The organism is Arthrobacter sp. LjRoot78, from assembly GCF_964254335.1.
GTDB lineage: Bacteria > Actinomycetota > Actinomycetes > Actinomycetales > Micrococcaceae > Arthrobacter.
On the sequence record NZ_CAXUTG020000001.1, the window covers coordinates 956633 to 1183848 of the forward strand.

199 protein-coding genes, 3 rRNA genes and 7 pseudogenes (2 of these 209 running past the window's edge) are annotated in these 227216 nt (G+C 64.9%); 112 read left to right on the plus strand and 97 right to left on the minus strand.

What is annotated here, in order from left to right; all coding sequences use genetic code 11:
• From ACSQ1X_RS04535 to ACSQ1X_RS04585, 11 genes are all read left to right on the plus strand, one after another.
• On the plus strand, positions 1–250 hold the end of the coding sequence (locus ACSQ1X_RS04535) for a 2,3-butanediol dehydrogenase (protein ID WP_436056800.1). Its footprint begins 806 nt before the window's first position; only the last 250 of its 1056 coding nucleotides appear in the window; its start codon lies beyond the left edge, outside the window; its stop codon occupies positions 248–250.
• 82 nt (positions 251–332) lie between these two features.
• The gene (locus ACSQ1X_RS04540; RefSeq protein WP_436056801.1) at positions 333–1412 is read left to right on the plus strand and encodes an alkene reductase; all 1080 of its coding nucleotides are present in this window, start codon (positions 333–335) and stop codon (positions 1410–1412) included.
• A gap of 141 nt (positions 1413–1553) precedes the next feature.
• On the plus strand, positions 1554–2261 hold the full coding sequence (locus ACSQ1X_RS04545) for a GntR family transcriptional regulator (protein WP_436056802.1): 708 nt from the start codon (positions 1554–1556) through the stop codon (positions 2259–2261).
• Between the two features lie 176 nt (positions 2262–2437).
• Positions 2438–3439 carry a sugar phosphate isomerase/epimerase family protein gene (locus ACSQ1X_RS04550; protein ID WP_436056803.1) on the plus strand — a complete coding sequence of 334 codons (1002 nt, stop codon included), beginning with the start codon at positions 2438–2440 and terminating at the stop codon, positions 3437–3439.
• A 53-nt stretch (positions 3440–3492) separates the two neighbouring features.
• Complete coding sequence (gene dhaL, locus ACSQ1X_RS04555; protein ID WP_436056804.1) at positions 3493–5271, plus strand: dihydroxyacetone kinase subunit DhaL; 1779 nt, start codon at positions 3493–3495, stop codon at positions 5269–5271.
• A complete protein-coding gene (locus tag ACSQ1X_RS04560; protein ID WP_055799428.1) occupies positions 5268–5756 on the plus strand; it encodes a ribose-5-phosphate isomerase in 489 nt (162 codons plus the stop codon). The genes dhaL and ACSQ1X_RS04560 overlap by 4 nt, the downstream gene beginning before the upstream one ends.
• A gap of 2 nt (positions 5757–5758) precedes the next feature.
• Complete coding sequence (locus ACSQ1X_RS04565) at positions 5759–6751, plus strand: 3-hydroxyacyl-CoA dehydrogenase family protein (RefSeq protein ID WP_055799426.1); 993 nt, start codon at positions 5759–5761, stop codon at positions 6749–6751.
• A gap of 16 nt (positions 6752–6767) precedes the next feature.
• Positions 6768–7535: an SDR family NAD(P)-dependent oxidoreductase gene (locus ACSQ1X_RS04570; protein WP_436056805.1), complete on the plus strand. Its 768-nt coding sequence runs from the start codon at positions 6768–6770 to the stop codon at positions 7533–7535.
• Between the two features lie 12 nt (positions 7536–7547).
• Complete coding sequence (locus ACSQ1X_RS04575; protein ID WP_156372326.1) at positions 7548–7712, plus strand: hypothetical protein; 165 nt, start codon at positions 7548–7550, stop codon at positions 7710–7712.
• Positions 7713–7764: 52 nt separating this feature from the next.
• Entirely contained in the window at positions 7765–9114 is a 1350-nt protein-coding gene (locus ACSQ1X_RS04580) for an MFS transporter (protein ID WP_055799420.1), read from the plus strand.
• A gap of 7 nt (positions 9115–9121) precedes the next feature.
• Complete coding sequence (locus ACSQ1X_RS04585; RefSeq protein WP_436056806.1) at positions 9122–9889, plus strand: triose-phosphate isomerase family protein; 768 nt, start codon at positions 9122–9124, stop codon at positions 9887–9889.
• Here ACSQ1X_RS04585 and ACSQ1X_RS04590 read toward each other — a convergent pair.
• Positions 9886–13590: a TM0106 family RecB-like putative nuclease gene (locus ACSQ1X_RS04590; protein ID WP_436056807.1), complete on the minus strand. Its 3705-nt coding sequence runs from the start codon at positions 13588–13590 to the stop codon at positions 9886–9888. The two genes, ACSQ1X_RS04585 and ACSQ1X_RS04590, sit on opposite strands and share 4 nt — an antisense overlap.
• A gap of 176 nt (positions 13591–13766) precedes the next feature.
• On the opposite strand from ACSQ1X_RS04590, the gene ACSQ1X_RS04595 reads away from it, so the two are divergent.
• Genes ACSQ1X_RS04595 through ACSQ1X_RS04605 form a run of 3 tightly spaced genes read left to right on the plus strand, consistent with a single transcriptional unit; the run spans position 13767 to position 15314 of the window.
• Positions 13767–14372 (plus strand): SOUL family heme-binding protein, encoded by a 606-nt coding sequence (locus ACSQ1X_RS04595; protein ID WP_436056808.1) that lies wholly within the window; start codon positions 13767–13769, stop codon positions 14370–14372.
• Positions 14362–14892: a nucleoside deaminase gene (locus ACSQ1X_RS04600; RefSeq protein WP_436056809.1), complete on the plus strand. Its 531-nt coding sequence runs from the start codon at positions 14362–14364 to the stop codon at positions 14890–14892. The genes ACSQ1X_RS04595 and ACSQ1X_RS04600 overlap by 11 nt, the downstream gene beginning before the upstream one ends.
• Before the next feature lie 32 nt (positions 14893–14924).
• Complete coding sequence (locus ACSQ1X_RS04605; RefSeq protein WP_436056810.1) at positions 14925–15314, plus strand: hypothetical protein; 390 nt, start codon at positions 14925–14927, stop codon at positions 15312–15314.
• Positions 15315–15361: 47 nt separating this feature from the next.
• On the opposite strand, the gene ACSQ1X_RS04610 is transcribed toward ACSQ1X_RS04605, so the two are convergent.
• Entirely contained in the window at positions 15362–15658 is a 297-nt protein-coding gene (locus ACSQ1X_RS04610) for a hypothetical protein (RefSeq protein ID WP_028272106.1), read from the minus strand.
• Between the two features lie 228 nt (positions 15659–15886).
• On the opposite strand from ACSQ1X_RS04610, the gene ACSQ1X_RS04615 reads away from it, so the two are divergent.
• Positions 15887–18361: a Tex-like N-terminal domain-containing protein gene (locus ACSQ1X_RS04615; RefSeq protein WP_436059259.1), complete on the plus strand. Its 2475-nt coding sequence runs from the start codon at positions 15887–15889 to the stop codon at positions 18359–18361.
• A 62-nt stretch (positions 18362–18423) separates the two neighbouring features.
• The gene (locus ACSQ1X_RS04620; protein WP_436056811.1) at positions 18424–20253 is read left to right on the plus strand and encodes a gamma-glutamyltransferase family protein; all 1830 of its coding nucleotides are present in this window, start codon (positions 18424–18426) and stop codon (positions 20251–20253) included.
• Between the two features lie 174 nt (positions 20254–20427).
• Here ACSQ1X_RS04620 and ACSQ1X_RS04625 read toward each other — a convergent pair.
• From ACSQ1X_RS04625 to ACSQ1X_RS04665, 9 genes and pseudogenes are all read right to left on the minus strand, one after another.
• Positions 20428–20610: pseudogene (locus ACSQ1X_RS04625) on the minus strand (HNH endonuclease); the annotation flags it as partial.
• Entirely contained in the window at positions 20553–20867 is a 315-nt protein-coding gene (locus ACSQ1X_RS04630; RefSeq protein WP_436056812.1) for a hypothetical protein, read from the minus strand. The gene ACSQ1X_RS04630 and the pseudogene ACSQ1X_RS04625, both read right to left, overlap by 58 nt.
• An 82-nt stretch (positions 20868–20949) precedes the next feature.
• Positions 20950–21978, minus strand: coding sequence for a DUF4862 family protein (locus tag ACSQ1X_RS04635; protein ID WP_436056813.1), 1029 nt, complete (start codon positions 21976–21978; stop codon positions 20950–20952).
• On the minus strand, positions 21975–22712 hold the full coding sequence (locus ACSQ1X_RS04640) for a fumarylacetoacetate hydrolase family protein (RefSeq protein WP_436056814.1): 738 nt from the start codon (positions 22710–22712) through the stop codon (positions 21975–21977). The genes ACSQ1X_RS04635 and ACSQ1X_RS04640 overlap by 4 nt, the downstream gene beginning before the upstream one ends.
• Entirely contained in the window at positions 22712–23461 is a 750-nt protein-coding gene (locus ACSQ1X_RS04645) for an amino acid ABC transporter ATP-binding protein (RefSeq protein WP_436056815.1), read from the minus strand. Before ACSQ1X_RS04645 ends, ACSQ1X_RS04640 begins: the two co-directional genes overlap by 1 nt.
• Entirely contained in the window at positions 23458–24159 is a 702-nt protein-coding gene (locus ACSQ1X_RS04650; RefSeq protein WP_436056816.1) for an amino acid ABC transporter permease, read from the minus strand. The genes ACSQ1X_RS04645 and ACSQ1X_RS04650 overlap by 4 nt, the downstream gene beginning before the upstream one ends.
• A gap of 8 nt (positions 24160–24167) precedes the next feature.
• Positions 24168–24965: a transporter substrate-binding domain-containing protein gene (locus tag ACSQ1X_RS04655; RefSeq protein WP_436056817.1), complete on the minus strand. Its 798-nt coding sequence runs from the start codon at positions 24963–24965 to the stop codon at positions 24168–24170.
• Positions 24966–25199: 234 nt separating this feature from the next.
• On the minus strand, positions 25200–26648 hold the full coding sequence (locus ACSQ1X_RS04660; protein ID WP_436056818.1) for an amidase: 1449 nt from the start codon (positions 26646–26648) through the stop codon (positions 25200–25202).
• Positions 26645–27349: a GntR family transcriptional regulator gene (locus ACSQ1X_RS04665; RefSeq protein ID WP_436056819.1), complete on the minus strand. Its 705-nt coding sequence runs from the start codon at positions 27347–27349 to the stop codon at positions 26645–26647. The genes ACSQ1X_RS04660 and ACSQ1X_RS04665 overlap by 4 nt, the downstream gene beginning before the upstream one ends.
• Before the next feature lie 136 nt (positions 27350–27485).
• On the opposite strand from ACSQ1X_RS04665, the gene ACSQ1X_RS04670 reads away from it, so the two are divergent.
• The gene (locus ACSQ1X_RS04670; RefSeq protein ID WP_436056820.1) at positions 27486–28520 is read left to right on the plus strand and encodes a bile acid:sodium symporter family protein; all 1035 of its coding nucleotides are present in this window, start codon (positions 27486–27488) and stop codon (positions 28518–28520) included.
• 82 nt (positions 28521–28602) lie between these two features.
• Here ACSQ1X_RS04670 and ACSQ1X_RS04675 read toward each other — a convergent pair whose 3' ends face one another.
• The 4 genes from ACSQ1X_RS04675 to ACSQ1X_RS04690 form a co-directional block, all read right to left on the minus strand.
• Positions 28603–29280, minus strand: a complete 678-nt coding sequence (locus tag ACSQ1X_RS04675; RefSeq protein ID WP_436059260.1) for a DUF2071 domain-containing protein — start codon at positions 29278–29280, stop codon at positions 28603–28605.
• 68 nt (positions 29281–29348) lie between these two features.
• Positions 29349–29756: a DUF1622 domain-containing protein gene (locus ACSQ1X_RS04680; RefSeq protein WP_436056821.1), complete on the minus strand. Its 408-nt coding sequence runs from the start codon at positions 29754–29756 to the stop codon at positions 29349–29351.
• A 61-nt stretch (positions 29757–29817) separates the two neighbouring features.
• Positions 29818–30750, minus strand: coding sequence for an NAD-dependent epimerase/dehydratase family protein (locus ACSQ1X_RS04685; RefSeq protein ID WP_436056822.1), 933 nt, complete (start codon positions 30748–30750; stop codon positions 29818–29820).
• Between the two features lie 81 nt (positions 30751–30831).
• Positions 30832–31737 (minus strand): MSMEG_6728 family protein, encoded by a 906-nt coding sequence (locus ACSQ1X_RS04690; RefSeq protein WP_436056823.1) that lies wholly within the window; start codon positions 31735–31737, stop codon positions 30832–30834.
• 231 nt (positions 31738–31968) lie between these two features.
• Here ACSQ1X_RS04690 and ACSQ1X_RS04695 point away from each other — a divergent pair, with 231 nt between their 5' ends.
• Positions 31969–32556: a hypothetical protein gene (locus tag ACSQ1X_RS04695; RefSeq protein ID WP_055799372.1), complete on the plus strand. Its 588-nt coding sequence runs from the start codon at positions 31969–31971 to the stop codon at positions 32554–32556.
• Between the two features lie 98 nt (positions 32557–32654).
• On the opposite strand, the gene ACSQ1X_RS04700 is transcribed toward ACSQ1X_RS04695, so the two are convergent.
• Together ACSQ1X_RS04700 and ACSQ1X_RS04705 are read right to left on the minus strand one after the other, a co-directional pair.
• Entirely contained in the window at positions 32655–33347 is a 693-nt protein-coding gene (locus tag ACSQ1X_RS04700; RefSeq protein ID WP_436056824.1) for a transglycosylase family protein, read from the minus strand.
• A 253-nt stretch (positions 33348–33600) separates the two neighbouring features.
• The gene (locus tag ACSQ1X_RS04705) at positions 33601–36195 is read right to left on the minus strand and encodes an ABC transporter (RefSeq protein ID WP_436056825.1); all 2595 of its coding nucleotides are present in this window, start codon (positions 36193–36195) and stop codon (positions 33601–33603) included.
• A gap of 48 nt (positions 36196–36243) precedes the next feature.
• Here ACSQ1X_RS04705 and ACSQ1X_RS04710 point away from each other — a divergent pair, with 48 nt between their 5' ends.
• The 6 genes from ACSQ1X_RS04710 (at position 36244) to ACSQ1X_RS04735 (ending at position 43136) form a co-directional block, all read left to right on the plus strand.
• Complete coding sequence (locus tag ACSQ1X_RS04710) at positions 36244–37356, plus strand: adenosine deaminase (RefSeq protein WP_436056826.1); 1113 nt, start codon at positions 36244–36246, stop codon at positions 37354–37356.
• A 260-nt stretch (positions 37357–37616) separates the two neighbouring features.
• Positions 37617–39914: an FdhF/YdeP family oxidoreductase gene (locus tag ACSQ1X_RS04715; protein ID WP_436056827.1), complete on the plus strand. Its 2298-nt coding sequence runs from the start codon at positions 37617–37619 to the stop codon at positions 39912–39914.
• A 12-nt stretch (positions 39915–39926) separates the two neighbouring features.
• Positions 39927–40751, plus strand: coding sequence for an alpha/beta fold hydrolase (locus tag ACSQ1X_RS04720; RefSeq protein ID WP_055799363.1), 825 nt, complete (start codon positions 39927–39929; stop codon positions 40749–40751).
• A 29-nt stretch (positions 40752–40780) separates the two neighbouring features.
• Positions 40781–41164: a hypothetical protein gene (locus ACSQ1X_RS04725; RefSeq protein ID WP_436056828.1), complete on the plus strand. Its 384-nt coding sequence runs from the start codon at positions 40781–40783 to the stop codon at positions 41162–41164.
• 194 nt (positions 41165–41358) lie between these two features.
• Entirely contained in the window at positions 41359–42249 is an 891-nt protein-coding gene (locus ACSQ1X_RS04730) for a pullulanase X25 domain-containing protein (protein ID WP_436056829.1), read from the plus strand.
• A 92-nt stretch (positions 42250–42341) separates the two neighbouring features.
• Positions 42342–43136, plus strand: a complete 795-nt coding sequence (locus ACSQ1X_RS04735; RefSeq protein ID WP_436056830.1) for an alpha/beta fold hydrolase — start codon at positions 42342–42344, stop codon at positions 43134–43136.
• Between the two features lie 41 nt (positions 43137–43177).
• Here the strand turns inward: ACSQ1X_RS04735 and ACSQ1X_RS04740 are convergent, their stop codons facing one another.
• The 3 genes from ACSQ1X_RS04740 to ACSQ1X_RS04750 all read right to left on the minus strand — a co-directional run bounded on the left by ACSQ1X_RS04740 (position 43178) and on the right by ACSQ1X_RS04750 (position 46682).
• Complete coding sequence (locus ACSQ1X_RS04740) at positions 43178–43408, minus strand: hypothetical protein (protein ID WP_055799355.1); 231 nt, start codon at positions 43406–43408, stop codon at positions 43178–43180.
• A gap of 45 nt (positions 43409–43453) precedes the next feature.
• A complete protein-coding gene (locus ACSQ1X_RS04745) occupies positions 43454–45331 on the minus strand; it encodes an alpha-glucosidase (protein ID WP_436056831.1) in 1878 nt (625 codons plus the stop codon).
• Positions 45332–45419: 88 nt separating this feature from the next.
• Entirely contained in the window at positions 45420–46682 is a 1263-nt protein-coding gene (locus tag ACSQ1X_RS04750) for a mechanosensitive ion channel family protein (protein ID WP_436056832.1), read from the minus strand.
• Positions 46683–46842: 160 nt separating this feature from the next.
• Between ACSQ1X_RS04750 and ACSQ1X_RS04755 the strand changes: the two genes are divergently transcribed.
• Entirely contained in the window at positions 46843–47571 is a 729-nt protein-coding gene (locus ACSQ1X_RS04755) for a hypothetical protein (RefSeq protein WP_055799351.1), read from the plus strand.
• Positions 47572–47698: 127 nt separating this feature from the next.
• Here the strand turns inward: ACSQ1X_RS04755 and ACSQ1X_RS04760 are convergent, their stop codons facing one another.
• Positions 47699–48073 carry a hypothetical protein gene (locus ACSQ1X_RS04760; protein WP_436056833.1) on the minus strand — a complete coding sequence of 125 codons (375 nt, stop codon included), beginning with the start codon at positions 48071–48073 and terminating at the stop codon, positions 47699–47701.
• 16 nt (positions 48074–48089) lie between these two features.
• On the opposite strand from ACSQ1X_RS04760, the gene ACSQ1X_RS04765 reads away from it, so the two are divergent.
• The gene (locus ACSQ1X_RS04765; RefSeq protein WP_436056834.1) at positions 48090–48614 is read left to right on the plus strand and encodes a hypothetical protein; all 525 of its coding nucleotides are present in this window, start codon (positions 48090–48092) and stop codon (positions 48612–48614) included.
• 118 nt (positions 48615–48732) lie between these two features.
• Positions 48733–49926, plus strand: a complete 1194-nt coding sequence (locus ACSQ1X_RS04770) for an acylphosphatase (protein ID WP_436056835.1) — start codon at positions 48733–48735, stop codon at positions 49924–49926.
• Between the two features lie 18 nt (positions 49927–49944).
• Here the strand turns inward: ACSQ1X_RS04770 and ACSQ1X_RS04775 are convergent, their stop codons facing one another.
• On the minus strand, positions 49945–51141 hold the full coding sequence (locus ACSQ1X_RS04775; protein WP_055799345.1) for a TerC family protein: 1197 nt from the start codon (positions 51139–51141) through the stop codon (positions 49945–49947).
• Between the two features lie 66 nt (positions 51142–51207).
• The gene (locus ACSQ1X_RS04780) at positions 51208–51549 is read right to left on the minus strand and encodes a DUF6457 domain-containing protein (protein WP_055799343.1); all 342 of its coding nucleotides are present in this window, start codon (positions 51547–51549) and stop codon (positions 51208–51210) included.
• Positions 51550–51651: 102 nt separating this feature from the next.
• Here ACSQ1X_RS04780 and ACSQ1X_RS04785 point away from each other — a divergent pair, with 102 nt between their 5' ends.
• The 5 genes from ACSQ1X_RS04785 to ACSQ1X_RS04805 are packed head-to-tail and all read left to right on the plus strand — an operon-like array spanning position 51652 to position 54556.
• Positions 51652–52005 carry a GNAT family N-acetyltransferase gene (locus ACSQ1X_RS04785; protein WP_436056836.1) on the plus strand — a complete coding sequence of 118 codons (354 nt, stop codon included), beginning with the start codon at positions 51652–51654 and terminating at the stop codon, positions 52003–52005.
• Between the two features lie 34 nt (positions 52006–52039).
• The gene (locus ACSQ1X_RS04790) at positions 52040–52609 is read left to right on the plus strand and encodes an AAA family ATPase (protein ID WP_436056837.1); all 570 of its coding nucleotides are present in this window, start codon (positions 52040–52042) and stop codon (positions 52607–52609) included.
• A gap of 24 nt (positions 52610–52633) precedes the next feature.
• Positions 52634–53125 carry a DUF3592 domain-containing protein gene (locus ACSQ1X_RS04795; protein ID WP_436056838.1) on the plus strand — a complete coding sequence of 164 codons (492 nt, stop codon included), beginning with the start codon at positions 52634–52636 and terminating at the stop codon, positions 53123–53125.
• Positions 53126–53158: 33 nt separating this feature from the next.
• Positions 53159–54046 (plus strand): alpha/beta hydrolase, encoded by an 888-nt coding sequence (locus ACSQ1X_RS04800; protein ID WP_436056839.1) that lies wholly within the window; start codon positions 53159–53161, stop codon positions 54044–54046.
• Between the two features lie 9 nt (positions 54047–54055).
• On the plus strand, positions 54056–54556 hold the full coding sequence (locus ACSQ1X_RS04805; RefSeq protein WP_436056840.1) for an N-acetyltransferase family protein: 501 nt from the start codon (positions 54056–54058) through the stop codon (positions 54554–54556).
• Between the two features lies 1 nt (position 54557).
• Here ACSQ1X_RS04805 and ACSQ1X_RS04810 read toward each other — a convergent pair whose 3' ends face one another.
• Complete coding sequence (locus ACSQ1X_RS04810) at positions 54558–54812, minus strand: helix-turn-helix domain-containing protein (protein WP_436056841.1); 255 nt, start codon at positions 54810–54812, stop codon at positions 54558–54560.
• Entirely contained in the window at positions 54812–55312 is a 501-nt protein-coding gene (locus tag ACSQ1X_RS04815; RefSeq protein ID WP_436056842.1) for a DUF2975 domain-containing protein, read from the minus strand. Before ACSQ1X_RS04815 ends, ACSQ1X_RS04810 begins: the two co-directional genes overlap by 1 nt.
• Positions 55313–55452: 140 nt before the next feature.
• On the opposite strand from ACSQ1X_RS04815, the gene ACSQ1X_RS04820 reads away from it, so the two are divergent.
• Entirely contained in the window at positions 55453–56463 is a 1011-nt protein-coding gene (locus tag ACSQ1X_RS04820; RefSeq protein WP_436056843.1) for a squalene cyclase, read from the plus strand.
• A 97-nt stretch (positions 56464–56560) separates the two neighbouring features.
• A complete protein-coding gene (locus ACSQ1X_RS04825) occupies positions 56561–56896 on the plus strand; it encodes a cupin domain-containing protein (protein WP_436056844.1) in 336 nt (111 codons plus the stop codon).
• A gap of 46 nt (positions 56897–56942) precedes the next feature.
• On the opposite strand, the gene ACSQ1X_RS04830 is transcribed toward ACSQ1X_RS04825, so the two are convergent.
• Positions 56943–58388, minus strand: coding sequence for a DUF222 domain-containing protein (locus ACSQ1X_RS04830; protein WP_436056845.1), 1446 nt, complete (start codon positions 58386–58388; stop codon positions 56943–56945).
• Between the two features lie 924 nt (positions 58389–59312).
• Between ACSQ1X_RS04830 and ACSQ1X_RS04835 the strand changes: the two genes are divergently transcribed.
• The 5 genes from ACSQ1X_RS04835 (at position 59313) to ACSQ1X_RS04855 (ending at position 64576) form a co-directional block, all read left to right on the plus strand.
• On the plus strand, positions 59313–60674 hold the full coding sequence (locus ACSQ1X_RS04835; protein ID WP_436056846.1) for an MFS transporter: 1362 nt from the start codon (positions 59313–59315) through the stop codon (positions 60672–60674).
• 89 nt (positions 60675–60763) lie between these two features.
• The gene (locus ACSQ1X_RS04840) at positions 60764–62338 is read left to right on the plus strand and encodes a GDSL-type esterase/lipase family protein (protein ID WP_436056847.1); all 1575 of its coding nucleotides are present in this window, start codon (positions 60764–60766) and stop codon (positions 62336–62338) included.
• Positions 62339–62595: 257 nt separating this feature from the next.
• Positions 62596–63213 carry a DUF1326 domain-containing protein gene (locus ACSQ1X_RS04845; RefSeq protein WP_436056848.1) on the plus strand — a complete coding sequence of 206 codons (618 nt, stop codon included), beginning with the start codon at positions 62596–62598 and terminating at the stop codon, positions 63211–63213.
• Between the two features lie 43 nt (positions 63214–63256).
• Positions 63257–64060: a DUF2182 domain-containing protein gene (locus ACSQ1X_RS04850; RefSeq protein WP_436056849.1), complete on the plus strand. Its 804-nt coding sequence runs from the start codon at positions 63257–63259 to the stop codon at positions 64058–64060.
• Between the two features lie 78 nt (positions 64061–64138).
• The gene (locus tag ACSQ1X_RS04855) at positions 64139–64576 is read left to right on the plus strand and encodes an ester cyclase (RefSeq protein ID WP_055799305.1); all 438 of its coding nucleotides are present in this window, start codon (positions 64139–64141) and stop codon (positions 64574–64576) included.
• A gap of 106 nt (positions 64577–64682) precedes the next feature.
• Here the strand turns inward: ACSQ1X_RS04855 and ACSQ1X_RS04860 are convergent, their stop codons facing one another.
• From ACSQ1X_RS04860 to ACSQ1X_RS04870, 3 genes are all read right to left on the minus strand, one after another.
• Positions 64683–65960, minus strand: coding sequence for an MFS transporter (locus ACSQ1X_RS04860; RefSeq protein ID WP_436059261.1), 1278 nt, complete (start codon positions 65958–65960; stop codon positions 64683–64685).
• A gap of 149 nt (positions 65961–66109) precedes the next feature.
• Positions 66110–66550 carry a VOC family protein gene (locus ACSQ1X_RS04865; protein ID WP_436056850.1) on the minus strand — a complete coding sequence of 147 codons (441 nt, stop codon included), beginning with the start codon at positions 66548–66550 and terminating at the stop codon, positions 66110–66112.
• 15 nt (positions 66551–66565) lie between these two features.
• A complete protein-coding gene (locus ACSQ1X_RS04870) occupies positions 66566–67030 on the minus strand; it encodes a phage tail protein (RefSeq protein WP_436056851.1) in 465 nt (154 codons plus the stop codon).
• 107 nt (positions 67031–67137) lie between these two features.
• On the opposite strand from ACSQ1X_RS04870, the pseudogene ACSQ1X_RS04875 reads away from it, so the two are divergent.
• Together ACSQ1X_RS04875 and ACSQ1X_RS04880 are read left to right on the plus strand one after the other, a co-directional pair.
• Positions 67138–67314 (plus strand): annotated as a pseudogene (locus ACSQ1X_RS04875) (VOC family protein); the annotation flags it as partial.
• A gap of 145 nt (positions 67315–67459) precedes the next feature.
• Positions 67460–67780, plus strand: coding sequence for a GYD domain-containing protein (locus ACSQ1X_RS04880; protein ID WP_028272004.1), 321 nt, complete (start codon positions 67460–67462; stop codon positions 67778–67780).
• Between the two features lie 69 nt (positions 67781–67849).
• On the opposite strand, the gene ACSQ1X_RS04885 is transcribed toward ACSQ1X_RS04880, so the two are convergent.
• The 12 genes from ACSQ1X_RS04885 to ACSQ1X_RS04940 form a co-directional block, all read right to left on the minus strand.
• On the minus strand, positions 67850–68602 hold the full coding sequence (locus tag ACSQ1X_RS04885) for an ArsR/SmtB family transcription factor (RefSeq protein ID WP_055799291.1): 753 nt from the start codon (positions 68600–68602) through the stop codon (positions 67850–67852).
• Between the two features lie 59 nt (positions 68603–68661).
• Positions 68662–70323, minus strand: a complete 1662-nt coding sequence (locus ACSQ1X_RS04890; RefSeq protein ID WP_436056852.1) for an alpha-amylase family glycosyl hydrolase — start codon at positions 70321–70323, stop codon at positions 68662–68664.
• Positions 70320–71249: a carbohydrate ABC transporter permease gene (locus tag ACSQ1X_RS04895; RefSeq protein ID WP_436056853.1), complete on the minus strand. Its 930-nt coding sequence runs from the start codon at positions 71247–71249 to the stop codon at positions 70320–70322. The genes ACSQ1X_RS04890 and ACSQ1X_RS04895 overlap by 4 nt, the downstream gene beginning before the upstream one ends.
• Complete coding sequence (locus ACSQ1X_RS04900; protein ID WP_436056854.1) at positions 71246–72289, minus strand: carbohydrate ABC transporter permease; 1044 nt, start codon at positions 72287–72289, stop codon at positions 71246–71248. The genes ACSQ1X_RS04895 and ACSQ1X_RS04900 overlap by 4 nt, the downstream gene beginning before the upstream one ends.
• Positions 72286–73605 (minus strand): ABC transporter substrate-binding protein, encoded by a 1320-nt coding sequence (locus tag ACSQ1X_RS04905; RefSeq protein WP_436056855.1) that lies wholly within the window; start codon positions 73603–73605, stop codon positions 72286–72288. Before ACSQ1X_RS04905 ends, ACSQ1X_RS04900 begins: the two co-directional genes overlap by 4 nt.
• A 154-nt stretch (positions 73606–73759) precedes the next feature.
• Positions 73760–74755, minus strand: a complete 996-nt coding sequence (locus ACSQ1X_RS04910; protein WP_436056856.1) for a LacI family DNA-binding transcriptional regulator — start codon at positions 74753–74755, stop codon at positions 73760–73762.
• A gap of 205 nt (positions 74756–74960) precedes the next feature.
• Positions 74961–75482 carry a hypothetical protein gene (locus ACSQ1X_RS04915; RefSeq protein ID WP_436056857.1) on the minus strand — a complete coding sequence of 174 codons (522 nt, stop codon included), beginning with the start codon at positions 75480–75482 and terminating at the stop codon, positions 74961–74963.
• Positions 75483–75552: 70 nt separating this feature from the next.
• Positions 75553–76809 (minus strand): MFS transporter, encoded by a 1257-nt coding sequence (locus tag ACSQ1X_RS04920; RefSeq protein WP_436056858.1) that lies wholly within the window; start codon positions 76807–76809, stop codon positions 75553–75555.
• Positions 76806–77183, minus strand: coding sequence for a MarR family transcriptional regulator (locus ACSQ1X_RS04925; RefSeq protein WP_436059262.1), 378 nt, complete (start codon positions 77181–77183; stop codon positions 76806–76808). The genes ACSQ1X_RS04920 and ACSQ1X_RS04925 overlap by 4 nt, the downstream gene beginning before the upstream one ends.
• A 228-nt stretch (positions 77184–77411) precedes the next feature.
• Positions 77412–77807 carry a DUF1801 domain-containing protein gene (locus ACSQ1X_RS04930; protein WP_436056859.1) on the minus strand — a complete coding sequence of 132 codons (396 nt, stop codon included), beginning with the start codon at positions 77805–77807 and terminating at the stop codon, positions 77412–77414.
• A 16-nt stretch (positions 77808–77823) separates the two neighbouring features.
• Positions 77824–78321 carry a DinB family protein gene (locus ACSQ1X_RS04935; RefSeq protein ID WP_436056860.1) on the minus strand — a complete coding sequence of 166 codons (498 nt, stop codon included), beginning with the start codon at positions 78319–78321 and terminating at the stop codon, positions 77824–77826.
• Between the two features lie 67 nt (positions 78322–78388).
• A complete protein-coding gene (locus tag ACSQ1X_RS04940; protein WP_436056861.1) occupies positions 78389–78712 on the minus strand; it encodes a hypothetical protein in 324 nt (107 codons plus the stop codon).
• 146 nt (positions 78713–78858) lie between these two features.
• On the opposite strand from ACSQ1X_RS04940, the gene ACSQ1X_RS04945 reads away from it, so the two are divergent.
• Both ACSQ1X_RS04945 and ACSQ1X_RS04950 read left to right on the plus strand, forming a co-directional pair.
• Positions 78859–79359, plus strand: a complete 501-nt coding sequence (locus tag ACSQ1X_RS04945; protein ID WP_436056862.1) for a mycothiol transferase — start codon at positions 78859–78861, stop codon at positions 79357–79359.
• A 4-nt stretch (positions 79360–79363) separates the two neighbouring features.
• A complete protein-coding gene (locus tag ACSQ1X_RS04950) occupies positions 79364–80251 on the plus strand; it encodes a class II glutamine amidotransferase (protein ID WP_436056863.1) in 888 nt (295 codons plus the stop codon).
• A gap of 33 nt (positions 80252–80284) precedes the next feature.
• Here ACSQ1X_RS04950 and ACSQ1X_RS04955 read toward each other — a convergent pair whose 3' ends face one another.
• On the minus strand, positions 80285–80737 hold the full coding sequence (locus ACSQ1X_RS04955) for an SRPBCC family protein (RefSeq protein WP_055799258.1): 453 nt from the start codon (positions 80735–80737) through the stop codon (positions 80285–80287).
• Between the two features lie 57 nt (positions 80738–80794).
• Positions 80795–82396 carry a PucR family transcriptional regulator gene (locus tag ACSQ1X_RS04960; protein ID WP_436056864.1) on the minus strand — a complete coding sequence of 534 codons (1602 nt, stop codon included), beginning with the start codon at positions 82394–82396 and terminating at the stop codon, positions 80795–80797.
• Positions 82397–82538: 142 nt separating this feature from the next.
• Between ACSQ1X_RS04960 and ACSQ1X_RS04965 the strand changes: the two genes are divergently transcribed.
• The 7 genes from ACSQ1X_RS04965 (at position 82539) to fdhF (ending at position 92832) form a co-directional block, all read left to right on the plus strand.
• Complete coding sequence (locus tag ACSQ1X_RS04965) at positions 82539–83834, plus strand: alpha-hydroxy acid oxidase (RefSeq protein ID WP_436056865.1); 1296 nt, start codon at positions 82539–82541, stop codon at positions 83832–83834.
• Positions 83835–83916: 82 nt separating this feature from the next.
• Positions 83917–84819, plus strand: coding sequence for an ABC transporter substrate-binding protein (locus ACSQ1X_RS04970; RefSeq protein ID WP_055799251.1), 903 nt, complete (start codon positions 83917–83919; stop codon positions 84817–84819).
• 6 nt (positions 84820–84825) lie between these two features.
• Complete coding sequence (locus ACSQ1X_RS04975; protein WP_436056866.1) at positions 84826–85890, plus strand: amino acid ABC transporter permease; 1065 nt, start codon at positions 84826–84828, stop codon at positions 85888–85890.
• Positions 85887–86654, plus strand: a complete 768-nt coding sequence (locus tag ACSQ1X_RS04980; protein WP_436056867.1) for an amino acid ABC transporter ATP-binding protein — start codon at positions 85887–85889, stop codon at positions 86652–86654. Before ACSQ1X_RS04975 ends, ACSQ1X_RS04980 begins: the two co-directional genes overlap by 4 nt.
• Before the next feature lie 239 nt (positions 86655–86893).
• The gene (locus ACSQ1X_RS04985) at positions 86894–88408 is read left to right on the plus strand and encodes an MFS transporter (RefSeq protein WP_436056868.1); all 1515 of its coding nucleotides are present in this window, start codon (positions 86894–86896) and stop codon (positions 88406–88408) included.
• 75 nt (positions 88409–88483) lie between these two features.
• Complete coding sequence (locus ACSQ1X_RS04990) at positions 88484–90169, plus strand: NAD(P)H-dependent oxidoreductase subunit E (protein WP_436056869.1); 1686 nt, start codon at positions 88484–88486, stop codon at positions 90167–90169.
• Positions 90166–92832, plus strand: a complete 2667-nt coding sequence (gene fdhF / locus ACSQ1X_RS04995) for a formate dehydrogenase subunit alpha (protein WP_436056870.1) — start codon at positions 90166–90168, stop codon at positions 92830–92832. The genes ACSQ1X_RS04990 and fdhF overlap by 4 nt, the downstream gene beginning before the upstream one ends.
• A gap of 21 nt (positions 92833–92853) precedes the next feature.
• Here fdhF and ACSQ1X_RS05000 read toward each other — a convergent pair whose 3' ends face one another.
• The 5 genes from ACSQ1X_RS05000 to ACSQ1X_RS05020 all read right to left on the minus strand — a co-directional run bounded on the left by ACSQ1X_RS05000 (position 92854) and on the right by ACSQ1X_RS05020 (position 101125).
• On the minus strand, positions 92854–94167 hold the full coding sequence (locus ACSQ1X_RS05000) for a hemolysin family protein (protein WP_436056871.1): 1314 nt from the start codon (positions 94165–94167) through the stop codon (positions 92854–92856).
• Between the two features lie 42 nt (positions 94168–94209).
• Complete coding sequence (locus tag ACSQ1X_RS05005) at positions 94210–95934, minus strand: RecQ family ATP-dependent DNA helicase (protein ID WP_436056872.1); 1725 nt, start codon at positions 95932–95934, stop codon at positions 94210–94212.
• Between the two features lie 328 nt (positions 95935–96262).
• Positions 96263–98005 (minus strand): hypothetical protein, encoded by a 1743-nt coding sequence (locus tag ACSQ1X_RS05010; RefSeq protein ID WP_436056873.1) that lies wholly within the window; start codon positions 98003–98005, stop codon positions 96263–96265.
• A gap of 308 nt (positions 98006–98313) precedes the next feature.
• A complete protein-coding gene (locus ACSQ1X_RS05015) occupies positions 98314–99207 on the minus strand; it encodes a potassium channel family protein (protein ID WP_436056874.1) in 894 nt (297 codons plus the stop codon).
• Positions 99208–99547: 340 nt separating this feature from the next.
• The gene (locus ACSQ1X_RS05020; protein WP_436056875.1) at positions 99548–101125 is read right to left on the minus strand and encodes a glycoside hydrolase family 32 protein; all 1578 of its coding nucleotides are present in this window, start codon (positions 101123–101125) and stop codon (positions 99548–99550) included.
• Between the two features lie 233 nt (positions 101126–101358).
• Between ACSQ1X_RS05020 and ACSQ1X_RS05025 the strand changes: the two genes are divergently transcribed.
• Genes ACSQ1X_RS05025 through ACSQ1X_RS05045 form a run of 5 tightly spaced genes read left to right on the plus strand, consistent with a single transcriptional unit; the run spans position 101359 to position 107128 of the window.
• Positions 101359–102795 (plus strand): GH32 C-terminal domain-containing protein, encoded by a 1437-nt coding sequence (locus ACSQ1X_RS05025; protein WP_436056876.1) that lies wholly within the window; start codon positions 101359–101361, stop codon positions 102793–102795.
• Between the two features lie 45 nt (positions 102796–102840).
• Positions 102841–104178, plus strand: coding sequence for an ABC transporter substrate-binding protein (locus tag ACSQ1X_RS05030; protein WP_436056877.1), 1338 nt, complete (start codon positions 102841–102843; stop codon positions 104176–104178).
• 48 nt (positions 104179–104226) lie between these two features.
• The gene (locus ACSQ1X_RS05035) at positions 104227–105108 is read left to right on the plus strand and encodes a carbohydrate ABC transporter permease (RefSeq protein WP_436056878.1); all 882 of its coding nucleotides are present in this window, start codon (positions 104227–104229) and stop codon (positions 105106–105108) included.
• Positions 105105–106010, plus strand: coding sequence for a carbohydrate ABC transporter permease (locus tag ACSQ1X_RS05040; protein ID WP_055799213.1), 906 nt, complete (start codon positions 105105–105107; stop codon positions 106008–106010). Before ACSQ1X_RS05035 ends, ACSQ1X_RS05040 begins: the two co-directional genes overlap by 4 nt.
• Before the next feature lie 38 nt (positions 106011–106048).
• Positions 106049–107128: a LacI family DNA-binding transcriptional regulator gene (locus ACSQ1X_RS05045; protein WP_436056879.1), complete on the plus strand. Its 1080-nt coding sequence runs from the start codon at positions 106049–106051 to the stop codon at positions 107126–107128.
• A gap of 70 nt (positions 107129–107198) precedes the next feature.
• On the opposite strand, the gene ACSQ1X_RS05050 is transcribed toward ACSQ1X_RS05045, so the two are convergent.
• The 6 genes from ACSQ1X_RS05050 to ACSQ1X_RS05075 all read right to left on the minus strand — a co-directional run bounded on the left by ACSQ1X_RS05050 (position 107199) and on the right by ACSQ1X_RS05075 (position 113442).
• Positions 107199–108284 carry a hypothetical protein gene (locus tag ACSQ1X_RS05050; protein ID WP_436056880.1) on the minus strand — a complete coding sequence of 362 codons (1086 nt, stop codon included), beginning with the start codon at positions 108282–108284 and terminating at the stop codon, positions 107199–107201.
• A gap of 43 nt (positions 108285–108327) precedes the next feature.
• On the minus strand, positions 108328–109341 hold the full coding sequence (locus ACSQ1X_RS05055; protein ID WP_436056881.1) for a medium chain dehydrogenase/reductase family protein: 1014 nt from the start codon (positions 109339–109341) through the stop codon (positions 108328–108330).
• Positions 109342–109437: 96 nt separating this feature from the next.
• Positions 109438–110049 carry a DUF998 domain-containing protein gene (locus tag ACSQ1X_RS05060; protein WP_436056882.1) on the minus strand — a complete coding sequence of 204 codons (612 nt, stop codon included), beginning with the start codon at positions 110047–110049 and terminating at the stop codon, positions 109438–109440.
• 225 nt (positions 110050–110274) lie between these two features.
• On the minus strand, positions 110275–111552 hold the full coding sequence (locus tag ACSQ1X_RS05065) for an amidohydrolase family protein (RefSeq protein WP_436056883.1): 1278 nt from the start codon (positions 111550–111552) through the stop codon (positions 110275–110277).
• Position 111553: 1 nt separating this feature from the next.
• Positions 111554–112030 (minus strand): GAF domain-containing protein, encoded by a 477-nt coding sequence (locus tag ACSQ1X_RS05070; protein ID WP_436056884.1) that lies wholly within the window; start codon positions 112028–112030, stop codon positions 111554–111556.
• A gap of 17 nt (positions 112031–112047) precedes the next feature.
• Positions 112048–113442, minus strand: a complete 1395-nt coding sequence (locus tag ACSQ1X_RS05075) for an MFS transporter (RefSeq protein ID WP_436056885.1) — start codon at positions 113440–113442, stop codon at positions 112048–112050.
• 108 nt (positions 113443–113550) lie between these two features.
• Here ACSQ1X_RS05075 and ACSQ1X_RS05080 point away from each other — a divergent pair, with 108 nt between their 5' ends.
• The 3 genes from ACSQ1X_RS05080 (at position 113551) to ACSQ1X_RS05090 (ending at position 116650) form a co-directional block, all read left to right on the plus strand.
• Positions 113551–114429 carry a MurR/RpiR family transcriptional regulator gene (locus tag ACSQ1X_RS05080; protein WP_436056886.1) on the plus strand — a complete coding sequence of 293 codons (879 nt, stop codon included), beginning with the start codon at positions 113551–113553 and terminating at the stop codon, positions 114427–114429.
• 305 nt (positions 114430–114734) lie between these two features.
• Positions 114735–115307, plus strand: a complete 573-nt coding sequence (locus tag ACSQ1X_RS05085) for a hypothetical protein (protein WP_436056887.1) — start codon at positions 114735–114737, stop codon at positions 115305–115307.
• A gap of 269 nt (positions 115308–115576) precedes the next feature.
• Positions 115577–116650, plus strand: coding sequence for a methyltransferase (locus ACSQ1X_RS05090; protein WP_436059263.1), 1074 nt, complete (start codon positions 115577–115579; stop codon positions 116648–116650).
• Between the two features lie 24 nt (positions 116651–116674).
• Here ACSQ1X_RS05090 and ACSQ1X_RS05095 read toward each other — a convergent pair whose 3' ends face one another.
• Positions 116675–117631, minus strand: coding sequence for a lipid kinase (locus ACSQ1X_RS05095; protein ID WP_436056888.1), 957 nt, complete (start codon positions 117629–117631; stop codon positions 116675–116677).
• A 194-nt stretch (positions 117632–117825) separates the two neighbouring features.
• On the opposite strand from ACSQ1X_RS05095, the gene ACSQ1X_RS05100 reads away from it, so the two are divergent.
• Positions 117826–118569, plus strand: coding sequence for a hypothetical protein (locus tag ACSQ1X_RS05100; protein ID WP_436056889.1), 744 nt, complete (start codon positions 117826–117828; stop codon positions 118567–118569).
• A gap of 25 nt (positions 118570–118594) precedes the next feature.
• On the opposite strand, the gene ACSQ1X_RS05105 is transcribed toward ACSQ1X_RS05100, so the two are convergent.
• Together ACSQ1X_RS05105 and ACSQ1X_RS05110 are read right to left on the minus strand one after the other, a co-directional pair.
• Positions 118595–120253, minus strand: a complete 1659-nt coding sequence (locus tag ACSQ1X_RS05105) for a thiamine pyrophosphate-binding protein (RefSeq protein ID WP_436056890.1) — start codon at positions 120251–120253, stop codon at positions 118595–118597.
• Between the two features lie 120 nt (positions 120254–120373).
• The gene (locus ACSQ1X_RS05110) at positions 120374–120877 is read right to left on the minus strand and encodes an Lrp/AsnC family transcriptional regulator (RefSeq protein ID WP_436056891.1); all 504 of its coding nucleotides are present in this window, start codon (positions 120875–120877) and stop codon (positions 120374–120376) included.
• Between the two features lie 93 nt (positions 120878–120970).
• On the opposite strand from ACSQ1X_RS05110, the gene hisC reads away from it, so the two are divergent.
• Together hisC and ACSQ1X_RS05120 are read left to right on the plus strand one after the other, a co-directional pair.
• Positions 120971–122068 (plus strand): histidinol-phosphate transaminase, encoded by a 1098-nt coding sequence (gene hisC, locus ACSQ1X_RS05115; protein WP_436056892.1) that lies wholly within the window; start codon positions 120971–120973, stop codon positions 122066–122068.
• A 52-nt stretch (positions 122069–122120) separates the two neighbouring features.
• Entirely contained in the window at positions 122121–123533 is a 1413-nt protein-coding gene (locus tag ACSQ1X_RS05120; RefSeq protein WP_436056893.1) for an amino acid permease, read from the plus strand.
• Positions 123534–123814: 281 nt separating this feature from the next.
• On the opposite strand, the gene ACSQ1X_RS05125 is transcribed toward ACSQ1X_RS05120, so the two are convergent.
• On the minus strand, positions 123815–124609 hold the full coding sequence (locus ACSQ1X_RS05125; protein WP_436056894.1) for a hypothetical protein: 795 nt from the start codon (positions 124607–124609) through the stop codon (positions 123815–123817).
• A 376-nt stretch (positions 124610–124985) separates the two neighbouring features.
• On the opposite strand from ACSQ1X_RS05125, the gene ACSQ1X_RS05130 reads away from it, so the two are divergent.
• On the plus strand, positions 124986–125858 hold the full coding sequence (locus ACSQ1X_RS05130; RefSeq protein WP_436056895.1) for a DUF4839 domain-containing protein: 873 nt from the start codon (positions 124986–124988) through the stop codon (positions 125856–125858).
• Between the two features lie 310 nt (positions 125859–126168).
• Entirely contained in the window at positions 126169–126420 is a 252-nt protein-coding gene (locus ACSQ1X_RS05135) for a hypothetical protein (RefSeq protein WP_436056896.1), read from the plus strand.
• A gap of 221 nt (positions 126421–126641) precedes the next feature.
• On the opposite strand, the gene ACSQ1X_RS05140 is transcribed toward ACSQ1X_RS05135, so the two are convergent.
• Positions 126642–127391 (minus strand): FadR/GntR family transcriptional regulator, encoded by a 750-nt coding sequence (locus ACSQ1X_RS05140; protein WP_436056897.1) that lies wholly within the window; start codon positions 127389–127391, stop codon positions 126642–126644.
• Between the two features lie 94 nt (positions 127392–127485).
• On the opposite strand from ACSQ1X_RS05140, the gene ACSQ1X_RS05145 reads away from it, so the two are divergent.
• The 7 genes from ACSQ1X_RS05145 (at position 127486) to ACSQ1X_RS05175 (ending at position 137085) form a co-directional block, all read left to right on the plus strand.
• The gene (locus ACSQ1X_RS05145) at positions 127486–128364 is read left to right on the plus strand and encodes a carbon-nitrogen hydrolase family protein (RefSeq protein WP_436056898.1); all 879 of its coding nucleotides are present in this window, start codon (positions 127486–127488) and stop codon (positions 128362–128364) included.
• 9 nt (positions 128365–128373) lie between these two features.
• A complete protein-coding gene (locus ACSQ1X_RS05150) occupies positions 128374–129723 on the plus strand; it encodes an APC family permease (protein WP_436056899.1) in 1350 nt (449 codons plus the stop codon).
• A gap of 50 nt (positions 129724–129773) precedes the next feature.
• Positions 129774–130553 (plus strand): carbon-nitrogen hydrolase family protein, encoded by a 780-nt coding sequence (locus ACSQ1X_RS05155; RefSeq protein ID WP_436056900.1) that lies wholly within the window; start codon positions 129774–129776, stop codon positions 130551–130553.
• A gap of 199 nt (positions 130554–130752) precedes the next feature.
• On the plus strand, positions 130753–131847 hold the full coding sequence (locus ACSQ1X_RS05160; protein ID WP_436056901.1) for a hypothetical protein: 1095 nt from the start codon (positions 130753–130755) through the stop codon (positions 131845–131847).
• The gene (locus ACSQ1X_RS05165; protein WP_436056902.1) at positions 131844–132725 is read left to right on the plus strand and encodes a restriction endonuclease; all 882 of its coding nucleotides are present in this window, start codon (positions 131844–131846) and stop codon (positions 132723–132725) included. The genes ACSQ1X_RS05160 and ACSQ1X_RS05165 overlap by 4 nt, the downstream gene beginning before the upstream one ends.
• A 322-nt stretch (positions 132726–133047) precedes the next feature.
• Positions 133048–136167 (plus strand): DUF3427 domain-containing protein, encoded by a 3120-nt coding sequence (locus tag ACSQ1X_RS05170; RefSeq protein ID WP_436059264.1) that lies wholly within the window; start codon positions 133048–133050, stop codon positions 136165–136167.
• Between the two features lie 462 nt (positions 136168–136629).
• Positions 136630–137085: a hypothetical protein gene (locus ACSQ1X_RS05175; protein ID WP_436056903.1), complete on the plus strand. Its 456-nt coding sequence runs from the start codon at positions 136630–136632 to the stop codon at positions 137083–137085.
• Positions 137086–137608: 523 nt separating this feature from the next.
• Here the strand turns inward: ACSQ1X_RS05175 and ACSQ1X_RS05180 are convergent.
• Positions 137609–138091 carry a hypothetical protein gene (locus ACSQ1X_RS05180; RefSeq protein ID WP_436056904.1) on the minus strand — a complete coding sequence of 161 codons (483 nt, stop codon included), beginning with the start codon at positions 138089–138091 and terminating at the stop codon, positions 137609–137611.
• A gap of 428 nt (positions 138092–138519) precedes the next feature.
• Here ACSQ1X_RS05180 and ACSQ1X_RS05185 point away from each other — a divergent pair, with 428 nt between their 5' ends.
• The 3 genes from ACSQ1X_RS05185 to ACSQ1X_RS05195 are packed head-to-tail and all read left to right on the plus strand — an operon-like array spanning position 138520 to position 147253.
• Positions 138520–141519, plus strand: coding sequence for a helicase-related protein (locus ACSQ1X_RS05185; protein WP_436059265.1), 3000 nt, complete (start codon positions 138520–138522; stop codon positions 141517–141519).
• Positions 141519–144290: a hypothetical protein gene (locus ACSQ1X_RS05190; RefSeq protein WP_436056905.1), complete on the plus strand. Its 2772-nt coding sequence runs from the start codon at positions 141519–141521 to the stop codon at positions 144288–144290. Before ACSQ1X_RS05185 ends, ACSQ1X_RS05190 begins: the two co-directional genes overlap by 1 nt.
• Complete coding sequence (locus ACSQ1X_RS05195) at positions 144287–147253, plus strand: DUF499 domain-containing protein (RefSeq protein WP_436056906.1); 2967 nt, start codon at positions 144287–144289, stop codon at positions 147251–147253. Before ACSQ1X_RS05190 ends, ACSQ1X_RS05195 begins: the two co-directional genes overlap by 4 nt.
• A gap of 372 nt (positions 147254–147625) precedes the next feature.
• On the opposite strand, the gene ACSQ1X_RS05200 is transcribed toward ACSQ1X_RS05195, so the two are convergent.
• From ACSQ1X_RS05200 to ACSQ1X_RS05235, 8 genes and pseudogenes are all read right to left on the minus strand, one after another.
• Positions 147626–148300, minus strand: a complete 675-nt coding sequence (locus ACSQ1X_RS05200; RefSeq protein ID WP_436056907.1) for a Helicase associated domain protein — start codon at positions 148298–148300, stop codon at positions 147626–147628.
• 5 nt (positions 148301–148305) lie between these two features.
• Positions 148306–148452 (minus strand): hypothetical protein, encoded by a 147-nt coding sequence (locus tag ACSQ1X_RS05205; protein WP_436056908.1) that lies wholly within the window; start codon positions 148450–148452, stop codon positions 148306–148308.
• An 871-nt stretch (positions 148453–149323) separates the two neighbouring features.
• Positions 149324–149914 (minus strand): hypothetical protein, encoded by a 591-nt coding sequence (locus tag ACSQ1X_RS05210; protein ID WP_436056909.1) that lies wholly within the window; start codon positions 149912–149914, stop codon positions 149324–149326.
• A gap of 231 nt (positions 149915–150145) precedes the next feature.
• Positions 150146–150748 (minus strand): hypothetical protein, encoded by a 603-nt coding sequence (locus ACSQ1X_RS05215; RefSeq protein ID WP_436056910.1) that lies wholly within the window; start codon positions 150746–150748, stop codon positions 150146–150148.
• On the minus strand, positions 150718–151164 hold the full coding sequence (locus ACSQ1X_RS05220) for a GAF domain-containing protein (protein WP_436056911.1): 447 nt from the start codon (positions 151162–151164) through the stop codon (positions 150718–150720). Before ACSQ1X_RS05220 ends, ACSQ1X_RS05215 begins: the two co-directional genes overlap by 31 nt.
• Complete coding sequence (locus ACSQ1X_RS05225; RefSeq protein WP_436056912.1) at positions 151082–151396, minus strand: hypothetical protein; 315 nt, start codon at positions 151394–151396, stop codon at positions 151082–151084. Before ACSQ1X_RS05225 ends, ACSQ1X_RS05220 begins: the two co-directional genes overlap by 83 nt.
• A 135-nt stretch (positions 151397–151531) precedes the next feature.
• Positions 151532–152365: a DUF3883 domain-containing protein gene (locus tag ACSQ1X_RS05230; protein WP_436056913.1), complete on the minus strand. Its 834-nt coding sequence runs from the start codon at positions 152363–152365 to the stop codon at positions 151532–151534.
• A gap of 217 nt (positions 152366–152582) precedes the next feature.
• Positions 152583–152691 (minus strand): annotated as a pseudogene (locus ACSQ1X_RS05235) (alkaline phosphatase D family protein); the annotation flags it as partial.
• A 77-nt stretch (positions 152692–152768) separates the two neighbouring features.
• On the opposite strand from ACSQ1X_RS05235, the gene ACSQ1X_RS05240 reads away from it, so the two are divergent.
• Both ACSQ1X_RS05240 and ACSQ1X_RS05245 read left to right on the plus strand, forming a co-directional pair.
• Positions 152769–154469 carry a DUF262 domain-containing protein gene (locus ACSQ1X_RS05240; protein ID WP_436056914.1) on the plus strand — a complete coding sequence of 567 codons (1701 nt, stop codon included), beginning with the start codon at positions 152769–152771 and terminating at the stop codon, positions 154467–154469.
• Entirely contained in the window at positions 154466–156739 is a 2274-nt protein-coding gene (locus ACSQ1X_RS05245) for a DUF262 domain-containing protein (protein ID WP_436056915.1), read from the plus strand. Before ACSQ1X_RS05240 ends, ACSQ1X_RS05245 begins: the two co-directional genes overlap by 4 nt.
• A gap of 118 nt (positions 156740–156857) precedes the next feature.
• Here ACSQ1X_RS05245 and ACSQ1X_RS05250 read toward each other — a convergent pair.
• A pseudogene (locus tag ACSQ1X_RS05250) lies at positions 156858–157261 on the minus strand (alkaline phosphatase D family protein); the annotation flags it as partial.
• 118 nt (positions 157262–157379) lie between these two features.
• Between ACSQ1X_RS05250 and ACSQ1X_RS05255 the strand changes: the two are divergent.
• The 4 genes from ACSQ1X_RS05255 to ACSQ1X_RS05270 are packed head-to-tail and all read left to right on the plus strand — an operon-like array spanning position 157380 to position 164234.
• Complete coding sequence (locus ACSQ1X_RS05255; protein WP_436056916.1) at positions 157380–158870, plus strand: DUF3375 family protein; 1491 nt, start codon at positions 157380–157382, stop codon at positions 158868–158870.
• Positions 158867–159568: a DUF4194 domain-containing protein gene (locus ACSQ1X_RS05260; protein ID WP_436056917.1), complete on the plus strand. Its 702-nt coding sequence runs from the start codon at positions 158867–158869 to the stop codon at positions 159566–159568. The genes ACSQ1X_RS05255 and ACSQ1X_RS05260 overlap by 4 nt, the downstream gene beginning before the upstream one ends.
• Positions 159565–162957 carry an ATP-binding protein gene (locus ACSQ1X_RS05265; RefSeq protein WP_436056918.1) on the plus strand — a complete coding sequence of 1131 codons (3393 nt, stop codon included), beginning with the start codon at positions 159565–159567 and terminating at the stop codon, positions 162955–162957. The genes ACSQ1X_RS05260 and ACSQ1X_RS05265 overlap by 4 nt, the downstream gene beginning before the upstream one ends.
• Entirely contained in the window at positions 162954–164234 is a 1281-nt protein-coding gene (locus ACSQ1X_RS05270) for a Wadjet anti-phage system protein JetD domain-containing protein (RefSeq protein ID WP_436056919.1), read from the plus strand. Before ACSQ1X_RS05265 ends, ACSQ1X_RS05270 begins: the two co-directional genes overlap by 4 nt.
• A 215-nt stretch (positions 164235–164449) precedes the next feature.
• Here ACSQ1X_RS05270 and ACSQ1X_RS05275 read toward each other — a convergent pair.
• Positions 164450–164742: pseudogene (locus ACSQ1X_RS05275) on the minus strand (alkaline phosphatase D family protein); the annotation flags it as partial.
• On the opposite strand from ACSQ1X_RS05275, the gene ACSQ1X_RS05280 reads away from it, so the two are divergent.
• On the plus strand, positions 164681–165040 hold the full coding sequence (locus ACSQ1X_RS05280) for a Wadjet anti-phage system protein JetD domain-containing protein (protein ID WP_436059266.1): 360 nt from the start codon (positions 164681–164683) through the stop codon (positions 165038–165040). The pseudogene ACSQ1X_RS05275 and the gene ACSQ1X_RS05280 sit on opposite strands and share 62 nt — an antisense overlap.
• A 191-nt stretch (positions 165041–165231) precedes the next feature.
• Here ACSQ1X_RS05280 and ACSQ1X_RS05285 read toward each other — a convergent pair whose 3' ends face one another.
• From ACSQ1X_RS05285 to ACSQ1X_RS05300, 4 genes and pseudogenes are all read right to left on the minus strand, one after another.
• Positions 165232–165534, minus strand: coding sequence for a YciI-like protein (locus ACSQ1X_RS05285; protein WP_436056920.1), 303 nt, complete (start codon positions 165532–165534; stop codon positions 165232–165234).
• A 61-nt stretch (positions 165535–165595) separates the two neighbouring features.
• A pseudogene (locus ACSQ1X_RS05290) lies at positions 165596–166254 on the minus strand (DeoR/GlpR family DNA-binding transcription regulator); the annotation flags it as partial.
• Positions 166255–166263: 9 nt separating this feature from the next.
• The gene (locus ACSQ1X_RS05295) at positions 166264–166779 is read right to left on the minus strand and encodes a GNAT family N-acetyltransferase (RefSeq protein ID WP_436056921.1); all 516 of its coding nucleotides are present in this window, start codon (positions 166777–166779) and stop codon (positions 166264–166266) included.
• Positions 166776–167648, minus strand: a complete 873-nt coding sequence (locus ACSQ1X_RS05300) for a ribokinase (protein ID WP_436056922.1) — start codon at positions 167646–167648, stop codon at positions 166776–166778. Before ACSQ1X_RS05300 ends, ACSQ1X_RS05295 begins: the two co-directional genes overlap by 4 nt.
• Before the next feature lie 141 nt (positions 167649–167789).
• Here ACSQ1X_RS05300 and ACSQ1X_RS05305 point away from each other — a divergent pair, with 141 nt between their 5' ends.
• From ACSQ1X_RS05305 to ACSQ1X_RS05315, 3 genes are all read left to right on the plus strand, one after another.
• A complete protein-coding gene (locus ACSQ1X_RS05305) occupies positions 167790–169211 on the plus strand; it encodes an MFS transporter (RefSeq protein ID WP_436056923.1) in 1422 nt (473 codons plus the stop codon).
• 52 nt (positions 169212–169263) lie between these two features.
• On the plus strand, positions 169264–170274 hold the full coding sequence (locus ACSQ1X_RS05310; protein ID WP_436056924.1) for a nucleoside hydrolase: 1011 nt from the start codon (positions 169264–169266) through the stop codon (positions 170272–170274).
• 522 nt (positions 170275–170796) lie between these two features.
• Positions 170797–171753 (plus strand): hypothetical protein, encoded by a 957-nt coding sequence (locus tag ACSQ1X_RS05315; protein ID WP_436056925.1) that lies wholly within the window; start codon positions 170797–170799, stop codon positions 171751–171753.
• Between the two features lie 281 nt (positions 171754–172034).
• Here ACSQ1X_RS05315 and ACSQ1X_RS05320 read toward each other — a convergent pair whose 3' ends face one another.
• Entirely contained in the window at positions 172035–173285 is a 1251-nt protein-coding gene (locus ACSQ1X_RS05320) for a hypothetical protein (protein ID WP_436056926.1), read from the minus strand.
• A gap of 98 nt (positions 173286–173383) precedes the next feature.
• On the minus strand, positions 173384–174172 hold the full coding sequence (locus ACSQ1X_RS05325) for a GntR family transcriptional regulator (protein WP_436056927.1): 789 nt from the start codon (positions 174170–174172) through the stop codon (positions 173384–173386).
• Between the two features lie 244 nt (positions 174173–174416).
• On the opposite strand from ACSQ1X_RS05325, the gene ACSQ1X_RS05330 reads away from it, so the two are divergent.
• Positions 174417–174542, plus strand: coding sequence for a hypothetical protein (locus tag ACSQ1X_RS05330; RefSeq protein WP_436056928.1), 126 nt, complete (start codon positions 174417–174419; stop codon positions 174540–174542).
• Positions 174539–174694 (plus strand): hypothetical protein, encoded by a 156-nt coding sequence (locus ACSQ1X_RS05335; protein ID WP_181039024.1) that lies wholly within the window; start codon positions 174539–174541, stop codon positions 174692–174694. The genes ACSQ1X_RS05330 and ACSQ1X_RS05335 overlap by 4 nt, the downstream gene beginning before the upstream one ends.
• A gap of 92 nt (positions 174695–174786) precedes the next feature.
• Here the strand turns inward: ACSQ1X_RS05335 and ACSQ1X_RS05340 are convergent.
• Positions 174787–174982: pseudogene (locus ACSQ1X_RS05340) on the minus strand (alkaline phosphatase D family protein); the annotation flags it as partial.
• A gap of 254 nt (positions 174983–175236) precedes the next feature.
• On the opposite strand from ACSQ1X_RS05340, the gene ACSQ1X_RS05345 reads away from it, so the two are divergent.
• On the plus strand, positions 175237–177729 hold the full coding sequence (locus tag ACSQ1X_RS05345; protein WP_436056929.1) for an ATP-dependent Clp protease ATP-binding subunit: 2493 nt from the start codon (positions 175237–175239) through the stop codon (positions 177727–177729).
• Here ACSQ1X_RS05345 and ACSQ1X_RS05350 read toward each other — a convergent pair.
• Complete coding sequence (locus ACSQ1X_RS05350; RefSeq protein ID WP_436056930.1) at positions 177726–178517, minus strand: DeoR/GlpR family DNA-binding transcription regulator; 792 nt, start codon at positions 178515–178517, stop codon at positions 177726–177728. The genes ACSQ1X_RS05345 and ACSQ1X_RS05350 overlap by 4 nt on opposite strands.
• A gap of 64 nt (positions 178518–178581) precedes the next feature.
• Positions 178582–180966 carry a 4-hydroxythreonine-4-phosphate dehydrogenase PdxA gene (gene pdxA / locus ACSQ1X_RS05355; RefSeq protein ID WP_436056931.1) on the minus strand — a complete coding sequence of 795 codons (2385 nt, stop codon included), beginning with the start codon at positions 180964–180966 and terminating at the stop codon, positions 178582–178584.
• A 120-nt stretch (positions 180967–181086) separates the two neighbouring features.
• Here pdxA and ACSQ1X_RS05360 point away from each other — a divergent pair, with 120 nt between their 5' ends.
• Genes ACSQ1X_RS05360 through ACSQ1X_RS05400 form a run of 9 tightly spaced genes read left to right on the plus strand, consistent with a single transcriptional unit; the run spans position 181087 to position 190116 of the window.
• Complete coding sequence (locus ACSQ1X_RS05360) at positions 181087–182727, plus strand: ABC transporter substrate-binding protein (RefSeq protein ID WP_436059267.1); 1641 nt, start codon at positions 181087–181089, stop codon at positions 182725–182727.
• A 3-nt stretch (positions 182728–182730) separates the two neighbouring features.
• Positions 182731–183666 carry an ABC transporter permease gene (locus ACSQ1X_RS05365; RefSeq protein WP_436056932.1) on the plus strand — a complete coding sequence of 312 codons (936 nt, stop codon included), beginning with the start codon at positions 182731–182733 and terminating at the stop codon, positions 183664–183666.
• Entirely contained in the window at positions 183663–184595 is a 933-nt protein-coding gene (locus ACSQ1X_RS05370; RefSeq protein ID WP_436056933.1) for an ABC transporter permease, read from the plus strand. Before ACSQ1X_RS05365 ends, ACSQ1X_RS05370 begins: the two co-directional genes overlap by 4 nt.
• Before the next feature lies 1 nt (position 184596).
• A complete protein-coding gene (locus ACSQ1X_RS05375; protein WP_436056934.1) occupies positions 184597–185469 on the plus strand; it encodes an ABC transporter ATP-binding protein in 873 nt (290 codons plus the stop codon).
• Positions 185466–186299, plus strand: a complete 834-nt coding sequence (locus ACSQ1X_RS05380) for an ATP-binding cassette domain-containing protein (RefSeq protein WP_436056935.1) — start codon at positions 185466–185468, stop codon at positions 186297–186299. The genes ACSQ1X_RS05375 and ACSQ1X_RS05380 overlap by 4 nt, the downstream gene beginning before the upstream one ends.
• A 57-nt stretch (positions 186300–186356) precedes the next feature.
• The gene (locus ACSQ1X_RS05385; RefSeq protein ID WP_436056936.1) at positions 186357–187346 is read left to right on the plus strand and encodes an aldo/keto reductase; all 990 of its coding nucleotides are present in this window, start codon (positions 186357–186359) and stop codon (positions 187344–187346) included.
• Between the two features lie 45 nt (positions 187347–187391).
• Positions 187392–188195 carry an HpcH/HpaI aldolase family protein gene (locus ACSQ1X_RS05390; RefSeq protein ID WP_436056937.1) on the plus strand — a complete coding sequence of 268 codons (804 nt, stop codon included), beginning with the start codon at positions 187392–187394 and terminating at the stop codon, positions 188193–188195.
• Between the two features lie 5 nt (positions 188196–188200).
• A complete protein-coding gene (locus ACSQ1X_RS05395; protein ID WP_436056938.1) occupies positions 188201–189445 on the plus strand; it encodes a sialidase family protein in 1245 nt (414 codons plus the stop codon).
• A complete protein-coding gene (locus tag ACSQ1X_RS05400; RefSeq protein WP_436056939.1) occupies positions 189442–190116 on the plus strand; it encodes an SDR family NAD(P)-dependent oxidoreductase in 675 nt (224 codons plus the stop codon). The genes ACSQ1X_RS05395 and ACSQ1X_RS05400 overlap by 4 nt, the downstream gene beginning before the upstream one ends.
• Here ACSQ1X_RS05400 and ACSQ1X_RS05405 read toward each other — a convergent pair.
• From ACSQ1X_RS05405 to ACSQ1X_RS05420, 4 genes are all read right to left on the minus strand, one after another.
• Positions 190113–190379, minus strand: a complete 267-nt coding sequence (locus tag ACSQ1X_RS05405; RefSeq protein ID WP_156372316.1) for a hypothetical protein — start codon at positions 190377–190379, stop codon at positions 190113–190115. The two genes, ACSQ1X_RS05400 and ACSQ1X_RS05405, sit on opposite strands and share 4 nt — an antisense overlap.
• An 8-nt stretch (positions 190380–190387) precedes the next feature.
• Positions 190388–191473 carry a C2 family cysteine protease gene (locus tag ACSQ1X_RS05410; RefSeq protein WP_436056940.1) on the minus strand — a complete coding sequence of 362 codons (1086 nt, stop codon included), beginning with the start codon at positions 191471–191473 and terminating at the stop codon, positions 190388–190390.
• A gap of 56 nt (positions 191474–191529) precedes the next feature.
• A complete protein-coding gene (locus tag ACSQ1X_RS05415) occupies positions 191530–192075 on the minus strand; it encodes a hypothetical protein (RefSeq protein ID WP_436056941.1) in 546 nt (181 codons plus the stop codon).
• Positions 192076–192252: 177 nt separating this feature from the next.
• Positions 192253–193839: an alkaline phosphatase D family protein gene (locus tag ACSQ1X_RS05420; RefSeq protein ID WP_436056942.1), complete on the minus strand. Its 1587-nt coding sequence runs from the start codon at positions 193837–193839 to the stop codon at positions 192253–192255.
• Positions 193840–194126: 287 nt separating this feature from the next.
• Between ACSQ1X_RS05420 and ACSQ1X_RS05425 the strand changes: the two genes are divergently transcribed.
• The 3 genes from ACSQ1X_RS05425 (at position 194127) to ACSQ1X_RS05435 (ending at position 196982) form a co-directional block, all read left to right on the plus strand.
• Entirely contained in the window at positions 194127–194864 is a 738-nt protein-coding gene (locus ACSQ1X_RS05425; RefSeq protein WP_436056943.1) for a hypothetical protein, read from the plus strand.
• Positions 194865–194926: 62 nt separating this feature from the next.
• Positions 194927–195817 (plus strand): alpha/beta fold hydrolase, encoded by an 891-nt coding sequence (locus tag ACSQ1X_RS05430; RefSeq protein WP_436056944.1) that lies wholly within the window; start codon positions 194927–194929, stop codon positions 195815–195817.
• A gap of 316 nt (positions 195818–196133) precedes the next feature.
• Positions 196134–196982, plus strand: a complete 849-nt coding sequence (locus ACSQ1X_RS05435; RefSeq protein WP_436056945.1) for an esterase/lipase family protein — start codon at positions 196134–196136, stop codon at positions 196980–196982.
• A gap of 67 nt (positions 196983–197049) precedes the next feature.
• On the opposite strand, the gene ACSQ1X_RS05440 is transcribed toward ACSQ1X_RS05435, so the two are convergent.
• Positions 197050–197454, minus strand: a complete 405-nt coding sequence (locus tag ACSQ1X_RS05440; RefSeq protein WP_436056946.1) for a hypothetical protein — start codon at positions 197452–197454, stop codon at positions 197050–197052.
• A 6-nt stretch (positions 197455–197460) separates the two neighbouring features.
• The gene (locus ACSQ1X_RS05445; RefSeq protein WP_436056947.1) at positions 197461–198186 is read right to left on the minus strand and encodes a hemerythrin domain-containing protein; all 726 of its coding nucleotides are present in this window, start codon (positions 198184–198186) and stop codon (positions 197461–197463) included.
• Between the two features lie 234 nt (positions 198187–198420).
• On the opposite strand from ACSQ1X_RS05445, the gene ACSQ1X_RS05450 reads away from it, so the two are divergent.
• Positions 198421–199119 (plus strand): hypothetical protein, encoded by a 699-nt coding sequence (locus ACSQ1X_RS05450; RefSeq protein ID WP_436056948.1) that lies wholly within the window; start codon positions 198421–198423, stop codon positions 199117–199119.
• 118 nt (positions 199120–199237) lie between these two features.
• Positions 199238–200494 (plus strand): S8 family serine peptidase, encoded by a 1257-nt coding sequence (locus ACSQ1X_RS05455; protein WP_436056949.1) that lies wholly within the window; start codon positions 199238–199240, stop codon positions 200492–200494.
• A 27-nt stretch (positions 200495–200521) separates the two neighbouring features.
• Here the strand turns inward: ACSQ1X_RS05455 and ACSQ1X_RS05460 are convergent, their stop codons facing one another.
• Positions 200522–201250 carry a hypothetical protein gene (locus ACSQ1X_RS05460; protein WP_436056950.1) on the minus strand — a complete coding sequence of 243 codons (729 nt, stop codon included), beginning with the start codon at positions 201248–201250 and terminating at the stop codon, positions 200522–200524.
• A 224-nt stretch (positions 201251–201474) separates the two neighbouring features.
• Between ACSQ1X_RS05460 and ACSQ1X_RS05465 the strand changes: the two genes are divergently transcribed.
• Positions 201475–202662 carry an FHA domain-containing protein gene (locus ACSQ1X_RS05465; protein ID WP_436056951.1) on the plus strand — a complete coding sequence of 396 codons (1188 nt, stop codon included), beginning with the start codon at positions 201475–201477 and terminating at the stop codon, positions 202660–202662.
• 163 nt (positions 202663–202825) lie between these two features.
• Entirely contained in the window at positions 202826–203029 is a 204-nt protein-coding gene (locus ACSQ1X_RS05470) for a cold-shock protein (protein WP_003806113.1), read from the plus strand.
• 111 nt (positions 203030–203140) lie between these two features.
• Here the strand turns inward: ACSQ1X_RS05470 and ACSQ1X_RS05475 are convergent, their stop codons facing one another.
• Positions 203141–204070: a patatin-like phospholipase family protein gene (locus tag ACSQ1X_RS05475; RefSeq protein ID WP_436056952.1), complete on the minus strand. Its 930-nt coding sequence runs from the start codon at positions 204068–204070 to the stop codon at positions 203141–203143.
• 211 nt (positions 204071–204281) lie between these two features.
• Positions 204282–206084, minus strand: a complete 1803-nt coding sequence (locus tag ACSQ1X_RS05480; RefSeq protein WP_436056953.1) for an SARP family transcriptional regulator — start codon at positions 206082–206084, stop codon at positions 204282–204284.
• Between the two features lie 118 nt (positions 206085–206202).
• Between ACSQ1X_RS05480 and ACSQ1X_RS05485 the strand changes: the two genes are divergently transcribed.
• Positions 206203–206364 carry a hypothetical protein gene (locus ACSQ1X_RS05485; protein WP_200939319.1) on the plus strand — a complete coding sequence of 54 codons (162 nt, stop codon included), beginning with the start codon at positions 206203–206205 and terminating at the stop codon, positions 206362–206364.
• Positions 206365–206490: 126 nt separating this feature from the next.
• Here the strand turns inward: ACSQ1X_RS05485 and ACSQ1X_RS05490 are convergent, their stop codons facing one another.
• The gene (locus tag ACSQ1X_RS05490) at positions 206491–206835 is read right to left on the minus strand and encodes a DUF6176 family protein (RefSeq protein ID WP_055799077.1); all 345 of its coding nucleotides are present in this window, start codon (positions 206833–206835) and stop codon (positions 206491–206493) included.
• A 142-nt stretch (positions 206836–206977) separates the two neighbouring features.
• Positions 206978–207283, minus strand: a complete 306-nt coding sequence (locus ACSQ1X_RS05495) for a DUF1905 domain-containing protein (RefSeq protein WP_436056954.1) — start codon at positions 207281–207283, stop codon at positions 206978–206980.
• A gap of 97 nt (positions 207284–207380) precedes the next feature.
• Between ACSQ1X_RS05495 and ACSQ1X_RS05500 the strand changes: the two genes are divergently transcribed.
• The gene (locus tag ACSQ1X_RS05500) at positions 207381–209012 is read left to right on the plus strand and encodes an alkaline phosphatase D family protein (RefSeq protein WP_436056955.1); all 1632 of its coding nucleotides are present in this window, start codon (positions 207381–207383) and stop codon (positions 209010–209012) included.
• Positions 209013–209035: 23 nt separating this feature from the next.
• Here the strand turns inward: ACSQ1X_RS05500 and ACSQ1X_RS05505 are convergent, their stop codons facing one another.
• Positions 209036–210064 carry a Gfo/Idh/MocA family oxidoreductase gene (locus ACSQ1X_RS05505; RefSeq protein WP_436056956.1) on the minus strand — a complete coding sequence of 343 codons (1029 nt, stop codon included), beginning with the start codon at positions 210062–210064 and terminating at the stop codon, positions 209036–209038.
• A gap of 290 nt (positions 210065–210354) precedes the next feature.
• Here ACSQ1X_RS05505 and ACSQ1X_RS05510 point away from each other — a divergent pair, with 290 nt between their 5' ends.
• The 3 genes from ACSQ1X_RS05510 (at position 210355) to ACSQ1X_RS05520 (ending at position 212134) form a co-directional block, all read left to right on the plus strand.
• Positions 210355–210849: a hypothetical protein gene (locus tag ACSQ1X_RS05510; RefSeq protein WP_436056957.1), complete on the plus strand. Its 495-nt coding sequence runs from the start codon at positions 210355–210357 to the stop codon at positions 210847–210849.
• A 191-nt stretch (positions 210850–211040) separates the two neighbouring features.
• Positions 211041–211307: a hypothetical protein gene (locus tag ACSQ1X_RS05515; protein ID WP_436056958.1), complete on the plus strand. Its 267-nt coding sequence runs from the start codon at positions 211041–211043 to the stop codon at positions 211305–211307.
• A gap of 38 nt (positions 211308–211345) precedes the next feature.
• A complete protein-coding gene (locus ACSQ1X_RS05520; RefSeq protein WP_436056959.1) occupies positions 211346–212134 on the plus strand; it encodes a hypothetical protein in 789 nt (262 codons plus the stop codon).
• A 34-nt stretch (positions 212135–212168) separates the two neighbouring features.
• Here ACSQ1X_RS05520 and ACSQ1X_RS05525 read toward each other — a convergent pair whose 3' ends face one another.
• A complete protein-coding gene (locus ACSQ1X_RS05525) occupies positions 212169–213413 on the minus strand; it encodes a flavin-containing monooxygenase (protein ID WP_436056960.1) in 1245 nt (414 codons plus the stop codon).
• 275 nt (positions 213414–213688) lie between these two features.
• On the opposite strand from ACSQ1X_RS05525, the gene ACSQ1X_RS05530 reads away from it, so the two are divergent.
• The 4 genes from ACSQ1X_RS05530 (at position 213689) to rrf (ending at position 220549) form a co-directional block, all read left to right on the plus strand.
• Positions 213689–214444 (plus strand): ZIP family metal transporter, encoded by a 756-nt coding sequence (locus ACSQ1X_RS05530; RefSeq protein WP_055799053.1) that lies wholly within the window; start codon positions 213689–213691, stop codon positions 214442–214444.
• A gap of 578 nt (positions 214445–215022) precedes the next feature.
• Positions 215023–216548, plus strand: a 16S ribosomal RNA gene (locus ACSQ1X_RS05535).
• A 537-nt stretch (positions 216549–217085) separates the two neighbouring features.
• A 23S ribosomal RNA gene (locus ACSQ1X_RS05540) occupies positions 217086–220211 on the plus strand.
• 221 nt (positions 220212–220432) lie between these two features.
• A 5S ribosomal RNA gene (gene rrf, locus ACSQ1X_RS05545) occupies positions 220433–220549 on the plus strand.
• The 16S, 23S and 5S rRNA genes sit together here, the layout of an rRNA operon.
• A gap of 83 nt (positions 220550–220632) precedes the next feature.
• Here the strand turns inward: rrf and ACSQ1X_RS05550 are convergent.
• Positions 220633–220974 carry a YciI family protein gene (locus tag ACSQ1X_RS05550; protein WP_436056961.1) on the minus strand — a complete coding sequence of 114 codons (342 nt, stop codon included), beginning with the start codon at positions 220972–220974 and terminating at the stop codon, positions 220633–220635.
• 278 nt (positions 220975–221252) lie between these two features.
• On the opposite strand from ACSQ1X_RS05550, the gene ACSQ1X_RS05555 reads away from it, so the two are divergent.
• Positions 221253–222092 carry an SDR family NAD(P)-dependent oxidoreductase gene (locus tag ACSQ1X_RS05555; protein ID WP_055804317.1) on the plus strand — a complete coding sequence of 280 codons (840 nt, stop codon included), beginning with the start codon at positions 221253–221255 and terminating at the stop codon, positions 222090–222092.
• 57 nt (positions 222093–222149) lie between these two features.
• Here ACSQ1X_RS05555 and ACSQ1X_RS05560 read toward each other — a convergent pair whose 3' ends face one another.
• From ACSQ1X_RS05560 to ACSQ1X_RS05575, 4 genes are all read right to left on the minus strand, one after another.
• Positions 222150–224297 (minus strand): sensor domain-containing protein, encoded by a 2148-nt coding sequence (locus ACSQ1X_RS05560; RefSeq protein WP_436056962.1) that lies wholly within the window; start codon positions 224295–224297, stop codon positions 222150–222152.
• A 109-nt stretch (positions 224298–224406) separates the two neighbouring features.
• On the minus strand, positions 224407–224706 hold the full coding sequence (locus ACSQ1X_RS05565) for a hypothetical protein (RefSeq protein ID WP_436056963.1): 300 nt from the start codon (positions 224704–224706) through the stop codon (positions 224407–224409).
• Between the two features lie 72 nt (positions 224707–224778).
• Entirely contained in the window at positions 224779–226185 is a 1407-nt protein-coding gene (locus tag ACSQ1X_RS05570; protein ID WP_436056964.1) for a UDP-glucose dehydrogenase family protein, read from the minus strand.
• Positions 226182–227216: the 3' portion of a glycosyltransferase family 4 protein gene (locus ACSQ1X_RS05575; protein WP_436056965.1), read on the minus strand. It continues 156 nt past the right edge of the window; 1035 of the gene's 1191 nt are visible here — the last part of the coding sequence; the start codon falls outside the window, past its right edge; its stop codon occupies positions 226182–226184. The genes ACSQ1X_RS05570 and ACSQ1X_RS05575 overlap by 4 nt, the downstream gene beginning before the upstream one ends.

A 227216-nucleotide genomic window follows, 5' to 3' on the forward strand; every position in this document is an offset into this window, starting at 1 on the left:
CAACGTGTCCATCTGGGGACGCCCTGCCACCGTGGACATGCAGAAGATCGTACTCAAGGAAATCGACCTGCGCGGAACGATTGCCTACCGCGGCGATCACGCGGCCGCCATCAAACTCGTCCAAGAAGGGAAAGTCGACCTCAAACCCTTCATCACGGGACGCATTGCCTTGGACGATCTCGTGGACAAGGGCTTCGATACCTTGATCCACCACAACGACACGGCGGTGAAGATCATCGTGCATCCGTAGTGATCCGAGTCTCATCCGGAATAGTTGCAGGCGCCTCGCAGTTGGGCTCAGTGGACCCAATCCGCTTTGAAAGGAACTGCGAATGCTGTTTTCCCCGTTGACCCTCGGCGAGCTCGAACTGCCCAACCGCCTGGTGATGGCCCCGCTGACCCGTCTCCGCTCCGGCGAAGCGGGGGTACCCGCCCCTGTCGTTGCCGAGCACTACCGCCAGCGCGCCTCGCTTGGCCTGATCGTCAGCGAAGGCACATACCCCAGCCCCGCAGGACGCTCCTACCCGGGGCAGCCCGGCATTGTCACGCCGGAGCAGATTGCCGGCTGGAAGAAAGTCACGGACGCTGTTCATACCGAAGGCGGCCGGATCTTCGCGCAGATCATGCACGGCGGGCGCGTTTCGCACGAGGACATCAACGGCGGCCACCAGGTGGTCGCGCCGAGCGCCATCGCCGTCGAGGCGGAGACCCGCACGTACAAGGGCAAGCAGGCACACCCCGTGCCGCACGCCCTGACCACAGCCGAACTGCCCGGCATCCTCCAGGAAATCGTCCAGGGATCGCTGAACGCGATCGAGGCAGGGTTCGACGGCGTTGAGCTGCACTCCGCCAACGGTTACCTGCTGCACGAATTCCTTGCCCCGTCGTCGAACCAGCGCGACGACATCTATGGCGGCTCGCCCGAGAACCGGGCGCGCTTCGTCATCGAGGTTGTGCAGGCTGTCGTTGCGGCCATTGGTGCCGACCGCGTCGGCATCCGGATCTCGCCCGAACACAACGTGCAGGGCGCCCTCGAAACGGACGCCGCGGACGCCCGCGCGACGTACTCCCAGCTGGTGGACGCCATCTCGCCGCTGAACCTGGCCTACCTGAGCATCCTGCACAAGGAGCCCGCCGGCGACCTGGTCCAGTACCTGCGTTCCCGGTTCAACGGACCCTTCCTGGTCAACACCGGGTTCGGCGTCATCACCACCCGCGAAGAGGCCATCGCGCTCGTGGCTGACGGCCATGCAGACGCTGTGGTGGTTGGCCGCCCGGCCATCGCCAACCCCGACCTCGTCCGCCGCTGGCGTGAAGGCCTCCCGGTCAACGAACCGGACCAGTCCACGTTCTATGCCGACGGCGCTGAAGGCTACACGGACTACCCGTTCTACGAGGAGTCGCAGAACTAGCCTCTTCGGGTCTTCGGGCCTTGGTACAACAGCTTGGTACAACAGGCGGGCGCAACCCCATTGCGCCCGCCTGTTGTGTTGTCCGTCGCTTTGTGACCGGCCATGCAGGCCGCGCCGGAGGCTGCCCTATAGGATCTGAACATGCAGCGTCCGTCCCAAAGCACCAGTCCCGGCAGTCGAAAAGGCAAGCCCGTGAGCCGCCAGGTGCTGGCGGACCACGTGTACGAGGAACTGCTGGAGTCGCTGATGGACGGCCGGCTGGAACCGGGCGCCACCGTCAGCATTGACGGCACGGCGCGCGACCTCGACGTTTCGCCCACCCCGGTCCGCGAAGCCCTGGCCCGGCTGGAACACACCGGCATGGTCCGCCGGGTGGCGCTCAAGGGCTACCGCGTGGCCCCGGTCTTCACGCGCGAGGACTTCGCCGAGTTGATGGAAGCGCGGCTGGCCATCGAGCCGGTGAATGCACGCCTCGCCTGCGCACGCCTGACCGCGGAACGGCTCGCCCAGCTGGAACAAGCGGTGACTGACCTGAAGACCGCACCGCGGGGCCCGTCATTCGCTGAATTCCGTGACTACCTCGAAGCTGACGAGCGGTTCCACCGCCTCATCGCCGAACAGACCGGAAACCAGTTCATGGTGGCTGCCTATGCCGCGCTGGGTGGCCAGGTGCAGCGGTTCCGGCTCTTCGGGGGCGTGGGCATCACGGATGCGGAAAACGCCATCGCCGAACATCAGGCCGTCCTTGATGCGCTGGCCACGGGAGACCCCGAGAGGGCCGCGGCCGCCATGGCCGATCACGTCAGCAAAGTCCGCGGCCGCGCCATCGCCGACGCCCCGGAAGCCTGAGCCCCACCCTTATCGCTCTCTTTCCCAACTGACTGGCAGTTAACGTCGTTATCGAGCCCTTTCGCGACGTCTACTGCTAGCTAGTTGGGCTGACACCACCTGAAGTGTGACCTTGACAACTTTGCGTCGATAGTAAATCCTATAGGAAACAGGATTCGCACAAAGGAGTGAACACCATGGCCTACACAGCCGAGAACTGGCCCATTACTGCGGCCCTGCTTCAGTTCCCGGGCACCGATGCCCAGGGAACCCACATCAACGACGCCGACGCATCGGCCTGGGCCGAGGTCCTCACTGAGGTAAAGGAAGCCGGCTTCGCCCACGCGGACCTCACGGACAGCTGGGTGCGCCCCGGCGATCTCAGCAAGGAACGTCTGGCCGAGTTCAAGCAGACGGCAGACGCCGTGGGCATCGGCGTTCCGGTTATCTCCGCCATCCGGCGCAGCGTCATCGAAGAAGGCAACTGGGAAGCCAACCTTGCCTACAGCCACCGCACCATCGACGCCGCCGCCGAGCTGGGCTGCGAAGTTGTCTCGTTCGGGCTCCACCAGGCCATCACGGCCGAGCAGCAGAAACAGCTCTGGTTCTGGACCGTCGAAGGCTACAAGGACCCCGCCGGAAACAAGGAAGCCTGGGGAAACGCCGTCACTCGTCTCCGCGAACTTGGCCGGCACGCAGCCGAAGTCGGGGTTCTGCTCTCGCTCGAAATGTATGAGGACACCTACCTGGGAACCGCGGATTCCTCGGTCCAGCTGGTTCAGGACATCGGCCTGTCCAACGTCGGCCTCAACCCGGACCTCGGCAACCTGATCCGGCTCCACCGGCCCATCGAGGACTGGCGCGAGATGGTGGCCAAGACCCTGCCGTACTCCAACTACTGGCACATGAAGAACTACATCCGTGACGAGGACACGGCCCGCGACATGTACGTCGCCATGCCGGCGCCTATGGAAAGCGGCCTCATCAACTACCGCGAAGCCTTCAAGCTCGCACTGTCCGTCGGGTTCCAGGGCATCCTCTGCACCGAGCACTACGGCGGAGACGGCCTCAGCGTGACGGCCAGCAACCAGGACTACCTTCGCCGCCACGTCCTCCCCAAGACGGACGGCTACGCGCTGGGCCGGAGCCAGGTGGCGCAGGGGCGGCAGCAGCCGGCCGCCGCACTGGCCGCCGTCTAAACAGGGCGTCAGCCCAACACTGCATTTCCCAACACGGATTCGATGAGGAAACCATGACCCAGATCTTCGACAACCCCGCTGATTTCGCGGATGAGGCACTGGACGGCTTCGTAGCAGCCAACCGCGGCTATGTTGCCCGGGTGGACGGCGGCGTGGTCCGCTCCACCGAGGTGCCCGCTGGCCAGGTGGCCCTGGTGGTGGGCGGCGGCTCCGGCCACTACCCGGCCTTTGCCGGCCTGGTGGGGCCGGGCCTCGCCACCGGCTCCGCCTGCGGCAATATGTTCGCGTCCCCGGCGGCTGGCCAGGTCTACCGGGTGGCCAAGGCATCCAACGCCGGCGGCGGCGTCCTTCTGAGCTACGGCAACTACGCCGGCGACGTGCTCCACTTCGGGCAAGCCCAGCTGCGCCTCAACGCCGAAGGCATCGAAACCCGGACCGTCCTCGTCACGGACGACATCGCCAGCGCCCCGCTGGACCAGATCGAGAAGCGCCGCGGCATCGCCGGAGACCTCACGGTCTTCAAGATCGCCGGCGCCGCGGCCGAAGCGGGACTGGACCTCGACGCCGTCGAACGTCTGGCCATCCGCACCAACTACCGCACCCGTTCCCTGGGCGTGGCGTTTGACGGCTGTACGCTCCCGGGAGCGGACGCGCCGCTGTTCCACGTGCCCGCCGGCCAGATGTCGCTCGGCCTGGGCATCCACGGCGAACCGGGCATCTCGGAACACCCGATGCCCACCGCCTCCGAACTCGCCGAGCTGCTCGTCTCCAGGCTCCTGGCGGACAAGCCCGACGACGCCGGGAACCGCGTGGTGGCCATCGTCAACGGCCTGGGCACGGTCAAATACGACGAACTGTTCCTGCTCTTCGGCAAGATCGAAAAGCGCCTCACCGCCGCGGGCCTGACCGTGGTGGAACCGGAATGCGGCGAGCTGGTCACCAGCCTGGACATGTCCGGGCTGTCCCTGACATTGCTTTGGCTGGACGACGAATTGGAGCAGTTCTGGGCAGCCCCGGCCGACACCCCGGCCTTCCGCAAGGGCAGCCTCGCCCCGCGGGCCCGCCGCGAACTGGCCGGACCGGAAGACGCCGTAGCTGGCGAATTGGAAAACACGACGCCGGCAGCAGCTGACCTGGGCCGGCTGGCAGCCGCCGTGCTCGCCCAGGTGCAGGGCGTCGTCGTCGAGCATGAAGAGGAACTGGGAGACCTGGACGCCATCGCCGGAGATGGTGATCACGGCATCGGCATGCGCCGCGGCGTGGACGCCGCAACCGCCGCCGCCCGGGAAATTTCGGCGGCCGGGGCATCAGTGGAACGCGTTCTCACAGCGGCAGGGGAAGCCTGGCGCGAACGCGCCGGCGGAACCTCCGGTGCGTTGTGGGGATCCGCCGTGATCGCCGCCGGGATCGCCCTCGGTAACAGGGACGCTTACCGCGGCGAGGACGCGGCGGCCGCCGTCACCGCCTTCGTGGACGCAATCACCGCCCTCGGCAAGGCCGAGCCGGGGGACAAAACCATGGTGGATGCGCTGCTTCCCTTCAAAGACACCTTCCTGAACGCGTTCGACAGCGGAACTCCGGTACGCGGGGCACTCGCCGCCGCAGCGGCTGCTGCCCAGCAGGCCGCTGACGCCACCGCTTCGCTCCGGCCGCTCAAGGGCCGCGCACGGCCCCTCGCCGAAAAGAGCGTGGGGCATTCCGATCCCGGCGCAGTTTCGTTCGGGTTGATTGCGGCCCGGATCTCCCGCTACGTCGAATCTGAACTCACGAATTCCCCACTAATGGATTCCCAACTGGCGGCCTCCGCGGCCGGAAATGGAGCAAAAGCATGAGCACCAGTACTTCCCCAGGCTGGCGGATCGTCGTCGGCAACGATGAAGCCGGCGTCGAATACAAGGAAGCGCTGAAGGCGCTGCTCGAAGCGGACAGCCGCGTCGCGTCCGTGCTGGACATCGGCGTGGGCGCGAACGACTCCACCGCGTACCCGCATGTCGCCGTCGACGCCGCCCGCAAAGTGGCCGACGGCGAAGCGGACCGTGCGCTGCTGATCTGCGGCACCGGGCTGGGAGTGGCCATCGCTGCCAACAAGGTTCCCGGGATCCGCGCGGTCACGGCCCACGACGGCTATTCCGTGGAGCGCTCCGTGCTGAGCAACAACGCCCAGGTCCTCACCATGGGCCAGCGGGTGATCGGCCTGGAACTGGCCAAGAAGCTGGTGGGCGAATGGCTCGACTACCGTTTCGACGAGACTTCATCCTCCGCCGCCAAGGTGGACGCTATCTGCTCCTACGAGCCCGACTACACGAAGGCAGTCTGATCATGACCGAAACAGTCAGCACCCCCAACGCGGCAGCACTCAACAGCGCCCGCAGGATCGCCGTCGTCGGCTCCGGCTACATGGGCGGCGGGATCGCGCAGGTCCTGGCGCTTGGCGGAGCCCGCGTGGCTCTCGCCGATGTGTCCGCCGAAGTGGCGCAGAGCAACTACGACCGTCTCCTCGCCGAATCGGACCAGTTCGTGGCTGACGGCTTGTTCCCCGCAGGTTCCACCGAGATCCTGAAGCAGAACCTCTGGGCTGCCAAGGACATCGAGGAAGCCGTGGCCGACGCGGACTTCATCGAGGAAGCCGTCCCCGAAGTCATCGCCATCAAGCACCAGACGCTGGCCCGCATCAGCGCCGCCGCGAAGCCGGACGCCATCATCGGCTCCAACACCTCCACCATCTCCATTGCCGAATTGTCCGAGCCCGTCACCAACCCGGAACGGTTCCTCGGCGTGCACTTCTCCAACCCGTCACCGTTCATCCCCGGCGTGGAGATCATTCCCCACGCCGGTACGTCGGCAACCACCGTCGGCGCAGTCCGCGACCTGGTGCACGCTGCCGGCAAGCAGACCGCCGTCGTCAAGGATGTCACCGGCTTCGTTCTCAACCGCCTGCAGTACGCGCTCTTCCACGAAGCGGCGCAGCTGGTGGAACAGGGCATCGCGACGGCGGACGACGTGGACACCCTGGTCCGCACCACCTTCGGCTTCCGGCTCCCGTTCTTCGGTCCCTTCGCGATTGCGGACATGGCCGGGCTGGACGTCTACAACTTCTGCTACAAGTCCCTCCAGACCGACTTCCCGGAGCGGTTCGCCACCCCGAAGATCCTCACGGACCTGGTGGAAGCGGGAAAGCTGGGCACCAAGACCGGTGCGGGCTTCCTCAACGTACCGGCCGAGCGGACCCCCGAGCTGATCGCCTACCGCAACAAGGCCTACGTGGCCATGCAGCAGCTGATCGAAGACCTCGGCCCCGCTCCCATCAACTAACTCAGGAGCACCCCAAATGACCATCTTCCCCGCAGAACGCACGGCAATCGTCACTGGAGCCGTCTCCGAACGCGGCATCGGCCGGGCGACCGTCAACTACCTCGCCGCGCAAGGCTGGAACATCGGCATCATCGACCTCGACGACGCACTCTGCAAGGCCGCTGCCAAGGAACTCGCCGCCCAGTACGGCGTGCAGGCCCACGGCGTCGGCGCCAACGTCGGCGATGAAGCGTCCGTCCGCCAGGCTATCGACGAGATCGAAGCGGAGCTGCCGCAGGTCGTGGCCCTCGCCAACGTGGCCGGCGTCAGTTCACCCGTTCCGTACCTGGAGCTTGACGCGGCCGAATGGGACCGTGTCCTGAACATCAACCTCAACGGCGTCCACTACGCCACCCGCCGCGTGGCCGAATCCATGGTGAAGAACCGGATCGGGCGCATCGTAAACATCTCCTCCGTGTCGGCCCAGCGCGGCGGCGGCACGTTCTCCAAGACGCCCTACTCGGTGGCGAAGGCCGGCGTGATCGGGCTGACCCGCTCCACTGCCCGGGAACTGGGGGAGTACGACATCACCGTCAACGCCATCTCCCCGGGCCCGATCGACACCGACATCATGGGCGGCACGCTGAGCCAGGAACGCAAGGACGAACTCACCAAGGACCTCGTAGTCAACCGGGTCGGGTCCACCCGCGACATCGCAGCAGCCATCGCCTTCCTCATCAGCGAGGACGCCGGCTACATCTCCGGCCAGACGCTGAATGTGGATGGCGGACTCTACATGCACTAGGGAAGGCCAGCCATGGCACAGCACAGCACCCCCGCAAGACTGTCCGCAAAAGCACGGCCGGCATCATCACGGCCGGCGACAGGGCTCAGGTCCTGGAGCCGTGGACGCCAGATTTACCTCGCCGTGGGCATCCTTGCCTGCCTCGCCGGGATCATGATCATCGCGTTCTCCCGCTAGGACCCGAAGTACCCCCTTCGTTCGCAACTGATTTACTCAAAGAGGAGTTTTGATGTCCCTAACAGCAACGTCCACGAAGGAGCTCCTGGATTCGCCGGTCCTCAAATCGGCGATTTCCAAAGCTTCGTTCCGGCTCATGCCCATGCTCGTCATCCTGTACGTCGTGGCCTTCCTGGACCGCACCAACGTGGGCTTCGCCGAAGCGGCGCTCGGCGTGGACCGCGGAGTCACCGCCGGGGCCTACGCCCTTGGCGCCGGCATTTTCTTCATCGGCTACGCACTGTTCGAAATCCCCAGCAACCTGCTCCTGACCAAGTTCGGCGCCAAAGTGTGGCTGGCCCGCATCGCCATCACCTGGGGCATCGTGTCCGCGTGCTTCGCCTTCGTTCAGGGCGAGACGTCCTTTATCATCCTGCGCTTCCTGCTCGGCGTGACTGAGGCCGGCCTGTTCCCGGGCGTCATCATGTTCCTGGCGGCCTGGTTCCCGAACAAGGTGCGCGTGAAGATGTTCGCCATCTTCTACCTCGCCCAGCCGTTCTCCCAGATGATGGGCGCCCCGCTCTCCGGCTGGCTGATCAACATCGGCGACCAGGTTCCCGGCGTGGCCGGCTGGCAGGTCATGTTCTTCGTCGAAGGCATGCTCGCAGTCCTGGCCGGCATCGCCGCGTACTTCTTCCTGATCAACAGCCCGCAGGACGCAAAGTTCCTGAACCCCGGCGAAAAGAAGGCGCTGCTGGATGTCATGGCACTGGAGGACACGGTCAAGGAAGAAACCGGTCCCCGCGGCGTACTCGCGGCCATGAAGAACCGCAAGGTCTGGTACTTCACCGTCATCTACTTCTGCCTCCAGGTGGCGGTCTACGGCGTGACGTTCTACCTGCCGCAGCAGGTGGCACAGCTCACGGGCCAGAAGGTGGGATTCGCCGTCGGCCTGATGGCGGCCATCCCGTGGTTCTTCGGCATCTTCGCCTGCTACTTCATCGGCAAGGCGGCCAACACCATCGTCCGCCGCCGGGTGTGGGGCACTGGGCTGTTCATCTCCACCGGTCTCTGCATCTTCGGCTCGGCGTGGGCCGGCGCCAACCACATTCCGGCACTGGGCATCATCTTCATCACCCTGGCGGTGTGCAGCTTCCTGTCGATCGGACCCATCGCCTGGTCCTACCCGACGGCGTTCCTCACCGGCACGGCCGCGGCCGCGGGCATCGGCCTGATCAACTCGCTGGGCAACCTGGGCGGTTTCGTGGCCCCGATCCTGCGGACCACGGTCAACCAGGTCACGGCGTCCGACACCGGAACGATGGGTGTTTACGCCCTGGGTGTTCTGCCGTTCCTGGCGGCCGCGATGATGTTCGCGACCAAGAGGTTCCAGAACAAGGCAGACGAACTGCTTGAGAAGTAGCAACAGCTTGAACAGTAATAACAGTGCCGTGACGTATGTCGGGGTCAGCGCCAAGATGTACCTGGGTTACCGGGACAGCCTGGGCTGGCTGGAGCGCCTGCGGCACGAAGTGGACTCCCGTCCGGCCCTCGCGGCCGGGCGGGTTGTCCCGTTTGTGATCCCGTCCTTCCCGGTGCTCCCCGCGGCCGCCGCTCTGGTGGAGGGTTCGGCGCTGCTCCTCGGTGCGCAGAACTGCGGCTGGGCGGATGGCCCGTGGACCGGTGAAGTGGCGCCGTCCATGCTCGCCGAGCTGGGCGTCCAACTGGTGGAGATCGGCCACGCCGAGCGCCGCGCCCACTTCGGCGAAACCGACGCCGTGGTGGCGCTCAAGGTCCGGGCAGCGGACGACGCCGGGCTGACGCCGCTGCTGTGCGTTGGCGAAGACTCCGCCGCCGCCGCCCGGGATGCAGCAGATTTTGTGTTCCGTCAGATCGGCGCTGCCGTCGGGGGCGACTGGGCGCTGGCCACGCGCCTCGTTATTGCCTACGAGCCGGTCTGGGCCATCGGTGCCGCCGAGCCTGCGGACGCCGGCTACGTGTCCGACGTCGTGAATCACCTCCGCGGCCTGCTCGCCCGTCACGGGCTTCAGGGACTTCCGGTCATTTACGGCGGTTCAGCGAAACCCGGCCTGCTTCCGCGGCTCGGCGGCGTTTCCGGACTTTTCCTGGGCCGCTTCGCACACGACGCCGCGAACTTCGGCAAGGTGCTGGATGAGGCGCTGCTGCTTGCCCCCTAGTTTGTGGCGGACCGCCGGCCCTGGCTGGGGGCCGACCGCTGGCACAGTCCGATAAAACCGCCCAGCTGTTCGAGCCCTTCCGGATGGGTGGGCAGGTAGTTGGTCAGTTCCGGTGCCCGCACCACCACGGCGCGCCATTTGCCGCGGGATACCGCCACGTTGATCCGGTTCCGGGAGAGCAGGAATTCCATGCCGCGCGGAGCCTCGGCCACCGCAGAGCAGGCCATGGACACGATCACCACGGCGGCCTCCTGGCCCTGGAATTTATCTACGGTGCCCACACGGACCGCCGTGTGGCCGGCCGTGTCGAGGGCGTCCCTGATCAGGTTCACCTGGGCGTTGTAAGCCGCCACCACCAGGATGTCTTCCGGCCCCAGCGGACGGCCGCCGGCTTCATCGTGCCACATCAGACCCAGGTGCCTCCCGACCTGGCGCACCACTTCAGCGGCTTCCTCCGGGGAGGACGTGATGTTGCCGCTGTGCGGGACCAACACGGTTTCGATTCCGGCAGGAACGCCCGCCAGGATCCGCAGATCCGCCGCGTTTGCTGAGCGCAGCCTGCCCTCGTAGGAGAGCTCCGAAACGGCTTCGCACAGGGGTGACGCCATCCGCCATGAGTCCGCGAGGAAGTACCCGAGCTCGGGCGGAAGCGTGGCGCGACCCGCGGAGATCCAGCCGAGCGCGGATTCGTTGACCGGCTCCGGGTGGGTGCCCTGGCTGACCTGGGGGAGCTGCTGCGGATCTCCTAGCAGCAGCAGCCGAGGGCTCGCCTGGGCAACAGCAAGGGTGTTCGCCAGGGAGAACTGCCCGGCCTCATCGATCACCAGCAGATCGAGTGACCCGGCGGGAACCGTGGAGCCGGTCATGGTCCAGGCAGTGCCTCCCACCAGCGCTCCGCCCGGGGAACTGAGCAGCCGTTCAACGTCCGCGGCGTCCCGGTAGTGCCATGGCAAGGTACCGTCGTGTTTCACGTCCTTCGCTACACGGCGCGGGTCAACTCCGGCTTTTGCCACGGCAGTGCAGAGCAGGTTCTCCACCACCGCGTGCGACTGGGCCACCACACCCACTTTCCAGCCGCGGGCCACGAGCCGCGCGATGACGTGCGAGCCGACGTGCGTCTTGCCGGTGCCCGGCGGCCCCTGGACCGCGAGGTACGAATGGTCGAGCGCCTCCACCGCAGCCGTGATGGCGTCAATGAAGCGGTCCGGTCCGCCGGCCGGTGCGGGGAGCGGACCGCCTGTCACCAGCCGCGGCGGAATCCGGCGCACCAGGTCCAACGCCGGGTGTTTCCGGAAGACAGGTTTTCCCGGTGCCCCGGCCTTGCCCGGTGCGGCTTCTCCCGGGGCGTCTGCCGAGCCGTCCGGAAGGCCGGCAGCGACCTGGTCCGCCAGCAGGGCCAACGCTTCCTCCAAGCTCTTGGTGGCGATGGGCTGGTCTTCGGTCAGTGCGATGGGCAGGTTGTTGTGCGGCTCGATCTTCCGGTGCAGCTTGTCCCGGATCACCACTGTGTCCCGCCCGTCTTCGTGGCCGAGCTCAAGAACCTCCGTCCCGAACCACCCGTTGCGCCCCGACCCGTCGCTGCCCGTGCCCTCAAGCCCGGCCGGCAACGGACGGTCGTACATCCGGAACCACTTGCTGCCCTCGCGGAGATCCGAGCCGGCGCTCACCGTTCCGGTCAGCTGCACCCTGCGTTCCGGGAGCCTGGTGCCCACCTTGTGCCAGTCATCGAGGATGCGGGCTTCCTCCACGAGGAAGACGTTACGGTCCTGCTGGTGGGTGTCGGGGCCGTTTTCGCAGCGGTCAAAATGTGCCCACCAAAACGCCTTGCGCTCGCGGCGGTGGTAGCTCACGGCCGCATCCACCATGGCGACAGCCTGGATATCGGAAGCGGGGCCGCCGAGCTCACCGCCTGCGGCGCGGAACTCCGCCGCCCGGGCCAGGAACGCCCGAATGGCGAGTTCAGAACGCCGGACGGCGGCATCGTCGTCGGACTCAGCTGCCCCCCGCCCTAAATTTCCGGCAGGACCGGCACTTCCGGGTGCCGGGCGGATTCCCCGCTCGGCGGCTCGCCGCAGCAACCAGTCACGAAGCTCCAGCGTGGAGAGGCAATCGTATTGGTTGTAGTCGGAGATGCCGGCGAGGATGGCCGCGGCGTCCTCGGACAATCCGGCGTCGCGCGCTTCGCAGTAATCGGCGTATGCCACGACGGAGGCGCCGGCGTCCTTCACGTCCCCGGAGCGGAGGTTGCTGCCCATGTACAGCGGCTCCAGTTTCTTGATGCTGTAAGAGTTCTCGGAGATGCGGATGCTGTTCCGCACCGTCTGGTACAGGTCCACCAGGAGTCCGTCCCGCAGCCAGTTGTCCACGACGTCCTCACCGGCGACGTGCATCACCGACAGTTTGCGGAGCGCGGTCTTCTCGTAGGCGGCGTAGTGGTAGACGTGCATGTCAGGGTAGTGGCGCCGCCTGTCTTCCACATAGTCCAGGAAGTCGAGGAAGGCCTGCTTCTCCGCGGCGCGGTTGTGGGCCCAGAAGGGCTTGAACACGGTCCGGCGGTCCGGTTCCAGCGGAGCTTCGATAACTCCGAAGAGGTACTCGAGCCCCCAGACGCCGGTGGCGCTGTCCTGCCACAGCGGATCCCCTTCAAAGTCGAAAAAGATGTCGCCGGGGCTCGGCGGGGGCAGTTCCGCCAGCGTGTTCTCCGGGATCACCCGGTAGCTGATGCTGTGCTGTTCGCCGTCCTTGGCGTAATTGACGGAACCTTCTGCCGTGCCGGTGTTGCTTTGCATCCTGGCCTGGTCCTGCATCAGCAGCAGGGAGGGGCTGGCGCCGGGCAGCGTGGCATCGGCCAGCTGCTTGACCGTGAAGATCCCTTGCGCGTGGAGTTTCTTCCGCTGCGCCGAGTTCATCCGCGCGACCAGCAGGAGGTCGTCCGTAGCTTTGACCTGTTCCTGGCAGTAGTCGCAGCGGCCGCAGGCGACGACGCCGGACGCTCCCCAGCTGACGGCGTCGGGCTGGTTACGGTGGCCGGTGGTCAGCGCGAGGAACCTGTCCCGCCGCTCGCGGAACACCGGGAGGATGTCAGCGAGCTTGTGGCTGCTCCGGACATAGTCGAAGCCGCCTCCCACAGTTTCAATGGTGGCACCAAGGATGAGGGTGACCGCCGGGTCCGGTGCGATTCCGGCATGCAGCAGCTGGTCGCCGTACGCGGCCAGCTGGAGCAATGCCGTCACTTTGGCATGGCGGGCCAGTTTGGTGTCGTACACGGCGTAGCTGCCGTCGTCCTGTTTGACCAGGAAGTCGGAGCGGCCGTGGAACCGGCCGTCGAAGAAGGCCGCCTGGAACACGACGTCCGCCCCGGCCCGCAGCGCATCGATCGATTCGGCATGCTTGGCCTGGAGGGTGGCGCGGTCCATTGCTGTGGCGGCGGCGACGTCGTACACGCCTCGGCCGGTGGCGGGATCCCACGGGCCGAACTCAGCCAGGAACTTGTCCAGGACCTTGTGCTCGTGGACGTCACCAAGCTTCGCCGTGCGGGCCAGCATCTCGTCGGGCTCGAATTCGGCCCTGGCGGACCTGCCCAGTTTTTCATCGAGTTTGCGGAGCAGCTGATACTCGCACGTTGCCGCGATCACCAGATCGCTGGCGGAGAAGACCAGGTCCTGTGCCAGATCCGGTACTTCCGGTTCAAGAAGAAACACTGCGCCTCGTTGCTGTAGATGTTGCGGTGCCGGTTGTTGTGAGTTGCCGCTGATGTCTTATTGCCAAGCTACCAAAGGGCCCTGACAAATTTGGCTTGGGCACTCCCCGTTCGGCTCTGCCGCTGCCCGCCAGCCTCTGGCCCGGGCAGGCACGGTCGGCGTAAGGTCTGAGGAACATGACTGAACAGCAGCCTTTTGAAGTCGTCCAACGGTTTCCGGATTTTGAAGTGCGCCGTTACCCGGCGCACTCCGTCGCCGAAGTGAAGGTGAACGCGACCTTCGACAGTGCGGGCAACGCTGCTTTTCGGCTTCTTTTCGGCTATATCAGCGGTAACAACACCGCACGCGAGTCCGTGTCCATGACCGCCCCGGTCCTGCAAAGTCCCGCGCCATCCCGGAAACTGGCAATGACGGCGCCGGTGGTCCAGAGCGGTGCCCTCGGCGACAGCGAATTCGTTGTTGCGTTCGTTCTTCCCGCCAGCATCACCGCAGAAACAGCTCCCGTTCCGAATAATCCGCGAGTGGAAATCCGGGCCGTGCGCGGTTCGATGGCCGCCGTCCTGGGATTCTCCGGCAGGGGGACCGAAGCGGCGTTCGAGAAGCGGAACAGTGTCCTGCAGGAAGCTCTGGCTCAAGCCGGCCTTAGGCCAGTCGGAGCGCCCCGGTTCGCACGCTTTGACCCGCCTTTCAAACCCTGGTTCCTCAGGAAGAATGAAGTGGTCCAGGATATCGAGGAGTCGGCGGGACTTGCCGGCCACAAGGGAGGGCCGCATGAGCAATAAACCGGGTGACCACACCGCCACCGAGGCAGCCGCCTCAGCCCCCGCCACCTACGATGAGGCAGCCTTCGAAGCAGCTGTCCGGGCCGCGGCGCAGAGTCTCAGTGAAGGCGGCATCCCCATCGGTGCCGCGCTGGCGAGGGGCAATGAAGTGATCGCCAGCGGCCACAACGAGCGCGTGCAGCACGGCGATCCCATCGCCCACGGCGAGATGGCTGCGCTCCGTGCTGCCGGGCGCCAGAAGAGTTACCGCGACACCACGCTCTACACCACCCTGGCTCCATGCGCGATGTGCACCGGGACGATCATCCAGTTCAAGATTCCGCGGGTGGTGGTGGGGGAGGCCAGGACATTTCCTGGCGAATTCGAGCTCCTGCGCTCGCGGGGCGTTGAAGTGCTGGTGCTGGACGACCAGCGCTGCGTGGACATGATGCTCGGTTTCCAGCGCGACTACCCGGAACTGTGGGCCGAGGACATCGCCGAGGATGCGCCCGCGGACTCTGCCCGCGTTCCAGGGAAATAGGGCGAGACGGAATACCGGCACGGGGCGGAGACATGGACCGAGACCGCATGGCCTTGACGGCAGTGAAGTCATTCCACACGCTGGCCTGGTTCCTGATCGAAGCCTGCATGGTCTACCTCTTGTACGCGGGAATCCGCGGTCGCACGGACAGGCGTGCCGGGGTGGCCGCGTGCGTCGTTGCCGGTGAAACGCTCGTTTTTGCCGCCAACGGCTTCCACTGCCCGCTGACCGCTGTGGCCAAAAACCTGGGAGACGAGACGGGGTCGGTGACTGACATTTACCTGCCCAAGTGGTTCGCGAGGAACCTCCCGGCGATCCATGTTCCGCTGATCCTGCTGGCGGTGGCGCTGCATCGCCGGAACAGCATCGCTGCGCGGGCGCGCAGACAGAAAGAGCTCCTGACCGGGCGGCCCGACCGGTAACCAAGCCCGACCGGTAACCAAGCCCGACCGGTAACCAAGCCCGCCCGCTACAGGAACGCTTCGCGGCCGGTCCCTTCCCGCAGCAGGAGTTTGCCGTTTTCGATGGACACGAGGAGGCTCTTGGGCCTGCCGCTGAGCTTGACGCCCCCGGACAAGCCCCGGCTGGTGACATCGACGCCGATAGTTGCCCCGCGCGCCGGAACCTCGATCGCGACTTCTTCGGCGATGCCAAGCAACGGATTCGTGGAAAGTTCGGTGTCGCGCCTGGCCTGCTTGCCGTTGACGAAAACCGTGACGTTGTCCTCCTCAAAGCCGCCCTGAAGGATGATGAGCAACTCCTGCATCGTGGACCGCCTCCGTAGATCGTCGGGCTCCCCCAACTGCCACTACATCACTTCTTTTCCCTTGTGGATAGCCCCAGTTTTGGCTGCCGCGGGGAGGTGCAGAGATGGCACAGCGTCACAGTGTCGGTCCGGTAAGGCAAAATGATCTGGGTGAACCACATCCCGCAGCGCCCCTCCGCTTTCCCTGCCGGTACACCGGCCACAACACCGGCCAGCCCGGTCACCACCATGTCTGCCGGCTCAACTGCCGAGCACATCGCGGCCCAGATCGCCGGCGAGCTGGGGGTCAAGGCGTGGCAGGTGAAGGCCGCGGTGGAACTGCTCGACGGCGGCTCGACCGTTCCCTTCATCGCCCGGTACCGCAAGGAAGCCACCGGGACGCTGGACGACACCCAGCTCCGCGACCTCGAGGAGCGGCTCCGGTACCTCCGCGAGCTGGAGGACCGCCGTCGGACAGTCCTGGAGGCGATCGCCGGGCAAGGCAAGCTGACACCGGAACTGCAGGCCGCCGTCGTCGGCGCCGATACCAAATCCCGGTTGGAAGACATCTACCTTCCCTTCAAAACCAAGCGGCGGACCAAGGCCCAGATCGCCCGTGAGGCGGGTCTCGAGCCGCTCGCGGATGCCCTTCTCAAGCGCCCGGAACTGGACCCGGAGCGCGAGGCCGCCAAGTACTTGAACGCTGAACATTCCATCGAGGACGCCGCGACAGCGCTGGCGGGTGCCCGGTCCATCCTCGTCGAGCGGGTGGCCCAGGACCCCGATCTCGCCGCTACCCTCCGCGAACGACTCTGGACCCAGGGCCGCATGGTGTCGCAGGTGAAGAAGGGCCAGGAGGCCGAGGGACAGAAGTTCAAGGACTACTTCGACTTTTCGCAGGCGCCGTCCGGGATGCCGTCGCACCGTGTCCTGGCGCTGCTCCGCGGGGAAAAGGACGGGGTGCTGGAGCTGGATCTCGCTGAGGCGGAACCGTCAGACGACGCCGCCCTGGCCGCCGCCCGCGGCCGCTACGAGTCCGCCGTGGCCAGGTTCCTCGGGGTCGCGGACCGCGGCCGGCCAGCCGATGAATGGCTGCTGCAGACCGCGCAGGTGGCGTGGCGCTCGCGGGTGCTGGCCCGGCTCACGGCCGACCTGAGGGGGAGGATGTTCGCCGCAGCCGAGGACGAAGCCGTGCGGGTTTTCGCCGCAAACCTCCGCGACGTGCTGCTGGCGGCCCCGGCAGGCAACCGGGCAACCCTGGGACTGGACCCGGGACTGCGCACCGGCGTGAAGGTGGCCGTGGTGGACGGGACCGGCAAAGTGGTGGCCACCGACACGGTCTACCCGCACGCCCCGGCGCGCAAGTGGGACGAAGCCCTGGCCACGCTGGTCCGGCTGGCGCGCCAGCACGCCGTCGAACTGGTGGCGATCGGCAACGGGACGGCGTCCCGCGAGACCGACAAGCTCGCCCTCGAACTGATCAAGAAGCTGTCCGCGTCGGGAGCAGCGGCACCGGAAAAGCTGGTGGTGTCCGAAGCCGGTGCCTCAGTGTATTCGGCGTCGGCCCTTGCTGCGGCCGAGCTGCCCGGCATGGATGTCTCCCTGCGCGGGGCGGTCTCCATCGCCCGGCGCCTGCAGGATCCGCTGGCCGAGCTGGTGAAAATCGAGCCGAAGTCGATCGGCGTCGGGCAGTACCAGCACGACGTCACGGCGGCGAAGCTGGACCGCAGCCTGGATGCCGTGGTGGAGGATTGCGTCAACGCGGTGGGAGTGGACGTCAACACGGCGTCGCCTGCGCTGCTGAGCCGCGTGGCCGGCGTCGGGCCGCTGCTGAGCGAGAACATCGTGGCGTACCGGAACGAGCACGGACCGTTCGCCAAGCGCAGTGATCTGAAGAAGGTGCCGCGGCTGGGGGCCAAGGCGTTCGAGCAGTGCGCCGGGTTCCTCCGGATCACCGGGGGAGCGGAGCCGCTGGACGCTTCAAGCGTGCACCCGGAAGCCTACCCCGTGGCGCGGAAGATCCTGGCGGCCGCAGGCGGCGGAAAGTCAGCTGCCGGGAAGGCAGCTCTTAGCGGGTCCGGTGCCGGCAGCCTGGCTTCGCTCAACGCGCAGGATTTCGTGGAGGGCGCCTTCGGACTGCCCACGGTCCAGGACATCTTTTCCGAACTGGAGAAGCCCGGACGGGACCCGCGGCCGGCCTTTGCAGCCGCCAAGTTCTCGGAAGGGATCGAGAAGATCTCCGACCTCCGTCCCGGGATGATCCTGGAGGGAACCGTCACCAACGTGGCCGCGTTCGGGGCGTTCGTGGATGTCGGAGTGCACCAGGACGGACTGGTGCATGTGTCCGCGCTGGCCAACCGCTTCGTGTCTGATCCACGCGAGGTGGTGAAGTCCGGCCAGGTGGTGCGGGTGAAGGTTCTTGAGGCCGACCCGGAGCGGAAGCGCATCTCGCTCACGTTGAGGCTCGACGACGAACCGGCACCTTCCGGTAGCCGGCCGACTGCCGCGGCGGGCAGGCCGGCTGCTTCCGGTCGGCAGGCCAGCAGTGCACCACGGCAGGGGAGCGGGTCACCCCGCCAGGGGAGCGACGCCAAGCCGCCACGGAGTAGCGACCGTCAGCCGCGGAGAGACGGCGCCGACGCCAAACGGACGCCGCCGCCCAAGCCCGCTCCGGTCAACACAGCCATGGCCGAGGCGCTGCGGAGGGCCGGCTTGGGCAAGTAGCCGCCATCGACCGTCGCGGTGAGTCCCTCCTGTGGCTGGCGGCCGTGGCTACAGTGGTCCCCATGACCTTTACCCGGCCTGAGCCTTTCACCACGCGCCCCACCCTGCGGGGAACCTTCGGGATGTCCGCCTCGACGCATTGGCTTTCGACGGCGGCTGCCCAGTCGGTGCTGGAACGGGGCGGGAACGCGTTCGACGCCGCCACCGCAGGGGCGTTTGTGCTCCACGTCGTTGAGCCGCACCTGAACGGTCCGGGCGGGGACATGACCGCGGTGTTTGTCACGGCTGCGGAACCGGGCAAGCCGGTGGTCCTGATGGGGCAGGGGCCGGCTCCCGCGGGAGCAACGGCGGAGCACTATCGTTCGGAGGGCTTGGAACTGGTGCCCGGTTCGGGCGCCTTGGCCGCAGCGGTACCTGCCGCCGTCGACGCATGGCTCCTTTTGCTGCGCGACCACGGAACGTGGGAACTGCCGGCGGTGCTGGAGTTCGCGATCGGGTACGCCCGCGACGGCCATCCGGTGCTGGGACGGGTGGGTGCGACAATCGCGGCGGTTTCCGAACTGTTCCGGGAGCACTGGCCCACGTCGGCCGAACTGTGGATGCCGGATGGCCGCGTCCCTGCGGAGGGGGAGTTGGTCCGGAATCCGGCCCACGCGCGGACCCTTGTGCGTCTGGCAGAGGCAGGGGTTTCAGAGTCCACGCGGGAAGCGCGCATCGACGCCGCCCGCCGCGAATGGCGCGAGGGTTTTGTCGCAGCGGCGATGGTGCAGTCCGTGCAGGCGCCGCACCGGCATTCATCCGGCACCGACCATCGGGGTGTGCTGTCACTGAATGACCTGGCGGCCTTCGAGGCAGGCTACGAGCCCGCTGCGACTCTTCAGTTCCGGGGGCACACGGTCGCCAAAACGGGCCCGTGGGGCCAGGGTCCGGCGCTGCTGCAAACCCTTGCGATCCTGGATGGATTCGCCGACGAGTACCTCGACCCGTCCACCGAACTCGGCGCGCACACGATCCTCGAGGCCCAGAAGCTGGCGCTCGCCGACCGGGAAGCCTACTACGGCGACACTGACGTTCCGCTCGACCATCTGCTGTCCGCCGGGTACGCCGCGGAGCGCCGTGCGTTGATCACGGAGCAGGCGTCGCATGAGTTCCGGCCCGGCCGGGTTCCCGGGCGCGAACCGTTTACCCCGCCGCTCCGGAGGGAGTACGTGCCGCCAGCGCTTGTGAACGACGACGACGGGCCGGGCTTAAGCGGGAACGGCGCCGGAGTGGGGGAGCCGACCGTGCTGGCAACCGGCGAGACGCGCGGCGACACCTGCCATCTCGACGTGGTGGACCGCTGGGGAAACATGATTTCGGCGACTCCGTCAGGCGGCTGGCTACAGTCCTCCCCGGCGATTCCCGAGCTGGGGTTCTGCCTGGGAACGCGGCTGCAGATGACCTGGCTCGAACCCGGAACGCCGTCAACGCTCACGCCGGGGAAGCGCCCCCGCACCACCCTGACGCCGACTCTCGTGCTTCGGAACGGCACGGCTGTCACCGCACTGGGCTCTCCGGGTGGCGACCAGCAGGACCAGTGGCAACTGCCGTACCTCTTGCGGACTATCGTGGGCGGCTACTCCCCGCAGCAGGCAATCGATGCGCCGACGTTCCATACGACGTCGATGCCGGGGTCGTTCTGGCCTCGCACCTGGGAGCCGGGCGGCGCAGTCGTGGAGGACCGGCTGGGTGAGAACGTCATTGCGGGCCTGGTACGTCGCGGTCACCGGATCACGCGGGCAGGCGGCTGGACGCTGGGAAGGCTGTCCGCCGTTGTGCGCGATCCACTGACGGGAGTCCTGCAGGCCGCAGCGAACCCCCGCGGCGCGCAGGGCTACGCGGCGGGGCGGTAGCCGTTCAGCACGGGGTGTCTCCGCCCTTTGATTCTTGAAGGGCAGCGACGTCACTTCACCAGGCGCGAACGGTCACTTGCCGCCCGGCCCGCCCCGGAACGGCTCCGGGGGCGCGCTTTGGTCTGCCACCGCCGAGATATGCGCCCGTGCGTGATTGGTCCCGGTCGCTCAGCGTCAGGCTGAAAGCAAGGTTGTGAAGTAGGTGTTTCGTCGGGGGACCTGTCGTGGGTCGATGTGGGGTGGCGGGATGAACCAGGGGATCCCGGTTTTGACGTGGATCTGCCACTGTTCCTTGTGGATCAGGTGGTGGTGATGGCTGCAGAGCAGGGTGCCGTTGTCTGTGCTGGTGGTTCCGCCGCGAAGTCGGCCGCCGCCCGGAAGCCCTTCACCCCGGCGTCCTCGGCCGCCGTCGAACTGGCACGTTTGAGCAGCGCAAGGCTCCGGGGAAGATCACCGGACCCGCCGCCGTCGGACGCCAACGCCTGAGAAGTCTGCAGACTGGCGGGGACACTGCGCAGGCCCGGACCGGAGGTAACCCGAACAGCAGAAGCGGCGGCGGGCAGTGCCGCCCACCGCAACGCCCCTCCTGCTGCGAGTTCCCCCAAGACCTCCATGGGACAACTCTCCCAGCGACCTACGACAAAATAGCGTCTCCAAGTGGGCCGAAGCCGCTACCGCCTTGAAAGAGCGTTCGTCTCAGAACCCGGCTTCGCGCACCGCAGCGATGGATCCCGAAACGACGGCAATGCGCTGTTCCACGTTCGCGCTGCGGGGTGCCGAAACCTTCAGGCCGCGGTACGGACGGCTGGGGCCCAGACCGTTGCTCATCCCGGCACCGGCGGTAACCGCAAACTCCCGGATCCGGTCCGCAGTCAACAGGGAACGGGGCTCCAGCGGGGCGGGAGGGAGGTGCATGTCGTCCCAGGCGCGGCCGAACGCCGTATCAACCGGCGAGCATCCGGAAAGCACGACGCCGGCCAATACCCCGGCGTCGGTGGCCAGTTTCAGGTGCCGGCTGGGCGCGCTGACATCCTGCTGTTCAATCACGGAGCGCGCCCAGTTCACCGCAAGGCCGACGCCGGCATCGGCTGCCGTGATCGCCTCGATTTCCGCTTCCAAAGGCAGGAATCCCTTGATCCACGGTTTGTTGCCGATCGCGGCGTCGCAGTGTTCCAGCACGGGCCGGGCGCCGTCCCAGGCGTAGCCGGCCAGCTCAGCCAACGACGCTCTTAGCGCGCCGGCTGACGCGCTGGCAGCGGACACACCAGCGGAAGGCCGGGGTGCACTGAACAGGTGAACCGCGCGCACGGCCTGCCGTCCAACGGCATCATTGAGGCTGCGAACAGCCTCAGCCGTCCGAAACACCGCAGCTAACGCCGCCTGCCGTCCACCGGTGTCCGTGGAGGCGAGCCCAAAAGCCGGCTCTCGACCCAATCGGTCCATGGTGTCCGGGATAGTGGTGACAGTAAAAGCCAGGTGTTGCGGCAGGTGCCGTACAGCGCGAAGTAACCAGCCGCCGTCGTACTTATGCAATGCGCCACCAGGCAGCCCTCCGCTACCGGAGGCGCTGCCTCCCACGGATCCATGGAACGGAATCTCCAGCCCGGCCACGTAGGGGAGTGCACCGACCGCGGACAGGTAGGCCGCCTCGTCCGACGGGTGCCACGAATCGATGGCAGGCGCGGCCGCGTAGGCACTCAGGATCAGCCCCGGCGAAGAAGTCACACCCGCGCCATCCGGTCCGAACGAACCCTTGCGGCCACGGGATTGGTCAGGAGACCGACGCCACCGACCTCGACCGAAACCGTGTCGCCCGGCTGGAGCTCCAGGACGGATTCGTCAGGTGCGAAGGGTGTTCCCGTGAGGATCACGTCGCCCGGATACAGGGTCATGAACCGCGAACAGAACATCACCAGTTCAGCCACCGAAAACACCATGCTGGCCGTGGTCGAGTCCTGAACCACAGCGCCGTTGATCCGCGTGACGATGCTCAGCGACTGCAGGTCCGGCAATTCGTCGAGCGTCACGAGCTCAGGTCCCAGCGGGCAAAACGTGTCCAGGCTCTTGCCTCGGGTGGACTGGATGTCGGCCGCCTGAAGGTCCCGCGCCGAAACGTCGTTTGCCACCGTCACACCGGCGATTGCCTTGAGCGCGTCTTCCGGGCTGTGGGCATCCTTCAGCAGGCGGCCGACGACGACGGCGAGCTCACCTTCGCAGACCACCGTTCCGGTAATCACGGGGTCCAGGACGATCGGCTGGCCGTCCCCGGCCAGGCTACCGGGGAACTTGCCAAACACCAGGGGAATGCGACCCGCGGCCCGCCGGGGCCCATCAGGCCAGTAGTTCTCACCGATTCCTATGAGCTGGCCTGGAATGCGGACTCCCGGCAGCGCCTCGGACTCCAGATACGGACGCGCACCGAGGGAAGCCGCAACCAGGGTGAGCGGATGGCGTGCCATCAGTGGCTCAGGTGGGATGCGTAGACGCGGAGCCGCGGGTGCTGGAACACCTCGTCCGGCGGCCCTTCCGCCACGATGCCGCCATGTTCCATGAAGATCACCCGGTCCGCCACCTCGCGGGCGAACTTCATCTCGTGGGTCACGATCACCATGGTCATGCCGGTTTTCGCCAGCTTGGCCATGATGTCCAGGACCTCGTTGACCAGTTCAGGGTCCAAAGCGGACGTGGGCTCGTCAAACAGGATGGCTTTGGGCTCCATCATCAGCGCCCGGCAGATGGCCACACGCTGCTGCTGCCCGCCGGAAAGGTCTGCCGGGTAGGCGTCCGCCTTTTCCTCGAGGCCCACCGAGCGCAGTTTCTCCAGCGCACGGGGTTCGGCGACGGCGCGCTTCTCGCGTTTGGAGATGACGGGACCCTCAAGGAGGTTGTCCAGGACGGTCCGGTGCGGCCACAGGTTGAACTGCTGGAACACCATGGAGATTTCCCGCCGCAGCCAGGTCAGCCGGAACTGGTCCAGCACACCCAGCTTTCCGCGTGCATTCGGCGTGTAGAACACCTGCCGGCCGTCCACGTGGATGCGCCCGGAATCAGGGACTTCCAGCATGTTGATGCAGCGCAGGAGCGTGCTCTTGCCGGCGCCGCTGGGGCCGATGATGGCCACCACCTCGCCCGGCAGGATGCGCAGGTCCACGTCTTTGAGTACTTCGCGGGAACCGTAGCTCTTGGTCAATCCGGTGATGCTGATCATGCCATGCTCCCTACGGTCTCGCGGAGTGATTTCGTGGTGCCCATTTTTCGGCCGGTCTTCTTTTCGATGATGATCTGGAGGACCATCAGGAGGCTGGTCATGGCCAGGTACATCGCAGCCACGACGCCCAGCGTCTCCATGACGTTGTACGTGGAGTTATAGGCCTTCTGCCCCTGAAGCATCAGGTCGGGGACCGTGATCACCGAAATCTGGGCCGACTCCTTGAGCATGATGATGCAGTTGTTGATGTACGGCGGGGTCATCAGGCGGATGCCCTCGGGGCCGGTGACGCGGAGGAACTTCTGCAGCGGGTTCATGCCGACGGAGTCGGCCGCTTCCAGGTGTCCGGTGTTGACGGACTTGAGCCCGGCCCTGATGATTTCCGAGAAGAACGACGCCGAGTTCAGGCTCATGGCGATCAGGCCCGCCGAGAACGCGTCCAGGGTCAGCCCGAACGGCTTCGTGTAGTAGAAGAAGAACAGCGAAAGCATCAGCGGAAGGCCCCGGAAGAACCAGACGTACGCCGCTGCGAAGATGCGCAGGGCGCGGATCCGCGAGAGCCGCAGCGTGGCGATCACGTATCCCAAAACGGTGGCGCAGACGATGGCCGCGGCCACGATCCCCAGTGTTGTCAGGGCGCCGTTCAGGAAGATGGGGAAATATTCGGCTGCTACAGAGCCGGGCTCAGGGATATTCATAGCGGCAGTTACTCCGGGATTGCCACGGTGAAGCCGAACCACTTCTGGTTCAGTTTCTCCAGGGTGCCGTCCGCCTTCAGTTCGGCGATGATCTTGTCCACCTTGGGCTTCATCTCGGTGTCGCTCTTGGGAAGTCCGACGCCGGCGGGCTTGGTTCCGTACACCTCGCCCACGATTTTCAGGTCCGCTGCGAGGGGGGAGTTCTTCATGAAGTTCTCCGCGGCGATTCGGCCGGTGGCAAAGACGTCGATGCGTCCGGCGGCGACGTCGGCGAAGCCTTCAGGGGCGCCGGGGTAGGCCTTGAGCTCGGTGAACCCGCCGATGCCCTTGACGTCTGATTCAGTGCCGGAGCCGCCGATTGCGCCCACTTTGAAGCCGTCGAGTTTGCTGACGTCCTGGACTGAGCTGTTGTTCTTGGACACCACTGCCACCGCGCCGTCGGCGAGGTAGGGAGCGGAGAAGGTGATGGACTGCTTGCGCGGTTCAGTCATGGTGAGGCCTGACATCACGGCGTCGAACTTCCCGCTGTTCAGCCCCGGGAGAAGTCCGGACAGCTGACCCTCAACGAATTCTGCTTCCATGCCGAGTTTGTCCGCGATCATGGTGCCCACTTCAATGTCGAAGCCGGTGAGCTTGCCGCCCTCGGAGAAAGTAATGGGGCGGAATGTGCCGCTCGTGGCGATGGTGAACTTTTCCTTCGCGGCCGTGCCTGCGGAGGCGGTGCTACTGGCTGAGCAGCCGCTCGCGGCGAGGGCCAGAGCGGCCAGAGTGGCGACGACGGCGGCTTTGCTAGTGCGTGAAAACATGCGTTGCTTCCCACTTTCAGTGATCCAGGTGCCAGTGATGATTGCCTGACAGCTAAGACGCTATGGGTTACGTGTGTCCGGGAATCGCCTGCTTCGTTTCCGAAATGTTAATTATGAATTCTGTAGACAATTTTACAATTTGGGGAACCTGCAGCCCGCTGCGGCAGCCCCGTTGGCAGCCTTGTCGGCAACGCAGGCGTGCCCCGAAGGCGTGCCCCGATCAGGGTGGGAACCTCAGATATCCAGGCTCTCCAGCACGAGGGCGAAGTCCAACGCAGTCAGTTCGCCGCCCGGGCCTGCCACAATTTGCACGGACAGCGGCAGGCCCTCTTTGGACAACCCGACCGGCAAGGACACCGCAGGGCATCCGGTCAGCGTGACGGCCCGGCAATGCCCCATGATTTCCCAGCCCTCGGCTGTCTGGCCGTCGATGTCCAGGCGGCCGTCGGGGTCGCCCGCGGGGCCTCCCGCCACCGGGAGCAGGGCGATGTCCACCGCCGCAAGCTGGGTCAAGGCGGCGGAGCGCGCGGAATTGGCAGCCTGCCAGGCAATCTCCACGTCGGCGGCAGTGGCAGCGAACGACGCCTGGATGGTCTGGAGATTGGCGGCTGTTACGCCGTCTTCGCGTCCCTTGACGGCCGCGGCATGGTCCACCATGGGATCCACGGCCCGAAGCCGGTTGTAGGGTGGCAGGCAGTCCGCGAACAGGTCCGGCTGGTGCCGGACCGTGTGGCCGTCGCCCGCCAACGCAGCGGCCAGCCGCTCCATCAGTGCCGTGACCTCCGCGCGGACGGGGCCGAGCGCGGCGCCGTCGCTCCAGGTGATCCGGAACGGGCGCCGGGAGCCCGCGGATGGCATGAGGCCTCCGGTCGATTCCTGCCGGTCGGCCACGCCACGGGCCTCGGCCCCGGACATGATGAGATACGCCGACCGCAGGTCGCGCACGGACCTGGCCATGGGGCCGATGGTCTGGAACGTACCCTGCATCCCCGGGCTCGCGGCCGGCACGGTTCCGTTCGCTCCGAAACTGCCGCCAACGCCCGGAACCTGGCCGTCCCCGGGAACAGAACCAATGCCCGGACGAAGCGCGGCGACCCCCACGCACTGGGCGGGCCAGCGGACGGAGCCGCCGAAATCGGTGCCGACTCCCAGCGCAGAGATGCCTGCGGCCAGCGACGCGGCCTCGCCTCCGCTGGAGCCGCCTGGCGTGTTCGCCGGAAACCGGGGGTTGCCGGTCCTGCCCAGGAGGGGGCTGTCGCACGTAACGCCGAAGGCGAACTCGGGGCAGTTGGTCTTGCCGATCAGGATCGCGTCAGCGTCCAGCAGGCGCTGGACTGCCGGCGCCGTCGTCGTCGCCACTGTCTCCGCAAACGCCTTACTGGCGCCCGTGATGGGGAGGCCGGCGACGGCGATCACGTCCTTGACGCTGAACGGCACGCCGGCCAGCGGTCCCAGTGCCTCACCGGCGGCGCGGCGGCGGTCGACGGCGGCAGCAGCGCGGGCGGCCCGGTCCCAGTCTTCGGTGATGAAAGCGTTCATCGCCCGGCCGGCCGGGGACTGGGCGCGGGTTCGGGCGTCGGCCACGACGTCGAAAGCGGTCAGTGATCCGTTCTGGACGGCTTCGGCAATGTCGGTTGCGTCCAGCATGCCCGTGTTGAGTTGTTGCAGCACTGACGCCGTCATCCCGCAATGCCTGCAGGGTGTGCCCCGGATTCCTGGCCTGCGGCCGATTCCGCGGAGCTTCCCCCGCGCTCGAGGTAGTCGCGTTCGCCGTGCTCTTCGAACTCGCGGCGAATACGCTCAGCATCTCCGGACCGCAGGCATGCGAGCAAAGCCGCATGCCGGTCGCAGCCCTTGCTGAGGTCGCCCTTGGTGCGGGCCTCGCTGATCACGTTGGCTGCCATGCACAGCTGCATCTGGAGCATGAGGGAACGGTAGGCATCTGTCAGCCGGCGGTGGCCGGCAGCTTCCACGAGTGCCGTGTGGAAGTCAACGTTGGCCTGCACCACGGTGGCTTGGTCGCCGCGCTTGGCGGCGGCCCTCATGGTGGTCATGATCGGATCCAAAGCCGGGTAGGCGGACGGGTCTTTCCTGGCGAGCAGGAGGTCCAGGGCAAACATTTCCAGTGCCCGCCGGAGTGAGTAGATCTCGTTGATGTCCGACTCCGTCATTTCCACCACGCGATAGCCCCGGCGCGGTGTCTGTTCGAGCAGGCCTTCACTTTCCAGCATGCGCAGTGCTTCGCGCAGGGGAGGGCGTGAGATGCCGAGCCGTTCGGCGAGCGGGGGTTCATTGAGTTTGTCGCCCGTCGCCAGCTCGCCGCTGACAATCAGCTTGCGAATCTCCTGTGCTGCGAGTGAAACAAGGCTTTCCTGGACGATCATGCTTCCAGACTACTGTCTACAGATTGTCAATCGACTCGCTCCGGCAGGAGTTTACACATCGTTAACACCGGCGGACGTTTTGTAAAAATGTCTACAGTATTCTTAAGCGGATCGTCGATGCGGAGGGTGCTCATTCATGGGAATTTTGGGAATTGGAGCGGCCTCGGTCAGCAGGCGCTTCGGCTGGCTGGATCCGTTTGTGGTGCTTCTGCTGCTGACGCTGGTGGCGGCGGCGGTATTCCCGCCGCAGGGGGAGCTGGGGTCTGTCCTGGCCGCAGCCGGCGGCATAGCGGTGGCGGTGCAGTTCTTCATCAGCGGGCTGCGCCTGTCCACCTCGGCAGCAGTACAGGGGTTCAAGGCATGGCGGCTCCATCTGGTCATTGCTGCCGCCTCTTTTGTGTTCTTTCCGCTGATGGGACTCGGGGTGGCGGCGGCATCCTCCTGGTACCTGACTCATGAGCTGGTGGCCGGGCTCCTGTTCCTGACCATGCTCCCCACCGCGGTGCAAACGGCCATCACCTTCACGGGTATCGGGAGAGGCAATACGGCCGCGGCTGTTTGTGCGGCCTCCATCTCCAACCTGCTGGGGATCGTGGTGACGCCGCTGCTCGTGGCGCTGGCGTTGGGGTCCTACAGCGGGATGAACCTCGCCTCGGCTGTGAAGATTGTGCTCCAGATAGTGCTTCCGTTTGTGCTCGGACAGCTGCTCAACCGGTGGCTGGGCGGCTGGGCTGCCAGGCACGCCCTGCCCTTGAAGATCGTGGACCGCGGAGCCATCCTCCTGGTGGTCTATGCGGCCTTCGGTGCCGCCGTCGCCAACGGGCTGTGGCAAAAGCTGCCGCCGGCGCAGCTGGCCGTGACCGCCGGGATCTGCGCCCTTATGCTGGCTGCGGCGTTGACGGTGACGTCCCTGGCAAGCCGGAAAATGGGCTTTGCGCGGGCTGACTCCACCGCCATCATGTTCTGCGGATCGGAGAAGAGCCTCGCGACCGGCCTGCCCCTGTCGGCGATCCTGTTCCACGGCCCGCTGGCCGGCGTGGTGATCCTCCCGGTGATCATGTACCACGCCATGCAGCTGGTGGTGTGTGCCGCCATCGCCCGGCGGGTGGCACGAAGGCATGCTCCCGATCCGGGCACTACAGCCGTCCGCGAGGCCGCGGAGGTTTCCTGAGCACTCGCCCCGCAGGGAAGCGCGAACGGACACGTGCGGCCCCAGTCTCCAGCCCCCGCCGACCGCCCTGCCACCGTCCCCTTTATGCCCCCAGCACCCGCGGCGGGCCGAACTGCGTCCGGACGCCGGGGGAGTACAACACGGACTCGGGTGGACCCGACACCTCTAGTCCGGCGGCGCTGATCAACCCGTCTTCAAGGACCGTCGGTTCGGCGCGGTACAGGGGCCATGCCGTGTGGGTGTTGGGGATGTAGAGCGTGCGGCCGCGGAAGCGGGAGTGCAAGCCGAATCTCGCCGTCAGGTGGATGGAGAGCGGATCCGCGGCGACGTCGTCCAGCACCGGAACCACCGCAAAGTCGCTCGTCGCCCCATGCCGAAACCGGCGCACGGAATAGCCAGTCGACGGGTCTCCTGGACCGCCCCGACGGAAGCGTGCGTGCGACCACACATAGGGAATTCCGGCGGCGCGTGCGGCCAGCACCACGGCCAGCCGGTCCGCGTCCAAGCTCAGGAAGACCACGCCTCGGGTCCCGTCCGGCTCCCGTGAATACAGCCGGACGTTGATCTCGTTGAAGTCCCCGAAGAACGGCACCGCGGGCCCGCGGCCGATGCCCGCCTGCTGCATGCGGAAGCCGATCAAGCCCACCCACGCTGAGCCGTCGAATTCGTCCGGCACGACTCCGGGCGGCATGAACGCCGCAGCCGCCCCGGCGGGAATGCGCCAGTGCAGGAACACGGCATCCGTCCACCGCTGGTCCATGATGACCGGGGAGGGCAGCTCGGGCGGATCCGGCCAGAGGTCGGGGAATTCCACGGCGGACAAGGGCTTCAGCCGTCAGTGGACGAGCTCGAGGAGCCGGCGGCGGCCGCAGCGCCCGCAGGCTGTTTCTGCCAGGGCCAGCGGCCGGTGATTTCGAGCTCCAAGGAGAAGCTCAGGAAGGTCCGGATGAGCACGATGATCGCCAGCACGCCCACGCTCTCGAAGGTGGGCGTTACGGCCACCGTCCGGATGATGTCCGCCGCCACCAGGAGTTCGAGCCCCAGGAGGATGGAACGACCCAGCAGTTGCCGGTAGGAGCGGTAGACGGAAAGCGGTTCGGAGCCTTCGGGCAGGCGTTTCGGCTGGAACCCGCGCAGGGCCATGGGAATGGAGACGACGGCGCCGATCACCATAACGGCGACGCCGGCAAAGTCCATGAACCTGCCGACCGATTCGATGATGTGCTGGAAATCCACAGTTCCCCCTACGATGCTTCGGTCACGAACAAGGATTCGGAAACAGGCAAGTGCAGCTGCATCACGGATGCCTGACGCCTTCGCCGGCGAGGATGGAGCGGTACCCCTCACGGAAGGTGGGGTAGGCAAACTCAAACCCGGTGCTGCGGAGCAGCGCATTGCTGCACCGCTTGTTCCCGCCCCGGGACGGCTCGCCGCCGCCGGAACCGCCACCGGAACCACCGGAACCACCGGAACCACCCGAAACGTCCGACGCCGGCAGCGGCAGTCCCAGCTCGTCGGCCAGGAATCGCTGGACCTCGCCGAGCTCCGCGGGATCGTTGTCCACGCCGAGGTACACGGGAGCGGGCTCGGCGGCCATGGTGCATAAATGCACGATGGCCGCGGCAGCGTCGTCCCGGTGGATGCGGTTGGTGTAGCGGGGTTCCGCCGGTGCCGTGGCAGCGCCGGACCGGACTTGGTCGATCAGCCGGGTCCGCCCCGGCCCGTAAATGCCACCCAGCCGCAGAACCACGGGAGAGATTCCGGTGCCGAGCAGCCGCTGGTGCAGCAGATCCTCCGCCTCGCGGATGATGCGGCCGGAGAATCCGACGGGCGCCGGCGTCGTGCGTTCATCCACCCAGCCGCCGCCAGCGTCGCCGTAAACGGCGGTGGAGGAGACGAACAACACGCGCCGAAGCAGCGAAGGTGACGCCGCGCCGTCGTGATTCCGGTCGCGGGCCAGCGCATCCAGGACGTTCGACAGCCCGTCCACGTAGGCGGCCCGGTAAGCCTCTTCGGTGGGGGAGGAGGCAGCGACGGCGACGACGACGGCGGTGGTGTCCGCCGGGATGGGCGGGAGCGGCGGGACGGTCAGGTCAGCCCTGGCACCCTCGATGGCCGCCGGAAGGTTGTCCGGCGAGCGTCGCCAGCCCACCACGCGGTGGCCGGCGGCCGCGAAACGCAGCCCGGCCTCGGTACCAAGATCGCCGCAGCCGGCCAGAAGAACAGTCATAGGGGTCAGTCTGCCAGAGCGGTGGCCAAGGCTCGGCAGCGGCGCCGCCCGCAGCTCGCCGGAGCGGCGCCGGAACCTGAGCTACGGCGCCGGAACCGGGAAGAACAGCCGCGGGTCCTGCAGCAGGGCGGGGTAGTCGAACGATGAGCGTTCCACGACCTCGGTCACCTGGAAGTTGCGGGCGAAGCGGCCGTCCACCGTAATGGGACGGCCCTGCACCTTGCCCAGCGCAAAGGTGGCGCCCCCATTGAACGGAACCGCGAGTGCCGTGTTGCCGGGGAGCGTGCGGAAGGCCTCCTCCTGCTGCTGGCGCTTCTTCGTGGGCTTCTTCACGAGCTGCTTGGGGGGCCGCTTCTTCGGGTTCTTGGCTGGGCGGCGCGAGTCGGTGTCTGCATAGACGAACTCGTATTCGTCGGCCTGGGCGGCAGCCTTCGCGGCGCGGCCAACTTCGGGGAGGCTCACGACATCCAGCTTTTCAGGGTCGGTGTCTCCCACGTTGGCCCGCAGGATCCAGAGCCGGTCGCCGACCGGATCTTCCGGGAGGAACTCGTGCCGGGGTTCGGGCCAGACATACTCCAGGTCCGCGGGCGTTCCGGGGAACAGTTCGCTGTAGAAACGGGGTTCCTTCTGCAGAAGCCGGGAGCGGTGGCTGAGGTGCAGGTCGGGCTCGCCGAGCCACGGCGGCATGGGGATCTTGGCCGCGTAGGCCGCGTGGTCGGCCTGCGGTGCGAATTCGGCGATCTTGGCGCGGGTGGTGTCTTCGCCGCCGCGGGCGATCCACTCGTCAACCATTGCCAGGCCGTACATGGTCAGGGCGGGGACGTAGCCCATCCACATGCGGATGGCCGGGTGCGACTGCCAGCCGTACTCCGGGATCACCAGCGCACGCAGTGTTTGCAGCGCCTCGACACGCTGCTTGCCGAGCCGGACGCGGTCCAGGACCGCGGCGCTCTGCTGGAAATCTGGATAGGGAAGGAAAGTCTGCATCCTTCAAGTGTGGAGGTGCCGGGGTCCCAGACCAAATGCCGACGACGGCGGCGCACCGCCCCCGCGCCGGCCGTTGAGCCGGCCGTTGATCGGGTAGGCTGTCAGCGGCTGGAGTGAAGTGCGGCGTAGTCTACTGGACCGTATGGTGAGACGACGGAGACAACACGGTCACAATTTGACTAAGATGACCGCAATCAAACCACCCCTCAGCCACCCTCCGGAAGATACGACATGACACTTACTCAAGCAGTTCCGTTCACGCCGAAGTTCGGACAAATGCTGAGCCCGGAAGCCAATGGCATCCTGGTGCTTGATGAATTCACCATCGACCCGGAAGCGGCCCGCAAAGAGCAGCACGGCTTCCGCGCCGCGATCGGCTCTGTGGCCCTCAAACTCCGGCGCATCGTTGCCCTCCGCCTCTTCATCGCCATCGTGGCCATCGCCAACCTGCCGCTGTTCCTGCTGTCCACCGGCTGGTGGATCTACGCCGTCTCCTTGGCCGTTGTGGTGGCCGTGCACGCAGCCGTTTCATGGCTGAACAGCCATGAACCGAAGGTCCGCCAGCGGCACTCGCTTGAACTGCACCTGCACCGGGAACGCAGCGACAACTACCGCAAGGTGCGCGACGCCGTGAAGTTCGTGATCGATTCGCCGGCACGCATGAACGAGCACCTGTACCTGGAACTCCTGGCCGCCAAGCGGGTTGCCCTGCACCTGCACATCGGCACCGTGGCCGTCCTGGACACCAGTGACGACTCCGCCTGGAAAGTACGGATCGTCCGCGAACTGCCCCAGGCGGCTTATACGCAGGCCGCCTAGACAGCAGCGGGAACCAACTAACTTAAGAAACGACGACGCCGGAGCTCCCCGCAAAGGGGATGCTCCGGCGTCGTGGTTAACGCTTTGTTGCCTGAACGTTAGGCGGGCAGCTGCAGGACCTGTCCTTCAAACACCAGATCGGGATCCACGATGGTGTCCGTGTTGGCGTCGGCAAGGGTCTGCCAGCCGCCGGTGATGTTGAGCTTCTCCGCGATGGTGCTCAGCGTGTCCCCGGCAGCAACCGTGTAGGTTTCGCCGCTCACCGGAACCTCGGCTGCGTGGCGGGGTGCGGCCTCAACCGGCGCCTGCGCAGGAACAGCCTGCACCGGAGCAGCTGACTGCACCTGAACTTCTGCGGGCGCCGCCGGAGTCACCGGAACGCTCGGGGCGGGTGCTCCGCCGCCGCCGCTCAGGCCCAGCTTGGCGGCGCAGGCGGGCCAGGCGCCCCAGCCCTGGCTGGCCTGGACATTTTCGGCGACGGCGATCTGCTGCTCGCGGGTGGCGTTTGCCGCCGATCCGGTGCCGCCGTAGGCCGCCCATGTGCTGTCCGTGAACTGCAGGCCGCCGCTGAAACCGTTGCCCGTATTGGTGCTCCAGTTGCCGCCACTCTCACACTGGGCGAGAGCGTCCCAAGTGCTGCCGCTGGTGGCGGTGGGCACGGCCGCGTTGGCAGCTGTGGCGGACAGTGCGAGTCCTGCCGCGGAAACGGCGGCCAGCGTGACTCCGCGACGTGCGGCGGTCCCCAGCTTGGATTTGCCCATGGACGTGTTCGTGCGAGTGGAAGTGTTCATGAAAGTGGATGCTCCTGAGGGCCACCTGCGCTCGGTCCGTCCCCGGACGTTGTCGCGCCACTGCCCGCCCCTGACGAACTAGAGGTCATGTACGGTGTCTGCCGGCCGGGCAGTAACTGGTGGTGGCAGCACCGGGCATTCGTTGTCCCGCTCGGCGGGATTACGTTCCACGCTAGGACAGTGCCGCCCCGTTATCAAATCGAAATAGATACCGGGTGCGGAGTTGCAGGCGGGGCGTGAGCACCGGCACCGGTCAGTGCTGCAGCGCCGTCGCCAGGTACGGCGCCGTCCGGCTCTGCTTGGAACGCGCGACGGCGGCAGGCGTCCCGGACGCCACGATCTCACCGCCCGCATCGCCACCGGCCGGGCCGAGGTCGATTACCCAGTCCGCGGCAGCCACCACGTCCATCTCGTGCTCCACCACAATGACCGTATTTCCGGCGTCCACCAGGCCGTGCAGCTGGGCCATCAGCAACTGGACGTCCGCCGGGTGGAGTCCGGTGGTGGGCTCGTCCAGCAGGTAGAGGGTGTGGCCGCGGCGGGCGCGCTGCAGTTCCGTGGCCAGCTTGATCCGCTGCGCCTCGCCGCCGGAGAGTTCCGTGGCGGGCTGGCCCAGCCGCAGGTAGCCCAGGCCGACATCGCGCAGGGTCTGCAGGCTGCGGGCAGCGGCGGGAACGCCAGCCAGGAATTCCGCCGCGGCATCCACCGTCATGGCCAGCACCTCGGCCACGTTCTTGCCGTTGTAGCTCACCCCAAGAGTTTCCGGGTTGTAGCGCGAACCCGCGCATTCGGGGCAGGGACCATAGCTGCCCGGAAGGAACAGGAGCTCCACCGCCACGAAGCCTTCGCCCAGGCAGGTCTCGCAGCGGCCGCCGGCCACGTTGAAGGAGAACCGCCCGGCGCCGAAACCCCGGGCTCTGGCCTGCTCGGTGGCGGCGAACTCCTTCCGCACCGCGTCGAAGAGCCCGGTGTAGGTGGCCAGGTTGGACCGCGGGGTTCGGCCGATCGGTTTCTGGTCCACCCGGACCAGCCGGTCAATCCGTTCCAGCCCGGAGACCGGGCCCACGGCTTCGGAGACAACCAGCGGCTCTCCGGATCCGGGGTGCGCTTCAGCATCCGGGCCGTCCGCGGTGTCCGCGGCGGCGTCACCGTCGGGCTTCAGCCGGGCTCCGACCACTTCGGCGAGAACCTGGCTGACCAGGGTCGACTTGCCGGAGCCGGAGACGCCGGTCACCGCGGTCAGGATGCCCAGCGGGAACTCTGCGTCGAGATCCCGGAGGTTGTGCCGGGTGATGCCGCGCAGCCCCAGCCAGCCGTCCGCCTCCCTGACCGAACCATCCCGGCGGGCGCCGCCGTCGTTCGTTTCGCCGTCGTTCTTCGCTTTTTCAGAACCGTCCGGGAACAGGAACGGCCGCGTGACGGATGCATCCACATCCGCGAGTCCGGCCACGGGCCCGCTGTACAGGATTTCGCCGCCGCCTTCACCGGCACGAGGGCCAACGTCCACCAGCCAGTCGGCGCGGCGGACCACGTCCATGTTGTGTTCCACCACGAACACCGAATTCCCCGAGGATTTGAGCGCTTCGAGCACGGACTGCAGGGGTTCGGCGTCGGCGGGGTGGAGCCCGGCGGACGGTTCGTCCAGCACGTAGACCACGCCGAAAAGTCCGGAGCGGAGCTGGGTGGCGATCCGCAGGCGCTGCATTTCACCGGGGGAGAGTGTGGGAGTCGCCCGGCCCAGGGCGAGGTAGCCAAGGCCCAGTTCCAGCAGCACGGTGATCCGCAGCAGGAGGTCGCGGGTGATGGCCACTGCCACCTCGTTCGTCTCGCCCGATGCTGCGGCCCGGCTCGCTGTCCCGGCGTCCGTGAGCTGGCTGGTGGGCCGGATCAGCTCTGCCAGTTCGCTCATGGGCACGGCGTTGAGCCCGGCGATGGTGTGGCCCGCGAAGGTCACGGCGAGGGCCTCAGGCGTGAGGCCGCTTCCGCTGCAGCGCTCGCACGGACCCGTTTCCATGAACCGGAGGACGCGCTGGCGCATGGTGTCGCTCTTGGAGTCGGCCAGGGTGTGGAGCACGTAGCTCTTGGCGCTCCAGAAGCGGCCTTTGTACGGTTTGGCCACGCGGTCCCGCTTCGGCGTCACTTCCACCACCGGCTGCTCCTCGGTAAAGAGGATCCAGTCGCGGTGCTTCTTGGGCAGTTTCCGCCACGGCGTGTTGACGTCGTAGCCCAGGTGGCTGAGGATGTCGCGGAGGTTCTTGCCCTGCCACGCGCCGGGCCAGGCCGCGATGGCGCCGTCGGCGATGCTCAGCGAGGTGTCCGGGACCAGGGATGATTCGCTGACCGTGTGGGCAATGCCCAAGCCGTGGCAGACGGGGCAGGCGCCGGCAGCGGTGTTGGGCGAGAAGGCGTCCGAATCCAGCTGGGCCACGCCGTCCGGGTAGGTTCCGGCCCGGGAGAACAGCATGCGCAGCGAGTTGGAGAGAGTGGTCACCGTGCCCACGGTGGAACGGCTGCTCGGTGTGCCGCGCCGCTGTTGGAGCGCGACGGCGGGAGGCAGCCCTGTGATCATCTCCACCTTGGGGTTGTGCCCCTGCTGGATGAGGCGCCGCGCGTACGGGGCAACGGACTCGAAGTAGCGGCGCTGGGCCTCGGCATAAATAGTGCCGAAGGCGAGGGATGACTTGCCGGAACCGGAGACGCCGGTGAACGCCACGATGGCATCGCGCGGAACGTCCACGTCCACGTTGCGCAGGTTGTTTTCCCGGGCTCCGCGCACCCGGACGAATCCATCGGTGGGGTGGTCCGGAGTCAGGAAGGGCACATTGGAAGCCTGCTTGTTATGTTGCATTGATTCGACTCTATCGGTGTCAGGGCGCTCCGGGCATATCCTTACCGGATGGAAACTTACGACGGCGCGCCCGAACCCGGCGGCGTGCCAGCACTCAGTGATGCTCCCATTTCCGAAGCTGACGAGGCTGCGGCTCCCGTGCCCGATGCTGAAGAAGCTGCGGCCGTCGTCGAACAGCCCGTCAAGCTGTTGCCGGTGGCGGAGCTACACCTCCACATAGAGGGGACCCTGGAGCCTGAGTTGATTTTCGCCCTCGCTGAGCGGAACGGCATCGAGCTGCCGTATGCGGACCTCGACGAGCTGCGTGCCCGCTACGAGTTCACGGACCTGCAGTCCTTCCTGGACCTGTACTACGCCAACATGGCCGTGCTGCAGACGGAGCAGGACTTCGCGGACATGACCCGTGCCTACCTGGAGCGTGCGGCGGCCGCGGGAGTGCGGCACGCTGAAATCATGGTGGACCCGCAGGCCCACGTGTCCCGCGGGGTCCCGCTGGAAACCTGCGTGAACGGGGTTGCCTCCGTGCTGGCGAACTCCCTGGCGGAGTTCGGGGTATCCACCCTGCTCATCGCCGCGTTCCTGCGAGACCTTTCCGAGGAATCGGCCCTGGACGTCCTGGAACAGCTGCTGGCTATGAACGCGCCCATCGCCGGCATCGGCCTGGACTCGGCGGAGGTGGGCAACCCTCCGGCCAAATTCGAACGGCTGTTTGCGCGGGCGAAGGAAGCCGGGCTGCACCGCATAGCGCACGCCGGCGAGGAGGGCCCGCCGTCGTACATTATCGAAGCGCTGGAACTGCTGGACGTGGAGCGGATCGACCACGGCATCCGCTGCATGGAGGACCCCGAACTGGTGGAACACCTCGTCGCGGAGCGCGTGCCGCTGACGGTGTGCCCGTTGTCCAACGTGAGGCTCCGCGCTGTGGACACCCTGGCCGAGCACCCGCTGCCGGCCATGCTTGCCGCGGGACTGAACGTCAGCGTGAACTCGGACGACCCCGCGTACTTCGGCGGCTATGTGGACGACAACTTCGTGCAGTTGCAGACGGTACTGGGGCTCTCCGAGTTTGACCGGGTCCGGCTGGCTTCCAACTCCATCCGGTCCTCGTTCGCGGACGACGAGCGCAAGACCGAGCTGCTCGCGGAGCTCGGCTACTCCTGATCCCTGGCGCTGAAACCAGTTGCGGAAGCGCGGCATGACGGCTCCGGACACTCAGTGCGGGTGGGTTCCATTGTCCGCCCATCCGCATTTTGGTACCAGCACTGGGGTTGCAGGACGAGCGCGGGCCGAATGCTTGCGGGGCCCTGCCATACCTGCTAATCCTGAGGACAGGTCCGGGTCCGTTGGAGGACACTTCTCCAGTCGGGACATCAGTTCACAGCAGCACTGATCAGCAGGTTCCGAGTCAGGGAGGGCGCAGCATGCCGCGCAAGAATCCGCACGTGGAAGAAGCCGACGAAAACAATCTGGAAGTCGGGAAGCCCAAGGACTGGGCCGCGGGTATCCCGGGTGTCTACCATTCGATGCAGCCGGCCCTGAAACACATGGGCGTGGGCCGTGCCGGCAAGACGCTGCTGGGGCTGAACCAGAAGGACGGCTTCGACTGCATGAGCTGTGCCTGGCCGGATCCCGGACACCGCAAGACCTTCGAGTTCTGTGAGCAGGGCGCCAAGGCGGTCACCTGGGAGGCGACGCCGGTGGTGGTGCCGTCCGAGTTCTGGGCGGCGAACCCGGTCACTGAACTGCGGGAGCGGTCCGAGTACTGGCTGGGGATGCAGGGCCGGCTCACCGAGCCGGTGTACAAACCGGCCGGGGACGACCACTACCGGCCGGTCAGCTGGGACGAGGCTTTTTCCATCATCGGCAGCAAGCTCCAGGGCCTGGACAGCCCGGACGGGGCCGCGTTCTACACCAGCGGCCGGACGTCGAACGAGGCCGCGTTCCTTTACCAGCTGTTCGTGCGGGCGTACGGGACCAACAACCTGCCGGACTGCTCCAACATGTGCCACGAATCCTCCGGCTGGGCCATGGGCCAGACCATCGGCGTCGGCAAGGCCACCATCTCCTACGACGACTTCGCCAAGGCGGACCTGATCATCATCATGGGACAGAACCCGGGCAGCAACCATCCCCGAATGCTGACCGCCCTGGAAGAGGCCAAGGAAGCCGGCTGCGAGATCGTGGCCATCAACCCGCTCCCGGAAGCCGGGCTTATGCGGTACAAGAATCCGCAGAAGGTCAACGGCATTCTGGGGCGCGGAACGGAACTGGCGGACCAGTACCTGCAGATCCGGCTCGGCGGCGACATGGCGCTGATGCAGGCCTTGTCCAAGCGGGTGCTCGACGCCGAGTCCAAGCGCCCGGGGAAGGTGCTGGACCACGAGTTCCTCAGGGAGCACTGCGAGGGCCTGGACGAACTCCAGGCGCACCTTGCGTCCCTGCAGGAAACAACCGTGCTTCGCGCTACCGGCCTGAGCAGCATGGAAATCGACGAACTCGCCGAGCGGTATTTGCGGGCCGGGAAGGTGATCATCACCTGGGCCATGGGCATCACGCAGCACAAGAAGGCCGTGCCCACCATAAAGGAGATCATCAACCTGCTGCTGCTCCGCGGAAACATCGGGAAACCCGGTGCCGGAGCGTCACCGATCCGCGGCCACAGCAACGTCCAGGGGGACCGCACCATGGGCATCTGGGAGCAGATGCCGCCGGCTTTCCTGGATGCGCTCGCCAAGGAATTCAGTTTCGAGCCGCCCCGGGAACCCGGCGCTGATGCGGTGGAAACCATCCGTAAAATGCGCGACGGCGGGGTCAAGGTTTTCGTCGCGATGGGCGGAAACTTCGTGGCGGCCATCTCGGACACGCACGCGGCCGAGGCCGCCGTCGCGAACACTGAAATGACGGTGCAGATCTCCACCAAACTCAACCGTTCGCACGCGGTCACAGGCGAGGAAGCCCTGATCCTGCCCACCCTGGGACGGACTGAAATCGACCTGCAGGAAACCGGGCCGCAGTTCGTGTCCGTGGAGGACACGGTTTCCGCCGTGCACGCCTCCGAGGGAAAGGTGAAGCCGGTGGCGCCCGGGCTGCTGTCCGAAGTGGCGATAGTTACCCGGCTTGCCCGGGCCACCGTGGACAGCAGGATCAACGCGGACTGGGCGGGCTTTGAACGGAACTACGACCTCGTCCGGGACCACATCTCGCGCGTGGTGGCCGGCTGCGAGGACTACAACCGGCGGATCCGGGAATGGGGCGGGTTTGTGCTGCCCAACGGGCCGCGGGATTCCCGGACGTTCCGCACCCCCACGGGGAAGGCGATGCTGACCGTCAACCAGTTGGAGCACGTGGAGCGGCCGGCCGGGACGCTGATACTGCAGACCATGCGGTCCCACGACCAGTTCAACACCACCATCTACGGGCACAATGACCGGTACCGCGGAGTGAAGAAGGGCCGGGACGTTGTATTCGTCAGCGCGGAAGATATCTCCGAACTAGGACTGGCTGACGGGCAATACGTGGACATCCACGGGGTGTACGACGACGGTACTGAGCGGGTGATCAGGAAGTTCCGGGTGGTGTCCTATCCGACGGCACGCGGATGCGCCGCGGCCTATTACCCGGAAGCAAACGTCCTGGTGCCGTTGGAGAGCGTGGCGGAGGGCAGCCACACGCCCGTCTCCAAAGCGGTGATCGTGCGCCTGGAGCCGAGCCTGGCCTGAACGGAGGCAGTCATGGCCATCATCACCGTGGGCGAAGTCGACCTGTTCTATGAGGAGGCAGGTCGGGGCCCGGGCCTCGTACTGGTGCACGGGTCCTGGGTGGACCACCACGAATGGGATCAGATGGTGCCACTGCTGGTCGGACATTTCCGGGTAGTCAGCTATGAGAGGAGGGGACACAGCAGCAGCTCCGCGCCGGGCCGCCAGGGATCGGTTCACGAGGATGTCGAGGATCTCTTCGGGCTCATCCGCCAGCTGGGCCTTGACCCTGCCGTGGTCGTGGGCAATTCGTTCGGCGGACTGGTTGCGCTGCGCCTGGCCGCGGCCCATCCGGAAGTGGTCGCAGCGATCGTTGTGCATGAACCGCCGGGACTGGGACTGTTGGCTGAAGACCCCGCCCATGCGGAGGTCCTCCGAGGCTTCACCACCCGCGTGGGCGAAGTTGTGGCAGCGCTCAACGCGGGGAACTACGCGCAGGGTGCCGAGCTTTTTGTTGATTCGATTGCGCTGGGTCCCGGAAGCTGGGACCGCCTTCCGGCGAACCAGCAGGAGACGTTTGTCCGGAATGCTCCCACCTTCCGGGACGAGCTCGGCGACCCGGACTCCCTTACCCTCGATCTCGGCCAGTTACAGAACTACACCGGCCCGGTCCTCCTGACACAGGGCGAGCAGAGCCCGCTGATGTTTGCCGCGGTCATGGACCGCATCCACGATGCGTTGCCGCACGCCCAGCGCCTCACCTGCACCGGTGCCGGCCACATCCCGCACCTGACACACCCGCAGGACTATGCAGAATCCGTGATCAAATACGCCGTCCAGGACGACGGCGCATCCTGACAGAACCCCGAATGCCCCGGGAGGGCAGCATGAGTGATTTCCTTGTCTACCTCGATACGTCCGACGTTCAGCCAGGGAAGCTTGGCGAGCTCAAGGTCGCCATGGAGGACCTTGCCAGCTTTGTCGAAGCCAATGAGCCACGGATCATCGCCTATGACGTCTACTTTTCGGACGACGGCACCCGCATGAACGTCCTCCAGGTCCACCAGGACCTGGCGTCGCTGGAGTTCCACCTGGAGGTGGCCGGACCGCGGTTCCCTCCGATTGCGCCCCTCGTCCGGCTCCGGACCATCGAAATCTTCGGTGCGGTCAACGAAGAGCTGGTCAAACAGCTCGAAGCGAAGACGCAATTGCTGGGCGGCACCGTCATTATCCGCAACCTCCACACAGGCTTCGCTCGGGTGGCGGTTTGACGAAAACGAGCCCGGGCGCCTTGTCAACAGGCCCAAAGTCCTGATGTTTCCGCCGATCAGCTGAGACCCTAAGATCACTTGTGCCGCATTCGGCGTCATAGTCGGTCACGACACACGTTGTTAACGCCCATAGTCGCCTCTAGTTACAGTTCACTGGCAAAATGCTGAGTGATCACCTGCTCGAAAGGACAAATATGCCCACGGCTATTGCAGACACCACCACTGTTCGACTCAAATCAGTGCTCGACATCCTCGCGGAAAGCGTCCTGTCAGGCGAGACCCTCGGCGCGGGCGCAGTCCTGGCCCAGGCCACGGTCCGGGTACCGCTGAACGAGAAGGAAAGTGAGCTGCTCAGCGGAGGCATCCCCCGGGGACACAAGGCGCTGACCACCGCCACCAGCAAGCTCGTGAAGGCAGGCTGGCTCGTCAAGGGACGCAGCGGCTGGACCATCACCGACGACGGCCTCCGCGCCACCGTTGCGTTCCCGGATCCGGACACCTTTGCCACGGCCCTTGCCGAAGGCACCCCGGTGCCGGCTGACGTACCGGTTCCCACGGAGCTCCCCGCCAAGGCTGCAGCCCCGAAGGCTGCCGCGAAAGCTCCCAAGGCCGCCCCGAAGAAAAAGGCGCCGTCCAAGGCTGCCAAGGTGGTTGAAAAGGCTGCCGAGCTGATTGAAGATGCAGTGGCGCCGGTGGCGAAGGCCGTGCGCACGCGCAAGGCTGCTGCCAAGCCGGCCAAGGCCAGCGAGGAAACGCCGGCAGAGGCTCCCAGTGTTGAATCGATCGACCAGCCGGAGGCAGTTGCCATCGCGGGCGACTTCAATGTGCTCCTGGGTGCACCGGCAAACTGGGCGCCGCAGTACGACGAATCGCAGATGACGCTGGATGCAGTGGACCAGCTGTGGAAGCTCACCACCGAACTTCCCGCCGGGCACTACACGTTCAAGATCGCGCTCAACCGTTCCTGGGACGAGAACTACGGCGCGTTCGGTGCGTTTGACGGTGCAAACCACGAACTCCACCACCCCGGTGGCCGGATCACCTTCAACTACGATCACCGGACCAGGGACATCACCCTGATCTGAGGCCCAACCGCTGCACTTGTCCTGTAGGCAGCTGACCCTGATCGGCCTAGAATCAACCCATCAGGGTCAGCTCCATAAAGGAGCGGTGCGGCATGGACACCGTTGACATTTCAGGACTGCGGATCGGCTACCAGCGCGCGGGCCAAGGCCCTCCGCTGGTGCTTCTTCACGGCGCCTACGAGGACAGCCGCAGCTGGCGGCAGCAGCTGGAGGGGCTCTCCGACGAGTTCACCGTCATTGCCTGGGATGCCCCGGGCTGCGGCCGGTCCGACGATCCTCCGGCGGACTTCTCCGGCAAGGAACTGGGAGATGTGCTTGCCGGCTTCCTCCGCGAGGTAGCGCCGCGGAAACCGCATGTCCTTGGGCTGTCCTGGGGATCCGGGGTTGCCTTGGAGCTGTACCGCGGCCACCCCAACATGGCAGCGTCCCTGCTGCTGGTTTCGGCCTATGCCGGCTGGGCCGGCTCGCTGCCGCCGGAGGAAGTCGAGCGCAGGTACGCCCAGATCCTGGCCGAGCTGGACCAGCCGCCCGAGCAATTCATCCCTGTGTGGATGCCCACGCTGTTCACCGCGCGGGCGGATCCCGCCGTCGTCGAAGAAGCCGGCGCCATCATGGCCGACTTCCATCCCGCCGGAATGCGGGCAATGCTGAGCGCAAGCGGCCACGCAGACTACCGCGACGTGCTTCCCGGCATCAAAGTGCCCACTCTGCTGCTTTACGGCGAAAAAGACGTGCGATCGCCGCTGGCGGTGGCGCACGAGATGCACCGCCAGATTCCAGGTGCACAGCTCACGGTGATTCCCGACGTCGGGCATATGGTCGCCGCTGAAACGCCGGCGGCGTTCAATGCCGAAGTCCGCCGGTTCCTGCACAGCATCGGTGATTGAGCCGTCCCCGGTGATTGAGCCTGGGATCGGGGAGTGAAATCCTAGAACCGCGTGGGGTCGGGATTCGGCGACGGCGGCACCGGCGGCATGGGACCCGGGTCCGGGATCGGCAGCGGACCGGGCGCCGGGGTCGGCTCCGGCCCGGGGTGCGGCGGGCGGGGCTCCGTGGGGTCCGGCCTGCTGGGCGGGAACGGATTGTCCGGATCCGGCGGGCCGGTGGGTCCAGGCTCCGGTGGGAACGGATCCGGCTCCGGCAGCGGTGGAATGGTCATGATGCTCTCCTTGCTTCGCTGGTTAACGGCCTTGAGGATGACGGTTCAGTTGTTGTGTTGCCGGCGGAAGACCTTCAGTTCCCAGGGGCGCAGCGTAATCGCAGCGTGCGTCCCGGTTCCGTGTGTCCCGGCGTCGTCGGTTGGGTAGTTTCCGAGGATCAGCTCGGCCGGGTAGTGGCCCAGCTCGGGCTCATCCGCACCAGCTTCGGTATCGCCCCAGCCGCCGCCGTCGAGCTCCACGGTCCGGTCCTCCCCGGAGAAGTTGCCCAGCACCAGCAACTGGACGCCGGGCCCCGTGGTAGAACCGGGCCCCGTGGACGGAGCCGGCAGTGACCGCCGGAAGGCGTACACGTGCTCGTCATTCGGCAGCAGCATGGTGAAATCGCCTTCCGCCACCACAGGCTCGGCGTGCCGCAGGGCGATGACCTGGCGGTAGAAGCTGAAGACGGAGTCCGGGTTGTCCTCCTGCTCCGCGGCGTTGATGTGGCTGGTGTTCGGGTTGACCGCGATCCACGGCGCGCCGGTGGTGAACCCGCCGTGCCGGGTGGCGTCCCACTGCACCGGGGTGCGGGCGTTGTCCCGGTTCAGCGGTGCCAGGGCGGCCAGGACGTCGGCATCGGTGTGGCCCAGATGGGTGGTGGCTTCGCGGTGGTGGTTGAGCACCTCGATGTCGCGGTAGTCGCTGATGGCGCCGAAGCTCATGTTGGTCATGCCCAGTTCCTCGCCCTGGTACACGTACGGCGTACCGCGGTGCAGGTGCAGGATGCCGGCCAGCATCTTGGCGGAGAGTTCGCGGTACTGCCCGTCGTCGCCGAAGCGGGACACTGCGCGGGCCTGGTCGTGGTTGCCCCAGTAGAGGCTGTTCCAGCCGCGCCCGGCCAAGGCTTCCTGCCAGCGGCCCAGGGACTTCTTCAGGTCCGTCAGCAGCAGCTTCTTGGGCCGCCACTTGTTGCCGTCCTCCTGGTCCAGCGCCACGTGCTCGAACTGGAACACCATGTCCACCTCGCGCCGCGCGGGGTCTGTGAACAGGATGGCGTCTTCCACGGTGACGCCGGGCATTTCGCCCACGGTCAGCAGCGGCTTGTCGCGGCCGGCGAAGACCTCCAGGTGCATTTCGTGCAGGAATTCGTGGATCCGCGGCCCGGACATGAAGTGCGGGCTGCCGTCGCCGAACAACATGCCGTCCGCCTTCGGCCCGTCCGGCAGCGCGGTGTCCTTGGAGATGAAGTTGATGACGTCCATTCGGAAGCCGTCCACACCGCGGTCCAGCCACCAGTTCATCATGTCGTAGACGGCGGCGCGGACCTCGGGGTTTTCCCAGTTCAGGTCCGGCTGCTTCCGCGAGAACAAGTGGAGGTAGTACTCGCCGGTGGCCTGGTCGAATTCCCAGGCCGGGCCGGAAAACGCCGAACCCCAGTTGTTCGGTTCCGCTCCTGCGCCGCCTGCCGGCTCCGGACGCGGCGGCCGCCACCAGTACCAGTCGCGCTTGGGGCTGTCCTTGGAGGAACGTGATTCCACGAACCACGGGTGCTCGTCCGAGGTGTGGTTGACCACCAGGTCCATCACCAGCTTCATCCCCCGCGAGTGCAGCCCGTCGGTGAGTTCCTTCAGGTCGGCCAGGGTGCCGAAGAGGGGGTCAACGTCGCGGTAGTCGCTGATGTCGTAGCCGTTGTCGTCCTGCGGGGAAGTGTAGATGGGGGAGAGCCAGACGACGTCGACCCCCAACTTTTGCAGGTAGTCCAGCTTGCTGATGATGCCTGGCAGGTCGCCGACGCCGTCGCCGTCGGAGTCCGCAAAGCTGCGCGGATAGATCTGGTAGACCACCGCTTTGTGGAACCAGCCGGGATCCGTGGTCACCTCGTCGTCGTTGTCCGCCGCCTCGCTGACAGGGGGCTCCGTTGCGGGGTCTGCGTGGGTGGTCATGGCCTGGTCTCCTCAGTTGCTTGCGGCTGGTCTGATGATGGGGCTCGGTTTGATTATTGTTCAGATCGGCCGGGCAGGAAAGGGCCCGCTAGTTCCGTGCCGAGAGAGTCTTGTCGCGGTCCTCGAAGACCTCCTCGCCGGGGCCGGTGAACGCCCGGGACCGCTCGATCGCTTCGAGGGAGCCGGTGAAAAGCTGGGAGTCCTGCGGATCTGATTGCTGGCGCGCGTGCACCGGCCGCCCGGGCTCGACAGTCTCGCTGGACTCGACGGCCTCGCGGGCCTCGACTGCGGGCTGCCGGGACATCTCCCGGGCGGGCGCAGGCTGCACAGGTTCCCAGCGCACGTGCGGCAGCGACTCCGGGTGGCCTTGCTGCAGGAGGGTGACCATGGCTTCGCGGATGAGGCAGCGCAGGTCGAAAAGGGCGGCGCTGTCCGCGGCGCTCACCAGGATCCGCACCCGGACGTAGCCGCTGGTGGCATCGGTGATCTGCAGGATTCCCACGCGCTCGTCCCACAGTGCCGTTCCGTCGAGCACGGTCCGCAGTTCGGCCCGCATGTCCTCGATGGGTGCGCGCCAGTCAAGGTCGAACTCCACGGTACCCATCACCTCGGACTGGCGGCGGGTCCAGTTCTCGAACGGCGTGGTGGTGAAGTAGGTGGAGGGCAGGATGAGCCTGCGGTCGTCCCAGATGTGGACCACGACGTAGGTCAGGGTGATCTCCTCGATCCGTCCCCACTCCTTCTGGACCACCACAACATCGTCCACCCGGATCGCGTCGGTGAAAGCGAGCTGCATGCCGGCGAACACGTTCACCAGTGAGGTCTGCGCGGCGAGGCCGGCCACGATGGAGATCACGCCGGCAGAGGCCAGCAGCCCCGCGCCGAGCGCCTGGATCGCGGGGAAGGTCAGCATGACGCTGCCCACCGCCAGCACCACGATGAGCGCAACGGCGATCCGTCGGGCCAGGATCATCTGGGTCCGCAGGCGGCGGGCTCGGCGGTTGTCGGCCACGTCCACGCTGTAGCGGCCGAGGACCAGGGCCTCAACGATCAGCAGCACGGCCACGGCGAGCCAGGCAAGGGAGCCCATGAGGGCAATCAGCAGGAGGTGGTCGACGGCGGACCGCCACCCGCCGTCGTGCGTTGTCAGCGCCAGCGCGATCCGGACGCCGATCAGGCAGAGGGCGAGGCGCAGCGGGAGCCGCGCCACACGGGAAGTGGACTGCAGCTCCGGACGGCGGCGGTTGAGCCGGAGGACGGTCTTGCGGATCAGCCAGGAGAGGACCAGTCCAGCCGCCACTGCGAGCGTCATGGCCAGGAAGGGCATTGCCGGGGTGAGGAATTCTTGCATTGGTTAAGCTCTATCAAGCTTCGGGGAAGGGCTGAAATCCGGAGTGCCGTGGGCGTGGCGATAACATTTAGACATCGATTGGATTTATTGCTAGGGCGGAGGCGCGCCGCAGTCCAGAATTGAGGAATTATTCGCGGTCTCATGAGATTCAGGAGAACAGATGCACCGCTCAGCACCCTCGGCCATCGCCGTCTCGGGGGCCCTATGCCTCGCTTTTCTGCTGGTTGCCTGCGGACCGCCGGCCTCGTCACCGTCGACGAGTTCCCCGGCAGCCACCGCCACGTCCACCGCTTCCCCCTCGTCCACGCCAGCCACGAGCGCCACGGCTTCAACGTCGCCGTCCGCTACCCCGGAAGCAGGTTGGAAGTCCTATACGACGGCGGACGGCCTGACCTTTGATTATCCGGAAGACTGGAAGCTCACGGAGGCAGCCGGCGAAGCAGCCCCCGGGGGAGTGTTCGTGAAAATCACCAACGCCAACGGCAAGAACCTTGCCTCCCTCCGGACGAACATGGTCACCGGCTCCGAATGCACCGTAAAGCAGCCGTTCGGTGTGTACGAATCCGTGCCCCTTCCGGCACTGGAACAGAGCGGCAGCGTGCCCCGGTACACCTTCGAGACGAGAACGGACACCACCGCCACGGATCCGAAGCTGATGACGGTGTTCGCCTACGGCATCACCACGGCGCCCGAACCCACCGGGACTGAAGCGTGCCCCATCTTCCACTTCTTCACCTGGCCGCCCAGCGGAGCGATGTTCGGGGGTGCATACGATCCCTTTGACACGACCCCCGGGAACGAGATGCATGTGGACACCCCCGAGGTGTACATGGGCACCCAGGAGTACAAGAACATCAAGAAGATGATCACCTCCCTGCGGCCGGCCTAGGCGGACAGAGCAGAAACGCGACCGTTGCGCACTGCGGGGCAACCTGCGGTGCGCAACGTTTTGGCGGCAACTTGCCCCCGTCCCGCGCGCGTCGCGTCAGGGCGGGGCCACAATGAGTTCCTCAGCTTCATGAGGAGGATTGCATGCGCCGATCACTGAAGCCCGGCTTTCGATCGTCCGGACCGGCACGTCCCGGAGCAGCACCTTCCGGCACAGCAGCCGCTGCGGGCGCCTGCCTCGCAGTGCTTGTGGCAGCCTGCGGGCCGCCGCCTGCTCCGTCCGACGCCGGATCCGCGACAGCCACCGCGTCAGGAGCTTCAGCCAGCGGGACGTCGAGCGCGGCGGCGAACGGGTCTGCGCGCGATACGGCCACCGGATCGGCGAGCGGGACTGCCGTGCCGCCAAGCGCGACGGCGGGCGCCCCGGCGGCGGAACCGGCGCCGTCGGTCGCGTCCCCGAGCCGGTTGCCGTCCCCGACGGCGTCCGGCTGGAAGACGTTCACGACGTCGGACGGTGGCTTGACGTTCGACTACCCGGGCGACTGGACCATTGTGGATCCGGCCGGAAAATCACCGCTCGGCGGCGAACACGTGGACGTCTTGAACGCGGCAGGGAAGCCGATGGCTGTCCTGGAGACCAGGATCGTGACCGGTTCGGAGTGCATCCAGCAGTACCCGTTTGCCGTGCTGGATTCCGAACCCATGACCGCCCTGGCCGAGAAGGGCGTGGCGGACGGGAACGCACCCCGCTTTATGTTCGAGATCCGCGGAGACGCACTGGCGCCCGCCCGGACCGCCGAGACCATCGCGGCCTACGGCATCACGATGGTTCCGGAGGAGATCGGGACGCTGGCATGTCCCATCTTCCTGCTGTTCCGGTGGCCGCCCAGCGGGGCCGTGTTCGGGGCGGGCTACGACCCGGCGAACAACACCACGCCCGGCGATCCGTCGCTCCCGTATTGGGAGAAGGCAAAGCTGTACGTGGAGACGGGCGAGTACCGGAATATCCGGCGGATGATCACCTCGCTGCGGCCCTCGAAGTAGCGTGCGGCGGCCTGTACGGGCTCCTTGACTGGCCCCGTGGGCCCGCGCAGACTCGAATCAGGACACGGTCCGATCAGTAGTCGGGGTTCTGATGTACGCACTGGGGAAGCAGCGGCTCGTGAGCGGTGCGAAGGCAATGGCATCCGCCCTGGCAGCCCTGTGCGCGGCGATATGTGTGGCGCTGTTTGTCGTGATGGGCCTGGCCGCCTGCACGCCGCTGCCGAACGAGGAACCGACGTCCACAGCAACTACCGCGCCGCCCACTGCTACACGTCCCCTCCCCAGTGACGGCGGCCCTGCCGAAAGTAAGCCCGGCGCCGGACCTGGCCCGTTCCCGACGCTGCGCCCCACTTCAACCCCGCGTCCCACCTCCACCGCCTTCGAACGGGCCAGGCGGGCCAAGGAAATCCTGGAGACCTGTGTCCGGGGCGAGCTGACCTTCAGGCCGCCGTCGCCCATGCGGCAGGGGGAGACCAGGGAGTTCGTCCTGCACGTCACCCTGGGCGACCCCGGCGCGGGCCATGAGAAGAACATCCCCGGACCCAACCCGGTGCAGACCCGTGCGCCCATTGTGTGCGAAGAGATGCGCGCTGACCTGTCCGGACCGGGCATAACCGTTGAGAGGGCCGGAAATCCCAGCGGCGAGATGCTGGTCCCGGAACAAGGCGTTGCGGAGTGGCGCTGGTGGATCACGCCCAAGGATCCGGGGCGGAAAACCATGACCCTGCAGCTGTTTGCCACCGCCGAGGACGGGCCGGACCTGAGCCTGGAGACGTTCCGGGAGGACATCCAGGTGGAGATTGAGCTGGGCTACGTGCTGAGTTCACTCGTGAAGGACTGGGCGCAACCGCTAGGCGTGACCATCCCGGTGCTCGTCGCTGCCATTGGCGCCGTCCTGGTGTGGTCGCGGTCCAAGCATGGCAAGGCCAAGCACGCCGCGAGCACAATGCCCGTGGACCGGCCGGGTGGGGAGCAGAACCCCCCGCCGCGAGGCTACATTGGAACCATGGCTCACGCAGCAGATAAGGACTTGGGGCCGGACGTCCGCCTGCAGGCCCGCGTCGAGGGGGTCGTCCAGGCGGTCGGCTTCCGGTACTGGACCGTGCGGAAGGCTGAGGAACTCTCGCTGACCGGAACGGTGAAGAACGACGTCGACGGTACCGTCGCCGTCGTCGTCGAAGGCCCGCAGGCGATGGTTCTGGAGTTCCGGCGCTGGCTGAGGTCCAGCGACGCGCCGGGGCGCGTGGACCACGTGGAGGAATCGGTATCGCCCGCAACGGGCGAGTTCAGCAACTTCGACGTGGTGTACTGAGCCGGAACAAGGTCACTCCTACGCGAGGTTCTCCCGCTGCAGGGCGGCGTCGTGCTCGGCGTGGGCCTGCTTGAGGAGGTCCATGAACTCGGTCTCGTCGCGGATCAGCCGCTTGTACTTCTCCGGGAGCTTCCTGAGTTCCGCCTCCTCGCGCAGCATCTTGTTGAAGATTTCCTCGCGCTCGGCAATGCCCGTCTCGTAGTTCAGGTCCACATACTCGGTGGCGTGCCGCTTCGCGCCGGAAACCATGTTCTTGGCCTTGCCCTTGGGGCTGTAGATCGAGGCCAGTACGGTGACCACCAGGACGCCGATGATCACGGTCAGCGAGAGGCCGGTGCTGATCTCGATGACGGTCACGTGTTCGCCGCCGTTGATGAACGGCAGGTTGTTTTCGTGCAGCGCATGGAGGATGAGCTTCACGCCGATGAAGCCGAGAATCGCGGCCAGGCCATAGGAGAGGTAAATGAGGCGGTCCAGTAGTTCGTCGATAAGGAAGAACAACTGCCGCAGGCCCATGAGGGAGAAGGCTGTGGCGGTGAACACGACGAACACGTTCTGGGTCAGGCCGAAGATGGCGGGGATGGAGTCCAGGGCGAAGAGGATGTCCGTCCCGCCGATGGCCACCATCACCAGGAGCATGGGGGTCAGGACGCGTTTGCCGTTCTCCACGGTGAAGAGTTTGTCGCCGTCGTAGTGCTGTGACGCCGGGAGGAACTTCCTGGCGAGCCGGACCACCAGACCCTCGGAATCGTCGTCGTGCGAGTTCGGCCGAAGCAGGTTGCCGGCGGTGATCAGCAGGATGAGGCCGAAGATGTAGAACACCCAGGCGAAGCTGTTGATCAGGGCGGCGCCGAGGAAGATGAAGCCGGTGCGGGCGATCAGGGAGAAGACGATGCCGAACAGGAGCACTTTTTGCTGGTCAGCGCGCGGAACCTTGAAGCTGGCCATGATGATCAGGAACACGAAGAGGTTGTCCACGGACAGGGCCTTCTCAGTGACGTAACCGGCGAAGTACTCCGTGCCCATGGTGGGGCCGCCGAACACCAGGACGCCGATGCCGAAGACCAAGGCGATTCCCACGTAGATCGCGGACCACGTGGCCGACTCCCTCAGCTTCGGGGAGTGCGCCTTGCGGACGTGGAAAAAGAAGTCGAAGGCCAGCAGGCCCACGATGCCGATGACGGTGACAATCCATACGTAAAGCGGGACCTGCATGCTGCGTGCCTTCCGGTCGGTTGGGGTTGAGTCAACCCTACCGGGCGAGTGTTTACTGGGTGTCTGCTACTGAGCGGTGTCTGCCCAGCCTTTGCTGGATGGGCCGCCGTCGGCTCCGTCCTGACACAGCCGGAAGGCGACGTCGGCGGCTTGCGCGACCGCCGCCGCGGAGGCCTCCTTGGAACCGGCGCTGCCGGTGGCTGTGCTGGTGCCGGCGGCCCGTCCCGCCGCGTAACCCACCATCAGCGCGGTGATTGGCGCCGCGGCGTGGGTGACGGACCGCGCGGACTCTCCGGCCAGGTCAAGGATGAGTTCGCGGTCAAAATCGAGGTCCAGGAGCTGCAGGGCCTGCGCCAGCCGGTGGCTCCACTGGTCCAGGATCTGGTTTTCGTTGTCGTTGGCGGTCATTGTCGCTCCTAGGTCACAAGTGCGGTCAGATGTGTGGTCGGAAATAACGTCAGATGCCTCGAGGTTAGGCTGTAGCGAGAGCTGCTATCAAGGAGATTCCCGATGAGTGATGTGACCATCCGCCATAACCCGGACCGTGAGCGCTTTGAAGTGCTGGTGGCAGGCACCGTGATCGGCAAGGCGGCGTACAAAGGGTACGACGCCGGCGACTCGCCCCAACGCATTTTCTACCACACGGTAATCAACGAGGAATACGGCGGCCAGGGGCTGGCGGGCAAGCTCGCCACCGCGGCCCTGGACGAAACCGTGGCCGCCGGATTGAGCATCGTGCCGGTGTGCCCTTACATCAAGAAGTTCCTCACCAAACACCCCGAGTACGCCGCGAACACTACCGCCACCACGCCGGCCCACCTCGATTACCTCAGCGGGGCGCTGGCCGCGCGGGCTCGAGCGTAGCGGGCGCCGGCGTAGTCAGACTTCCCCTCTACCAATGCATTTTCACGATGACCCCCTTCCGCACCGGCCGAGGCGGGTCCTGGTGGCGGGAGTGTCGGGCGCCGGCAAGACCACCCTGGCTGCGCGGATCGCAGCCATCACGGGCGGTAAGCACACGGAGATTGACGCGATTTTCCATGGGCCGGACTGGACGCCGCGGGGAGAATTTCTTGCCGATGTGAACAGGTTGGTGGGCGCTGATTCGTGGACCACTGAGTGGCAGTACGATGCCGCACGGCCGCTGCTGGCTGAGAACGCGGACCTTCTCGTATGGCTCGATCTTCCTTTCCTTCGCGTTACCCTTCCCCGCGTCCTCCGGCGAACGATCCGCCGACGGTGGCGCCGCGAAGAACTCTGGAACGGCAACGTGGAGGCGCCGCTGCTGACTTTCTTCACGGATAGTGACCACATCGTCCGCTGGGCTATTCGGACCCGGCGAAAGTACTCCGGGTTGATGCCGCAGGTTGTCACCGAATACCCGCATGTCGTCGTCGTCAGGCTCCGTTCCCAGCGGGAGGTTGACTCATGGCTCCGAGGATCGCTAATTCCGGCCGTCAGCGGTTGATCGGTCCTGGGGCAGAATGGGACCGTGACCTCGCCGAACGTAACAGTGAACCGCAAAGCCAAACGGTCGCCGGGGAGGTGGGCGAACCTCGCGATCACAGCGCTGGTTCTCTGCCTCGGGCCGATGCTGATCGTCGTCGGAACGCTCCTCATTAAGGCCGACGACGAGCTCGTCCGGACCGGCGAGCAGGTCCCTGGAGTAGTCACCGTCTTCAACGACGAATCGAAGGCTTCCCAGCGGAAGATCAAAGTCGAGTTTCAGTCCGGCGACGGATTCGTTCACTACACCTGGGTCACGGTGGACCATGACCAGCACCCTGTGGTGGGCGAGGACGTCACCGTGGTCTACAGGGAGTCCGATCCTGGCAACGCGACCGTCCTCGGGTATGAAAGCGACGGCGTATTTTTTCGGGGGGCGGGCGTTGTCCTGACCGCCATTTTCGGGGGAATCGGCGTCTTCCTGTTCATCAGTTACCTGTTGGGCTGGAGGAAGGACCGCAGGAAGCGCGCGGGATAGCGCCTCGGTATCGCCTGGAAGGTGTGGATCAAAATGGCAGAAAGCGGTGAAGCTGTCCTCCACGACGGCTCAAGAATAGCTGTCACGGTGCAGGGGGAGGGGCCGGCGCTGCTCCTGCCAGTCCGGCTGGAACCGTATGGGACCGTCGAGGCCGAGACCATGCGCAGATGGGGCGGGGATCCTGACGTGGGGCCGGCCCTGGTCCGGGGGCTTTCCGGGACGAACCGCGTGATCGCGGCCGACTACGAAGGCCACCGGATGGCCCATCCTGCGGCAGACACGCTGACCCCCGATCACCTCGCCGCCGATCTGCTGGCAATTGCGGACGCTGCGGGAGCCCATGCCTTCGGTTACTACGGCTACTCCTGGCTTGCGTTGAGCGGGCTCCAACTTGCCCTCCGCACGGACCGTCTACGGGCCCTGGCCATGGGCGGGTTTCCGCCGGTGGACGGACCGTACCAGAGCATGTTGGCGGTCACCCGCGCCGCACACGCCGTGTCCCAGGCGTCGTCCAACCCGGCTCCTGACCAGTCCACGGTTCCGGTTGCCGACGCCGAACCGGGGGACTGGGACCACGTTTCCGTCCAGACGACCGAGGCGCAAACACGCCAGTTCGTCACGCTGTATGAAGCACTCCAAGGGTTCGATGATTTCGCTGCCGAAGTCCCGCCTGAATTGCCGCGGCTTGCCTTTGCCGGTGCCGAAGACCAGATTGACTACAGCGCCCAATGGGGCGGAGTCCGAGTGCGGATCGGTGAACCTCTGGCCCAACACCAGGCGGCCCTCATCGCTGCTGGTTGGGACGTGCAAGTCCTTCCCGGCCTGGATCACCTCAGCGCAATGCACAGCTCAGTGGTGCTGCCCATTTTGACCGGCTGGCTTCAGAAAATCGGATGGGTAAGGCGGCCGGCTGCTGATTAGGCTGGGACCATGGAATTTCAAATCCGCCAGGCGACGCCTGAGGATGCCGACGCCGTAGTGCGCATGCACACACTGGTCCACGAGGAGTGCTACGTACACCAGCTGTCACCCGAATTCTTTCGCGCCCGGCGGGCCAGCATTCCCGAGCGGGTCGAACAGCGGCGGCAATTCCTGGCAACCACGGCCCCTCGTCTCATTGCCCTGGACGATAGGAACGAAGTGGTGGGTCTGGCCGATGCGGGTCCCGGCCATGATGAGGACGGGCCTGCAGCGTTGGAGCTGTATACGATCTACACTCTCAGGCGGACGCACGGCAGTGGCCTTGGTTCGGCCCTGCTCCAGGCCGCCATCGGAGATTCACCGGCGTACCTCTGGGTGCTCGAGGACAATCCCCGGGCGCAGGCCTTCTACCGCAAACACGGCTTCCGGCCTGACGGGTCACGCAAACTGCTGCCACCCGAGTGGGAGGAGCTCCCCGAGATCCGGATGGTCCGGTGGGGCAAGCCATAGGCTAGTCCGCAGGACCGTCGGGTTCCGCCGACTCCTCGGATTCGGCCGACTCCCCGGGTTCCCAGCGCAGCAGGTCGCCGGGTTGGCACTCCAGGACCTCGCACAAGGCTTCGAGGGTGGTGAAGCGAACCGCTTTGGCCCGGCCGTTCTTGAGCACCGCCAAGTTGGCGGGCGTGATCCCGACACGGTCCGCGAGTGCACCCACGGGCATCTTCCGCTTGGCAAGCATCACGTCGATGTCGACGACGATGGGCATCAGATCACCTCGTCCAGTTCGTCCTGCAGGTGCTTGGCTTCGGCGTCGCGGGCCACCGCCTGCGCCAGCAGAATGCGCAGTACGACGACGACGAGCGCCACTCCGGCGATCAGCACGCCGGCGCCTCCAACCAGGAGGACAACGCCTGGGGCGACCGATTCGCCCGGGGCGAGGACGACGCCGAGCCCGAAGGCCAGCAGGGACGCTGCGGCGATGGCGCCTGTCACCACATCCACGTAGCGGAAGGCGGCGTTGGAGAACACAGTTCCCCGCCGCACCATCGTGAGGAGTCGCCAGACGCAGGCCATGGTGACCTGGACGGTGACGATGCCCAGGAGAACGATCACGAGAACCGGAATCCTGACGCGGGCGATGCCCGGCCCCATGTCCTCGTTCAGGTCCCGGGCCAGCAGTGGCACCATCACCGCCTGCACAAATACCGAACCGGCCAGTCCCATCGCGAGGACAATCCGCAACGCGAGGACAGTCAGCTTTCCCATCAGATCTCCTTGGCTGTCGAATAACAGTTGGATACTATCGATATTCGATAGCTTCAGCAAGATGGCTTGGCGTTTGCTCTTCGAGCGCCGGGACCGAAAGGCCAGCCCGCCGGCCCGGCGCCCGTGGTAGCCTGCCGGGCATGGCTGTGGACCCTTCCCTGCTCAATTGGTTGCTGGACTCAGACCCGGCTCTCCGGTGGCAGGTCGAGCGCGATCTCGCTGGCGCTCCCCGTGACATCTGGGAAGCGACCCGCGACAGACTCGCGACGGAGGGTTTCGCCGCGCGGCTCCTCGCGCTGCAGGACCCCGACGGCCAGTGGGCGGGCGGAGCGTTCTTCCCCCGCGACTTCGACTTCCACGGCCCCGAGGCAACCCACGGCCTCGAGGCGGCCGAGGGTGCAGGCCAGCCGTGGACCGCAACCACGTGGACGCTCAACACCCTCCGTGACTGGGGCCTCGATGCAGCCGCCCTCGCCGGCACCGCCGAATTGCTCGCCGTGAACAGCCGCTGGGAGTACGACAACCTGCCGTACTGGGGCGGCGACGTGGACTGCTGCATCAACGCCTACACGCTCGCCAACGGGGTGTGGCTCGGGGCAGATGTCTCCGGAATCGCCCAATGGTTCCTGGACCACCGCATGGCCGACGGCGGCTGGAACTGCGAGTGGGTGGAGGGCTCCACCCGGTCGTCCTTCCATTCCACCCTCAACGCGCTGAAGGGCCTGCTGGACTACGAGGCCGCGACCGGCGGAACCAGCCGGCTGCGGGCCGCCCGCCGGGCCGGTGAGGAGTACCTGCTGCAGCGCAGGCTGCTCCGCACGCTGTCCACGGGCGAGATCGTGGGGCCGTGGGTGACGCGGTTCACGTACCCGTTCCGGTCGTTCTACAGCGCGCTCAACGCCGCGGACTACTTCAGGGCAGCGGCCCTGCACGACGGCGCCGCGCCCGATCCGCGGCTGGCCGATGCTATCGGGGTGGTCCGGTCCGCCCGCCGTCCTGACGGTACGTGGTGGCAGGAGCGCCGCCACCCTGGACGGGTGTGGTTCGAGGTCGATGTTGCGCCCGGCGAGCCGTCCAAGTGGCTGACCTTCTTCGGCACGCGCGTGCTTGACTGGTGGGACGGGGCGAGCGGATACGTGCCGCCCCGATGAACGGGGCCGCACGTATCCGCTCGCGATTAACCGGCTGTTCCGGATGAGGGACCACCGGCCTATACCGCCCGGGAGTCCTTGTGGTTATCGTGGCCTCATGCAGAAGATATCGATCGAGGCCCTGGCCCGGCAGCAGCTCGCCGCGGCCCTTACAGCGAGCAACGGGCGCGCCGCAGACACTGTTTATGGCGGGCACGAAAAGGTGCTCCGCCAGACCGTCATGGCCCTCAAGGCCGGCACACAATTGAGCGAGCACCAGAACCCGGGCGACGCCACGGTCTTTGTCCTGCAGGGCAGCCTCCGACTCCGCGCGGGCGAAGAGTCGTGGGAGGGCAAGCCCGGTGACCTGCTGATCGTCCCGGACGGCCTGCACAGCCTGGAAGCCGAAGAGGACTCGACGTTCCTGTTCACGGTGGCGAAGGGCGCGAAGTAACGGCGGCAGCGCTCAACAGGGCAGCGCTCAACGGGGCAGCGCCCAACTACGCGGCGAGCCACATTTCCCAGTCGGGCAGCGGGTCAACCAACGCGGGGTCGGGGAGGTATGCACCAATGTCAGGGGGGAATTCACCGGGTTGTGCCGGTTCAGGCAGATCGGGTGGCCACGGGATGTCGCGGGGTTGCCAGGGAGGCTCCCAGTCTTGTTCTTCGCTGATGTACCGGCGCCCTGACTGGGCCATCCAGCCGGGCGGCGCGTCGCGGCTGGCGTCCATTGGCTGCCAGCCGTGATGCTTGCGGCAGGGCTGGCTGAGGTTGGAGACACCAGTGGTGCCGCCCTCGTGCCAAGCGAGAGCATGATCCGCCTCGTTGTCGAGGGACTGGTTGTTGCAGCCGGGAAACGGGCACCTGCCGTCGCGGAGGCGCAGCCATTGGCGCAAAACGTTCGGGACGCGGTGGCTGGACCGTCCGATCTCCAGCGGGGTGCCGCTGGCCGGGTCGGTCAGGACACGGTGGAACGAGGATGCACCATCCGCGACGAGCCGTCTGGCCATGCTGGGCGGGATCGGTCCATAGCCGTCCAGCATGGCTGGCTCTTCGGTGGCGCCCATGAGCGTTAACACGGGCACCGTCACGAGGACTTGCGCCTTCGGCGACGGAACACCCTCCGCTACGCCGGCGATGAGCCAGTTTGCAGCAGTGTCTGCCCGGAGCTGGGAGAGGTTCCGCGATTCGCCGGGGCCTTGGAGGGCTCTGGCCGCGGCGGTGGCGCGGTTCCAGATAGAAGCGGCGGCATCGGCCGGCAGGTAGGCGGAGAGCCAGGCCATGCCGTCGCGGTCCGGTGTAAATTCGAGGCGCCGGTCCCGGGCACTGGCCTGGTGTCGTTTTTCGATGCTTACAGAGTGATGGCGCTCCCGCCAGGTGCGTGCCTTGGCGCGGAAACGGGAGGGCACGAGCTCCCCGGCAGGGCAACCCCGGGCAGCGTTTTCAGCATCAGGGTCCAGGAAATGCGCTTCCAGTCCCGCCGTGGCCGCCCGGTCCAAGCCGGTGGTTTCGTCCACGAGGATCCGGGCGTGCTGCCAGGAGATGGTCCCCGCCTGGAGGGAAGCGAGAGTTAGTGGCAGGGCTGTGGTGAGCTGCCGCGCCTCGTGCAGGAAGGCTCCGGCGGTTCTCTCGCTGATGGTCAGGACGCAGGCCACCTCGGCAACCAGGGCCATGTCCGTGGCGCACCGCTCCTGCGGCGAGGCAGACGGGGATTCCATGGCCTTCGTAGCCTCGACTAGCGTTGCAGCCAGTTGGACCTTGAGGGCTGCGGTCTTGGCTTCCAGCCGGCTCGCTTCGGTGAGCCCGTCCAGGCAGTCATCGGCAAGCTGACGCAAGAGATCCGACGGTGCACCTCCGGCAGGGCGCGCACTTTTGATGTGGCGCGACAGCGCAGCGACGGACGCCGCGACGGCGTCCAATGCGTCAGATGCTGCGGTGCTTTCCATACTCAAAGTCTGGTGGGAGGGTCTGACATTTAGCCGACTATTCCGCCCAAGAGCCCCGCAGTCGGAAGCCGGAAAGCGGGACTAGCCGGCCTCGTAGGGAGTGCCGAAGAGCGTGACTCCCCATGCAGCGTTGTGCAGCGCGATCCCGGTGTCCTTTCGTACGAACTGAAGCGGCGCCTGGAGATGCTGTGCCATCCGCTGCTGTTCCTGGTCCCACGGGAACTCGCACGTGCCCGCGAAACTTTCCATCGTCCCCGGATCAGGCGTGATTGTTTGGCCGGTGATGCTGACCCTCACCGCAAGGAAGCGCAGGGGATCCGCACGGTCATCAACTGACTGCCGCCCACGGAGCTGAACCTGATCGCGTAGTCGCCTGAACTCAATCCCTCACCAGCGGGTACGCCAGCCGGGATCAACGAACCGGAAGTGAAGTACTGGCACACCAACTGTCCGTTGGCGACGTCTCCTTTCGCGCCCGGAGTCAAGCAGTCGTCGGTACCTGGGCCGGCAGGGGCCGGAGGCACCGTTGGAACCGGCGCCAGTGCCATGCCCGGCGACAGTCCTGCGGCGGACGCCGGTGCGGCGGCAGGCGAGCCAGAGGAAGGGGCGGCCGACGGCGTCGTGAAGGTTTGGCTGACGACCGCACCACCAGCGCGTGGAGGCGAGCCACATCCTGAGGCAAAGACGACGATGGCGACGCACGCCACCCACAACAAAGTGGTGCGCAGTCGATGATGAACGGTTCCCCCGGACGCAGCCATGGTCCGAACACTAGTGTTCGCTGTCCGGTACAGCAACGGGTCCAGCGGACAACAGGTCAACGCCGCCGGGCAGCCAAGAGCCCGGCGGGAAGTTGGCCTGAAGGGTGAACACGGGCCGCGTAACGTAGTTCTACCCGAGTCCGATCTGGGACAGACTGTTTCCGTGAGCAACAAACCCCGGACAGCCCTCGCCGTCGCCGGCCTCAGCCTGGGCACGTCGCTGAACCCGCTGAACTCGTCCATGATCGCCGTCGCCCTGGTGGTGCTGCGCGCGGACTTCGGGCTCGACGTCGCCACGGTCACCTGGGTGATCACCGCCTTCTACCTCACCTCCGCGGCGGGCCAGCCGCTGATGGGCCGGCTGGCGGACCGCTTCGGGCCGCGGCGCCTGTTCAATTTCGGGATGGTGCTGGTGGCGGTCACCTGCGCGCTGGCGCCTTTCGCTCCGAACTTCGCCCTCCTGTGCGTCGCCCGGGCCGTCATGGCGCTGGGCACGGCGACGGCTTATCCGAGTGCCGTTGTCATCGTCGGTGCCCTGGCCCGGACCGCCAACGTAAAGTCCACGAGGCCGCTCGGCCGGATCCAGATGGCCAACACGTCCGCGGCGGCGGTGGGCCCGGTGGTGGGCGGCCTGCTGGTGAGCCTGGTCGGCTGGCAGGCCCTGTTCATGATCAACGTGCCGTTGTCGCTGGCCGCGCTGCTCATCGTCCGGAAGTATGCCCCGGTAGACGAGGACCGGGAACGCGGCAGTGCCGCCGAACTCCTCAGAGACTCGGACATTCCCGGCATCCTCGGGTTCATCGGCTCCCTGACGCTGGTCATGATGGCCCTGCTGAACGTGCTGCCGGACGCACGCTGGTGGCTGCTGGCCGGCGGCACGGTGCTGGCTGCACTCTTCGTCTGGCGTGAACTGAAGTTCAGCCCGCCCTTCCTGGACCTGCGGCTGCTCGGCAGGAACCGGCCGCTGCTCCTGGTCTACCTGGGCTTCGCCGTGTTCAACGGAATCTACTACTTTGCGTTCTTCGGCCTTCCGCAGCTGCTGCAGGAAGCGGCCGGCTACGATCCCGGCGTCGTGGGTCTCCTCATGCTGCCGCTGGCAGCGATGTCCGTGATCGCGACGCCGTTCGCGGTCCGCGCGATCGATCGCTTCCGTGTGCGACGGGTGCTGATCGCCGGGGTCCTGTTCCTGGTGGCCGCCGCTGGAGCCATGTGGCTGCTGACCGCCTCCTTCGCCATCCCGCTGGTGCTGCTGCTAACGGCCCTGATGGGCATTCCGTGGAGCGTGGTGAGCATCGCGTCCAGTCAGGGCATGTACGTCTCCACCCAGCCGCACGAGCGCGGCGTGGCCGCCGGGATCTTCCAGACCTGCCGGTACCTGGGTGCCATCACGGCCACGGTGATGATTGGCATCTTCTACGGCAGCGGCGTGAACCAGGCCAACTGGGGCCTCATGGTTCTGACCATGCTGGTACTGGGCGCGGTGGCTTTCGGCGTGACGCTGCTGTGGCGGGAACGGACCGGATAGCGTGTCCAAATTGGCTGACGGGCTGGAGCAGGAAATACTGGACCAACGGTCACGCCACGGGGGATGACGCAGTTCGTGCAGGGGGATACATGGGACGCCGCTTCATGCTGCCGCCGCCTGTCCGCACGATCTATTCGCCCCGGGGTTGGGCCGACGTACGGCACGGCCTTGGCGTCCTGACCCTGGCAGCGGCGCTTGCGCTGCTCCCGGCCTGTGCCGGTCCGGACAGCGAGGCCGATTCGCCGGATACAAGCGACGTGACTGAAACGATCGTTCCCGGGGACAAAGAAGAATCTTCGGTTGCCTACCAAGTCCGCGGCGCCATAGGGAAGTTACACACCAGCGACTGGGCCGCGAGAGTGCTTTCGGCGCCAACGTCCGCCGAGGACTGCGACAAGTCCGGCTGCCTGCAGCATTTTGAGGGCGGTGACATCGCTTGGTCGGCGCGTACCGGCGCGCGTGTGGTGGCCAACGGCCCCGCACGCGATGCCTGGCTCTACGCTGGCGGGCGGGACGGCCGCTTCGGCTATCCCTCGACGCACACGGAAATTGGCCTTCGCGACGGCGGTGTGTCCCAGGGTTACCAGGGCGGTGTCATTGTGTATTCTCCGGCCACCGGAACGAGGGTCGTTTCCGGCGCTGTTAGGGCGCATTGGGCGTCCTTAGGGGCACAGGATGGCGCCCTGGGATATCCGTTGGGCGAAGAAACCCGCGAAGGAAAGTCTGTGTACCAGATCTTCCAGCGGGGGACGCTCTACTGGTCCGCGGAGACGGGCGCCCATGGCACGACCCGCGGAGACATCCTCAATCGCTACAGGGAATTCGGTGAGGCCACCGGCCCGCTCGGCCTGCCGCTGTCCGAGGAAGTTCCGCGAGACGAAGGCGTGGTCCAGCAGTTCCAGTACGGCTGGCTGGTCTGGAGTCCATCCACCGGAGCCAGGATGGTGCCCAACGAGACCTACAGGATCTGGTCCGCTAATTCCGGCCGCTTCGGCTGGCCGCGCCGCGACGCATGGGTGGATCAGCGGGGCACCCACGTGGAGTTCCAGTCCGTGGAGACCATCTGGGACCCGAATACGTTGGAGCTCTACTCGGCGGAAGCGGTGGATTCGTCAAGCGCTGTGATCATCGGCGACTCGCAGCTGGACCTCGACTCCTGGGGCGAGCAGGGAGCGCGCCTGGCAGGCTACAGTCACCAGATCATGCGCGGCTACGGAGGAATGGGGTATGTGGCCACCAACAGGGCGGCAGGTGGCTCCGCCCTGCATGGCCTCATCTCGGACACCATCCTGTTGCCGCAGGGGGAGCCGGGCCTTGTCATTGTGACCCTGGGCGGCAACGACGCGCGAATCGGGGCCACCGACGCTCAGATACTTGAGTCCGCAAACAGCACTTGGGACGAGCTGAAACGTAAATATCCCCGGAGCACCATCATCATCAATGGGGTCCTTTCGCGCGACGATTACAGCCACGCGCAGCGGCGCTGGGTGGACGGGTTGCTGATGCACGCGGCTGCTGCGCGCGGGTTGAAGCGGATTTCCCTCGCCGGCACAGCCTCCGTCGCGGGAGCCGCCAGCAACTATCAGGACGCGAACCACCTCACCCAGGCGGGCCACAACAAGGTGGCGCCCCTGTACGCCGAGGCGCTCCGGGCGACTCGCTGAAGCGCCCCGCCTGCGCGCAACTTCGTGCTGGCGGGGTGCCCCAAATGAGCGCCAAAACCCGGTTGAAAGGGCCCCCACGCGCGGCCGCCAAACTGCCTATCCGCGCCCCAAATTCCTTGTTTTCACGCCATATTGACACCCAGATTGCACGGGAATACTGTCTGCCTTAACGGGGTCCTTCCGCCCCGTGTCCCAATATTTTCGGCGCTGACTCTGGGCCGCTTCTGCTTGGCGACAGCGCCAGCGAGGAGGGTCCTGTGACTTGGGAAATTTCGGGAACATACGTTGGCAATTGCACTTGCTCGTTGATCTGCCCGTGCCCCGTGGACGGCGTGCCCACCGGCCCGGACGGCGAGTGCCGCGGCTTCAACGTGTTCCATATCGCGACCGGGACGATGGATGAAACGGACCTGTCCGGCGTCGACTTCGCGTTCTTCAACTGGTTCCCGACCAACCTTTCCGCAGGCGGTTGGAAAGTGGGGGCTGTCGTCGACGAGGGTGCTTCGGACGCCCAGGTGGACGCCCTCGAGAGCATCCTCCGTGGTCAGGCCGGCGGCCCGTTCGGTGACTTGGCGGCGCTGTACGGCGAGTGGCTGGGACTGGAACGCGCCAGTGTCTCGTTCTCCGACGGGGATACGCCGTCCGCCTCGGTGGCGGGCCGCGTGGTTGTCACCTTCGAGCCGTTGCCCGGCCCCGACGGCGGCGTGACCACCGTGAAGAACGCGATGTTCGGCTTTGCCCCGGAGTTCCGGATCGGCAAGGGACCGGGGCACCCGGAACGCTTCGGCATGGAGTTCGACGGCGTGTATGGCGAGACGTCCGACTTCACCTTCGCCAGCGAAATGGCTGAGGGCGCTCCCAAGGGCCGCGGCTAAGGCCCGCCTGATGTACCACCGGAAGCTGTTTAGGAGAGTGGGCGTGCAGCCGGTGGCGCACGCCCACTCTCCGGCATACGCCAAGGCGGCCTCCCGGATCGACCCGCGGGAAGCCGGGCTCGTCGCCATCCTTCTGGTCCTCGCAGCAGCGAGCTGGATCCTCACCTCAACCCAGCTGAGCGGGATGGACATGGGCCGCTGGACGGACCCGGGGCCGCTGGGGTTCTTCGTCGCCACATGGGTGGTGATGCTGGCGGCCATGATGTTCCCGTCCGTGGCGCCCATGGTGGTGGCCTATGACCGGATCCAGCGGCACCGGAGAGCAACGGGACGGTACGCGCCTGCCGGGGTAACAGCGGTGTTCGTGGCCGGCTACCTGCTGGCGTGGACCGCCTTCGGGCTGGTGGCCTACTCGCTGTATATGTCGGTGGCGTCGCTGGCTCCCGGGCTCTTCGGCTCGGACCAGGGCGGACGTTACCTGGCAGCCGGGGTGATCCTGATCGCGGCGGTTTATCAGCTGACCCCCGCCAAGAATGTCAGCCTGATGAAATGCCGGACGCCGATGGATTTCATCCTGCACCGCATGCGGCCCGGCTACCGGGGCGCGCTGGTGATGGGAGTGGAGCATGGGGCCTGGTGCGTCGCGTGCTGCTGGGCGCTGATGGTTGCCCTGTTCGCCCTCGGGGTGATGAGCATTGGCTGGATGGCACTGATCGGTGCCTTCATCGCCGCGGAGAAGATGTTGCCTTGGAAACGGCTGGCCAACCGTTCCGTTGCGGTGGCACTCGCCGTGATTGCGCTCGGTGTTGCGCTGACCCCCGCGGCGATGGCCGGGATGGGCATGTAACGTGCCGTCGTCGCTGAGCGCCGGCGGCCATGGACCGGGGGAAATATCCAAAGGTCTCACTGAACAAAGGAGCCGAAAATGTCTGAAGGAACTGGACTCCTCAGGCGGTTTTACGAAGAAGTATTGGCAGGCGGAAATCTCGCCCTGATCGATGAATATGTGCTGGACGACATTCAGGACCACGAGGACCCCATGCCCGGGCAGCCGCCGGGAAAGGACGGCGTGAAGTTCTACACCAACGCCATCCGCACGGCGTTCCCCGACCTCACGGTCAAACTTGATCCGACATTGGCCGAGGGCGATCTTGAGGCTGGTCACGTGGTGCTGTCCGGCACGCACACGGGCGAGTTCCTTGGTGTTCCGCCTAGCGGCAAGAGCGTGCAATTTAGCAGCGCGGACATCATCCGCATCCAGGACGGGAAGGTGGCCGAGCACTGGGGCTCCTCCGACACGCTGAGCCTCATGCAGCAGATCGGGGCCGTCCCGTCCCAGACAACGGGCGCGAGCGCCGGGTGACATAGGTTTCGGGCCGAAAGAGTTTCCCGCCGCCGCTCCTAGCCGACGGCGGGAAGCACCACGTGCGGCACCGTCCCGTGGCGGTGCCGCACCGTTGCCCGCGAGTCTATGGGCGCGCGGTCACGCCCGCATTGGTCGGCGCATCGGCACGCGCGTCCGCTGAAACAGCGGCGTCGGCCGCGTCCGGAACCGGCGCGCCCGCCGCCGACTTTTCAGCCGCAGCGAACCCCGCTTCCTTCGGCCCCGGCGGGTAGGCGTGCTTGCGCCCGGTCACCACAAGCACCAGCGCGACGGCGACAGGCACCGCAGCAGCGACAGGCACCATCAGCGGGCCAGCCGTCGTGAGGGCAGCCGCGCCGTATAGCGCGCCGATGGTGATTCCCAGCTGGATGGTCAGCACGGTGAGGCCGTTGGCAGCTTCCCTGTACTCCCTGCCGGAGCGAAGGATGGCCGACTGGTTGTAGATGCCGATCGCTCCGAAGGCCGCACCCCACACCGCCATGAGCACCAGGGCGCCGGGGACGGTCCTGCCGCCCAGCGGGAGGAGGAGGTACGCGGCGGCGATTATCGCCGTCGTAATCAGCAGGGAACGGCGAGGCCGCATGTCCACGCTGATGCCGGCGATCCAGATGCCCACCAGCCCGGAGAATCCCAGGACGGTGAGGGAGAGGGTGATTGTGTAGTCGGGCAGGCCCGCCTCGCGGAGGAACGGCGCGATGAACGTGAACAGCGCGAAGTGGGCCATGAGCATCAGCGGCCAGGCGATTGCCACCGATTTCACGCCGGGCTGGCCTATTGCCTTGCGCAGCGACGGCCGCGGGGCATCCGGGATCCGGCGGACAGCAGGCAGCAGCCACATGGCCAGGCCCGCGAGGACGACGCCGGCGCCCGCGAGCAGGAGGAAGGACGCCCGCCAGCCGATGAGCCCGCCCAAAGCGGTTCCCAGCGGGGCTCCGATGGCCAGGCCCAGGCTGTTGCCGCTGAAGACGATGGCCATGGCCTTGCCCACCTTGTGGGCCGGAACGATGCGCGCCACGAAGGGGGCCATCGCGGTCCAGAGCAGGCCGTGGGCAATGCCGCCCACCAGCCTCGCAGCGAGGGCGGCGCCGAAGTCGGACACCAGGCCAACGAGGGCGTTGCTGATGGCAAAGGTCAGGACGAGCCCTATGAGCAGGGTGTGGCGGGGGATGCGGGCGAGCAGCATCGCGGCCGGGATCACCGTGGCCACGATGATGGCGGCGTATCCGGCGGTGAGGTAGCCGGCCACGGGCTCGGACACGTTGAGGCCGGCGCTGATCTGGGGGAGGAGGCCGGAGGGCAGCAGCTCGGTGGTGATGGCGGTGAAGCCGATCATCGACAGCACCAGCAGCGCGCCGAAGGGCATGCGGTCGCGTGCAGAAACGGAGGTCGCGGGAGGCACGGGTGAAGAGTCCTTTTCAGGGAGTGGGGAAGGACTGCGGCGCCGGTTGCCGGTGTCCTCCACTCAAATTACCTGATTTATATATCGCCAGGCAGGGTCTGTCAGAACCACCTTCAGCCGATCCGCTCGGCGAGGGAAACGATGATCCCCTCCGGGCCGCGTACGTACGCCATCCGCCAGCTGTTCTCGTACTGGCCGATGCCGCCGACCAGCCGGTAGCCGTCCGCGGCCAGCCCATCCACCGCCGCCTGGAGGTCGTCGACCTCGAAGGACACGTTGCGCAGCCCCAGCTCGTTGGCCATCGCGCCGGGCGACCCGGGCTCGTGGGCGGGCCGGACGAAGCTCGCGAGCTCCAGCCCGGCACCACCGCCGGGCGGGCGCAGCATGACGATCTCGGTGCGGGAGTCCGGGATGCCGCAGACAGTGTCCAGGAACTCGCCCTCCACGAACGTCCGGCCCTCGACCTCGAGACCCAGCCCGACGAAGAACGCCGTCACCGCATCGAGGTCGGCGACGGTGATGCCGACATGGTCGAAACGTTGTATGTGTGCCATGAGAGCACCCTCCTGTCAGTACTCGCCCTTGATCACGAAGTAGGAGCCGCGGATGACGCCTGCCAGCTTTGATTTCTGGCGGGCGAACTTGAAGCGTGACGCCAGTTCCTCCGGAATGTCCATGCCGTCGGCAAGTTTGAACCCCACGGCTCGCTTCCCGCCGTCCTCGATGCTGTACATGACGTTGATCGACAGCCCCGACTCGTAGAAAACGTAGGACATCCGTAAACCGTCGACTTCGAAGTCGGTTGCTTCCAGGGGGCGTGATCCGATGACGATGTCGCGCTCGTCCCGGAGGATCCGGCTCACCCGGTCCACCACCTCCGGAACCTCGCTGGCAGGGCTCACGGTGAAGACGTGGTTGTACTTGTTCCGGAAATAGCGGGCCTCATTGGCGCGCAATCCTGCGGCGGCGTCGGCGACCGGCGACGATTCCAAACCGGCAGTAGAAACGTTCTCGAAGTCAACGATGTGCGTCATGCGCTCTCCTGGTCAGGCGTGGTCAGTCGTGGTGGGACCAATGCTAACGCGACGGCGTGCCGGGATCGGTGTAGCCGAGTTCGGCAGCGATCGCCGTGAGGTCTGCCGCCGAGCGGTCCGGGGCCACCATTCGCGAGCCCCTGTCCACCTTTGTGTCAGGGGACCGGTTCGCCAGCATCCGGGATCCGTTCGGAGTGCGCTGGTCCATCATGACCCGCGTCGAGGACCTCTCCGAAGACGAGAGCTCGCAGCGCGTCGCCGACTGGGCCGCCAAGCAGGGCTGAATCCACGGAGTCGCCGGGAGGGGTGGTCCCGGCCGCTCTCCCGTTCCGCAGCATCTTTCCGGAACCCGTTGTCAGTGCCGGGAAGTGAGCCTACGCTGTGCGCACGGCCCCACTCCGGGGACCGTTTCCAGACAGGAACGAGACCATGACCAAGTATTTGTTTGAAGCGAATTACGTGGGCGAGGGAATCAAGGGACTCATGCGCGAAGGCGGCACCAAGCGGCGTGACGCCCTGGTGGAGGCCCTCAATTCCGTTGGAGGATCGCTCGAGAGTTTTTACTACGCCTTCGGGGACACTGACGTCCTCGGTGTTTTTGAAGTCCCGGACCAGGCCGGGGCCGCAGCCCTTTCGCTGATGATCAATGCCACCGGCAACGTGAACGTCCGGCTGAAGCCGCTCATGACGCCGGAAGACATCGACGAGGCGACCAAGAAGACACCGTCCTACCGGGCCCCGGGGCAGTAGCGCGCGTTCGCAGGAAGCACGACGGCGGCACCCGGTTGGGTGCCGCCGGTCCACCTGAGCCCGGTCACCTTAGGTGTACATCAGTGAGCCGGGCGTAGTGAGTAGCTCGCCGGTTTCCAGCCAGGTCTTCAGGCCCGAGAGGATCATCGGCCAGCCGCCGTAGAGCTGGTCGTTGGCGCCTTCGCGCAGCTGGTCGTGCGTGACGGTCAGACGGCAGGAATCGCCCACCGGCTCGATCTCCCAGGTGACCCGCGAGGTGCCTTCGGCCTTGACGTCCTCGCCCCACAGGGCCCGCATGCTCTGGACGAGCCGGCGCGGCGGGTCCACTTCCAGGTTCTCACCCTCACCCAGGAGCTCCCCGGCCTTGGGATTGCCCATCTCGAACCGGCCGCCGGGCGTCCAGTCGGAGGTGATGACGGACCCGAACTGGTATTTGCTGCGGATCTCTCCGTCCGTGATGGCCTCCCAGAGCCGCTCCGGGGTGGTCTTGATATAGATTTCGAAGATCTTTTCCATGGGACTTTCCAATCTGGTTTTGAGGTCGCTGAGGCCAGCGGCCCATGGTTCGGCGTACTTGCTCACCCAGCGGTCGTGGACCAGCCGGATGGGCACCGGATTCAGGAAATGGAGTTTCTCCCGCCCCCGACGGCGGGTCACCACCAGGCCGGCTTCCTCCAGGATCCTGAGGTGCTTCATGACTCCGTAGCGCGTCATGTCGAAGTGCGCCTCGAGGGCGTGGAGGGTCTGCCCGTCATTCGCGAAGAGCTCATCCAGAAGGTCGCGACGGGTGGAGTCGGCCAAGGCCTTGAATACGGCGTCCACAAGTCCAGAATAGGTGACTAATTGGTCACATGTCTAGGGTCCGCGCAGCCCTCAGCACCTCAGTCCCGCAGCACCCACGCGGCGTTGTCCGGCTGCAGCCAGCCGTTGGTATCCAGCGGCTCGGCGCTGGCCAGGACAGCCCCGGCCGGCAGCCGCACCGCTTCGGTTCCCATCGCCACTGCCACCAGGAACCGCTGGCTGCGCTCGCAGATCAGCAGGTTCCCGTCCTCCACACGCCAGCTGCCGCCGTCGTCCGCGGTGAACACGCCCTGCTCCCACAACTGACGCCGGAGTCCGACGGCGGCAGTCACCAGCGCGAGCGTGGAACCGGGGTCCAGCTGCTGGATTTCAACGGCGTACCGCCCCCAGCCCCCGGGCTGCGGCAGCCACGGCTTGTGGGGCTGACCCGGCGCGCCGGAGCCCACCGAGAACCCGTGGTTCGCCGCGGCAGACTCGGTCCACGGGAGCGGCACGCGGGCGCCGTCGCGGGTGATGCCGCCGCGCGCCCACATCGGGTCCACCCGGGCTTCCGCCGGGACGTCCACTTCGGGCAGCCCGAGTTCCTGGCCCTGGTAAAGGTAGGCTGCGCCGGGCAGGCCAAGCAGGGCCAGCAAAGCGGCCCGGGCGCGGCGGGTGCCCTGTTCGCCGCCGTCCTCGATCCCGCTGCCGAACCGCGTCACGGAGCGGACAATGTCGTGGTTCTCCAACGCCCAGCTCGGCGCGGCTCCGTGCAGCAGCCGGGCCGCCTCCAGCTCGGCCCCCACCTCAGCCCACGCTGCGGGATCCCAGCCGAGCTTCACGAACGCGAACGCGAAGGCCTGGTGCATCTCGTCGGCGCGGGTGTAGCGGGCGGCGCGGGCCGGTTCCAGGTTGACCTCGCCCACCAGCAGCCGGTGCGGCTGGTACTTCTCGGCGAGGGTGCGCCAGCGGCGGTACACCTCGTGGACGTCCTCCTGGTCCGAGACCAGCGGGTTGGCCCGCAGACCGTCCACCACCGCGGTGGCGGACGGCGCGTCCGGCAGGCCGTCGGCTTTGAAGAGGCCATGGGCGACGTCGATCCGGAGGCCGTCCACGCCCTTGTCGAACCAGAAGCGGAGCACGCCTTCGAAGTAGTCGCCCACGGCGGGGTTCCGCCAGTTCCAGTCGGGCTGGCCGGGGGAAAAGAGGTGCAGGTACCACTGGGTGTCCGTCGCAGACCCGGGTACAGCCCGGCTCCAGGCCCGCCCGCCGAATACGCTCTGCCAGTTGTTTGGCGGCAGGTCGCTGGCGGAGTCCGGCGCGGAACTGCGCCCTTCAACGAAGTGGAACATGTCCCGCTCCGGCGAGCCCGGCCGGGCCGCGAGGGCCTGCTGGAAGAGCGGGTGGGCCGAGGAGCAGTGGTTGGGGACGACGTCGAGCAGTACCCGCAGGCCCAGCGAGTGGGCGAGCTCCAGCAGGGTATCGAACTCGTCCATGGTGCCGAACAGCGGGTCGACGCCGCAGTAGTCGCTGACGTCGTAGCCCTGGTCCACCTGCGGGGAGGGCTGGAACGGGGTCATCCAGATGCCGTCCACGCCCAGGGAGGCGATGTACGGCAGGCGGGCGATGAGCCCGGCGAGGTCGCCCACGCCGTCGCCGTTCCCGTCCGCGAAGGAACGCGGATACACCTGGTAAATCACGGCTGAGTCCCACCAGTCGCCGGTGACTGAGCCGGCGGAGGGGCTGCCGCCGTCGTGCGTCATTTGCCGGCCCCGGCGGTGAGGCCTTCCACGATCCGGCGCTGGAAAATCAGCACCATGATCACCAGCGGAACGGTGACGATCACGCCGGCGGCCATCTGCTCGCCGAACGGTGCCTGGAATTCGGTGGCACCGGTGAACTTGGAGATGGCCACGGTGGCGGTCTGGATCTTGGGATCGTTGATCATCGAGAGGGCGATGATGAACTCGTTCCAGCTGTGGATGAACGTCAGGATCGCGGTGGTGAATACGCCCGGCGCGGCCAGCGGGAGCAGCACCTTCCGGAACGCCTGCCACTTGGTGCAGCCGTCGATCATGGCCGCTTCCTCGAGGTCGAACGGCAGCTGTTTCATGAATGTGGTCAGATTCCAGACGGCGAGCGGGATGGCGAAGGACAGGTTCGGGATGATCATGGCCTGGTAGGTGTTGATCCAGCCGAGGTCCGTGAAGAACCTCAGCAGCGGGACCACCACCGAGATGCCGGGGAACATCGACGTCGCAATAATAACGCCGAGGATCACCGACTTGAACCGGAAATTCAGCCGGGAGATGGCGTAGGCGGCGAACACGCCCAGCACCAGGGCGAACACCGTGGTGGTGCCGGCCACGATCAGGCTGTTGAGCAGTGCCTGGCCGAACATGGTGGAGCCGTCGAACACCTTGACGTAGTTCTCGAGCGAGAACGGTGCGGGCAGGAGGGTGTTGTCGAAGATGTCCGCGGTGCGGCGGAGGCTGGAGACGATCATCCAGTAGAACGGCGCCAGGCAGTAGGCGAAAATCAGCACCAGCCCGGCGTACACGGAGTAGGAGCGCCAGGTGCGCTTCTTCTTGGTGGGGAGGGGAGCGCCTGTGTTTTGCCTGTCGGCGGTGCGCTTGCCGCCGCGCGTGCCGGAATCGGTGGCGAGGCCGCGGAGTTCGGAGATGGTCATCGGGTGGCCTCGGCCTTCTGTGAACGGGTTGCCTTGCGCATCTGGCGGTTCTTTACCGGGCGCAGCCGGTTTGCGCCGGTGACGTCCGTGCCCAGCACTTTCACGAAAACGATCGCAACGACGGCGACGTACAGGAAGAGCACGACGGCGAACGCGGAGGCGGAGCCGTAGCGCAGCTGGTTGGATTCGTCCCAGGCGAGCATTGAGAGGGTTTCCACGGATTCCTTGCCGGGGCCGATGAGGACGAACGGGAGGTCGAACATCCGCAGGGCATCGAGCATGCGGAACAGCACGGCCACCAGGAGCGTCGGCTTCACCAGGGGGAGCGTGATGGAGCCGAGCTGGCGCCACCAGCCCGCGCCGTCGATCTTCGCGGCCTCGTACACCTCCTCGGGGATGATCTGCATGCCGGCCAGGACCAGGAGGCCGATGAACGGTGCGGTCTTCCACACCTCGGCGATGATCACGGCCAGCTTGGAGGCGGTGCCTTCGGCGGTCCAGAGGATTTCGCTGCCCAGCAGGGTGTTGGCGATGCCGTCCGACTGGAAGATCCAGCGCCACAGCAGGCCTGACACAGCGGTGGGCACGGCCCATGGCACCAGGATGCTGGCGCGGAGGAAGGACCGGCCGCGGAACGCCCGGTTCATGGCCAGGGCCAGACACAGGCCCAGGACGGTTTCCAGCAGGACGGTGCTGACGGTGAAGAACGTGGTATTGCCGAAGGCGTTGAGGAAGCGCCGGCCGGATTCGCCCACGAACAGGTCCGCGTAGTTGGCCAGGCCCACGAAGGCCTCGCCCTCGGTGACGAACCCGTCCGCGTCCAGGCCGGACTCGGCACGGAAGAGGGACTGGTGGATGGCCGAGATGAGCGGGTACACGATCACCAGGGCCAGCACCAGGAGGGTGGGGGAGAGCAGCATGGCGGCCATGCGGCCCTCCCCGGGCGTGCGGGACTTACCGGGCTTCTTTCCGGGCGTGCCGGGCGTGCCGGGCTTGCCGGGAGTCTGGTTCCGCGGAGCGGGAGCGGTGGTGACCGTCATTTGGCGGAAATTTCTTCGAGCTTGGCCTGCATGGCTGCCAGGGCGGTGTCCGTGTCCTTTTCGCCGGTGATGGCGGCGTAGGCCTCTTCCTGGATCGCCTTGGTGGTGGCGCCGTACTGCACAACTTTCGGGCGGGGCTGGGCGTTGTTCAGGGATTCCAGCAGGGTGGGGAAGAACGGGCGCTTGGCCACCACGGCCGGGTCCTCGTACAGGGAGGCGTAGGCCGGGGCGCGGGAGCTGAGGGCCAGGCGCTTCTGGGCCTGCGCCTCGCTCGTGAAGAACTTGATGAATTCCAGGGCGGTGGCCTTGTTGGCGGTGAACGGGGAGACGGCCAGGTTGCGGCCGCCCAGGGTGGAGACGCCGGGGCCGTCGGTGCCCGGGATGGAGGTGATGTCGAACTTGCCGGCCACCTTGCTGGAGCCGTCGGTGGCGCTCAGGGAGGCGTAGAGGAACGGCCAGTTCCGCAGGAACACCACTTTGCCGTCCTGGAACGCGCGGCGTCCCTGCTCTTCGAGGTAGGTGATGGCGTCGGACGGGAACATGCCGTCCTTGAAGCCGTCCACCAGGAGGTTCAGTCCTTTCTTGGCTTCGGCGGTGTTCACGGTGGGCTTGCCCTCAGCGTCCACAACGGATCCGCCGGCGGAAGCCACGGCCTCGGAGAAGTTGACGGTGAGTGCTTCGTTTTTGTCGAACTGGCCCGTGTAGCAGGACATGCCGGCGGCCTCGGGGAGGGCCAGGATCTTGGCGCAGGCGGCCTTCATCTCGTCCCAGGTCTTGGGCGGCGCGGCGATGCCGGCGGCCCTGAGCAGGTCGGAGCGGAAGTAGAACAGGGCGCCGTCGGTGTAGTACGGGGCGCCGAAGAGCGTGTCCCGGTACGTGGCCGCGTTGACGGTGGCGGGAATCATCTGGTCCGCGGGGACGGCGTCTTCGGGCAGCGGCATGATCCACTTGTTGGCGGCGAACTCGGAGGTCCACACCACGTCCAGGTTGAGCACGCTGAACGTGTCCGACTTGATCTGGGCGTTCTGGATGAGCTGCTGGCGCTGCTGGTCCGCGGAGTCCGGCAGTTCAATGAACGTGACTTTTTCGTCCGGGTGGGCGGCGTTCCATTCCTCGATGCTCTTGTTCGCAGCGCCCGAGGCGTCGCGGTTGGAGACGTAGTTGATGGGGCCCTTGCCTTCGAACGCCGCGGCGGCGTTGGCGCTGGCTTTCGGTTCCTGCGCGGTTCCGCCGCAGGCCGTGAGCGAGACGGCGGCGGCCGTCACGAGTGCGGTGGTGGTGAGAAGAGTCTGCCAGGTCCGGCTGCGCTGCCTCATGTGTTGCTCCTTCTGGTTTGGTTTGGGGTACTTGGTTGGGGCCCTGTTTCAGGGCGCTTGGATTTTGGGCGCGGGGGAGTACGACGACGGCGGCACGGTGGAGTGCCGGACGTCGCCGGTGGGAGGGGGCGGGTGTGATGAGTAGTGCGGGGTGCTAGCTGATGGCAGGCGCCGGCTGTTGGGGAGGCGCGGTGGAGCCGCGTTCGATCAGCTGGTGCGGCATGATCTTCGGTCCCAGGTCGCGGGAACGAAGCAGTTTCTTGACCGCCATCCGGCCCATGTCCTCGAGCGGCTGGGCCATGGTGCTCAGGGGCGGGTGAACGTGCAGGGCGGTGGAGGTGTTGTCGAAGCCCAGCACGGAGACGTCTTCCGGCACCCGGCGGCCGCGCTTTTGGAGTTCGTTCACCACGGCGGCGCCCATCTCGTCGCTCATGGCGAAGATGGCCGTAAGGTCCGGTTCCTGGGCGAGGAGCTCGTCCAGGCCGGTGGCGCCGCTTTCGTAGAAGAAGCTGCCGGCGGCCGTGACGGGGGTGCACTTTGCTTCGGCCATGGCACGGAGGTAGCCGCGCTGGCGGGGCTGGGCGACGTAGATCGAGGCGGGATCGCCGGTGAGCAGGCCGATGCGGCGGTGGCCGAGCTTCAGCAGGTGACGGGTTGCGTCGTAGGCTGCCTGTTCGTCGTCGATGGCCACGCTGGGTGAGCCGGACTTGTCGCTGATGGCCACGGAGATGATGGGGATGTTCGGCCCCAGCAGCTGCCGCGTTTCGGGGGTGATGACGGCGGAGATGAGGATGACGCCGGCCGCCCGGTAGGTGCGGAGCGTCCGGAGGTAGCCGGCAATGAACGCCGACTTGGCCCCGGTGCGGCCGAGCATCACGGCGTAGCCGCGTTCCTGGGCTTCCTGTTCCACGCCAAGCATCACCTGTGAGGCGAGGGCGTCCGAAACCATGGGGGCCAGGAGCCCGATAACGGAGGTCTGCCGGGTTTTGAGGCCGCGGGCCAGGTAGTCCGTTTCGTAGCTGAGGCTCCTGACCGCGTCCTCCACGCGCTCGCGGGTCTCGCTGGAGTAGCCCACGAGTCCGTTGACCACCCGCGAGACGGTGGCGGGAGATACGCCGGCGTGCTTGGCGACGTCCCTGATGGTTACCACTGTTGTTTCTCCTCGCGGGTGTTGCTGGCTTCGACATGCTGACCGAAAACGCTGTTACGCAAACGGTTTACGTAATCGGTTTCGTGATCTGCTGCACCAACACTAAACGGAGGCATGGAGGATTGTTGTACGTTTCGTAAACGGGGGTGGTTGAGGCAGTCGAAACTCGGTGCGTGTGGAGTTCAGCGCTTCGTGGAAGCGCGGCTCACCACCATCGGTGTTTCCTGGGGATCAAACCGGCGAGCGACGCGAGGCCGCCGGCGCAGAATATAACTCCCACGAAACCGCCGATCCCGTCACTTACCGGTCCGGTGGCGAGAAACGCGCCGAGGCCGAGGCCGGCCAGGCCGCGGCCGAGACGCCACGCGCGGTTCGCCCTAGGGTTCGACTCGTATCTCGATACCCCATACTTCCGCCGTTCGCCTCCACCGTTGCCTTGCGGGTTCGGATCAGTCTGAGTGGGTCCCTCAACAACGCCGCCGAATTCGTTCACCCACGGGCCGGTGCCCACTTCGGGGCAGTGGGCGTGCACGCTCTCGTCGATGGCAGAGAAGTCCGCTGGGAATCCCCGGTACATCATCTTCGAGAGGCTCACATCGAATTCCACCCTGCCATCTGCCCAGTAAGCGTCGTAGGTGACGAGGCGCACCGGGCGGTGCAGCCACCTTGAAGGGCTGATGACAGCCGTCGCGCGTACGGCGACTGGCTGATCTGCGGTTTCGGGCATGGATCGATCGTTGCACATCTGCGCCCGGACGTGCCCCGCCCGCCCAGCCCGGACTACGCGTCCGAGACCCTCAAGTGCTGGCGCGTCTTCCGGGAAAGGCGGTCCGAAGCTGTGCCCGGAACGTCAGTTGACTTCGCCGGCTGACCGCGATGATGGAGAGCAGGCCTGTCAGCAGCACCACCGCACCGCCGGCGGCGACTGACCATCGGGCACCGAACTCGGTGCCGATCCACCCCATAAGAGGAGCGCCGACGGCGGTGCCGCCCTGCAGGACGGCCAGGTAGAGGGCCAGTACGCGTCCACGGAACTGCGGTTCCACGGAGAGCTGGATGCTGGTGTTGCAGCTGTTCAGGAAGGTGATGGACGCCAGGCCCACCGGTATCAGCACTGCGGCGTAGAGCCAGAACGACGGCGACACGCTGCCGACCAGCGTGAAAAACCCGAGTCCCAGGGCGCCGCCAAGCATAAAGCGCAGCCGGGGGGCGGAGCGGCGGGCCGCGAGCAGGGCGCCGGCCAGGGTCCCGACGGCCATGATGGAGCCCAGCAGCCCGAACTCCCCGGGACCTGCCCCGAATACCGCGGTGGACATCAGCGCGTTGGTGATGGGGAAGTTCATGCCGAAGGCCCCAAGTACCCCCACCATGACCAGGATGAGCACCAGGTCCGGCCGGCTCCGCACGTAGCGCAGGCCCTCGGCAACCTGGTGCTTGCCGCGGACTGCCACTGTGGTCGGGGCCAGTTCCGAGGTGCGGATCCGGAACAGCGAGATGATGACGGCGGCAAAACTGGCTGCGTTGATGAGGAACACCGGGCCGGTTCCCACCCAGGCAATTAGGACGCCGGCGATGGCTGGACCGGTGAGCCGGGCCGTGTTGAAGGACGCGGAGTTCAGCGCCACCGCATTGGCCACGCTGTCCTGCCCCACCAGCTCCGAGACGAACGACTGGCGGGCGGGTGCGTCAATGGCGCTGGCCAGTCCCAGGCACAGTGCAGCCAGGTAGGCGTGCCACAACTGGGCGGTGCCGGTGACCACCAGGAGTCCGATGGCGAGCCCGCACAGACCCATCGCCAGCTGGGTCCACAGCAGTATCAGGCGTTTGCGGTGCCGGTCTGCGAGCACGCCGCCGTAGGGGCCAAGCAGCAGCATCGGCAGGAACTGCAGGCCAGTGGTGATGCCGACGGCGGTGCCGGAATGGTTGGTGAGGACGGTCAGTACCAGCCAGTCCTGCGCGATGCGCTGCATCCACGTGCCGATGTTGGAGACAAGTGCGCCTCCCGCCCACAGACGGTAGTTGGGGTTCTCCAGTGCCTGGAACATGGCGCTCATTTGGCGCTCAGCTGCTGCATGATGTGGGCGGCGCGGCTCAGGATTCGCCGGTCTTCGTCGCTCAGGCCCGCCACACGCCGGGCCAGCCAGGCGGTCCGCTGCTCACGGGCCTCGGCCAGGATGGCCGCGCCGGCCGGGGTAATTCCCACCTGGACCTGGCGGCCGTCGCGCGGATGCGCGGTCCGCGTGACAAAGCCTTGTTCCGTGAGTGCGTTGACGATCCGGGTCATGGACGGCGCCTGCACGTGCTCGCGTTCAGCCAGCTCGCGGAGGGTCTGCGGGCCGTAGCCGTTCAGTTGGGCCAGGACCGTGTACTGGCCCGGCGTAATGACGTCTCCGGTTGCCTCGACGCGGAGCCTGCGGGAAGTGCGCATCACCGCTGTCCGAAGGTCGATGGCCAGAATGTCCGGCTTGATGCTGTCCCTTGCCTCGCTGCCCGTGGGTTCCTTGTCCGTTGCCGTCACCGTGTGGTGCGCCTCCTGAATATACTTAGCACTGCTAATTAGCTCTGCTAACCATTATGCTCCGGCGAGGTGCGCGCGGCAAGCACGTGGGGCAGAGGGCACCTCAGAGCTGGTGGTGAACGTTCGCCGCCGCACCGGCTATTCGGCGCCCTTGAGCTTCCGCCAACCGCCGGCCCGGTTGTTGGCGATGATGGCCCTGAACATCTCGCCGAGTGCTTCCTCGTTTACGGCCTCGCCCTCGCGGAACGCGACGGTGCGGGCCGTTTTGTTGGTGTGCCCGGCAGTGATGATGCCGTGCGGATCCGGGACGATGCCGCCGTCATACATAAAAACGTTGACGTGGTCCTTCGCAGCAAGGAGGGCGCAGATGTTTCCGTCCAGGACGAAGTAGGGCTGGACGGTGCGTTTGATGGTTTCGGCGACGTCGGGATCGGTGGCGTGGACCAGGTCGCGGACCTGCCGGCAGATGGCCTGCTGCCAGGGCGGGAGTGCGTCGATGTAGTGGTCCACCCGCGGGTCCTTGGTGTAGTCCACGGCGGTGTTCGGGGCCTCAGCCGGCCAGGATCTGCTCGCGCAGGATGTCGGCGTGCCCGCAGTGCTGGGCAAGCTCTCGCAGCATGTGCAGGTACACCCAGCGCAGCGGCAGCGGCCCGCGGCGGTTGCCGGGGAGCACGTCGTCGAGCTCCATTGCTGACGTCGCGCGGCGGGATGCCTCGCAGGCCCCGAGGTGGGCCTGCCGGATGGAGGCTATGGTGTCCTGGTGGTCGAGGATGAACGACTCATCCGGGGTGGCCGGGATGCCGATCTCGGCGCGGGACCGGCAGGTGATGGCTTCGTCGAACCAGACCTTTTCCACGAAGGTGGCGTGCTTCACCAGGCCCAGCAGCGTGGTCCGCGACGGCACCAGGGAGCGGCGCGCCTGCTCCTCGGTGAGCCCGTCCAGACAGGAGTTGAGCATGCTGCGGTGCTCATTGAGGAAGGCCTCGAACTGGACGCGGACGGGCTGGTGGAGGACGTCTTCGGCGAGCGTGGCGGGGAGGGGAGGCATGGGTGAAGTATTGCAAGGCCGCCGGCGCGGGGCAACGGCTCGGGCAACGACTATCGCAAGGGCCCGGCTACTGGGCCGATCGCCGGGTGCGGGCCTGGCGCACCAGCTGGGTGAACGCACCCACGAAGACGGCCTCGATCAGCACCATCAGTCCGAGCAGCAGCCACTGCCCCTCGCTGATGAAAACAATGGCGCCGGTGAGGACCAGCACTGTCCCGAGGATCAGTGCGTACACGGCGAACCCGATGGCCACCTTGGCGCTGCGCACGCCCGTGCGGAAGCCAAAGCCCAGCGGCTGACCTCCGGGTAATCCCTCGATGCGGTCGGGGCCGGCTGGTGGGAGCCTGTCGAACTCCTCCCACGGGTCCCGTGCCTGATCCTGGTCCGTCATAACTCCATTATCCCGCGCATCCGGTCCGCGCCGGGGCCCGGACCCTGCCATCCCGAATCAGACAACGAAGCTGCACCCCGGCCCTATCCGGCAGCGCAGCTTCCGTGCGAGCATGGGCCTCACCGACACTCCGTGAAGGGTCAAAAATGAAATCCAACGAACTGCTGCTGGACGCCTTCGGCCGGATCCGCGAGGCTGTGGCGGACACTCTTGAATGGGTGGACGATGACGTTCTGGTCCGCCGGCCCTCGGGAACCGGGAACCCGATTGTGTGGCTGATCTGGCACCTTGGCCGGGTGGAGGATGCGCAGGTCGCCTCGGCGGCGGGCTTGGAACAGGTGTGGATTTCGCAGGGGTTCGTGGACCGCTTCAACCTCCCGCTTCGCGAGCGCGACACCGGCTACGGCCATTCCAGCGTGCAGGTGGATTCGGTGAAGGCCCCGCCGGAGCTGCTGCTCGAATACTACGACGCCGTCCACCGGCAGACCGCGGACTTCCTGCAGACCCTCGGCGACGAGGATCTGGACCGGATCGTTGACACCCGCTGGGACCCGCCCGTCACCCTCGGGGTGCGGCTGGTCAGCACGATTGCCGACTGCCTCCAGCACGTGGGGCAGGCCGCCTACGCGAAGGGATTGAAACACTGACTGATTGCTTTCACAGCCTGCCATGTGCCGACTATTCGCGCTGCACGCCGGTTCCCGACCGGTCCGAGCCACGTTCTGGCTGCTGGACGCCCCGGACAGCCTGGCGGACCAGAGCCGGCGGGAGCCCGACGGCGCCGGCATAGGGACTTTCGACGCCGATGGTAGGCCCCGCGTAGCGAAACAGCCCCTTGCCGCGTGGGAGGATCACGCTTTCGCCCGTGAGGCACGGGACCTGAAGAGCACGACTTTCCTGGCCCACGTGCGGTATGCCAGCACTGGCGCACATACTCTGGTCAACACCCACCCGTTCGAGCAGGACGGGCGGCTGTTTGCCCATAACGGGGCCTTCGGTGATCTCGAACGGCTCGATCAGCGTTTGATCGAGCTTGGCGCTGCGGACCTCGTGTTAGGCCAGACCGACAGCGAACGACTCTTCGCGCTCATCACTGCCGAGACCCGCCGCGCCGGAGGTGCCGTTGGGGAAGGTATCACCGCCGCGATCAAGTGGGTCGCTGCGGAGTTGCCCGTCTTTAGCTTGAACATCATCGTCACCACGGCCACGGACCTGTGGGCGCTCAGGTACCCGGCAGCCCACGAGTTATACATTCTGGAACGGGACCCGGCCGCTGCTCCGGCTCCGGCGGCCCCTCTGGACGCGCGGAGCAACCGGATCCACTCCCGCAGCACGGAACTTGCCTACAATCCGCATGTACTTTTAGCTACCGAACCGATGGACCATAACCCGGCCTGGCGTCCCATGACATCCGGCGAACTGGTGCACGTCGATCAGTCCTTGACGGTGACCGCCACGTACCCCTTCCCGGACGCCCCCGCGCATCCGCTCACTCTCGCCGATCTTGAACCTCATGCGGCGGCGTCCCAGAAGCCTTGACCCCTGATCCACCGAACCGCACATGGTTCGGGACTAACCCCGGCCACCTACCAGCGCCTGCAGTTTCTCGAACGATTCAGTCCAGCCGCCGCGGTGCAGTTCCAGCCGTTCCTCCGTGAGGAACGGTCCCTGCGAGAGCGCCAGGCGCGTGCCGTCGTCGGCCGTTTGGAGCGAAAGGTCGACGACGGTGTCCCGGTCATCCGGCGTCGGTTCCTCCCAACGGAAGGTGTACACGAGGCGCCAGGGAGGATCGATCTCCAGGAACTCGCCTGAGAGGTGGAACGGCTCACCGTCCGGTGGTGCCATGCGGAACCAATAGCGGCCGCCTTCCGCGAGGTTCAGTTCGGCTGACGGGATGGTGAAGCCGTGCGGTCCCCACCACCGCACCAGTTCGGATGATTCGGTCAGCATCCGGAAGATGTCTTCCGGAGGCGCAGGGAGCCTGCACTCCAGGTTCAGGACCAGCCCGCCGGTTTCCACTTTCATGGTTAAACTCTGGCATCCTGCGGACACTGACGAAAGAAGCTGACGGAAGAAGCGGCTCTATTGGTTGTGCCTCGCCCACAACTGCAGCCATACGAGCAGGCGCGTTTCGGGATCGTCCAGGTCGATGCCGAAGAGGGTCTCCACCCGGGATAGGCGGTAGCGGACCGTGTTGACGTGCACGTCCAGAGACTTGGCGGCTTCGATCGCGTTGCCACCGCAGCTCAGGTAGGCGTGGATGGTCTCTTCGAAGGACTTCTTATGGTGTTCGTCGTACTCGGCGATCCTGAGGGCGTGGGTCCCGGGCAGCTGGCCGGACGCCGTCAAAGACGAGGCGATCTGCCGCAGTTGCAGGCGCGAACCCAGGGATTCGTCGTCGGCCACCACGTCATCGGAGTCGGCAGATATTCGACCCTCGACGACGTTGCGAACCAGCTCGGACAGGACCAGTTCCGCGTTGACCCTGGACTCAGCAAGCCGGTCGATCGTAGCCGCTGCCCCCAGTGCGGCCAGCACCGGGCGTGAGAGAAGCCGCCGTGCGTTCTGGACGATTTTGAGGATCGCGCCGCGTTGAAACTGCAGGGACGATTCGGTGCTCTGCGGCAGCACGATGTACACGATGCCGTCTGAGAGCCCGCAGACTGCGGAGGGCACCCGGATGGCGCACGCGGTCCGGATGGTGTCGAAGAGCCGGAGACGTGACTGCAACGTTTCGGCCGCTATGGCGTCCGCCGGCCAGACGCTGAGGGCGGCCACCCGGATGGAAGCTGCCGATATTCCCAGCCGGATGGCGGCCAGCTCGGCGCGCTCGGGTTCGAACAGCAGCGGCTGAACCAGATCCATCTGGCGGGTGAGGTTCGAGACGTACGTGGTGCGCTTGTGCAGGATATGGAGCGCGGCAACATTGGCGGCTTCACGCAGGATCCGGTCCGCGTCCTCGTTGTGGTGGTCGGCGCGTTCCAGCAGCCAGAGCGATCCCAGCACGGCGCCGCCGGCCCGGATGGCGATGGCTGTACGCCGGAGCCGGGGGTCCGCCGTCGCCACATCCAGCGCATCGCTCGCGGCATGCACACGCCGGTAGTCCTTGTCGGTTTGCACGGAATGGGGAACGTGCAGGCGCAGGATGGAGCTGCGCCGGGTCTCGTCGATGGGCTGGTCCGGGAGGGTGGAATAGGCCAGGATCGTCTGGTCCGGATCGGCGATCGCAATGGCACCGCCGGCCTGGGCCGCCACCGTGTTGGCCAGATCGAACAGGTCCCCGGGACGGATGTCCACCAGGGTGCGGCCTGACTGCCGGTGCGGGACGACGGCGGCGTCCATGATCTCGGCCAGCTGGTTCCACGGAACCGAGTCGGAGGCACGGAAGAGGGCCAGCCCCGTTTCCCGGGCGGCTGCCCGGAGGGCGGCGTCCGGGTTGCCGTTGGATTTGTAGACGATTGCCACGTAGCCGGCGTCCTTCAGTTCCCGGACCTTCACCCGCAGGCGTTTGCCGGACAGCGACAGGCCGATGGCCAGGGCAACGGCGCCGGGGAACGTGGCGGGCGTGGCCGTCGAGTCGTACAAGACCGAGCCCGCGACAACCTGCTGGTCATCGGCCGGCATTTCGACGAGGCTGACAATTTCCGATCCGGCCGAGCGCGCCACATCTGCGAGCGTAGGCAAAGCATGACTCGCGGCCGCGGGAAACACCTTCACGGTGCCGCCCGACTCACTGTTTGGTAGTTGCTGCTAACGCGGAGCTCCTCAATTTGTCGCTATCTCCATAGTGGCACGGAGTTCCGCTTCCTACGCTGAACCATAACGCATGCACGCACTGGAAAGGCCGTCATTGAAAATCAGCGAAGCCAGGCAGCTCGTCCAGATCAAAGCCCCCGTATTATCCCGACGACGCCGTGTGCTGGCCAACGCTTTTAATGTGGAGGAATACCGGAAATCGGCACGGAGAGTCCTGCCCGCCGGGATTTTCGATTATCTCGACGGCGGTTCTGAAGACGAAGTGACGCTCCGCCGGAACCGCGCCGTCTTCGATTCCTGGGCCCTCATGCCCAGCTGGGGGCCGGTCTCCGGACCCGACACCAGCACCACGTTGCTCGGGAAGAAAAGTGCCCTGCCCCTGACCCTGACGCCCACCGGCGCAACGCGCCTGTTCCATCCCGAGGGCGAGCTGGCCGTCGCCGCCGCGGCTGACCGGGCGCGCATCCCCTACGGGCTGGCCGGGCTAAGCACCGTGTCCATGGAAGCAATTGCGGAGAACCACCCGGCCCTCGACCGCTGGTTCAACTTCGGGCTCACCTCCGACGCGCAGGCCCTGAAGGACAAACTGGCGCGCTGCGAAGCCGCCGGATTCACCACCCTGATTGTCGGCGTCGATACCCGGGCGTTAGGCGCCAGGGAACGGGACCTCCACAACGGCTTCACCGCGCCTCCGGCGCTGACGCTGTCAACCATCGCCGACATCGCCCGGCGGCCTTCGTGGTGGATCAACTTCCTGACGTCGGACGGCATCAGTTTTCCCAACCTGGATCCGCGCAGTGCCGCGGCCACCTCCGTGGTCACCCCGTCCATGTGGCAGCACATCCTTGGCCACTCCGATGCCACCAGCGGATGGAAGGAACTGGAAGCCTTGCGCCAGGCGTGGCACGGCAAGATCGTGCTCAAGGGCTGCGTCAACCCGGCAGACGTCGAGAAGGCCGCCCTGATCGGCCTGGATGCCGTCCAGCTCAGCAACCACGGCGGCCGGCAGCTGGACCACATGCTCAGTCCCATGGATGTGCTGCAGGAATCCCGGCAGCGGGTGGGCGATTCGATTGAGATCTATGTGGACTCGGGCATCCGGCGGGGGAGCGACGTCCTCAAGGCGCTGGCGCTGGGTGCCGATGCCTGCTCGATCGGCAGGGCCTACCTGTACGGATTGGTGGCGGCGGGCTCGCCGGGCGTCGGGCGCATCATCGAGATTTTCTCGGACGAACTCCGGCGTACCATGACGTTAGTAGGCGTTTCCAGCATTTCCGAGGTGAAAGCTCGAGGCGGGGAGATTCTCCGGGACATCCGTCATTCCGGCGAAATCCTTGAATCAACGGCGTCAGGCAACAAGCACTAACGAGTTCTGAACAAGTACACAGTGCACTTCTCCCGCAGACCCGCGGGCACCCCGAGAATCTCCCTGAATAGCTAAGGAAGCCATGCGCACCCGATACCTCCTTCCCGTCCTCACCATAGCCACGGCGCTCACACTCTCCGGCTGCGTCGACAACAGCGCACCACCCGCCACCGGCGGCGCATCCGGCACCGCTGACGCCGTCGACGTGAAAAAGAATGATTCCGTTGCCGCGATGCTGCCGGAGAAGATCAAGAACGCCGGCGTGCTCAACGTCGGCATGGCCAACAACTACCCGCCCAACGAGTTCAAGGACGATAACGGAGCGCCGGCAGGGTGGTCCGTGGACCTCACCAACGCCCTGGGCCAGGTAATGGGCCTGAAGGTCAACTTCGACATCGGCACCTTCGACAACATCCTTCCCGCCGTGCGCGCGGGGAAGGATGACATGGGCATGTCCTCCTTCACGGACACGCTGGAACGCGAAAAGCAGGTGGATTTCGTGAACTACTACTCCGCCGGCATCCAGTGGGCCGCCCCGAAGGGCAAGACCGTGGACCCCAACAACGCCTGCGGGCTCAAGGTGGCCGTCCAGGCAACCACGTATGAGGACACCCACGAGGTGCCCGCCAAGTCGAAGGCCTGCACCGACGCCGGCAAGCCGGCCATCACCATCTTCAAGTACGACGCGCAGGACCAGGCTACCAACGCCCTGGTGGTGGGACAGGTGGATGCCATGAGCGCCGATTCGCCCGTTACCCTCTACGCGATCTCCAAGACCAAGGACAAGCTGCAGACCGCCGGCGACGCGTTCGAAGTGGCGCCCTACGGCATCCCCGTGGCCAAGGGCAGCGAATTTACGCCGGCCCTCCAGAAGGCGCTGCAGACGCTGATCGACGACGGCACCTACACCAAGATCCTGTCCAAGTGGGGAGTGGAAGCCGGCGGAATCAAAACGGCGGACCTCAACGTGGCAGCCAAGGGGTGATACAGCATGAGCGAGCCGGAATCCGGCCGGATGATTGAGGCGGACCCCGCCAGGAATGCGGACCCCGGCAGGAAGCCGGATCCCGCCAGGAAGCCGCGGGCCGGCAGGGCAGGGGACGACGACGGCGCGCCGCCGGAAGCGATCGTGGCCATCCCGCTGCGCCACCCCTGGCGGAATGTGGTGGCGGTGCTCCTCATCATCGGGCTGGCAGTCTTTGTGCTGGATGCCGCCCAGCGCCCGGACTACGGCTGGGCGGACGTGGGCAAGTACATCTTCGACCGTCGGATCAGCCAGGCTGCGTGGGTCACCCTGTGGCTGACCATCTACGCGATGATCGGCGCGATCGTGATCGGGCTGCTGCTGGCGATCATGCGGCTTTCGCCCAACCCTGTGCTGAAGAGCATCGCCTGGCTGTACATCTGGATTTTCCGGGGAACCCCGGTGTACGTGCAGCTGGTGTTCTGGGGCATCGTGGCGCTCATCTATCCGGTATTCACGCTGGGCATCCCGTTCATGGACCCGTGGGTCACCATCCCGAATGAGGTGTTCACCAACCTCTTCATCACCGCGGTGATCGGCTTGGCCCTCAACGAGGCCGCCTACATGTCCGAGATTGTGCGGGCCGGGCTGCTGTCAGTGGACGAGGGGCAGGCGGAGGCGTCGACGGCGCTGGCCATGTCCTGGGGGCAGACCATGCGGTACGTGGTGGTTCCGCAGGCCATGAAGATCATCATTCCACCCACCGGCAACGAGGTGATCTCGATGCTCAAGACCACCTCGCTGGTGGCGGCGATCCCGTTGAGCGTTGACCTCTACGGGGTGTCCCGCGGTATCTCCGCCGTGACGTTCACGCCGGTGCCGCTGCTGATTGTGGCGTCGCTCTGGTATCTGCTCTTCACCTCAGTGCTGATGGTGGGCCAGCACTTCATTGAAAAGCGGTTCTCGCGGGGAACCGGCCGCGCCAAAACGGGCAAGGAAGGCACGACGCCGGAACCGGCACCTGCCGCGCTTCCCGGCGGCCCCGGCGTTCACGGCGGACCGCTCAGCAATGACTTTGGAGGAAAAGGATGACGGACGCGCCGATGGTGCTTGCGGAGAAGGTCTCCAAGAATTTCGGCACCAATAGGGTGCTGCGCGGAATCAACCTCAGGGTCAACCCGGGGGAGGTTCTCTGCATGGTGGGGCCCAGCGGCTCGGGCAAGTCGACGTTCCTGCGCTGCATCAACCATCTGGAACGGGTTGACGGCGGCCGGCTTTCGGTGGACGGCCAGCTGGTTGGCTACCGCCAGAAGGGGGACAAGCTCTACGAACTGAAGCTCAAGGAAGCAGCCTTCCAGCGCCAGGAAATCGGGATGGTGTTCCAGCGGTTCAACCTGTTTCCGCACCTGACCGCGGTGGAGAACATCATTCTGGCCCCCATGCGGGTCAAAGGCATTTCCAAGGCTAAAGCCACCGCGCGGGCCAAGGAACTGCTGGAGCGCGTGGGACTGGCGGACAAGGGCGATGCCTATCCGGCGCACCTGTCCGGCGGCCAACAGCAGCGCGTGGCCATCGCCCGCGCACTGGCCATGGACCCGAAGCTGATGCTCTTCGATGAGCCCACCAGTGCCCTGGACCCGGAACTGGTGGGCGAGGTGCTGGACGTCATGAAGGAACTGGCCAAGAGCGGCATGACCATGATTGTGGTGACCCACGAGATGGGGTTCGCCCGGGAAGTGGCGGACACCCTGGTCTTCATGGATGAAGGCGTGGTGGTGGAGGCCGGGCCGCCCCGGCAGGTCCTCAGCGATCCACAGCATGAAAGGACCAAGGCGTTCCTGTCCAAGGTCCTCTGACAGCGTTTTGTAGCCTTCCTGCTCGAACAGCACCGTGATCGTGTCCTCCTCATGCGGCGTCGTCGTAATCCTCTGCGTAGCCGCGCATCATCTCGATAATGTGCGCGGGTCATTGAGGAGGGCGGGCAGCGGTGGGAAAATGGTCGGAGCACCGCACGTGAGCCGCAGTGGCTCCTCTCGACAGTTCGGCACGCTTGCCGGGCACCTGGGTTTGGCCGTTTCGTGGAAGGGCCGCAGCTATGACCGTTCAACGCCCGAAAAAGCGCCGCCTCCGCGTCACGGACGTCAACGTGGTTCACCATCCCACCCTGAGGAAGGCGCTGGGCGGCACCATCGTCGGCAACACCATGGAGTGGTACGACGTCGGGGTGTTCGGTTATCTGATCACCACCATGGGCCCGGTGTTCCTGCCCGAGGCCGATAAAGCGGTGCAGAACCTGTTCCTGCTCGGAACCTTCGGTGCCACGTTTATTGCCCGGCCCCTCGGCGGCGTCTTCTTTGGCTGGCTGGGTGACAAGATTGGCCGCCAAAAGGTGCTGGCCATGACCCTGATGCTGATGGCGGCCGCGACGTTCGCCGTCGGCCTCCTCCCGGGCTACGCGGTGCTGGGAATCTGGGCCGCCGTCCTGCTGGTGGTCACCAAACTGGTGCAGGGCTTCTCCACCGGCGGCGAGTACTCCGGAGCCACCACGTTCGTGTGTGAGCATTCCCCGGACAAGCGCCGCGGTTTCTTCGCCAGTTTCCTGGACATGGGCAGCTACCTGGGCTTTGCCCTGGGAGCGGCGCTGGTCTCGGTCCTGCAGCTGACCCTGGGCCAGGACCAGATGGAGGATTGGGGCTGGCGCATTCCCTTCCTGATTGCCGGGCCGCTCGGCATTGTGGCGATCTACTTCCGGATGAAGATCGAGGAATCACCCGTCTTCCAGGCAACCCTGGAAGCGGAACAGGAATCAGCCCGGCACCCTGAGACGGGGGAGGTGCTCGGCGCCATGGGCCCGGCAGGAATTTTCAGGGCCTACTGGCGCAGGATCGTGCTGGCCATGATCCTCGTGGCGGCCGCCAATACGGTGGGCTACGCACTCACCTCCTACATGCCGACGTACCTGACCAGCAACAAGGGGTACGACGAGATCCACGGAACGCTGCTCACCATCCCTGTCCTGGTGGTCATGTCGCTGTGCATCCCGCTCACCGGCCATCTCTCGGACAGGATCGGACGCCGCCCCGTGCTGTGGATCGGCGCGGTCAGCACCGTGGTCCTGGCCATCCCCGCGTTCAGCCTGATCGCGGTGGGAACCGTCCCGGCCACCCTCGCGGGCCTGGCCCTGGTGGCCTTCCCCGTCACGTTCTACGTGGCCAACCTCGCGTCTGCCTTGCCGGCACTGTTCCCCACGGCGCACCGTTACGGGGCCATGGGCATCGCCTACAACTTCGCCGTCGCCATCTTCGGCGGCACCACCCCGTTCATCATTGCCTCCCTCATCCAGGCGACCGGCAATGACATGATGCCCGCCTACTACCTGATGGCCACCTCGGCGATCGCCGTGGTCACCATCTACTTCCTGCCGGAATCCGCCCGCCGGCACCTGCCCGGGTCGATGCCCAGCGTGGACTCGGACGAGGCAGCCCGCGAGCTGGTGGCCACCCAGGACGAGAACCCGCTGCTGGACATGGACACTTTGCCTTTTGACAGCAGCTACGAGGCTGCGCGGGCGTCGCACGCGGGCCACACGGGAACGACGCCGGGCGGTTGAGCTGAGGGGACTATATGGCCATGCGGGGACTTTCGACTCTTCCCCGCACGGGCCGCGCAGGCGAGGGTTGGACGCATGCAGGAACCCAGCGCCGAACCTCAGGGCCGGCGGGACCGGAGCAATGACGATCCGTTCCTCCGGTATGCCAGACGCTTCGACCGGCCGATCGGCGACGTTCCGGACGCGCTGCGTTCCTCCCGTGCCGCCCCCGCTGACATTGCCCGCACGCTGGGCCTGCCCGCGGCAGCGGTCGAAGGTCCGGCAACCTTCTTCGCCGACTTCACCGCGACCCGCGGAGCCCGCCACGTCCGGGTCTGCGCAGCGGCAGCCTGCTTCGTGGCCACCGCTGGAACGCACGTCGCGGAGGTAGAGGCGGCACTCGGAGTGCACGCCGGGAGCCGGAGCGAGGACGGCTCCGTCTCGCTCCAGGCAGTGCGCTGCCTGGGCTACTGCTTCTCCGGTCCCGCAGCCCTGGACGGCGTCGACGCGCTGGCCGGGCCCGGCCTGGCAGCACAACTGGGTGGATCCGCCCCGCGGACGGCACCGCCCATCCCGGTGGCCTGCGACACCGGAGCCCCTGTGGTGACCGCCGGGCTACTCGGAGGCTCGCAGCCGTGGTCGGTATGGCCCGGCGTCGCTGCCTCTGCAAACCCCGAGGACGTTCTGGCCGAAGTCGAGGCCGCGCAACTGCGAGGGCGGGGCGGGGCAGGTTTCCGTGCCGCCGCGAAATGGCGGGCCGCGCTTGAGCACCCTGCCCCCCGGGTGGTGGTGGCCAACGGTGACGAGGGGGACCCCGGGTCCTATGCCGACCGGCTGCTCATGGAGGAGGACCCGCACCGCGTGCTTGAGGGCCTGGCCCTGGCCTGCTTCGCCGTCGGTGCGGCCACCGGCATCGTGTTTGTCCGCTCGGAGTATCCTCGCGCGGCCGCCCGGCTGCGGGAAGCCGTGGCCCAGGCGCGCACTGCCGGGCATCTCGGCCCGGACGCGGCGGGCAGTGGTTTCAGCCTGGGCCTGCACGTGGTTGAAGGTGCAGGCTCTTACGTCTCCGGTGAGGAAACGGCCCTGCTGAACGGGCTCGCGGGACTGCGCGGCGTCGTGCGTTCCAGGCCGCCGTTCCCCACCGGCCGGGGACTCCACGGCCGGCCTACTGTGGTCAACAACGTGGAAACGCTGAGTGCTGTTCCGTGGATCGTGCAGCACGGCGGAGCGGCGTACGCCGCCTTGGGGACCGCGGACGAGGCCGGCACCGTGCTCGCGTGCCTGTCGGAGAGGTTCCGTCGGCCCGGCGCCTACGAGGTGGAGATCGGCACGCCGGTCCGGCGGATCGTCGATGACCTCGGGGGCGGGCTTCGCGACGGGGCGATACTGCGGGCCCTTCAAATCGGCGGGCCCCTGGGCGGCTTCCTCGGCCCCGAAGACCTCGACATTCCGCTCAGTGATGATGCGCTGTCCAAGCACGGGGCCGCCCTCGGCCACGCAGGGATCGTCGCCTTCGATGACAGGCTCACAGGCGGGCAGGTGCTGCAGAACCTGTGGGACTTTGCCGCGGAAGAGAGTTGCGGACAGTGCTCGCCCTGCCGGGTAGGGTCGTGGCGCGGCCGTGGCTTGGCGGAGCGGCCGGATGGCCCTGCCGAAAGCCGTGAGCGCGGCGAGGTGCTACGCACCATGGCCGCGGGCAGCCTGTGCGCCTTCGGCCGGCGGGTGCCGGCGGCGGTGCAAAGCCTCGCCCGCGTGTACGGGCTGGCGGGGTGGACGCCATGAAGCTCCAGGTTGACGGCCGCGAGGTCGAGGTCCCGGCCGGAGCCACACTGCTCGAGGCTGTGCGGGCGGCCGGCCTGGCCCTTCCAACGTTGTGCCATGACGACCGGCTCAGCACCGTGGCCTCCTGCCGGACGTGCCTGGTGGACATCTCCGGCCGGGGCCCGGCCGCCGCCTGCAGCACCCCGGCCGAGGACGGGCTGCGCATCGGCGTTGAGGCGTCCCGGGAGATCCGGCGTGATGCCCTGCAGGCCATCGTCGCGGGGCTGCCGGCCCGGGCGCTGGACGTTCCGGTCGACCGCAGCGAACTGGCCAGGCAATGCGCCGAGTACGGGGTGGCTGCCGCCGCTGGTTCCGTCCTGCCGCCGGAGCGCGGCTTTGACCACTCCCACCCGTACGTCAAGCTCGACCGAGATCTTTGTATTGCCTGCGGGCGGTGCGTGCGCGCCTGCGCGGAAATACAGGGCACGTTCGCCCTCACGCTGGTGGGTCGCGGAGCCGGGACGGTGGTGGCGCCCGGGACGGGCGGTCCCTGGGCGGAATCCGATTGTGTCTCATGCGGGGCGTGCGTGGACACCTGCCCCACCGGGGCACTGTCTGAACCCGGGCTGCTGAATCTGCTGCCGATCGAACGGCAGACCCTAACCACGTGCGGCTACTGCGGCGTCGGCTGCAGCCTCGAGGTCTCCACCCGCGACAACGAGATCATGACCATCCGGCCCGCCGGTGAGGGCTCGGTGAACCATGGACACGCCTGTGTCAAGGGACGGTTTGCCCACGGGTTCCTCGGTTCCGCCGAACGCCTGACAACCCCGCTGATCCGCCGGAACGGGACGCTCGCCCCGGCCACCTGGGACGAGGCCGCCGGATACGTGGCCGCAAGGCTCACCGGGATCCGGGACGCGGACCCGGACGGATTCGCCGTCATCTCCTCGGCCCGGGCCACCAACGAGGAGAACTACCTGGCCCAGAAGTTCGCCAGGGCCGTCATGGGGACCAACAATGTGGACAACTGCTCCCGGCTCTGCCATGCCCCCTCCGCGGCCGGTCTGGCCGCCACGTTCGGCCTGGGAGGCGGGACGAACCCGTTCGACGACCTGGACCGGTGTGACGCGATCCTCCTGGTCGGCGCGAACCCGACGGCCGCCCACCCGGTGGTGGGCTCCCGCATCTTCCAGCGGGTCATGGACGGCGCCCGCCTGGTGGTGGTTGATCCCCGGTTAACCTCGCTGGCCCGGCACGCGGACGTCCACCTTAGGCCCCGGCCGGGAACCAACGTGGCTGTGTTCAACGGCCTGGCGCACGTCCTGGCACGGGAGGGGCTGGTGGACGAGGCCTTCCTTGACGCGCACACCAGCGGCTACGGGGAGCTGCTGGGGCTGCTCGGGGACTACCCGCCGGAGCGCGTAGCCGGGATCTCCGGTGTCCCGGCAGACGATCTGGTGCGGGCCGCCGTCGTGTACGGGCAAGCAGTGGCTCCGGCCATTTTCTACGGCCTCGGCGTGACCGAACACCGGCACGGAACGGACGGTGTCCGGACCTTGTCCAACCTGGCACTCCTGCGTGGCGCCGTGGGGCCGGGCACCGGCGGAGGGGTGAACCCGCTGCGCGGGCAGAACAACGTCCAGGGCGCCTCGGACATGGGGGCGCTGCCCGACCTGCTGCCCGGGTACCAGAAGGTCCTGGACCCTGCAGCGCGTGCCCGGTGCACCGAGGCCTGGCGGGCCGATGTGCCGCCGCTGCCCGGGCTTCGGATCCCGCAGATGTTTGCGGCCGCCCGCGCCGGGACATTGAAGGCGCTGTGGGTCATCGGCGAGGATGTGCTCACCACCGACCCGGACAGCACCTCGGTGCGGGCGGCACTGGCGGCCTGCCCGCTGGTGATCTGCAACGATTTGTTCCTCTCCGCGACGGCCGCCGCCGCGGACGTCGTCTTCCCGGTGGCCGCGTGGCTGGAAAAGGACGGCACGTTCGTCAATTTCGACCGGCGCTTCCAGCGGGTCCGGGAGGCGGTGGCGCCCCCTGCCGGTGTCCGCACCGACTTCGCGGTGCTGCACGCCGTCGCGGCCCGGATGGGGGCAGACCTTGGGTGCGCCACACCGGCGGAGGCTATGGCGGAATGCGCAGCGCTGGCGCCGCTTTTTGGTGGTATCTCGCACCCGCGCCTGGACCGGGAGGGGCCGCTGCACTGGCCGTGCGGATCCGTCGATTCCCCCGGGACGCCACGCCTTTACCAGGACCGCTTCGCCACGCCGGACGGCCTGGCGCACCTGGCCGCCAGGCCCTACCTACCTCCGGGCGAGCAATGCGACGCGGACTTCCCGTTTTTGCTGATCACGGGGCGCCGGGCAGAGCACTACAATTCCGGCAGTATGACCCGCCGCACCGACAACCTGCGCCTGCTCGCCCGGGAGACGGTCGACGTCGAACGCGGGGACGCTGCTGCACTGGGACTGCACGACGGCGACTTCGTCCGGTTGGGCAGCCGGCACGGGACGGCCATCCTGCAGGCCAGGATCACGGACGAGGTGGAACCGGGCCAGGTCTTCGCGGGCTTCCACTTCCCTGGTGCCGCGGTCAACGGCCTCACCTCCCCGGTGGAGGATGAGGTCACGGGGTGCCCCGAATACAAGCTGACTGCGGTCCGCCTGTCCGGGGCCGGCTGACGGCGTCCACACGGCGATCGGTTACCACCCCGAGGACGGCCCAACTGTCTTCCCGTCCGCCGGCGTCACCCGGATCCTCGCGATGCGGAGCCGGTCCATCGCCAGAACCGTCAGCACGTGGCCCGGCACCTCCACCCGGTCCCCAACCCGCGGCAGCCGGCCCAGACGGTCGATCACGAACCCGGCCACTGTCTCGTAGTGGCCTTCCGGGAGGGCGATGCCGGACGCCGTCGCGAACTCCTGGAGAATCAGGCCGCCGTCGACGTCGAGGGAACCGTCAGCAAGGGTGACGCGGTCCTCGTGGTCGGCACCGGTGTCGTACTCGTCGTAGATTTCGCCCACAAGTTCCTCCACCAGGTCCTCCAGGGTGACGATGCCGTCCGTGCCGCCGTACTCGTCCACCACCAGCGCTATGTGATGGCCAAGCCGGCGCATCCGGGACAGGGTGGGCAGCACCCTGTTCGTCCCGGGAAGCGGGAGGATCTTGCGGACGATGTCCTTCACCAGGCCCCGGTCAAAATCACCCTCACGGGGCATCAGGTCACGGATGTGGACGAAGCCGAGGACGTCGTCCGGAGTCCGGCCGATGACGGGAAAACGTGAAAACGGGCCGTCCCGCACCATGCTGCGTGCATCCGCAATAGTCATGGTGCCGTCGATGAAGGTCACCTCGGTGCGAGGGCGCATGACCTCCTGCAGCGTGCGGTCCCCGGCGCCGAAGACATCGCTCAGGATGTTGCGGCTGTGTTCTTCCAGCATGTCGCTCTCCGCCACCATGTCCCAGAGTTCCTCGGAGCTGACGCTTTCCTGTTTGGCGTGGGGATCACCGCCGAACAGCCGCACCAGTGCATCGGTGGACACGGACAGCAGCCAGATGACCGGGCGCATGATCTGTGAGAGGACGATCAGCGGCGGGGCGAGGGCCTTCGTGAAGCCGACGGCGCTCTGCATGGCAAGCCGCTTGGGCACCAGTTCGCCCAGCACCAGGGAAAGATAGGCCACCAGCAGCGTCATGCCGATGAAGGCCGCCGGTTGGGCAGCGGCGCCGAAGCCCGCGCCTTCCAGGATGGGCTCGACGTCGGGCGCAATGGTGGACGCGCCGTAGGCGGCGGAGAAGAAGCCGGACAGGGTCACGCCGATCTGGACAGTGGACAGGAACCGGTTGGGGTTCCGGGCCAGTTCGGCGGTCCGGGCCCCGCCTTTCCCCGACTTTTCGATCTGGCGCACCTGGCTCTCGCGCAGGGACACGAGCGCCATCTCGGTACCGGCAAAGACGCCGCCCAGCAGCACAAAAAAGAGGACCAACAGGAAATTGACCAACGTGACGCTGTCCATGACCCGACCCTACCGAACAGCGCCTTTATCTGACCGGCCCCGTCACGTCGCCAGCGTCAGCAGCTTCCCGTCCGTCACGGCCTGGCGGGACAGCGTTTTGTAGCCTTCCTGCTCGAACAGCACCGTGATCGTGTCCTCCTCATGCCGCATCACCAGGCCCGGCCCCCATTCCTTATGCACAACTGAGGCCTGGAGCGGAAAAGGGTCACCGCCCGCGGCGGCCGCGGCGGCGTCGTCGTAATCCTCTGCGTAGGCGGAGCCGTCGGTGCAGGTATCGCAGTTGCCGCAGGGCTCGGGGAGGTCCTCGCCGAAGTAGCCCAGCAGGAACTGGCGCCGGCAGGCGTCCGTCTCGGCGTAGGCGCGCATCATCTCGATGCGGGAGCGGTCCACCCGCTGGCGTGCTTCGGCATGTTCGACGGCGCGTTCCACCACCGCGGGCAGCTTGGCGCCCGCGTCCAGCCGGACGCCGCGCTTGCCGGTGCGGACGGCGCGGGTTTCCTGCAGCTGGTTCAGCACTCCGGTGAGCCGCCGCGGGGAGAAGCCGGTCTGCTCGGCGAGGGCCTTCTGCTTGACCGGCCCGCCAGCGGCGCGGAGTGCCTCAAGGACAGTCATGAGCGATTCCTCGTCCGGGGTGTGGGTGCCGAAGAATGTGCGCAGGCCCAGGTCCTCGGAGCGGTAGTGGAGGACGGCGGCGGCCTCTTGCCCGTCTCGCCCGGAGCGGCCGATCTCCTGGTAGTAGCTGTCCAGCGAATCAGGGATGTCCGCGTGGATGACGAAGCGGACATTGGGTTTGTCGATGCCCATGCCGAAAGCGGTGGTGGCTACAACGACGTCGAGCCCGTCGTCGAGGAACTGCTCGTGGACGCGGTCGCGCTCGCTCTGCTTCCGGCCGGCGTGGTACGCCTCGGCGCGCAGGCCCAGGGCGGTGAGTTTGGCGGCGTAGGCCTCGGTGTCCTTGCGGGTGGCCGCGTACAGCAGTCCGGGACCCTTGAGCTCGGCCACCTGCGTGATCACGGCTCGGCGCTTGTCCTTGTCTTTGTGGTGGCGGATGACCTCCAGCCGGATGTTGGGCCGGTCGAAGCCGTGCACCAGGACCAAGGGGTCTTTCATGCGCAGGCGCTGCTGGATTTCGTCGCGCACCGGGGGAGAGGCGGTGGCGGTGAGGCCGACGACGGGCGGGTTGCCAAGCTGCCCGCGGACCTCGCCGAGGCGCAGGTAGTCGGGGCGGAAATCGTGGCCCCAGGAGGAGACGCAGTGTGCCTCGTCCACCACGAACAGCGGGACGTCCAAGGCCGCGAGCCGTTCGACGGTTTCGGTCTTGGCGAGCTGTTCGGGGGCGAGGAAGACGAAAACGGCGTCGCCGCTCTCTGCGGCTTTCCAGGCGTCGTTGATTTGGGCATCGCTGTGGCCGGAGTTGATGGCGACGGCGGCCTTCCCGCCGAGTGTTTCCAGCAGGCCGTCCAGCTGGTCCTCCTGCAGGGCGATGAGCGGGGAAACCACGACGGCGGGACCGCGCCCTGGGCCGTTTCGGTGCAGTTGGAGTGCGGCCACCTGGTAGATGGCGGACTTGCCGTAGCCGGTGGGCATCACGGCGAGCACATCCCGGCCGGACACGAGGGCGCGCATTCCGGCCAGCTGGCCGGCGCGGAGGCGGGGGAGTCCGAAGGTGTCGGCCGCGAGCTGGCGGAGGCCGGCGTCGGGATCCGCGGTGGTGTCGGTGCCCGGGAAGGTGTCAGTGGGGACTGCGGGGGCAGTGGCGTCGGCCATGATGGCAGCTCCGTGGGGTGCGATCCGGCGGCCGGGCGTCTTCAGCCGAGGGTGCCAGCATAACGCTTGCCGGCATTGAGGTGGGCGGCCAGTCGCTGTCGATCCCCGTGTTCCTTCTGATCTCGGCCGGAACCGCCCGGCCACGCTCACGTGGAATCGGATGAGACAGCCCGCGAGTTGGTGACCACCCAGGACGGGAACCCGTTGCTGGACATGGACACCCTGCCGTTCGACAGCAGTTACGAGGCTGCGCGGGCGTCTCACGTGGGACATGCGGGGACGACGCCGGGCGGGTAACGCGCGGGGCGCCGTCGTCATCGCCGGGCGGCTACTGCGCCGCTTGGCTGGTGGTCACCACCTTGGTCCACGGTCCGGCGGGCGGCGAGTCCACGAACCGCCAGGACACGTGGTCGTTGTCGCCGTCGAGGTCGGCAAAGCCGAGGCAACCGTTCAGGGCCGGCGATACATCCATTCCTGCCCCCTGGGAGGCGTCTCCGCTGAACTGCGTGTTGGCAGGGCGGGCGTCGTTGCTGCCGAAGACGTAGCCGGCGTCGTGGTAAAGCGAGCCGCTGGACGGTCCGGCGTCCTCGATCTGCCCGTAGCAAACGTTCCCGTTCGGGCCCGTGAGCTGGACCCAGCGGTTCTTCATATAGCTGTAATTGCTGTTGGCGCAGTTGTTTACCCCGGAGGTGGCGTTGTCCGCGGCGGCCCACGGGATGTCCGTGCAGCGGCGGGCGAAGGCAGTGGGGTCGTTCACGTCGTCGTACGGCAGGTCCAGGTAAAACGGGTTCTGCTTCGGCGTGGGCTGCCTGGTGGGGAAGTACCCGTTCGCCGCGGTCCGGCGTTCCGTAGTGCAGACGAAGGTAGCAGCCGTAGTCCCGGAGCTCACACCGTCGCAGCCGCCGTAACTACTGCCCGGGCACGCCGACGCTGTGGATGGCGTCAGGTAGGGCTTGACCCCGGTGTGGCGGTACGCCCACTGGGAATCGTAGGTGGAACAGACCTGCGACCCGTCCGAGACGCTGGCGTTGAAAATCTCGCCCACCCAGAACGTGGTGGCAACGATGTTCGTGTGGACCGGGTATTTGCCGCTATTGGCCAACGACGCCGACGACGGCTGGCCGATGCCACTGCCGGCGGACCACGTGAGCGACCCGCCCTGGAAGTCCTGCCGGATGCTGCCCGCACCGTTCGCGTACTCGTTGCTGACGGGGTAGCCGAGCTTTCCGTTTTCCCAACCTTGCGCTGCCCACGCGGTGCCGATCGCTCCGGTGGTGGGGTGGGCGCCGGTGGCCGGGGACCAATGGATCTGGCCGCGCTGGTAGGCCTGGTACGCGCCGCCGCCGGTGAGGCCTGTGGCTTCGTTGCTGACGGGGTAGCCGAGCTTCCCGTTTTCCCAACCTTGCGCGGCCCACGCGGTGCCGATCGCGCCGGTGGTGGGGTGGGCGCCGGTGGCCGGGGACCAATGGATCTGGCCGCGCTGGTAGGCCTGGTACGCGCCGCCGCCGGTGAGGCCTGTGGCTTCGTTGCTGACGGGGTAGCCGAGCTTCCCGTTTTCCCAACCTTGCGCGGCCCACGCGGTGCCGATCGCGCCGGTGGTGGGGTGGGCACCGGTGGCCGGGGACCAATGGATCTGGCCGCGCTGGTAGGTCTGGTACGCGCCGCCGCCTGCCAGTCCCTTGGCCTCGTTGGAAGCAGGGTAGGCCAATGGCCCGTTTTCCCAGCCCTGCGCTTCCCACGCGGTACCGATGGCCCCAGTGGAGATGTGGGCGCCTGTGGCTGGGGACCAGTGGATCTTGCCGTACTGGTAGTTCTGGTAACAGCCGCCGTTGGCGAGGCCGCAGACGACGGCGGAGGTCGCCGGGCCGAGGCCGGAGCCGATGGCCGCCGACTGGATGTCCGCTGTGGCCGCTGGGGGAACGCTGGTTGCGGCAGGTGCCTGCAGCTTCGGGGCTTGGAGATGTGCGGCCTGTGCGCCCGTGGCCGGCAGCAGCACGAGTGTTGAAAATACCGCCACCAGGGCGCGCGCGGCGAACCTGCTCCGGACTGACGTGGGGGTGCGGCTAATCATTGACGGTCATCTCGTGTCGCCTGGACTTCCCGGCCCGGCCCCGGTGCGGTGGCAACACTGGGAATCGTGTTGGGCCCGCCCCGAGGCAGATCTCCCGCTGTGGCGCATGACACACCTTGGCGCTAATGATGGCCATGTTACCAAAGTGACTAAATAACTATTAAGGTGCTTCTGTGCGGGATGTTACGGCGGGATGAATTTTCAGTTCAGGTCATTCCGTAAGCTGGGGCCTTGGGAAGGGACCGCCGGGCCGCGGGAGTGGCCGGGTCCTAGACCAAGGTGCTGAGGGCTGAACCGTAGCTGGGACGCTACTTTAGGTCCGGGTTCCCCGGCCGCCGGTGCCTGTGGTGCAACTCGTAGCTGTCGAACACATCGGCGGACGTGGTTCCTGCATGGCCGAATTTGCCGCGAAGGACGTCGGCGAGTCCGTCCAGGGCCGCGTGGAGCATCCGTCCGGCGAACTGGAGTTCAGGGCTCTCGCTGCGCTGGGCCTGGGATGCCAGCTCCTGGGCGTAGGCCACCGTGGCGGGTAAGGAGCCGCGCTGCTCGATTTCACGGAAGTAGTAGGTTTCATGGAACGCGAGCAGGTCTATGCTCACCGAAGCCACGTTTCCGGCAATTGACTCCAGCAACCCGGCTGCGTGACCGGGATCCAGTGCCAGTACACCTGCCGGACCTGCGGCCTCCCGGAACAGGGTCAGCTGGTGGGCAAGCGCCCGGCGGCGGTTCAGGGCCGGGAAAGTCTGCAGGATCCAGGTGACCGTTGCTGTCAGCAAGCCGAAACCGGTGACGGCTTGGAGGGCAACAACCAGCCTTAGCACCGGATGCGCTGCCACGATGTCGCCGAACCCCACGGTGGAAAGCGTGACCAGGGAGATGTAGAGGGCTTCGGCAAAGTCGGCCCGGAGCGGAACCCCGGCTCCGTAAACAAACCCGTCGGTTAGATGGGGCAGGTAAAGCAGGGCCCACCCGATGGCCGCCAAGGCCGCCCAGGTGCCAATGACTGCGGCCATCGCCAAGGGTGCTGCGATGAAGGAGCCCCGGCCCCGCAGTTTTCTCGAGACAAGCCAGAATCCGCGCATGATCGCCCGGCCCAGAGGACCGGAACCATGCGGGTAAAGGAGCGTGCGAAAGACGTCGACGAGCATCAGCAGAACCAGCCCGGCGCCCAAAACCGTCCAGAGCGTGTCCTCGATGTCCATGGCCTCATCTTAGGGGCGAGTGCGTCCTGAGGAGCAGTTAGCGTGCAACCATCAAAGTGCCGGCAACCCGTGCAGTGGCGGAGGCTTCGGGGTGGCCACCGGGTCCGAATGGATCGCGGTCATCCTCAGCGTCGTCAACGGCGTCATCCTGGCGGTGGCCGTGTTCGCCGTGCGCTGGCTGTATCCCACCAGGAACCGTGCCCTCGTTGCCCTGGCGGCCGGGGGGGCTTTTCGGCCTGCTGGGTGCCGCGATCACCCACGGATAGTCACCCCTGCAGCGCACCGCCGTCGGGAATTACGACGGCGGTGCGCTGCTTTGCCACGGGCCCGGGCTAAGCAGCTAAACGGGGCTGCCGAACTCGCGGATCGTAATTCCGGTGAAGTCAGCCGGGGCGCCGTCGGCGTAGAACGAGATCCCGGTGTCGCCGTCGGCGAAATGAACTTGCTGTGAGAGCACCGTGTGACCGCCGTTCACGAACACTTCGACGCTCTGTGTGTCGACGAAGATGCGCAGGTGCACCGATCGCGCGTTGGCGTCGATAGGCGCGGCAGCACGGGTGTAAGGCGCGAGCGCGTAGCGGCTCTGGTCCGAGGGTGCGCGGTCGACGTACAGCTCGCCGCCGTACTTGCCGACGTTCGTGTGGCGCGAGCCGTTTGGGGAGCGGCCCACCGAGACCCCGACGTTCGCAGCCGCGTCCCAGGAGATGTCGAGTTCGAGCTCGTAGGCGCGCCCGCTCCACGGCAGCACGGAGCTGCCGTTGACCGTGCGGTTTGGGAGTGTGGTGGTCGCGGTGACGTAGCCCGAAAGCGCTTCGACTGGGGTGCTGAGCAAGCTGTACCAGCCGCCGGATTGGCGCTCCAGCCGCAGTTCCCGCACGATCGAGTTCTGCCCGTTGTACCCGTCGGACGCATCGGTGGGCACGTCGCGGGCCGCATACTTCCAGTTGTTCATCCAGGCGATGGCGAGGCGCTTTGTTTCCGGCGCCTGGACCGACGGCCACGTCACGGCGGCGTACCAGTCCCAGCCCCAGTCGAGCCACTGCGGTGTGAGGTTGCCGGCTATGAACGCCGTGCCGTTCCAGGTGCCCGTCCAATACGCATAAGTCATCGGCAGGCCCACACTGTAGGCATCCATGCTCGCGCCGAGCACCCAATGCCGTGTACCGTCGCCGGCGGTCATCTCGAACAAATCGGGGCACTCGATCCCGCCGAGGGCATGGTTCGGGTAGTCGAAGTTGGATTTCCACTGCCAGTCCCGCAGGTTCGGCGAGGTGTAGAACGCCGCGTAGCGCGCCCGCCCGATCACGCACACCCATTCGGTGCGTACCGCGTCCCAGTGGATTTTGGGGTCGCGGAACCACTCTGCGTTTTCGATCTCTGCGGGTGTGGTGGCCGTGCGGCCGTCGGGGTTGACGATCACCGGGTCGGGGAGGGCCGTGAAGGTGTAGCCGCCGTCGGTGGACCAGTAGAGGTACTGCTCCTGGTACTTGCGGATACCGCCGGTGGGCTGCGTTGCGAGTGCGATCACCGTTCCCGCGCCGAAGCCGGCGGTGTTGGCGGCGTCGACGACGGCGGATCCGGACCACACCGGGAAATCGGGTTGCAAGGGCATCACCACGCCCTGGTGGGTGAACGACACGCCATCGCTGGTGGTCGCATGGTCCCATCCGCCCGGGCCGTTATTCTGCCCGGAGTGCAGGTAGTAGAGCTGGTGGGCGCCGTTGGCATAGACGGGGCGCTGCGGGTCGCACAGCCAGCCGGACGGGGGAGTCATATGAAAAACGGCACGCAGGGATCCCACGGCCCGCAGGGATGACCGGGCGTGCGCTGCAGCGGGGACGGCGCTGCCGGCGAAAAGCGTAAGGGCTCCGATGCCTGCGCCGTGCAAGGCAGAGCGTCGTGAAATGTGGTGCGTCATCAGGTGGTTCCTCTCAACGTTGAGGGGCGCGGACTCTTACCGGCTACGCAGACGATAGTGCGATTCACAGATGATGGTCAAGCGTTTAATCAAAATGAGTTCGGGGCTGGCCCGGAGCGAAGCGGGTTGCCGCTGGACGAAAAAATAAACATTGCTAAAACGCTTGATCACCGCGAGTAATGACGCTAAGTTCATGGTGATCAAACGCTTTAGCAGAATGGACATCAGCGCAGATGAAACGCTCAGTCTTCTTCCAACCCACCGATGGATGGGTTGGTGACCTCATCCCCTTCGAGAAGGACGGAGAGTTCTGGCTCTTCTACCTCCACGAAGTACGCTCGGACCCGAAACCCGGCACGTCATGGAACCTCGTCACCACCAAGGACCTCACGCAGTTCGAGGACCACGGCGTTGCCCTGCAGCACGGCGCCGAGGACGACCTGGACTTCAATGCCTACACGGGCAGCGTCGTCGTCGATGAAACCGGCATCCACCACCTGTTCTACACCGGGCAAAACCCGCGCAACCTGGGAGCGGACGGTGCACCCCTCCAGCTGGTCATGCACGCCACGAGCACCGACGGAATGCAGACCTGGACCAAGCATCCCGAACTCACCTTCGGTGCTCCCGACGGCTTCGAGTCCGGGGACTGGCGGGATCCCTTCGTGTTCCGGGATGAAAGCCGCGGCCGGTGGGGGATGCTGCTGGCGGCCCGGCACTCCACCGGACCGGAACGGCGCCGCGGCGTCATTGCCCAGTGCGTCTCCACCGACCTGATGACCTGGGAGTACTCGGAACCGTTCTGGGATCCGCGCCGGTACATCACGCACGAATGCCCGGACGTCTTCTCCTGGGGCGGCTGGTGGTACATGGTCTACTCCGAGTTCTCCGAATCATTTACCACGCGGTACCGCATGGCCAAGAGCCCCGACGGGCCGTGGACCGTCCCGGACCTGGACAGCATCGACGGCCGGGCGTTCTACGCCTCAAAGACTGCCGAACGCGACGGCCGCCGCTTCTTCTTCGGCTGGATCGCCAGCAAGGAAGGCAATGCCGACGACGGACCCTGGCAGTGGGCCGGCACCATGTCCGTCCTGGAAGCCCGCCAAAACCCGGACGGGACACTCGCGTTCGGCTTCGCCGACGAACTCGTGGACAGCTTCTGGGACGACGTCGCCGTTTCACTGACGAGCGCGCTGCCCACACGGCTGGACGTGCCGGACGGCTACACCGCCGTCGTATCCGAGGAAGAATTGCCCAGCCAGTTCTATGCCAAGGCTGTGCTGGACATCGCCCCCGACACCACCGAATGCGGGCTGCTGTTGCGCTCCAGCCAGGACGGCGACCACTCCTACGTTCTGCGCCTGGAACCGAAACGTGGCCGGCTCGTCTTCGACCGCTGGCCCCGGGCCATCACCGGAGACGCCCAATGGCACGTGTCGGGGGACGTTCCGTTCGACATTGAACTGGAGCGCCCCTGTGATCTCAGCCCCGGCCAGCACACCCTGGAGGTCATCGTCGACGGCGACCTGTGCGTCGCCGTCGTCGACCGGCAGGTGGCGCTCAGCACCCGGATCTACGACCTGCCCACGGGACGGATCGGGCTTTTCGCCGGCGAAGGATCCATCACCGTCACCGAGCTTGAAATACGCCAGCGCACCGACAACTGACCATCCCCACCCCAACCTCTGTTCCAATCAAGGGAGATTGCCGCAATGAAAAAACTATTCCGTGCTGCCGCCGTCGCAGCCGCCGCAGCCCTGGCTTTGTCAGCCTGCGCCGGCGTAGGAGCCTCCAGCGACCCGGCCAATGTCAGCCCCACCGGGGAGATCAAACCCCGTGAAATCTCGTGGCTGCTGTCACGTCCCGCCGACGGGGCAGTCATCAACATCATGAAGAAGCTCGCCGACGACTATGCCAAGGACCACCCGGGCTTCGCACTGAACCTCATCACCACCCCGGACCGGCCCTCCTACATCCAGAAGCTGGAGACCCTGGCCGCGGCCAACAAGCTCCCGGAGCTCTTCGACACGGACGCCACGCCCTTCGCCCAGCAGCTGGCAAAGCAGGGCAAAATGGTCGACGCCGAGAAGCTCCTGAAGTCACTGGACATCTACGATGACTACCGGCCCGGGGCCCTGGACTACCAGCGCTTTGACGACGGGTCCTTGTACATGATCCCGTTCCAGTTCGAGCTGGAATATTTCTGGTACAACAAGGCACTGCTGGAAAAGGCCGGCGTCACGGTGCCGAAGTCCCTCGACGACCTCCCGGCAATGTGCACGGCGCTGCGTAGTGCGGGGATTACGCCGATCGCCATTGACGGGCAGGACCAGTGGCCGCTGGAACGCTACGTGGCCTATCAGCCGTTCCGGGAAGCCGGTCCGGAGTTCGTCCAGAAGCTGAAGAAGGGCGAGGCGACGTTCGCCGATCCCGCCGGGCAGAAGACCGTTGAATGGATGGCCGGTCTCGGCAAGGCCAAGTGCTTCCAAGATGGCTTCTCCGCCCAGGGGTACTCCGACGCGCAGAACCAGTTCACGTCCGGCCAGGCGGCGATGTACAACATCGGCACGTGGGAGCTGCCAAGCCTGGCCACCGACAAACTGAACTCCGCAGTCCGGGACGACGTCGACTTCTTCACCCTGCCAACCACCGACGGTTCGGTGACGTCGGCCAACGAGTTCGTCTCCCCGTCCGGCATCGGAATGGCGGTCAACTCCAAGACCTACGATCCGCTGGTGAGCGACTTCCTGAAGTTTGCCCTGGCGAAGTACCCGGCCGAGTACGCGGCCACCGGTGCACTCTCACCCACCACCAACGTGCAGACGACGGTCCCGGCCAACGCCACCCCGCTGTATAAAAAGGCGCTGGAAACGGCGGACACCCTCGGGGCAAAGCAGGCCATGCCGTGGGACACCCAACTGGACCCCACCACCAACGGCAGGCTCCAGCAGGAACTCGTGCTCCTGGTGCAGGGCAACATCACGCCTGAGCAATTCACCAGCACCATGGACAGCACCATCAAGCAGAACGCCCCCAAGTTCTTCAAGTAAACCGCAGCGGCGGGGGACCGGAAGGTCCCCCGCCCGAAAGGCCCCGCCATGCTTCCCAACAGGTCAAGGACCTCAGTCCTGGTTTTCCTGCTTCCACCATTGCTGCTCTACTGCGCAGCGGTACTCTTCCCGATTCTTCAATCGTTGTTCCTCAGCTTCTTCTCCTGGAACGGCATCAGCGACATGGAGTTCGTCGGGCTGGATAACTACGTCCGGATGCTTACCGCCGACGACATCTTCTGGCGCTCGTTCTTCAACGCGCTCCTGTACCTGGCCATCTGCCTGGTCCTGCAGCTCGGCGGCGCCCTGGCCGTAGCCAGCCTGCTCACGTCCCTGCGCCGGGGACGGGAGCTCATCAAGACCCTGTACCTGCTGCCCGCCGTGATCTCCACGGTGGCGATCGCGTTCCTCTTCGTGCGCATCTACTCCATCGACCCCGTGGGACTGCTCAACCAGCTGCTGCATTGGATCGGGCTCGGCAGCTTCGAACGCGCGTGGCTGTCCGACGTCAACACGGTGCTTGCTGCGGTCTCCGCTCCCGAGGGCTGGCGGTTCACCGGGCTGTACATGCTCATCATCTACGCCGCGCTGATAGCCGTTCCCAAGGAACTGGAGGAAGCTGCGGTCCTGGACGGTGCCTCAAAGTGGACGCTCTTCACGAAGATCCGTTTCCCGTACATCCGGCCGGTGTGGATTACGACGACCATCATGGCCACCACCTACGGCCTGCGCGGCTTCGACATCCCCTACCTCATGACCAACGGCGGCCCCGGCCAGTCGTCTGAACTGCTCACCACGTATATGTACAAAACGGCGTTCACCAGTACCGACTTCGGGTACGCCAGCACCATCTCCGTGTTCATCGTGATCGAGTGCCTGATCGCCGTCGGCCTCATCCTGTTCATGCTCAAGCGGAAGGCAGACTCATGATCACCCAAACGGCCCCGGCTACTCCACCCACCGCCGTCGTTCCCCCAAAGCCCGCCATCACAAGGCGACGCCGGAAGCCCAGCCTCTACCGGACCCTGTCGCGGGTGCTGATCATGCTGATCGTGATCGTCCAGGTCTACCCTCTCGCCTGGCTGTTCCTGACTAGCCTGCGCACCGAGCACGACTTCGCCACCGGTGACCCGTTCGCACTGCCGAGCTCGCTGACGTGGGAGAACTACGCGCGGGCGTTCGAAACGGGCGATCTCGGCAGGAACATCCTGAACAGCTTCATCGTCACCATGGGTGCCAACGTCCTGATCGTCCTGTTTGGCATGATGGCCGCCTACGCCATCCAGGTCCTTGGTTTCCGCCTGAGCAAGTTTGTCCGAGGGCTGTTCCTGATCGGAATCATTGTTCCCGTCCAGATCGCCCTGGTTCCGCTGTTCATCGACTACTCAACAGTGAACCTGCTGGACACCTACCAGTCGATGATCATCCCCCTGGCCGGCTTCGCGCTGCCCATGTCCATCTACCTGTTCTCCTCGTTCTTCGAGTACATCCCGCGCGAAACCTACGAAGCCGCCTCCCTTGACGGCGCCGGCCCATACCGGATCTTCGGACTGATTACGCTGCCGCTGTCGCTGAATACCGTGGTCACCGTGGTGCTGGTCAACAGCATCTTCATCTGGAATGACTTCATCTTCGCCAACACGTTCGTCCTCTCCGAGGATCTGAAGACAATCCCCTTGGGCCTGCAGAACTACATCGGTGCCATGGGCAAGGTGGATTGGACTGCCACCTTCGCTGCTGTGTGCGTCACCATCACGCCCCTGCTCCTGGTCTTCCTTGTACTCAACAAGGCCATGATCCAAGGCTTGGAAAGCGGGGCGACGAAGGGATGACGGCCATGGCAGATGGATATACTCCTGATGGAGGACAGATGATTTCGAAGGAGAAAGACTCAGGCAACGCGGCCACCCCCGACGTTCCTGTGAGTAAAAGCCGTGCCCAGCCGGTGACTCTCCGCGAAGTTGCTGAAGCAGCCGGTGTGTCCACTGCCACGGTGTCTCTTGTGATCAACAAGAAGAAGAACGCCCGCATTGCAGAGCAGACGCGCCAGCGCGTCAAGGATGCGATCCGGCAGCTCGGGTACCGCCCCAACGCCATGGCGAAGACACTGGTCAGTGGCACCTCACGGTTCATCGGGCTCGTGGCCGACGGTGTGGCTACGACGCCGTTCGCGGGTCAGATCATCCACGGGGCGCAGGACGAAGCCTGGAAACACGGCTATGCGCTGCTGATCGCCAACACCGAGGGTAACCGCGATCTGGAAACGGATGCGATCGCCATGATGCTGGAGTACAAGGTGCGCGGCATCCTGTACTCGACGTGGTTCCACCGTCCCACTGTCGTGCCGGAAACACTGCGCGAGGCGGACTTCGTCCTGGTCAACTGCTTTTCGCCGGTGCCCGGCGCTGCCCGTGCTGTTGTGCCCGACGAAGAGCAAGGCGGGCGGTCCGCGACGGAAATCCTGCTCCGTGGCGGCCACCGGCGCATCGCCTTCATCAACGCCACCACCCCCGCGCCCGCCAGGGACGGACGGCTTCAGGGTTACAAGGATGCGCTGGAGGCTGCCGGCATTCCGTTCGACCCGGCGTTAGTGCTGGAGGCCTATCCGGATCAGGAAGGCGGATACGGCGCTACCGAAGAGTTGCTTAAGCGCAACGTCGCCGCTGTGTACTGCTACAACGACCGGATGGCCATGGGGCTTTACGACGGCCTGCGGGAAAACGGGCTCTCCATTCCGGATGACATGGCTGTTGTGGGTTTTGACAACCAGGAAGTTATCGCGGCCCACCTTCGGCCTCCGCTGTCCACAGTGTCCCTGCCCCATTACGAACTCGGAGCGGCGGGAGTCCGCATGCTGCTGGGCCTTGAGGAGGCCTCCACCGACGCCGCCGTGAAGATCATGTGCCCCGTCGTTGAACGGGCATCCGTGGCTGTGCATTCGCCGGCGTAGGGACTGGGCGCCGGGTACGGCGTCGAGAGATGAAGCACGACGGCGGCACCCGGGTTGGGTGGCGAGTTAGCTACCGCGCGGCGGAGTCCGGCACCGAACCCGCCGAGTCCACCGAACCCGCCGGACCCCAGGACGCGAGGAAGGCGAGGCCCGCGGCCACCGCGGCGCTGAGTACCACCGCGCCCAGCCAGAGCGAGACGGGCCAGCGGATCGCGTCCGTCACCGCGAACGCCACGAGCTGTCCCGTCCACAGGACAGCCGCGATTCCTCCCATGACCGCCGGCAGCCGCCTGCGCAGCCAGGTTGCCGGAAGCCGGGTCAGCAACAGGTCAGCCACGACGGCGGCAATAGTGGCGCCAGCGGCTCCAGCAATCGCATACGTGTGGAAGCCCAGCATCGCGACGGGCAGCCATGCTGCAGCGGCCACCAGCAGCGTGACAACCCCGCGGACCGGACGCCTCGCCGCGGAGAGCGTGAAGAGCAACGGGGCGATGATCAGCAAGGTGGTCAGCAGGTAGCTGGCCAGGGTGACGACCACCGGCATCTCCGCCTGGACCCGCCCGGGGCTGCCGACCGGCGTTGGAACAAAGAGGGCCGTTGGCCCCGGCCGGACGAAGGCGGAGACGTAGATGAGGAAGAACGCCCCCAGCCCCGTCATAAGTACGACGGCGAACAGCGCCGCCGGGGTCAGGGCCGGGTGGTCGTCGGGGCTGGCTGAATGACTCGCCCGGGCGCTCCGGACCGCCGTGCCGAGGATGAGGAAGAGGCTGAAGCCCAGCAGCAGGTGGGTGGGGCTGACCAGGGCATCGAGTGAGACCTCGATGCCCAGGACTTCGTGCCACAGCAGGTCCAGGCCCCCGGCGGTGGCAAAGAGGATGAGCCCCACCACGGTTCCCCGATAGCCGGGCGGGATGGCCTGCACCAGCGGCTGCCCCGGTGTCCGGTTCCGCCAGATCACGACGGCGGTCCACGCCGCCGTCGCCAGCAGGCCGGAGTAGAGGGCGGCGTGCCACGGGGTGAAGAACGTCTCCAGGCTGGGCAGGTTCAGGTGCGCCCAGCCGTCCAGGAAGACGGCCAGCACCAGCCACAGGCCCAGGAGTTCGGTGACCAGGTCGCGGCGTCCGCCGGTCCTGGTGTTGCGCGCGATTTCAAGCATCGTTGGCCACTTCCACGAAGGTGTTCGGTGAGGGATGGTGCCCTTACGGCACGAGCACGATTTTTCCCGTGGCAGCCGAGGACTCCAGCATTTCGTGAGCGCGACGGGCATCGGACAGCGGCAGGCGCTCAGCCACGACCGGGTGGATCTCGCTGCGACGGAGCATCTCGAGCAGGACGCGGAAGTCCTCCCGGAACCAGTCCTGGTGGCGGATGCGCAGCTTCTGGATCCGGTAGGAGAGCACCCGCCGCCGGGGCGAGAGCAGGCCCCAGAGCGCGACGCTGATGGTGGCCGCCCACCACTCGACCCACCCCCGCCAGCTCTTCCGCCCGCGAACCAGGGTGGAATAATGCCCGAACACGACGAGCCTCCCACCGGGTCGCAGCGTGCGGAAGGAGCGTAGCGACAGGGCGCCGCCAAGCCCGTCAAGGGCAACGTCGACGCCTTCGCCGGTCAATTCGCGCACCAGCGTGACGAAATCCTCGCGCTGGTAGTCGATCGCAACCGCGCCGAGCCGCTCCACGGCGGGGCGGTCGCTGGCTGAAGCGGTGCCGTAGAGGCGAAGACCGGCCAGCGTTCCCAGCTCGAGGACTGCGGTGCCGACCCTGCCGGCTGCGCCGTGCACGAGCAAAGTTTCCCCGCTCTTGGCCATTGCCACGCGGTGAATCAGCTGGTAGGCGGTCATATAGGGGAAGACGAGGCTCACAACCTCCGCCGGGTCGAGGTCCTCGGGCACTTCCACCGCGTACGCCTCGGGCACGCAGACAAGCTCCGCGTTCGCGCCCCATACGGTCAGTGCTCCGACGCGTTGTCCCTCACGCAGCCTGTTGCAGCCCTCGCCCAGCTGGTCGACGACACCGACCAGTTCGTAGCCGGGCGTGAACGGCGGCTTCGGGACGCCGAAATAGGTGCCGGCGCGCAGTTGGGAGTCAGTGAATGACACGCCGGACGCCAGAACCCTGATCCGGACCTCGCCCGGACCCGGCCGGGGATCGTCGGCGTCCACCACCTTCAGGACCTCTGGACCGCCGAAATGGTCGACGACGACACGCTTCATGCGGCCAGCGTACGCCTGGCGCTGGTGGTCAGGTCAGGGACTTTGGTCCGGTCTCGGAAAGGAATATCCGGAGGAGCTGAAGTGAGGGCCCGGCGTCTAAACCTGGGATGTTCTGGCAGTAGCAGGTCGCTTCCACAGCGCGACCGCGAGGACAGCCACCCAGAGCAGGAACGCTCCAATGCTGATTCTTTCGCCGATGCCCAGCACGAGGTTCGGTCCCGGGGCCGCCATGAAGGCAACTATGCCCATCACCGCGGAAACAGCGAGCGAGGCGATGGAGTAGGCGCGCATTCGGCCGTGGAACCCCGCAGCCACGAAGCACATTGCCGAGACCATGAGGGCGAGCTGGACGTTGGTGGCGAGGATATGCATGGGAATGGAAGCATCGTCCCCCAGCGTCAGCGGGTAGAGGGCGCCCATGATGTTCCACAGCCCGTACCCGATGAGCAGGCCGCCGCCGATGCGCAGGGCGCGGTTGCCGCTTACGGAGTTCCAGACGCCCACCCCGAACGCGGTAAACAGCACGGTGTAGAGCCACGTGAAGGGCACCAGGACGTCCCGGCCGGGGGAGCCGACGGCGAAGAGCTCGCTCACCATCTGTTCGGTGCGGTGGTATCCGTCCCACGCAGACGCGGCCACCACGTCTGTGGCAACCACGTAGAGCAGCGAAGACAGCGCTCCTGCGGCGAGAAGGGCCCTGCGAGTCACATCACGGCGCTGAGTTCGCTGCTTTGCGGCCCGCCTGCGAAGCGGGACCCGGCGCTTGTCGATTGACATGTCCGGATGTCCTCAGAGCCGCGGTCTGGCAAGGCTCGGTGCAGGGACCCGCGGGCGTCCGCCCCAGCGCCTATCTGTCTTAAGCTTTGGGCCGGTTGCCGCAGGTTGATAGGGCCGAACGGCCTTGGCATGCAGGGTGTCCTGTTCAGACAGTCTTCAATGCGTCGGGTTAGGGCTGACCACCCGCCCGTTCTGGATCAGTACGTCCAGGTGGTCGGCGATGTCGGCCAGCACTGCGATATCGGCAAGCGGGTCAGCGGACAGTACCAGCATGTCGGCGTCCGCGCCGGGGGCGACGACGCCAACCTGGCCTTCGCGCCCCAACAGCTGTGCCGCCGTCGTGGTTGCCGAGCGGATGGCGTCGATAGCGGGCTGGACCTTCCCCAGAAGCCGGAACTGTTCGTTCTGGTGGCGGTGCATGCCGCCGAGGAGGTCGGAACCGAAGGCCATTTTGACGCCGGCTTCGTGCGCGCGGCCGATCGCGTCGAGGCCGCTGCTGAGCACTGAGTCCACCTTGGCCCACATCTCCTCAGTGAGTCCGAAATCCTTGCCCTCTTCCTTCAGCGCCCAATAGGTGACGAGCGTGGGGACCAGGAAGGCGTCCTTTTCGATGAACAGGCGGAGGCTCTCGTCATCGAGCAGGTTGCCGTGCTCGATGGAACGGACGCCGGCCTCAAGGGCCCGGTTGATGGCACGCGCCGTGTAGGCGTGGGCCGCGACGTAGCGGTTGGCGGCCTCGGCCTCCTCCACGGCGGCACGCATCTCCTCCATCGAGTACTGAGTGGAGTCGATGCGGTCGGTGGGCGAGGAAACTCCGCCGGAGGCCATGATCTTGATGTGGTGGGCGCCCTTGCGAAGTTCGTCCCGCGCGGCTGCCCGGACGGCGTCCACGCCGTCGGCTATCCGGCCGATGCCGCAGCAGCCGCGGCCGTTAGGGTCATGGTCTTCGCCGGGGAGGCGCATGTCGCCATGGCCGCCGGTCTGGCTCAGGGCATGACCGCAGAAGTGGATCTTCGGGCCCTCCAGCAGGCCTTCTTGCTGCGCCATGGCCAAGCCGAAGTCGGCCCCGGACAGGTCCCGGACGGTGGTGAAGCCGCGGCGCAGCATCTGGCCCATGATGCGGGCAGTCTGGGCGTAGACGTACGATGCCGGGGTCCAGGTCAACGACCGGAAGTCGGCACTGGAGGCCACGACATGGACGTGGCAATCGATAAGCCCCGGAATGACGAACTTTCCGGTGCCGTCGATCACCCGGGCTCCCGAGGGCGCTTCGGCATCCGAACCGATAGTGCTTATCCTTCCGTCAATACTGACGACGTCGGCAACCGCGTAGGTGCCGGCCTGCACGTCCAGCACGCTGGCGTTGCGGATCACCAGCGCCGGGCTGCCGGCCGCGTCGCCAGTGGAGGCCTGAGTGTTAGGGGTAGTGCTCATTTCAGATGGTGTCCTTCCCGGGGACGTCGTGGGGATGGGCGGCGAAGGCTTTGGTGAGGTCGCTGCCGTTCCTGTTGACGACGTCGACGGCGGCTTCCACGCTGTGCTGCGTGTAGGTGCCTTCGGCGTCCAGCATGGCGAGCACGCCCACCACGTTGCTGCCGCCGTCGAGGACGGGAACGTTGATGACGGCACCGCAGCCGAGTTGCTCGATCAGTTCGGAATCGGCAAAGACTTCACGCAGTGCGTCCAGGTGGCCGGCGAGGAACGGTTGCTTGTTTTCAATCACTGTTCCCAGCCAGCCGGGGGAGATCTCCACGGTTTTCTCGCCGCCCGCCGGGTAGTCCGCCGGGTGGCTGGTGAAGAGCCGCCGAAGGCTGGACCGCTCCGGGATCCATTGCAGGGCGGTGAAGAGGATGACGCCGGGATCCTCCCGCATGGCATCTAAGGTCTTCTGGAACACTGTGTCTGCAGTCATGGACTCTGTCATTCCGCTCATCGCTGTCCTGTTCCTGCCATCGCCGAATCATGCTCCGCCCGGGCATTGATGTCCTCCAGTGATTTGCCGGCGGTGGAGGCTCCGAAGATGACCACGCCGAGGACGCCGATGGTCAGCACCACCGTTGTCATGACGAACACTCCGCCGAAGCCCAGGGCCACCGAGAAGATGCCGATGATGGAGGGTGCCAGGATGCTGCCGATGCGTCCGACGGCACTGGCCAGTCCCACTCCGGTAGCGCGCATCCAGGTGGGGAACAGCTCCGGAGTGTAGGCGTAAACCCCTGCGTAGGTGCCGTTCAGGAAGAAGGACAACGTTGCCGCTGCCACCAGGATCATGCCTGAGTCGTTGGACTGGCTCAGCCAGAAGGCGCTGAGCGCGGATCCCGCAAGGTATAGGGCGATGGTGTTCTTACGGTCAATTCGGTCACACAGCCACGCAGCGGAGAAGTAACCGGGGATCTGTGCAAGGTAAATGATGATCGAGTACTCGAAGCTCTTGGTGACCGTGATGCCGCGGCCCACGAGGAGGGTAGGAATCCACGAGAAGAAGCCGTAGTAGGAGAATGTGATCACGAACCAGATCAGCCAGATGACGGCCGTCCGGCGGCGCATGGCCCTGGACCACATGAACTTGAGGGCGTTCCAGATGCTGATCTTCTGTTCGTGTTTGGTGATCTCTTCGCTGGCCGGCGGGAGAGTAGCGAGGTCCCTGCCGGTTGCCTTTACTACGCTCTGTTCGAAGCGCTCAACTACTTCTGTCGCTTCGGCAATGCGGCCGCGGCTGATGAGGAAGCGCGGGGATTCGGGCAGGCTGCGGCGCCACCACAGCAGGAGGAGGATCGGAATGGCTGTGACCACCTGGGCCCAACGCCAGCCGTCCTCGCCCATCGGGACCATGAAGCGGCCAATCAAAGCCGCGCCTACGAAGCCAAAGGAGAAGAATCCGGCAAGGGTTCCGATGAACCAGCCCCGACGCTTGGGTGGGATGAACTCGGAAAGGAACGGCGCAATGATGACGCTTTCGGCGCCTGCCCCCAGCCCTGCAAAGATCCGTGCAATCAGGAAGACTTCGAAGTTGGGGGCCATAGCGGCCACCACGGACATCAGGCAGTAGAAGGCAAGTGCCCAGAGCATCACCTTCTTGCGGCCGAACCGGTCACCCATCCATCCGGAGAGGATGGCTCCGAAGAAGAAGCCGAGCGGGGCTGCGGACCCCACGAGGCCAAGGCTTGCATTGCTGAGGCCCCACAATTCCTGGATGCGCGGAAGCAGGAAGGCGACCACGGCCCCGTCCATGCCGTCGAATGAGTAGCCGAGGCCCCCGATGAGGAGAAGCTTGTAGTGTGGACGACTGAGTGTCAGACGATCTAAACGTGCGGTGAGAGACATGGTGATTCCTGCCAAAGTGGGCCAAGTTGTACATTTTGAGGAATATGCACAAGTCTGTGCAGATGCGATGTACTGAAGTTAAGGCCAGAGTGTGAGGCAGGTCAATAGGTGAAACAAGAAATTAACTCTTCCTCGGTCACCGAGTGGCTAGACAGCCGTGTGCAGGGACGGAAGCTTGCCGCCCGGCAGATGCAGGTCATCGGCGTCCTCCGGTCACAGCCCCGGCTTGCCTCGTATGGTTCTGTCAGCGACATAGCGGCAGCGGCGTCGTCGAACGCTTCCACTGTGACCAGAACCGCGCAGGCGCTGGAATTCAAAGGCTGGGCCGACTTCCAGTTCGAGCTTCGCTCGCGGTTCCTGGCGTCGCTGAGTGCACTCGAAGTTGCGGCTGAGCACAACGGCCACGTCAGCAGCCCGGCCCAGGCCGCCGTCTCTACTGATCGCGCCAATCTGGCCCATCTGGAGCGGACACTCGATCCAGGTACTGTCCGCTCCATCGCGGAAGCGATCGCCGGGGCACGGCAGACCCTGATTGTGGCCGCCGGAAGCTACGCGGTCCCGGGCAAGGCCTTGGAGCACAACGCGGTTATTGCCGGCTACAACGTCCGGTTGCTCGACGCTGACGTCGCTGCGCTGACGAACATCCTCGCGCGTGTGACTTCGGAGGATCTGGTGATTGTGATCAGCCTGTGGAGGGTTTACGACAGCACCATGCGCGCGGTGGAGATCGCCCACAACGTGGGCGCCACTATCGCCTCGATCACGGACAGTGCCGGTTCACCCGTGGCCGAGCACGCCGAGCACCGGATAGTTGTTCCCACCGAAGGTGCGGGTTTCTTCCCGTCGCTGACCGGTGCCGTCGCCGCAGTGCAGGCGATCGCCGTCGAACTCGCTTCCCTGGACCGTGACCGGTCAAACAAAAACATCGCCGCGTCCGAGCGAACCTGGGACCAGATGCGGATCATGCATCCCCGTTCCAGCTCTTAGCGGGAGGAATGGCCAACCAGCCTGAACTGGAATTTTTCAATGTGAATATCGGGTCGCTCGGGTATGTGGCACGTGCCGCGGCTCGGGTGGGCCGGGGCATGGGAGCTTATCCCAGGCACGGCAGCATCGTCCCCTAAACGCGGCAAGGCCCCCCGGTAATTCACCGGGGGCCTTGAATGCTTAGGGCCGAACGGCCTTGCCCTTCGCCCGTGAGTACCGACGCATGCCCAAGGGTGGCTGGTATAGGCTCCCTTGGGACCTGAACAGGCATTGCTTGGGACCGCAACAAGCATCAACTGCAAAGGGTGGGGAATACCTTGGATCTGCTGGGCGGCCTGGGCCGCGACGAACTTCGCACGTTTTCTTGGATTGCGGCCGCCGTCTTCGCGCTTGTGGCCGGCGTCTGGCGTTGGCGCAGGCTTCATTGGACGGCGCTCGGAGCTGTTCTGCTCTTCGCGGCCCTCAACGCGGGTGCAGGGATCTACGTCCTGAACACTTTCCGTGATTCGCGCTGGTCAGTGGGGGGAGAACCGCCGTTGAGCGCTCCGTCGTTTTCCGAGACGCCTATCGTGGGGCAGTACCTTGGCCCCCTCGACTCCACTCTGCAGGGAGTGGTCGGTGGGGTGAACGATTTCGTGGCATTCAAGCAGGCACTTCCCGTAGCGCTGGACTTCCTTGCCGTGTCCGGCTGGGCACTGCTGCTCTCGTTCCCGCTTGCCATTCTCGCCGCCGTCATCAGTTTTGCCATGGCGAGGCGCCGATCGGCGGAGTTCGAAAAATACCGTGCCACCGTTGACCTGCTCAAAGTTGAGCTTGAGCAGGTCAAGCGGCAGATCTCTGCAGCGGAGGGTAGCGGCCACGGCACACCTGTATCCTGACAATGTAGGTTGAAGGGCCCCAAGTGGCCATCGACCAAGCTCAGTTCGTGGCCGGATGACGGCCGGAATCTTGGGCCGTGGCCTTGGACGTCGTGGAATCACCGCCGCAATCGTCAGTCGCCGATCGGCTCCTCTGACGCTTGGAATGGATCTTTATCACTACCGACACGCCAGCTCCCGTGGGAATCCCGACGTCATTCATCAACCACTCGCACGCAGCTGCGGTGGATGAGCGTGCCCTCGTGACCTGGTCCGAGGCCGGCGAAAGCATGACCGCGCGATGGCGTTCAACAAACGGCAGACCGGCGCCGACGCGCGTCGAAGTGGTCTCCGACTCCCTCACGGCCGATCAGGCGAACCGGATGGCGTCACAGGGGATCGCGATGCTCTGGCATGGTGACTTCCACAACGCACGGCAGATCCTCAACGCCCTGGACCGCCGGGTAAGCGCCGGAAAGAAGACCGCAGGCACTCCGGCCGATAAGTTCTATCGGCACCGCCAGTCCCGCTCGCACCGTGCACGCGTTCTCGGCCTGCTGCTGATTCCTCTTGATCCGGGCCCGGTGGTGCCGCTGCGCCGCGCACCGGACATCCGGCAGGCCGCCGCTGAAGCGTACGGCGAAATCGGCGAAAATTCCGTTGTGTCCCTGCACGAGCTTGTCGGGGCAATTGGCGCCCACGAGTGGCGGCGGAATGGCGTCCATGTCGATGCGCTGCAGGGCCGCATCCACCCGCACTATGGCACGTTCTTCCCCACCCGGAGTGAGTATGTGGATCTCGTGGCCGCCGCTGCGCTGCCCTCTGACACGCTGGCGTTCGACGTCGGAACCGGCACCGGGGTGCTCGCTGCGGTCCTCGCGCGCCGTGGTGTCCACCGTGTGGTGGCGACGGACAATGAACCGCGCGCAATCGCCTGCGCCGCTGAGAATTTCCGCAACCTCGGAGTCCAGGACCGTGCTGAGGCCGTCCTGACCGACATGTTCCCGTCCGGACGGGCACCGCTCATCGTGTGCAACCCGCCCTGGATTCCGGCCACACCGCATTCCAGCCTGGACAGCGCCGTCTATGACCCCGGGAGCAGGATGCTGTTCCGCTTCCTGAACGGACTCCCCGACCATCTGGAGCCGGGCGGTGAAGGCTGGCTTGTCCTCTCCGACCTGGCCGAGCATCTTGGCCTGCGGTCGCGTGAGGATCTGCTGGCCGCCATCGAGGCGGCCGGGCTGAAGGTGATGGAACGGCTGGACACCAAGCCAACGCATCCGAAGGCATCGGACCGGGACGATCCCCTGTTCGAGGCGCGCGCGGCCGAGGTCACGTCGCTGTGGCGGCTTGTTCCCCGATAGTCAGAACCTTTCGCCGTCGGGGAATCACGACGGCGGCCCGCCCGCGGCGCCCGGTCCGTCGAACAACGCGCTGGTGCTGCTCTGGGGCACCACCACGTGGACGGCGTTGCGCTGGACAGTGAAGTCGGCTGGCGTGACCGTCGCGATTTCGCCGTCGAGGTTTACCGGCAGCGGCGGATCGGTGACCAGCCGGACGTGCCGGCTGGTCAGGTGGTACACCTTGTCGTGTTCGATGAAGCTGCCGTCCTTGAGCAGCCGCGCGATGCTCACGTGCTCCCGGAGCGGACCCGCCAGGATGGCGTAGATGTCCAGGAGGTGGTCATCGATCCCTGCGGTGGGGGAGACCGTGTTGCCGCCGCCGTAATGCCGGCCGTTGCCGACGGCCACCTGAAGCAGGTTGTCCAGTTCCATCGGCTCGTGGTCCCCCTCGGGGAACTCGAGACGGGCCCGGAACGGCTTGTGCCGGGCATAGGCCCGAAGCGTGGCGATGCTGTACGCCAATGGCCCGATGTACCGCTTCAAGCGGGGGCTCAGAGCCTCCGTCACAGCTACCGACAGGCCCACGGACGCGACGTTGAGGAACGGCTCACCATTGGCCCGGCCGAGGTCGATGTCCACCACTTTTCCTTCGGCGATGGTGGCGCATGCCTCGGCAAGCTTGTTTGGTATCTCCAGCGTGCGGGCGAAGTCGTTGGCGGTGCCCAGCGGAAGAACGCCGAGCGTAACGTTGGTGCCGGCAACCCGGCCGGCGGCGTAGGACACGGTCCCGTCGCCGCCGCCGACAACAACCAGGTCGTGCCCGTCCGCAAGCACCCGGTCAAGCGTGCCGGCCAGCTCGTCCCCGGACAGCACCTGGTGCACGGCGGAGATGGGCACGCCTGCCTTGCGCATCGTGTCCACGGCAAGTTCGTGGGCTGCGCCTCGGCGTGATCCGGCGTTGATCACGACGGCGGCGGAGCGGGCGTCCCGGGCAGCATTCATGAGGGCCATGTTAGGGCGCGGACCTGTGGGTTTCCTATGGCGCCGGCGCCGTTCTTGGAAGCCGTGTGAAGGCGCTACTCGTAAGCGTCGTTGTCGGGGCGGTTGAAAGCTGGCCTGCGTGCTCTGGGATTATCGCCCAATAATTGGGTTAGTGTCGCGACAAGATAGCCATGTCCTGACGAGGGAGAACCTACTTGGAAACTTCATTCACCGCGTCCAGTTCAATTGTTGGAAAGCTCCTTGAGGAAATTTCGTGGGAGAAAGCCAGGGACTATAGGGCCGGCGGGCAGGGGCGCGAAAATGTCTTAACCGCGGAGGTGCTTGTCGGCCTGGACTTCTTACCCAGGACCCACTTCCTCGGAGCTGTCATCCAAGCGGCGCAAGGTGCCGATGACGCCCGGAAGAAACTTGTCTCAGAAGCCGAGGAACTGCAGATGCACTTTCTGCCGGGGGATTTTAGCCCCGGTGCAGACGGTCATAAGGCCAAATTGGTGGTCCAGCCCGACGCCATCTTTGAGACCCCTACGACATACACGCTGGTTGAAGCCAAACGAATAAGATATGGCAGTTTTCAGCCCGAACAACTGGCCCGGGAATACGTCACTCTTATGACCAAAGCCGGTACCGGTACGCCCATTCTCTTCCTCTTGGGTGTTACCCCGCCCGTTCGGGTCAAAGGCAACGGCCAACTAGGAATTGCCGAAGCTGTGGGACGTTTCCTCAGCCCCGTTTTGGAGCGGGTGGGCGATCAAACACTTCCCTCTGAGTCCGAACTTATGGCGCGCATACCGGAGGTCTTCTGCTGGCTATCTTGGGCGGAACTGGACCGATGTATCCGCGAAGCGGCGAACGCGTATATGAGTGGCCATGATTCTGGAGATGCTTCCGTCCGGCGCATCGCCTCCTTTATCCAGAACGCGGTCGCCTGGCATGCTTGATTCTGTCGCGGCTCGCCAGAACTAGCTACCCCGCCACCGCCGCCTTAGCCGCCTGCGAGGCCGCCATCCACTCGCTCAGCCACGGGGCACGCACGCTCGACGTGATCCTGCAGTCGGCCACGAAGGTTCCCTTCGCGCCGGCGGCGATCCATTCTTGAAGGGCAGAAAGGTCGGCCAGTGAGCGGATGATCGCGGAGCTGGCACCGAGCGCACGGGCGACGCCGCTGAAGTCCACCTCGGGGATCAGCATGGGCTTTTCGGTCAGGCCCTTGGAGCCGTACTGGTGGATCTCCGCTCCGTAGGCGGCATCGTTGTAGATGACGACGACGGCGCTGCTCGCCGCGCCAATCAGCGACTCGAGGTCGGACAGGCCCATCAGGAAACCGCCGTCGCCCGAGGCCAGCACCAGGGTGCGGCCGTCCTCCACTGCGCGGGCTGCCCCGACGGCGCTGGCAAGGCCCAGCCCGATGGTCTGGAAGGCCGTGCCCACCATCACCAGGTCCTGCGGTCGCGGGATGTTCCAGTACATGGGGGCCCAGCCGAGGAAGTGCCCGCCGTCCTGGACCACCGTGCGGCGCTCCGGCAGCACGTTATCCAACGCGATGGCAAGGGAACGAGGGTCCAGCCGGCCGTCCGCGGTCTTGTCGGAGCCGGGGTGGTGGGCCGGTCCTTCGGTCAGACGCTTGCGGGCTTCCGCCCGCCACGCTTCTGCTGAAGCCTCGCCGTCCAGCAGTTGGAGGATGCGTCCGGCGGCGGACTTGGCGTCTGCGCTGACGAACAGGTCCACCCGCGGGTGCGTGGGCTGCAGGGCGGAATCGATCTGGATGACGGTGCTGTCCGGGCCGAGCAGGTGCCCGAACCGCAGGGTGAAGGGGCTCAGGCTGGCCCCCGCCACGAGGACCACATCCGCTTCGCCCATGAGTCCGGCGGCGGTGTCCGTGCCGAAGCCGCCGGCGACGCCGAGGTACCCGGCGCCCTGGAGCAGGTTGAGCGCCAGGGCGGTTCCGGCGGTCAGCGCGCCCAGCCGGTCGGCAAGCTCGCGGAGCTCCGGGCCGGCGCCGGCGAGGTGCGCACCGCGGCCGGCGAGGATCAGCGGCCGCTTGGCCCCGGCGAGCAGGCGGGCCACCTGCCCCAGGCCGGCGCCGCCGTCGTCCGTTACCTGGGGTGCCAGCGGCGCCGGAAGCTCTTCATCTGCCGCCTCGAGTGCCGCGAGGTCGTAGGGAATGGCAATCACGACGGCGGTGCGCTTGGTGAGTGCGTACTCCACCGCCTGCCGGGTGATGGAGCCCGCGGCGTCGCGGGTGACCGTGAAGGTGGCCGCGCCGAGGCCTGCGGCGATGGCTGCCTGGTCCACGTCCTGGGGGCGGGCGCCGGTGCTCGGAGCATCCCCGGTGACCAGCACCACCGGGATCTGCGCCTGGACTGCCTCGGCCAGGGCGGTGAGCGCGTTGGTGTAGCCGGGGCCGTAGGTGGTGGTGCCCGCTGCGAGGCGTCCGGACGCACGGTAGTAGGCGTCGGCCGCGGCGATGGCGGCGCCCTCGTGCCGGACGGGGGAGAAGCGGAGGCCCAGCTTCTCCGCGGCGTCCAGGAAGTAGACGTTTCCGTTGCCCATGACACCGAAGAGATCGGTGAGGTAGCTGCTGAGAACCTGCGCCACGCGGCCGGAGACGGTAAGAGTAGTCATGCAGGAATCTTGTGGGCTAAGTCACTGATCGGCAAGAGAGTGGGTTTTGACTGGGATATTTGGCAGCAAGTGGTAGCTCAGAGTGAAAATTTGCCCACCTGTGGCGTGCATCACCCGCACCTAGTTGGAAGGGCGGGATTCCTGCTCGGAGAGCCGGGCCAGGAGGCCGTCGTAGCGGGGTGGCATGAGTTCTAGCACGGATATGGCCGTGCTGGTCCGCTGGATGCCCTCGATTTCCAGGATCTCGTTGGTGATCCGGTAGAGATCGGCCGTACTGCGGGCCACCACCTTGGCCATGAGGTCCGCGTCTCCGGTGGTGGCGTGCACCTCGATGACTTCCGGGATCGCGGCGAGGCCGTCTTCAACTGCTCCTGTCCGGGTCTGGCTGATGGACAGCGAGAGGAAGGCCATCAGGTCATACCCCAGGGCGGCGGGGTCCAGCCTCCGGCTGAAGGAGCGGAGGGCGCCGCTTCGCTCGAGCCGTGCCAGCCGGGCATGGACCGTGTTCCGTGCGACGCCGAGCGTGCGGGAGAGTGCCAGGGCGCTGGCTTCCGGATCCTTGTCGAGGGCCAGGATGATCCTGCCGTCGAGGGAATCCAGGGTGCGCGGGGTCGGGATGGTCATATTTTCACCACAGTCACTAGAAGTTGAGCAGAAGTCCCAATGGGTTGAGGGTATCTTGCATTGTGTGCCGGGTCACAACCATGATCGGTCCTCATGACCCGTGATCAACTCCTGACTGCCCCGGACACCGCGCTTCCCACCCTTCGCGGCGCTGTGGCCGGACTTCCGTCCTACGTCCCGGGCCGGCGCGGCGCCGGCGCAGACATCGCAGCCCTTGCCAGCAACGAAAGCCACTACGCTCCGCTGCCTGCTGCCGCGGCCGCGGTGGCAGAAGCGGCCGGCACCATGAACCGCTACCCGGACAGTGCCGCCGTCGAACTCCGCGAACTGCTTGCCGGGCACCTGGGCGTCACCGCCGGGGAGGTCGCGGTGGGGCCCGGCAGTGTGGGCGTCCTCCAGCAGATCATCACCGGACTGTGCGACGCCGGCGATGAAGTGATCTTCGCCTGGCGCTCCTTCGAGGCGTACCCCATCCTGGTTGAGCTGGCAGGCGCCCGGCCGGTCCGCATCCCGCTGGACGACGCCGAGGGCCACGACCTCGACGCCATGGCCGCGGCCGTCACCGACCGCACCAAGGTGATCCTGCTCTGCACCCCCAACAACCCCACCGGCGTGCCGATCAGCCACGAGCGCATCGTGGCTTTCCTGCAATCCGTCCGTTCCGACATCCTCGTGGTGATCGACGAGGCCTACGTGGAATACGCCGAAGCGGGCAGCGGCCCCGATTCCCTGGCGCTCTACCGCCGGTACCCGAACGTCTGCATCCTTCGCACCTTCTCCAAGGCCTACGGCCTCGCTGGCCTCCGCGTGGGATATGCAATTGCGACGCCGGCCATCGCCGAGGGACTGCGCCGCACCGCCCTTCCCTTCGCGGTGAGCGCGCTGGCCCAGAAGGCGGCCATCGCGTCGCTGGACGCGGGGGAGGAGATGGAAGCGCGGGTCGCCGCCGTCAGGCAGGAGCGCGCGCGGATGGCCGCGCAGCTCGAAGCCCAGGGCTGGAAACTGCAGCCGAGCCAGGGCAATTTCCTGTGGATCAGGGCCGATGACAGCCTCCGGGCGAGGCTGGTGGAGGCGTTTGACGCCGCCGACATCCTGGTCCGGGCGTACCAGGGCGACGGCGTGCGGATCACCGTTGCCGATCCCGCTTCCAACGACCGCGTGCTCCGGCTCCTCGAAGCCCACGCAGCCTGACAACCGACTGACCTTTTACCAACCCGTTCCGCCTACAACCAGAGGAATCCCCATGGAACAACAGACAAAGACGTCTGCCCGCGCCCTCGGCGCGGCCCTTAAGCCCCGCCAGCTCACCATGATGGGCCTGGGAAGCGCCATCGGCGCCGGCCTGTTCATCGGCTCCGGTGCGGGCATCCAGGCTGCCGGCCCGGCGGTGCTGATCTCCTACCTCGTGGCCGGCACGCTCATCATCCTGGTGATGTGGGCCCTCGGCGAGATGGCGGCCGCCAACCCGGACAGCGGCGCGTTCTCCGTCTACACCGCCAAGGCCTACGGGCCGGTGGCCGGTGCCACCGTGGGCTGGCTGTGGTGGCTGCAGCTCGTGGTGGTCATCGCGGCCGAGGCGCTTGGTGCGGCAGGCCTGCTGGCCACGATCTTCCCGGCCCTGCCGGTGTGGCTGATGGCCTTCGTGTTCATCGTGGTGCTCACCGCCGTGAACCTGACCAGTGTCAAGAACTTCGGCGAGTTCGAGTTCTGGTTTGCGCTGCTCAAGGTGGCGGCAATCGTCGGGTTCCTCCTGGTGGGCGCTGCCCTGCTCTTCGGCTGGCTGCCGGGCGTGCAGTCGCCGGGCCTGTCCAACTTCACGGGTGCCGGATTCGCACCCAGCGGTTTTGCCGGAATTGCCACGGCACTGTTCGTGGTGGCATTCGCGTTCGGCGGCACCGAGATCGTGTCCGTGGCCGCAGCCGAGACCGCGGAACCGGCCCGCAGTGTGAAAAAGGCAGTCCGGACGGTGCTGTGGCGCATCATGGTCTTCTACATCGGTGCGATCTTCGTGATCGCGGCAGTGGTTCCCGTGGGTTCGGCGGGGCTGAAGAGCCCGTTCGCCGCGGTGCTGGATGCGGCCGGCATGCCCGGCGCAGCCACTGCCATCACCCTGGTGGCCGTGGCAGCACTGCTGTCCGCCCTCAACGCCAACCTCTACGGTGCGTCCCGGATGGCGTACTCCCTGGCCGAGCGCGGGGAAGCACCGCGTCTGCTTGCCTCGGTGTCCAAGGCCCGGGTCCCTGTTATCGCAGTCCTGGCCAGCGTTGCCTTCGGTGTTGTCACGGTTGTGCTGGAGCTGGCCTTCCCCGAGAAGGTCCTTCCGGTCCTGCTCAACATCGTGGGTTCGACGTGCCTGCTGGTGTGGACGTCCGCGCTCCTGGCCCAGCTCGCGCTGCGCCTCCGCGCCGACCGCGAGGGAACGGAGCTTCCGCTGCGGATGCCCGGCTTCCCGTGGCTCACGGTGTTTGGTCTGGTCATCCTGGCGGCGATCTTCACGGTGGGCTTCATCGGCGAGGATTCCCGTCCGCAGCTCCTGAGCACTTTCGCACTCGTGGCGCTCCTGGCGGTGGCGTGCTGGGTGCATCACCGGAGCGGGAAGGTTTCGCCGATTGTTGAGTCATCGGAGCGTGACAAGGAACCGGTTCTCATCGACTGAAAGGCGGCGCTGGGAACTACTCCGAGCGTTCACATCGTACGAAGCGTTCACATCGTACGAAGGGCGCGTCCGGCTTTTGCCGGGCGCGCCCTTCGCAATTCATGTCGGGCTGGCCGACGTGCAGGTACGTAGGTGTCGACCGCCCCGACAATTTGTAGTCGCACCACCCGCTGTCAGACCCGGGGGGCCTTGGGCAGGTTCCACACTTCTTCGTATTTGTCGGCCACAAGGGGCCGCACATCTCCCCGTTACCCCTGCAGGAGCTCGAGCCGTGACGTGGGTCAGTTGATGACTTCGGCGTCGAAAATCTCGGCCTCTTCAGTCCTGTGTCCTGGCTTGGTCAGCTCCAGGCTGGCGAGGTGCTTTTGCAGCCGCTTGGACATGGGAAGGAATGTGCCCAAGGTGAGGCCTCCAGAGAACAGTGCACCGACGACGGGGATGGCCTTCGCGACTCCGCTGGCGAAGAGCTTCTTGGTCATGCTTACACCGAGATAGCCGGCGACCCTTTTCACGACCGGGTAGATGAGGCCCTTGGTGAGTGCTTGCTGCGGTAGTTTCTTAGCCACATTGGCGGCGATCATGCTCGCGACTTTTGCCACTCCACCCTGGGCGATCTGTACGCCGAACATCACACCCACGAACAGGATTAGCATGCTCTCGGTTGCCTCGTCGACTTCTTCGCCATCATCGGCGAACAGATCAGGCCAGCTGTAGATGTAGGCAAGCTTCTGGGCAATCCGAAGCAGGTGTCCCATATACTGCGCGAGGTCGGCTGGCACAGTGCCGATCATTGCCAGACCGCCGGGGATACCTGCGAGGGCTGAGAGGCCGGTGACCTTGCTCGTCTCATAGGCGATGGAGGTGTTTGCGACCTCAGCGATGACCTTGAGCGGGATACCCGCTGCCGCTGGACTCTCGGCGATTGCCCTTTCGATCTGTTCCTCGGTGCAGTGGCGTTTGAGCGCTGTTCGCAGGTAGGCGGCCCTACTGATCCTCACGCCCGGTAGCTTCGCCGCAGCGTCCAGCACCTGAGTGAAATTCGATCCTGGGTTCTCAATCTCTTGGGTTTCGGTCATGGGTAGATCGTAACGGTGGACTCCGACTTGCAACCTCATCTGTGAAGACTTTCCAACGGGAGGCGGCTATTTCCCAGCGCGTTCCAGCTCCAAGGAAGTGGTACACCCTTTTGCTGTCACAGACCGGCGGGTACTGACGCGAAGCGGTTCGACGCTCCAATGCGCTTAATCCAATGCGCTTAGCAGGACGAATTTATTGCACAGAGAAACTTACCGCCGGCCACAGTTATTCAGCCAGCTGTCCGAGTCCTGATTCGTAGAGGATGAGATCACGTTCTATGCTGATCGAGCCAACCGCGAAGTGCGCGGTGGGAACCAAATGGTGGCGAGTCTCCATTAGACCCAGGGCACTTCAGGTAAGGGGTTGGGGAGCCGCATGTCGGACGACATCAATTACGAATACAAATCCGTTCAGGCCGTGCGCGGTTTGGAGAGCCGCTCTATTGCTAAGGCGCAGAGGGAAGGCGGCTGGGAACTTTGCGACCAGACTCAAGGTAGGCTCCAGACCACGCTGAAGTTCCGGCGTGTAAAGCCAGAAACATTTTTGTCGAAAGCGTGGGGAGTGTTCCGGGGACTTGCGCCTGCGAAGCAACGGGTTGTCGCGGCAGGAATGGCCGTTCTCCTGTTGCTCGCTGCTGTAGGCATTGGAACCTCCGCAGCGCAGGAAAAGGCCGTCACTCAGTCGACCGAGTCGGCGGCAGCGAACGAGAAGTCCGCCCCGTCGCCTACTCCAACCTTGGCTGAGGAAACCGATCAGGTTATCACCCCCGGGAACAGCGCCACTAAGTCGACCGAGCCGGCGGCCGTGAGCGAGGAGTCGGCCCCGTCTCCTACTTCAACTTTGGCTGAGAAAACCGATCAGGCGATCAATGCCGAGAACAACAAAGACTTCGCGGCACTCTTGGTGGCCACCGACTACTGTGACCCCTCGATGGCGCAGTTCGCAGCCAACTACCAGGGCCGGGAAATTGAGTTCGACGGTTCAATCACGAACATGCAGCATCATGGGAACTATGACACCCGGTACGACATCCTTCTGGGTCCCGGCGACGCAGGGCCGAAGACCACGGTGGGGCCCGCATTCAAGTACGAAGACGTGAACATGTTCGACCTCAAATTAGCCGGCAAGAGCGTTCCGTCCTACGTGGCCGAGGGCGACACATTCCGGTTCACCGCCAAAGTTGGCGAGTACAAGCCCAACCAGGGATGTCTGTTCTTCCTCACCCCGGTCTCCACCACGGTGCGGTAGGAGCCACCGTCCTTACCACGAGTGGAGACCACACCGAGTGGATGCTAGGCGCTGCGCTCTTCGCCCTGGGATGCTTGCACCCGGCTGGGGAAGGAGTGAAGGCCGCGCCCCTTGTTGCTCGCAGTGCCATATGTCCGGCAGGAACTGGAATCCAGAACAAAATTGGCCCCTCGTCGATGAAAGACGCGGGAACCGTCAGTGGCATGCGGCTTCCGATTGCGAGACACACAACCGGGCCGGTGACAATTATGCGAAGCCGGTGCAGGTCCGGTTCCCTAAACACTCTCCTTCACTAACAGGAATCACAAAGATGCAGCACGACGCTGGGCCCGAACACGCGCAGGATGCTGAAAGCGAAGTGCCGGGCATGGTCCAACTTCGTTCCCGTTCCTTCCCCAGCTGCGCTCTGCTGGGCAAGCTCGCGGAGGGCTACGTTACCGCCGTGGCCGTCCCACACGTACGTCGTCCATCGGCCAAGATTTCGTTCGGCACCATCGGCTTTGCCAACGTACTGTTTGCCGTTGGTGGAGTCTGTGATGAGGTAAATCCCTTGGATCGCTGACAGCGCGCTACGCCAGTCGGCGTAGCGAGGATCGTCCACCCATGTCGCACAGTTGGTGGTAGCTGAGCAGCACGCCGTCAAAGCCTGGGAAATGGACCTTGTCCTGGTCCGCGATCTCCAGCACTGGCATGCGCGCGCCTGTCATTGAGCCGGCGTTCCGGTGCCAACTGCGGGGGTTGTCCCATTCGATAACGTGCTCGGGTTTGCTTCACAAAAGGAGGCTAATCCCCGCCCTCCGTCAAACCCATAAACATCGTCCGGTGAAGCACGTCCACGTGCTTTCGTGACACCTCCACGGCTTCACTTACATCGCCCGCCCGCAGCGCCGCCACCAGCGCCACATGGTCGCAGTTCGATTTGTGCAGCAGCTCGATGGGGTAGGGGATGAAGTAGGCGTAGAGCTCCGCCAAAGTCTCGTGGTAGGCCTCGACGGCGGTGCCCAGCCCCGACGCAGTGCCCACCAGCTGGTGGAACTGCTCATCTGCCTGGTGGTAGTCGGACCAGTCCGAGGACTCCGCCATGTCGCGGGTCAGCCGCTCGAGCTCATTCAGATGTTCGGCCGTGGCGTTGAGCGTCGCGTAGTGCGTCACAGCGCATTCAAACAGCAGCCTCCGGTCCACCAACCGGTTCACGGCCTGGGACTCGGCCGGTGACGCCGAGAGCTCGGCCAGCACGCTCCGCGGAGGCTCATCCGCCACGAAGGTTCCGCCGGCCCTGCCCCGGCGGCGGACCACCACACCCTGCTCCGCCAGGCTCGCCAGCGCGCGGCGGGCCGTGATCGGGCTGACCGACAGGCCCAGAGCCACGTCCTCCTGATCCGGGAGGCGCTCACCTGGTTTCAGCAGGCCCAACGAAATGGCCATGCCGATCCGCAGCCGGACGGCGTCGATGGCACTGCGGCGGTCGATGCCGGCCAACCTGCCGGCGCCGATGGGCGAGGAGTCGGCGGTGTCCTCCAACTGACGGGTCATATCCGCTACTTTACGGCCCAAACCCACCTCTTCCCATAATTGGATCATTCTGATCTAATATAGCTCAGATCACATCCCCAACGTGGAGATAACCATGCAACGCATCCTTCCCCTCATCGCAGCCCAGGCCCGGCCGCGGCTCATCGGCGAACCCGTCGCGGCCTTCGCGGACGAGGTCAAAGCCGCCCTCGCCGTCCAGCCCCACAGCAAGCTGGTGGTCTTCCCGGAGCTGCATCTGTTCGGGGACTCAGAGCCTGACCAGCAGCGCACCGAAATGCTCCAGGCCTCCGCCGAACCGCTGGACGGCCCCCGCGTAAAAGAGCTCAAACAGCTCGCAGCAGACCTCAAAATCTGGCTGGTCCCGGGCAGCGTGTGCGAACGCGGACCGGAAGGGCAGCTGTTCAACACCCAGCTGGTCCTGTCCCCGGAGGGAGAGCTTGCCGGCTACTACCGGAAGGTCTTCCCCTGGCGCCCGTTCGAGCCCTACGACCCCGGCGACCGGTTCACCACCGTGGACCTCGCTGGCATCTGCAGGGTGGGCCTGAACATCTGCTACGACGCATGGTTCCCGGAGGTGTCCCGCCAGCTCGCCTGGATGGGCGCCGAAGTCATCCTCAACGTCGTGAAAACCACGACGCCGGACCGCCAGCAGGAGCTGGTGCTCGCCAAGGCCAACGCCATCGTGAACCAGGTCTTCGTGGTCAGCGTCAACTGCGCCAGCCCCACCGGCAAGGGCCTGAGCATCATCGTCGACCCCGAGGGCAACACCCTCGCCGAGGCCCCCGATGACGCACCGGTGCTGCTCACAGCGGAACTGGACCTTGCCGCCGTCGAGCACGTCAGAACGCATGGCACCGAAAACCTCAACCGCCCCTGGTCTCAGTTCCGCGAGGGGGAACCCGCCGTCGAACTGCCCGTCTACCAGGGGCGGATCAGCCCGGCCACCTGGGCTCCCCAGTCCTTCAACGCCTAAGGAAACACCGTGACTACAACACTCACCCGCACGCTCAAACTGCCCAGCCTCGTCCTGTTCGGCCTGGCTTACCTGACCCCGCTGATCGTCCTGGGGATCTTCGGCATCATCGCCGAAACCACCGGCGGCGCATCCCCGGCCGCGTACCTGGTGGCCATGGTCGCCATGCTGTTCACGGCGCACAGCTACGGCCGGATGGCCATCGCGTACCCCGTGGCCGGTTCCGCCTACACCTACGTCCGCCGCTCCATCGATCCCCGGGTGGGGTTCCTGGTGGGCTGGGCCATCCTGCTGGACTACCTCTTCCTGCCCATGGTCATCTGGCTCATCGGCGGCTCGTACCTGACTGCGCAGTTCCCCGGCATCCCCATCGGGGTCTGGATCGTGGGCTTCATCCTCATCACCACGCTGCTGAACATCCTCGGCATCAAGGTGGCGGACAAGGCCAACTACGTGCTGATGGCGTTCCAGCTGCTGGTCATCGTGTTCTTTGTGGTGCTCTCCATCGGCAACGTGGTGTCCACCCAGGGCGCCGGCGGCCTGGCCAGCAGCCAGCCGTTCTTCAACGACACCTCCAGCTTCGCCACCATCTCCGCCGGTGCAGCCATCGCCGCCTACTCGTTCCTCGGGTTCGACGCCGTCACCACCCTCACCGAGGAGACCATCGAGCCGCGTAAGAACATGCCCCGCGCCATCATGCTGATCGCCCTGATCGGTGGCGGCATCTTCGTGACCGTGTCCTACGTGACGCAGTTGGTCCACCCCGGCGGGGTGTTCGAGGACTCGGCCTCTGCGGCCAGCTCCATCGCCCTGCAGATCGGCGGGCAGCTCTTCGGCGCCGTGTTCCTCGCCGGCCTGGTGGTGGCGCAGTTCGCCTCCGGCCTCGCCGCGCAGGCCAGCGCATCCCGCCTGCTGTACGCGATGGGCCGGGACTCCGTCCTGCCCAAGGCGGTCTTCGGCCGGCTGAGTGCGAAGTTCCACACCCCGGTGGTGAACCTGATTCTCACCGGCATTGTCGGGCTGATCGCGATGTTCCTGGATGTGGCCACCTCGACGTCGTTCATCAACTTCGGCGCCTTCACCGCCTTCACGCTGGTGAACGCGTCGGTGGTGTTCCACTATGTGCGCCAACGCCGTGCCGGGCACCAGCTCAACCCGGTGTCCTATGTGGCGGTCCCGGTGGTGGGAGCCATCATCTGTGCCTACCTGCTCTCCCAGCTGGACAGCAACGCTATTACGCTGGGAGTGTCCTGGCTGGTGCTGGGCGTGGTGGTGCTGGCTCTGATCACCCGTGGATTCAAGGCGGCACCGCCGGAGATGACGGCCACTGAAAAGGCGACGGTTGAGGCGGCTGCCTGAGCTCGAAGCCTAAGCTTGGATCGCCGCCTGACCAGAGGGAAGGAACAATCGTGAGGATAGCGCTCGGGCAGCTGGAGTCCGGGACCGACATTCAGGCCAACCTGGCTGCGATCGACCGGTTCACCGCGGAGGCCGCGCTCGACGGCGCCACGCTGGTCGCCTTCCCGGAATACGCCACCTACGAGAAGAAAAAGGTGGACGCGACGTTCCCCGAGATGGCCGAGCCGCTAGACGGCCCCGTCTGCCAGGAACTTTCCGCCATCGCCCGCCGCCACCGGATCGCGCTGGTGGCGGGCGTGGTGGAGACCTCGGACCAGCCGGGCAAGGCGTACAACACCCTGGTGGCTTTCGGGCCCGACGGCGGCCGGCTGGCTTTCTACCGAAAGATCCACCTTTTCGACGCGCAGGGCTTCGGGGAATCGACGTTCACCAAGCCGGGCCCGTCCACCACGCCGGTGGTTTTCGAGCACGGGGGAGCGCGCTTCGGCCTGATGACCTGCTACGATCTGCGGTTCCCGGAGCTGGCCAGGTCACTGGCCGACGCCGGCGCAGAAGTTCTGCTGGTCTGCTCATCGTGGGTGCCGGGCACCCACAAGACGGAGCAGTGGCTGGCGCTGAACGCGGCGCGGGCCATTGAGAACAGCGTGTACGTGGCAGGGGTGTGCCAGGCGCCACCGGTGTCGGTGGGCCGCAGCATTTTGGTTGATCCCATGGGGGTCGTTGAAGCCGACCTCGGGTTGCAGCCAGGGGTGCGGGCGGTGGAGGTCTCGATTGAGACGGTGGCGAGGGTGCGGGAGTTGTTCCCGATGTTCCGGCAGCGGCGGTTGTAGCAAGACTGCGGGTTGCCGTCACCAGGAAACCAAGGCGGGTTCCCCTGCAAGTGCAGGGAAGAGATGGCGACCGTTGCACCCGAGAAACCACCTGTGTCTGAAACGTCCAATAGTGCCTAAGAGGGGTCTTCAGCATTCACGAGTCAGATGTGCGACATATGCTAGGGAGGTCCTTCTCGATGTCAAAAAGGTGCGTGCATTGGAAACCTACGATCCGCGGAACGTCCCGCTCGATCAGCTGCTGCTTGATCCAAACAACTACAGGTTCAAGGGCGAAACAAACCGGCCCCTGATAGCCGAAAAGAAATTTGCCGACGCAACCGTTCAGCAGAAGACAAGCGAGAGACTGATACAGGATGGGCTAGCCGAACTGAAGAAATCCATCCTGTCTAACGGGTTCCTCCCCGTCGAGCGGATAGTTGTGAAGAACTTTGATCATGATCCTGAGGAGGGTGAGTATTTTGTCGTTCTCGAAGGTAATCGCAGGGTTGCCACATTACGGGAGATACAGAAAGATGCGGAGGCCGGCGTCGACATTCCTGAAGAAATCATCAAGGCGCTGGATGAAATTCCTGTTATTCTCCTAACCACCGATGACCCAAGTGCGTACTTGACCATTATGGGTGTGCGACACGTTGGAGGAATTAAGGAGTGGGGAGGATACCAAAGTGCAAAGCTGGTATTCGAGCTACGAAACGAACACATGCTGACGACTCCTGAAGTGGCAGCAAAGCTGGGGCTCAGCGCCCTGGAAGTAAATCGCCGTTTCAGAGCCTTTCAAGCTGTGGAGGAGATGCGCCTAAATGAAGAATACAGCGATTATGTGAGTACGGAGGTCTATCCTCTGTTTCATGAGGCGCTTTCGACTCCGAAGATCAGAGGTTGGCTGGGCTGGAATGAGGCTGAGAGCCGAACTGAGAACGAAGAGCATCGAGATATCTTCTACTCGTTGATTTCGCCGCATGAGGATGAGGACCAGAAGCAAAGGCCTCCGAAAATTACCTCCTATTCTCAGGTCCGCGAAATGAAGACCCTGCTGGATAACGAAGACGCCTACGACTCGTTGCTTGACTTGGAGAAGTCCTTCAGTGATGCCGTGGGCCTCGTAAAAGCAGACCAAGCCTCCAGAGACTGGATCGCTAAGGTGAAGGCGACAAATAAATCACTCGAGCACGTCGGGATCATGCAGATCAAGGGCCTCACTGGGAGGGAAATCTCCTTGTTGCAGGAACTTCGTCAGGTCGTCGATTCGATCTTGGAAACCCACGAAGCGAGCGCGTCAAAGACGAAATGACGAAGCGACTCCGCTCGAAAGTTATCCAACACATAGTCGAATCCTGGCCCCTTGATGCCCAGCCGCGTCCTTTGGCAGAGGTCCTTTACAAGCTCGCGGTTGACCACTTCCATACACCTGAAGCCGCTGCAGCTGAATTTGCGGAAGCACACGAGGCACTGTCGCTTACCGAGCTCGCCGGCCTTCGCGCTGAAGCAGATAACCAGGCCGTTCCTTGTCGGTTTGCCTTCAATGGGAAGATTGCCGATCACATCCAGGGAAGTTCCTTCATCGAACCTGAGGATAGCGACGCGACGCGGAAGGCGAAGGAACGGCGTCTCAACTACGAATCCTACGAAGGGTTTCTCCGGAACCTTCGGTGGGACGAGTTTGAGGCCTGCTGCAGGGGTATTCTAGCCCAGCTTGGTTGCCCCTCGCCCGAACTTACCGCTCTGAGCAATGACCAAGGAATCGACTTTTTTGGGAGGCTGTCACTTCGAGATCGATTGGGTAATCAGAGTATCTTGCCGAGTGTCGACTCAATGCTCGATGTATGGATGGTTGGTCAGGCCAAGCATTATCAGAAGACTCAGGTCTCAACGCCCGATCTCCGTGAACTCGTGGGCTCTGTTCAGCTTGCCCGCGCCAAGGCATTCGCCGACGGGGGAGCCGCACTGCAAGGACTCGATCTGAAGGTATGCGATCCCGTCTTCTACCTATTTTTTACAACTGGGACGATTAGCCGGGACGGCTACAAGCTGTTGGACGCGAGTGGGATGATCAGCATGAATGGGGCGCAAATAGCCGCTTTTCTTGCTGACAATGACATCGGAGTGGTGCAGGGAGTCTTTGATACAGCAGCTGCGGTCGTGTGGTTACAAAGCCACGGTCACGGCTAGCCCAAAGCGGCCATGTTTACGGAGTGTCCACCCGCCAGTAATGTCATCGTGAATCTGATTCGGTGCCTCCAGCTGCGCCGATGATTAGAGCCGCCAGTTTGGGCCCCAGCATACTTGGTAAACAATTTGAGGCCCTTGATCAGTGGTGTGCCGACCGTGGAGATCAGCCTGTCTGTAATCGTATTGGTGTCGGTGCACGGTGCCGAATCCATAGAACGAACGCATGATCTCCAATTCTTCGTTTCGCCGGTTGGCCTTTCGTGAATCAACCCCATACCCTGGCGCAGTGACTAACTTATTTGGGGGAGAGGCAGGAGAAAAGCTGCCCGAGGGTTTATACGAACTACTCAACACCGATGCACTGGGCCATCTCCTCAATGATGAGTCGGAGCTTCAGCCCAACTTCGCGGACTTAGCAGACGAAGACACTCCGGACATACTTTCCCGCCATGTGGCCGACGCTGTCCGCCAAGCCCTCGCCGCAACCAAACCAAGTGAGCGGGTCGGCCTGGCCAACCGCCTCCTTCAAGAACTGGACACCACGGACCGCATCGCCGAGGGCCCCACCCAGCTTCAGTCCCTCCACCGCCCGGACACCCTTAAACGCCGCAACCTGCGCCGGCCCACTACCAAGCTGAGCGACTCGGCCCTCCTCACCAACAGCAAGGACGACCCAAACCTCGCCGCGGAGCTCCGGGCCGAGATCGAATCCGCAAATACCGTAGACCTGCTTTGCGCGTTCGTCCGATGGACGGGCCTCCGCCTTCTCCAGCCGGCGCTTGAAGAGCTCAAGGAGCGTGGCGCAAAACTCCGAGTCCTCACCACCACGTACATGGGCGCCACGGAACGCCGCGCCATCGACGAGCTCGTCAACCGATATGGCGCCGAAGTGAAGATTAACTACGAAACCCAAGCCACGCGTCTCCACGCCAAGGCCTGGTTGTTCCGCAGGAACTCAGGCTTTGACACCGCCTACGTCGGCAGCTCCAACCTCAGCCAGGCTGCCCTCCTTGACGGCCTCGAGTGGAACGTCCGGCTCAGCTCAGTCGGCACACCAACACTGCTGCAGAAGTTCGAGGTCACCTTTGACAGCTACTGGGAGCAGCGCGCCTTCCAAAGCTACGATCCGGAACGCGACGGCGAAAAGCTGGACGCCGCACTGGAACGCAACGGCGGCCGGCGCACGGCAGTCCCAGGCGCGGCCACCGGGCTCGAAGTCCAGCCGTTCCTCCACCAGGAGGAGATGCTCGAGGATCTGGAAGCCGAGCGTCTCAAGGGCTTCAACCACAACCTCGTGGTCGCGGCCACCGGCACCGGCAAAACCGTCATTGCTGCCCTGGACTACAAGCGCCTGTGCGAATCGGACGGCCGCGATCTGAAGCTGCTCTTCGTCGCCCACCGCCAGGAAATCCTGAAACAGGCCATGCGCACCTACCGTGACGTCATGCAGGACGGCGCCTTCGGCGAACTCTATGTGGGGGAACACAAACCCAAGCAGTGGAAGCACATCTTCGCTTCCGTCCAGTCGCTGTCATCGCTCGGCATCGAACAGTTGGAGCCCGACTTCTTCGATGTCGTCGTGATTGATGAATTCCACCACGCCATGGCACCCACGTACCGGCGTCTGCTGGACCACCTGCAGCCGCAGCAGCTCCTCGGGCTCACCGCGACGCCGGAACGCGGCGACGGCGTCGACGTCGCCAAGCAGTTCTTCGACGGCCGCACTGCTAGCGAGCTGAGGCTGTGGGACGCCCTGGACGCTGACCTGCTGGTGCCGTTCCACTACTTCGGCGTCTCCGACGACGTCGACCTGAGCCAGCTGGAGTGGAAGCGCGGCAATTACGACACCACACAGCTGAACAACCTCTACACCGGCAACGATGCCCGCGCCGCGAAGGTGATTCGCGAACTCCGCGACAAGGTCACCAGCACCGACCACATGCGCGCCATCGGATTCTGCGTCTCGGTCCAGCATGCCCACTACATGGCCGAAGTTTTCAACCGGGCAGGTATCGCCTCCGTGGCGGTCGACGGCAGCACTGACGACGCCGACCGCGCAGCGGCGCTCGGGCGCCTCCGGCGGCGTGAGATCAACTGCATCTTCGCCGTCGACCTCTTCAACGAAGGCCTGGACCTGCCGCAGGTGGACACCATCCTGATGCTCCGGCCCACGCAGAGTGCCACGATCTTCCTCCAGCAGCTGGGACGCGGGCTGCGCCGTGCCGAGGGCAAGGCGGTGCTGACGGTCATGGATTTCATAGGCCAGCAACGGCGTGAGTTCCGCTTCGATCTGCGCTACCGGGCGCTGACCGGCTACGGCCGCAAGGAGCTGGAGAGGGCCGTCGAGGAAGAGTTCCCATACCTGCCCTCGGGCTCGCAGATCGTTCTGGACCGGGTGGCGCAGAAGGTAGTGCTGGACAACATCAAGGCACAGCTCCGATTCAACCGGGCTCAACTCGTCAGAGACATTGCTTCGTATGCTGAGACCGAGCTGGAGGCCTACCTGGAGCGGTCCGGGAACGACGTGAAGACGATCTACCGGTCGACCAAGGATTCGTGGACTGGCTACCTCCGCCAGGCCGGGCTCATCGAGGGACTCTCGCCCTTGGAGACCGCGCTCCGCGGCAAGATCGAGGCTCTGAAGGATGCCGATGAGAAGAAGCTCCTGGGCCGCATGGCTGCCCTGATCCACGTGGACGACTCGGAACGCGCCGAGGCGTACTCGATGCTGGTCGGCCCCGATGCGCCCCGCTACGCGGAGCTCGGGATGCGCGAGCAGACATTCGCCCGGATGCTGTTCTACACGCTGTGGGATGACGGCGGCGGTTTCAAGACTTACGACGCCGGACTGGACTACCTGCGCGGCTACCAGTTTGTCTGCAGCGAGATCCGCCAGATCGTGAAACTTGGAGTGGCCGCGTCCAAGCACGCCGCCAGGGGGCTAGGAGCGGGGCTGCAGCACGTTCCGCTGCTTTCGCATGCGACGTACCGGCGTGAAGAAGTCCTGGCGGCCCTGCAATATGGTTCGCTGGAGCTCGGTAAGAACGTGCAGCACCGTGAGGGCGTGGCCTGGTGCCCAGCGACGTCCACGGATGCCTTCTTTGTCACCCTCAGCAAAGACGACAAGAAGCATTCGGCCACGACAATGTACAAGGACTACGCCATCAGCCCGGAACTGTTCCACTGGGAGTCGCAGAATGCCACGTCGCCCAGCAGCCCGACCGGACGACGGTACCTTGACCGGACCTCGCACGGCTCGAAAGTTCTAATCTTCACTAGGGATACCGCGGACGACGAGACCGGACTGACCGTTCCCTATACATGCCTGGGCCAAGTGGACTACGTTCAGCACGCGGGCGAGAAGCCGATTGCGATTACGTGGAAGCTGCACCGGGCGATGCCTGCGGATGTGTACGCGACTGCGGCTGCCGTCGCCCAATAAGACCACCTTCGTTTCCCACGACCCGGAATCGTGGTCAAGAGATCATGTACCAAGAAGGTCACGCCTTGGTTGAGATCCAAGAGCTGATCTCGCGTGGTGGGACAACTTTCTGGGCCATGTGGTGTCGTTGGTACGCCTCTGACTCAGATTGGAGCGGTGCCCGAATCCTTCGGGTTCGCTACCGAGTTGAACGGCGAATACGTCATTTATAGATCGATCAAGTCTCTAATCCCTGGAGCCTGAATACATCGCTATCCAGTCCTGGCGCCAAGGTCCGTCTGACCAAATGGGCGGCTTCCATCGTGTATTCGAGCGGTGGCAGCTGAATAGACCCGCAGATCGAGTTGCTGCGCACTCAACTCGATTCTGTAAGCCCCGGCCTGGGATGCGAATGTCGCGTACCAGCCATAGACTCAGGAGGTCGACTTGGCTCCAGGGCCCACAGACGGAAAGGCGGTAAGAATGGCCGACGAATGGATCATAAAGAGTAGGCAGACCGGAGATACGTTCACGGACGAGCTGCACCTTTATTGGGAAGTCTCCGGAGATCCCATCACCGATGACTACTCGACGGACGAGATCGACGCGAGGGAGCTATACCGCATGTGGCGGCAGCGTTACCCGGAAGACGTGCAAGAGATCAGCTGGTACGTCATAGGTAGTCGTACGACCGAAGCCGCCCCGTTTCTGCGGGAGGACGAGCAGGACGAGGATTTCTTGACATTCTTCCGGCTGCCCATCCACGCCGACAGCGGCGCGAACCTCAATTTTCTTAGACTCCCGGTCGCAGACAAGCTGTGGCGACCCGGCCGCGGCGATAAGGGTGGATTCATTCAGGAAGCACTAGGGTGGAAGCCCTCGCCGTACCAGCTGACGGCCGACTTCTCACTGCTCGATCGAGCGGCGGGCGTCCGGTAGCGGTTCAGCGTTTGGGGATTCCCAGGAGGACCAGGTGCACTGCAGCACTCCTCCTTACAAGAAGAACTCGTCACATAGTGAGCTGTCAGGTTGCCTTGGTGACCCCACGCCACCAGAATCTGTCTGCAGGTGTGTCGTATCGCACTTGACGGGCTCTCCGGCGTCGGAGTCCGGACGACTCGGTTGTCTTGCCCTGCGCCGGGGAGGGCCACGTCTTCAGATCGTGTTGGGGAGAGGCACCTCATCGCGATGAGGCTGTCTCTGGCGATTGCGCGCGTCCCGTAGATCAGGAGTTTTTACCGCCCTTGTCCCCCAGCTCGCTGTTCACGGAGCCCGTGAGGTACTTTACTGCCGGTCAGCACCGACCTCTTGACCTGCACGGACAGGCCCGTCTACTTTCAGTACACTCAGGTTCCATTTCCAAGTTCTGGTCGATATCACGCTGATGACACGCCAGCCGACCATTTCGGCGGACCGGAATTAATTCCACTGCCGCAGCTTGTCCAACCTTTTGGGGCAGAAGCTATAAATGGGGAGCCTCATCATGCTTGTTTGCCTCCTCAAGCGACAATGTTCGGGCTGCATTGGCTTTCTCGTGCTGGCGCATTACCTTCGACAATTTCTTGCTTATTTTTTTGGGATTGGGGACTACCTTCTTATCGTGAATGCGCTGGATGACAGCCGAATTCGATTGGAAGGCCAACCCTTCGCTGGAAAGTAAGTCCTGGTCTGGTTCCATACTCCCGTCCTCCACCACGACTTGATAGACGGACCCACCGCCTGGCACATCCGTCTCGTCGGCCGTCCAGAGTTCGGCATATACGCGAGCTAGCTCTACGTCAGTAGTTAGATACACTTTGTCCGGCCGCTGAGCGATTTTGTTGGCTCCAGATGCAACCTGTGATTCGAGGGTCGTCGAACGGGCACCAGTCACGGGAGGCGGGAGTATCACGCCGCCCTCCAATAGTCCGGGTGCGCCACCGTGGAAGTAGTAGATGTCGGCCAATTGAACTCCTTATCGTGTGTGCTCTAACAGTAGTGAGTCGTACATTAGCGTCAACCACGACATGTGTACTGAGAAGCCTGCGATAGTATGAACTTTCGCCCCAGTTGGACCGAGGCTGGCGCACCACGTGTGTCGGTGGTGATGCGGCCCAATAGCATCTGCGGCAATTGGAGCTATGCGAGGTGGGGGAATTGGTTGCAGAACCGGCGATGCCGAGTCCAGGTACGCAGATCAAGGTAGATGGCCATTTAGTTACTGTGGTTTCGACAAGTGCTACATTGCACGGTGCCGATCTCGTCATCCGAGGTTCCGATGGAAGCCTCAGCGACGCCGCCCTTACACATGCCGATTTGTTAGCATCGTTGCTCCCCGTTAATGACGCCGGAGGCAACCCTGGACGCGCACTAACCGCCATGTGGGGCCGGTGGATGCAGCATGCAGTGCCAAGAATTCGGTCTGCCGTGCTCGCGACTCGTCCACTAAGACCGTTTGCCCATCAGGATGAGGCTGTGTTCAGTCACATGCTCGCGCAACCCAGACTGAGGTTTTTGCTCGCCGACGAGCCTGGAACCGGAAAAACTATCATGACCGGCATGTACATCGCCGAAGGGAGCCGTCGAGGCCTACTTCCGGGTCGTACGGTCGTTATTGTCCCGGCTCATCTTGTCAAGAAGTGGCAACGTGATCTGAAACGGTATTTTTCCATCGATGCCGGCCGTCTAACGCCGGAAGCCGCCAGAGACCCGCGCGATTTGGATCCTAGAGTCAGGGTTTGGATCGTCAGTGTCGACTTGTACACCTACAACGGGGACGTTCGTCGTAAGGTCTCGGGCGGCAGATCCTCTTGGTCACTTACCGTCTTTGATGAAGCTCACCGACTAACACCGACTTCGCAGTATCTGGGCGCAGCACGAGAAGTCGCTGACCGCACGCATCATCTCCTTTTGCTAACCGCAACACCCCACCGCGGCAAGGAGCACTACTTCCGCGCCCTACTCAATCTGCTCGACCCGACTCTGTATCCATGGGATGAGCGACAGACGGAGTACGACAAGGCCCTACGACCAAGCACCCTATCCTTCTTACGTCGGATGAAAGAAGAGCTCAAAGACCTAGACGGGAATGCGTTGTTTCCGCCCAGGTTCGCCGAGACGGTGGCGGTCCGGCTAAACCCACACGAGCATGTGGCCTATAGGGCGGTGATGGACTATGTGGACACCTTTTACGCTGAAAACGCCACGCTGGCGCGGTCGATCTACGGGAAACGTGCCGCGTCCGCTATGACAGCCGCGGCAGCCACTATCCGTCGACGAAACGAGGCATTGCGGGGGGCAGCCAGCGGACGATCCGGTGGGCCATTACCGGAGGAATTCGCCACCGGGCCAGATGGCATGAACCTTGCCGTCGAGGATGACGACGCCTGGACACGTGCAGAGGATGTATTAGTTGCATCGCGATCCAAAGACAAGTCAGAGGAACTATGCGCAGTCGACGGCGTTCTGGAGACACTGACCGCCGCTATGTCCGCAGGCCCGTCCAGTAAGTGGAAGGCCACCGAGGACATACTGGCGAGGCACCTGATCCGGCCAGGAAATGGCCAGCTCTTGGTATTCACAGAATTTGCTGACACAGCGCGCTGGCTCGCCGGGCTTTTCCTGGACGTTGGGTACAGTGTTGACACTCTCGAGGGGTCGGTGGTCCACGATGACCGTGACAGGTTACAACAGCGATTCCTTAGCGGGGAATTCCAGATTCTCGTGTCTACCGACGCGGGCGGGGAAGGAATAGACCTGCAGTCCGCCCATGTGATGATCAATTGGGATATCCCTTGGTCGCTCGTACGGCTCGAGCAACGCATGGGACGTCTACACCGAATCGGTCAAACCCAACCCGTCCATATTTACCATCTCGTGGCACCTGAAACTCGTGAGGGACGAGTACAAGAAGTCATGCTCAATAACCTTGAATCGGCAGGTCTGGCCCTCAGGGGGCGGATCTTCGACCTTCTCGACGCGGCTGCCGATCGTGCGGGCTTTGACTATACGAGAGCGCTTATCGAGGCTCAGACCAGCGACACGGCGGGGAGCGCGGTACACGTTCCGGAACCTGAGGAGCTATTGGCCAGCGCACGCGAACTCGTTAACGACGAGGATAATCTGCATACACCAGCAAATACTGAGGCGGCCATGGAGCGCTTCCGTGCGGACCGTCTCGAGGCAATCAACCCTGTAATCGTAGATGGTTTCCTGGATCAACTCGCTTCCTCGGAGGATTGGACACTGTCTCCAGGCCCCGCAAAGGGAGTCCGCGAAGTTACATCCATTCGGAGGCTACCTAAGATCCTCGGCGGAGAACACAGCCGCTTGGTAGCGGCAGACGGCGCATATGTGCGGTCCGCGATTTCCGATGGTGCATCAGCCACCGACCTTGAAGACGTGGCTATTCTCGGCCCGACTGAGGAGCCTTTCGGTGAGCTAATCGAACTGGCCCTGAGATCGGGCGAAGCCGACCTGATCCGTGGAACTCGCTTGGTAGATACCGCATCACTCACGAGTTATACGCTCCTGCTTTACGACGCGGAAGTCGAGGTGCACGATGGAGTCCGCCGTGCTCGTCTGAAGACCCCCATGCTCATTCGGTATTCAGGGTCAGGAGCATTCAGCGCCGGCTGGGAGTCCCTAATGAACCTCCGCGAAGGAGGAACAGTCCTGGACACAGCCGCTTCTCTCAGCCCTGCAATGCGCACTGAGTCTTACGAAGAGGCTCAGCGTCTCCTGGTCGAGGAAGCCCAGAGGAACCGAGGCGAAAGATCGGCTTGGGTCTCAAAAGCCAAGGAGCAGTTAGACAAAGTCGAATACCGCTACATGGAAGAACTTGAAGAAATGGCTCCCGAGGTTCGTCGGGAGCGCATGCTGAAGTTCCGACATCTGAAACAGGACCGGCTGGAACATCTGGCTCAGATTGAAAAAGTGAGCCCGACCGCGCATCGCCTGGCCGGATGGGCACACGTTGTCGGAGGACTAAGGGCAACAGAACTCGGGCACGACCCAGATAGTGAGAAATTGGCCATTGCAGCCGTTCTGGACGAACTCGAGAGGCTTGACTTCATCGTTGACGATAGGCAGACCGCAAAGGTTGGATACGACCTCTTTGCCCGACATAAACATCGTGGAGAGCAGCGGCTGGTGGAAGTGAAAGGGTTCGCCCAGGGACTCCGGCCCGTGTGGCTGGAGCAACACGAATGGGCCCAGGCTCAGCAACGTGGCGATGACTATTGGCTATACGTCGTCGAAAAGTGTGCAACGAAGCCAGAGGTCATCATCCGCGCCCAAGACCCCGCCGGACAACTCGCCGCCGGCCCGAAACGAATTGAACGCTTCCAGATCAAGTTGGCTGATTTGAAGAAGCTGATGGGAGACAGCCAGTAATGGAAAAGAAGCCCGCGGGCCCAGAAGAACTTCCGACACCTAGAACCACTGGTGACGTCACATCACGCATGATCGACAACTGGTTTCCATGCTCAGCCGTCGATACAGCCGTCGGGACCCGATCAGGCTCGGGCCGGTCTGAAAAGGCACTCTTCACATGGTTTGCCTCTCGCCCTATAGCCCAGGCCCGCGCCGCAGTTTTGACCACCCTTTTGCCGAATGACCCCGCTCTTAACGGTGACGTCGCTGCTGCGGTAGAACACGGGGACGAGAGTGCGCTCGAACGCCTGCGACAAGTAATCGAAAATGAATATCCCGCTGGTCGCCCAGTCGTCCTTGATATTTTCTCCGGGCGGGGCATCATCCCACTGGAAGCGGCACGGTTGGGCGTCCCCGCTATCGGGACAGATCTGAGCCCTGTTGCCACGCTAGGCGGCCGCCTCCTTGGCGACTTCGCACTCCGCGACTGGTCCGACGAAATCCCCCTACCCTTCGAGGCACAGGGCACTGGGAACAAGCTGCTCTTCGGGGACTCGGAACCCCGGCTTCTTTCGGATGTTAGAACAGTTCTTTCGGAAGTAGACAAACGCGTCGCCGAATTGGTCGAACCATATTACCCACGAAATGAATCTGGCGCGTTCCCTTGGTCTTACCTTTGGGCAGTCACCATCCCATGCGACCAATGCAAGCGCAGGTTTCCTCTCGTCGGTGCCATGCGTCTTCAGTACCCGTCCGGTCGCGACGGCGACAGTGGTCAGTCACTGGAACTGATCGCGAACGGCGACGACTGGCAGAGTGAAGTAGTTGACGGCGCTCCCATCCAACAACCTACGTTCGCGGCGGCCTTGGGTAAGAAAGGAAAGAGCGCCCGCTGCCTTTTCTGTGGCCACGTTCACAGCCTCGTTTCTGTAAAGGCCAAAGGATTCGCCGGTGAGTATGAAGACGCCCTTCTTGCTGTCGGTGAAGAGAACGACGGGCTCGGAAAAACCTTTCGTCGGCCGACTTCCCGAGAAATCGAAGCAGCCTCTGCCATCGATATCGATTCCTTGGAGCCATTTGGGGACCTTCGTGCCGTTCCTGATGAACTCATTCCGGCTGGTAACCAAGACACAATCCGGGCCAGCGGCTATGGATACAAAACCTATGGTTCTCTAATGAACAATAGGCAGGCGTTGTTGTTCGTTGAAACCGCCCGCTCCATTCGAACGGTGCGCGCCGATCTTCTTCGCGCCGGACTCAGCACGGACTACGCGAACGCTCTAGCCGGTTACGCCGCAGCAAACCTGCAACGTCGACTACGCCGGTCGACCAGGGGCGCCAAGCTCGCCGCATTTGGTGGAAATACGACCCGCAAGGGGACTTGGGTACAAGTCCACGACATCTTCGCCGATGAGAGCAAGGTTTCCTTCCAGTTCGATTATCTCGAAGCGGGTCCTGGAACTGGCCCCGGTACCTGGAGCAGCGTCTCAGACAGTGGAATTCAAGCTCTGAAGAAAATCATCGAGGGGTCACCGTCCGGTCGCGCCGCTCGATTCAGGCGATCGTCTGCGGTCGCCCTCCCCTTCAGGGACGGAACTGTCGACGCCGTCATAACTGATCCTCCGTACTACAACATGATTGACTACGCCGATGCGTCCGATATTTTCCACGTGTGGTTGAAGCGCTGCCTGTTCGACGTCTTTCCTGACCTCTTCGGGCACAGGGGCCTCCAGGACAAGTCCGAAGAAATCATCGTTAAGCGCGGCAACGCGCCAGGAGAGCACCGCACTAAAGATTTTTACGAACAAATGCTGAGCCATGCGTTTCAGGAAGCCAAGCGTGTACTCCGGACAGACGGGCACCTCATTGTCGTTTTTGGGCACTCGGACCCTGATGCCTGGCGTCGACTTCTGGGAGCTCTGCATGATGCCGGTTTCATCGTGACCAGCTCCTGGCCATCACGCACGGAGACTGCTTCGACCGGCGTCGCCAGCATCAAAGTCACGGTCACCATCGGCTGCCGTGTTGCCCAATCCGTTCGTCCGACGGCGACAGCGGCTCAAGTTGATCGAGAGGTAGCGGAAGCCGTAAAGAGTGCTTGCCGTTCTTGGGACCAGGAGGGCCTCGCACTAACCGACCAATTAATGGCCGCCTATGGTCCCGCCATGAGTGTCTATGGGCGGTACGGCAAAATCATCAAACCTGATGGCACGGAGACGGACCTCGACCGTTACCTCACTCTTGCTCGTGCCGCAGTGCGCGACGCAACTGCTCTCAAGCTCGACGAAATTCCTCTGGAGACCTTTGATGCCCCTAGCCGGTTCGCGGTGTTCTGGCAGCGGCTGTATGGGCGAAGCGATGTACCCAAGGGTGAAGCCCGTTTCCTAGCTCAAGTGGACGACCTCCGACTTGAAGATCTTCGCGGATCCCTCCTGAGTGAAAATAAGAGCGGCTACAAGCTCCGTCTGGACGCCCCAGAAACAATTTCTGCTCGTTCATCAACGTTTGAAGTAGCACGAGCAATGGCTACTGCGTGGGACGGCGGCGGAACAGAAGCTGTGGCCAAAGTGATGGCCCACGTCGACAGACAACCCAACGATGCGCATTTGTGGGCAGTGGTCGGCGAAATCGTTGCCCAGCTTCCCGCTAGTGACAATGTCGCAAAATCGCTAACAGCAATCCAACGAAACGCAAGCACAATCGGAAACCTAATCCAGCGAGTCACTGCAGATGAGCCGGCCTCATATACGCAGCTCACATTGGTGGACTTGATGGAAGGATCATCTGCATGACTTCTGGACAACGATCAATTGCTCACTGGGCTGACGTACTCGCATTGCGCCCGGAGGTCCGTGCCACTGACGGATCAGTTGGTGAACTGCAGATGTCACTCCACAAGGCCGTCTATCAGACAGTCGACGTCCCGTATCGAAAAGTCGATTACTACGTAGATATCACGCAACCTACGCCTAACCTGATTGGCTTCTTCAGCCAAGTCGCCCGCCGACTCGGTGCGTCTGGCGATAGTCCCGCTCTGTACCACCTCGATCAGGGAATGGGCGGAGGAAAATCGCACGCTCTGGTGGGCCTATATCACATGGCACGAAATGCCAAAGAATTTTTTGCAACGGGTTTAGGACAGCAAGTCCGAACGGAAGCTGAATACACCGGCGTGGAAATTGACCTAGGCGAACCGCAGGTCATTACACTTAACGCCGATTACTTCTCACCTGGCATGCCGAGTGAAACCTTCGGCCCCGCAACAACACTGTTCCAGCGATTTGTGTATGCCCTTGTCGAGGGTGACCTCGACCGTTATCACCACTTCGTAGGAATGGGACCTAACAAAGACACCCTGCAACAGGCCCTGCTCAGCGCAGGACGGCCGCTTCTCATCTTGCTCGACGAGCTTATGGATTACGTGCTGGACCTCTCGGATGCGGCACATATAGCCACAATGCCTGGCGAAAAGGCGTTCCTAAATGCTCTGATGGACGCCTGTGACGATGTCCCCCGCGTCGCCCTGGTCATCGTCATGATCCGCTCAGAATACGACGAGCGCGGCTATCCATTTCAGGCGGAAGATTTCCGAGATTACGTTGCAAAGCGTTTGGTTCGCAACGGCAAAACTGTCGCTGTTACTGAAGCCCAGGATTTCGCATCCATCATTCGCCGCCGCCTATTCGATCAAGTAGCCAGTTCAGCACGCCCCGCCGAACTTGTAGGTTCCGAGCTTGTTGCGAGCATCGACGCCGCTTGGCAGGAATCCGTATTCGACAAGCTTGGTCCCAACCGGGGAAAGGTGGGACTTCCTGGCCGGGTAGAGAGTAATTACCCGTTTCATCCCGAGCTGATGCGGCTAGTCCGGGATGAGTGGTCACAGGTCCAAGGCTTTCAGCGCGTCCGGTCGACGGTTGCCATTTTCGCCAGAACAACACTTCATTGGTACGACGAGCATAAGGCTGGACGTTGGGCTCCCGAACTGATGGGCGTAGGCGACATTCCCCTAACCGTTGCACTCGAAGAACTTCTGTCTTCGGGGTTGCTCCTAGGTAATGATCGAGCGATCCAAGGACGACGTGCTGTAGCCGGGACCGACGTTACGAGCACCGATGGAACCGGCGGCCGCGCCGTGGGGGTGGATGCTACGTTGTCGCGAAACGGGGTTCGCTTGGGCCAACCAGCTGCTGCTGTACGCATGGCCAGTGCCATGTTTTGCTACTCGCTTGTAGGCCGAGCTCAAGCCCGTCGTGGCGCCACCAAAGCTGAACTGCTGAGTTCCATTTTCGAGCCCGGACTTGCAAGGACGCCAACCTCCTTCACTGCAGCGGAGGAAGTCTTCAACGCCCTTACGGGCGATGAAGGACTCGGAGCCCTGGACGTCATTACGCCCCGCAATGCACCTACAAGGTACTACCTCTCCATAAAGCAGACGTTGAGGATGTATTTCACAGCGGCCATGGCGTTAGTCAAACCTGAGCAACGAGCGGACCTAGTCTGGGAAGTCGCCCAGGGTCTGGCATCGAAGGGGACTTTTGATGAACTGATTCCAGTTCACGGCCCCGAAGGTAGAAACGGATCGCCGGACGCTCTATTTGGCGGGATTGACTCTTCCAATTCAAATCGGCTGATAGTGCTAGATCCGCGTAGATGGACTTTACTCAACGGTAAGGACACGGCCAGCCGCGCCGAAATCGTTTCTCTGCTCGGCTTAGGACCGACGCCGTTGCACGTGGACAACGCTGCAAGTTGCATTGTGGCCTGCGTCAATACGCAACGTAGGGACGTCGCCATCCGGCGTGCCGGGGAAGTTCTAGCTTGGCGATACGTTATCCATCAGATTGATGATGCCGAGGATGAGCTCATTGAAGCTCGCGCCAAGCTGGCAGAAGTGGACGGCAAACTCAAGAATGATGTGCTGACCGCATATCAGCACTACTCATACTTGCTTAGAACAGGAAACGAGCTCACAGTGGAGTTCCGTCGGTTCGACCAAGACGGCAGATCATCGCTACGAGGCGACCACGTATGGACTCAACTAGTTGCAGACGGCAGAGCAACGATCCGAAGTGGTCTCGCGGCCAACTATGTAGCCACACTCTTAGATGATTTTGATCGGACCCTGACCCCGAAGGAAGTTGTCCAGGCGTTCTACAAAAACCCTGCCTTTCCTTTGGCATCCGCACCCGAAGAAATACGCCGGGTACTATTCGACTTGATCGCGGACGAATGGGAGCTCGTGGATTCGGACGGGACACGTCTGTCTGTAACCTCTCCCGGCCAGATCCAGATCAACTCGTTGAGCACTGTGTTGCGTCGGCGCGTCCAACAGTCAGAAGTGCTGACGTCTTCAGGCGAGTCAACAAACCTGCATACGCCGTCACCTACTGAATCCAGCACACCAACATCTAACGACAACCAGCGACCTCAACAAGACGAACTTGATCTCCCAGACAAGTCCAAGCCGATGGTGAGCACCTCCACCGCTAATACATCAACGGACGCCAGAAAGTACAAGCGCTACAACATCACATTGGCCAACCGGAGTGTTACATCCATAGAGGGACGCGATCAGGTGTGGCAGCTGCTGAGAGAGCTGGCCAAAGTGGTAGACCCAGCGTATTCGGAAGACAACGATCATCAGCTGGTCAGCTTAGACTTCACTCTTACGACTCTGGAAGGCGACCAAGGGTCCATCGAATTGAAGGCGCAGCAGGTGAATGCGAGGTTGCGAGTAGAAGACGACGAATTCTAAAGTTTCCGACAATCTAAACGGGAACATCTTGGAGTCTGCTGATGGTCCACCGAAGGGCGAGGGACCGACCAGTATCGAATTGAGGGAAGGTTACAGAGGCCCCGGCTTACTCATCCCTCAAACTCCCGGTGCCTGCTCCACTTCGGCTAGGCCGGTCACATGGGCGCGCGGTGACGTGATTTCGTGCTGTCCCGGGCTGCTGCGTGCTGACGTGCTTTCCGGCTTCGCCATTCCGGGTCATTCTGAGCGGCATGCTTCTCCAAAGTGATTTCACCGGGGGCTGAGATCGCTGGCAGGCCGGTTTCGGACTCGGTTCAGATGACAACCGCTGATCACGCGAGCATCCCCTCCAGCACGAATTTGCGCAACGGGTCAGTTGCGAGGGAGATTCCTAGCTCCGGATGGGCGGCCGCGGGTCCTCCCGTCACGCCAACCGGGAAGTAGCGCGTTCAGCTGTACTTTTTTGTCCGGTGTCAGTTCGCTGCGTCTGTACTTCATGCGTTGGATATGCAGCCACATCCCCAGTACCCGTTCTTTTTCGCTGTCGGTCTTCTTGTGGCGTGGCCAGTCGTTCCCGTCGGCCATGTACGCGGTGATCTCTTGCAGGCGCTGGTTCCAGCGTGCTTCGTCGTTGGAGGTGCGGGTGCGTTGGTCCCAGCTAGGGATTTCTTGCAGGCCGGCGGCGTAGTCGGGGGAGAGGGTGCCCCGGTCATGGTCCTGCCGCCTTCTCGTCAACCACGTGGCTAGCGCGCGCTCGCGCGTGAACGGTGACTTGGTCGAGGGGAGACGGCCCTCGGCGCGGTAGAGGGTGACGGTGTCGCGAAGGTTTTGCAACCCTTCTGCGGTGACCCGGGTGGAGGTTGTCGGGCGGGCGGCGTTTCGGTGGGCGGTCCGGACGGATGGGTCGGCGGCAGCTGCGATGGCCAGGTGGTAGCGGACGGTGCTTTGGGCGGCGCCCACTGTTGCGGCAATCTTGGCCGTGGTGAGGCCTTGTCTGTACATCTGAACCCACTCCGCGTGCGGCGCTGTCCGCTTCTGTTCGGGCATACCGGTTAGCTGTCCGTGCGGATGGCGCTCAGCTTCGTGCCCTCCGGAATGGCGGCGTCGGTTGCAGCCGAGGTGTACTCAAATTTTTTCGCGTGGACGACGATGCATTCGAGGCTGCCGTCGGCACTTTCAATCGTTCGAGTGTTCTCCACAGGATTAGCCTAGTTCGCTCTGTGGGTTACCGGGCTAAGGGTGGCAAGTTCCCCCTACGGCGTGGTTAAAGCTTGAAGCGCAGTGGAGGGGTCAAGGCACGGGCTCCGTCGTTGTGAGCTCAAGGCCTGCGCCACCCGCGTCGAGGATAGCTGTGGACATTGAGGTGCCGTCGCCGACGTCGTACGCTGAGAGCGGCCGTTTTGGGCAGCGAGGTAGAACGGGCGGATAGGGAACCTGACTAGTCGTTGACACCCGTTGCTGCGACGTCCACCCAACTGGCCTCGTACGTCGAGAAACGGTGCGGGGCCTCGTGGTGCGCTGCAGGTCCATCTTCGAGGTTCCGTATATCGCTTGAACTACGCTTCGGAACAGGTTGTCGGGACCAAATCGTCCGGCAGCGTGTAAGAACCTGCGCCCCGAAACGTGCCCGCAGTCGGCCGGGGCCCTCTCCGCGATCATAAGCAACGTCACGCGGACTGGATTCCACTGGCTGCGCAACGGCGAATACCAAAGCTCCTAGTTTGTTACGGTCCACTGTATCGGTCGGGCGCAAGGCAAACACCACGGGGTGCAGGCGACCTGCTGGCCCAGGATGTCCCAGGCCTCGTGGGTTCTTCACAGCCGTCCAGGAGCCATTTCTCCTGCTCGGCGGCGGTGATGGTGCGGTTCTGCCGGGTGTCCATCATGTGGAAGTTGGCCCGCTGGCCCCACTGGAGGGTGCGGTAGATCTTCACGTCGAATCGGGCCGGCATGGAGCCGACAGCGGCATGTCCTTGGTGGGCCCCGGCGCTGCCACGGCCACTCAAGTCTCACCACGCCACTGAGCGCGACTCTATGGTTCGGTTACGCCACGGCACTAGCCGACCCTGGTCACCTACTCTTGTACAGATCTTCAATGAAGTTCAACAGCGATTCCTTGAAGGGTCGCCGATCGTACGCAATTTCCAATACCTTCGTGTTATTCATTTCGTCCGAAGTTTCCGCCACCAGATCCCTAATCAATCGACGCCGTCTGTGTGCTGTGTACCCAAGAATCGTGGCCACCATCAACCACACCTGGACGACCAATATTATGACGAGGCCCGACAGCAGAATCACGATTCTCGCAATCCCGCCTTCCTCTTTCGGATCTGGCAAAGGCGTCAATGGCCTAGCACCCGCGGCGCTAAGAATGAAGCCGGCTGCGACAGCAAGGGCGAAAAAGATCCAGAATAGAGTCAACAGCCGCGAACTTCGCTTGATCAACACGTGCGCAGTGAGTTCCAACGCGACACTCGCACGCGCAGCTCCCAACGCCAACGCTTCGACGGTCAATGGCTCCATAAGTTTGCATGCAGCATCGAGTTCCTTGAGCTGGCCGTGTAGCCGATGCGTCCGACGAAACTGTGTGCCGCTTGCAATGACGCTTGCAATGCCACTGCTTCCGATCAGCGCTGCAATCAGCGTCACTAATTCATTCACTTATCTAGTTTGCCCTACCGGTTTACCGCAGGATTCCAGCACGCGGTGTGCATCAAGCTCAACCAAGGTGGACTCAATGTGTTCCACCCCTTTACTGCAGGTGTTGATCGCCGGTCAGGACCACGGCGTTGCGGACATTCCTTCACCCAGGCCGGGGTGACAAGGGGCGGGAGGCGGGATAGCCGTCCATGGAGACGTCGTCGATTTCGGGAGCCTAAGGCTATGACAGGCTCAACCACCGACCGCGCAAGCCCGACCGCGCAAGCCCGACCGCCAGGGGGCGGGTTCGACTTCCGAGGCAGCTGAACCACCGAGAGCGGCGGATGCCCGGAACGCCAAATACCGCGCATCCCCGCGGCCTACCAGCCTTCCCAGTGCCTCGACGGCCTCAAAATCAACAGACCCCATATCCGTGGACAGCCACCCGACGAGAAGCCCGGCGTCGCCGCTGGACCGTACGGCCGACCCAGGTGCCAGGTCCAGCTGGTCCCGCAGTAGCTGCACCGCCAGGGTGCCCGAGCGGCTGAGCAGGGGAGCCCGGTAGGCCTCAAGTGCCACAGCCACCTTCCCCTCGTGCAGCAGCCGCAGTACCCGTCCCGAATCCGAGCGGCCAGCAAGGCCGGCAGCCAACCGGTAGGGGGTCGCCTCCACCGCATCACCCAGCATCGAGCGGACCCGGAACATTTCCGTCCGTGTCGCCTGCGGGGTGCCCGCGTCACCGTAGAGCTCATAGGCCAACTCCTCGGCGGCCCACCCCTGGGCGCGGGAATCAAGCAGCGCCAGGATCTCCGCCCGGCGCAGCGTCAGCGGCACCCGGCTGCCGTCCCGGAACACCGCGACAGGTTTGTCGCCGAGCAGCTCCAGCGACTCCTGCCTACAGAAGGCCGGCGGACAGGCTGACGGGACGCGCGAACCGGCGTGGAGGCACTCGGGCAAGTCCCGCCGTCGGACGTTCCCAACAGCGACTCCGCCACCCGGACCGCGCACCGCACCATCCGCAGCGTGTCCGCGCTGAGGGTGTCCAGCGGTCCGGAGACGACGAGCACGCCCAGCAGCCGGCCCGTGGCCGGGTCCGTGATGGGCGCCGCGGTGCAGGCCCACTCGTGGTGGGCGCGGACCAAGTGCTCGGCGGAAAACAGCTGCACGGGCCGGCCCGTGACCAGCGCCTCACTGACGGCGTTGGTGCCGATGCCGGGGGCGGACCAGTCGGCCCCTTCGGAAAACTCCAGCCGGTCCGCACGCTGCAGCACTTTCGGAGCTGCCCGCCCGCCACAGGACCTCGCCGCGGGCGTCGGTCAGCACCAGCAGGTGCCGGCCTGAACTGGAATCATCTGCCAGCAGGTCGTGCAGCGCCGGCATCACCTGCTGCAGCCGGTGCTCCCGCCGCAGCTCCAGGACGTCGGCGACGTCGTGCAGGTGCCGCGGGCTGTGCTGGTCCGGGCTGATACCCAGGGCCATGGAGCGGCGCCACGAGTCCGCCACGTCGGTGGGGATCTCCGGGCGCGGGCACCGGAGATGACCAGTTCGTGGGCGCGGCGCAGGGCGCGCGAGTACTTCGCGGGGTCCGAAAACCTCAGGCCGTAGCACAGCACAGGCAGCTGAGGGATCGCCTCATCGTCAACTGGCGCCGCCGGGAAGCATCCAATCGAAGTCACGCGGACGAAGGTGCCGGTCGTCGGGATCGAAGGCAAGAACTCTGAAGTCCCCCGCCTCAGGATCCACCATCCCGTTGATGAACCGAATTCCGGACCATACTCCTATCACGCACAGCCCTGGATGCTGTCGGGCATGATCAACCTCGTTGCGCGTGACGATGACCGAGTCACCGCTGCTCTGGGTGCCTTTCGCTTCAAGGTAAATCCGTTCGGCATCCCTGACCGCTATGGCGTCGTAGGGGCAGTTCTGTCTGGTGTCTGTGACAGTCCAGCCACGGTCCTGGTAGTAGCTCATCAAACGATCCTGCGCAGCGTTTTCAATCGCCCTGCGGACCTCGGTGTCCATTTGCAGGCCTTGGCCCCGTGCATCGGGCTGATCCCACGCCTCAGGCAGGTCCAAGTCTGCCGCGTCGGCAGCCTCAGGGTCCGGGCCATACAAAATTGCGGTCCTGCTGTGGGGTGCGTATTTGACCTGCGTCCCGATCAGGGCTACGTGAATGGTATCTCCGGCTGCCAGGACGCGGCCAATGAGAGCCTTCTTTGGTCTCCCGGTATTGCCTGCCAGGAGCTCGTGAGCCGGGTCGTTGAGTTCTGCGACCAGCACTACCCGACCCTGGTAGGTGAGCGCCGCCCAGCGCTCGCTTGCGATGCGGCCAGCGTCCAAGTACCAGTCTCCGCGATTGTGCGCCCAGAGCTGCTCCGGTGTTGCGTCAGGATCGTAACCGTACCAATCACGTCCAAGCGGATCATCGCTCTCCGCGATCTGTCGGGAGGTGAGCCTGATGTTGATAACCATGAATCCAGTATTACTGACGGGCGGCAGCGGCCAACGTTGAGCTGTTGCATGACGGGTGCCCCCGATGCTGCCGTTTGAAGACTTGGCCTCGACGTTGACCTCCACAGGCTTGCCGTCTTCGTAGAAAGGGCTACCACCCAATGCATAGGCGGATCATCCACGGGGCACACGTTTCTGGGGACAAATTCATCAAGTCTGCCCTCCGAGTTTCAGGGTCTTGTACAGTGCGGTAGATCTTCATGTCGCGCCCGGCAGGCACGGATGAGGCCCGCAGCGGCATGTTCTCGTAGCATGCCCTGGAACGCGGCGGCGCGGCGCTGCCGGAATTCTAAAAAACCGAGCCCGGCCGAAACGCTATTGGAATTTGCATTGAATGTCTGAGGCGCTGAGTACAGTTGCGTTCATGGGGAAGACAACAGGTTTGCTCGAGGAGCGGTTCGTGGGCGACATTGAAGGCAAGTTCTTCATTCCGGCCTATCAGCGCGGATACCGTTGGGGCGTCGACGAAGTCACGCGTCTTCTCGAAGATATTGCTGAAAGCCGTGAGCAGTCGTCGTATTATCTGCAGCCAATCGTCGTGAAGCGCATGGCCGACGGTCGTTGGGAACTCGTAGACGGCCAGCAGCGACTGACCACCTTGTTTCTGATTTTGCAGGACATCCGCCGATCGTTACCGTCAGCGAATGCGCGGTTCGAGCTCGAGTACGAGACCCGAGGCGGGAGCCAGAATTATCTGAAGGACCCAGACGTGGTGGGAAGCACGCTCAACATTGACTTCTTCCACGTCCACAAGGCTGCTTCTACAATCAGATCATGGTTCGAGGCCCTGGGGTCCGGCGAGATTCAGGCGGCAATCGACTTCTACACTGATCTGTCGCGTCGCGTGAAGGTGATTTGGTACGAGGCACCCGAAACGACAGATTCGACAGATTTGTTCACAAGGTTGAATATCGGACGCATCCCGCTGACGGACGCTGAACTCATCAAGGCGCTCCTGCTGACCCGCGCCAAGGGGGTGGCGGGACAGCCCGATCGGTCGCAGGAAATCGCCGCGCAATGGGACACATTCGAGCGCGATCTCCGTACGCCCGAGGTCTGGGCCTTTCTTACGGGTCATGCGAACAGCCAGGCGACTCACATAAGCCTGCTGCTTGACAGCCTTGCGGGCGGGCCGAGGGGATCCGAGCGTCCGCCATTCCATACGTTTGGGGCGCTGCGAGCCGAGATTGATGCCAATTACAAGACTTTCTGGAACAGAGTCATTGACCGCCACTCCCTGGTCCTCGGCTGGTTCGAGGACCGAAACTTGTTCCATAAGGTGGGGTATTTAGTCGCAACAGGGACGCCGTTCGACGAACTAGTTGGCGCCGCAGACGGCAAGTCCAGGAGCGGCTTCGAAGCCACGCTCGACGACAGGATCAAGACGAAATTGGCCCTGACGGATACAGCACTATCTGGGCTGTCCTACGAGAGCGCGTCGGGACGGGAAAAGGCGTCGCAGGCACTGCTATTGATGAATGTCGAAACCATTCGCAAAATGCAGCATTCCTCGGAGCGCTATTCATTCCGTGCGCACGCTGCCGGCACGTGGTCGCTGGAGCACATCCACGCGCAGAATGCCGAAGCACTCAATACGGGCGAGCAATGGTCGAGTTGGCTCCGATTGCATCGTGACGCGTTAGTCGGCTTGCCGCTCGACGAGGACCGTCGTCTGGACATTCTCCGTCGGATCGACGACGCGATCCCGACGATCAGCCGGGAAACGTTCCGGAATCTGGAGCGCGAGATCAGCACGATCTTTTCTTTCGGTGATGAGGGCGCGGAGGGTGACGTGCACGTCATTGACAACCTTGCTCTTCTCGACAGCCGGGACAATAGCGCGCTGAGTAATGCGGTCTTCGAAGTAAAACGGCTCGAAATACTCCGACGAGACCGCGTGGGTTCGTATATCCCCGTGTGTACAAGAAATGTGTTCCTGAAGTACTACACGGACGAGAGTGCACAGCAGGTTCACTTTTGGGGCGGATCGGATCGTCGCGCCTATCTCGAGGCCTTCCGCGATGAAATCGGCGCGTATCTAATGGAAGAAGTGAGCGAAGCATGAGCACGCAAAGCCGGCCCACGACGTTCATCGGTCTCTTCTTGCCCAACGATACGGATGAGATTCAGGCGATCGAGATCCCGCTGATTCAGCGGGACTTCGCTCAGGGACGCGAAAGTCTAGCCGTCGACGAGATCCGCAAGAACTTCATCGACGTCCTGCACTCGGCCGTAGCCGGGGAGGAAACGGCTCCCGTCGACCTTGACTTCGTTTACGGCGAAGTGAAGTCAGGTGTGCTGGAGCCTCTCGACGGTCAGCAGCGGCTCACCACGTTGTTTCTGCTGCACTGGTACCTCGCATCGCGAGCGGGGGAGCTTCGGTCCACTCAGAAGTGGACGCAATTCACGTACGCCACTCGGCCGAGTGCCAGGCTATTCTGCCAACGGCTTGTGATGACCACGCTGCCAGACACCGTTGAGCAGCCGTCATCATGGGTCATTGATCAGCCGTGGTACCTTTTCGTCTGGCGCCACGATCCGACAATCCAGTCCATGCTCGTCATGCTCGACGCAATTCACGTGCGGTTTCGGGCGGCGGACGCCAAGGTAGCCTGGGAGCGGCTCGTAGACCCGACCGAGCCGGCGGTGTCCTTCCTCCTGCTCGCGCCTTCTGACATGGGCTCGGCTGCGGACCTCTACATCAAGATGAACTCTCGTGGGAAGCCTCTGACTGAGTTCGAGAACTTCAAGGCGCATTTTGAGAAATCTATCGAGTCCACCGAACGTGCCAAGGAATTTGCGGCAAACGTTGATGGCGCGTGGTCAGACCTACTCTGGGGATTCCGGGGCGACGACGACCTAGTCGACGACGAATTCATGCGCTACATCGGCTACGTCACCGAGTTGTGCGAGTGGCTCGATCCTGACGTCGAGGTCAGTGAGCTTCCCGAACGTCCTAGCCACCGCACTGAGCGGGTGTTCGGCGCAGGCAATCCCAGGCGTGCAGAGTCATTGGACTTCCTGTTCAAGGCGTTCGACGTATGGGGCGGCCGCGACGTTGCCGGAGTATTCAGTGGGCTCTTCCGGGGTACCACCGAGCGGCAGGACGGGGTTGAGGCCGATCGCGTTGCGCTCTTCTTCCGAGATCAGCGCATCAACCTGTTCGATGCCTGCTGCCGCACCTTCGGAGATACAAGCGGCAGAACAAGGGTCTTTACGTTCGGGCAGGGGCTTCTGCTCTTTGCCGTACTCCGCCATCTCATGTCTGACACAGACGCTATTCCGGCCCGGGTCCGCTCCCTGCGTAATCTCATAGAGGCTTCCCCGAATGAGCTCCGTGTCGACCGTATGCCTAGGTTGCTCCGGGACGTCGAACGGGTTGTCCTCGGCGATGCCCTCGGCGAAATTGACAGCTTCAACAAAGCGCAGGTCGAGGATGAACTGCTGAAGCGCGACTTCCTGGCCGTCCACCCAGAGCTCACTGAGGCACTTCATCGCTTGGAAGATCATCACCTTCTGCGTGGGTCGATCGGTGCGTTCTTGCTTGATCCGGAAAAGTTCAATGCTCGGTCCGACGCGTTCCATCGCCTGGCATCGGAGCCCGAGTCCTGGTTCGAGGCCACTGGCGCGCTTCTGGCAGCTGGCGAGTATCAACGGACAACGAACAACAGGAAGTTTCAATTCGGAACGGGCTCTAAGCGTTTCGAAAACGCTTGGCGCGAACTGCTTACCGGCGCAGATCGTGAGGCGCTGTCTTCAACGCGCTCCGCTCTTGCCAGGCTCCTCGATTCCATCGATGACAGCGACGATTTGAAGCCAGCCCTAGTGGCGGTGCAATCCGAATGGCTCGCCCAGCGTGAATCGGAGCTCGACTTCGACTGGCGGTACTACATGGTGAAATATTCGGCCATGCGTGAGGGCGGCTCGGGAATCTACTACTCAGAAAGCGGAGCGCTCGGCTACTCGCTATGCATGCTCCGCGGTGGTACGAGCACGCTCAACAGCAGGTACCGGGACCCCTACCTCCTGGCCATTTGGCGTAATCTCGGTAACCCACACAACGTCGATGACCCTTGGTTCACCGGACACGAGACGATTCCCCGACGGCTACGGCTCACACGCAGCGGCGTCGGGATCCGCTCGGTCCCGACGGGTTTCGAACTGTCAGGACCGGCGCTGAACGATTTCACGGAGTTGTACGATTCGCTCTGGCGCGAGCTTGGTACGTCCGAGGCCGGCATCATCGAGATCAAACAGATGGACGGAATCGACTCGGTTGACCGAATCGCGAACGGAACAGAAATCATGCGGCAGCTTATTGACGTGGGACTGTGATTCGCAGCTTCTCCCCGATCTTCGAGTCGTGACACGATGCCTGTGAACAACAACGGCGGGGCGACCAGCAGGACTGTTGACCGCCCCGCCGTCGGACCCGTTTCAGCGCAGGTCCGCCGCGTGCCACCAGCCCCGGCACGCCGTCCTGGATCGCGAAGGAGGCTTTCGTGCTGGCGGGGGATCCTGGCGTCGGGACGTAGTCCAGGACGCGGAAGTCTGCGGTCATTGCATCGCGGATGATGGTGGTGTTTACGTAGCCGGGGTTGTCGTTGTAGAACTTCAGGTGCGGGTTCCAGGCCATGACCGGATCGACCGTTGAGCCATTGCCGTTGCCGGTGGAGGTGATGGAGGTGCACACGAGTTCGGAGCCGACCACGGGGGAGGCGGGGTCCGTGTAGTCGACCTTGACGTCGTTGGCCCAGTTGCGGTGCACGTCGCCGGTGAGGACCACGGCGTTGCGGACGTCGGCGTAGCCGCCCCACTCGTCCATGGAACGTCGTCGATCTCCGGCGGTTTTGAGCGTAGGCACGTTTTGGTTGCAGCCCAGGCACGTGGATCTGGCTGCAGAAATGTTCGGCTGCAAGCTCTGTTCCGCCTTTTGTCAGAGCCGCCACTTATGCTGTCGAGCAAGGAGGAAATCGTGGCGGACATAACACTCGAACTTAATAGGGCGGAGGCGGCTTTCGCTAAGCCGACCCTGGGGCTGCTCAACAGGCTTGAAGCGCCATTAGTCGTGGCGATCTTCCGGGCGACGTTCTCCCGGGATGCGACGCAGGTGCCAGCCACGGCCTTTCACGCCCACGTGCAGACCCTGTTCGAAGTCCTTGGCGCTAGCGGCCGCGATGCACCGGACCCGTCCGAGGCCCGACAAATGTGCCGACTATGGGTAAGACGCAAATGGCTGATCCTCGACTCCCGGGAGGACGGGGAGGAGTTCTACGCTCTCACCTCGCAGGCGCAGGACGCCATCGACTTTGTGCAGAATCTCGGCAGCGAGCGCGCGCTGCTGTCCGAATCTCGCATCCGCACCATACTTGACGTCGCCCGCAGCAGCGCCATGGACGCGAATCCTGACCCGGAGGAACGACTCCAGCGCCTGAACAAAAAGATTATCGAGCTAACCGCCGAACGCGACCGCATCGCCAACGGCGGCGTGGTCGAGATGGCGTCCGATGACCGGATGATGGAGGCGTTCAAGAACCTCGTGGACCTGCTGAACGACCTCCCCACGGACTTCAAGCGGGTCGAGGAACTGGTCGTCAGCATGCACCGGAAGATCATCGGTGACTTCCGAACCGACGAGCGTCCCAAGGGCGAGGTTGTCGGCGACTACATCCGGCGCTCCCGTGACGTGCTCAACCACTCCCTCGAAGGCCGGGCGTACCAAGGCGCCCTCGACCTGCTCGCGCGCGAGGAACTGCTCGCAGACCTGCGGCAAGATATCGAGACCATCCTCGCGCACTCGTTCGCGCGGGTCCTCTCACGGACTGACCGGGAACGGGTCACCGCACTCGCCGGTCTGCTGATGCGCGGCGTGGATACCATCCAGAACCAGCAGCGGCACCTGTCTGCCACGCTGCGGACCAATCTGGCCCAGAAGGAAGCTCTTCGCAGTCGCGAACTTGACGCGCTATTGGGCGAGCTCAAGCAGCAGTTGGCCGAACGGATCGAACGCTCCGGCGTGCGCACCCGCACGGAGCTGTCTCTGACCCCGGCCAAACTCGAAGTGGCCACCCTCCGCGAACGCCAATACGACCCTGCCCACCATTCGCCCCCGCCCCCGCCGGAGGACATCGGGCAGGATTCCGGGTCCCTGTCCGCAGAGGAAGTGCGCGAGCAGGGCGGCCCTTCCTTCGCACGGCTGCGAGAGGCATTGCGGGATGGATTGGGCGACGACGGCGATTCCGTGACCGCCGCTGAGGTGTTCAACCGCCTACCCGCCGCCGACCGGCGCCCCGTGGAAGTGCTCGGCGTCCTGCACGTTGCAGGCGGGGCACTTACACGCAGCGACAGTGAGGACGTCTACGAAACGGTCCGCAGTGACGGCAGCACAGTGTACTACCGCGCCCCCCACCTCACCTTTACCACCGAGGAGCGCTCCGCGCTTGCCGAAGCCGAGGAGACCCAATGACGTATGAGTCGACCGCCTATGATCTCGTTGACGACCCCGAGGCTTTCGAAGCTGAGGCAGATGAACTGGGCACCGAAATCGAGGAGTCCGACACCGGGCCCAGCCTGTTTGGCGGCGACCGGGGCGAGCTCAGCCTCACCGAGCGCAGGACGCTGGTGATCCTCCTTAAGCGCAAGTACCTCGCAGCCGACAAATATCCCCGCGAGTGGCAGACCCTACTGGATTCCCGCCCGCTCATCGAGATGCGCCTGAACGAGCTCTTTCAGGTGCTCGTACTCGACGAGGAACGCGAGTTTGCCTTTAAGCGCAGCGCCTCCCCGGAGGGTGGAGGCACGTTTCCGACCCTGCTTCACGACCGCCAGTACACGCTGGAGGAAACTGTCCTGCTGGTCGAACTGCGCCAACGCTATGCCCAGGAATGGTCCAGCGGCGCGTCAGTCGTGCACGTGGACCGCGAGGAGTTGCTTGTCTGGCTCGAAATGTATCGGCGCACTGACGTCACCAACCGCGTCGGCACCCGTCGACGCGAAGGCGGCGCGATCGACGGGCTGGTCGACGAGGGCATCTTAATCAAGATCGACGGCGACTCGGAACGGTTCCGGGTCGCCCCGGTCATCAACTCGGTACTCACGGTGGAGAAGCTGCGGGAACTGCGGCAATGGGTAGTTAGCGACGTGGAAGGCGGTACACAGGCATGAGCAGCAGCACCCTGTTCCCCATGGATAACATCCCCCAGTGGACCCTTGAACGGATGCAACTGGTCAACTGGGGTAGCTTCCATGGCTACCACCTCGTGGACTTCGCCCGGACGACCCTGATCAGCGGGCCCTCCGGCACCGGCAAGTCCACCCTCCTCGACGCGTACACCGCTTTGATGATGGACTCGAACACCCCGTTCAACGGCGCTTCGAACGAGGGCAAGGGCCGGGCCCGGGGCAAGGACCAGCGCAGTTCCCTGTCCTATATACGGGGCGCCTTCGACACGGTGCGCGACGAAGAGACCGGCGAGCTTGTCGACGACGTGCTCCGGGGAAGGGAATCCGCCACCTGGTCCGCCGTCGCCGCCACCTTCCGCAACGATGACGGGAAGGCGTTCACTGCCCTGCGTCTCTATTACGCCAAGGTCGGTGCCTCCACGGCAGCAGATCTGACCATGCGCATGCTCACCATGGACGGGGTGCCGCACCTGCTGGACCTGCACGAGTTCTCCGCCGATAGGTTCCTGCCCAAGGCACTGACAAGCAGGTACCCTGCCATGCATAACCATGAGTCCTACTCCACGTTCTCGCAGGCCCTGTACACCAAGCTCGGCATCGGGCATAACGGGGACGGGGTCAAAGCGATGAAGCTGCTCGCCCGGATTCAGGGCGGGCACAACGTCAAATCCGTTGACGGGCTGTACAAGAACCTCGTGCTGGAGACACCCGAAACCTATGCCAAGGCCGACGAAGTAATCGGCCACTTCGACGATCTGGCCAAGACCCACGAGGCGATGCAGACCGCCGCGCAGAAGGTCGAGGTCCTTAGCCCGATCCCCGACCTGCACCGGAGCATGACCACGGCACAGCAGGAATGCGACGAGATCGACACCTTCCGCATCCACGCCGACGGGCCAACCCCGTTCATGCTGTGGAAGCTGCACACCGAACGGAACCTACTTGACGACGCGGTCGACGCCAACCGAGCCGCCCACAAGACCGCCAAGGAAGCGTTCACCGCAGCGGACGCCGAGGAACGAGACCTGTCCCAACGGCTGGACCGGAACCGGGCGAACCAGCGCGCCAACGGTGGAGCGGCACTGGAGGAGATAGAACACCGCCTCGATGATCTGGCCATTGAGCGGGCAGAGGGAGCCGAGGCCCGACAGACCTTTACCACCCGCATCAAGCCGCTGACCCGGCCGACGCCGAAGGACAAGGAGGACTTCGGCTCTCTGACTCGGGAAGCACAGGAATTCATGTCCTCGTTTGCTGGGCGGCGAAAAGTTCTGACGGATCGATTGGACCTGGTCAAGCGCGCGGCTTGGAAGCTACAGGACGAGCGCGTAGAGCTAAAACGCGAGCACGAGTCGCTCAAAGACCGCACTACTAAACTGCCCGTGCGCTTCCTTGAAGCCCGGGCCAGAATGGCCGCATGCGCCGGAATGGAGCCGGCGGACCTACCGTTCGTGGCCGAACTGATCGACATCCTGCCCGACCACGAACGGTGGCGGCAGGCCTCCGAACTGGTGATGCGCGGCTTCGCCCTCCTGATGCTCGTAGACCGGGGCGCTGCAGACCATCTGCGCCGCAGCATCGACTCGCTGCCGTTGGGTGACCGGATCAACTTCCGGGCCATCGACACCGGGCTGTCCGGTGCGTCCATGCGCGAAGGCACGCTAGCTGCCACGCTGGAGTTCGCCGATTCACCTTTCCAAGGGTGGGTCGAGCAGCAGGCCGCCAAGCGGTTCACCCATGAGCGCGTGGAGACTGCCCGCGACTTCGTCCCCGGGGGCAGTTCGCAGGTGACTCTGGCCGGGCAGGTCAAGGATGGTGACAACGGCGCGCACGGCGGCCGGAACGGCGAGTATTTCATCGGCTTTTCCAACGAAGCCCACCGCGAGTTGCTGCGTGAGCGACTCGACGAGTTGGACGGCGAGCTCGGCGAGCTCAATGAAAGCGGCAAGGACCTTGCCGCACAAGACACGGGGCTGCAACGGCGACGTGAGGCATATCAGTACGCCCTTGACACGAAGTGGCAGACCATTGACGTTTCCTCCGTCGATGCCCGGATCGTCGAGAGCACAGCTGAACGCGACCGGATACGCAACTCGAATGACATACTGGCCGCCCTCGAAAAGGAGGGGAGCGAACTCACTACGAAGTACCATCAGGCGAACATCAGGCGCGTCAACGCGGGCACAGAAATGGAGAAGCTTGACAAGGTGCATGTCCTTCTCGTGGAACGGCAGGATGAGGTCAGCGACGACATCCAGGAAACAGAGGAAGACGTCGTCCTCCTTGTCGACCAGCAGGCCAGCCTTGACGCCGCCCTCGCCGAGCACGGCGTGCCCGGGGACCTTAGCCTCGTCCAGGACTCCTTCGATAAGGTCAAACGCCATCTCGCCGCACGGGCGTCAGAAGCACGCGAGAAGGAATCCAAGGCCGCCGACGCGCTGCGAAGGACGTTCGAGACCTACCAGAGGCTGTGGCAGGACAACGACCTCGGCGCCAGCGTGGAATCCTACTCCGACTACCGCAGGATCCTCGACGGGTTGATAGTTGAAGGCCTGCCCGAGCGCCAGGCCGAGTTCAAACGGGAAATGGCGAACTGGACTGGCCATGATCTCGTCCCGCTCTCCTACACCATGCGTGATGCGGTTGACCGTATCAAGGAGCGCCTCGAGGCTGTCAACGATATCCTCGCCAAGATTCCTTTTGGCCGAGACCGAGACCGGCTGTGCATCACCCTTCGACGTCCCACCAACCCGCAGGTCGCCCGCTTCCTTCAGCGGCTGCGGAGACTCGCCGAGGGAGCCACCACCATCTACACGGACGAGGAAACGGACGCCCGGTTCAAAGAAATCGAATCCTTCATCAAGTTGATCCGTACCCCCGATACACTGCCCAAGGGTACGCCCAACACCCGGGACACCTATCTGGACGTGCACCGGCACATCGCCATCACCGCCGAACGGATCGATGCGGACGGGAACCAGCTCAGCGTCTATGACAGCCTCGGGGGCAAGAGCGGCGGGGAAACGCAGGAACTCATCGCCTTTATCGTCGGCGCCGCGCTGCGCTATCAGCTTGGCGACGAAGAAAGCAGCACCCGGCCGCGCTTCGCCCCGGTCCTGCTGGACGAAGGCTTTATCAAGGCCGATGCCGAATTCGCCGGTCGCGCGGTAGGTGCATGGCAGAAGCTCGGATTCCAGCTCATCATCGGCGCCCCGCTGGACAAGGTTAGCGGCATCGAGAGGCACGTCGACCTCATCCTCGGCATCAACAAACCCGACCGCTTCTCACGGATTAGCCCGATGCGGGAGGTTCCTGCCGTCGCTGACCCGGATCAGGTGGCCGCCGAGGTCCCGGAGCTAGAGACGGTATGAGAAGCCCCGAGCAGGTCCTCAACGTACTGGACCGGTGGCTGGAAGGGAACTGGCAGCAGGCGGTCCTGGACCCCGCCGCTCACTGGCCGAGGAGGATCCACCTCGGCGCCTTGTCCGGCGCGGCACTGGAATCCAACTTCGTCGCGGCACTGGAATGGGTCCACCGCTGGCAGGACTGGGCGCTAGCAAATGGATTTGATCTGAACAACACTCGGCGTCTTGTCCACGGCACTTTTCAGTGGCTGCCGACTCACCTTATTGTCCCAGACCTCGACGCAGCCGTGCGGATACTCGACGGCAAATGGACTGGCCGGATTGCGACGGCCAGAGCACGCCTCTCGGTGCTCTTGACCCGCTTCCCGCAAGCGGACGCCGCGCCGCTGCTACGCGAGCTCACCGACCTCGGTGTCGTTGACTTCGATCTGCTGCTCACAGCCGCAGACTGGTTTAGCACCCATGACGCCGCAGGCCTAACCCCGAGGCAGGTGCCCATCGAGGGCCTCGACAGCAAATGGCTTAACACCAGACAGCACCTTGTCCTTTGTCTGAGCGGTAAGGAGGAACTCGGACTAGTCCGGCGTCCTCATACTCTGCATCTCACGTATCTCGACCCGCTGCACCGTAGCGACGGCGGACGCCGCTACGACGCTGTGACCGAGGGCGATACCGGTACCCTCTGCTACCCGCCCAGGACTATCGTCATCACTGAAAACAAGGACACGGCCCTCTTCTTCCCCTCACTTAAACGTGGCATCGCCATTCAGGGCGGAGGCAACGCAGGTCCAGCGCTCATCCCGAGACTTCCGTGGACTGCCGAATGTGACAGCATCCTGTACTGGGGTGATCTTGACGCGGAAGGCTTCGAAATCATTAACCAGTACCGCAAACAGGGCTTGAAAGTGCGGAGCGTCCTCATGGACTCGGGGACTCTGAGGGCCTACAGCAGGTTCGGCGTCACCCACGACCGAAAAGGAGAGAGCCTGCTACGGGCACGCAAATCTCTGCCTTTGCTGACCGACGAAGAACACGATGCATATGACACGATCACGGACCCCCGGTGGAGCGGCCCGTACCGTGTCGAGCAGGAGCGGATACCTCTCGATGTCGCCCACGCATTTGTCGTGGAAGCGCAACACTGCGCTGAGATTGAGACTTCTTTGGAGTCAGCCGATCATAGCGGAGTAGTCCGCCCCGGCCCGGTGCGACCTGCCGCCGCTGTGTTGGGGGAGTCGAAACCCGTCTCAGACCTACCCGTCACCACCGATGATCAGGGCTGATCACCGCCCAGTCCTGGCGTACGGCAGCGGAATCACGCGCCATGTAGTGGCAATAACAGCCGGGTGATAACGCGGGGCGGCGGGGTGCGGCTTGCCCCGTGACCAGTTCGACGTGACGGTCAGCTACGCTCCGGCGGAGATCCAGAGGAAAAGGAGCGCGAGAGGCGAAGCGCCCAGTGAAAAATGTTCCGCCGGACGTTTAGTGATCAACGTGGTCAGGACCGTGCCTGCAGCCCCGGGTTGCCGTCCTGGATCGCGATGGAGGCTTTCGCGCTGACGGGAGCCCCCGGCGTTGTGACGTAGTCGAGGACCCGGAATTCGGCGGTCATCGCATCCTCCTAATGCGCGTGTTCACGCAGCCGCGGTTGTCGTTGTAGAACTTCAGATGCGGGTTCCAGGCGATGGTCGGGTCGGTGGTGGAGCCTGAACCGTTGCCGGTCGGCGTGATGGAGGTGCAGACCACTTCCGAGCCCATCACGGGGGACAGGTTGGCCCACATCCCGTGGATCCGCGACCATGGCGTCGTCTACTGGGGCGATCTAGACAGCCACGGGTTTGGTATTTTGAACCGCTTGCGGGCCCAAAACATTGCCGTCGTCACGGTGTTGATGGACGTGGCCACGTTGGAGGCGTTCAAAGACCTGTGGGGACACGAGCCCAAACCGGCCGTTGGGTTCATGCAGCACCTTTTGCCGGAGGAGCTTGCCGTAGTGGAACAGCTGGCGGTACGCGGCAACGTGCGTCTAGAACAGGAACGGATCGACTGGATGACGGCCATGGCGGTGCTCATCTCGACACGGCGCTGACCGGTCGCGCTTGGTCTACTTCCGTTCCAGCGGTCCCAGCCATCTTTGTCCGGCCAGCTGCATCTAGTCGTCGCCAGCTCGGACTGAGTGGCCTCAACTAGGGCTCAATCCCCGCCTGAAGCAGGCCGCCACGATCAAAGCTCCAGCGTAAACACCCACAGCAGCATGTCCTGCCTGCGGTGACATGGGGCTTAGGAGGGGACGGGTGTGGCTGCCTCGTGTCCGGCCACTGTTGTCCAGGGGCGGGCGGTCCACGATGACACGACGCCGCCGGTGACGTAGGGGTCGGCGGCCGCAAAGGCCTTGGCGGCCTCGAGCGGGTTCTCGCCGGTGAAGATCAGCAGCCCAGTGAAGGGCCCGTCACCAACGGCTCCGCCCAGCAGCAGCTCGCCGCGTTCGACTGCTTCCCACGCCGCCTTGAGGTGGACTGAGCGGTACTTTTCGCGGGTTTGAAGGTAGTTGTCGTCGTAGAGGTATTCGAGCACTGCGTGCATGTGGCCGTCCATTTCGTTTAGGGGTTTCGCTCGTTGCTAGAAGTAGCGTACCCACTGGGATTCAACCCGTGACCGTGGCCACCTCAACCACAACCCCCGCCTCCCTAAACTTCTGCACTTGCTCAGGGTCCGCGCCGTCCTCCGTAACTAAGGTCCAGGGCAAAGCCAAGCGCGCCCACGCATGAAAAGGCCGGAGGCCGAGCTTGGATGAATCCGCCAGCACGTAGACCTCGCGGCCCCGCCGCGCCATGAACTCCTTGAGACGGTTTGGGCGTGGTCGGCTTCGCAGATGCCGTCCTCGGCGCCCAGGAACACGCGGTCGAAGCTCGTCCGCTCCAGCGCCACCTCGGCCAGCGGGCCGACAAAGCTTTGGCTCAGGCTCCGCAGCCGGCCGCCCAGGCCGTCCACCTCGATACCCTCCGAATCGGCCAGCTCCTGCATGGTGTTGATGCCCGGCGTAGTCACAGACAGCTTCTCGAAATTCCGTGGCTCATGCGCGCGGGCACCCACGGTGGAGCCGGCGTCCAGCAGGATGTTCTCCCCGGGCCGGATCACGGACGCCGCCCAGCGGGCGATGGCGTGCTTCTGCTCGAACGCCTCGAGGTGCGCTGCCGGAGCGACGCCTCCGGGTGGAGCCTAGCGCCATGCCCCGCCGTATGTGCGGGCCAGCCTGCCCTGCCCGTTCAGCAGCGCCAGGTCGCGGCGGATGGTGGAGGCGGTGGCGGGCGTTTACCCAGGAACAACCGCCCGCTGCAGCTCGAGCCGGAACACCCAGAGCAACACATCTTTGCCGGGCACGTGCCAGTCCCGCTCCGGCGCCCTTTCGAAGCCCAGGGATTCGTAGAGAACATGTGCCCGTTCCATAAACGTCGCGCTCGTGATGCTGATTGCCCGGACAGCGGGGATCGCATGCGCGTGGTCAACAATCCGGCGGACAACAGCGCGGCCAACCCCGCCGCCCTGTGCCGCCGGATCAACCGCGAGCATTCGGAACTCGAGCTCTTTTTCCACCGCGGTCTCGCTGTACGGCTGGCCGGCGAAGGTCAGCGTCACGGCCGCGACCACCGCGCCGGAGGCTTCGGCCACCCACACCTCGGCATGCTTTGCCCGGTGTTCCACGTTGTCCAGCACGCTCATGTAGGGGTGGTCAACAGTGAAATGCCCGGCATGGAGATACGCCTCGCGGGTGATTCTCCGGACCTCTGAATAATCGGCGGGCGTTGCCTGCCTAAAAACCAGGTTCACCGCGCAGCAACCTCGGCTCCGGCTACGCGCGCAACGTATTCCGCCAGCGGCGCCAGCGCCGGTTGCGATGAAGGATCACCCACCGCATCCGCCCCCACAGCATTGGCCACGGCCAGCGCCGCGGAGTAGTCGAGCCCGGCCCGGAGGGCCAGAACCAGGGCTCCGCAAAATGCGTCGCCCGCACCGATGGTGTTCGCCACCGTCACTGAAGACGCCGGTGCCTCCGCCACCCGCCGGCCGTGCTCGAACATCGCCGAGCCGTCCTTCCCGTACGTCACGGCGACAAGCTTTGCTTCGGCCAGCGCAGGAATCAGCTCATACTCGGTCTCGTTGACGATCACCAGGTCGCAGCGCTCCAGCAGCTCCGCCGGCAGGTCCATCGCCGGGGCCGCGTTCAGGACGAAGAATCCGGCGGGGCGCCGCGCGGCTTCCAGCACCACGGGCAGGCCAACCTCAAGCTGGCACAGCACCGTCTCCTCGTCGGAGAACACCACGCTCTCCAGCGAAAACGCAGCGTTCGCACCGGGGCAGACCACGATCTGATTTTCGCCGTCGCGGTCCACCACGATCAGCGCTGTACCCGTCGCGCCGCCGTCGAGCACCGCCACATCAGTGGTGTCCACTCCCGCGCCGGAAAGGGACTCCAGCATCAGGCGGCCGGAGGCGTCATCGCCCACTGCGCCGATCATCCGTGACTTAGCGCCCAGGCGGGCAGCCGCCACGGCCTGGTTGGCTCCCTTGCCGCCCGGCTGCTGCTGGAGGACGCCGCCGCCGACGGTCTCACCCGGGGAGGGAATCCTGTCCGTGGTGGCGATGATGTCGAGGTTGATGCTGCCGACGACGGTGACGGCAGGAAGTCGAATGCTCATGGAATGTCCTTATCGGTGAAGCCAAGGCGGCTGGATTAGGAAATAGTGTACGGCACGGTTGTACTTGTGCGTCATACATGGTTGTATAACAACTCACATCCCACGGGCAGGAACCGCCCCTGCAGAACAAAGGAGTTTGATGTGAACACCCCAACTTCAGTCGCCACTTCACCGCCGGATATCGCGGAGGGGGAGACAAAAATCGGCGACCGCCGCGCCGCCCTGCTGATCTCCACCCTGCTGCTCGGCGTGCTGTCCTTCCAGCTCAACGCCAGCATGGTCACTCCGGCCCTGCCGCAGATCGCGGCCTCCTTCGGCCTGAGCGCCGACAGTGCAGCCCCCGTCCAGTCCATGTTCTTCCTGGCCGGCGCCATCGCCGGGCCCGTCATCGGACGCTGGAGCGACTTCATCGGCCGGCGCACCGCCCTGCTCCTGGTCCTCGGGATCATGGGCGCGGGCACCATCCTCTGCATCGCCGCCCCCACCCTGCCGATCCTGATCGCCGGCCGGTTCCTCCAGGGCGTCTCCAGTGCGGTCTTCGCGCTCGCCTACATCGTGCTCAGCGAAAACCTGCAGGCCCGCGTCTTCGGCACGTCCGTGGGCATCATCGCCGCCATCAACGGCGGGGTCGGCGGCGTCGACGGCTACTTTGGCGGCCTCATGGCCGAAACCCTCGGCTTCCGGTCCATCTTCGCCGTCGTCCTCGTCCTGACGGCCATCGCCGCCGCGTGCATTCTCAAAACCGTCCCGAAAGGGCGTCCGCAGGGAGTGCGCGGCGCCATGGACTGGTGGGGCGCCGGATCCCTGTCCGTGTTCCTGGTCTTCATCACCTACTTCGTCTCCGGCGGCTCGGCCGCCGGCTGGACCGCGCCCAGCACCCTGGCCCTCCTGGCCGGCACCGTCGCATCCTTCGCCGCCTTCTGGATGATCGAGAAGAAGCGCACCAACCCGCTCATCGCCGTCCACCACCTGCGCTCCCGACAGGTCTGGCCCGTCATCGCCACCACCGTCCTCACCCTCGCCGGCATCTTCGCCATCATCAACTTCACCGTGGTGCTGCTCAGCCAGGACACCCACGAGGGCTTCGGACTCAGCGCCTCCCTGTCGGCGCTGCTGTTCCTGACCCCCGCCGCGCTGATCGGCGTGTTCGCCGCACCCCTCGCCGGCTGGCTGGCCGACCGCCGGGGCTGGATCAAAACCCTGCGGGCCGGAACCGGGCTCAGCCTGGCCTGCGCCATCGCCGCGGCCACGTTCTCCGACAACCAGGTGGCGGTGCTGATCGCCGTCGCCGCCCTCGGCATCTTCTACAACGGCTTGTTCCTCACCGCCATCAACGGACTCTCCGTCCTGCTCTCACCCAAGGAAGCACCGGCTGCCCTGCCGGGCATCAACGGCGCCTCCTTCGGCATCGGGGCGAGCCTCGGCGTCGTGCTCGTGGCACCGTTCGCCGCGCAGGCCACGTCCGCCGGCTACACCACTGCCCTCTGGATTTCGGTTGCCATCACCGCGGCCGCCTTCCTCGTCAGCCTCTTCGTCGCGGCACCCAAGGGCGAAAAGCTCTAACCCCCACACCGTCAATCCGCACGTCCCGCACCATAGAAACGAGAACCTCAGCATGACCACGCCCATCAGCCACCCGTTCTACCTCGACTGCGACACCGGGATCGACGACGCCCTCGCCCTGGCCTACCTGCTCGCCGCGCCGCAGGCTGACGTGCGGGGGATCGGTACCGTGAGCGGCAACGTCAGTGCCGCCGTCGGCGCCCGGAACACCCTGGACCTGCTCCAGCTCGCCGGGCACGCCCACATCCCCGTCGCACTCGGAGCCCACGATCCCCAGGCCGGCACCTTCCACGGCGGCGCCCCGCACGTCCACGGCGCCAACGGGATCGGCGAAGTCTCGCTGGAGGCCGCCGACGCCGAGCTGGTGCCCGGAACCGCTGCCGAGATGCTGGTCCGACTGGCCCACGAACACCCCGGCCGGCTGCGGATCCTGGCCGTCGGACCGCTCACCAACATCGCCGAAGCGCTGCGCCTGGACCCCGAGCTGCCCCGGCTGGTGCAGGACATCACCATCATGGGCGGCGCCGCATTCGCTCCCGGGAACATCACCCCTGTGGCCGAGGCCAACATCGCCAACGACCCCGAAGCCGCGGCGGACGTGCTCGCCGCCGACTGGGACGTGACCCTGGTGCCGCTGGACGTCACCATGTCCAATGTGCTCGAGGAGAGCCACCGGCAGGAACTGCTCGCGGCGGGCCATCCGGTCCCGCAGGCGCTCGGCGACATGCTGGGCCATTACTTCCGCTTTTACGAGAGCCAGTTCGGCAGGGCCTGCTCGGCGATGCACGACCCGCTCGCCGCGGCCCTGGCGGTGGGCGGCGTCAGTGCGGCGGTGGCGCCGCTGGTGACGGTCGACGTCGACACCACAGACGGTCCCGGCCGCGGCCAGACCATCTGCGACCTCCGCGGACGGTACATGGACTACCCGGAGCAGCCCGGCGCCCGCTGCCGCGTGGTGCTGGAGCTCGACGGCGACTTCGCGCCGCACCTTGTGGAGGTGCTGCTTTCGTCGGGTCACGGCTCGACCGTCGGAGCTGCCGGGCAGGTGCCGGTCGTAGCCTAAGCCGCCTTCACCCGGAGTTTTGTACAGATAATCCACGCTGGCCATGCTTCAACGCGCGATATCTGTTCAAGAACTAAAAACCGACCGGGGGTTCAGGACTGGAGCGACTGCATCACCCACATGTGCTGGTGGGGTCCGCGATGAGGCACTTGGCCAGGTAGAAGGGCCGGTTCGCGTGCCTGACTTACTACCTGAGCACGAGGACCGGATCCGGGGCCCACAGATCCGGCCGGCCGGCCCCACCCGCCTCAAGCTCGGATATGTCGCAGAACAGGCGCCAAGGCCGTACTGTTCGTCCTTGTCGACCCGCTGACAACGAGCCAGCAGACGATCCGCGTGACCCGCATTAGAGAAAGGAGCCAGGAACGAAGACGGTGATTCGACCAAGACATGGATCCAACGGGGCCCGCCGACGGAGCTTTTTCAGAAATGAATTCCGTAATTGTTTCACGGAGAGGTAGTTCCTCAACGGTCTGGCCAAGCGCTAGGCTGTCAGCGAAGTTGTTGGAAGAGGAGAGCTCCGTGGGGTCAGAAGTACCAGAACACTTGCTGGGTACGCAGCAACATCGGAACGCACGGGACCTCAGCGATTATCTGGTTCACATGACCACGAGCCCCGCGGCGCTGGCAAGCATCATTACGGCGGGCCATATCGAAGCGAGAAAGCCCTTCGGTCTTGGCCGGGGCCTGAATACGGTCGCGAACAAACACAGGGCCGCATGCTTCACTGAGATGCCCCTGTCAGAACTCGATCGTCTCAGGCAACGCAACAAGTCTTGGGGTATCGCGTTCAAACGGGACTTTGTACTCAAGCAGGGCGGCCAGCGCGTTTGGTATCTCGACATCGACAAAGCGCCCTACCAGGCCCTCCACGGAATCAAAGAGGCAGCCTTCGAGAACCGCGACTGGGACAATCCCATCTGGAACATCACGCCTTTCGTGGATCAGTGGAATCCCGAGAAGAATTACACCTTCGACTGGGAACGCGAATGGCGAGTCGTTGGTGGACTGAGATTTGACCTTGAAGACGTCGTACTTCTTATAGGCCTTGACGGCGTTGAACCGCTCTTTCATGAGAAATTCAGTATTGGAGCGCCTTACTACGACGCACGCGACATGACTTACCAATGGGCCGCAGACACCATCCCAGAGGTCGGCGCAAATATGGACGCGATCCTCGAAGAGTTCCACGCCACCTTCCTAACGCCAGATAACGCTGGAATCCCCTACGACAATGAAGACGGCTACATGTGGGCAGGGTGCGCTACAGCCTATGAGACAGAGGACGCCTTGGAATACCTGTTGCCGGAGGGGACCCCTTGGGAGGTCCTCCAAGCACTGGCAGACCATCTCAACCCAATCAGCGTTCAATGGGCCGAACGCGAAGAAGTCGACTCGCGCGGCGACGACGACCTGGATTCAGACGAAGGTTCTGAGGAGGAAGATTCCACCTTCCAGCTACCGAACTGGAGCCTGTGACCGCACTCCCTTATGGCAAGAGGCGAGGACGAAAGTTGAACCACGTGCGGCATGACTTTTCTGCCATGGTCGCGTCATTGACATGGTGGTCATGCTCATTAGCAGGGTGAACTTGACGGCGACTCGATCAGGCAACCACTGATCGTCCAAGATCATGCCCTAGATTCGTCCGATAGATGCTCGAGTACTTCGCGCCAACCGCGCCTGTTGTTTCCGACTACTAATCGTTCCTCAGCTTGGCAAAGGACGTCGAAATGGCTAGGACGGTGGCTCTGGCGCGGCTATTTGGCAGGTTTGATCTTGTCCCTCGCCAGCGTTACGAGGGCGGAGATCGCAAGGGTTGTGAGAACTGGCTTACCCTTCTGCCATACCTGTGATCCACCCTCCGCGAACGTATTTTTCCATTGTCGCCACTCCCGGATGGCGGCGCGCCACCGAATTGGGTCCAGTGAATCCCAGTCGACCTCGACGCCTAGTGCATCAGAGAAACGCTTGACGAGGCCCCGTGTGTCGTCAATGGACCGGATGGCGGTGGGCACGCCCTTTATATGGATGATCTTGTTCTGGTTTGCCGTGGCGGCAGCCTCGTCCATGCGCTGCATAAGTACAGTGATGCCGTCGTACAGCTCGCTCTGATCATCCTGACGTGAGGAATAGAGCGAGAGCCGCTTGGCATCCACTTGATCGGGTGCGATAGCGGCGTAGTGGTCAAGCTCCAAGATCGCGATTTCATTAAGTGCCGTTGTGCAGCGGGTGACCGTCGACAGCCACATCTGCACTTCTTCCTTGGCCTGGGGCAGTCTTGCATTGAGCTCGCCGACACGGTTGTACTGCTTCAGATCATCTGCAATGCCGCCGAGTTTTAGGATCGCCTTCGCCCGTACCTGCCTGATTTCGAGCGACGTGCCAGAGAGCTTCGACCAGGTGAGGGCGTCGATCGCCCCCTCCATCTTCCGGGTAGTAAAGGCCGCTCGAAGCTCGCGCTCGATGCCCGCCAGGTCGCCCAAGATCTCGTCCCGCTGTCCGCGGAGGACCTGATCGAGCTTTTCGTCGAGTGTTTCCAGGAGTTGCCGCAACTGCGCCACCTCCTGCTGGCGTGCGGCTTGTGACAGCGCTCCGGCGAGTCCCGAGAGGACCGCGGGGTTCGCCGCCTGTGCGCGGACGGTCGTGTCGATCCTGAGCCACTCCTTGATGGAGCCGCGAGTGCCAGCCATTGCGTAAGCAACGCCGGGCACGCCACTGTCCGTAAGGCCGAACTCTTTGATAGCTTCCGCCGATTCCGGCGTGAGCTTCACCCAGAGACCCGAGTTAGCGACAGTCTCGGAGACTGTCTTGACGAGTTCTGCCGACGATCGGAGGGCGGGGCCTAGTTGTTGGAGGCTGATGTCACGGGCCCTCTCGAGCAGACCTTTGGTCCGTAAGAAACTCTCAACGGCGCGCCGGTCGTCGCCGACGACCAGCAAGTGCTCACCGTCGCTGATCAGTTCGACCTCTTCGGTTGCCTCGGATTCTTCTGCATCATCTACGCTCATAATATGCAGAGTACCGGGATAGGCCGACAAGTGCGCCTGCCTTCCGTGCTGGCTGGAGGCTGCGTGGTGGATCGGAACTAGCGGTGGGCTAGCCGGCGTCACGACTGCAAGGACTGCATCACTGACAGGTGCCCGGCGCGTGCCGCGATGAGGCATTTTGCCAGGTAGAAGGGCCGGTTCGCGTGCCTGACGTACTGCGTCAGCACCAGGACCGGATCCGGTGCCCGTAGGTCCAGCAGCTTGGCCCGGCTGGGCCCCACCTGGCTGAGGCTGATCTGGCATTCGCCGGGCCCGAGGACCCGGCCGAAGCGGCTGTTCAGGCCGGCAAGCAGGGTGCTGCCGCCGTCGTCGTCGATTTCCAGCGGCGAAGCGGCAGCGGAAATGCTGCCCAGGCTCACCGGCAGGGCCGAGATGTTTTCCTGCAGGTGGGCGATGGCCTCACCGTCGCGGATCAGGACCGACTCCCAGAACCAGCAGTCGGCGCCGGGCTCGACGCCCACGCCGGGGGCGACGAATTCCGAGGCGGGCTGCCGCTGCCGTTGTATGCGTTTGATCTCTATGTGCTGCCCGGGGCCGCCGAGGACTTCCTCGAAGGGCCGGATCCGCTCGATGCCGATGCGGGGGAGTGTGTCGGCGACAAACCGGCCGACGCCGCGGCGGGCCCGGATGAGGCCGTCCTCTTCGAGCAGCATCAGCGCTTCGCGGACCACGGTGCGGCTGACCTTCATGTCCGCGCCGAGCTCCGTTTCGGTGGGGAGCATCGAGCCGGGCGTCAGCAGGTTGTTGCGGATGGCCTCGGCGATCCGGGAGTACACGGCAACCCGGAGCGGCGAGCCGGGCTGGGCCTTCACCGACTGGGACAGGAACCTGGCGGCGTCCTCGTGCACGTTATTCCTCGCTTAGTGGTCTTCGGGAATTCCAGCGTACTGCAGGGTGTGACGCGTTTGTTGGACAAGCCCTACGGATCGATGTACAGGCGACGCCTCCACTGAGGAAAAGTGCCCGCTCAATGTCGTGTTCGGCCGGGCCAAGGCTGCCGCCGACAAGACCTTCGCCCATCTTGCCTGAAACTTTCGCGGATCTTGCCTGGACGGGATGACCATCAATTCATAACCGGAAGGAGTGAGCATCATGGTTAACGAAAAAGAATTGCTGGATTGGGTTTCCCCGCGCAAACAGCGGGAAATCGACAACCAAGCGGCATTTCTTCGCTATCTGCTGGAGCGCGAAGAGGCGCAAGTGGGTGGGACATCATGAACGATTACGTTCGCCGTCCTCGTGAACCATATGACGCGCATTTGGTCATCAAACGCGACCTCGCGAACATCATCGCCAAATACACCGACAGGGGCGACCATGAAATTGCCGCTGTCTACAAGGAAGCACTTGCCCGTTACAACCGCGGCTGAACCTGCAACCAGGGCAGGACGCCCCGGCAACTAGGGAAGCGGCTGGCGCTCGCCGACGGCAACTGCGTCGTCTAGCGTGACGTACGCCCGCCGTCGGAACCGACCATCGGTGAAGCCGGGTCCTTGTAGTCCACCTTGAGATCATTGGCCCAGTTCCGGTGCACGTCGCCCGTCGCGCTCGGCGAAGAACACCTGCTGGCCCAGGACGTCCCATCGCTGCGTGGAATACCGGAACCCGTCCAGGAGCCACTTCTCCTGCTCGGCGCCGGTGATGGTGGGGTCCACGGCCGCGACGATTCCCTGTGTCCTTATTCGGTGTCCAATGTGGCCGGCGATGGGACTTGCTGCGTTGCGTCCTGCAGGGGCTGCTATTGCGGCAGAAAATCGCTCGCCGTGAAGTGCCGGATAGACGGCGAAAGACTTGCCTCTTGCCTGGGAAAGTCACGGAACCTGGCTCGCTGTATCCTGTCTCCGGCGAACACCCCATGGGGGCCTGCGGCAACGTAGCATCAGAGTAAGCGGCAGCCAGGAGTGTGGCGAAAATGTTTGAGCGATTTACGGACCGAGCCCGACGCGCCGTGGTGCTTGCTCAAGAAGAGGCACGCACGCTGAACCACAATTACATCGGTACCGAACACATCCTCTTGGGTCTGATCCATGAGGGTGAAGGCGTTGCCGCCAAAGCTCTTGAGTCCCTCGGCATTTCGCTCGACGGCGTCCGCGAGCAGGTGCAGGAGATTCTCGGCCCGGGCCAGCCGTCGCCGGCCGGCCACATCCCCTTCACGCCGCGCGCGAAGAAGGTGCTGGAGCTCGCACTCCGTGAAGCCCTGCAACTGGGCCACAACTACATCGGCACGGAGCACATCCTGCTGGGGCTCATCCGCGAGGGTGAAGGCGTGGCCGCCCAGGTGCTCGTCAAGCTCGGAGCCGACCTCACCCGGGTCCGCCAGCAGGTCATCCAGCTGCTCTCGGGCTACCAGGGCAAGGAGACCACCGGTGCGGGCGAGGGCGGCCAGCCGGAGGGTACTCCTGCCGGTTCCGTGGTCCTGGACCAGTTCGGCCGCAACCTGACGCAGGCTGCGCGCGAGAACAAGCTGGACCCGGTCATCGGGCGCGAACAGGAAATGGAACGCGTTATGCAGGTCCTTTCCCGCCGCACCAAGAACAACCCCGTGCTGATCGGTGAACCGGGCGTCGGCAAGACCGCCGTCGTCGAAGGCCTCGCCCAGGCGATCGTCCGTGGCGATGTCCCGGAGACTCTCCGAGGCAAGCAGATCTATACCCTGGACCTGGGCTCCGTGGTGGCCGGCTCAAAGTACCGCGGTGACTTCGAAGAGCGGCTGAAGAAGGTCCTTAAGGAGATCCGCACCCGCGGGGACATTCTTTTGTTCATTGACGAGATCCACACCCTGGTGGGTGCCGGTGCCGCCGAGGGTGCGATCGATGCGGCCTCGATCCTGAAGCCGTTGCTGGCGCGAGGCGAGCTCCAGACCATTGGTGCCACCACCCTTGACGACTACCGCAGGCACATCGAGAAGGATGCCGCGCTGGAGCGCCGCTTCCAGCCGATCCAGGTCAAGGAGCCTTCGGTTGCGCACGCGATCGAGATCCTCAAGGGCCTGCGTGACCGCTACGAGGCGCACCACCGCGTGACCATCACCGACGGCGCGCTGGTAGCCGCGGCGAACCTCTCGGAGCGTTACATCTCGGACCGCTTCCTGCCGGACAAGGCGATCGACCTCATCGACGAAGCCGGTGCGCGCCTGCGCATCCGGCGGATGACAGCCCCGCCGGAGCTGAAGGCCATGGACGAGCGCATCGCCGAACTCAGGACGGCGAAGGAGTCCGCGATTGACGCCCAGGACTACGAGGACGCCGCTTCGCTGCGCAACCAGGAGCAGAAGCTCGTAGCGCAGCGTAGAGAGAAGGAACGCCGGTGGAAGGCGGGCGGCATGGACGACATCTCCGAGGTCAATGAGGAGCTGATCGCCGAGGTGCTGGCGAACGCCACCGGCATCCCGGTCTTCAAGCTGACCGAGGAGGAATCCTCGCGTCTGCTGAAGATGGAAGACGAGCTGCACCAGCGCGTCGTGGGCCAGAATGAGGCGATTAGGTCGGTTTCGCGGGCTATCCGCCGCACCCGTGCCGGCCTGAAGGACCCGAAGCGTCCCGGCGGCTCGTTCATCTTTGCCGGCCCCACCGGCGTCGGCAAGACCGAGCTCGCCAAGGCCCTCGCGGAGTTCCTGTTCGGCGAAGAAGACACGCTGATCACGCTGGACATGTCCGAATACTCCGAGCAACACACGGTGTCGCGTCTCTTCGGTGCCCCTCCGGGCTACGTCGGTTACGACGAGGGCGGGCAGCTGACCGAAAAAGTCCGGCGTCGACCGTTCTCCGTGGTCCTGTTCGACGAAGTGGAGAAGGCCCACCCGGACCTCTTCAACTCCCTCCTGCAGATCCTCGAAGACGGCCGACTGACCGATAGCCATGGCCGGGTGGTGGACTTCAAGAACACCGTGATCATCATGACCACCAACCTCGGCACGCGGGACATCTCCAAGAGCGTCGCGACCGGCTTCCAATCCGGCACGGACACGCAGACTGGCTACAACCGGATGCGCGCCCGCGTTACCGAAGAGCTCAAGCAGCACTTCCGCCCCGAGTTCCTGAACCGTGTTGACGACGTCATCGTCTTCCCCCAGTTGACCCAGGACGAGATCATCCAGATCGTGAACCTGATGATCGGCCGTCTGGAGAAGCGCCTGGCGGACAAGGACATGGGCATCGAGCTCACCAAGGCTGCCAAGGTGCTCCTGGCTACCCGCGGCTACGACCCGGCCATGGGTGCCCGGCCGCTGCGCCGCACCATCCAGCGCGAAATCGAGGACCAACTGTCCGAGAAGATCCTCTTCGGCGAAATCCACCCGGGCGACATCGTGGTGGTGGACGTGGACGGCGAAGGCGACGATGCCAAGTTCACCTTCGCCGGAAATACCAAACCTCGGATCCCCGACGCACTGCCCGCCGCGAGCTAAGGCTCAACCACCGGTCCGCCGGGAACCGCGGCCACCTCCACCTGAACTCCAACGTCCCGGAACTTCTGCACCTGCGCCGGATCCGCGCCGTCGTCCGTTACCAGCGTCCAGGGCAGCGCGAGCCGAGCCCACGCATGAAAAGGCCGCAGGCCCAGCTTGGACGAGTCCGCCAGCACGTACACATCCCGGCCGCGCCGGGCCATGAGCTCCTTGAGCCGGGTCTGGGCGTGGTCGGCTTCGCAGATGCCGTCCTCGGCGGTGACGGCGTCGGCGCCCAGGAACACCCGGTCGAAGCTCATCCGCTCCAGCGCCGCCTCGGCCAGGGGCCCGACGAAGCTCTGGCTTAGGCTCCTTAGCCGGCCGCCGAGGCAGTCCACCTCGATGCCCTCGGAATCGGCCAGCTCCTGCATGGTGTTGATGCCCGGCGTCGTCACGGAAAGCTTTTCGAACCCCCGCAGCTCGTGGGCCAGGGCACCCACGGTGGAGCCGGCGTCGAGCAGGATGTTCTCCCCGGGCCGGATCACGGACGCCGCCCAACGGGCGATCGCATGCTTCTGCTCAAACGCCTCGCCCGTGCGCTGCCGCAGCGACGCCTCCGGATGCGCACCCAGCGCCATGGCCCCGCCGTAGGTGCGGGCCAGCCGGCCCTGCCCGTTCAGCAGCGCCAGGTCCCGGCGGATGGTGGAGGCCGTCACCTCGAACCGGGCGGACAGTTCCTCCACGGACGCCAGGCCGGTGGTCACGGCAAGGTGGTAGATCTCCTCGCGCCTGGCATTTGCGCTCAGCATTCCCGGTCTCCTTTGCGTGGGCGTGCTTACCATGCTAGTTCCGGCCCCCAACAAAACAGTGCTGCTACACGGCCACGGCAGGCCGCGTGGCCATCTCCGCCGCCTGGTGCAGCGCCTCCACCATGCTGCGCGGATCCGCGATCGCCTTGCCGGCAATGTCAAAGGCGGTGCCGTGGTCCACGGACGTCCGGATCACCGGCAGGCCCACCGTGATGTTCACGCCGGCCTCGATGCCCAGCACCTTCACCGGCCCGTGCCCCTGGTCGTGGTACATGGCCACCACCAGGTCGTAATCGCCGCGGCCGGCCAGGAAGAACAGCGTGTCGGCGGGCAGCGGGCCTGTGACGTCGATCCCGGCAGCCTGCGCCGCCTTCACACCGGGTTCGATCTTCTCCGCTTCCTCGCCCTGGCCGAACAGACCGTTCTCGCCGGCGTGCGGGTTGATGGCGCAGACGCCGATCTTCGGGTTCGGGATGCCCGCCCGGACCAGGGCCTCGTGGCCGCGGCGGATGGTGCGCTCCACCAGGTCCGGGTTGATCTTGCGGATGGCGTCCATCAGCCCGATGTGCGTGGTCACGTGGATCACCCGGATCTTGGGCGTGGAGAGCATCATGGACACTTCTTCCGTGCCCGTCAGCTGCGCCAGCAGTTCGGTGTGCCCGGGGAAGATGTGGCCGGCGGCGTGCAGGGCCTCCTTGTTCAGCGGTGCCGTGCAGATGGCCTGCACCCGCCCGGCCATCGCCAGCTCGCTGGCCACCCGGATGTACTCGTACGCGGCATGGCCGGCCACGGGGGAGAGCTTCCCCCACGCCAGGTCCTCCGGCAGCAGCGCCAGGTCGATCACGTTCACCCGGCCCGGCGTGAACACCGCGTCCTCCACGTTCTCGATCGTCACGATGTCCGCCTCGATACCCAGGACCTCAGCGGCCTGGCGCAGCCGCAGCGCGTCGCCGATCACAACGGGCCGGCACTCGGCGTTGCTCTGCGGATCCAGCACGGCGGCCACCACCACCTCCGGCCCCACCCCGGCGCCATCGCCCATGGTGACGGCCACGTAGGGGAGGGCGTTCTGCTCGGTCTTGCTTGTTGCTTCGGTGGTCATGTCTGCTCCAGATCGTTCGGAAGTCTTGCTGGGAAGGGTGGTGGCGGGAGCCTGCGCGGACGTGCCGCGGCGCTCCCGGATTTCGTCGTAAAGCTGTAAGAGGGCCAGGTCATCGCCGAAGCTGCCGGGCTTGGTGCCCACCAGCGTTCCGTCCCCGGCGCGGCTGAGCACCGCCCCGTGCTGCACGGCCGCGAGCGGCACCAGGGTGTGGAGTCCGACGGCGTCCAGGACTTCCCGGGCCGTCTCGCCGCCGGTGAGGATCAGGTCTGCTTTTGCGTCCTTTGCTGCCTCGGCGGCGAAGGCGGACAGCGCCCGGACGATGCCGGCCGCTTTCGCCGGGTCCACTTTTCCGGCGGCCAGCGTGATGGCCACGTTGCTGCCCGCCTTGAGTAGCTGCCGGGTTTCCTCGAGCTGCGGCTCATACGCCCCGGTGGCGCCCGCGTACAGCGGGTGCAGCCGGACCACCGTAAAGCCCTGCGCTTCCAGCTGCGCCAGCTGTGACTGCGCGGTTCCGGACGCGGAGCCGACGACGGCGAGCACCGGCCTCTTGTTTGGGTGAGGTTCCGCGGCGGCTACTTCAGCCAGAACCCCGCTTTGCGCATTCCGCGCAAGTTTCGCAGCCAGCCGCTGCGCGAGTGCGTCGGCGGTTCCGCCCGTACCCACGAGCACCACACGCCGGCCGCCGGCACTGAAGCCGAGCTCCAGCAGGGCGTCCACCACGTGTTCCAGGTCCTGGACGGTCTCGCCGTCAGCCACTAGCAGCGCGGGCCGCCCGGATTCCAGCAGCCCGGCCAGCTTCGCGGGAAGCGAGCCGGACCGCACCGCGGCCAGGTCCAAAGTGTGCACCGAGGCCGGGTCCTCCGGGCGGAGCAAGGAAGGAATGTCAGCGGGCGGTGCGGCCAGTTCGGCCTGCCACAGCTCCGTCTGCGCCAGGGGAGTCCCGGCGATCAACGGCTTGCCGTCACGCACAGAACGCTGCAGCTGGGGGAGTGCTCCCGCAACAACTGCGTGGTGGCCCAGGCCCGTCAGTGCGGCAATTTCGGCGCGGACGTTGCCGCGCCACAGCGAGTCGATCTTCTTGAAAAAAACCTGGGCTCCCGCAGCGGAAGGACCGGAGAAAGCCTCCGTCACCAGCGCTCCGGCAGCGGCGTCAGAAAGTCCGCGCGAATGCGTATCGGTGACCACCACGTCGGTGGCTTGCCCCGGGAAGGAGGCGCCGCCGTCGTGCGTTCCCTCAGTGTTGCCCGTGCCGAGCAGCACCTGCGCGGACAGCCCGTGCTGCACAAAGCAGTAGCCAACCTCGGCGGCGCCGGAGAAATCGTCGGCCTGCACAAATACCGAAGCCACATTGCTCCTCTCCACGCACTAGTCGATTGGACCCCGCCAGGTGCGGGATGCATTCATTCTGACACGGTTGCGCGAATCGCGCTAGCAGGGTTGCGCAAATTGCGCAGGAGTGGCAAAGTGATGGAGACAACATTCGGCGCAGCCAACCGGCAGGCCGCCGTCCCCGTACAAACCGAGAGGTCAACGATGACCGTTCTTCCTCAAGGAAGTGAGATTTCCCGCCGCAGGCTGCTGCAGTTCGGCGCCGCGGCAGGGTTTCTGCTGGGCACAGGAAGCCTCGCCGGCTGCGCCGGCCCCACCGGACTGCCGGGCCCCAGCACCCTGACCCTGGCCCTCAACCGGTCCCTGGTCAGCCTGGACAACAAGCTCAACCAGTTCGACGCCGCCGTCACCGTGCAGCGCTCCGTCCGCCAGGGCCTCACCGCCATCGGCCCCGAAACCAAGCCCGTCCTGGTCCTCGCGGACCGCTTCGAGATGACCGGCCCCACCGAATGGACCGTCCGGCTCCGCGAAGGCATCCGCTACTCGGACGGCAGCCCCGTCAGGATCGAGGACGTGGCCACCGCGCTGAAGATGTACCAGCAGGTGCAGGGCTCCTTCGTGGCCGGCTTCTTCCCCGAATTCCCCGCGGTGGTGCCGGTGGATGACCGCACCTTCAAGATGGTGTCCAAGAAGCCCGTCCCCATCCTGGACTCGCTCATGAGCATGATCCTGATTACCCCCGCCGCGCAGAACAAGCCGGAGGAACTGCAGGACGGCCTGGGCACGGGCCCGTACGTGGTCACCAAGTTCAACCGCGGTGCCGGCACCTACAGCCTGGCCCGCAACCAGAACTACTGGGGCCCGGCGCCGCAGGTGGACAACGTGGAAGTCCGGTTCCTCCCCGAGGAATCCAGCCGCGTCATCGCGCTGCGCAGCGGCGAGGTGGACATCATCGACTCCATCACCCCCGACTCGCGCGAACAGCTCGCCGGACTTCCCGGCGTCGAACTCAAGGAAGCCTCCAGCCTCCGGCTGAACCAGATCTTCTACAACTTCCGCAAGCCCGCCGGCCACCCGTTGGCCGACGTCCGTGTCCGTGAGGCCCTCAGCTGGGCCATCGACGGCGAGGCGCTGGTGAAGGACGTGCTGGTGGACTCCGTCAGCGCGGCCGAAGGCGTCACCCCGGCCAGCCTCACCGGCTACCACAAGACCGGCACCTACACCTACGATCCCGCGAAGGCCAAAGCAAGGCTCGCGGAGCTCGGCGTCAAGGACCTCACCCTCAAGATCATCTGGGAAACCGGCGAATTCGCCTCCGACACCTCGGTGATGGAGGCACTGGTGGAGATGTTCGGCGCCATCGGCGTGAAAACCGAACTCCAGCAGTTCGAACCCGGCGGCAACATCCTGGCCTGGCGCCAGGGCAAGCAGGGCGACTGGGACCTGCTGGGCAACGGCTTCAGCAGCCCCACCGGCCTGGCCATCACCATGATGCAGGGCATGTACGCCGGCACCCCGGAAAAGGAAAAGACCCGCGACACCTACCAGGGTTACGTGATCCCCGAGGTGCAGGCCAAGATCCAGGCCGCCTCCTCCGAGGTGGACCCGGCCCGCCGGCAGGAACTGATGGCCGTGGCACAGCAGGCCATCTGGGACACCTGGCCCTGCGCCTGGGCGTTCGTGCCCAAATCCGTCCTGGCCCACCGGGACCGGGTGTCCGGGATCAACCTGGCACCCACCAACTCCTACCCGCTCGTTGATGCACGGCTGGAGGCCTAAGCCATGACGAACTACATCCTGAAGCGCCTGGGACAGGGCCTGCTGACCGTGTTCCTTACGGTGTCCACCGTCTTTGTCCTCATCCGCATGGCCCCGGGCGATCCCGCCGTCTCCTACGCCGGACCGCTGGCCACCACCGAACAGCTCGACGCCGTCCGGGAACAGTTCGGCCTGAACAAGCCGGTGCTGGAGCAGTACTGGATCTTCCTGCAGCAGCTGTTCACCGGCAACCTGGGCCAGTCCTACTCCTTCCAGGCCCCCGCCCTGCAGGTGGTGGCCGAGCGGATGCCCTACACGCTGACCCTCGCCACCGCCTCCATCCTGCTCACCGCCGTCGTCGCCATCCCGCTGGGCGTGTGGATGTCCCGCCGCCCGGACACCGGCAAGGAACTCGGCATGAACGTGCTGACCATCGCCGGGCAGTCCATGCCCGACTTCTGGACCGGCATCATGCTCCTGACCGGCTTCGCCGTTTTGATTCCGATCTTCCCGGCGTCCGGCTTCGCCACCTGGGGCGGCCTGGTGCTCCCCACCATCACCATCGCCATCCTGCAGATCGCGCTGATCTCCCGGATGGTCCGGCGGGAAATGACCGCCAACTTCGCCGCCCCGTACCTCACGGTGGCCCGTTCCCGCGGCGTCAAGAACTCCGTGCTGACGTGGCGCTACGCCATGGGCAACTCCGCCATCCCGGTGTTCACCGCCCTGGGCACCCGGTTCGCCGCCATGCTCAACGGCGTGGTGGTGGTGGAAGTGGTGTTCGCCTGGCCCGGCGTCGGCTCCTTGATTGTCCGGGCACTGGAAACCCGCGACTACCCCCTCATCCAGGCAACGGTGCTCCTCACCGCGCTGCTGGCCGTGGGCGTCCAGCTGCTCATCGACCTCGCCTACCCGCTTCTTGATCCCCGCGTTCGTCTTGGAAAGGCGGCAACAGCATGAGCCTCAGCGACACCGCAACCGCCGGAATCCCGGCCGGGCAGCCGGCCCGGCAGCCCAGCCCGAGCGCCGTCACCAAGGCGGACATCGCCAAGGCAGGCGCCACCCGCCGTCGTAATGCCGCCAAATGGAAGCTCATCGTGGGCACCGTCTGCACCCTGCTGGTGATCATCCCGATAATCCTGGCCCAGGTGCTGCCGCTGCCGGACGCCAACTTCCAGGACCTCTCCGCCCGGCGCCTGCCGCCGTTCACGGACGGGCACCTGTTCGGCACCGACCAGCTGGGCCGCGACCTGCTTTCCCGGGTGCTGCACGGCGGCCAGGTCTCGCTGACCATCGGCGTGCTGGCCGTGCTGGTCTCCGGCGCCATCGGCATCATCCTCGGCGCGGCCGCCGGCTACTTCGGCGGCTGGGTGGACACCATCGTCTCCCGCCTCCTCGAAGCCCAGATGTCCCTGCCGCTGCTCATGATGCTGCTGCTGGTGGTGGCCCTGTTCGGCCCCTCCATCCCGGTGATCACCTTCGTGATCGCCATCGCCCAATGGCCCGAAGTGGCCCGCCTCACCCGCTCCATGGTGCTGGTGGAACGCGAAAAGCCGTACGTTTCCGCCGCCCGGATCCTGGGCCTGCACCGGATCCAGATCCTGGTCCAGCACATCATCCCCAACGTCATCAAGCAGGCCACCCTGGTGGTGCTCCTCCTGCTGGCCCAGGCTGTGCTGCTCGAATCCGCGCTCAGCTTCCTGGGTGCCGGCCCGCAGCGCCCCTTCGCCACCTGGGGCCGCATCATCTCCGACGGCCAGGACTACATCACCACCTCCTGGTGGATGGTCACCCTGCCCGGCCTGGTGATCGTGCTCATGGTGGTGGGCGTGAACCTGCTGGGCGACGGCCTCCGCGACCGTCCCCGCCGCAAGAAGAAGGGTGCCTGACATGACCGCACAAACTACTTTCACGGAGCAGCCGCTCCTGGAGGTCCGCGACTTCCAGGTGGAACTGATCACCGACGCCGGCATCATCCGCGCCGTCGACTCCGTCAGCTTCAGCATCCACCGGGGCGAAACGGTCACCATCATCGGTGAGTCCGGTTCCGGCAAATCGACGACGGCGATGGGCATCCTCCGCCTGCTGCCCGAGGACCTGGCGGTGCTGTCCGGCACCGTGCTGATCGACGGCGTCGACGTCACCGCGGACCCCAAGGCGATCGACAAGGTGCGCGGCAAGACCCTGGCGCTGATCCCGCAGGACCCCATGACGGCGCTCAGCCCGGTCCACTCGATCGGCAGCCAGCTCTTCGAGGCCATCCGGATCGCCGGCGCCGCGTCCGCCAAGGACAAGGGCGCCCTGCAGGCCCGGGCCGTCCGGCTGCTGGAGCAGGTGCACATCCCCACCCCGGAGAAGCAGCTGAAGAAGTACCCGCACCAGCTCTCCGGCGGCATGCTGCAGCGCGTGCTCATCGCCATCGCCCTGGCCAGCGAGCCGCAGCTGCTGGTGGCGGACGAGCCGACGTCGGCCCTGGACGTCACCGTGCAGGGCGGCATCCTGGACCTGCTCCTGGAGCTGCAGGAGCAGCGCGGCATCGGCATCCTGATGATCACGCACGACCTCGGCGTGGCCCGGCTGATCTCGGACCGCATCCACGTGATGAAGGACGGCTCCTTCGTGGAGTCCGGCGAGGTCCAGCAGATTGTGGACCACCCCGCCACCGAGTACACCCGTGCGCTGCTGGCCGCCGTGCCCGTCCTGGGCCCCTGGGACGAAACCCCCGCAGCCACCACCCTGACCACAACTGGAGCAAAGCCATGACGAAGCCGTTCCTCGCCGTCGAAAACCTCGTGGTGGACTACCACGTGCCCGGCGGCACCTTCCGGGCCGTCGACGACGTGTCCTTCTCCGTGGACAAAGGCAAGACGATCGCCGTCGTGGGTGAATCCGGCTGCGGAAAGTCCACCATCGCTAAGGCCTTGATGCGGCTGGTGACCCCCACCAGCGGGCGCATCGACCTGGACGGCACGGACATCGCCGCCATGAGCGAGGCGAAGCTGCGGCCGTTGCGCTCCAAGTTCCAGATGGTGTTCCAGGACCCGTACGGCTCCCTGGACCCGCACATGACGGCCCAGGAAATCGTGGCCGAGCCGCTGAAGCTGCAGGGCGTCCGGTCCAAGGCGGAGCGGCACAAGGCGGCCGCCTCGCTGATCGACCAGGTGGGCCTGCCCGTCAAGTCCCTGGACAAGCACCCCTCCGAGTTCTCCGGCGGCCAGCGCCAGCGGATCGGGATCGCCCGGGCGCTCGCGTCCAAGCCCGAACTGCTGGTCTGCGACGAAGCCACCAGCGCGCTGGACGTCTCCGTGCAGGCCCAGGTGCTGCGGCTGCTGAAATCAATCCAGGACGAAACCGGAATCACGTACGTTTTCATCTCGCACAACCTTGGCGTGGTGCAGGAAATCAGCGATACGGTCATGGTGATGCAGCGCGGCAAGCTGGTTGAACACGGCTCCACCGCGTCCGTCCTGACCGCCCCCAAGGAGGACTACACCCGCAAACTCCGCCGTGCCGCGCTGGACCCCTCCACCATGACGGGCCTCAAGCCGCGGCACCTGGTCCGCTCCCTGGCCCTCAGCGGGCAATCGAACTGAGCCCAGGCCTGACCCCTTCCGTACTTTTCGAAACACGCAACCGCAAGGAATCAACGCATGAGCAAGCAGCCCGAAGGCGCCCAGGTGGACGGCCTGAAACTTCCCATCTCCCGGCTGGTCCTGGGGACCATGACGTTCGGCGACACGGTCGATGAGGCCACCGCGGGGCGGATGGTGGAGGAAGCGCTCGACGCCGGCATCACCACGATCGATACCGCCAACGCCTACGTCGGGGGAACCACCGAGGAAATGCTCTCGCGCCTCCTCAAGGGGCGGCGCGGCGACGTCATCCTCGCCTCCAAAGCCGGCATGCCGCACCCGGACCACGGCCAACACTCGCCGTTGTCCCCGGCCGGGCTGCGCAACAGCGTGGAAGGCAGCCTCCGCCGGCTCGGCGTGGACAGCATCGACCTGTTCTACCTGCACCAGCCGGACCGCATCACACCCCTGCACGACACTTTGGCCACGGTGGCCGAGCTGTTTGCCGAAGGGAAGATCGGCGCCCTGGGCGTCTCCAACTTCGCCGCCTGGCAGATTGCCGATGTGATCCACACGGCGCGTGAAGTGGGAGCCCCGCGCCCTGTCGTCGCGCAGCAGCTGTACAACCTGGTGGCCCGCCGGGTGGAAGAGGAGTACCTCGAATTCGCCGCCTCCCACAACGTGCACACCATGGTCTACAACCCGCTGGGCGGCGGCCTGCTCACCGGTAAGCACAGCTTCGACGCCAAGCCCACCGAGGGCCGCTACGGCGATTCCAAGCTGGCCGCCATGTACACCCAGCGCTACTGGGACCGGCAGCTCTTCGTCGCCATCGAGGAGCTCTCCGGCATCGCTGACGGTGCGGGGATCACGCTGGCCGAGTTGTCGCTGCGCTGGCTGGCCTACCGCGACGGCGTGGGCTCCATGCTGCTGGGCGGCTCCAAGGTGGAACAGCTCCAGGCCAACATCGCCGCCGTGGCCAACGGGCCGCTTCCCGCCGACGTCGTAGAAGCCTGCGACGCCGTGGGCACCGAACTCCGCGGTCCCATGCCCGCCTACAACCGCTGACTCTTACTTGCTTCCTGAACCGATCACCGAAACTGAAGGACTCTGATGACATCCGAACTGGCCCTCGAATTCGCCCGCAAGATCCGCGCCCGGGAACAGGCAGTGGGCTACTGGGCTGTGCTGGACGCGCCCGTGGCCACCGAACGCATCGGCCGGCTGGGCTATGACTATGTGGCCCTGGACGCGCAGCACGGACTGCTCGGCTACTCGGGCGTGCTGAACGGGCTGATGGCCATCGACGCCGGGCACACCGCCGTCGGCATGGTCCGGGTGGAGGACAACAACCTGACGGCCATCGGCAAGGCGCTGGACGCCGGCGCCGTGGGCGTCATCGTGCCGCTGGTCAACACGGCCGCGGACGCCGCCGCCGCGGTGGCCGCCGCCAAGTACCCGCCCATGGGCGGCCGCTCCTACGGGCCCATGCGCTCGGCACTGCGCATCGGGCCGAAGCCGGCGGACTCCAACGCCGCCACCCTGGTGTTCGCCATGATCGAGACGCCGGACGGCCTGGCCAACGTCAAGGAAATCTGCGCCACCCCCGGCCTGGACGGCATCTACGTGGGACCGTCGGACCTGGCCATCGCCGTGGGCGGCGCCTTCCCGGGGGACCCGGCCATCGAGACCGAATTCAACGCCGCGCTGGAGACCATCGCCGAGGCCGCCGCCTCCGCGGGCATCGCCGCCGGCATCCACACCCCGGCGGGGGAGGTGGCGGCACTCCGGTTGCGCCAGGGCTACACTTTCACCACCGTCGCCTCGGACCTCACGCACCTGGAACAGATCGCGAAGGCCCACCTCGACGCCGCCCGCTCCGCCGCCCGCTCCGACGCCGGAACCAAGGAAGGCTGATCCCGATGCAGAACACCACTACGGACAGCTACAGCACCATCACCCCGGACGGGGCCGTGAAGCGGGCCGACGGCGCAGACTTCGCCTACCTCCCGGCGCCCACCGTGCAGAGCCACGCGGCCAACCTTCTCACCCTGCCGGACGGCCGGCTGGGCTGCGTCTGGTTCGGCGGCACCCAGGAAGGCGTGCCGGACATTTCCATCTGGTTCTCCACGCTGGAGCCCGGCAGCAGCCAGTGGTCCGAGCCGCAGCAGCTCTCCGACGATTCCACCCGCTCCGAGCAGAACCCCATCCTGTTCACCGCGCCGAACGGCCTGCTGTGGCTCCTGTACACGGCGCAGAAGGCGGGCAACCAGGACACCGCCGAGGTCCGCCGTCGTACGTCCGCGGACGGCGGCCGCACCTGGGGGGAGGTGGAGACGCTGTTCCCCGCGAACGAAACCGGCGGCGTCTTCGTCCGCCAGCTCCCGGTGGTGCTGTCCTCCGGCCGCCTGATCGTTCCGATCTTCCGCTGCATCACCACGCCGGGGGAGAAGTGGGTGGGCAACAGTGACGACAGCGCCGTGATGATCTCCGACGACGCCGGCGCCACCTGGACGGAGCACGTGCTGCCGGGCAGCCTTGGCTGCGTCCACATGAACATCCAGCCCGTGGCCGACGGCTCGCTGCTGGCCCTGTTCCGCAGCCGCTGGGCCGACTCGATCTACGAATCCCGCTCCACCGACGACGGTTCCACCTGGAGCGAGCCGGTTCCCACCGAGCTGCCCAACAACAACTCCTCCATCCAGTTCACCGCGCTCGCGGACGGGCGCCTGGCCCTGGTGTACAACCACAGCCGGGCAGAGGAGAACACCGAGCGAAGGCTTTCCCTCTACGACGAAATTGACGACGACGGCCTGGCCGAGGAGCAGGGCCAGCTGGCCGAGCCGGATGCTGCTGCTTTCTCCGAGGACGACGGCGTCAAGCGCGCCTTCTGGGGGACACCGCGCTCGCCGATGACTCTGGCGATCTCCGAGGACTCGGGCCGGTCCTGGCCGATCCGGCGGAACCTGGATGTGGGGGACGGGTACTGCCTGTCCAACAACTCCCGCGACGGGCTCAACCGCGAATACTCGTACCCGTCCATCCACCAGGGGCCGGACGGTTCCCTGAACATCGCCTACACGTACTTCCGGCAGGCCATCAAGTTCGTCCGGGTGGACCCGCAGTGGGCGTACGAAGGCACCACCACCCCGGGCGGGGACGAATGACGAAGCACGCTGTTGTCACCGGCTGCAGCTCGGGCATCGGGTTGGCCATTACCCGCCGGCTGCTCGCCGACGGGTGGGCCGTGACCGGGCTGAGCAGGAGCTCCACCTCCCTGGACGGGGAGTTCGAGTGGCTGCAGGCGGACCTCGCCGAGCCGGAGTCCCTGCCGGAGGCCGTGGCGGGTCTGCGGCCGGCGGATGCCCTGGTGCACGCCGCCGGGTTCCAGCGGACCGCTCCCTTGGGGTCTCTTGACCCGTCCGCGCTGGCGGGCATGTTCACCGTCCACGTGGCGGCGGCCAGTGCGCTGGCCAACGCGCTGGTGCCGTCCATGCCCGACGGCGGGCGGGTGCTGCTGCTGGGCAGCCGCACCTCGACGGGGATGCCGGGCAAGAGCCATTACGCTGCGACGAAGGCTGCCTTGATGGGGCTGGGACGGACGTGGGCGCAGGAACTCGCGCCGCGGGGGATCACAGTCAACGTGCTCTCCCCGGGCCCGACGGACACCCCGATGCTGAACGATCCCGGCCGATCAGCCACCCCAGTGAAGCTGCCGGCGCTCGGTGCCCTGGTGGACCCGGAGGACGTGGCCGCCCTGGCCGCGTTCCTGCTGGGCCCGCACGGCAAGTCCATCACCGGGCAGAACTACGTGATCTGCGGCGGCGCGTCCCTCTAACCCCTGCCGGCGTCGTAGGCCAGGACAGCCGACGCTGGAGTGTTGCCGTCGGCCGGCTGAATGGAATCGAACCGCAAGGTTCCTGCGCCGGGCAGCGCCACCGAGTGGCCCTCGCGGAAGGCCTGCTTGCGCTCCTGCTCCGCGGTCCGAATCCAGACCTGGATTGCCGGGGCGCCGTCAGCCACGCCGATCTTGACGATTCCCACCTGGACACCGCCGAACGTGGGCTGCATGCCCTGTTTGACTGTTACGAGCTGTTCCACGGCCATCCTCACTTCGTATCCACGGAGTACACGGAATCGAAGTTTTCCTTGTACTCGTCCTCGGTCAGTTCCAGGGTCCCCGCCTTGCGGTCGTCGTCGCCAGTCATGAAGCCGCCGGACGGTCCCCAAGGGTTGGCCAGAACCACTACCTTCTCGCCGTCATCGTTGGTTTTCACCTCAACCACAACGTACGCGTGATTGGGAACGACGTCGGTGCGGTTGACTTCGTCGGACTCCCAGACCCAGTCAAAATCGTCGTCCCTGGTGTCTTCGGTGCCCACGGACACAGCCTGGCCGTCGGCGAGCTTGTCCTCGATCTCAGCCAGGTCCAGTTCGCCGTCCTTGTCCGCAGACCTGCCAGTCATCAGCTCCATCGCTTCGTGGCTGAATCCGCCGTCGATGTCGTCATAGGAACCGCCCCGGTGGTCCGCCGCGGCGCGTTCGTAGATGGACAGCCAGTTGGGCTCGCCATCTGCACCCCGGACGCCGCCGTCGGTGGACTTGGCTTCGACCGTGACTTCGACAGGCTTGCCGTCTTCGTAAAGGGTTACCACCCAGTGCTCGGGCGGATCACCCACGGGGCGCATGTGTTCTGCGAGGAATTCATCAAGTTTGCCTTCCCGTTCCAGGGTCTGGGCAACCGAGCCTATGCCTGCCAGGAGCCAGCAGTCGCCGATTTGTCCCTGCCGGATATCGCGGGGATCGCCGGCATCCGGGTCCTCGCGGACGTCGCCGGGCACGTCGACGTCGGGGCGTTCCGGGTCCAACGGCCCTGGATCCCCGGGAGGGTTCGAGTCCGGATTTCCTGAACTTTCAGACTCAGTTGCTCCCGTGCTGGCCCGATCCTGCTGGTCCGCATTGCGGGCCAGTTCCTGTGCCTGGTTTTGGAGTTCGCCGGAAACGCGTTTGAGCGTTGGCCAGTGTTCCGAGTGCCAGGCGGCCCGGAACGCGGCGGCGTCACGCCCTTCCCAAGGTGCCCGGGAAAGCAGCTGGCCCAGTTCCGTGGACAACGAGTTCACTTTGTCGGAATGCTGCGACATCGTTTTTGCGAGTGCCCGCAACTGTTCAATGTCGGCGCCATAAAATCCAGGCATCCGCCCGTCCCCCTTTTAGATAACGTCAAGCCGTAGTGGTTGTTTGTCTGTCGCCGTCAGTTTGGTGGGATCTCGTCCGCGCTGCACGTAGGGGAATCTACCGGGACGCTGATGCGCAGGTAGGCCGGGCTCTTTGATTCGATCGTCAGGGTGGCACCGGCGGCGTCCGTGCTGCGGGCAACCACCCAGCCCCCGGGAACTGCGTCCGTTCCATCGAAGGCAGGGAATCCGTGCTGCGTCAGAACGGGGTCACCAGCGGCGAAAATGTCAGCGAACTGGTTGGATGGCTCCACCACGTCGGCGCTGCTCTTCATGGTTTGCGGGTAGAGCATGCATCTGCCGTCCTTCAGCCTGGCCAAGGTGGCCGGCTTGTCCACGGTCCAGCTGATGTCCGGCATCTTCGCTTCCAGCGCCGCAGTCAGCTCTGCACGCAGGGCATCGTACTTGGCGAAGCTTTCCGCCACTGGTGCGGGGGCCTTGGTGACCGGCGCGGCACTGCTTGTTACCACGTTGGGCTGCTGCGGTGCCGTGCAGCCAGCCATGAGGGTTGTCCCGAGGATCATGAGTGCCGCCCGGACGCCGGACATCAGCTGCGGTTGCATTTGGCCGTTCATTTTCCCCCAGTTCTGATGACGGGCTTCGGTTGACCGGCCCACAGGGAATGCTGTCACACCTGCGCCGCGCCTTGCCATGGGGACAACAACCCGTCGGGAAAGTGGGCGGACGACGGCAGGCACGCGTCCGCCGTCGTCCGCCTCCTTGGTGCAGGGGTTCTTCGGCTACCGTGCCTGCAGCCCCGGCACGCCGTCCTGGATCGCGAACGATGCCTTCGTGGAAACGGGGGCGCCCGGCGTCGTGACGTAGTCCAGGGTGCGGAAGTCCGCGGTCAACGCGTCCTTGGTGATGCGGGTGTTCACGTAGCCACGGTTGTCGTTGTAGAACTTCAGGTGCGGGTTCCAGGGCATTACCGGATCGACTGTGGAGCCGGTGCCGTTGCCGGTGGAGGTGATGGAGGTGCAGACCAGTTCGGAGCCGACCACGGGGGAGGCGGGGTCCTTATAGTCCACCTTGACGTCGTTGGCCCAGTTGCGGTGCACGTCGCCGGTGAGGACGACGGCGTTGCGGACGTTCGCGTCCACCCAGCCCCGGGTGATGCGGCGGCGGGAGGCGGCGTAGCCGTCCCACCCGTCCATGGAGACGTCGTCGATCTCGGGCGCGGCGTTCCTGTCCTTTTCGGCGAAGAAGACCTGCTGGCCCAGGATGTCCCAGCGCTGGGTAGAGTTCCTGAACCCGTCCAGCAGCCACGTTTCCTGCTCCGCGCCGGTGATGGTGCGGTCCTCGGCGAGGCGTTCTGTGACGTTCTTCCTCCAGCCGTCGCCAGCAAGCTGGTCGTCCCGGTACTGCCGGGTGTCCATCATGTGGAAGTTAGCCAGCTGGCCCCACTGCAAGGTCCTGTAGATCTTCATGTCGGCACCCGCCGGCACCGAGGAGGCCCGCAGGGGCATGTTCTCGTAGTACGCCTGGAACGCGGCGGCGCGGCGCTGCCGGAAATGCTCGGTGGTGTCGTTCAGCTGCCCGGCGTCCTTGTTCTCCGGGACGTCGTCCGCCCAGTTGTTGTCCACCTCGTGGTCATCCCACACCACCAGCCACGGGGCGATCGCGTGCGCGGCCTGCAAGTCGGCGTCGGCCTTGTACTGCGCGTGCCGCTGCCGGTAGCCGGCCAGGCTGGTGGTCTCGGGGCCCTCATGGTCGCGCGGGTTGCCGCCGCCGATCACGTAGCTGTCCTTCTTGTACTCATACAGGTAATCGCCCAAATGCAGCACCAGGTCCGGGTGGTCCTCGGCCAGCCGGGAGTACGCGGTGAAGTAGCCGTGCTCGAACTGCGCGCAGCTGGCGAACGCCATGGCCAGCACCGCCGGCGTCTCATGCAGCGCCGGGCTGGTGAGGGTGCGTCCCACCGGGCTGATGTGCTTGCCGGCGCGGAACCGGTAGAAGTATTCCCGCCCGGGCCGCAGGCCCTTGAGTTCGACGTGCACCGAGTGGGCGGTTTCAATCCGGGCGTGCTCGACGCCGCGGGCTACCACAGTGCGCATGCTTGCGTCTTCAGCCACTTCCCACGCCACCGCGACGTTGCGGGAGGGCATGCCGCCCAGACCGTCCTCCGCTACGGGGGCAACAGCCAGACGGGTCCAGATCACGAAGCCGTCCGGCCACGGCTCGCCGGAAGCGATGCCGAGCATGAACGGATCGGTGCGGAGACCGGCGTCGTCCGCGGTTGACGTGGCGAACGCTGCACCCGGCAGGGCGGCCACGAGGCCGGCCCCAAGGCTGGCGGAAAGAAGGGATCTGCGTGAGATGTTATCCATGGATGAGACCGTAGGGAGGCTGGTTGGACAGGTTCTGAGGGAGATATGAATGGGCGGTTAACTGCGTGACAAGGATTGTCGAGGTGGCTTTGGTCCGGAGTTACTCGTTGTCATTACCACTACCGCGTCCGGGTTGCGGTTCCGCAGAGGTATCTTTGGGCAGGGGGGCCGTACCGGTCAAGTCCTGCACCGGTGTCGGAGTTTGCCCGTGGCACGGCCGAGCAGCAGCACGTCTCCGGTGTCAGCGTCGACAGTGATGTCGTCATCATGACTGAGGAGAGTGACTGGTGAGCAACGCCAGCGAATGGACTGCCACGCTCAAGGCATTCCACGAGAAACAACTGGACCGTCCCCGCCGGGTGTACCGGCTCGGCCGCACCAAGGTCCTCTTTTCGGGTGGCCACGCCGCTTGCACTGTGGGTGCGGCGGTTGCGGCATCAGCGTTGGATTTTCCCAGCTTGGCGTTTTGGATTGCCATCGCTATCGGCTTCTTCGTGGGAAAGTTCCTCTTCCCGGTCCCTCGCAGCAGCGTAGCGAGCCGCTATGGTTCCAAGGAGCTGGCCAGGAAATCTCCCGGCGACCTGGACTACATGACGCCGGCGGAGATCCGGGCGTACCAGTACAACGCCCAGTTCATCCAAAAGGGCGTTACCCCGTTGGTGCTGGGGACCGAAGAAGCCCTTGGCCGCCAGTCCGAGGCGGTCAGGACGGTGTCCCAGGCCGCGGGCGCCGACGCGGGGTTGTTGGCTCACCGTTCCCTCGCGGATGTCAGGGAGTACGGGCGTACTGCCGACCGTCACGATCTGCTTGAGCGCCGATGGCGCCAATACGAGATGGACCCTCAATTGCAGTTCGATTTTCCCGCCATGACTGATGCCTCCCTCCCGACAACCTCGGCAATGATCCGGGCCAGGCACACCGCTGATCAAGAGAGAACCACAGGCAACCCGGCGGACTACAAACTGGCTGTGGACAGGTTTTCGCAGACTCTGGCAGCAGCGGAACAGGCGGCCGGCGTTCCGTAGCGGTTTGCTCTTCCACCATAAAGTGGTGACAGGGCCGGCTTATGGGTAATACCTTGGGTTTCATGCCAGGCACAGTCGCGGCCATGCCGCAGCTCGACGGTGTGACCCACCGGTGGATCGACGTGCGCGGGTTAAACATGCATATCGCGGAGGCCGGGAACGGGGAGCCGGTCTTCCTGCTCCATGGATTCCCGCAGCACTGGTGGGAGTGGCACGGCGTCATTCCCCGCCTGGCCGAGCACTACCGGGTGATTGCCGTAGACCAGCGCGGCTTCGGCTGGACCGATGCACCTGCGGACGGCTACAACGCACGGACCCTCATCGAAGACATCGTCTTGCTCATGGGCGAGCTGGATATCCCGCGGGCGCGTTTTCTCACTCATGACTGGGGTTCCGTTGTTGCCCAGCTCCTGGCCATGGAACGGCCCGATCTGGTCGAGGCGCTTGTTGTCACGGGTACCCCTGACATGCACATCAGGCCAAACGCCAGGCTGCTGGGGCTCTTCCCCAAGCTTTGGCACGCCTTCGCGCTCGCGGCTCCAATAATCGGTCCGCGTCTCCAGCGGAACGATAAGTTCACGCGGCACCTCTTCACGGCCTTCGAGCCCGCAGGCGGAGTGGCGGAGGAGGACATGGAGCTCTACGGGGTTGGGATGGCCCAGCCCGAGAGGGCGCGGGCAGGCTCAGCCCTCTACCGCGGCACGATCCTCCCGGCGTTCATGGCCATCATTTTCGGGGCGTACGCCAAACGCGACTTCACGGTGCCGACCCTCGCCCTCATCGGTGCCAGTGAGCCGTCCGCGACTCTTCAGGAGATGGGCCACCGGCCCGGGCACGGGGGCAACGTGACCACGGAGATCCTTCCCGGCGAGGGCCACTTCCTCGCAGACCACCGCCCTGAGCTGATTGCCGACAAGGCTCTGCGGTTCTTCGCGCTGCGGCCGGACCGGTAGATGGCGGGCGGATAACGGCCTGCCATCTGTGAACGGATTGTGCTGGAGATGCACGTTTGTGCACAGGCCCATGAGAGCTCTCTCAAGGGCTAAATGCAGGCGAAACAGCTACTGACCAGTAACAACATTCCAATTTGGGCTGTTTGCGGCGGGGGAGAGTGCTCCGCCTTGTGATGCTTTTTTGGCGCACGTTCGTGCAGCCCGGCCCAGGTGGAACGGCAGTGCTGCCTAGCATGGAAACCCGGCCGATGCGTGATGGCCACTAACGACCATCACCGCCGGCCGCCCCCGCTGACACGTAAACAAAGAGGTTTCTATGTCACTGCTATCCAAAGCTCTGTCCATCGCCGCAGCCGCCGTCCTTGCCGGGTCCCTCACGGTTACTCCAGCCCAAGCGGGCACCCTGGACGTTGCCCCGCCGGGAGCCAACGACTGGTCCTGCAAACCAACCGCCGAGCATCCGTATCCGGTCATCCTGGTGCCTGGAACGTTTGAGAGCATGGCGAAGAACTGGTCCACCTTGTCGCCGTACCTCAAGAGCGCCGGGTACTGCGTCTTCGCCCTCAACTACGGCGAGACGAACGGCGTATACGCCACCGCCCCGGTTGCCGACTCCGCGCAGGAACTTGCCCCGTTCGTGGACGCGGTGCGTGCTGCCACCGGCGCCAAGAAGGTGGATCTTGTGGGCCACAGCCAGGGCGGAATGATGCCCCGCTACTACATGGGCTTCCTCGGCGGTGCCAAGAACGTCCATAAGCTCATTGGCATCGCACCCTCCAACCACGGCACCGAGGGCGTCATCGTCCCGCCGCCGGGATTTGTACAGGATCCGGACTACACCGGCCTGGGCTGTGCAGCCTGCGCCGACCAGCAGGCGGGATCGGCATTCATGCAGAAGCTCAACTCCGTCGGCGACACCGTGGCAGGACCGTCGTACACCGTCATCTCAACGGTCCACGACGAAGTGGTCATTCCTTACAACAGCCAGTTCCTGAGCGGCGCGGCACAACAGGTCACGAACATCACCATCCAGGACAAGTGCCCGGCCGATCTCTTCGAGCACGACCAGACGCCGAACGACCCGGTGGTTCACCAGATTGTGGCCCATGCACTTGGCAAGCCTTCGGGTCCTGCAGACCCGGCCTATCAGCCCGCCTGCATCTAACAGTCGGCAGAACAACTAACTAACGACGGCGGCCGGCAGCAAAGCCGGCCGCCCGCCGTCGTCATGACTACTTGGGGGAGTTCAGGGCGTCGAACCGCTCCTGCCAGAGGGCCAGTTCCCGGTCTACGTCCCGCCTGCGCGACGGGGTCCACCTGGGCCAGATGTCAGATTTGATGGTGGTCCCGGCCGCGGCCTGCTCGGGGGCGGGAGGAGTGTTGCGCCTGGAGCTGGCAGCGGTTTTCGGCGGCGGGATCGGCCCGGAAGGCCCCCGGGCCGAGTTCCGCGTGGACTGCCCGCGGGGCACGCTCCGCTTGGAGTTGGCAGCTGTCTTCCGCCCGGTGAGCCGGTGCATAACCTCCTCAAGGCCGACGAGGAGACCGAGCACGCTCCAGATAACACCTAGCAGGACCGAGACCACGACGAGTGCTGCAATCCAAAACAGGATCCCGATTAAGGGGACTAGGAAAATCATCGTCTTTTAGAGTGTGGCGGGAATCGTGCGCCCCGGGAAGAGTGTGGAGTACTGCCGCCGGTACATCCTGCGCCCCACGAGACGGTAAGCAAGACGGACCGGCGGAGGGATCTCCTTGAACAGCTCCTTCCGGTCTGCGGGAGGGTTCGTGGCAAGCACCATGCCGAGGTAGGCGACCATGAACTTCTTGTCGAACTGCTCGATCCCGTGCTGGCCAACTCCGTTCATTTCCTTCTCGTCCATCACCCTGTCCACAGCGGGCATTACCTCAGTGACCTCGCGGCGCAGGTGCATTTTGAGGACTGCGGACAGGTCCTCGTAGCGCGTGGCGAGTTCCTCACCGGCCTCTGCGTCAGCCGTCTCCATCCATCGGAGGCGGATTGGCTCGATTCCCTCAAGCCGTTGTGTGACCTGCCGGTGCTGCTCGAGCATCTGCGCAACGTGCAACGCGCACGCCGGTGCTCGCTCCGTCAGTCGCGGATACATCAGCAGGTCCTCGCCCTCGTGGTGGATATGCAGCACCTTGTCGAAGTTGCCGAGTACTTCGCCCACGTAGGCGGCGCGGGAGGTGTCACCGGCCGCTGCGGAACGCACAAGGCCCGGTGCCTCGTCATAGGCCCAAAGGAAAAAGCGGTGGATGCGCCGCATGGCCGCCGTCCCGGTGCAAAGAACGGGCCCAGGTGGTAGCGGAGCTGCGGTCTCGCCGGGCTGCATAGTGAAGAAGTCAGTCATTGGGTGGCCCCTAACGGCAATCAAGCGAAACCAGGACCTCTCCCCGGCAGCATCGTATCGCCCGCCGTCATACCGAACAATGGCCAGGCCGCCTAGTTTCGCCGGGGGTGCTTAACCCGTCCGGCCGGGTGAGCGTGCCTTGGCGTCGGACTAAAGTCCCTGTTTTGGAGGGCGGTTCCGGCGTAGGTTGAAGCTGGGCTCCGAAAATGCTGGGCCCGCACAAAAGGGGGCATCATGACCAGGCCCAGGCTTACGGCATTCAGCGTTCTCGGGCTCTGCACCCTGTTCTCGCTCTCGGCCTGTTTCGGCCCGCCGACCCCGGCGCCCACAAGCAGCTCCGCCGCCCCGACCGCGACGTCGACCGTGTCGCCCACGACAGCGAGCCCGTCCGCGTCTCCCACGACAGCGGGACCGTCCGCGGCCAGCCCGTCGGTCACCACGACTCCTAAAGCGGCTGCCCCGCCGTCGTCCACCCCCGCGAGCCCTCCGGCCGCGCAGGAACCAACACCCACAGGGCTCCCGGAACAGGTGGCCCCGCTGACCATCTACTACGTCGCCATCGACGACAACGGCATTTCAGGGCCAAGGATCGGCTGCGGCGACAGCCTCGTCGCCACGACCACCGCCCCGGTCCGCTTCACGGACCAGGTGGGCCCCAGTATCGGGACCCTGCTCGCGAACAAGAACCGCAACGTCGGACTGTCAGGGCTCGTGAATGTCCTGTACCAGTCGAACCTCAGCTACGCCGGCGGTGAGCTGGAGGGCGGCACAATCACGATCTACCTCACCGGGCAGTTCGTGCTGGGCGGCGTATGCGACATCCCGCGCGCCAAGGCACAGCTGGAGTACACCGCCATGGCCGCGGCCGGGGCCACGAACGCCCGAGTGTTCGTCAACGGCCGCCCGATCGACGAGGTCCTCAGCCTCAAGTAATGCACCTGTGGGCCGAAGTGCAGACGCAGTTGCGCGGTGATGAAACGGCCGCCAATCGGCAATTGTGAATTGCCAAAAGGCACTATCCAGTGGGCGAATTCTGCCGCAAGATAACTGAATGAAAAAGATCCTGGTAGCCGGTGTCGCAGCAGTAATCATGGGCCTTAGCGGAATTGCCGCAGCGGTCCCGGGCAACGCGGCCTCGGCGCCGTCACATATCGCGGGACAAATCATGGTTAAATTCCGCGACAATGGCGCGGCAGCCGGCGTTCTTCGCCAGCATGGGCTCAAGGAGGGCGCCGGTATCGGCAGCACCGGTGCTCAACTCATCGAAGTGCCGGCTGGCAAAGAATTGAACCTTGTCGAGGCCCTAAGCCGGAACCCGGCAGTTGAGTATGCCGAGCCGGACCAGACTGCTACTGCCGATTCCGACGACCAATATTTTCCCCGCCAATATGCTCTGCAAAACGACGGCCAATCATTTAGCAACACGCTCAGCACGATGACTGTGGCCGCGGGCACGGTGGACGCCGATGTGGACGCCGTCGAAGCATGGAGTGTCACGACCGGCGGCGGCATGAGGGTTGCCATTGTCGATTCAGGCGTGGCGATCGACAACACCGATATCGCACCGAAGGTTGTGGCACGCGCCAACTTCAGTGATGCGGCAACCGGCGAAGACAAATACGGCCACGGCACCCACGTCGCCGGCATCGTTGCTGCCATCCGCAACAACAATATTGGTGTCGCAGGCGTGTGCCCGGATTGCAGCATCCTGGACGTCAAGGTTCTCAACGACAACGGGTCCGGTTCCAGCTCAGCCATTGCCAAGGGCATCGACTGGGCCGTGAACAATGGGGCCCAGGTGATCAACATGAGCCTCGGACTGCGCGTCTCTTCACGCACGCTTGAGACGGCCGTTAACAACGCCTGGAATCGGGGTGTGGTGCTGGTGGCCGCGGCCGGTAACGCCGGTACTCCGGCCCAGATCTACCCGGGCGCCTACCCCAACGTTATTGCAGTCGCTGCAACGGATAACAGGGACGACAAAGCATCCTTCTCAAGCTACGGCGCCAAGTGGGTTGATATCGCGGCGCCGGGTGTCAACGTCTACTCGACCTTCCCGAACCACCCCTTCGTCCTGGGTACACAGAACGGCCGGGCCATGGGCTATGACGTTGCCAGCGGCACCTCAATGGCCTCGCCGATCGTGGCCGCCACTGCCGCTCTCGTCTGGAGCACGCAGGCCTGCCCTACTAACGCTGACGTCCGCGCAAAGGTCGAATCAACCGCCGAGAGAAAGTCCGGCACTGAATCCTTCTGGGCGAACGGCCGCGTGAACGCCTCCAAGGCCGTCGCTGGGGCCTGCCCTTAGTCGGGGGTAACGGCCCTGAGGGCGCCACTATGGCGAGGGACGAACGCCGGCGGCATAGCCGCCGTCGTACGTCCCTTCAGCACGGAGCTTGATGCCGCGCAGCATGCCGACTTCCATGTAGTGGTGCAGCGGGTCGCCGATGAAGAAGTCCATGCCGCGGGCCAGCAGCATTGCGCCGGGCACACGATGAAGGGCGAACGCGATGGCCTTGGTCAGCGCCGGGGCATCGGCCGCGGCACCCTGAGCCGCAGCACTGATGTAACCCATCCCTCGGCACCGAACAATCAAGCGGGTGCGGTTTCCCGGGAGAGGACGCAGTACAAACGCTTCTCCCGCTACGAGGTGCCGGTGGGGCTCGATCTCCGCCACGGTCGCGTAGACGCCACCGCCATAAGGCACCAGGTCGCCGACCTTGAGGTCCTGCAGCTCCGGGTGAATACGCGTCGCCGAGTGCTTTCCTTCGACGTACCGGGCGTGGAACATCGCCCGTTCCACGAGGTCGTGGGTGTAGAAGCCGGCGCGGTAGATCCCCATTTGCACTATCCACGGCCACACGCGCTCCGGCGGCGCGTCGATGGTGATGGCCCGCGTGCTCTGGAACGCCGGACGGGGTACATGACCGTCGCCGGGCAAAGGCTCAACGGCTTCCCCACCCTGCGTCCCCCAGCGCAGCATGGCCGGACGCCACACCAGATAGGCCGCAACCTTGGCGCCCAGTGCTCCGCCCAGAACCAGCAGCTTCGTGCGATTTACCATCCCGCTCACCTGCCTAGTGGTAGCAGCCGCCATACTCACAGGCTCCGCGTGGTCCCGAGGCCGGGGAAGTGCCGAAAGTCCCCGCCACCCGCCGTCGTGAATGGCTTTTTCATTCTTGTCAGCCCCGCGCGCCGCGAGGAGACTTGCTGTATGCCGTCCGCTAGCGCCGGGGGCGGTTTTTCTCCTTTCGGGGGCCGGCGCCCTCCTGGCTGGTCGGGGAAGTCGTGGATGCATCGGGGTTGCGGGACGAGTTTGTGGTCGTCAACGGCGAGGCGGCGGGACGCCGGATCCGCATTCCGCACGGCACAACCACCATCGGCAGCGGCGAAGGCTCAAGGCTGCGCCTGCCGGTGTCCGGAGTCAGCCGCCGCCACGCTGAACTGACTTCGCTGGACGGCCGGACAATCCTTACCGACCAGCAGTCGCGCAACGGTACCTGGGTCAACGGCCATGAGATCACCTCGCCCACAGAGCTCGCCGACGGCGATGAGGTGGGGATCGGACAGGTGCTGCTCCGCTTTGTTGAAGGGACGTACGACGGCGGCGGCTCACCTCCCGAAGCGGCGGGCGGCCGGGAGGGGCGTCGGCCCGCCCCGGCGGCTGTAAGGAAGAAAGGCCTCGGCGCGGCGCTGCTCTTCGCGGCGGCGATCAATGTGGTGGGGCTGATCGGCAATAGCCTGACCGCGTTCCTGACCGAGCTGACACCGACGTGGACGTGGTTCGTCACCCCGGCCATGGGCCTTGCTGTTGCCCTGGGCGGCGAGGCGCTCGATTACGTCAAAGACAAGCCACAGCCGGCGCCCACGCGGGCGAAGCCGCAGTATCGCCCGTCGAGCCTCGGACAGCCGGCAAGACCTGCACGCCCGTTGAGGCCGGGGCACCCGGAGGCCGCGCCGCGTACGCGTTCCCGTCCAGTTATCGCCACGGTGCTGGTGACCTTGCTCCTGCTTGGTGGCGGCGGATGGCTGCTGGCAGCAGGAGCGAGCTACGCCGTCGGATACTTCTCAGGGAACGAGGAAGGCACCCAGCGGCTGGCACGCCAGGTGGTGACGGAAGCGCAGGGCGTCACTGTGACCGTGCTAGGCGTCCAGAGCACTGCCCACTTCACCCGGGTGGAAATCCATGTGCGTAACGGGACCAGTAGCTCCATGTCGCTGCCCCTCTTCCATAACGCCATCCTCACCGGCCCGGACGGGACGACGTTCGATGCCGATGCCTTCCGCAGCAGCTGGCAGCCCGAAATACCGCCCGGGGGACAGCGCAAGGGGACCATCAACTTCGAGAGCCAGCTGCCTGACACGGGCGGCACGGTGTCCCTCAGCTTCGTGACGGTGTTCATGCAGGGGTTCGACGGGCCGCGGTCGATCACCGTCCAGGACATCCCGCTGATGCCGGTGGTAAAGCCGCTCTGAAAACCCGTGTACAGTAGAGACCGTTGTTGTGTTTGTATTTGGTAGTTCAGGCAGTACGCGGGGTCGAAAGTCCTCGTTCTTCTGAAGTAGCGGTTTTGAACACCCCACACCGGAGGACCCGAAAGTCGGGACAGTTCCTCCACCTTCACGAAGGACATAAATAATGGCTACTGGTACCGTCAAATGGTTTAACGCTGAAAAGGGCTTCGGCTTCATTTCCCCCGATGACTCCTCACAGGACGTTTTCGCACACTACTCTGCGATCAACTCCTCCGGCTTCCGCTCCCTCGAAGAGAACCAGAAGGTCTCCTTCGAAACCGAGCAGGGCCCCAAGGGTCCCCAGGCTGTAAACATCCAGGCTATCTAATTTCTTAGATACCCGGGACCGTTTAGGTTTCATAAAGCAGGGCCTGCCATTCATTTGGCAGGCCCTGCTTTTGTTTAAGCTGTTCTTGTGGGCAGGCTGACTGCTACAGCGTCAGCGCCAGAATTCGGTGAGCTGCCCGGCAAGGGCGCTGCCCTGCTCGTAACCGGCCCGAGCGGCGGCCGGACGCAGGGACAGATCCATCGCATTGGCACCGAATAGGTGCCCGGAGTCGGTATCCGGGAAGATCGTTTCGACTCGGCTTCCACGTGCGCGTAGTTCGTCGACCTGTGTTGCAAGATGCATGCCCCAGTTCACCGGAGTCCGTGATCTGCCGCCGAAGGGTGACAGGACCAGCACCCGTGCGTACCCGGCTGCCAGATCGGCATTGTCGGCGTTGGACCGGTAGCCGCCGTCGATGTATCCGTTGTGCCCGATCCTGTAGGCGAAGCCACTGGCACAGCTGGCGGCGACGGCGTCCACCAGGTCGACTCCGCTGTGGCGGTCGAACACCACCGGTTCACCGGTATGGGCATCGACCGCCGTGATGAGCACCGTTCGCTCGGGCCAGCGCTGGCTGGGCAGCCGGGTGGCGACGGTGTCGCGCCACCGCGTTTGCCCTGAACCGTCCGACGCCGCATCCAACTCGAGCGCCGCCGCACCCATTCTGCGGCGCATGTCGGCCGCATCCTCGGCGGCGGCGATGATGCGGCTTGTTCTCTCCATATGGTTCGCCGCTGACCCGGTGCGGACGCGTCCGCCGTCGGATCCTGGCGGGGCAGTCCGTTGCCGGGGTTCGGCGGAAAGGATGCTGGCAAGCAGCTGGGTGGGGCTCGCGCCGGTTATCTGGGCTGCAGCCGTCGATCCGGCCGAGGTGCCGATGATCAGATCGGCCTCGGTCACATCCAGCCCGGCATCGTAGAGGCCGGCGATGACGCCGATCAGCCAGGCATTGCCTGTCGATCCGCCGCCACCGAGGACCAACGCCCGCTCGCCGGCGCTCGTCGCAGCGGAGTTCAGGGGGGAAGAAGGTGTTGTGTTCATGGGAGTCGCCTTTCGCGAATTGCCTGTTGGGCGCTCCCGGCGGCGACTACCTCAGTCGCGCGATCGTGGACTGCGGGGGAGCGCCCACTATGGATACAGCGTTCATGGGACTCACCTCCTGCCGAAAGATCACGATCTCTCGAAAGCTACCACGCCCGCGACCCGGTGCGCCACCGGTATCTTGGGTGCCTCCTGCAAGCGCAGGGCAGGTTCAACCGCGGTGCCTTTGCATGAGGAACGCATCGAGCGCAGGATTCCCGATTTCCTTCGCCAGCCACGGCACAGCCTGCGCCGCGGCCTCATCACCCAGCACCGCACGGTGGGACTGCGCCCGCACCGCAAACTCCCGCATTCCGCTGCGGCCGGCCAGCTCGGCGAGCTTCTCCACGAACTTCGAGGCCCGCGGCGAGCCCATTGCTATGGCAACCTCCGCTGCCGTGTCCAGCAGCCGGGCCGTGTACCAGAGGTACCACGGCTTGGGCTCAAGCCCCCGGTCTATCCAGTGCTCGGCTGCGGCGAGATCGCCGTGCGTCAGGAACAGCCGGGCCTCTGCGCCGGCAGCGAGGGCCATGTAGCAGTGGTCGCCGGCCAGATCCGCCATCACCCAGGACCGGTCGATCATGGCTGCGGCTTCCTCCAGCTTTCCGGCAGCCAGGTAGGTCTCGCCGCGTACTCCGTCGACGAACGGCTCGAATGCCGTCCAGTGCTCCTCCGCAATCCAAATCAGTGCCCGGTCCAGTGAAGCAGCCGCCTTGTCCAAGTCACCGCGGAGCAGGTGCACCCTGCCAAGCAGCGCCTCGCTGAACGCCTGCTGCCGGCGGTTTGCGACCGCCCTGGCCAGCCGTCCGGATTCGATCAGCGCCGTCACGGCGTCCTCGTACCTTGCTGTATCCGAGGCCAGCATCCCCTGGATCGCCAGGACCCTCGCCTGTTCGTCGGGGAATCCCTCAGCCCCTCGTAGCGCCCGGTCCAGCCACCCGGCCGCACGGTCCGGGACACCGCGCTGCACGGACAAGTAGCCCAGCTCGCGGTACGCCGCAGCGGCAGTCCGGGAGGCGCCGTCGGGCCCTTCCGCCTGCAGGGCGCGGTGCAGGAAATCCGCCACCTCCGCGCCGCGCCCGCCCGCCTGGTGGATCAGGGCTCCGGACAGGGTCACGAGGGACTCGGCGACCAAATGCGCGTCGCCGGTGCGCTGGGCGAGCACCACCGCGAGCCTTAGCTGATCGAGGCCCCGGTCCACGGCGCCTGCCCAGAGTGACGCGCCGCCGGCGTCGAGATAGGACCGCACCGTCGCTGCGGTGGCCGGCATCCCGGGGTCCGCCTCCGGAGCCGCATCGGACAGCGCCCGCCGGATTTCCGCGGGCAGCGGCAGCCCAAGCTCCTCGCGGTAGAGGTTGCCGCATTTGGTGACGTGCTCGCGGGCACGGCGGTGCTCGCCGAGGGCCACGAGCGCCTTGACGAGGACGGCGTTGCAGTCCGCGTGGAAGGGATCGCGGTGCAGGGCCAGCGTTGCCAGTTCCGCCGCCTGGCCGGGAGCGCCCGTAGCCAAGGCCGCCAGCGCTGCCTCGTACAGCAGGGACTGGACGACGTTGTCCAGACGGTAGCGCTGGTCCGCCAGCCAGGAATCAAAGACCGGGGAATCGGCGAAGGACAGCCCTTCCAGCAGCTGGCCGCTGAATCGCCGCGGATCAATGCCCGGAACTCCGGCCGAACCGACCACTTCCAATGCATCGCAGCGCCACGGCGGCTGAAGGGTCAGGCGCAGGGGATCACCGGCAACCGTCACGCCGTCGAGCGTCCGGCGCAGCTCGGACAGGTTCCAGCGCAGGGCGCCGAGGGGATCCTCGGCATCAGGGAACAGCAGCGACGCCGTGCGGGAGCGGCCGGTGCCGTCCGCCTGCAACGCGAGATAGGCCAGCACTGCCCAGGCCTTGCGGCCTCTGGGCTGCATGGGAGTTGCGCCGGGGGTCTCGATCGCGGGCGGACCGAGGAGCCGAATCCAATTCTCGGCCATACGGCTCATGGTACGCCGCGGGCTCTCCGGCGTCTGCGGGGCTCACACGTTTGCTCACACGCCTGCCGGACACACTGAAATCACCCTATCCGCACACACTCACTCGAGGTGCAACACCATGGAACTGCTCGGCATCCTGCTTCTTGGACTCTGGGTTCTTAGCGTTACCGTCCGCGCCGTCCTGACCGACGGCCGGGGTCACCTGCCCGACATCCGTTCCACTGCGCCGTGGACGGCGGGCAACCTTCCCAGTGCGCCATACGCATCGCCGCGGATCTAGCCGGGTCCGACAGCTTTAACCACGTTCAACGACGGAAAAGTACGACGGCGGGAGGCTGGCAATCGCTGCCGGCATCCCGCCGTCGTTCGCTGCTTCCCGCGTTCGCTGCTTCCGACCTTCGCGGCGTCAGCCCTTGTAATCGTAAGCAAGCGACGCAGGGAGGGGGCCCTGCAGCATCTCAGCAGTGATGCCGTGGATTGCCTGGATCTTCTCCCCGAACCATTGATCGTGCGGATCGTCCGAGTTTGCGGCGGTCTGGAAGGACTTGGCCAGATCCTCGGCTTCGTGGAACAGGCAGGCAAAGTCCCCCTGCGGGGTCTGCATGAGGCTGACAACTTCCCGGGTCAGGCCCATCCGCTCGCGGGAACGCCGGTGTTCCTCCTTGCGGGGGCCTTCAATCTCCTCGATGAGCGACTTCCACTCGTCCAGTTTCCCGGGCAGAATCGGCGCGAACCAGGTGATGCATTCCATGACATGTCCTTCCACGCAGTTGCTTCAGCACTGATGCGGCGGGTAGTCCGACCGTGGCTGTGCACCTGCATGGTAGTCCTGCAGGAAGGCGCGGGATAGGGCCTTTTGGCGAGTGACCGACTGCCGCCGCCTGGCAGTAAGATCAGCCCTCGAGCACCAAGACCAGCTCCACGTCCACGTCGTCTCCGGCGAGGATGCCGGCCGCCGTCCGGATGGCCTTCTTGACCGGGAGGACGTACGAGCGGCTCTTGCTCTCCGGGAAGATCGACGTGGACCAGCTGTTGCCCGCGATGGATGCTGTGACCTTCACTGAGCCGAATCCCTTGCGGAAGGGAGCGGCCTCGTCACTGATTTCGTCCGCCAGGTCCTGTGGCAGTGTGATGAAATGCCACCCGGCTTCCTCCGGATAGTGCCACAGCTCGCCACGGAACGAATATGTCGTCGTCACGTCTTGAGTATGGCACCGGCTGCGGTTTCGGCAAGCTCCACGGGCGGTTCACACCCCCGCCACCACCAATTCACCCGCCCCGGCAACGATAAGCAGCATGACTGCTTTCACCCGCCGAAATGTCCTCAAAGGTGCCCTTGCCGCCGCAGGAGCTGCCGCCGTCGTGCCCGTGGTTTCGACAAGCTCAACCACCGCCGCCCATGCCGGCGTCGCGCTGGTCCGCAACCGCCTGACCCTCCCGTCCGGAATCGCCACCGGCGATGTGACCGCCGATTCCGGCGTCCTGTGGTCCCGGGCGTCGGGCCCCGGCCGGCTGGTGGCCAACCTGCTGGCCGTGGACGAGGACGGTGTGCCGCTCCGCGGCGGCCGTGCGTTCCAGCGCGTGCTGCGGGGGAGTGCCGCCAGCGAAGCCACCGACTTCACCTCGCGGATCAATGCCGAGCATCTGCCGTCGGGCACCCGGTTCGCGCTGAGTCTGCACTTCGAGGACGCCGACGGCAACGCCGGCGAAACCGCGCAGGGCTCCTTTAGTACCGCACCCGGAAACGGTCTGCTCAGCAGCGGCCGTGCACCCCGCAGGCAGAGCTTCGTGTGGACCGGCGACACCGCGGGCCAGGGCTGGGGCATCAACGAGGAGATCGGCGGCATGCGCGGCTACGCGGCCATGCACGCCACCAAGCCGGAATTCTTCATCCACTCCGGCGACACCATCTACGCAGACGGCCCCATCGCCTCGCAGGTCACCGAGACCGACGGGCAGATCTGGCGAAACCTTGTCACCGAGGAAGTTTCCAAGGTGGCCGAGACCCTCAACGAGTTCCGCGGCCGGCACCGCTACAACCTGATGGACCGCAACGTCCGCGCAATGTACGCGGAGGTGCCGGTGATCGCCCAGTGGGATGACCACGAAACCCACAACAACTGGTACCCCGGGGAGATCATCACCGACGCCCGCTACACCGAACGCCGCATTGACGTCCTGGCCGCGCGCGGCCGCCAGGCCTGGCAGGAATACCAGCCAATCTCCGGGCTCAGCACCCGGATCGGCGACGGCAGCACGGGATTCGAACCGGCGCGCATCTACCGCAAGATCTCCCGCGGCCCGCAGCTGGACGTCTTCTGCCTGGACATGCGCACCTTCAAGGACCCCAACACCGACGGCAAGGAAACGCACCTCACCCACATCCTGGGCCAGGAGCAGGCCGACTGGCTCATCAGCGAGGTCAGCAAGTCCAAGGCAACCTGGAAGGTCATCTCGGCCGACCTCCCGCTGGGCCTGATCGTCCCCGACGGCCCGGTGAACCAGGAATCCCTCGCCAACCGCGACGCCGGGGCCCCTCTGGGCAAGGAACTCGAGATCGCGGGAGTGCTCTCCGCATTGAAGCGCAACCGGGTTAAAAACGTGGTGTGGCTGACGGCAGACGTCCACTACTGCGCCGCCCACCACTACTCGCCCGTGCGAGCAGGCTTCACCGACTTCGACCCCTTCTGGGAATTCGTGGCCGGCCCCATCAACGCCGGCAGCTTCGGCCCCGGCGAACTGGACGGCACCTTCGGCCCCGAGAGGGTGTTCTACAAGACCGGCGCCTACGCCAACCAGTCACCGCGCAGCGGCGAAAACCAGTTCTTCGGCCACGTGGACCTGAACGAGGACGACGTCTTCACCGTCAGCCTCCGCAACGCCAACGGCACTGTCCTCTGGAGCCAGGAGCTGCAGCCGAAACGGTGACGGTGTGGTTCCGAAGGGGTCGGTCAGTCCGCGATGTCCACCGACCGCTGTTCGGCGTCGCTAAGCCGGGCGGCGTCCAGGACCTCGAGCGTGTGGACAGCCTCGGTACCCGGAACCGGCTCGGGTCCCTTACCGGCAACGGCCAGCGCGAACTGCTCGTAGTAGTGGTGATACGCGCCCTGCTCGGACGGCACGCGGACCTGGCCCGCCGCCGTCGTAAGCGTTCCCCAGCGGCTCTCCTCTTCGTAACCCCACGCGGCGGGATCGTCCGCCGGGCGTTTGCCGGCTATTGCCGCGAGGGCCTGGACATCGGACTGCTGGGACACGTAGCTTCCTTCGGAGCCGAGCAGCCGCAGTTCCCGCGCGACCAGCCGGTTGCTCTTGGTGGCGGAAACGTGGGACTTCACGCCGCTCCGGTGCGCGATGGTCACGAAGAAACCCGAGTCGGTGCGTCCGGCGTCCAGGTCCACCCAGTCGAGCGTGGCGTAGACGCTGGCGGCCGGGCCGAAGAGCCACAGCGCCTGGTCCACCAGGTGGCTGCCGAGGTCGCGCAGCAGTCCGCCCGCGGGGCCGGCTTCCAGGGTATCCGGCTGGTCGAGGTCGAAGCGGGACTCGAAGCGTGCCACCTTGCCCACTGCGCCGGAATCCACCACGGAGCGAAGGGTCCGGATGTCCGTGTCCCAGCGGCGGTTGTGGAACACGTTGAGGATCACGCCGGCGTCCGCGGCTGCCTTCACCAGTTCGCGCCCCACCTCGGCGTTCGGGGCGAAGGGCTTGTCCGCCACGACGTGCACACCGGCCGCAACTGCCTCGAGCACCAACTCGCGGCGCGTCTCCGGGGGCGTGGTGATGACTACGGCGTCCACGCCGGCGGACAGCAGTTGGGTGAGGGAATCGTAGAGCGGCACGTCCGGGTACTCCTCCGCGGCCTGTGCGCGGCGGGCGGGGGAGCGGGTCACGATGCCCGCCAGTTCCACCCCGTCAGCGGCCGTGATGAACGGGGCGTGGAAGTACCGCCCGCCGAAGCCGAATCCAACGAGTCCAAGTTTCACAAGATCTCCTTCGTCCCCGTGAGGGTGTTTATTAGCGTATGACGCAGTTTGTCCTTATGTTAGAACAAACTTCCTTGGGTTGGGAAGGTCCGAATCTCAGGCAGGCGGGCTTTTCCGTACCGGCGAGTAGAAACCGTGCTAGCACGGAAGTGCGGGAGGGGTGCCCGGATTCACTATGGATACATCGGAACGCGCGGGAAATACCGGCGGAACCGACGCCTCAATCCAAGCCCCGAATCAACGGGCAGCACGTCTCATCCACTCGCATCTTTCCCCTCAGGAGCACTTTCATGTCCGACGCCCCAACCACCAAAAAGTCCCACACCGCCCGCCGCAAGGTGGCCCTGCTGACCGCCATCGGACTCGGGGCGGTGGCGGCACCGTTCGCCCTCGCTGCCCCGGCCCAGGCAGCCGGCACAAACTATGCCTGCTCGGTCACGCCGCTCCGGCCCGTGTTCGCCGGCCACAACTCCGCCGGCGTGAAGCTGGTGGACTACCAGATCCAGGTCCGCTGCAGCACGGACCGCTACGTCAACATCACCCAGCAGCGCTGGGAGGAAGACGACTGGCCCAACGGCGACGACCACCTGGGCACCTCCACGTTCAGCCGCCACCTGAACCAGTACAGCGGAACCGTGACCATCCACAACGTCCGCACGCTGGTGGACGGCGAGATCGGCAACGAGGAGATCTACCAGAAGGTCAGCTTCCAGGAAGGCAGCAACGGCGTGTGGTCGCCGTACACCGGCTGGTACACCAGCGGCGTCACTTCAATGTCGAACTGACGCCCGTCCCGGGGGAGCTGCTGCGCCGGCTCCCCGCAACGCCCAAGGCCCGGTTCCCCCAGCCGGTCCTTGGGTTGTTTTAACGTGGCCGGCCGCTGCCGCCGTCGGGCCTATTTACTCTGGCGAGGCCCCGCCCCGCCCAAAAGTGCGGGACACTGGAAGTCACACCACCCACGAAAGCGGACCACACTTTGATCAATCTCCAGCAGGACGCCGACGGCTTCATCAGGATGAACCGGCACTTCCCGGAAAAAGTCCGGATCGCCGTCACCTTTGCCGACGGCACCACGGAGGAACTCTCCGGCGGCAGGCTCAACAAGGCCTACGACGACGCCCTGGCCGAATTCCGCGCCCAGAACCATCTGGACGCGCGGGGATATTCGCGGTCGCCGAAGAAGAAAACCAGCTCGGGAAACAAGATCGAGTTTGTGCCCGTCCACCCCGGCATGGGCGACTGACTCCGGCAGCACATTCCCGGATCACGAGGAGGCAGCGCATGGAACCGAACGGGGGACCGGGCACCGGACTGACGGACGCCGCCGGCGCCGGCCGGCTCGACCCGCTGCTGTATCCGTGGGATCCGCCCGAAGCCTCGGGCGTCATGGACCGCGACGGCTTCATGCCCCTTGACCTCACTGGCCTGGACGAAGCCCTCGCGGAAGCCAACGCGGCACCGCTGGACTCCCGCTTCCTTGTGGTCTCCATCGGCTCGAATGCCAGCGCCGACGTGATGCGGCGGAAGTTCGCCGCCTACCACCAGCCGGTCAGCCCGGTCCTGCCCCTGGTCCGCGGGCAGCTCAGCAACATCGCGGTGGGCCACTCCGCCCACGTCAGCAGGGCCGGCTACATCGCCGCCGCTCCCTACCCCCGGCCGGGGGAGTGCACCACCGTGTGGGTTTCGTGGCTGGACGAACTCCAGCTGCTGGCCCTGGACGAAACGGAGCCCAACTACCGGCGGATACAGCTCGACGGCGACACCTGTCCGCTCGCGCTTGACCAAGGCGGCCGTCCGGAGGACTTTTCGCTGTTCACCTCGCGCTGGGGCGTCCTGACCGATGGCGACGGCGGGACGCTTCCCTTCGTGGACCAGCCGGCCCTGTTCGGGCTGCTTGCCGGGAGCGGCACCGGGGAGCACCTGGAAGCGGGGCAATCGGTGTTCGATGGGCCGCCGGAACTCGTGGCCGAGCAGCTCGCCCTGCCGTCGGTCCAGGCCTGGGCCACGGAGTGGTTCTGCTCGGCCGGGCTGGCCGCGCCGGTGGACTTCGACGGGCTCTGCTCCGGATAACCAGCCTCTGCGATAGCCCGCGTCTGCCGCCGCGTCAGCGGGCGGCGATGTGCTCCGCAATGTACTTGGCGTCGCGGCCCACGCCGGCCACGATCGACGAACCGTGTCCGGTCAGCCAAGGCAGCCCCACGGCGTAGAGGCCCGGGTGCTCGGTGACCCCTCGCTGATGCCGCGGGTAGTTCCACTCGTCCAGCACCGGAATGTCCAGGATGCCGAAGTCCAGCCGGTAGCCGGTGGCCCAGATGACCGACGTGATGTTCGCGGCATCCAGGTTCAGCCGCGCCGGTTCGGACGGCAGCCAGTCGTCCCTGCGCGGCGGGTCCGCTTCCGGTGCCGTAATCCCTGCAGCGGCGATGTAGGCATCGAACATCGGCCGCATACGCTGGTAGAACGTGCGCTCAACAACGCCCAGGCGCTCCGGGAGGTCGTCGCTGAAGGTGAGTTCGCCGTCGTCGGCTGCTTCCAGGTGCCCGTGCAGCCGGACGCCCTGGCGGCCGAGGTCGCGCAGGTGGATGTTGTGGCCGCCATCGGCGCCGGAAACCAGCGGGTTGCACATGAATCGTGCGGCGGGGGAGGGCAGCTGCCCCACGGTGAGGCCGTTCAGTCCGTAATCGGGCCCGTGCTCGGCAAGGTGCATCATCCAGAAGAGGAGGTCCTGGCCGCGGTACCGGCGGGGCGCTTCCGGGCAGGTGGACACCGCCAGGTGGATTTCCCGGCCGACGGCGAGCAGTTCTTCGGCGATCTGCCCGCCCGACTGTCCGGTCCCCACGATCAGGACGGCGCCATCCGGCAACTGCTCCGGATTGCGGTAGCTGTCGGTGTGCAACTGCACGATGTGGCCCGGGAACCGCGCGGACAATGCGGGGATTTTCGGTTTTTGGTAGCCGCCGGTGGCCAGCACCACGTTGCGCGCCCGCCAGGCTCCCTCGGTGGTCTCCACGCTGAAGCCGCCGTGCTCCGCCGGTGCAATGCGCGTGACGTCCGTGCCGGTCCGCACCGGCGCGCCGATGGTCGCGGCATATTGCCGCATGTATTCCACGACGTCCGCGCGCGGCATAAAGGCCTCCGGTGCTGGTCCGTCATAGGAACCGCCGGGCAGCGCGAGCGAAAAGTTCGGGGTGTTCAGGCAGAAGGCATCCCAGCGGTCCTGCCAGGCGCCGCCCAGGGCGGCACGCCGTTCCAGTAATAGATGTTCGACGCCGGTCCGGCCCAGCGAGTAGCTGGTGGCCAGGCCAGCCTGCCCGGCTCCGATAACAAGGGTGTCCAGAATCGGTCCCATGCAAAAACCATACGCCGGGCCGGGCAGGTTTCAAGGGGGTGCTGCTGGGGTTCGGAGCGGGCCGGCTGGAGGCTTGGCCGGCGTCTTGCAGCGTCCGTCATGCCGGCGGCGCGAGCCGGCCGCCCGGCGTCGTGCGTAATTTTTCGGTGGGCACAGCGCCGCTGAACTCGTTTGTCGCCGGAGTCTGCAACAATACTGGAGGTGTCCGGACGGCTCAGCGTCCGGCACTATCTGTTTTTGCAGCCCGGGCTCCGTGGCCGCGGAAGGTGGTACGCATGCCGATGTGGGCGCAGGCCATGTTCTGGGGAACGCTGGCGGGAGGCGCGCTGGTGCTGGGTTCCTGGCTGTCGTGGAAGTGGACCATCCCTCCGAAGCTGGTGTCCTCCATCATGGCCTTCGGCGCGGGCGTCCTCATCTCCGCTCTCGCGTTCGAGCTGGTGGACGAGGCAGTGGACGGCGGCGGGCTGTGGCCCACGGCGGCCGGATTCCTTGCCGGTGCCGTGGTGTACGTCAGCGCCAACGCCCTGCTGGCGCGCTCAGGTGCCAAGCACCGCAAACGGTCCAAAGGCCAGCAGCCCTCCGAGAAGGACAGCCCCGGCAGCGGCACGGCCATCGCCGTCGGCGCCCTCCTGGACGGCATTCCGGAGTCGGTGGTCCTCGGGCTGGGACTCATCACTGCCGGAACCGTCAGCCCCGCGATGCTGGCCGCCGTCTTCATCTCGAACGTGCCGGAAGGCCTGTCCAGCACCGCAGGCATGAAGAAGGCGGGCCGAAGCGCCGGGTATGTCTTCGGCGTCTGGGGCGGCATTGCCGTGCTCTGCGGCCTGGCGTCCCTGCTGGGCTACACAGCGCTCGAGAACGCTCCCGCTGAGGCCGTCGCATTCATTACCGCGGTGGCAGCCGGCGGCATCCTGGCCATGCTGGCCGACACCATGATTCCCGAGGCCTTCGAAGAGCACCACAACCTCACCGGCCTGGTGGCGTCCGTGGGTTTCCTCTCGGCGTTCACCATCCACCATGTCGGCGGCTAGGGGTAGACGCGTGACCCGGTGTGACCCACTCCATAAAAGTCCGACTCCGGCCGCTTGGGTTTTTGGGGCGGCTAGTTGGGCGAAATTCGCCGCCGTTCCGGGGTTTTACGCCCGCCCCGCCCTGTGTGGGGGTGGATTTGTGTGGGGTGCTTCGGGCGTGTAAAGTAATTCGAGTCGCCGCCGCTGATGCGGAAAGATAGCGACCGACCCCCTTGTTGAACGGCCTGGAAAACGGCGCTTTTGTGGCGTGCGGAAACCTGGTGGGGATCCTTCCTGTGGTGCTTGTGGTTGGTGGAAACGCCGGTTTGCATAGTGGTCCGGGATCGGGTAAGTTTGGAAAGTTGCTCCGGAGCGATCCGCGACTGTTTGTTGGTTGTGGTGGTGCCGGGTGTGTCTGTTGTTTGAGAACTCAATAGTGTGCCAAGTTTGTTGATACCAATTTATTTATATGGATTGGTTGAATTGACTGGATCCGCCACCCCGTGGTGTGGTCTGGTTTTTACAGCTGGTTTCAAATTTTGCAGCTTTTTTCTTCCGTTTTCCCGGGGGTTTTGAGTTGTGTTCGTTTTTGTTTTACTTCAACGGAGAGTTTGATCCTGGCTCAGGATGAACGCTGGCGGCGTGCTTAACACATGCAAGTCGAACGATGACCTCCAGCTTGCTGGGGTGATTAGTGGCGAACGGGTGAGTAACACGTGAGTAACCTGCCCTTAACTCTGGGATAAGCCTGGGAAACTGGGTCTAATACCGGATATGACTCCTCATCGCATGGTGGGGGGTGGAAAGCTTTTTGTGGTTTTGGATGGACTCGCGGCCTATCAGCTTGTTGGTGAGGTAATGGCTCACCAAGGCGACGACGGGTAGCCGGCCTGAGAGGGTGACCGGCCACACTGGGACTGAGACACGGCCCAGACTCCTACGGGAGGCAGCAGTGGGGAATATTGCACAATGGGCGAAAGCCTGATGCAGCGACGCCGCGTGAGGGATGACGGCCTTCGGGTTGTAAACCTCTTTCAGTAGGGAAGAAGCGAAAGTGACGGTACCTGCAGAAGAAGCGCCGGCTAACTACGTGCCAGCAGCCGCGGTAATACGTAGGGCGCAAGCGTTATCCGGAATTATTGGGCGTAAAGAGCTCGTAGGCGGTTTGTCGCGTCTGCCGTGAAAGTCCGGGGCTCAACTCCGGATCTGCGGTGGGTACGGGCAGACTAGAGTGATGTAGGGGAGACTGGAATTCCTGGTGTAGCGGTGAAATGCGCAGATATCAGGAGGAACACCGATGGCGAAGGCAGGTCTCTGGGCATTAACTGACGCTGAGGAGCGAAAGCATGGGGAGCGAACAGGATTAGATACCCTGGTAGTCCATGCCGTAAACGTTGGGCACTAGGTGTGGGGGACATTCCACGTTTTCCGCGCCGTAGCTAACGCATTAAGTGCCCCGCCTGGGGAGTACGGCCGCAAGGCTAAAACTCAAAGGAATTGACGGGGGCCCGCACAAGCGGCGGAGCATGCGGATTAATTCGATGCAACGCGAAGAACCTTACCAAGGCTTGACATGGGCCGGACCGGGCTGGAAACAGTCCTTCCCCTTTGGGGCCGGTTCACAGGTGGTGCATGGTTGTCGTCAGCTCGTGTCGTGAGATGTTGGGTTAAGTCCCGCAACGAGCGCAACCCTCGTTCCATGTTGCCAGCGCGTAATGGCGGGGACTCATGGGAGACTGCCGGGGTCAACTCGGAGGAAGGTGGGGACGACGTCAAATCATCATGCCCCTTATGTCTTGGGCTTCACGCATGCTACAATGGCCGGTACAAAGGGTTGCGATACTGTGAGGTGGAGCTAATCCCAAAAAGCCGGTCTCAGTTCGGATTGGGGTCTGCAACTCGACCCCATGAAGTCGGAGTCGCTAGTAATCGCAGATCAGCAACGCTGCGGTGAATACGTTCCCGGGCCTTGTACACACCGCCCGTCAAGTCACGAAAGTTGGTAACACCCGAAGCCGGTGGCCTAACCCCTTGTGGGAGGGAGCTGTCGAAGGTGGGACTGGCGATTGGGACTAAGTCGTAACAAGGTAGCCGTACCGGAAGGTGCGGCTGGATCACCTCCTTTCTAAGGAGCACCTACAGCCACCGTGCCCCGTGTATGCGGGTGTGGCGGGGTTGTCAGGAGTATATGCCCGTTGCGCAGACGAAAGTTCTGCGGCGGGTGCTCACGGGTGGAATATCAACAAATAGCGGCCGCCGGTTTTTTCCCTGCGCCTAGTACGGACCCTTGCTGTGAGTAATTGCGGCGGGTGTGTCCTGGAACGGTGCGGGGATGGGAGTGGTGGTTTAGTGTTTGGCACACTGTTGGGTCCTGAGGCAACAGGGCCGGGTGCTGCGGCTTTTTGGCTGTGGTGGTTCGGTACTTGTTTGTTTCTGGTTTCCTGGCTGCATCGATCGCATGGTTGCTTTGTCCTTTTTGTGGGGGCGGGTGTGTGTGGGGTGTGTGGTACGGGGTTGTTGTTTGAGAACTACATAGTGGACGCGAGCATCTTTTATAAGAAGCAATTTCCAAGAATATGAACCTGGATCTGTTGTGCTGTCTTTCGGGATGGTGCAGTGGTTTCTGTGGTTCTCTCGAAAATTAGTTTTTTTGATCTTTTGTGGTCAAGTTTTTAAGAGCACACGGTGGATGCCTTGGCATTAGGAGCCGAAGAAGGACGTAGGAATCTGCGATAAGCCTGGGGGAGTCGATAACCGGACTGTGATCCCAGGGTGTCCGAATGGGGAAACCCCGCCAGGGGCGCGAGCTGCCTGGTGACCCGCATCTGAACACATAGGGTGCGTGGAGGGAACGCGGGGAAGTGAAACATCTCAGTACCCGCAGGAAGAGAAAACAATAGTGATTCCGTTAGTAGTGGCGAGCGAACGCGGATCAGGCTAAACCGTTCCATGTGTGATAGCCGGCGGGCGTTGCATGGTCGGGGTTGCGGGACTTCCCGTGCTGGTTCTGCCGGACCAGCGAGGTGTGATGTGCAGGCATAGGTGAACGGTCTTGAAAGGCCGGCCAGAGAGGGTGTGAGCCCCGTAACCGTAATGTTGTGTACCGCCTGGGAAGTATCCCAAGTAGCACGGGGCCCGAGAAATCCCGTGCGAATCTGTCAGGACCACCTGATAAGCCTAAATACTCCCTAATGACCGATAGCGGACCAGTACCGTGAGGGAAAGGTGAAAAGTACCCCGGGAGGGGAGTGAAACAGTACCTGAAACCGTGTGCTTACAATCCGTCGGAGCCAGTCTGATTCTGGTGACGGCGTGCCTTTTGAAGAATGAGCCTGCGAGTTAGTGTTACGTCGCGAGGTTAACCCGTGTGGGGCAGCCGTAGCGAAAGCGAGTCTGAATAGGGCGTTGCAGTGGCGTGATCTAGACCCGAAGCGAAGTGATCTACCCATGGCCAGGTTGAAGCGACGGTAAGACGTCGTGGAGGACCGAACCCACTTCAGTTGAAAATGGAGGGGATGAGCTGTGGGTAGGGGTGAAAGGCCAATCAAACTTCGTGATAGCTGGTTCTCCCCGAAATGCATTTAGGTGCAGCGTTGCGTGTTTCTTACCGGAGGTAGAGCTACTGGATGGCTAATGGGCCCTACAAGGTTACTGACGTCAGCCAAACTCCGAATGCCGGTAAGTGAGAGCGCAGCAGTGAGACTGTGGGGGATAAGCTTCATAGTCGAGAGGGAAACAGCCCAGACCACCAACTAAGGCCCCTAAGCGTGTGCTAAGTGGGAAAGGATGTGGAGTTGCGAAGACAACCAGGAGGTTGGCTTAGAAGCAGCCATCCTTAAAAGAGTGCGTAATAGCTCACTGGTCAAGTGATTCCGCGCCGACAATGTAGCGGGGCTCAAGTACACCGCCGAAGTTGTGGCATTCACATTTTATCCAAGCCTTTGTGGTTCAGGAGTGTGGATGGGTAGGGGAGCGTCGTGTGGGCAGTGAAGTCGCGGTGTAAACCAGCGGTGGAGCCTACACGAGTGAGAATGCAGGCATGAGTAGCGAAAGACGGGTGAGAAACCCGTCCGCCGAATGATCAAGGGTTCCAGGGTCAAGCTAATCTGCCCTGGGTAAGTCGGGACCTAAGGCGAGGCCGACAGGCGTAGTCGATGGACAACGGGTTGATATTCCCGTACCGGCGAAAAACCGCCCATGCTGAACAGGGGATACTAACTGCCCGAAGCCTGCCCGATCGCCCTTGTGGTGTGAGGGTTTTGGTGGAGCGCGGGACCTGATCCTGGGAGGTAAGCGTATTAACAGGTGTGACGCAGGAAGGTAGCCGAGCCGGGCGATGGTTGTCCCGGTCCAAGGATGTAGGGCGAACGGTAGGCAAATCCGCCGTTCATGATGCCTGAGACCTGACGGGACCCCCGTATGGGGGGATTCGGTGATCCTATGCTGCCTAGAAAAGCATCGACGCGAGGTTTTAGCCGCCCGTACCCCAAACCGACACAGGTGATCAGGTAGAGAATACTAAGGCGATCGAGAGAATTATGGTTAAGGAACTCGGCAAAATGCCCCCGTAACTTCGGGAGAAGGGGGGCCCCAACCTTGAACACCACTTGCTGGTGGGAGGGGATCGGGGCCGCAGAGACCAGGGGGAAGCGACTGTTTACTAAAAACACAGGTCCGTGCGAAGTCGCAAGACGATGTATACGGACTGACTCCTGCCCGGTGCTGGAAGGTTAAGAGGACCGGTTAGCCGCAAGGCGAAGCTGAGAATTTAAGCCCCAGTAAACGGCGGTGGTAACTATAACCATCCTAAGGTAGCGAAATTCCTTGTCGGGTAAGTTCCGACCTGCACGAATGGAGTAACGACTTCCCCGCTGTCTCAACCATAAACTCGGCGAAATTGCAGTACGAGTAAAGATGCTCGTTACGCGCAGCAGGACGGAAAGACCCCGAGACCTTTACTATAGTTTGGTATTGGTGTTCGGAGTGGCTTGTGTAGGATAGGTGGGAGACGTTGAAGCCCGGACGCCAGTTCGGGTGGAGTCATCGTTGAAATACCACTCTGGTCACTTTGGACATCTAACTTCGGCCCGTAATCCGGGTCAGGGACAGTGCCTGATGGGTAGTTTAACTGGGGCGGTTGCCTCCTAAAAAGTAACGGAGGCGCCCAAAGGTTCCCTCAGCCTGGTTGGCAATCAGGTGTCGAGTGTAAGTGCACAAGGGAGCTTGACTGTGAGAGAGACATCTCGAGCAGGGACGAAAGTCGGGACTAGTGATCCGGCGGTACATTGTGGAATGGCCGTCGCTCAACGGATAAAAGGTACCTCGGGGATAACAGGCTGATCTTGCCCAAGAGTCCATATCGACGGCATGGTTTGGCACCTCGATGTCGGCTCGTCGCATCCTGGGGCTGGAGTAGGTCCCAAGGGTTGGGCTGTTCGCCCATTAAAGCGGTACGCGAGCTGGGTTTAGAACGTCGTGAGACAGTTCGGTCCCTATCCGCTGCGCGCGCAGGAAATTTGAGAAGGGCTGTCCTTAGTACGAGAGGACCGGGACGGACGAACCTCTGGTGTGTCAGTTGTACTGCCAAGTGCACCGCTGATTAGCTACGTTCGGATGGGATAACCGCTGAAAGCATCTAAGCGGGAAGCTCGCTTCGAGATGAGATTTCCATACACCTTGTGTGTGAGAGGCCCCCAGCCAGACCACTGGGTTGATAGGCCGGATGTGGAAGCGAGGACTAACGACTCGTGAAGCTGACCGGTACTAATAGGCCGATAACTTACACCACACACCATTGGTGAACCCGATTCAAAAGGGGTTCACACCAAACAATGGTACGAAGATAACAAGACTGCTTGCGTCCACTATGTGGTTCCCAACCAACAAACCCGTTGCGTTCAGGAATCAACAATAAAATAACAACACCACAACTGCCTTAACCGGCAGAACACATGTTGTAACCACAGATTTCCCGCCCCGGACCACACGTCCAGGGCGCGGAGCAAGGGTTACGGCGGTCATAGCGTGGGGGAAACGCCCGGTCCCATTCCGAACCCGGAAGCTAAGACCCACAGCGCCGATGGTACTGCACCCGGGAGGGTGTGGGAGAGTAGGTCACCGCCGGAACACCATTCAGGTCGAGAGCCCCAACCACACGGTTGGGGCTCTCCCGCATTTAAACCACCAAAGCTGAAACCAACAGTTCCAACTCAGCTGGCCGGGTCGTACTGGAACTGCCTGACCTCTTGCGGGCAGCGGCATGCGACGGCGATCTTCGCGGCCCACTCAAGTGCCGCCTCCCGCGACGGCAGCTCCAGCACGGTGTAGCCGCCGTTGGGCACCTTGTGGCCCGGGTACGTGCCCTCGGTGACGGTGCCGTCACCGGTGACGAGTACCGGGTCTATGTCCTCATCGATCCCGCCGGCGAAGACGTACACGCCCGCCGCCTTGGCCTCCTCGATGACGGCATGCGACGCTTCGACCACCGACTCGAATTCCTCCTCGGGGACTACCATGGCCTCACCGGGGAACGAGATCAGGTACTTCGTCATTCGAGGACTCCTTTGCTCCGGCGGCGCCAACCGCTGGCTAGTCTATGGGGCACCGCAATTGTGCCCAGACCGATTATGGCCCCGGCGCCCGACATGTGGTCAAGAGAGAGCGTCGGCGAAAAGCCCGCAGGAAGTGAGAGAGCGTCGGGGGAAAAGCGCGCAGGAAGTGAGAGAGCGTCTGACGGGGTCGGAACGCCTGGTGCGCCGCCGTCGTTGTACTGACTGGGCTTCGGGACGCCGGCTATCGGCACGCTCCATCAATGATTGGGAGACACTTCATGACGGCACGAACCATCGTTATCACCGGAGCGAGCGACGGCATCGGCGCGTCCGCCGCGCGGACGCTGGCCAAGGCAGGGGAGCGGGTAGTCGTCGTCGGGCGTTCCGCGGAAAAGACCGAGGCGGTGGCACGCGAGATCGGCGCTGACTACTTTGTCAGCGACTTCGCTGACCTATCCCAGGTGCGCACGCTGGCGAGGCAGCTGAAAGAGAAGTACCCGCGGATCGACGTGCTTGCGAACAACGCCGGCGGGATCATGGGCAAGCGAGAGCTGACCGTGGACGGACACGAGAAGACCTTCCAAGTGAACCACCTGGCGCCGTTCCTGCTGACGAACGAGCTCATGGAAGTGCTGACGGCAAGCAACGCGACGGTCATCAACACGTCGAGCGCTGCGAACGCGTTCGGACACGTGGACATTGAGGACCTTGACGCGGCCGGCAAGTACTCCACCAACAAGGCCTACGGCACTGCCAAGCTCGAAAATATCCTCTTCACCACCGAGCTGCACTACCGGTACAACGCTGCCGGCATCGCCACGGCCGCCTTCCACCCGGGCGGCGTCGCCACCAACTTCGCGGCGGAATCGACCAGCTGGTTCCGTTTCGCCTACAAGACATTCATCAAGCGGTTCATGCTCACCCCCGATCAGGGCGCAGACACCCTCGTGTGGCTGGCGACCACTAAGCCGGGGCACGACTGGGTCTCCGGCGCGTACTATGCCAAGCGGGCGCTGGCCAAAGCCAACAAGCAGGCCTACGACGCCGGGCTGGCCCGGCAACTGTGGGACCGCAGCGAGGCGCTGGTCAGCACGGACAGGATCGACCAGCTGAGCTGACCCTGCGCCGGCGGCGCAGGGTCCATTGAGGCACTTTGGCGGGAACCTGTCTCCGCCTCAGGCCTCGAGGTGAACGCCCTGCAGCTCGTCAATGGCGTCCGCCGAGCGGAGCAGCGCAAGCTCCAACCCTGATTCCGGTTCCGGATGGGAAAACAGGTACCCCTGCAAGGAGTCGCAGTTCAGATTGGTCAGGTAACCGGCCTGGGCCCCGGTCTCGATTCCTTCCGCTGTCACCGTCAGGCCCAGGCTGTGGGCCATGTTGATCATTGAGCTCAGGATGGGTAGTTTCTCCGCGCCGGTACGGACCATGGAAACGAAGGAACGGTCTATCTTCACCGCATCCACGGGAAGTTCCTGCAACCGCCCCAGCGAGGAGTAGCCGGTGCCGAAGTCGTCCAGCGCCACCCGCACGCCCGCGTCGCGGAGCGCGTTGAGTTGCCGGATCACGTGTGCGTCCGGATCAAAGAAGACGCTCTCCGTCACTTCCAGCACCAGCTGCCGCGGATCCGTGGCGCAGGAGGCCGCCAGGCGCAGGACGCCCTCGGCGAACTGGCAGTCCTTGAGCTGCACCCCCGAAATGTTGACCGCAACGGAGCGTCCGGGATCCTCAGACAGCCAGGGTTGCAGCTCAACGAAACTATGCCGCTTGACCTGCATGCCGATCGCCGAGATCAGGCCGCTGCGTTCTGCCGTCGGAATGAACTGTCCGGGCGGAATCATCTCACCGTTGCGTTTCCACCGGGCCAATGCTTCGAACTGCACCACCTCGCCGAGTTTCGGTGAAATCACCGGCTGGTAGTGGACCATGATCTGCCCGGCGTCGACCGCTAGCCGGAGGCCGGCTTCCATGTCCGTCCGCTGGACCAGCGCCGTCATCATGTCCGGCTCGAACCTCATGTACCGGTTCTTTCCGGCCGCCTTCGCCGCATACATGGCGACATCAGCCTGGCGGAGCAGCTCGGAGGCCGCCACCGCGTCCTGGCCCGCCGAGGCCAGGCCCAGGCTGAGGCTGGGGCGAAGCATGGTTCCGTCGATCCACATGGGGACGTTCAGAGAGGCCACGATGGATTCCGCCACCGCATCCGGTTCAGGGGAGCCGGTCAGCAGGACAACGAACTCGTCTCCGCCGAGACGGGCCACCGTGTCGTCGGGACGGACGCAGGACCTCAGCCTGCGTGCCACTTCCGTCAGCATCTCGTCACCGGCATGGTGGCCCAGGATGTCGTTGACTTCCTTGAAATCGTCCAAATCCAGTAGCAGGACATCCACGGTCCCAGCCGGCCCGTCCCGGAGCGATTCAGCCAACTGGTCATGGAATAGCTTGCGGTTGGCAAGCCCGGTCAGGGGGTCCTGGAACGCCAGGGCCTTGAGCTGGGCTGCCTGCTCGGCCAGATCGGCCATCGCCCGCTTCGCCTGGTCCTGGGCAGCCAGCCTGGGGGTCACGTCGCGGAAGCTCCACACGCGTCCCACCACTTTTTCCGCCACCTTCTGCGGACGGGAGTACCGTTCGAAGGTCCGGCCATCGAGGAACTCCAGAACGTCGTTGCTCTCAGCAAGCGGGTGGGCATAGAGATCGTGCACTTTGTCCAGGAACCCTTGAGGATTCTTCAGGAGCCCGAGCACATAGCCGATCACCGCTTCATCATCGTGCGTCGTCAGCAGCCCGCGCGGAATGCCCCACATGGACACGAATTGCTCGTTGACACCGGCGATTTGGCCGTCCGTTCCGACAACGAGAATGCCGTCGGCCGTCGACTCAAGGGTGGCGCTCAGAAGGGATACGGCCTCGCGGAGTCCGTCGTCGGGTTCTTCACGATGGGTCATGTCCCGCACCGACACGGACATGCAAAGGCCGGCGGCTGTTTCCAAGACACCGCACGCTATCTCGCCCTTGAACTCCGTGCCGTCCTTCCTGAGCCCGTACGCCTCGAACGGCGAACCGAAGCCGGACTCCGGACCACCGACACGAAGGGCCTTGAAGAGGCGCTGGAATCCCAGGCGGTAGCCCTCAGCAAGAATGATTCGGTGATTATGGCCGACCAGTTCCTGCCGTGAGTAGCCGAACACCCGCTCAGCGGCCGGGTTCATAAGCACCACGGTGCCGTCCTGGGCCAGCACCAACAGGGCGTCGGGCAGCGAATCAACGATGGCCTGATAGTCCTGGCCTGAAACTGCCCCCGGTTCCGGGCTTCCCTGCGGCGCCATCACAGCACCGTAAAGACAAAATGAGACCGCAAATTCTTCATGGCATGTCCTCCCCTCCGCACATCATAGAGGGCGCCGGGAAGAACCGCTTGTCACATGGGAAGCGGCGTCAGTGCAGATGGAGAGGGCCGGCTCCGTGGCTTCGGCGCGGTCCATCCCCGCGGGCCTTGATCGCCCGCGCCAGCGCGTGGAACAGCCTGGCCGTGAACCGGTACAAGCCCAGGGCCAGTGCCCCCACCCCCAGCAGCAGGAGTTGCACCGACCCGGCCACCAGCAGGAGCAGAAGGGCGGGAATCAGCACGGGCAGCAGTATCAGGAAGGCCAGGATTAAAGCCGCAACGTAGCCGGCGGCGTAACTGAGGATCGTCGCCTGGTCCACCTGTACTTCGCCCCCAAACCTGATCGGCATGCCTTATTACTATAATAAGTAGACTTATGAGTCTGGGCCAGAGGTAGCGCAGGACACTTCCAAGCGGCGGGATCAACCGGGCTGCGAGGCTTCAGACCCTGACCGCCCGTGTCCGGCAACCTCAACGGCGGCACCCGTAGTGAGCCCGGTCCCCAAACCACGAACCGTCCAGCCTTCCGCCTGCCATGCCGCAGCGTCCAGCACATTGCGCGCGTCCAGCACCGTCCGCCGTCGTACCAGCGTCCCTGCATCCTCGGGAGACAACGAACGGTATTCGTCCCATTCCGTCAGCAGCAGCACCAGCTCGGCGCCCTCAAGAGCCCGGTTGGTGCAGGCCTCGAAGCGCAGCTGCGGGTACCGCATCCACGCATTGTTGATGGCTTTCGGATCCGTCACGGTCACGTGTGCCCCGGCCTCGGCCAGCTGCAGGGCGACATCAAGGGCAGGGGAGTCGCGGATGTCGTCCGTGTCCGGCTTGAACGCCGCACCCAGCACCGTCACCGTCCGCCCGGCCAGGCTGCCGCCACAGAGCTGGCGGGCGATGTCCGCTGTCCTCGACCGCTGGCCCAGGTTGATGGCATCCACCGTTCCCATCCAGTCGTCCACCGACCCCACACCCAGCGCCGCGGCCTGGGTCCGGAAGCTGCGGATGTCCTTGGGCAGGCAGCCGCCGCCGAAGCCCAGCCCGGCATGCAGGTACCGGCTGCCGATCCGCGGATCAAGCCCCATCGCCTCACCCAGTTCGGTGACGTCCGCGCCGGAGGCATCGCACAGCTCGGCCATCGCATTGATGAAGCTGACCTTCGTGGCCAGGTAAGCGTTCGACGCCGATTTGATCAGTTCCGCCGTGGCAAAGTTGCATACCAGCCGCGGAATCCCGGTGCGCAGCAGTGGCTCGTACACGGCATCCAGGGCCGCCGTCACACCGGGGCCGGCACCGCTTGTCCGGTCGAACGCCGCAGCGTTGCCGCCCGGCACGCCGTAGACCAGGCGGTCCGGCACCAGCGAATCCTTCACTGCGGTGCCCTGCCGCAGGAACTCCGGGTTCCAGCCGAGCAGCACATCCGGTCGCCCGGAAAGGATGCCGGCCAGCACATCGACAGTCCCCACCGGGACCGTGGATTTACCCACGACGGCGGAATGCGGGCCAAGGTGCGGCAGAACACTTTCGGTGGCGGCGAGCAAGTAGCTGAGGTCGGCGCCGTCGGACGTCTTGGACTGCGGCGTACCCACACAGAGGAAGTGCACCTCTGCGCCGGCCGCGTCCGCGAAATCCGTGGAGAACGTGAGCCGGCCGGTGGTCCGGCCGTCCTGCAGCAGCTCGTCCAGGCCGGGCTCGAAAAACGGTGCGAAACCGCGGGCCAGCTGCTCCACCTTGGCGGCGTCGACGTCGATGCCCACCACGGTGTGGCCCATCGACGCCAGCGTTGCCGCGTGCACGGCGCCAAGGTAGCCGCACCCGATGACGGAAATCTTCACAGTATTGCTCCTCGTTGGGTTTCGACAGGCTCAACCACCGGGAATCGTGTGGTTCCGACAGGCTCAACCACCGGCTCACCGGCGATCACCGCCCGGTAATGGCGGACCAGCTCCGCGCTCAGCGCCGGCCACGTCCGCCCCTGGACCGATGCGTGGGCTGCCGCGGCGAACGCGCGGCGCTTGGCGTCGTCGCCCATCAGATCCATGACATGGGCACGCAGCCCGGCAAGGTCGCCCGGTTTGTAGAGCCAGCCCGTGCGGGAATTCTCCACCAGGTCCAGCGGACCGCCGCGGCCCGTGGCCACCACCGGAACGCCCGATGCCATGGCCTCCTGGATGGTCTGGCAGAAGGTCTCGAACTCGCCCGGATGCACGAACAGGTCGAAGGACGCCACCGCCCTGGCCAGCTGCTCGCCGCCCAGGAACCCCGCAAACACGGCGTTCGGCAGGGCCTCCTGCAGCGCCTCGCGCTGCGGACCGGCACCGACGATCACCAGCCGGGTTCCCGGCACATCGGCCAGCACGGCCAGATCCTCCACCTGCTTTTCAACGGCCAGCCGGCCCACGTAGCCGATGATCCGCTCGCCGTCCGGGGCAACGGATGCCCGCCACCCGTCGTCGCGCTTTCCCGGCGCAAACCGCGCGGTATCCACACCGCGCCGCCACATGTCCACCCGCAATACCCCGCGGCCGCGCAGTTGGTTCAGCGCGAAAGTGGACGGCACCAGAGTCCGGGAAGCCAGCAGGTGGATGTTTTCCACCCGGTTCCAGGCCCAGTTCTCCATGAACGGCACACCGTAGCGCGCCGCGTAGCTGGGGACCTCGGTCTGGTAGATCGCCACTGTGGGAATGCCCAGTTGGTGGGCCGCCTGCACTGCCCGCCAGCCAAGTACGAACGGGGATGCGAGGTGGACAACGTCAGGCGCGTAATCGGCAAGGATTCTCTTGACCCGGTTCACACCGCCCAACGCCACCCGCACGTTCGTGTACCCGGCCAGCGGCACGGACGGGAGCCGGTGCACAAAGGCGCC

Coding starts and splice junctions, on each gene's coding strand:
- ACSQ1X_RS04540 (WP_436056801.1), top strand. CDS start 333: ATGCTGTTTTCCCCGTTGACCCTCGGCGAGCTCGAACTGCCCAACCGC.
- ACSQ1X_RS04545 (WP_436056802.1), top strand. CDS start 1,554: ATGCAGCGTCCGTCCCAAAGCACCAGTCCCGGCAGTCGAAAAGGCAAG.
- ACSQ1X_RS04550 (WP_436056803.1), top strand. CDS start 2,438: ATGGCCTACACAGCCGAGAACTGGCCCATTACTGCGGCCCTGCTTCAG.
- dhaL (WP_436056804.1), top strand. CDS start 3,493: ATGACCCAGATCTTCGACAACCCCGCTGATTTCGCGGATGAGGCACTG.
- ACSQ1X_RS04560 (WP_055799428.1), top strand. CDS start 5,268: ATGAGCACCAGTACTTCCCCAGGCTGGCGGATCGTCGTCGGCAACGAT.
- ACSQ1X_RS04565 (WP_055799426.1), top strand. CDS start 5,759: ATGACCGAAACAGTCAGCACCCCCAACGCGGCAGCACTCAACAGCGCC.
- ACSQ1X_RS04570 (WP_436056805.1), top strand. CDS start 6,768: ATGACCATCTTCCCCGCAGAACGCACGGCAATCGTCACTGGAGCCGTC.
- ACSQ1X_RS04575 (WP_156372326.1), top strand. CDS start 7,548: ATGGCACAGCACAGCACCCCCGCAAGACTGTCCGCAAAAGCACGGCCG.
- ACSQ1X_RS04580 (WP_055799420.1), top strand. CDS start 7,765: ATGTCCCTAACAGCAACGTCCACGAAGGAGCTCCTGGATTCGCCGGTC.
- ACSQ1X_RS04595 (WP_436056808.1), top strand. CDS start 13,767: ATGACTGAACAGCAGCCTTTTGAAGTCGTCCAACGGTTTCCGGATTTT.
- ACSQ1X_RS04600 (WP_436056809.1), top strand. CDS start 14,362: ATGAGCAATAAACCGGGTGACCACACCGCCACCGAGGCAGCCGCCTCA.
- ACSQ1X_RS04605 (WP_436056810.1), top strand. CDS start 14,925: ATGGACCGAGACCGCATGGCCTTGACGGCAGTGAAGTCATTCCACACG.
- ACSQ1X_RS04610 (WP_028272106.1), bottom strand. CDS start 15,658: ATGCAGGAGTTGCTCATCATCCTTCAGGGCGGCTTTGAGGAGGACAAC.
- ACSQ1X_RS04615 (WP_436059259.1), top strand. CDS start 15,887: ATGTCTGCCGGCTCAACTGCCGAGCACATCGCGGCCCAGATCGCCGGC.
- ACSQ1X_RS04620 (WP_436056811.1), top strand. CDS start 18,424: ATGACCTTTACCCGGCCTGAGCCTTTCACCACGCGCCCCACCCTGCGG.
- ACSQ1X_RS04630 (WP_436056812.1), bottom strand. CDS start 20,867: ATGGAGGTCTTGGGGGAACTCGCAGCAGGAGGGGCGTTGCGGTGGGCG.
- ACSQ1X_RS04640 (WP_436056814.1), bottom strand. CDS start 22,712: ATGGCACGCCATCCGCTCACCCTGGTTGCGGCTTCCCTCGGTGCGCGT.
- ACSQ1X_RS04645 (WP_436056815.1), bottom strand. CDS start 23,461: ATGATCAGCATCACCGGATTGACCAAGAGCTACGGTTCCCGCGAAGTA.
- ACSQ1X_RS04650 (WP_436056816.1), bottom strand. CDS start 24,159: ATGAATATCCCTGAGCCCGGCTCTGTAGCAGCCGAATATTTCCCCATC.
- ACSQ1X_RS04655 (WP_436056817.1), bottom strand. CDS start 24,965: ATGTTTTCACGCACTAGCAAAGCCGCCGTCGTCGCCACTCTGGCCGCT.
- ACSQ1X_RS04660 (WP_436056818.1), bottom strand. CDS start 26,648: ATGACGGCGTCAGTGCTGCAACAACTCAACACGGGCATGCTGGACGCA.
- ACSQ1X_RS04665 (WP_436056819.1), bottom strand. CDS start 27,349: ATGATCGTCCAGGAAAGCCTTGTTTCACTCGCAGCACAGGAGATTCGC.
- ACSQ1X_RS04670 (WP_436056820.1), top strand. CDS start 27,486: ATGGGAATTTTGGGAATTGGAGCGGCCTCGGTCAGCAGGCGCTTCGGC.
- ACSQ1X_RS04675 (WP_436059260.1), bottom strand. CDS start 29,280: ATGGACCAGCGGTGGACGGATGCCGTGTTCCTGCACTGGCGCATTCCC.
- ACSQ1X_RS04685 (WP_436056822.1), bottom strand. CDS start 30,750: ATGACTGTTCTTCTGGCCGGCTGCGGCGATCTTGGTACCGAGGCCGGG.
- ACSQ1X_RS04690 (WP_436056823.1), bottom strand. CDS start 31,737: ATGCAGACTTTCCTTCCCTATCCAGATTTCCAGCAGAGCGCCGCGGTC.
- ACSQ1X_RS04695 (WP_055799372.1), top strand. CDS start 31,969: ATGACACTTACTCAAGCAGTTCCGTTCACGCCGAAGTTCGGACAAATG.
- ACSQ1X_RS04700 (WP_436056824.1), bottom strand. CDS start 33,347: ATGAACACTTCCACTCGCACGAACACGTCCATGGGCAAATCCAAGCTG.
- ACSQ1X_RS04705 (WP_436056825.1), bottom strand. CDS start 36,195: ATGCAACATAACAAGCAGGCTTCCAATGTGCCCTTCCTGACTCCGGAC.
- ACSQ1X_RS04710 (WP_436056826.1), top strand. CDS start 36,244: ATGGAAACTTACGACGGCGCGCCCGAACCCGGCGGCGTGCCAGCACTC.
- ACSQ1X_RS04715 (WP_436056827.1), top strand. CDS start 37,617: ATGCCGCGCAAGAATCCGCACGTGGAAGAAGCCGACGAAAACAATCTG.
- ACSQ1X_RS04720 (WP_055799363.1), top strand. CDS start 39,927: ATGGCCATCATCACCGTGGGCGAAGTCGACCTGTTCTATGAGGAGGCA.
- ACSQ1X_RS04725 (WP_436056828.1), top strand. CDS start 40,781: ATGAGTGATTTCCTTGTCTACCTCGATACGTCCGACGTTCAGCCAGGG.
- ACSQ1X_RS04730 (WP_436056829.1), top strand. CDS start 41,359: ATGCCCACGGCTATTGCAGACACCACCACTGTTCGACTCAAATCAGTG.
- ACSQ1X_RS04735 (WP_436056830.1), top strand. CDS start 42,342: ATGGACACCGTTGACATTTCAGGACTGCGGATCGGCTACCAGCGCGCG.
- ACSQ1X_RS04740 (WP_055799355.1), bottom strand. CDS start 43,408: ATGACCATTCCACCGCTGCCGGAGCCGGATCCGTTCCCACCGGAGCCT.
- ACSQ1X_RS04745 (WP_436056831.1), bottom strand. CDS start 45,331: ATGACCACCCACGCAGACCCCGCAACGGAGCCCCCTGTCAGCGAGGCG.
- ACSQ1X_RS04750 (WP_436056832.1), bottom strand. CDS start 46,682: ATGCAAGAATTCCTCACCCCGGCAATGCCCTTCCTGGCCATGACGCTC.
- ACSQ1X_RS04755 (WP_055799351.1), top strand. CDS start 46,843: ATGCACCGCTCAGCACCCTCGGCCATCGCCGTCTCGGGGGCCCTATGC.
- ACSQ1X_RS04775 (WP_055799345.1), bottom strand. CDS start 51,141: ATGCAGGTCCCGCTTTACGTATGGATTGTCACCGTCATCGGCATCGTG.
- ACSQ1X_RS04780 (WP_055799343.1), bottom strand. CDS start 51,549: ATGACCGCCAACGACAACGAAAACCAGATCCTGGACCAGTGGAGCCAC.
- ACSQ1X_RS04785 (WP_436056836.1), top strand. CDS start 51,652: ATGAGTGATGTGACCATCCGCCATAACCCGGACCGTGAGCGCTTTGAA.
- ACSQ1X_RS04790 (WP_436056837.1), top strand. CDS start 52,040: ATGCATTTTCACGATGACCCCCTTCCGCACCGGCCGAGGCGGGTCCTG.
- ACSQ1X_RS04800 (WP_436056839.1), top strand. CDS start 53,159: ATGGCAGAAAGCGGTGAAGCTGTCCTCCACGACGGCTCAAGAATAGCT.
- ACSQ1X_RS04805 (WP_436056840.1), top strand. CDS start 54,056: ATGGAATTTCAAATCCGCCAGGCGACGCCTGAGGATGCCGACGCCGTA.
- ACSQ1X_RS04810 (WP_436056841.1), bottom strand. CDS start 54,812: ATGCCCATCGTCGTCGACATCGACGTGATGCTTGCCAAGCGGAAGATG.
- ACSQ1X_RS04815 (WP_436056842.1), bottom strand. CDS start 55,312: ATGGGAAAGCTGACTGTCCTCGCGTTGCGGATTGTCCTCGCGATGGGA.
- ACSQ1X_RS04820 (WP_436056843.1), top strand. CDS start 55,453: ATGGCTGTGGACCCTTCCCTGCTCAATTGGTTGCTGGACTCAGACCCG.
- ACSQ1X_RS04825 (WP_436056844.1), top strand. CDS start 56,561: ATGCAGAAGATATCGATCGAGGCCCTGGCCCGGCAGCAGCTCGCCGCG.
- ACSQ1X_RS04830 (WP_436056845.1), bottom strand. CDS start 58,388: ATGGAAAGCACCGCAGCATCTGACGCATTGGACGCCGTCGCGGCGTCC.
- ACSQ1X_RS04840 (WP_436056847.1), top strand. CDS start 60,764: ATGGGACGCCGCTTCATGCTGCCGCCGCCTGTCCGCACGATCTATTCG.
- ACSQ1X_RS04855 (WP_055799305.1), top strand. CDS start 64,139: ATGTCTGAAGGAACTGGACTCCTCAGGCGGTTTTACGAAGAAGTATTG.
- ACSQ1X_RS04860 (WP_436059261.1), bottom strand. CDS start 65,960: ATGCCCTTCGGCGCGCTGCTGGTGCTGTCGATGATCGGCTTCACCGCC.
- ACSQ1X_RS04865 (WP_436056850.1), bottom strand. CDS start 66,550: ATGGCACACATACAACGTTTCGACCATGTCGGCATCACCGTCGCCGAC.
- ACSQ1X_RS04870 (WP_436056851.1), bottom strand. CDS start 67,030: ATGACGCACATCGTTGACTTCGAGAACGTTTCTACTGCCGGTTTGGAA.
- ACSQ1X_RS04880 (WP_028272004.1), top strand. CDS start 67,460: ATGACCAAGTATTTGTTTGAAGCGAATTACGTGGGCGAGGGAATCAAG.
- ACSQ1X_RS04890 (WP_436056852.1), bottom strand. CDS start 70,323: ATGACGCACGACGGCGGCAGCCCCTCCGCCGGCTCAGTCACCGGCGAC.
- ACSQ1X_RS04895 (WP_436056853.1), bottom strand. CDS start 71,249: ATGACCATCTCCGAACTCCGCGGCCTCGCCACCGATTCCGGCACGCGC.
- ACSQ1X_RS04900 (WP_436056854.1), bottom strand. CDS start 72,289: ATGACGGTCACCACCGCTCCCGCTCCGCGGAACCAGACTCCCGGCAAG.
- ACSQ1X_RS04905 (WP_436056855.1), bottom strand. CDS start 73,605: ATGAGGCAGCGCAGCCGGACCTGGCAGACTCTTCTCACCACCACCGCA.
- ACSQ1X_RS04915 (WP_436056857.1), bottom strand. CDS start 75,482: ATGCCCGAAACCGCAGATCAGCCAGTCGCCGTACGCGCGACGGCTGTC.
- ACSQ1X_RS04920 (WP_436056858.1), bottom strand. CDS start 76,809: ATGAGCGCCATGTTCCAGGCACTGGAGAACCCCAACTACCGTCTGTGG.
- ACSQ1X_RS04925 (WP_436059262.1), bottom strand. CDS start 77,183: ATGCGCACTTCCCGCAGGCTCCGCGTCGAGGCAACCGGAGACGTCATT.
- ACSQ1X_RS04935 (WP_436056860.1), bottom strand. CDS start 78,321: ATGCCTCCCCTCCCCGCCACGCTCGCCGAAGACGTCCTCCACCAGCCC.
- ACSQ1X_RS04940 (WP_436056861.1), bottom strand. CDS start 78,712: ATGACGGACCAGGATCAGGCACGGGACCCGTGGGAGGAGTTCGACAGG.
- ACSQ1X_RS04945 (WP_436056862.1), top strand. CDS start 78,859: ATGAAATCCAACGAACTGCTGCTGGACGCCTTCGGCCGGATCCGCGAG.
- ACSQ1X_RS04955 (WP_055799258.1), bottom strand. CDS start 80,737: ATGAAAGTGGAAACCGGCGGGCTGGTCCTGAACCTGGAGTGCAGGCTC.
- ACSQ1X_RS04965 (WP_436056865.1), top strand. CDS start 82,539: ATGCACGCACTGGAAAGGCCGTCATTGAAAATCAGCGAAGCCAGGCAG.
- ACSQ1X_RS04970 (WP_055799251.1), top strand. CDS start 83,917: ATGCGCACCCGATACCTCCTTCCCGTCCTCACCATAGCCACGGCGCTC.
- ACSQ1X_RS04975 (WP_436056866.1), top strand. CDS start 84,826: ATGAGCGAGCCGGAATCCGGCCGGATGATTGAGGCGGACCCCGCCAGG.
- ACSQ1X_RS04980 (WP_436056867.1), top strand. CDS start 85,887: ATGACGGACGCGCCGATGGTGCTTGCGGAGAAGGTCTCCAAGAATTTC.
- ACSQ1X_RS04985 (WP_436056868.1), top strand. CDS start 86,894: ATGACCGTTCAACGCCCGAAAAAGCGCCGCCTCCGCGTCACGGACGTC.
- ACSQ1X_RS04990 (WP_436056869.1), top strand. CDS start 88,484: ATGCAGGAACCCAGCGCCGAACCTCAGGGCCGGCGGGACCGGAGCAAT.
- fdhF (WP_436056870.1), top strand. CDS start 90,166: ATGAAGCTCCAGGTTGACGGCCGCGAGGTCGAGGTCCCGGCCGGAGCC.
- ACSQ1X_RS05000 (WP_436056871.1), bottom strand. CDS start 94,167: ATGGACAGCGTCACGTTGGTCAATTTCCTGTTGGTCCTCTTTTTTGTG.
- ACSQ1X_RS05005 (WP_436056872.1), bottom strand. CDS start 95,934: ATGGCCGACGCCACTGCCCCCGCAGTCCCCACTGACACCTTCCCGGGC.
- ACSQ1X_RS05010 (WP_436056873.1), bottom strand. CDS start 98,005: ATGATTAGCCGCACCCCCACGTCAGTCCGGAGCAGGTTCGCCGCGCGC.
- ACSQ1X_RS05015 (WP_436056874.1), bottom strand. CDS start 99,207: ATGGACATCGAGGACACGCTCTGGACGGTTTTGGGCGCCGGGCTGGTT.
- ACSQ1X_RS05020 (WP_436056875.1), bottom strand. CDS start 101,125: ATGACGCACCACATTTCACGACGCTCTGCCTTGCACGGCGCAGGCATC.
- ACSQ1X_RS05025 (WP_436056876.1), top strand. CDS start 101,359: ATGAAACGCTCAGTCTTCTTCCAACCCACCGATGGATGGGTTGGTGAC.
- ACSQ1X_RS05030 (WP_436056877.1), top strand. CDS start 102,841: ATGAAAAAACTATTCCGTGCTGCCGCCGTCGCAGCCGCCGCAGCCCTG.
- ACSQ1X_RS05035 (WP_436056878.1), top strand. CDS start 104,227: ATGCTTCCCAACAGGTCAAGGACCTCAGTCCTGGTTTTCCTGCTTCCA.
- ACSQ1X_RS05040 (WP_055799213.1), top strand. CDS start 105,105: ATGATCACCCAAACGGCCCCGGCTACTCCACCCACCGCCGTCGTTCCC.
- ACSQ1X_RS05045 (WP_436056879.1), top strand. CDS start 106,049: ATGATTTCGAAGGAGAAAGACTCAGGCAACGCGGCCACCCCCGACGTT.
- ACSQ1X_RS05050 (WP_436056880.1), bottom strand. CDS start 108,284: ATGCTTGAAATCGCGCGCAACACCAGGACCGGCGGACGCCGCGACCTG.
- ACSQ1X_RS05055 (WP_436056881.1), bottom strand. CDS start 109,341: ATGAAGCGTGTCGTCGTCGACCATTTCGGCGGTCCAGAGGTCCTGAAG.
- ACSQ1X_RS05065 (WP_436056883.1), bottom strand. CDS start 111,552: ATGAGCACTACCCCTAACACTCAGGCCTCCACTGGCGACGCGGCCGGC.
- ACSQ1X_RS05070 (WP_436056884.1), bottom strand. CDS start 112,030: ATGACTGCAGACACAGTGTTCCAGAAGACCTTAGATGCCATGCGGGAG.
- ACSQ1X_RS05075 (WP_436056885.1), bottom strand. CDS start 113,442: ATGTCTCTCACCGCACGTTTAGATCGTCTGACACTCAGTCGTCCACAC.
- ACSQ1X_RS05090 (WP_436059263.1), top strand. CDS start 115,577: ATGACCGCGCGATGGCGTTCAACAAACGGCAGACCGGCGCCGACGCGC.
- ACSQ1X_RS05095 (WP_436056888.1), bottom strand. CDS start 117,631: ATGAATGCTGCCCGGGACGCCCGCTCCGCCGCCGTCGTGATCAACGCC.
- ACSQ1X_RS05105 (WP_436056890.1), bottom strand. CDS start 120,253: ATGACTACTCTTACCGTCTCCGGCCGCGTGGCGCAGGTTCTCAGCAGC.
- ACSQ1X_RS05110 (WP_436056891.1), bottom strand. CDS start 120,877: ATGACCATCCCGACCCCGCGCACCCTGGATTCCCTCGACGGCAGGATC.
- hisC (WP_436056892.1), top strand. CDS start 120,971: ATGACCCGTGATCAACTCCTGACTGCCCCGGACACCGCGCTTCCCACC.
- ACSQ1X_RS05120 (WP_436056893.1), top strand. CDS start 122,121: ATGGAACAACAGACAAAGACGTCTGCCCGCGCCCTCGGCGCGGCCCTT.
- ACSQ1X_RS05125 (WP_436056894.1), bottom strand. CDS start 124,609: ATGACCGAAACCCAAGAGATTGAGAACCCAGGATCGAATTTCACTCAG.
- ACSQ1X_RS05130 (WP_436056895.1), top strand. CDS start 124,986: ATGTCGGACGACATCAATTACGAATACAAATCCGTTCAGGCCGTGCGC.
- ACSQ1X_RS05135 (WP_436056896.1), top strand. CDS start 126,169: ATGCAGCACGACGCTGGGCCCGAACACGCGCAGGATGCTGAAAGCGAA.
- ACSQ1X_RS05140 (WP_436056897.1), bottom strand. CDS start 127,391: ATGACCCGTCAGTTGGAGGACACCGCCGACTCCTCGCCCATCGGCGCC.
- ACSQ1X_RS05145 (WP_436056898.1), top strand. CDS start 127,486: ATGCAACGCATCCTTCCCCTCATCGCAGCCCAGGCCCGGCCGCGGCTC.
- ACSQ1X_RS05165 (WP_436056902.1), top strand. CDS start 131,844: ATGACGAAGCGACTCCGCTCGAAAGTTATCCAACACATAGTCGAATCC.
- ACSQ1X_RS05175 (WP_436056903.1), top strand. CDS start 136,630: ATGGCCGACGAATGGATCATAAAGAGTAGGCAGACCGGAGATACGTTC.
- ACSQ1X_RS05185 (WP_436059265.1), top strand. CDS start 138,520: ATGCAGCATGCAGTGCCAAGAATTCGGTCTGCCGTGCTCGCGACTCGT.
- ACSQ1X_RS05190 (WP_436056905.1), top strand. CDS start 141,519: ATGGAAAAGAAGCCCGCGGGCCCAGAAGAACTTCCGACACCTAGAACC.
- ACSQ1X_RS05195 (WP_436056906.1), top strand. CDS start 144,287: ATGACTTCTGGACAACGATCAATTGCTCACTGGGCTGACGTACTCGCA.
- ACSQ1X_RS05200 (WP_436056907.1), bottom strand. CDS start 148,300: ATGCCCGAACAGAAGCGGACAGCGCCGCACGCGGAGTGGGTTCAGATG.
- ACSQ1X_RS05230 (WP_436056913.1), bottom strand. CDS start 152,365: ATGGTTATCAACATCAGGCTCACCTCCCGACAGATCGCGGAGAGCGAT.
- ACSQ1X_RS05240 (WP_436056914.1), top strand. CDS start 152,769: ATGGGGAAGACAACAGGTTTGCTCGAGGAGCGGTTCGTGGGCGACATT.
- ACSQ1X_RS05245 (WP_436056915.1), top strand. CDS start 154,466: ATGAGCACGCAAAGCCGGCCCACGACGTTCATCGGTCTCTTCTTGCCC.
- ACSQ1X_RS05260 (WP_436056917.1), top strand. CDS start 158,867: ATGACGTATGAGTCGACCGCCTATGATCTCGTTGACGACCCCGAGGCT.
- ACSQ1X_RS05265 (WP_436056918.1), top strand. CDS start 159,565: ATGAGCAGCAGCACCCTGTTCCCCATGGATAACATCCCCCAGTGGACC.
- ACSQ1X_RS05270 (WP_436056919.1), top strand. CDS start 162,954: ATGAGAAGCCCCGAGCAGGTCCTCAACGTACTGGACCGGTGGCTGGAA.
- ACSQ1X_RS05280 (WP_436059266.1), top strand. CDS start 164,681: ATGGAGGTGCAGACCACTTCCGAGCCCATCACGGGGGACAGGTTGGCC.
- ACSQ1X_RS05285 (WP_436056920.1), bottom strand. CDS start 165,534: ATGCACGCAGTGCTCGAATACCTCTACGACGACAACTACCTTCAAACC.
- ACSQ1X_RS05300 (WP_436056922.1), bottom strand. CDS start 167,648: ATGAGCATTCGACTTCCTGCCGTCACCGTCGTCGGCAGCATCAACCTC.
- ACSQ1X_RS05310 (WP_436056924.1), top strand. CDS start 169,264: ATGACCACGCCCATCAGCCACCCGTTCTACCTCGACTGCGACACCGGG.
- ACSQ1X_RS05320 (WP_436056926.1), bottom strand. CDS start 173,285: ATGAGCGTAGATGATGCAGAAGAATCCGAGGCAACCGAAGAGGTCGAA.
- ACSQ1X_RS05330 (WP_436056928.1), top strand. CDS start 174,417: ATGGTTAACGAAAAAGAATTGCTGGATTGGGTTTCCCCGCGCAAACAG.
- ACSQ1X_RS05335 (WP_181039024.1), top strand. CDS start 174,539: ATGAACGATTACGTTCGCCGTCCTCGTGAACCATATGACGCGCATTTG.
- ACSQ1X_RS05345 (WP_436056929.1), top strand. CDS start 175,237: ATGTTTGAGCGATTTACGGACCGAGCCCGACGCGCCGTGGTGCTTGCT.
- ACSQ1X_RS05350 (WP_436056930.1), bottom strand. CDS start 178,517: ATGCTGAGCGCAAATGCCAGGCGCGAGGAGATCTACCACCTTGCCGTG.
- ACSQ1X_RS05360 (WP_436059267.1), top strand. CDS start 181,087: ATGGAGACAACATTCGGCGCAGCCAACCGGCAGGCCGCCGTCCCCGTA.
- ACSQ1X_RS05365 (WP_436056932.1), top strand. CDS start 182,731: ATGACGAACTACATCCTGAAGCGCCTGGGACAGGGCCTGCTGACCGTG.
- ACSQ1X_RS05370 (WP_436056933.1), top strand. CDS start 183,663: ATGAGCCTCAGCGACACCGCAACCGCCGGAATCCCGGCCGGGCAGCCG.
- ACSQ1X_RS05375 (WP_436056934.1), top strand. CDS start 184,597: ATGACCGCACAAACTACTTTCACGGAGCAGCCGCTCCTGGAGGTCCGC.
- ACSQ1X_RS05380 (WP_436056935.1), top strand. CDS start 185,466: ATGACGAAGCCGTTCCTCGCCGTCGAAAACCTCGTGGTGGACTACCAC.
- ACSQ1X_RS05385 (WP_436056936.1), top strand. CDS start 186,357: ATGAGCAAGCAGCCCGAAGGCGCCCAGGTGGACGGCCTGAAACTTCCC.
- ACSQ1X_RS05390 (WP_436056937.1), top strand. CDS start 187,392: ATGACATCCGAACTGGCCCTCGAATTCGCCCGCAAGATCCGCGCCCGG.
- ACSQ1X_RS05395 (WP_436056938.1), top strand. CDS start 188,201: ATGCAGAACACCACTACGGACAGCTACAGCACCATCACCCCGGACGGG.
- ACSQ1X_RS05400 (WP_436056939.1), top strand. CDS start 189,442: ATGACGAAGCACGCTGTTGTCACCGGCTGCAGCTCGGGCATCGGGTTG.
- ACSQ1X_RS05410 (WP_436056940.1), bottom strand. CDS start 191,473: ATGCCTGGATTTTATGGCGCCGACATTGAACAGTTGCGGGCACTCGCA.
- ACSQ1X_RS05415 (WP_436056941.1), bottom strand. CDS start 192,075: ATGCAACCGCAGCTGATGTCCGGCGTCCGGGCGGCACTCATGATCCTC.
- ACSQ1X_RS05420 (WP_436056942.1), bottom strand. CDS start 193,839: ATGGATAACATCTCACGCAGATCCCTTCTTTCCGCCAGCCTTGGGGCC.
- ACSQ1X_RS05430 (WP_436056944.1), top strand. CDS start 194,927: ATGCCAGGCACAGTCGCGGCCATGCCGCAGCTCGACGGTGTGACCCAC.
- ACSQ1X_RS05435 (WP_436056945.1), top strand. CDS start 196,134: ATGTCACTGCTATCCAAAGCTCTGTCCATCGCCGCAGCCGCCGTCCTT.
- ACSQ1X_RS05440 (WP_436056946.1), bottom strand. CDS start 197,454: ATGATTTTCCTAGTCCCCTTAATCGGGATCCTGTTTTGGATTGCAGCA.
- ACSQ1X_RS05445 (WP_436056947.1), bottom strand. CDS start 198,186: ATGACTGACTTCTTCACTATGCAGCCCGGCGAGACCGCAGCTCCGCTA.
- ACSQ1X_RS05450 (WP_436056948.1), top strand. CDS start 198,421: ATGACCAGGCCCAGGCTTACGGCATTCAGCGTTCTCGGGCTCTGCACC.
- ACSQ1X_RS05455 (WP_436056949.1), top strand. CDS start 199,238: ATGAAAAAGATCCTGGTAGCCGGTGTCGCAGCAGTAATCATGGGCCTT.
- ACSQ1X_RS05460 (WP_436056950.1), bottom strand. CDS start 201,250: ATGGTAAATCGCACGAAGCTGCTGGTTCTGGGCGGAGCACTGGGCGCC.
- ACSQ1X_RS05470 (WP_003806113.1), top strand. CDS start 202,826: ATGGCTACTGGTACCGTCAAATGGTTTAACGCTGAAAAGGGCTTCGGC.
- ACSQ1X_RS05475 (WP_436056952.1), bottom strand. CDS start 204,070: ATGAACACAACACCTTCTTCCCCCCTGAACTCCGCTGCGACGAGCGCC.
- ACSQ1X_RS05480 (WP_436056953.1), bottom strand. CDS start 206,084: ATGGCCGAGAATTGGATTCGGCTCCTCGGTCCGCCCGCGATCGAGACC.
- ACSQ1X_RS05485 (WP_200939319.1), top strand. CDS start 206,203: ATGGAACTGCTCGGCATCCTGCTTCTTGGACTCTGGGTTCTTAGCGTT.
- ACSQ1X_RS05490 (WP_055799077.1), bottom strand. CDS start 206,835: ATGGAATGCATCACCTGGTTCGCGCCGATTCTGCCCGGGAAACTGGAC.
- ACSQ1X_RS05500 (WP_436056955.1), top strand. CDS start 207,381: ATGACTGCTTTCACCCGCCGAAATGTCCTCAAAGGTGCCCTTGCCGCC.
- ACSQ1X_RS05510 (WP_436056957.1), top strand. CDS start 210,355: ATGTCCGACGCCCCAACCACCAAAAAGTCCCACACCGCCCGCCGCAAG.
- ACSQ1X_RS05520 (WP_436056959.1), top strand. CDS start 211,346: ATGGAACCGAACGGGGGACCGGGCACCGGACTGACGGACGCCGCCGGC.
- ACSQ1X_RS05525 (WP_436056960.1), bottom strand. CDS start 213,413: ATGGGACCGATTCTGGACACCCTTGTTATCGGAGCCGGGCAGGCTGGC.
- ACSQ1X_RS05530 (WP_055799053.1), top strand. CDS start 213,689: ATGCCGATGTGGGCGCAGGCCATGTTCTGGGGAACGCTGGCGGGAGGC.
- ACSQ1X_RS05550 (WP_436056961.1), bottom strand. CDS start 220,974: ATGACGAAGTACCTGATCTCGTTCCCCGGTGAGGCCATGGTAGTCCCC.
- ACSQ1X_RS05555 (WP_055804317.1), top strand. CDS start 221,253: ATGACGGCACGAACCATCGTTATCACCGGAGCGAGCGACGGCATCGGC.
- ACSQ1X_RS05560 (WP_436056962.1), bottom strand. CDS start 224,297: ATGGCGCCGCAGGGAAGCCCGGAACCGGGGGCAGTTTCAGGCCAGGAC.
- ACSQ1X_RS05565 (WP_436056963.1), bottom strand. CDS start 224,706: ATGCCGATCAGGTTTGGGGGCGAAGTACAGGTGGACCAGGCGACGATC.